At 46.4% G+C, this 229,256-nt stretch carries 232 protein-coding genes, 3 tRNA genes, 1 other RNA gene, 3 pseudogenes and 1 riboswitch (2 of these 240 only partly in view); of the genes and pseudogenes, 155 read left to right on the top strand and 84 right to left on the bottom strand.

Annotation, left to right across the window (positions count from 1 at the left end; all coding sequences use genetic code 11):
• A protein-coding gene (gene purM / locus NKE59_RS08150; RefSeq protein ID WP_353438476.1) for a phosphoribosylformylglycinamidine cyclo-ligase crosses the window boundary here: on the top strand, positions 1-546 show its 3' portion. The gene continues 510 nt to the left of window position 1, outside the view; only the last 546 of its 1,056 coding nucleotides appear in the window; the start codon falls outside the window, past its left edge; its stop codon occupies positions 544-546.
• Between the two features lies 1 nt (position 547).
• On the opposite strand, the gene miaA is transcribed toward purM, so the two are convergent.
• Genes miaA through murJ form a run of 3 tightly spaced genes read right to left on the bottom strand, consistent with a single transcriptional unit; the run spans position 548 to position 3,926 of the window.
• Entirely contained in the window at positions 548-1,507 is a 960-nt protein-coding gene (miaA, locus tag NKE59_RS08145; protein WP_353438475.1) for a tRNA (adenosine(37)-N6)-dimethylallyltransferase MiaA, read from the bottom strand.
• Between the two features lie 14 nt (positions 1,508-1,521).
• Positions 1,522-2,364, bottom strand: coding sequence for a SirB1 family protein (locus NKE59_RS08140; RefSeq protein ID WP_353438474.1), 843 nt, complete (start codon positions 2,362-2,364; stop codon positions 1,522-1,524).
• A 5-nt stretch (positions 2,365-2,369) separates the two neighbouring features.
• Positions 2,370-3,926, bottom strand: coding sequence for a murein biosynthesis integral membrane protein MurJ (gene murJ / locus NKE59_RS08135; RefSeq protein WP_353438473.1), 1,557 nt, complete (start codon positions 3,924-3,926; stop codon positions 2,370-2,372).
• A 185-nt stretch (positions 3,927-4,111) separates the two neighbouring features.
• Between murJ and rpsT the strand changes: the two genes are divergently transcribed.
• From rpsT to NKE59_RS08115, 4 genes are all read left to right on the top strand, one after another.
• Positions 4,112-4,375 carry a 30S ribosomal protein S20 gene (gene rpsT, locus NKE59_RS08130; protein WP_353438472.1) on the top strand — a complete coding sequence of 88 codons (264 nt, stop codon included), beginning with the start codon at positions 4,112-4,114 and terminating at the stop codon, positions 4,373-4,375.
• Between the two features lie 103 nt (positions 4,376-4,478).
• Complete coding sequence (gene argF, locus NKE59_RS08125; RefSeq protein WP_353438471.1) at positions 4,479-5,480, top strand: ornithine carbamoyltransferase; 1,002 nt, start codon at positions 4,479-4,481, stop codon at positions 5,478-5,480.
• A 73-nt stretch (positions 5,481-5,553) separates the two neighbouring features.
• On the top strand, positions 5,554-6,783 hold the full coding sequence (locus NKE59_RS08120; protein ID WP_353438470.1) for an argininosuccinate synthase: 1,230 nt from the start codon (positions 5,554-5,556) through the stop codon (positions 6,781-6,783).
• A gap of 32 nt (positions 6,784-6,815) precedes the next feature.
• Positions 6,816-7,121 (top strand): pyrimidine/purine nucleoside phosphorylase, encoded by a 306-nt coding sequence (locus tag NKE59_RS08115; RefSeq protein WP_353438469.1) that lies wholly within the window; start codon positions 6,816-6,818, stop codon positions 7,119-7,121.
• 11 nt (positions 7,122-7,132) lie between these two features.
• Here the strand turns inward: NKE59_RS08115 and NKE59_RS08110 are convergent, their stop codons facing one another.
• Positions 7,133-7,534 (bottom strand): DUF192 domain-containing protein, encoded by a 402-nt coding sequence (locus NKE59_RS08110; protein ID WP_353439939.1) that lies wholly within the window; start codon positions 7,532-7,534, stop codon positions 7,133-7,135.
• A 133-nt stretch (positions 7,535-7,667) separates the two neighbouring features.
• On the opposite strand from NKE59_RS08110, the gene icd reads away from it, so the two are divergent.
• Positions 7,668-8,918, top strand: a complete 1,251-nt coding sequence (gene icd / locus NKE59_RS08105; protein ID WP_353438468.1) for an NADP-dependent isocitrate dehydrogenase — start codon at positions 7,668-7,670, stop codon at positions 8,916-8,918.
• A gap of 67 nt (positions 8,919-8,985) precedes the next feature.
• Here icd and NKE59_RS08100 read toward each other — a convergent pair whose 3' ends face one another.
• Positions 8,986-9,189: a cold-shock protein gene (locus NKE59_RS08100; protein WP_353438467.1), complete on the bottom strand. Its 204-nt coding sequence runs from the start codon at positions 9,187-9,189 to the stop codon at positions 8,986-8,988.
• 287 nt (positions 9,190-9,476) lie between these two features.
• Between NKE59_RS08100 and clpS the strand changes: the two genes are divergently transcribed.
• Positions 9,477-9,833, top strand: a complete 357-nt coding sequence (gene clpS / locus NKE59_RS08095) for an ATP-dependent Clp protease adapter ClpS (RefSeq protein WP_353438466.1) — start codon at positions 9,477-9,479, stop codon at positions 9,831-9,833.
• Positions 9,830-12,139 carry an ATP-dependent Clp protease ATP-binding subunit ClpA gene (gene clpA / locus NKE59_RS08090; RefSeq protein ID WP_353438465.1) on the top strand — a complete coding sequence of 770 codons (2,310 nt, stop codon included), beginning with the start codon at positions 9,830-9,832 and terminating at the stop codon, positions 12,137-12,139. The genes clpS and clpA overlap by 4 nt, the downstream gene beginning before the upstream one ends.
• Before the next feature lie 18 nt (positions 12,140-12,157).
• On the opposite strand, the gene dut is transcribed toward clpA, so the two are convergent.
• From dut to NKE59_RS08065, 5 genes are read right to left on the bottom strand one after another with little or no spacing between them, the layout of a single operon-like run.
• Positions 12,158-12,607 carry a dUTP diphosphatase gene (gene dut, locus NKE59_RS08085; protein WP_353438464.1) on the bottom strand — a complete coding sequence of 150 codons (450 nt, stop codon included), beginning with the start codon at positions 12,605-12,607 and terminating at the stop codon, positions 12,158-12,160.
• A 10-nt stretch (positions 12,608-12,617) separates the two neighbouring features.
• Positions 12,618-13,823, bottom strand: coding sequence for a bifunctional phosphopantothenoylcysteine decarboxylase/phosphopantothenate--cysteine ligase CoaBC (coaBC, locus tag NKE59_RS08080; protein ID WP_353438463.1), 1,206 nt, complete (start codon positions 13,821-13,823; stop codon positions 12,618-12,620).
• 27 nt (positions 13,824-13,850) lie between these two features.
• Positions 13,851-14,348, bottom strand: coding sequence for a signal peptidase II (gene lspA / locus NKE59_RS08075; protein ID WP_353438462.1), 498 nt, complete (start codon positions 14,346-14,348; stop codon positions 13,851-13,853).
• 2 nt (positions 14,349-14,350) lie between these two features.
• On the bottom strand, positions 14,351-17,215 hold the full coding sequence (gene ileS, locus NKE59_RS08070) for an isoleucine--tRNA ligase (protein WP_353438461.1): 2,865 nt from the start codon (positions 17,213-17,215) through the stop codon (positions 14,351-14,353).
• Positions 17,208-18,161: a bifunctional riboflavin kinase/FAD synthetase gene (locus tag NKE59_RS08065; protein ID WP_353438460.1), complete on the bottom strand. Its 954-nt coding sequence runs from the start codon at positions 18,159-18,161 to the stop codon at positions 17,208-17,210. Before NKE59_RS08065 ends, ileS begins: the two co-directional genes overlap by 8 nt.
• A 39-nt stretch (positions 18,162-18,200) precedes the next feature.
• On the opposite strand from NKE59_RS08065, the gene purN reads away from it, so the two are divergent.
• The 3 genes from purN (at position 18,201) to NKE59_RS08050 (ending at position 21,549) form a co-directional block, all read left to right on the top strand.
• Positions 18,201-18,833, top strand: coding sequence for a phosphoribosylglycinamide formyltransferase (gene purN / locus NKE59_RS08060; protein ID WP_353438459.1), 633 nt, complete (start codon positions 18,201-18,203; stop codon positions 18,831-18,833).
• The gene (locus tag NKE59_RS08055) at positions 18,830-20,293 is read left to right on the top strand and encodes an RsmB/NOP family class I SAM-dependent RNA methyltransferase (protein ID WP_353438458.1); all 1,464 of its coding nucleotides are present in this window, start codon (positions 18,830-18,832) and stop codon (positions 20,291-20,293) included. Before purN ends, NKE59_RS08055 begins: the two co-directional genes overlap by 4 nt.
• A gap of 89 nt (positions 20,294-20,382) precedes the next feature.
• Positions 20,383-21,549 (top strand): fatty acid desaturase, encoded by a 1,167-nt coding sequence (locus NKE59_RS08050; RefSeq protein WP_353439938.1) that lies wholly within the window; start codon positions 20,383-20,385, stop codon positions 21,547-21,549.
• A 51-nt stretch (positions 21,550-21,600) separates the two neighbouring features.
• Here the strand turns inward: NKE59_RS08050 and rpmG are convergent, their stop codons facing one another.
• From rpmG to radC, 3 genes are all read right to left on the bottom strand, one after another.
• Entirely contained in the window at positions 21,601-21,768 is a 168-nt protein-coding gene (rpmG, locus tag NKE59_RS08045) for a 50S ribosomal protein L33 (RefSeq protein ID WP_353438457.1), read from the bottom strand.
• An 11-nt stretch (positions 21,769-21,779) separates the two neighbouring features.
• On the bottom strand, positions 21,780-22,013 hold the full coding sequence (gene rpmB / locus NKE59_RS08040) for a 50S ribosomal protein L28 (protein WP_353438456.1): 234 nt from the start codon (positions 22,011-22,013) through the stop codon (positions 21,780-21,782).
• 114 nt (positions 22,014-22,127) lie between these two features.
• Positions 22,128-22,841 (bottom strand): DNA repair protein RadC, encoded by a 714-nt coding sequence (gene radC, locus NKE59_RS08035; protein ID WP_353438455.1) that lies wholly within the window; start codon positions 22,839-22,841, stop codon positions 22,128-22,130.
• Between radC and NKE59_RS08030 the strand changes: the two genes are divergently transcribed.
• The 7 genes and pseudogenes from NKE59_RS08030 to NKE59_RS08000 all read left to right on the top strand — a co-directional run bounded on the left by NKE59_RS08030 (position 22,842) and on the right by NKE59_RS08000 (position 29,037).
• A complete protein-coding gene (locus tag NKE59_RS08030; RefSeq protein WP_353438454.1) occupies positions 22,842-23,288 on the top strand; it encodes an FKBP-type peptidyl-prolyl cis-trans isomerase in 447 nt (148 codons plus the stop codon).
• A 10-nt stretch (positions 23,289-23,298) separates the two neighbouring features.
• Positions 23,299-24,258 carry a 4-hydroxy-3-methylbut-2-enyl diphosphate reductase gene (ispH, locus tag NKE59_RS08025; protein WP_353438453.1) on the top strand — a complete coding sequence of 320 codons (960 nt, stop codon included), beginning with the start codon at positions 23,299-23,301 and terminating at the stop codon, positions 24,256-24,258.
• Positions 24,259-24,291: 33 nt separating this feature from the next.
• Positions 24,292-25,440: a branched-chain amino acid ABC transporter substrate-binding protein gene (locus NKE59_RS08020; protein WP_353438452.1), complete on the top strand. Its 1,149-nt coding sequence runs from the start codon at positions 24,292-24,294 to the stop codon at positions 25,438-25,440.
• A gap of 55 nt (positions 25,441-25,495) precedes the next feature.
• Positions 25,496-26,431: a branched-chain amino acid ABC transporter permease gene (locus tag NKE59_RS08015; protein ID WP_353438451.1), complete on the top strand. Its 936-nt coding sequence runs from the start codon at positions 25,496-25,498 to the stop codon at positions 26,429-26,431.
• A 79-nt stretch (positions 26,432-26,510) separates the two neighbouring features.
• A pseudogene (locus tag NKE59_RS08010) lies at positions 26,511-27,530 on the top strand (ABC transporter ATP-binding protein); the annotation flags it as partial.
• Positions 27,491-28,294: an ABC transporter ATP-binding protein gene (locus tag NKE59_RS08005; RefSeq protein ID WP_353438450.1), complete on the top strand. Its 804-nt coding sequence runs from the start codon at positions 27,491-27,493 to the stop codon at positions 28,292-28,294. The pseudogene NKE59_RS08010 and the gene NKE59_RS08005, both read left to right, overlap by 40 nt.
• Positions 28,294-29,037, top strand: a complete 744-nt coding sequence (locus NKE59_RS08000; RefSeq protein WP_353439937.1) for an ABC transporter ATP-binding protein — start codon at positions 28,294-28,296, stop codon at positions 29,035-29,037. The genes NKE59_RS08005 and NKE59_RS08000 overlap by 1 nt, the downstream gene beginning before the upstream one ends.
• A gap of 20 nt (positions 29,038-29,057) precedes the next feature.
• Here the strand turns inward: NKE59_RS08000 and NKE59_RS07995 are convergent, their stop codons facing one another.
• Together NKE59_RS07995 and NKE59_RS07990 are read right to left on the bottom strand one after the other, a co-directional pair.
• A complete protein-coding gene (locus NKE59_RS07995) occupies positions 29,058-30,257 on the bottom strand; it encodes an acetylornithine transaminase (RefSeq protein ID WP_353438449.1) in 1,200 nt (399 codons plus the stop codon).
• 56 nt (positions 30,258-30,313) lie between these two features.
• Positions 30,314-31,360 (bottom strand): CDP-6-deoxy-delta-3,4-glucoseen reductase, encoded by a 1,047-nt coding sequence (locus NKE59_RS07990; RefSeq protein WP_353438448.1) that lies wholly within the window; start codon positions 31,358-31,360, stop codon positions 30,314-30,316.
• Between the two features lie 36 nt (positions 31,361-31,396).
• Between NKE59_RS07990 and NKE59_RS07985 the strand changes: the two genes are divergently transcribed.
• A complete protein-coding gene (locus NKE59_RS07985; protein WP_353438447.1) occupies positions 31,397-32,323 on the top strand; it encodes an SDR family oxidoreductase in 927 nt (308 codons plus the stop codon).
• Positions 32,324-32,326: 3 nt separating this feature from the next.
• On the opposite strand, the gene NKE59_RS07980 is transcribed toward NKE59_RS07985, so the two are convergent.
• From NKE59_RS07980 to NKE59_RS07970, 3 genes are all read right to left on the bottom strand, one after another.
• A complete protein-coding gene (locus tag NKE59_RS07980; protein WP_353438446.1) occupies positions 32,327-34,108 on the bottom strand; it encodes a glutamine--tRNA ligase/YqeY domain fusion protein in 1,782 nt (593 codons plus the stop codon).
• A gap of 118 nt (positions 34,109-34,226) precedes the next feature.
• On the bottom strand, positions 34,227-35,732 hold the full coding sequence (locus NKE59_RS07975; protein ID WP_353438445.1) for a tripartite tricarboxylate transporter permease: 1,506 nt from the start codon (positions 35,730-35,732) through the stop codon (positions 34,227-34,229).
• 20 nt (positions 35,733-35,752) lie between these two features.
• Positions 35,753-36,211 (bottom strand): tripartite tricarboxylate transporter TctB family protein, encoded by a 459-nt coding sequence (locus tag NKE59_RS07970; RefSeq protein WP_353438444.1) that lies wholly within the window; start codon positions 36,209-36,211, stop codon positions 35,753-35,755.
• Positions 36,212-36,349: 138 nt separating this feature from the next.
• Here NKE59_RS07970 and alaS point away from each other — a divergent pair, with 138 nt between their 5' ends.
• The gene (alaS, locus tag NKE59_RS07965; RefSeq protein ID WP_353438443.1) at positions 36,350-38,977 is read left to right on the top strand and encodes an alanine--tRNA ligase; all 2,628 of its coding nucleotides are present in this window, start codon (positions 36,350-36,352) and stop codon (positions 38,975-38,977) included.
• A gap of 57 nt (positions 38,978-39,034) precedes the next feature.
• Positions 39,035-39,262: a sulfurtransferase TusA family protein gene (locus NKE59_RS07960; protein ID WP_353439935.1), complete on the top strand. Its 228-nt coding sequence runs from the start codon at positions 39,035-39,037 to the stop codon at positions 39,260-39,262.
• An 8-nt stretch (positions 39,263-39,270) separates the two neighbouring features.
• On the opposite strand, the gene NKE59_RS07955 is transcribed toward NKE59_RS07960, so the two are convergent.
• From NKE59_RS07955 to NKE59_RS07945, 3 genes are read right to left on the bottom strand one after another with little or no spacing between them, the layout of a single operon-like run.
• Complete coding sequence (locus NKE59_RS07955; RefSeq protein ID WP_353438442.1) at positions 39,271-40,383, bottom strand: glycosyltransferase family 9 protein; 1,113 nt, start codon at positions 40,381-40,383, stop codon at positions 39,271-39,273.
• Between the two features lie 3 nt (positions 40,384-40,386).
• Entirely contained in the window at positions 40,387-41,184 is a 798-nt protein-coding gene (locus tag NKE59_RS07950) for a glycosyltransferase family 2 protein (protein ID WP_353438441.1), read from the bottom strand.
• Complete coding sequence (locus NKE59_RS07945; protein ID WP_353438440.1) at positions 41,181-41,939, bottom strand: glycosyltransferase family 2 protein; 759 nt, start codon at positions 41,937-41,939, stop codon at positions 41,181-41,183. The genes NKE59_RS07950 and NKE59_RS07945 overlap by 4 nt, the downstream gene beginning before the upstream one ends.
• A gap of 10 nt (positions 41,940-41,949) precedes the next feature.
• Here NKE59_RS07945 and msbA point away from each other — a divergent pair, with 10 nt between their 5' ends.
• A complete protein-coding gene (gene msbA / locus NKE59_RS07940; RefSeq protein ID WP_353438439.1) occupies positions 41,950-43,713 on the top strand; it encodes a lipid A export permease/ATP-binding protein MsbA in 1,764 nt (587 codons plus the stop codon).
• A 9-nt stretch (positions 43,714-43,722) separates the two neighbouring features.
• Here the strand turns inward: msbA and rng are convergent, their stop codons facing one another.
• The 8 genes and pseudogenes from rng to NKE59_RS07900 all read right to left on the bottom strand — a co-directional run bounded on the left by rng (position 43,723) and on the right by NKE59_RS07900 (position 50,361).
• Positions 43,723-45,186, bottom strand: coding sequence for a ribonuclease G (gene rng / locus NKE59_RS07935; protein ID WP_353438438.1), 1,464 nt, complete (start codon positions 45,184-45,186; stop codon positions 43,723-43,725).
• Positions 45,164-45,835: a Maf family protein gene (locus tag NKE59_RS07930; protein ID WP_353438437.1), complete on the bottom strand. Its 672-nt coding sequence runs from the start codon at positions 45,833-45,835 to the stop codon at positions 45,164-45,166. Before NKE59_RS07930 ends, rng begins: the two co-directional genes overlap by 23 nt.
• 12 nt (positions 45,836-45,847) lie before the next feature.
• Positions 45,848-46,291, bottom strand: a complete 444-nt coding sequence (rlmH, locus tag NKE59_RS07925) for a 23S rRNA (pseudouridine(1915)-N(3))-methyltransferase RlmH (RefSeq protein WP_353438436.1) — start codon at positions 46,289-46,291, stop codon at positions 45,848-45,850.
• 6 nt (positions 46,292-46,297) lie between these two features.
• Positions 46,298-46,684, bottom strand: a pseudogene (gene rsfS / locus NKE59_RS07920) (ribosome silencing factor); the annotation flags it as partial.
• Positions 46,685-46,697: 13 nt separating this feature from the next.
• On the bottom strand, positions 46,698-47,396 hold the full coding sequence (nadD, locus tag NKE59_RS07915; RefSeq protein ID WP_353438435.1) for a nicotinate (nicotinamide) nucleotide adenylyltransferase: 699 nt from the start codon (positions 47,394-47,396) through the stop codon (positions 46,698-46,700).
• A 12-nt stretch (positions 47,397-47,408) separates the two neighbouring features.
• A complete protein-coding gene (hemF, locus tag NKE59_RS07910) occupies positions 47,409-48,338 on the bottom strand; it encodes an oxygen-dependent coproporphyrinogen oxidase (protein ID WP_353438434.1) in 930 nt (309 codons plus the stop codon).
• A gap of 9 nt (positions 48,339-48,347) precedes the next feature.
• On the bottom strand, positions 48,348-49,619 hold the full coding sequence (purD, locus tag NKE59_RS07905) for a phosphoribosylamine--glycine ligase (RefSeq protein ID WP_353438433.1): 1,272 nt from the start codon (positions 49,617-49,619) through the stop codon (positions 48,348-48,350).
• 22 nt (positions 49,620-49,641) lie between these two features.
• Positions 49,642-50,361, bottom strand: a complete 720-nt coding sequence (locus tag NKE59_RS07900; RefSeq protein WP_353438432.1) for a YebC/PmpR family DNA-binding transcriptional regulator — start codon at positions 50,359-50,361, stop codon at positions 49,642-49,644.
• A gap of 139 nt (positions 50,362-50,500) precedes the next feature.
• Between NKE59_RS07900 and NKE59_RS07895 the strand changes: the two genes are divergently transcribed.
• The 3 genes from NKE59_RS07895 (at position 50,501) to NKE59_RS07885 (ending at position 52,484) form a co-directional block, all read left to right on the top strand.
• Positions 50,501-51,487, top strand: a complete 987-nt coding sequence (locus NKE59_RS07895; RefSeq protein ID WP_353438431.1) for a quinone oxidoreductase — start codon at positions 50,501-50,503, stop codon at positions 51,485-51,487.
• 107 nt (positions 51,488-51,594) lie between these two features.
• A tRNA-Leu gene (locus NKE59_RS07890) sits at positions 51,595-51,679 on the top strand.
• Positions 51,680-51,764: 85 nt separating this feature from the next.
• Positions 51,765-52,484, top strand: a complete 720-nt coding sequence (locus NKE59_RS07885; protein ID WP_353438430.1) for an FkbM family methyltransferase — start codon at positions 51,765-51,767, stop codon at positions 52,482-52,484.
• A gap of 196 nt (positions 52,485-52,680) precedes the next feature.
• Here the strand turns inward: NKE59_RS07885 and NKE59_RS07880 are convergent, their stop codons facing one another.
• Genes NKE59_RS07880 through lptF form a run of 3 tightly spaced genes read right to left on the bottom strand, consistent with a single transcriptional unit; the run spans position 52,681 to position 55,902 of the window.
• Positions 52,681-53,622, bottom strand: coding sequence for a CysB family HTH-type transcriptional regulator (locus NKE59_RS07880; protein WP_353438429.1), 942 nt, complete (start codon positions 53,620-53,622; stop codon positions 52,681-52,683).
• Positions 53,623-53,635: 13 nt separating this feature from the next.
• Positions 53,636-54,790 (bottom strand): LPS export ABC transporter permease LptG, encoded by a 1,155-nt coding sequence (gene lptG, locus NKE59_RS07875; RefSeq protein WP_353438428.1) that lies wholly within the window; start codon positions 54,788-54,790, stop codon positions 53,636-53,638.
• Positions 54,787-55,902 (bottom strand): LPS export ABC transporter permease LptF, encoded by a 1,116-nt coding sequence (gene lptF, locus NKE59_RS07870; protein ID WP_353438427.1) that lies wholly within the window; start codon positions 55,900-55,902, stop codon positions 54,787-54,789. The genes lptG and lptF overlap by 4 nt, the downstream gene beginning before the upstream one ends.
• Before the next feature lie 76 nt (positions 55,903-55,978).
• On the opposite strand from lptF, the gene NKE59_RS07865 reads away from it, so the two are divergent.
• From NKE59_RS07865 to NKE59_RS07840, 6 genes are all read left to right on the top strand, one after another.
• Positions 55,979-57,532: a leucyl aminopeptidase gene (locus NKE59_RS07865; RefSeq protein ID WP_353438426.1), complete on the top strand. Its 1,554-nt coding sequence runs from the start codon at positions 55,979-55,981 to the stop codon at positions 57,530-57,532.
• Between the two features lie 21 nt (positions 57,533-57,553).
• Positions 57,554-58,021 carry a DNA polymerase III subunit chi gene (locus NKE59_RS07860; RefSeq protein ID WP_353438425.1) on the top strand — a complete coding sequence of 156 codons (468 nt, stop codon included), beginning with the start codon at positions 57,554-57,556 and terminating at the stop codon, positions 58,019-58,021.
• A 3-nt stretch (positions 58,022-58,024) separates the two neighbouring features.
• Entirely contained in the window at positions 58,025-58,807 is a 783-nt protein-coding gene (gene lgt / locus NKE59_RS07855) for a prolipoprotein diacylglyceryl transferase (protein ID WP_353438424.1), read from the top strand.
• Positions 58,808-58,867: 60 nt separating this feature from the next.
• Entirely contained in the window at positions 58,868-60,172 is a 1,305-nt protein-coding gene (locus NKE59_RS07850) for a malonyl-CoA decarboxylase (RefSeq protein ID WP_353438423.1), read from the top strand.
• Positions 60,173-60,286: 114 nt separating this feature from the next.
• Positions 60,287-61,273 carry a tripartite tricarboxylate transporter substrate binding protein gene (locus NKE59_RS07845; RefSeq protein WP_353438422.1) on the top strand — a complete coding sequence of 329 codons (987 nt, stop codon included), beginning with the start codon at positions 60,287-60,289 and terminating at the stop codon, positions 61,271-61,273.
• Between the two features lie 30 nt (positions 61,274-61,303).
• Positions 61,304-62,827 carry a malonyl-CoA synthase gene (locus tag NKE59_RS07840; RefSeq protein WP_353438421.1) on the top strand — a complete coding sequence of 508 codons (1,524 nt, stop codon included), beginning with the start codon at positions 61,304-61,306 and terminating at the stop codon, positions 62,825-62,827.
• Here NKE59_RS07840 and NKE59_RS07835 read toward each other — a convergent pair.
• From NKE59_RS07835 to NKE59_RS07810, 6 genes and pseudogenes are all read right to left on the bottom strand, one after another.
• A complete protein-coding gene (locus tag NKE59_RS07835; protein WP_353438420.1) occupies positions 62,824-63,642 on the bottom strand; it encodes a sulfite exporter TauE/SafE family protein in 819 nt (272 codons plus the stop codon). The genes NKE59_RS07840 and NKE59_RS07835 overlap by 4 nt on opposite strands.
• Positions 63,643-63,645: 3 nt before the next feature.
• A non-coding RNA gene (ssrS, locus tag NKE59_RS07830) (6S RNA) lies at positions 63,646-63,861 on the bottom strand.
• A 93-nt stretch (positions 63,862-63,954) separates the two neighbouring features.
• A pseudogene (locus NKE59_RS07825) lies at positions 63,955-64,176 on the bottom strand (cell division protein ZapA); the annotation flags it as partial.
• A complete protein-coding gene (locus NKE59_RS07820; RefSeq protein ID WP_353438419.1) occupies positions 64,157-64,399 on the bottom strand; it encodes a hypothetical protein in 243 nt (80 codons plus the stop codon). The pseudogene NKE59_RS07825 and the gene NKE59_RS07820, both read right to left, overlap by 20 nt.
• 21 nt (positions 64,400-64,420) lie before the next feature.
• Positions 64,421-64,957 (bottom strand): hypothetical protein, encoded by a 537-nt coding sequence (locus NKE59_RS07815; protein WP_353438418.1) that lies wholly within the window; start codon positions 64,955-64,957, stop codon positions 64,421-64,423.
• 53 nt (positions 64,958-65,010) lie between these two features.
• Complete coding sequence (locus tag NKE59_RS07810) at positions 65,011-66,885, bottom strand: TonB-dependent receptor (RefSeq protein ID WP_353438417.1); 1,875 nt, start codon at positions 66,883-66,885, stop codon at positions 65,011-65,013.
• A 176-nt stretch (positions 66,886-67,061) separates the two neighbouring features.
• Positions 67,062-67,267: riboswitch (cobalamin riboswitch) on the bottom strand.
• 74 nt (positions 67,268-67,341) lie between these two features.
• Between NKE59_RS07810 and NKE59_RS07805 the strand changes: the two genes are divergently transcribed.
• The 5 genes from NKE59_RS07805 to NKE59_RS07785 all read left to right on the top strand — a co-directional run bounded on the left by NKE59_RS07805 (position 67,342) and on the right by NKE59_RS07785 (position 73,575).
• A complete protein-coding gene (locus tag NKE59_RS07805) occupies positions 67,342-67,959 on the top strand; it encodes a Crp/Fnr family transcriptional regulator (protein WP_353438416.1) in 618 nt (205 codons plus the stop codon).
• Between the two features lie 185 nt (positions 67,960-68,144).
• Positions 68,145-69,881, top strand: coding sequence for an oxalyl-CoA decarboxylase (gene oxc, locus NKE59_RS07800; RefSeq protein ID WP_353439934.1), 1,737 nt, complete (start codon positions 68,145-68,147; stop codon positions 69,879-69,881).
• Between the two features lie 37 nt (positions 69,882-69,918).
• Positions 69,919-71,169, top strand: a complete 1,251-nt coding sequence (gene frc, locus NKE59_RS07795) for a formyl-CoA transferase (RefSeq protein WP_353438415.1) — start codon at positions 69,919-69,921, stop codon at positions 71,167-71,169.
• A 221-nt stretch (positions 71,170-71,390) separates the two neighbouring features.
• Complete coding sequence (frc, locus tag NKE59_RS07790; protein ID WP_353438414.1) at positions 71,391-72,638, top strand: formyl-CoA transferase; 1,248 nt, start codon at positions 71,391-71,393, stop codon at positions 72,636-72,638.
• Between the two features lies 1 nt (position 72,639).
• Entirely contained in the window at positions 72,640-73,575 is a 936-nt protein-coding gene (locus NKE59_RS07785; RefSeq protein WP_353438413.1) for a methionyl-tRNA formyltransferase, read from the top strand.
• A gap of 1 nt (position 73,576) precedes the next feature.
• Here NKE59_RS07785 and panC read toward each other — a convergent pair whose 3' ends face one another.
• The 4 genes from panC to metG form a co-directional block, all read right to left on the bottom strand.
• Complete coding sequence (gene panC / locus NKE59_RS07780) at positions 73,577-74,440, bottom strand: pantoate--beta-alanine ligase (protein WP_353438412.1); 864 nt, start codon at positions 74,438-74,440, stop codon at positions 73,577-73,579.
• Positions 74,437-75,291 (bottom strand): ScpA family protein, encoded by an 855-nt coding sequence (locus NKE59_RS07775; protein WP_353438411.1) that lies wholly within the window; start codon positions 75,289-75,291, stop codon positions 74,437-74,439. The genes panC and NKE59_RS07775 overlap by 4 nt, the downstream gene beginning before the upstream one ends.
• On the bottom strand, positions 75,284-75,472 hold the full coding sequence (locus tag NKE59_RS07770; RefSeq protein WP_353438410.1) for a DUF3460 family protein: 189 nt from the start codon (positions 75,470-75,472) through the stop codon (positions 75,284-75,286). The genes NKE59_RS07775 and NKE59_RS07770 overlap by 8 nt, the downstream gene beginning before the upstream one ends.
• Positions 75,473-75,541: 69 nt before the next feature.
• Positions 75,542-77,206 (bottom strand): methionine--tRNA ligase, encoded by a 1,665-nt coding sequence (gene metG / locus NKE59_RS07765; RefSeq protein ID WP_353439932.1) that lies wholly within the window; start codon positions 77,204-77,206, stop codon positions 75,542-75,544.
• 113 nt (positions 77,207-77,319) lie between these two features.
• Here metG and NKE59_RS07760 point away from each other — a divergent pair, with 113 nt between their 5' ends.
• Genes NKE59_RS07760 through NKE59_RS07750 form a run of 3 tightly spaced genes read left to right on the top strand, consistent with a single transcriptional unit; the run spans position 77,320 to position 81,039 of the window.
• Complete coding sequence (locus NKE59_RS07760; protein ID WP_353438409.1) at positions 77,320-78,159, top strand: formate dehydrogenase accessory sulfurtransferase FdhD; 840 nt, start codon at positions 77,320-77,322, stop codon at positions 78,157-78,159.
• Between the two features lie 55 nt (positions 78,160-78,214).
• Positions 78,215-78,781 carry a dCTP deaminase gene (gene dcd, locus NKE59_RS07755; RefSeq protein WP_353438408.1) on the top strand — a complete coding sequence of 189 codons (567 nt, stop codon included), beginning with the start codon at positions 78,215-78,217 and terminating at the stop codon, positions 78,779-78,781.
• A gap of 5 nt (positions 78,782-78,786) precedes the next feature.
• Positions 78,787-81,039 carry an arginine/lysine/ornithine decarboxylase gene (locus NKE59_RS07750; protein ID WP_353438407.1) on the top strand — a complete coding sequence of 751 codons (2,253 nt, stop codon included), beginning with the start codon at positions 78,787-78,789 and terminating at the stop codon, positions 81,037-81,039.
• A gap of 14 nt (positions 81,040-81,053) precedes the next feature.
• Here NKE59_RS07750 and argH read toward each other — a convergent pair whose 3' ends face one another.
• Positions 81,054-82,478, bottom strand: a complete 1,425-nt coding sequence (gene argH / locus NKE59_RS07745) for an argininosuccinate lyase (RefSeq protein ID WP_353438406.1) — start codon at positions 82,476-82,478, stop codon at positions 81,054-81,056.
• Between the two features lie 54 nt (positions 82,479-82,532).
• Between argH and hemC the strand changes: the two genes are divergently transcribed.
• Complete coding sequence (hemC, locus tag NKE59_RS07740) at positions 82,533-83,462, top strand: hydroxymethylbilane synthase (RefSeq protein WP_353438405.1); 930 nt, start codon at positions 82,533-82,535, stop codon at positions 83,460-83,462.
• 8 nt (positions 83,463-83,470) lie between these two features.
• Positions 83,471-84,307 (top strand): uroporphyrinogen-III synthase, encoded by an 837-nt coding sequence (locus tag NKE59_RS07735; RefSeq protein ID WP_353438404.1) that lies wholly within the window; start codon positions 83,471-83,473, stop codon positions 84,305-84,307.
• Here NKE59_RS07735 and NKE59_RS07730 read toward each other — a convergent pair.
• Positions 84,231-84,824 (bottom strand): chorismate lyase, encoded by a 594-nt coding sequence (locus tag NKE59_RS07730; protein ID WP_353438403.1) that lies wholly within the window; start codon positions 84,822-84,824, stop codon positions 84,231-84,233. The genes NKE59_RS07735 and NKE59_RS07730 overlap by 77 nt on opposite strands.
• 13 nt (positions 84,825-84,837) lie before the next feature.
• The gene (locus NKE59_RS07725; RefSeq protein WP_353438402.1) at positions 84,838-86,178 is read right to left on the bottom strand and encodes a DEAD/DEAH box helicase; all 1,341 of its coding nucleotides are present in this window, start codon (positions 86,176-86,178) and stop codon (positions 84,838-84,840) included.
• Between the two features lie 189 nt (positions 86,179-86,367).
• Between NKE59_RS07725 and leuE the strand changes: the two genes are divergently transcribed.
• Both leuE and msrA read left to right on the top strand, forming a co-directional pair.
• Complete coding sequence (leuE, locus tag NKE59_RS07720) at positions 86,368-87,048, top strand: leucine efflux protein LeuE (protein ID WP_353438401.1); 681 nt, start codon at positions 86,368-86,370, stop codon at positions 87,046-87,048.
• 15 nt (positions 87,049-87,063) lie between these two features.
• The gene (gene msrA, locus NKE59_RS07715; RefSeq protein ID WP_353438400.1) at positions 87,064-87,603 is read left to right on the top strand and encodes a peptide-methionine (S)-S-oxide reductase MsrA; all 540 of its coding nucleotides are present in this window, start codon (positions 87,064-87,066) and stop codon (positions 87,601-87,603) included.
• Positions 87,604-87,620: 17 nt separating this feature from the next.
• Here the strand turns inward: msrA and pdxH are convergent, their stop codons facing one another.
• On the bottom strand, positions 87,621-88,268 hold the full coding sequence (gene pdxH, locus NKE59_RS07710) for a pyridoxamine 5'-phosphate oxidase (RefSeq protein WP_353438399.1): 648 nt from the start codon (positions 88,266-88,268) through the stop codon (positions 87,621-87,623).
• A gap of 22 nt (positions 88,269-88,290) precedes the next feature.
• Between pdxH and NKE59_RS07705 the strand changes: the two genes are divergently transcribed.
• Both NKE59_RS07705 and NKE59_RS07700 read left to right on the top strand, forming a co-directional pair.
• On the top strand, positions 88,291-89,055 hold the full coding sequence (locus NKE59_RS07705; protein ID WP_353438398.1) for a tRNA threonylcarbamoyladenosine dehydratase: 765 nt from the start codon (positions 88,291-88,293) through the stop codon (positions 89,053-89,055).
• 194 nt (positions 89,056-89,249) lie between these two features.
• Positions 89,250-89,396: a hypothetical protein gene (locus tag NKE59_RS07700; protein WP_353438397.1), complete on the top strand. Its 147-nt coding sequence runs from the start codon at positions 89,250-89,252 to the stop codon at positions 89,394-89,396.
• Positions 89,397-89,647: 251 nt separating this feature from the next.
• Here the strand turns inward: NKE59_RS07700 and NKE59_RS07695 are convergent, their stop codons facing one another.
• Together NKE59_RS07695 and NKE59_RS07690 are read right to left on the bottom strand one after the other, a co-directional pair.
• Complete coding sequence (locus NKE59_RS07695) at positions 89,648-90,253, bottom strand: DUF3501 family protein (RefSeq protein WP_353438396.1); 606 nt, start codon at positions 90,251-90,253, stop codon at positions 89,648-89,650.
• A gap of 21 nt (positions 90,254-90,274) precedes the next feature.
• Positions 90,275-91,612 carry a heterodisulfide reductase-related iron-sulfur binding cluster gene (locus tag NKE59_RS07690; RefSeq protein ID WP_353438395.1) on the bottom strand — a complete coding sequence of 446 codons (1,338 nt, stop codon included), beginning with the start codon at positions 91,610-91,612 and terminating at the stop codon, positions 90,275-90,277.
• Between the two features lie 114 nt (positions 91,613-91,726).
• Here NKE59_RS07690 and NKE59_RS07685 point away from each other — a divergent pair, with 114 nt between their 5' ends.
• The 12 genes from NKE59_RS07685 to NKE59_RS07630 all read left to right on the top strand — a co-directional run bounded on the left by NKE59_RS07685 (position 91,727) and on the right by NKE59_RS07630 (position 101,349).
• Positions 91,727-92,305, top strand: coding sequence for a TMEM165/GDT1 family protein (locus NKE59_RS07685; RefSeq protein WP_353438394.1), 579 nt, complete (start codon positions 91,727-91,729; stop codon positions 92,303-92,305).
• Between the two features lie 41 nt (positions 92,306-92,346).
• Entirely contained in the window at positions 92,347-94,998 is a 2,652-nt protein-coding gene (gene pepN / locus NKE59_RS07680) for an aminopeptidase N (protein ID WP_353438393.1), read from the top strand.
• 90 nt (positions 94,999-95,088) lie between these two features.
• Positions 95,089-95,164: transfer RNA gene (locus tag NKE59_RS07675), tRNA-Thr, on the top strand.
• Positions 95,165-95,350: 186 nt separating this feature from the next.
• Positions 95,351-96,361, top strand: coding sequence for a tripartite tricarboxylate transporter substrate-binding protein (locus NKE59_RS07670; protein ID WP_353438392.1), 1,011 nt, complete (start codon positions 95,351-95,353; stop codon positions 96,359-96,361).
• Between the two features lie 78 nt (positions 96,362-96,439).
• Positions 96,440-96,955: a tripartite tricarboxylate transporter TctB family protein gene (locus tag NKE59_RS07665; protein ID WP_353438391.1), complete on the top strand. Its 516-nt coding sequence runs from the start codon at positions 96,440-96,442 to the stop codon at positions 96,953-96,955.
• 46 nt (positions 96,956-97,001) lie between these two features.
• The gene (locus tag NKE59_RS07660) at positions 97,002-98,489 is read left to right on the top strand and encodes a tripartite tricarboxylate transporter permease (RefSeq protein ID WP_353438390.1); all 1,488 of its coding nucleotides are present in this window, start codon (positions 97,002-97,004) and stop codon (positions 98,487-98,489) included.
• A 76-nt stretch (positions 98,490-98,565) separates the two neighbouring features.
• Positions 98,566-98,925 carry a DUF2946 family protein gene (locus NKE59_RS07655; protein WP_353438389.1) on the top strand — a complete coding sequence of 120 codons (360 nt, stop codon included), beginning with the start codon at positions 98,566-98,568 and terminating at the stop codon, positions 98,923-98,925.
• A gap of 71 nt (positions 98,926-98,996) precedes the next feature.
• Positions 98,997-99,407, top strand: coding sequence for a DsrE family protein (locus NKE59_RS07650; protein WP_353438388.1), 411 nt, complete (start codon positions 98,997-98,999; stop codon positions 99,405-99,407).
• A 30-nt stretch (positions 99,408-99,437) separates the two neighbouring features.
• A complete protein-coding gene (locus NKE59_RS07645; protein ID WP_353438387.1) occupies positions 99,438-99,923 on the top strand; it encodes a copper chaperone PCu(A)C in 486 nt (161 codons plus the stop codon).
• Between the two features lie 178 nt (positions 99,924-100,101).
• The gene (locus NKE59_RS07640; protein WP_353438386.1) at positions 100,102-100,428 is read left to right on the top strand and encodes a polymer-forming cytoskeletal protein; all 327 of its coding nucleotides are present in this window, start codon (positions 100,102-100,104) and stop codon (positions 100,426-100,428) included.
• 21 nt (positions 100,429-100,449) lie between these two features.
• Positions 100,450-100,893, top strand: coding sequence for a polymer-forming cytoskeletal protein (locus NKE59_RS07635; protein WP_353438385.1), 444 nt, complete (start codon positions 100,450-100,452; stop codon positions 100,891-100,893).
• A 6-nt stretch (positions 100,894-100,899) separates the two neighbouring features.
• Positions 100,900-101,349, top strand: a complete 450-nt coding sequence (locus NKE59_RS07630) for a polymer-forming cytoskeletal protein (RefSeq protein WP_353438384.1) — start codon at positions 100,900-100,902, stop codon at positions 101,347-101,349.
• Between the two features lie 9 nt (positions 101,350-101,358).
• On the opposite strand, the gene NKE59_RS07625 is transcribed toward NKE59_RS07630, so the two are convergent.
• From NKE59_RS07625 to NKE59_RS07615, 3 genes are read right to left on the bottom strand one after another with little or no spacing between them, the layout of a single operon-like run.
• Complete coding sequence (locus NKE59_RS07625; RefSeq protein WP_353438383.1) at positions 101,359-102,045, bottom strand: tetratricopeptide repeat protein; 687 nt, start codon at positions 102,043-102,045, stop codon at positions 101,359-101,361.
• Between the two features lie 37 nt (positions 102,046-102,082).
• A complete protein-coding gene (locus tag NKE59_RS07620; protein ID WP_353438382.1) occupies positions 102,083-102,514 on the bottom strand; it encodes a surface-adhesin E family protein in 432 nt (143 codons plus the stop codon).
• Positions 102,507-103,265 (bottom strand): PilZ domain-containing protein, encoded by a 759-nt coding sequence (locus NKE59_RS07615; protein WP_353438381.1) that lies wholly within the window; start codon positions 103,263-103,265, stop codon positions 102,507-102,509. Before NKE59_RS07615 ends, NKE59_RS07620 begins: the two co-directional genes overlap by 8 nt.
• Positions 103,266-103,622: 357 nt before the next feature.
• Here NKE59_RS07615 and NKE59_RS07610 point away from each other — a divergent pair, with 357 nt between their 5' ends.
• From NKE59_RS07610 to NKE59_RS07585, 6 genes are all read left to right on the top strand, one after another.
• Positions 103,623-103,829 carry a hypothetical protein gene (locus NKE59_RS07610; RefSeq protein WP_353438380.1) on the top strand — a complete coding sequence of 69 codons (207 nt, stop codon included), beginning with the start codon at positions 103,623-103,625 and terminating at the stop codon, positions 103,827-103,829.
• A 326-nt stretch (positions 103,830-104,155) separates the two neighbouring features.
• Entirely contained in the window at positions 104,156-104,719 is a 564-nt protein-coding gene (locus tag NKE59_RS07605) for a hypothetical protein (RefSeq protein WP_353438379.1), read from the top strand.
• Positions 104,716-106,380 carry an ion transporter gene (locus tag NKE59_RS07600; RefSeq protein WP_353438378.1) on the top strand — a complete coding sequence of 555 codons (1,665 nt, stop codon included), beginning with the start codon at positions 104,716-104,718 and terminating at the stop codon, positions 106,378-106,380. Before NKE59_RS07605 ends, NKE59_RS07600 begins: the two co-directional genes overlap by 4 nt.
• 124 nt (positions 106,381-106,504) lie before the next feature.
• The gene (locus NKE59_RS07595; RefSeq protein ID WP_353438377.1) at positions 106,505-106,774 is read left to right on the top strand and encodes a hypothetical protein; all 270 of its coding nucleotides are present in this window, start codon (positions 106,505-106,507) and stop codon (positions 106,772-106,774) included.
• Positions 106,775-106,787: 13 nt separating this feature from the next.
• Positions 106,788-107,099: a hypothetical protein gene (locus NKE59_RS07590; protein ID WP_353438376.1), complete on the top strand. Its 312-nt coding sequence runs from the start codon at positions 106,788-106,790 to the stop codon at positions 107,097-107,099.
• Between the two features lie 3 nt (positions 107,100-107,102).
• Entirely contained in the window at positions 107,103-107,453 is a 351-nt protein-coding gene (locus NKE59_RS07585) for a hypothetical protein (RefSeq protein ID WP_353438375.1), read from the top strand.
• 31 nt (positions 107,454-107,484) lie between these two features.
• On the opposite strand, the gene NKE59_RS07580 is transcribed toward NKE59_RS07585, so the two are convergent.
• The 3 genes from NKE59_RS07580 to NKE59_RS07570 all read right to left on the bottom strand — a co-directional run bounded on the left by NKE59_RS07580 (position 107,485) and on the right by NKE59_RS07570 (position 109,838).
• Complete coding sequence (locus NKE59_RS07580) at positions 107,485-107,856, bottom strand: hypothetical protein (protein ID WP_353438374.1); 372 nt, start codon at positions 107,854-107,856, stop codon at positions 107,485-107,487.
• Between the two features lie 4 nt (positions 107,857-107,860).
• Positions 107,861-109,573, bottom strand: coding sequence for a dihydroxy-acid dehydratase (ilvD, locus tag NKE59_RS07575; RefSeq protein ID WP_353438373.1), 1,713 nt, complete (start codon positions 109,571-109,573; stop codon positions 107,861-107,863).
• A gap of 100 nt (positions 109,574-109,673) precedes the next feature.
• Positions 109,674-109,838, bottom strand: coding sequence for a rubredoxin (locus NKE59_RS07570; protein WP_353438372.1), 165 nt, complete (start codon positions 109,836-109,838; stop codon positions 109,674-109,676).
• Between the two features lie 134 nt (positions 109,839-109,972).
• Between NKE59_RS07570 and NKE59_RS07565 the strand changes: the two genes are divergently transcribed.
• Positions 109,973-110,590 (top strand): response regulator, encoded by a 618-nt coding sequence (locus tag NKE59_RS07565; protein ID WP_353438371.1) that lies wholly within the window; start codon positions 109,973-109,975, stop codon positions 110,588-110,590.
• Positions 110,591-110,685: 95 nt separating this feature from the next.
• Positions 110,686-111,651, top strand: a complete 966-nt coding sequence (locus NKE59_RS07560; RefSeq protein WP_353438370.1) for a helix-turn-helix transcriptional regulator — start codon at positions 110,686-110,688, stop codon at positions 111,649-111,651.
• Positions 111,652-111,657: 6 nt separating this feature from the next.
• On the opposite strand, the gene glnK is transcribed toward NKE59_RS07560, so the two are convergent.
• The 3 genes from glnK to ppa all read right to left on the bottom strand — a co-directional run bounded on the left by glnK (position 111,658) and on the right by ppa (position 114,262).
• Positions 111,658-111,996, bottom strand: a complete 339-nt coding sequence (gene glnK / locus NKE59_RS07555) for a P-II family nitrogen regulator (RefSeq protein WP_353438369.1) — start codon at positions 111,994-111,996, stop codon at positions 111,658-111,660.
• A gap of 69 nt (positions 111,997-112,065) precedes the next feature.
• Positions 112,066-113,691: an NAD+ synthase gene (locus NKE59_RS07550; RefSeq protein ID WP_353438368.1), complete on the bottom strand. Its 1,626-nt coding sequence runs from the start codon at positions 113,689-113,691 to the stop codon at positions 112,066-112,068.
• 34 nt (positions 113,692-113,725) lie between these two features.
• Positions 113,726-114,262, bottom strand: a complete 537-nt coding sequence (gene ppa / locus NKE59_RS07545) for an inorganic diphosphatase (protein WP_353438367.1) — start codon at positions 114,260-114,262, stop codon at positions 113,726-113,728.
• Between the two features lie 192 nt (positions 114,263-114,454).
• Here ppa and NKE59_RS07540 point away from each other — a divergent pair, with 192 nt between their 5' ends.
• Complete coding sequence (locus tag NKE59_RS07540; protein ID WP_353438366.1) at positions 114,455-116,512, top strand: sodium-translocating pyrophosphatase; 2,058 nt, start codon at positions 114,455-114,457, stop codon at positions 116,510-116,512.
• A 77-nt stretch (positions 116,513-116,589) separates the two neighbouring features.
• Here NKE59_RS07540 and trxB read toward each other — a convergent pair whose 3' ends face one another.
• On the bottom strand, positions 116,590-117,543 hold the full coding sequence (trxB, locus tag NKE59_RS07535) for a thioredoxin-disulfide reductase (RefSeq protein WP_353438365.1): 954 nt from the start codon (positions 117,541-117,543) through the stop codon (positions 116,590-116,592).
• A 50-nt stretch (positions 117,544-117,593) separates the two neighbouring features.
• On the opposite strand from trxB, the gene NKE59_RS07530 reads away from it, so the two are divergent.
• The 5 genes from NKE59_RS07530 to NKE59_RS07510 all read left to right on the top strand — a co-directional run bounded on the left by NKE59_RS07530 (position 117,594) and on the right by NKE59_RS07510 (position 123,611).
• On the top strand, positions 117,594-119,903 hold the full coding sequence (locus tag NKE59_RS07530; protein ID WP_353438364.1) for a DNA translocase FtsK 4TM domain-containing protein: 2,310 nt from the start codon (positions 117,594-117,596) through the stop codon (positions 119,901-119,903).
• A 30-nt stretch (positions 119,904-119,933) separates the two neighbouring features.
• Positions 119,934-120,605 (top strand): outer membrane lipoprotein carrier protein LolA, encoded by a 672-nt coding sequence (locus NKE59_RS07525; RefSeq protein WP_353438363.1) that lies wholly within the window; start codon positions 119,934-119,936, stop codon positions 120,603-120,605.
• 24 nt (positions 120,606-120,629) lie between these two features.
• Positions 120,630-121,943, top strand: a complete 1,314-nt coding sequence (gene serS / locus NKE59_RS07520; RefSeq protein ID WP_353438362.1) for a serine--tRNA ligase — start codon at positions 120,630-120,632, stop codon at positions 121,941-121,943.
• Between the two features lie 15 nt (positions 121,944-121,958).
• Positions 121,959-122,048 (top strand) — tRNA-Ser (locus NKE59_RS07515).
• A gap of 123 nt (positions 122,049-122,171) precedes the next feature.
• Positions 122,172-123,611: an ATP-binding protein gene (locus NKE59_RS07510; RefSeq protein WP_353438361.1), complete on the top strand. Its 1,440-nt coding sequence runs from the start codon at positions 122,172-122,174 to the stop codon at positions 123,609-123,611.
• A 31-nt stretch (positions 123,612-123,642) separates the two neighbouring features.
• Here NKE59_RS07510 and NKE59_RS07505 read toward each other — a convergent pair whose 3' ends face one another.
• Positions 123,643-124,746, bottom strand: coding sequence for a hypothetical protein (locus tag NKE59_RS07505; RefSeq protein ID WP_353438360.1), 1,104 nt, complete (start codon positions 124,744-124,746; stop codon positions 123,643-123,645).
• Positions 124,747-124,960: 214 nt separating this feature from the next.
• Here NKE59_RS07505 and NKE59_RS07500 point away from each other — a divergent pair, with 214 nt between their 5' ends.
• On the top strand, positions 124,961-125,434 hold the full coding sequence (locus tag NKE59_RS07500) for a hypothetical protein (protein ID WP_353438359.1): 474 nt from the start codon (positions 124,961-124,963) through the stop codon (positions 125,432-125,434).
• 29 nt (positions 125,435-125,463) lie between these two features.
• Here the strand turns inward: NKE59_RS07500 and NKE59_RS07495 are convergent, their stop codons facing one another.
• From NKE59_RS07495 to NKE59_RS07485, 3 genes are all read right to left on the bottom strand, one after another.
• Positions 125,464-126,087 carry a flagellar basal body-associated FliL family protein gene (locus NKE59_RS07495; protein WP_353438358.1) on the bottom strand — a complete coding sequence of 208 codons (624 nt, stop codon included), beginning with the start codon at positions 126,085-126,087 and terminating at the stop codon, positions 125,464-125,466.
• Between the two features lie 68 nt (positions 126,088-126,155).
• Positions 126,156-127,547 carry an RNA polymerase factor sigma-54 gene (gene rpoN, locus NKE59_RS07490; protein ID WP_353438357.1) on the bottom strand — a complete coding sequence of 464 codons (1,392 nt, stop codon included), beginning with the start codon at positions 127,545-127,547 and terminating at the stop codon, positions 126,156-126,158.
• Between the two features lie 136 nt (positions 127,548-127,683).
• A complete protein-coding gene (locus NKE59_RS07485) occupies positions 127,684-128,025 on the bottom strand; it encodes a polymer-forming cytoskeletal protein (protein WP_353438356.1) in 342 nt (113 codons plus the stop codon).
• Positions 128,026-128,363: 338 nt separating this feature from the next.
• Here NKE59_RS07485 and NKE59_RS07480 point away from each other — a divergent pair, with 338 nt between their 5' ends.
• Positions 128,364-128,609, top strand: a complete 246-nt coding sequence (locus NKE59_RS07480) for a hypothetical protein (protein ID WP_353438355.1) — start codon at positions 128,364-128,366, stop codon at positions 128,607-128,609.
• Between the two features lie 31 nt (positions 128,610-128,640).
• On the opposite strand, the gene NKE59_RS07475 is transcribed toward NKE59_RS07480, so the two are convergent.
• On the bottom strand, positions 128,641-129,021 hold the full coding sequence (locus NKE59_RS07475) for a hypothetical protein (RefSeq protein ID WP_353438354.1): 381 nt from the start codon (positions 129,019-129,021) through the stop codon (positions 128,641-128,643).
• Between the two features lie 93 nt (positions 129,022-129,114).
• Between NKE59_RS07475 and NKE59_RS07470 the strand changes: the two genes are divergently transcribed.
• The 11 genes from NKE59_RS07470 to NKE59_RS07420 all read left to right on the top strand — a co-directional run bounded on the left by NKE59_RS07470 (position 129,115) and on the right by NKE59_RS07420 (position 139,002).
• Positions 129,115-129,582 carry a surface-adhesin E family protein gene (locus tag NKE59_RS07470; RefSeq protein WP_353438353.1) on the top strand — a complete coding sequence of 156 codons (468 nt, stop codon included), beginning with the start codon at positions 129,115-129,117 and terminating at the stop codon, positions 129,580-129,582.
• Positions 129,583-129,610: 28 nt separating this feature from the next.
• Positions 129,611-130,363, top strand: coding sequence for a hypothetical protein (locus tag NKE59_RS07465; RefSeq protein ID WP_353438352.1), 753 nt, complete (start codon positions 129,611-129,613; stop codon positions 130,361-130,363).
• Between the two features lie 14 nt (positions 130,364-130,377).
• The gene (locus NKE59_RS07460; protein ID WP_353438351.1) at positions 130,378-131,610 is read left to right on the top strand and encodes a diguanylate cyclase; all 1,233 of its coding nucleotides are present in this window, start codon (positions 130,378-130,380) and stop codon (positions 131,608-131,610) included.
• A 112-nt stretch (positions 131,611-131,722) separates the two neighbouring features.
• Positions 131,723-132,514, top strand: a complete 792-nt coding sequence (locus tag NKE59_RS07455) for a hypothetical protein (RefSeq protein ID WP_353438350.1) — start codon at positions 131,723-131,725, stop codon at positions 132,512-132,514.
• An 18-nt stretch (positions 132,515-132,532) separates the two neighbouring features.
• Positions 132,533-133,567: a hypothetical protein gene (locus NKE59_RS07450; RefSeq protein ID WP_353438349.1), complete on the top strand. Its 1,035-nt coding sequence runs from the start codon at positions 132,533-132,535 to the stop codon at positions 133,565-133,567.
• Positions 133,564-133,968, top strand: coding sequence for a hypothetical protein (locus tag NKE59_RS07445; protein ID WP_353438348.1), 405 nt, complete (start codon positions 133,564-133,566; stop codon positions 133,966-133,968). Before NKE59_RS07450 ends, NKE59_RS07445 begins: the two co-directional genes overlap by 4 nt.
• A gap of 16 nt (positions 133,969-133,984) precedes the next feature.
• Positions 133,985-135,886 (top strand): hypothetical protein, encoded by a 1,902-nt coding sequence (locus NKE59_RS07440; RefSeq protein ID WP_353438347.1) that lies wholly within the window; start codon positions 133,985-133,987, stop codon positions 135,884-135,886.
• On the top strand, positions 135,879-137,369 hold the full coding sequence (locus tag NKE59_RS07435; protein ID WP_353438346.1) for a hypothetical protein: 1,491 nt from the start codon (positions 135,879-135,881) through the stop codon (positions 137,367-137,369). The genes NKE59_RS07440 and NKE59_RS07435 overlap by 8 nt, the downstream gene beginning before the upstream one ends.
• Positions 137,366-138,145: a flagellar basal body P-ring formation chaperone FlgA gene (gene flgA, locus NKE59_RS07430; protein WP_353438345.1), complete on the top strand. Its 780-nt coding sequence runs from the start codon at positions 137,366-137,368 to the stop codon at positions 138,143-138,145. The genes NKE59_RS07435 and flgA overlap by 4 nt, the downstream gene beginning before the upstream one ends.
• A gap of 52 nt (positions 138,146-138,197) precedes the next feature.
• Positions 138,198-138,530: a flagellar biosynthesis anti-sigma factor FlgM gene (locus NKE59_RS07425; protein ID WP_353438344.1), complete on the top strand. Its 333-nt coding sequence runs from the start codon at positions 138,198-138,200 to the stop codon at positions 138,528-138,530.
• Between the two features lie 79 nt (positions 138,531-138,609).
• Positions 138,610-139,002 (top strand): hypothetical protein, encoded by a 393-nt coding sequence (locus tag NKE59_RS07420; RefSeq protein WP_353438343.1) that lies wholly within the window; start codon positions 138,610-138,612, stop codon positions 139,000-139,002.
• A gap of 7 nt (positions 139,003-139,009) precedes the next feature.
• Here the strand turns inward: NKE59_RS07420 and NKE59_RS07415 are convergent, their stop codons facing one another.
• The 4 genes from NKE59_RS07415 to flhA are packed head-to-tail and all read right to left on the bottom strand — an operon-like array spanning position 139,010 to position 144,195.
• Positions 139,010-139,705, bottom strand: a complete 696-nt coding sequence (locus tag NKE59_RS07415) for a FliA/WhiG family RNA polymerase sigma factor (protein ID WP_353438342.1) — start codon at positions 139,703-139,705, stop codon at positions 139,010-139,012.
• Between the two features lie 52 nt (positions 139,706-139,757).
• A complete protein-coding gene (locus tag NKE59_RS07410; RefSeq protein WP_353438341.1) occupies positions 139,758-140,576 on the bottom strand; it encodes a hypothetical protein in 819 nt (272 codons plus the stop codon).
• Positions 140,576-142,078: a flagellar biosynthesis protein FlhF gene (gene flhF / locus NKE59_RS07405; RefSeq protein ID WP_353438340.1), complete on the bottom strand. Its 1,503-nt coding sequence runs from the start codon at positions 142,076-142,078 to the stop codon at positions 140,576-140,578. Before flhF ends, NKE59_RS07410 begins: the two co-directional genes overlap by 1 nt.
• A gap of 23 nt (positions 142,079-142,101) precedes the next feature.
• On the bottom strand, positions 142,102-144,195 hold the full coding sequence (gene flhA, locus NKE59_RS07400) for a flagellar biosynthesis protein FlhA (RefSeq protein ID WP_353438339.1): 2,094 nt from the start codon (positions 144,193-144,195) through the stop codon (positions 142,102-142,104).
• A gap of 317 nt (positions 144,196-144,512) precedes the next feature.
• Here flhA and fliD (NKE59_RS07395) point away from each other — a divergent pair, with 317 nt between their 5' ends.
• Entirely contained in the window at positions 144,513-148,193 is a 3,681-nt protein-coding gene (gene fliD / locus NKE59_RS07395) for a flagellar filament capping protein FliD (protein WP_353438338.1), read from the top strand.
• A gap of 135 nt (positions 148,194-148,328) precedes the next feature.
• Here the strand turns inward: fliD (NKE59_RS07395) and NKE59_RS07390 are convergent, their stop codons facing one another.
• Together NKE59_RS07390 and NKE59_RS07385 are read right to left on the bottom strand one after the other, a co-directional pair.
• Positions 148,329-149,075, bottom strand: a complete 747-nt coding sequence (locus NKE59_RS07390) for a hypothetical protein (protein ID WP_353438337.1) — start codon at positions 149,073-149,075, stop codon at positions 148,329-148,331.
• Positions 149,076-149,096: 21 nt separating this feature from the next.
• Positions 149,097-150,029 carry a lambda-exonuclease family protein gene (locus NKE59_RS07385; protein ID WP_353438336.1) on the bottom strand — a complete coding sequence of 311 codons (933 nt, stop codon included), beginning with the start codon at positions 150,027-150,029 and terminating at the stop codon, positions 149,097-149,099.
• Positions 150,030-150,101: 72 nt separating this feature from the next.
• Between NKE59_RS07385 and NKE59_RS07380 the strand changes: the two genes are divergently transcribed.
• The 10 genes from NKE59_RS07380 to NKE59_RS07335 all read left to right on the top strand — a co-directional run bounded on the left by NKE59_RS07380 (position 150,102) and on the right by NKE59_RS07335 (position 158,505).
• Positions 150,102-150,335: a helix-turn-helix transcriptional regulator gene (locus tag NKE59_RS07380; protein ID WP_353438335.1), complete on the top strand. Its 234-nt coding sequence runs from the start codon at positions 150,102-150,104 to the stop codon at positions 150,333-150,335.
• A 106-nt stretch (positions 150,336-150,441) separates the two neighbouring features.
• Complete coding sequence (locus NKE59_RS07375) at positions 150,442-151,476, top strand: hypothetical protein (protein ID WP_353438334.1); 1,035 nt, start codon at positions 150,442-150,444, stop codon at positions 151,474-151,476.
• A 252-nt stretch (positions 151,477-151,728) separates the two neighbouring features.
• Positions 151,729-153,690, top strand: a complete 1,962-nt coding sequence (locus tag NKE59_RS07370) for a flagellin (protein ID WP_353438333.1) — start codon at positions 151,729-151,731, stop codon at positions 153,688-153,690.
• A 75-nt stretch (positions 153,691-153,765) separates the two neighbouring features.
• A complete protein-coding gene (locus tag NKE59_RS07365; RefSeq protein ID WP_353438332.1) occupies positions 153,766-154,161 on the top strand; it encodes a flagellar protein FlaG in 396 nt (131 codons plus the stop codon).
• A 101-nt stretch (positions 154,162-154,262) separates the two neighbouring features.
• Positions 154,263-155,699, top strand: a complete 1,437-nt coding sequence (gene fliD, locus NKE59_RS07360; RefSeq protein WP_353438331.1) for a flagellar filament capping protein FliD — start codon at positions 154,263-154,265, stop codon at positions 155,697-155,699.
• A gap of 16 nt (positions 155,700-155,715) precedes the next feature.
• Positions 155,716-156,156 (top strand): flagellar export chaperone FliS, encoded by a 441-nt coding sequence (gene fliS, locus NKE59_RS07355; RefSeq protein ID WP_353438330.1) that lies wholly within the window; start codon positions 155,716-155,718, stop codon positions 156,154-156,156.
• A gap of 163 nt (positions 156,157-156,319) precedes the next feature.
• Entirely contained in the window at positions 156,320-157,354 is a 1,035-nt protein-coding gene (locus NKE59_RS07350) for a hypothetical protein (protein ID WP_353438329.1), read from the top strand.
• Positions 157,351-157,647, top strand: coding sequence for an EscU/YscU/HrcU family type III secretion system export apparatus switch protein (locus tag NKE59_RS07345; protein WP_353438328.1), 297 nt, complete (start codon positions 157,351-157,353; stop codon positions 157,645-157,647). Before NKE59_RS07350 ends, NKE59_RS07345 begins: the two co-directional genes overlap by 4 nt.
• A gap of 145 nt (positions 157,648-157,792) precedes the next feature.
• A complete protein-coding gene (locus NKE59_RS07340) occupies positions 157,793-158,143 on the top strand; it encodes a DUF6516 family protein (protein WP_353438327.1) in 351 nt (116 codons plus the stop codon).
• Complete coding sequence (locus NKE59_RS07335) at positions 158,131-158,505, top strand: MarR family transcriptional regulator (RefSeq protein WP_353438326.1); 375 nt, start codon at positions 158,131-158,133, stop codon at positions 158,503-158,505. Before NKE59_RS07340 ends, NKE59_RS07335 begins: the two co-directional genes overlap by 13 nt.
• Before the next feature lie 49 nt (positions 158,506-158,554).
• Here NKE59_RS07335 and fliE read toward each other — a convergent pair whose 3' ends face one another.
• From fliE to NKE59_RS07320, 3 genes are read right to left on the bottom strand one after another with little or no spacing between them, the layout of a single operon-like run.
• Positions 158,555-158,890 (bottom strand): flagellar hook-basal body complex protein FliE, encoded by a 336-nt coding sequence (fliE, locus tag NKE59_RS07330; protein ID WP_353438325.1) that lies wholly within the window; start codon positions 158,888-158,890, stop codon positions 158,555-158,557.
• 40 nt (positions 158,891-158,930) lie between these two features.
• Entirely contained in the window at positions 158,931-160,400 is a 1,470-nt protein-coding gene (locus NKE59_RS07325; protein WP_353438324.1) for a sigma-54 dependent transcriptional regulator, read from the bottom strand.
• 18 nt (positions 160,401-160,418) lie between these two features.
• The gene (locus NKE59_RS07320; RefSeq protein WP_353438323.1) at positions 160,419-161,552 is read right to left on the bottom strand and encodes a HAMP domain-containing sensor histidine kinase; all 1,134 of its coding nucleotides are present in this window, start codon (positions 161,550-161,552) and stop codon (positions 160,419-160,421) included.
• A 225-nt stretch (positions 161,553-161,777) separates the two neighbouring features.
• On the opposite strand from NKE59_RS07320, the gene fliF reads away from it, so the two are divergent.
• The 33 genes from fliF to NKE59_RS07155 all read left to right on the top strand — a co-directional run bounded on the left by fliF (position 161,778) and on the right by NKE59_RS07155 (position 192,063).
• Positions 161,778-163,742, top strand: coding sequence for a flagellar basal-body MS-ring/collar protein FliF (gene fliF / locus NKE59_RS07315; protein ID WP_353438322.1), 1,965 nt, complete (start codon positions 161,778-161,780; stop codon positions 163,740-163,742).
• A gap of 21 nt (positions 163,743-163,763) precedes the next feature.
• Positions 163,764-164,858 carry a flagellar motor switch protein FliG gene (gene fliG / locus NKE59_RS07310; protein WP_353438321.1) on the top strand — a complete coding sequence of 365 codons (1,095 nt, stop codon included), beginning with the start codon at positions 163,764-163,766 and terminating at the stop codon, positions 164,856-164,858.
• The gene (locus NKE59_RS07305; protein WP_353438320.1) at positions 164,845-165,600 is read left to right on the top strand and encodes a FliH/SctL family protein; all 756 of its coding nucleotides are present in this window, start codon (positions 164,845-164,847) and stop codon (positions 165,598-165,600) included. The genes fliG and NKE59_RS07305 overlap by 14 nt, the downstream gene beginning before the upstream one ends.
• Positions 165,581-167,008, top strand: a complete 1,428-nt coding sequence (locus NKE59_RS07300) for a FliI/YscN family ATPase (RefSeq protein ID WP_353438319.1) — start codon at positions 165,581-165,583, stop codon at positions 167,006-167,008. Before NKE59_RS07305 ends, NKE59_RS07300 begins: the two co-directional genes overlap by 20 nt.
• Positions 167,005-167,451, top strand: a complete 447-nt coding sequence (locus NKE59_RS07295) for a flagellar FliJ family protein (protein ID WP_353438318.1) — start codon at positions 167,005-167,007, stop codon at positions 167,449-167,451. Before NKE59_RS07300 ends, NKE59_RS07295 begins: the two co-directional genes overlap by 4 nt.
• Positions 167,452-167,477: 26 nt before the next feature.
• Entirely contained in the window at positions 167,478-169,028 is a 1,551-nt protein-coding gene (locus NKE59_RS07290; protein ID WP_353438317.1) for a flagellar hook-length control protein FliK, read from the top strand.
• Between the two features lie 24 nt (positions 169,029-169,052).
• Complete coding sequence (locus NKE59_RS07285; protein WP_353438316.1) at positions 169,053-169,793, top strand: flagellar basal body-associated FliL family protein; 741 nt, start codon at positions 169,053-169,055, stop codon at positions 169,791-169,793.
• Positions 169,794-169,830: 37 nt separating this feature from the next.
• Positions 169,831-171,000, top strand: coding sequence for a flagellar motor switch protein FliM (gene fliM, locus NKE59_RS07280; protein WP_353438315.1), 1,170 nt, complete (start codon positions 169,831-169,833; stop codon positions 170,998-171,000).
• Positions 170,993-171,370, top strand: a complete 378-nt coding sequence (gene fliN / locus NKE59_RS07275; protein ID WP_353438314.1) for a flagellar motor switch protein FliN — start codon at positions 170,993-170,995, stop codon at positions 171,368-171,370. The genes fliM and fliN overlap by 8 nt, the downstream gene beginning before the upstream one ends.
• A 7-nt stretch (positions 171,371-171,377) precedes the next feature.
• The gene (fliO, locus tag NKE59_RS07270) at positions 171,378-171,716 is read left to right on the top strand and encodes a flagellar biosynthetic protein FliO (RefSeq protein WP_353438313.1); all 339 of its coding nucleotides are present in this window, start codon (positions 171,378-171,380) and stop codon (positions 171,714-171,716) included.
• On the top strand, positions 171,713-172,456 hold the full coding sequence (gene fliP, locus NKE59_RS07265; protein ID WP_353438312.1) for a flagellar type III secretion system pore protein FliP: 744 nt from the start codon (positions 171,713-171,715) through the stop codon (positions 172,454-172,456). The genes fliO and fliP overlap by 4 nt, the downstream gene beginning before the upstream one ends.
• Before the next feature lie 3 nt (positions 172,457-172,459).
• On the top strand, positions 172,460-172,729 hold the full coding sequence (locus NKE59_RS07260; RefSeq protein WP_353438311.1) for a flagellar biosynthetic protein FliQ: 270 nt from the start codon (positions 172,460-172,462) through the stop codon (positions 172,727-172,729).
• A gap of 14 nt (positions 172,730-172,743) precedes the next feature.
• Complete coding sequence (locus NKE59_RS07255) at positions 172,744-173,532, top strand: flagellar biosynthetic protein FliR (RefSeq protein ID WP_353438310.1); 789 nt, start codon at positions 172,744-172,746, stop codon at positions 173,530-173,532.
• Positions 173,519-174,319, top strand: a complete 801-nt coding sequence (locus NKE59_RS07250) for a hypothetical protein (protein WP_353438309.1) — start codon at positions 173,519-173,521, stop codon at positions 174,317-174,319. Before NKE59_RS07255 ends, NKE59_RS07250 begins: the two co-directional genes overlap by 14 nt.
• Before the next feature lie 51 nt (positions 174,320-174,370).
• Positions 174,371-175,591: a carbonic anhydrase family protein gene (locus NKE59_RS07245; RefSeq protein WP_353438308.1), complete on the top strand. Its 1,221-nt coding sequence runs from the start codon at positions 174,371-174,373 to the stop codon at positions 175,589-175,591.
• Between the two features lie 222 nt (positions 175,592-175,813).
• On the top strand, positions 175,814-176,233 hold the full coding sequence (gene flgB, locus NKE59_RS07240) for a flagellar basal body rod protein FlgB (RefSeq protein ID WP_353438307.1): 420 nt from the start codon (positions 175,814-175,816) through the stop codon (positions 176,231-176,233).
• The gene (flgC, locus tag NKE59_RS07235; RefSeq protein WP_353438306.1) at positions 176,230-176,634 is read left to right on the top strand and encodes a flagellar basal body rod protein FlgC; all 405 of its coding nucleotides are present in this window, start codon (positions 176,230-176,232) and stop codon (positions 176,632-176,634) included. The genes flgB and flgC overlap by 4 nt, the downstream gene beginning before the upstream one ends.
• 17 nt (positions 176,635-176,651) lie before the next feature.
• On the top strand, positions 176,652-177,344 hold the full coding sequence (locus NKE59_RS07230) for a flagellar hook capping FlgD N-terminal domain-containing protein (RefSeq protein ID WP_353438305.1): 693 nt from the start codon (positions 176,652-176,654) through the stop codon (positions 177,342-177,344).
• A gap of 29 nt (positions 177,345-177,373) precedes the next feature.
• Positions 177,374-180,205, top strand: coding sequence for a flagellar hook-basal body complex protein (locus tag NKE59_RS07225; protein WP_353438304.1), 2,832 nt, complete (start codon positions 177,374-177,376; stop codon positions 180,203-180,205).
• A gap of 27 nt (positions 180,206-180,232) precedes the next feature.
• Complete coding sequence (flgF, locus tag NKE59_RS07220) at positions 180,233-180,994, top strand: flagellar basal body rod protein FlgF (RefSeq protein ID WP_353438303.1); 762 nt, start codon at positions 180,233-180,235, stop codon at positions 180,992-180,994.
• 19 nt (positions 180,995-181,013) lie between these two features.
• Entirely contained in the window at positions 181,014-181,802 is a 789-nt protein-coding gene (flgG, locus tag NKE59_RS07215; protein ID WP_353438302.1) for a flagellar basal-body rod protein FlgG, read from the top strand.
• Positions 181,802-182,530, top strand: coding sequence for a flagellar basal body L-ring protein FlgH (locus NKE59_RS07210; RefSeq protein ID WP_353438301.1), 729 nt, complete (start codon positions 181,802-181,804; stop codon positions 182,528-182,530). Before flgG ends, NKE59_RS07210 begins: the two co-directional genes overlap by 1 nt.
• Positions 182,491-183,657, top strand: a complete 1,167-nt coding sequence (locus NKE59_RS07205) for a flagellar basal body P-ring protein FlgI (RefSeq protein ID WP_353438300.1) — start codon at positions 182,491-182,493, stop codon at positions 183,655-183,657. The genes NKE59_RS07210 and NKE59_RS07205 overlap by 40 nt, the downstream gene beginning before the upstream one ends.
• Positions 183,657-184,088 carry a hypothetical protein gene (locus tag NKE59_RS07200; protein ID WP_353438299.1) on the top strand — a complete coding sequence of 144 codons (432 nt, stop codon included), beginning with the start codon at positions 183,657-183,659 and terminating at the stop codon, positions 184,086-184,088. Before NKE59_RS07205 ends, NKE59_RS07200 begins: the two co-directional genes overlap by 1 nt.
• Before the next feature lie 17 nt (positions 184,089-184,105).
• Positions 184,106-185,962, top strand: coding sequence for a flagellar basal body rod C-terminal domain-containing protein (locus NKE59_RS07195; protein ID WP_353438298.1), 1,857 nt, complete (start codon positions 184,106-184,108; stop codon positions 185,960-185,962).
• A gap of 13 nt (positions 185,963-185,975) precedes the next feature.
• The gene (locus NKE59_RS07190; protein ID WP_353438297.1) at positions 185,976-186,833 is read left to right on the top strand and encodes a hypothetical protein; all 858 of its coding nucleotides are present in this window, start codon (positions 185,976-185,978) and stop codon (positions 186,831-186,833) included.
• Between the two features lie 19 nt (positions 186,834-186,852).
• A complete protein-coding gene (motA, locus tag NKE59_RS07185; RefSeq protein WP_353438296.1) occupies positions 186,853-187,713 on the top strand; it encodes a flagellar motor stator protein MotA in 861 nt (286 codons plus the stop codon).
• Positions 187,714-187,715: 2 nt separating this feature from the next.
• Positions 187,716-188,906 carry a flagellar motor protein MotB gene (gene motB / locus NKE59_RS07180; protein ID WP_353438295.1) on the top strand — a complete coding sequence of 397 codons (1,191 nt, stop codon included), beginning with the start codon at positions 187,716-187,718 and terminating at the stop codon, positions 188,904-188,906.
• A 3-nt stretch (positions 188,907-188,909) separates the two neighbouring features.
• The gene (locus NKE59_RS07175; RefSeq protein WP_353438294.1) at positions 188,910-189,698 is read left to right on the top strand and encodes a hypothetical protein; all 789 of its coding nucleotides are present in this window, start codon (positions 188,910-188,912) and stop codon (positions 189,696-189,698) included.
• 13 nt (positions 189,699-189,711) lie between these two features.
• Complete coding sequence (locus NKE59_RS07170) at positions 189,712-190,122, top strand: hypothetical protein (protein ID WP_353438293.1); 411 nt, start codon at positions 189,712-189,714, stop codon at positions 190,120-190,122.
• Positions 190,123-190,151: 29 nt separating this feature from the next.
• Positions 190,152-190,721, top strand: coding sequence for a tetratricopeptide repeat protein (locus NKE59_RS07165; RefSeq protein ID WP_353438292.1), 570 nt, complete (start codon positions 190,152-190,154; stop codon positions 190,719-190,721).
• Positions 190,722-190,870: 149 nt separating this feature from the next.
• Positions 190,871-191,140 (top strand): hypothetical protein, encoded by a 270-nt coding sequence (locus NKE59_RS07160; protein ID WP_353438291.1) that lies wholly within the window; start codon positions 190,871-190,873, stop codon positions 191,138-191,140.
• Between the two features lie 77 nt (positions 191,141-191,217).
• Positions 191,218-192,063, top strand: a complete 846-nt coding sequence (locus tag NKE59_RS07155; protein ID WP_353438290.1) for a hypothetical protein — start codon at positions 191,218-191,220, stop codon at positions 192,061-192,063.
• Positions 192,064-192,070: 7 nt separating this feature from the next.
• Here NKE59_RS07155 and NKE59_RS07150 read toward each other — a convergent pair whose 3' ends face one another.
• A complete protein-coding gene (locus tag NKE59_RS07150; RefSeq protein ID WP_353438289.1) occupies positions 192,071-192,955 on the bottom strand; it encodes a ParA family protein in 885 nt (294 codons plus the stop codon).
• A 209-nt stretch (positions 192,956-193,164) separates the two neighbouring features.
• Between NKE59_RS07150 and NKE59_RS07145 the strand changes: the two genes are divergently transcribed.
• On the top strand, positions 193,165-194,295 hold the full coding sequence (locus NKE59_RS07145) for an EscU/YscU/HrcU family type III secretion system export apparatus switch protein (RefSeq protein ID WP_353438288.1): 1,131 nt from the start codon (positions 193,165-193,167) through the stop codon (positions 194,293-194,295).
• Here NKE59_RS07145 and NKE59_RS07140 read toward each other — a convergent pair.
• Positions 194,292-194,870, bottom strand: a complete 579-nt coding sequence (locus NKE59_RS07140; protein ID WP_353438287.1) for a hypothetical protein — start codon at positions 194,868-194,870, stop codon at positions 194,292-194,294. The two genes, NKE59_RS07145 and NKE59_RS07140, sit on opposite strands and share 4 nt — an antisense overlap.
• Positions 194,871-195,023: 153 nt before the next feature.
• On the opposite strand from NKE59_RS07140, the gene NKE59_RS07135 reads away from it, so the two are divergent.
• The 3 genes from NKE59_RS07135 (at position 195,024) to NKE59_RS07125 (ending at position 197,638) form a co-directional block, all read left to right on the top strand.
• Positions 195,024-195,461 carry a polymer-forming cytoskeletal protein gene (locus NKE59_RS07135; protein ID WP_353438286.1) on the top strand — a complete coding sequence of 146 codons (438 nt, stop codon included), beginning with the start codon at positions 195,024-195,026 and terminating at the stop codon, positions 195,459-195,461.
• Positions 195,462-195,577: 116 nt separating this feature from the next.
• The gene (locus NKE59_RS07130) at positions 195,578-197,122 is read left to right on the top strand and encodes an FMN-binding glutamate synthase family protein (protein WP_353439930.1); all 1,545 of its coding nucleotides are present in this window, start codon (positions 195,578-195,580) and stop codon (positions 197,120-197,122) included.
• A gap of 45 nt (positions 197,123-197,167) precedes the next feature.
• Entirely contained in the window at positions 197,168-197,638 is a 471-nt protein-coding gene (locus NKE59_RS07125) for a polymer-forming cytoskeletal protein (RefSeq protein WP_353438285.1), read from the top strand.
• Between the two features lie 11 nt (positions 197,639-197,649).
• Here the strand turns inward: NKE59_RS07125 and NKE59_RS07120 are convergent, their stop codons facing one another.
• Entirely contained in the window at positions 197,650-198,630 is a 981-nt protein-coding gene (locus NKE59_RS07120; protein WP_353438284.1) for a M23 family metallopeptidase, read from the bottom strand.
• A gap of 173 nt (positions 198,631-198,803) precedes the next feature.
• Here NKE59_RS07120 and NKE59_RS07115 point away from each other — a divergent pair, with 173 nt between their 5' ends.
• Entirely contained in the window at positions 198,804-199,517 is a 714-nt protein-coding gene (locus NKE59_RS07115) for a helix-turn-helix domain-containing protein (RefSeq protein ID WP_353438283.1), read from the top strand.
• On the opposite strand, the gene NKE59_RS07110 is transcribed toward NKE59_RS07115, so the two are convergent.
• On the bottom strand, positions 199,514-199,921 hold the full coding sequence (locus NKE59_RS07110; protein ID WP_353438282.1) for a surface-adhesin E family protein: 408 nt from the start codon (positions 199,919-199,921) through the stop codon (positions 199,514-199,516). The genes NKE59_RS07115 and NKE59_RS07110 overlap by 4 nt on opposite strands.
• A gap of 105 nt (positions 199,922-200,026) precedes the next feature.
• Here NKE59_RS07110 and NKE59_RS07105 point away from each other — a divergent pair, with 105 nt between their 5' ends.
• The gene (locus NKE59_RS07105) at positions 200,027-200,188 is read left to right on the top strand and encodes a hypothetical protein (RefSeq protein ID WP_353438281.1); all 162 of its coding nucleotides are present in this window, start codon (positions 200,027-200,029) and stop codon (positions 200,186-200,188) included.
• Here the strand turns inward: NKE59_RS07105 and NKE59_RS07100 are convergent.
• Positions 200,185-200,613: a GNAT family N-acetyltransferase gene (locus NKE59_RS07100; protein ID WP_353438280.1), complete on the bottom strand. Its 429-nt coding sequence runs from the start codon at positions 200,611-200,613 to the stop codon at positions 200,185-200,187. The genes NKE59_RS07105 and NKE59_RS07100 overlap by 4 nt on opposite strands.
• Before the next feature lie 34 nt (positions 200,614-200,647).
• Between NKE59_RS07100 and NKE59_RS07095 the strand changes: the two genes are divergently transcribed.
• On the top strand, positions 200,648-202,273 hold the full coding sequence (locus NKE59_RS07095; protein ID WP_353438279.1) for an NAD(P)/FAD-dependent oxidoreductase: 1,626 nt from the start codon (positions 200,648-200,650) through the stop codon (positions 202,271-202,273).
• On the opposite strand, the gene NKE59_RS07090 is transcribed toward NKE59_RS07095, so the two are convergent.
• Positions 202,270-202,914, bottom strand: a complete 645-nt coding sequence (locus NKE59_RS07090; protein ID WP_353438278.1) for a histidine phosphatase family protein — start codon at positions 202,912-202,914, stop codon at positions 202,270-202,272. The genes NKE59_RS07095 and NKE59_RS07090 overlap by 4 nt on opposite strands.
• A gap of 2 nt (positions 202,915-202,916) precedes the next feature.
• Positions 202,917-204,557, bottom strand: coding sequence for a peptide chain release factor 3 (locus NKE59_RS07085; protein ID WP_353438277.1), 1,641 nt, complete (start codon positions 204,555-204,557; stop codon positions 202,917-202,919).
• Positions 204,558-204,629: 72 nt separating this feature from the next.
• On the opposite strand from NKE59_RS07085, the gene NKE59_RS07080 reads away from it, so the two are divergent.
• The 4 genes from NKE59_RS07080 (at position 204,630) to NKE59_RS07065 (ending at position 208,261) form a co-directional block, all read left to right on the top strand.
• Positions 204,630-204,941: a DUF1778 domain-containing protein gene (locus NKE59_RS07080; RefSeq protein ID WP_353438276.1), complete on the top strand. Its 312-nt coding sequence runs from the start codon at positions 204,630-204,632 to the stop codon at positions 204,939-204,941.
• A gap of 67 nt (positions 204,942-205,008) precedes the next feature.
• Entirely contained in the window at positions 205,009-205,458 is a 450-nt protein-coding gene (locus NKE59_RS07075; protein WP_353439929.1) for a GNAT family N-acetyltransferase, read from the top strand.
• A complete protein-coding gene (locus tag NKE59_RS07070; protein WP_353438275.1) occupies positions 205,458-207,395 on the top strand; it encodes an ATP-binding cassette domain-containing protein in 1,938 nt (645 codons plus the stop codon). The genes NKE59_RS07075 and NKE59_RS07070 overlap by 1 nt, the downstream gene beginning before the upstream one ends.
• A 26-nt stretch (positions 207,396-207,421) precedes the next feature.
• Entirely contained in the window at positions 207,422-208,261 is an 840-nt protein-coding gene (locus NKE59_RS07065) for an aldo/keto reductase (protein WP_353438274.1), read from the top strand.
• An 8-nt stretch (positions 208,262-208,269) separates the two neighbouring features.
• On the opposite strand, the gene NKE59_RS07060 is transcribed toward NKE59_RS07065, so the two are convergent.
• Positions 208,270-212,082, bottom strand: coding sequence for a magnesium chelatase subunit H (locus NKE59_RS07060; RefSeq protein ID WP_353438273.1), 3,813 nt, complete (start codon positions 212,080-212,082; stop codon positions 208,270-208,272).
• A 256-nt stretch (positions 212,083-212,338) separates the two neighbouring features.
• Between NKE59_RS07060 and NKE59_RS07055 the strand changes: the two genes are divergently transcribed.
• The 3 genes from NKE59_RS07055 to NKE59_RS07045 all read left to right on the top strand — a co-directional run bounded on the left by NKE59_RS07055 (position 212,339) and on the right by NKE59_RS07045 (position 214,034).
• Positions 212,339-213,313, top strand: coding sequence for a cobalamin-dependent protein (locus NKE59_RS07055; RefSeq protein WP_353438272.1), 975 nt, complete (start codon positions 212,339-212,341; stop codon positions 213,311-213,313).
• A 120-nt stretch (positions 213,314-213,433) separates the two neighbouring features.
• The gene (locus tag NKE59_RS07050; RefSeq protein WP_353438271.1) at positions 213,434-213,754 is read left to right on the top strand and encodes a type II toxin-antitoxin system RelE/ParE family toxin; all 321 of its coding nucleotides are present in this window, start codon (positions 213,434-213,436) and stop codon (positions 213,752-213,754) included.
• Positions 213,732-214,034, top strand: coding sequence for an addiction module antidote protein (locus NKE59_RS07045; RefSeq protein ID WP_353438270.1), 303 nt, complete (start codon positions 213,732-213,734; stop codon positions 214,032-214,034). The genes NKE59_RS07050 and NKE59_RS07045 overlap by 23 nt, the downstream gene beginning before the upstream one ends.
• Positions 214,035-214,038: 4 nt before the next feature.
• Here the strand turns inward: NKE59_RS07045 and NKE59_RS07040 are convergent, their stop codons facing one another.
• From NKE59_RS07040 to NKE59_RS07030, 3 genes are read right to left on the bottom strand one after another with little or no spacing between them, the layout of a single operon-like run.
• Entirely contained in the window at positions 214,039-214,233 is a 195-nt protein-coding gene (locus tag NKE59_RS07040) for a 4-oxalocrotonate tautomerase (RefSeq protein WP_353438269.1), read from the bottom strand.
• Positions 214,234-214,259: 26 nt separating this feature from the next.
• Entirely contained in the window at positions 214,260-214,988 is a 729-nt protein-coding gene (locus NKE59_RS07035) for a class II aldolase/adducin family protein (protein ID WP_353438268.1), read from the bottom strand.
• A 3-nt stretch (positions 214,989-214,991) separates the two neighbouring features.
• Positions 214,992-215,447, bottom strand: a complete 456-nt coding sequence (locus NKE59_RS07030) for a phosphate-starvation-inducible PsiE family protein (RefSeq protein WP_353438267.1) — start codon at positions 215,445-215,447, stop codon at positions 214,992-214,994.
• Between the two features lie 97 nt (positions 215,448-215,544).
• Between NKE59_RS07030 and bchI the strand changes: the two genes are divergently transcribed.
• Together bchI and NKE59_RS07020 are read left to right on the top strand one after the other, a co-directional pair.
• A complete protein-coding gene (gene bchI / locus NKE59_RS07025) occupies positions 215,545-216,570 on the top strand; it encodes a magnesium chelatase ATPase subunit I (RefSeq protein ID WP_353438266.1) in 1,026 nt (341 codons plus the stop codon).
• 3 nt (positions 216,571-216,573) lie between these two features.
• Entirely contained in the window at positions 216,574-218,364 is a 1,791-nt protein-coding gene (locus NKE59_RS07020) for a magnesium chelatase subunit D (protein WP_353438265.1), read from the top strand.
• Positions 218,365-218,372: 8 nt separating this feature from the next.
• On the opposite strand, the gene NKE59_RS07015 is transcribed toward NKE59_RS07020, so the two are convergent.
• Positions 218,373-219,245, bottom strand: a complete 873-nt coding sequence (locus NKE59_RS07015) for an alpha/beta fold hydrolase (RefSeq protein WP_353438264.1) — start codon at positions 219,243-219,245, stop codon at positions 218,373-218,375.
• A 136-nt stretch (positions 219,246-219,381) separates the two neighbouring features.
• On the opposite strand from NKE59_RS07015, the gene NKE59_RS07010 reads away from it, so the two are divergent.
• From NKE59_RS07010 to pufM, 11 genes are all read left to right on the top strand, one after another.
• A complete protein-coding gene (locus NKE59_RS07010; RefSeq protein ID WP_353438263.1) occupies positions 219,382-220,302 on the top strand; it encodes a polyprenyl synthetase family protein in 921 nt (306 codons plus the stop codon).
• Entirely contained in the window at positions 220,259-221,473 is a 1,215-nt protein-coding gene (locus NKE59_RS07005) for a methyltransferase (protein WP_353438262.1), read from the top strand. The genes NKE59_RS07010 and NKE59_RS07005 overlap by 44 nt, the downstream gene beginning before the upstream one ends.
• Positions 221,474-221,623: 150 nt before the next feature.
• Positions 221,624-222,574 carry a chlorophyll synthesis pathway protein BchC gene (gene bchC, locus NKE59_RS07000; RefSeq protein ID WP_353438261.1) on the top strand — a complete coding sequence of 317 codons (951 nt, stop codon included), beginning with the start codon at positions 221,624-221,626 and terminating at the stop codon, positions 222,572-222,574.
• Entirely contained in the window at positions 222,571-223,593 is a 1,023-nt protein-coding gene (locus NKE59_RS06995; RefSeq protein WP_353438260.1) for a chlorophyllide a reductase iron protein subunit X, read from the top strand. The genes bchC and NKE59_RS06995 overlap by 4 nt, the downstream gene beginning before the upstream one ends.
• 5 nt (positions 223,594-223,598) lie before the next feature.
• Positions 223,599-225,134, top strand: coding sequence for a chlorophyllide a reductase subunit Y (bchY, locus tag NKE59_RS06990; protein ID WP_353438259.1), 1,536 nt, complete (start codon positions 223,599-223,601; stop codon positions 225,132-225,134).
• Positions 225,134-226,612: a chlorophyllide a reductase subunit Z gene (bchZ, locus tag NKE59_RS06985; RefSeq protein WP_353438258.1), complete on the top strand. Its 1,479-nt coding sequence runs from the start codon at positions 225,134-225,136 to the stop codon at positions 226,610-226,612. Before bchY ends, bchZ begins: the two co-directional genes overlap by 1 nt.
• Positions 226,609-226,731, top strand: a complete 123-nt coding sequence (locus NKE59_RS06980; RefSeq protein WP_353438257.1) for a hypothetical protein — start codon at positions 226,609-226,611, stop codon at positions 226,729-226,731. Before bchZ ends, NKE59_RS06980 begins: the two co-directional genes overlap by 4 nt.
• Positions 226,724-226,873 carry a light-harvesting antenna LH1, beta subunit gene (gene pufB / locus NKE59_RS06975; protein WP_108508840.1) on the top strand — a complete coding sequence of 50 codons (150 nt, stop codon included), beginning with the start codon at positions 226,724-226,726 and terminating at the stop codon, positions 226,871-226,873. The genes NKE59_RS06980 and pufB overlap by 8 nt, the downstream gene beginning before the upstream one ends.
• 265 nt (positions 226,874-227,138) lie before the next feature.
• The gene (pufA, locus tag NKE59_RS06970) at positions 227,139-227,345 is read left to right on the top strand and encodes a light-harvesting antenna LH1, alpha subunit (RefSeq protein ID WP_108508839.1); all 207 of its coding nucleotides are present in this window, start codon (positions 227,139-227,141) and stop codon (positions 227,343-227,345) included.
• A gap of 78 nt (positions 227,346-227,423) precedes the next feature.
• Positions 227,424-228,248, top strand: a complete 825-nt coding sequence (gene pufL, locus NKE59_RS06965; protein ID WP_353438256.1) for a photosynthetic reaction center subunit L — start codon at positions 227,424-227,426, stop codon at positions 228,246-228,248.
• Positions 228,249-228,272: 24 nt separating this feature from the next.
• On the top strand, positions 228,273-229,256 hold the 5' portion of the coding sequence (gene pufM / locus NKE59_RS06960) for a photosynthetic reaction center subunit M (RefSeq protein ID WP_353438255.1). 15 nt of this gene lie beyond the right edge of the window; the window shows 984 of its 999 coding nt (coding positions 1-984); it begins with the start codon at positions 228,273-228,275; its stop codon lies beyond the right edge, outside the window.

Raw genomic sequence — 229,256 nt, 5'->3', positions numbered from 1 at the left:
GAAAAGTCTAAAATTATTAATGGCGCTTCGATTAAACCGGGTGATGCAGTAATCGGTATTGCGTCCAGCGGGGCGCACTCCAATGGCTATTCTTTGATTCGTAAGATTATCGAGCGAGCTGGCGCAAAGCCATCAGAAGAGATCGGCGGACGTTCATTGCGTGAGGTGGTCATGGCGCCTACCCAAATCTACGTCAAGCAATTGTTAAGTGTGATGGCCCAACATCCCATTAAGGGTTTGGCACATATTACGGGAGGTGGGTTGGTTGATAACGTACCTCGCGTTCTACCCGAGAATACGCAAGCGATCCTTCGTCGAGATTCTTGGAAGATGCCAGATTTGTTCCGCTGGTTGCAAATGAAGGGCGGAGTCGCCGACGCAGAGATGGTACGGGTATTTAATTGCGGAATTGGCATGGTTGTAGTGGTGAGCCATCAATATGCCGATGCAGTCATTGCTAGCATTAATCAACAGGGGCTTCATTCCTGGAGTTTGGGTGAGATTATTTCGCGTCCGCCTGGGGCACCCCAAACGATCGTGATCTAAGTTACTGCAAGAGGGCTAGACATTGTTTTTGGGCAAGATCCATTTGCTTTGTATCGAAAGGATCAAATACCCGACGATCCATTGCTCGAAGCCAGGTCATCTGCCGTTTACTGAGTTGTCGGGTCGCAGCATATGCTTTTTCTTTCATCGTCTCAAAATCAATATCCCCCGCTAGATACTCCCAAACTTGTCGATAACCGACAGACCGAATCGCTGGCAGATTGGTATGCAGGTCGCCACGATTGAGAAGTTGTTCAACCTCTTCAATGAATTTGCTCTCTAGCATTTGATCAAAACGTTGCTCTAGACGCGTGTGCAAGGTCTTTCGATCGAATGGCTCGAGTGAGATTACCTCTACCCAATCAGGAGTGGGCTCTTGCTTACGACCCGCCAGACTCGGGGTTTCTTCGAAGAGATCCGATAGCGGTCGCCCAGTAAGTGCAAATACCTCTAGGGCTCGCTGAACCCGTTGACTGTCGTTTGGCTGAAGACGTTTTGCACTAGCGGGGTCCAAGATGGCTAACTTTGCATGCATAGCAGGCCAGCCGATTTCAGCAGCTTCGCGGTCTAATTGAGCGCGCACCTCAGGGTTTGCAGCGGGTAGATTAGAAAAGCCATAGACCCAAGCTCTCCAGTAGAGCATCGTGCCACCGACTATGAGCGGGATATTTCCTCGCTGTTTGATGTCAGAAATCAGTTCTTTTGCATCGCTTGCAAATTGTGCAGCAGAGTAATTTTGGCTGGGGTCTAAAACATCAATCAGATGATGGGCCACCTCTGCCTGTTCTGCTTTGGAGGGTTTGGCGGTGCCTATATCCATACCTTTGTACACCAGGGCAGAGTCCATGCTGATAATTTCAATAACTCGCCCCAAGTCTTTATATTGGCGCGCAAGCCAAAGCGCTAAATTACTTTTGCCGACTCCCGTGGGGCCGACGATGGATAAAACCTTAGTAGGCATCAAGAACAAAAGACTTAGTGTTGGCGAACTTGATTTTCAAGGGTCGAAATGTGCTCTCGGATTTCTTCAGCATCACTTGCATCCGGTTGTCCGCTGAGATAGGTTTGCATATCTTCAATTGCCGGGCGCAAGTATTCTAGTTGAGCAAAAATTAAGCCTCGATCGCGTACTTCTTCGAGAGAGTCTGGCAATAAAATAACTAGGCGTTGTTGTACTCCCAGTAAACGCTCCCAGCGTTCATGTTCGGTATATATCAGTTTTAAGTTACGCAAGAAGCGCGAAAGGATTTCTCGAGAACTAGAGACCCTCAGAAAAACATTTAGTGGTAGCTGCAGATCGCCAACATAGCCCCTTGCTTCTAAGTATGGGTCTAGCATTTCTTGTAACTCATGCTTTGCCAGAGAGGTGCCCGTCAAGGGGTCCATGATGACCTCACCCTGAGGGAGTGAGACGCGCAACATAAAGTGGTTTGGAAAGGATATCCCTTTAACTTTTAAACCAATTTGATTGCCAAGCTCCATCATCAGGATGGCTAGAGAAATAGGAATACCACGACGACTTTGCAGGACGTGATGGATATACGAGTTCTCGGGGGCATAAAAATCATTGGGGTTGGGGCCAAAACCAAGCTCGGTATAAAAGAAATGCTTTAGCTGTTGCAAGCGTTGCACAGCAGAGGCATCGGCAGAAATACGTTTCTTTAGACGATCACCAAACTGATCGATTTCATCTAAGACGTGTTGAACATCTAGATCAGGGAAGGCATGTTGTGCAACCGCAATACTTGCTTCAGTAAGCGGAAAGTGCTCGTCCTCAGCAACTAAGGTAGAGAAGTAATCGAGCTGTTGAGTCGGCATATTTGCTATTTTGCATGACGCAGAAAATTTTGCCAGCGCAATCCAACGAGCCAGAGAGTGGCAAAGTAGAGCAAGGCTGCAAACATCAACCAAAGCCCCAGAAACGCTATACGGATCCATGGGCTACTTTGAAGCGCTAGCCAGTCATGAGCGCTTGCACCATAAAAGAGCAATAAGCCTAAGGGCAATAAACCGATACTAAGTTGAGTAATGTATTTAAGCCACCCAGCGGCTTTGGGCAAAGCACCCTTTCTCCTAAGGCCAATCCAAAGTAGCGCTGCATTCAGACATGCCCCCAAACCAACCGATAGAGCTAGACCAGCATGTGCAAATAAAGGCACTAGAGCGATATTGGCTATTTGAGTAAAGACCAATACTAATAAAGCAATCTTGACCGGCGTACGAATATCCTGGCGGGAGTAAAAGCCGGGCGCTAAAATTTTGACAAGGATGAGCCCGATTAGACCAACACCATAAGCAGCGAGAGCTTGACGAGTCATTTCGACATCTAGAGCGTTGAACTGACCGTAGTGATATAGGACAGCAGAGATTGGTGTGCCAAACAGAAAGAGCGCCAATGCGCATGGGGCTGCTAGTAAAAAGGTAAGACGTAGACCCCAAACCAAAAGCTCCCCAGCATGTGCAATGTCTTGATTAGCATTCGCCTTACTCAGGCTTGGAAGTAATACGGTTCCTAGTGCAACACCAAGAAGTGCTGTAGGAAACTCCATCAGTCGGTCTGCATAGGATAGCCACGACACACTTCCAGTTTGTAAATGAGAGGCGATATTGGTGTTAATGATTAAAGAAATTTGGGCGACCGATACCGCAAATACAGCGGGCACCATTAACTTAATGACGCGACGCGCATCTGGATTTCCCCAGGCCGATTTAATCGCCTTGGGAAAAAAAGCAATACGCGGCAGAAGTCTTAGTTTTAAAAGCGCCGGTATTTGAATGCCGAGTTGTAAAATGCCTCCAATAATGACGCCAGCACTCAGGGCGTAAATGGGTTGCTCTAAGTGAGGGGCTAATAAAACAGCAGCTCCAATAAGGCAAAGGTTCAGAAGAACGGGGGTGAATGCGGGCACGGCAAAGCGTCCAAAGGTGTTCAGAATTCCGGCCGATAGGGATACTAAGGAAATGAGTCCAATGTATGGAAACATGATTTGGGTCATCAAAATGGCGGTGTCGTAAGCGCCCCCACCTTTGAGCCCGGCAGCAATAATAAAAACTAGAATAGGCGCGCCAATCACTCCCATTAGAACGGTTAGGCCTAAGGCCCAAAACAGGAGGGTGGCGATGGCGTCCACTAGACCCTGAGTTTTATTGCGATCCCCTTGATTGGAGATCTCTCCCAGAATGGGGACAAAAGCTTGAGAAAAAGCGCCTTCGGCAAAGAGCCTACGGAGCAAATTAGGCAGCCGGAAGGCCACATTAAAGGCATCCGTCCACTCGGAAGCCCCAAAGCTCCTGGCAATGAGGGTCTCGCGAACCAATCCCGTAATGCGGGATAGCATGGTCAAGGAGCTGACTTTGGCTGCGGCAGAAAGCAGGTTCATGGGCTGATTTTCCCTTATTTGGGGGTGTGGTGGGCATTTTGGCCTCTTTCGGGTAGAATGTCAGGTTTTCGAGAGCCGTATTGTTGCGGCTTTGCAAAGATAGTGAACGCAGGCTTTTGGCAGGTTTTTACTTTTAAAAGTTTGATTTCATTCTGATTATTTGATTTAGATAGGTTAATTTAATAATGGCTAATACCGCACAAGCACGCAAGCGCGCTCGTCAATCTGTGAAGCAAAATGCTCACAACGCTAGTTTGCGTTCCAAGCTACGTACTTCGATCAAGGCTGTTCGCAAGGCGATCGAAGCGGGTGACAAGGATGTAGCGAAGAAAGTATTTATTGCAACACAGTCAACGATTGACACAATCACCGATAAAAAGATTGCTCACAAAAATACTGCCGCTCGTCAGAAGTCACGACTTTCTGCAGCCATTAAGGCGATGGCCTAATTGTTTTTTATTAGGCCTTTAGCGGGCCTAAGGTAGTTTAGATTTTCTGACCCGCTCTTAGATCGAGCGGGTTTTTGTTTCATGGAGCGTTCTTTTGCAAGATATGCCGCATAAAACTTCTCAAACAACCCAAGATGCTCATTTGGCTGAGCTAGGTACCGGCCGTTCATTGGCTAAGCCTCAGGTGCCCGGGCAGCTGAGGCACTATCTCCAGTTCTCAGACTTTAGTCGGGATGAGTATGAGTATTTATTTGCTAGGGCAGCGTGGTTGAAGGAGCGCTTCAAACGCTATGAGACTTGGCATCCCCTGCACGATCGCACCTTGGCAATGATCTTCGAAAAACATTCCACACGAACTCGTTTATCGTTTGAGGCAGGCGTTCACCAATTGGGCGGACATGCGGTTTATATGAATACAAGGGATACACAGCTTGGTCGGGGTGAGCCTATTGAGGATGCCGCACAAGTCATTTCCAGAATGACCGACATCATCATGATTCGGACCTTTGAGCAAGATACCATTGAGCGCTTTAGTGCCAACTCACGTGTCCCAGTCATCAATGGGCTAACCAATCAATATCATCCTTGCCAGGTAATGGCCGATATCTTCACATTTGTGGAAGCCCGTGGACCTATTCAAGGTAAGACCGTTGCTTGGGTCGGCGACGCAAACAATATGGCATATACCTGGATACAGGCCGCTGAGAAATTAGATTTCGAGTTTCGGTTCTCTGCGCCTGAGGGCTATCAGCTTGAGCGATCGCGCCTGAATAGCTCGGCCTTAAATCACCTTGTAGTATGTGCCGACCCGAAAGATGCTTGCAAAGGTGCTCATTTGGTTTCAACAGACGTCTGGACCAGCATGGGTTTTGAGGATGAAAATACTTCGCGTATGGCTGCTTTCAAAAACTGGATGGTTTCAGAAGATCTAATGGCTTTAGCCCAACCCAATGCATTGTTCATGCATTGCCTACCAGCGCATCGGGGTGAGGAGGTGAGTGCGGCTGTGATTGACGGACCTCAAAGCATAGTTTGGGAAGAAGCCGAGAATCGCCTGCATGTTCAAAAAGCTCTAATGGAGTTTTTGCTCTGTGGGCGCCTATAAAATTATGGTTGCTACATAGCGTATGTGTTTTATCTTTTTGATTGAAGTTCTGTAAAAAACATAGAAATAAATTATGTCCGACATTAAAAAAGCAGTATTAGCCTATTCTGGTGGTTTAGATACCAGTGTTATTTTGAAGTGGCTTCAAGACACATATGCTTGTGAGATAGTGACCTTCACCGCTGACCTAGGTCAAGGGGAGGAGCTTGAGCCTGCTCGTGCAAAGGCTCTTCAATTCGGGATTAAGCCAGAGCATATCTTTATTGATGATTTGCGCGAAGAGTTTGTACGTGATTTTGTATTCCCAATGTTCCGTGCCAATACGATCTATGAAGGTGAGTATTTATTAGGCACATCGATAGCACGTCCTTTGATTGCCAAACGACAAATTGAGATTGCTCGTCAAGTTGGCGCTGATGCAGTGTCGCACGGGGCCACAGGCAAGGGTAATGATCAGGTTCGTTTTGAGTTAGGCTATTACGCGCTTGAGCCGGGCATTAAAGTAATTGCCCCATGGCGTGAGTGGGATCTACTCTCTCGAGAAAAACTACTAGCTTACGCAGAGAAGCACGGTATTCCTGTTGAAATGAAGCACAAGCAAGGTGGGGCGCCTTACTCGATGGATGCCAATCTGTTGCATATTAGTTTTGAGGGCCGTCATTTAGAAGACCCCAATGCCGAGGCTGAAGAAGCGATGTGGCGTTGGACGGTCTCTCCTGAAAAAGCTCCAGATAAAGCTCAGGTCATTGAGATTGAGTTTAAGAATGGCGACCCGGTCGCTATTAATGGCAAGGCTATGAAAGCCCATGAGTTATTGGCTGAACTTAATCGCTTGGGCGGCGCAAATGGGATTGGTCGTCTTGATTTAGTTGAAAACCGCTTTGTTGGTATGAAGAGTCGAGGTTGCTATGAGACTCCGGGCGGCACGATATTACTAAAAGCGCATCGTGCGATTGAAAGTATTACGTTAGACCGCGAAGTGGCGCATCTTAAGGATGATCTGATGCCACGTTATGCAACACTTATTTATAACGGCTATTGGTGGTCACCTGAGCGGATTGCATTGCAAACTTTAATTGATCACACGCAAAAGAGTGTCAATGGTAATGTTCGCCTAAAGCTTTATAAAGGCTCTGTATCCGTATTGGCGCGCGACTCTGTAAATACTTTATTTGATCAGAATATTGCGACCTTTGATGATGATGGCGGAGCTTATAACCAGGCGGATGCAGGTGGATTTATTAAGTTAAATGCCCTACGCATGCGTATTGCAGAAATCGCAAAGCGCAAGCGTGCTAAATAATTAATCATTTATTTTGATAAGAGAGCGAACACATGCAGTTTGATCAGGTTTCAGTTGGTAAAAAAGCGAATGTCTACTTCGATGGTAAGTGTGTGTCGCATACCGTTACCTTGGCAGACGGTACCCGTAAATCAGTTGGAGTGATATTACCTAGCACCTTACGCTTTGATTTGACAACTAAAGAAGTGATGGAAGTGGTAGATGGAACTGCCTATGTCAGCATCAATGGCGAAGCTGAAAAATCATTTTCAGCTGGTCAAAGCTGGACTGTGGAGGCGGGTGCTTATTTTGTAATCCGGGCCGATCAACCCGTGCATTACGTTTGTCACTTTGGTTAAACCAAGCCTCATTACTTTTTAGGTAATCCCTGAACCACTGTCCCAGGACCAATAGCGCGTTGCGCAAACCATTTTTGATTCATTTCGAGGGCGTAGCGAACTGAAGAGCGCGGACAGTGATTATTTTGGGTCTCGGGCTCCATATCGGAGATGTTTACAATCTTGCCATCATCCTCTAGGAATGCAATGGATAGGGGTAGCTTGGTGTTGCGCATCCAGAAGCAATGAATCGCTTTTTCTTCAAAGACAAATAGCATTCCTGAATTCGTTGGCATAAAGGTCCGATACATAAGACCCGTTTGGCGAGCTGCTGGTGTATCTGCTAATTCAGCTTCTATGCGGTACATACCCGCTTTGAGCTCGATGACGGTCAGTTTTTGGTTTTGGGCGAACGATGCATGTGTAAGGCCCATCAGGCAAGAGGCCACTAGAACAGTCAAGTATTTATTTGCCATATTTGTCGAAGATTTAAAATAGTTCATTTTAGAGTAGGGACTTCTAAGTCTCATGCGAAAATACTGAATTCGTTAACTGGAGAAAAGCGCAATGCACAAGCACATCAAGGTTCCCGCTGGTGAAAAAATTACCGTGAATGCTGATTTTTCAATCAAAGTTCCCCATAATCCCATCATTCCATTTATTGAGGGAGATGGCACTGGATTGGATATTACCCCCGTCATGATCAAGGTGGTCGATGCTGCCGTTCAAAAAGCCTACGGTGGTAAGCGCAAGATTGCTTGGATGGAGGTTTTTGCTGGTGAGAAATCGACTAAGGTCTATGGTCCAGACGTGTGGATGCCAGACGAAACCCTGGAAGCAGTTAAGGAGTACGTTGTTTCGATCAAGGGTCCATTAACAACTCCTGTAGGTGGGGGGATTCGATCCTTAAACGTGGCCCTTCGTCAGTCACTCGATTTGTATGTTTGTTTGCGTCCGGTGCGTTATTTCAAGGGCGTGCCTTCCCCTGTTCGCGAACCTGAAAAAACCGATATGGTGATCTTCCGAGAGAACTCCGAGGATATATATGCCGGTATCGAGTGGGAAGCGGGCACAGATGGCGCCAAGAAGATTGTTGACTTTTTGACTAAGGAAATGGGTGTGAAGAAGATTCGTTTTCCAGAATCTTCGAGTATTGGTATCAAGCCAGTGTCACGCGAAGGGACCCAGCGTTTGGTTCGCAAAGCTTTCCAGTACGCCATTGATAATGACAAGCCTTCGGTGACATTAGTCCATAAAGGCAACATCATGAAATTTACGGAGGGTGGATTCCGTGACTGGGGTTATGAGTTAGCCACAAAAGAATTTGGTGCACAGCTTGTGGATGGCGGCCCATGGTGCAAATTCAAGAATCCCAAAACAGGTAAGGACATCATTGTGAAGGATGTGATTGCCGATGCGTTCTTACAACAGATCTTATTGCGTCCGAATGAATACAGTGTGATCGCAACCCTGAACCTAAATGGCGATTACATTTCTGATGCGCTAGCTGCCCAAGTTGGTGGGATTGGTATTGCGCCGGGAGCCAATATGTCCGATAGCATTGCGATGTTTGAGGCAACCCATGGTACTGCTCCTAAGTACGCCGGTAAGGATTATGTCAATCCAGGTTCTGAGATCCTCTCTGCAGAAATGATGTTGCGTCATCTAGGCTGGACTGAGGCGGCTGACTTGATTATTTCTTCTATGGAGAAAGCAATTTTGTCGAAGAAAGTAACGTATGACTTCGCACGTTTATTACCAGGTTCGACACAAGTTTCTTGTTCCGGCTTTGGTCAGGTCATGATCGACAATATGTAAGTGCGTTAGCTACAAAAGAAAAACCCCAGGTTTGACCCTGGGGTTTTTGTTTGGGATCAGGAAGTGATCAGCCAGCTTGAATATTTGTAGCTTGCTTACCCTTCGGACCTTGGGTAATGTCAAACGTTACCTTTTGGCCTTCTTTGAGGGTTTTAAAACCACTCATCGTGATTGCACTGAAATGTGCAAACAACTCTTCTTCACCATCATCAGGTTTAATAAACCCGAAACCTTTTGCATCATTAAACCACTTAACAACTCCGGTCGCCATGCGAACTCCATTACAAAAATCTTTAAAAACAACCGTGAAGCGAAGAAACACCACTTATTGGTCTCACACCACAACACGCCTAATGCAGGTAAATCTCATACGAGAAAGACACCACAAGGTCGATTGTTTGCCCTTTTTAAAGGGGTGTCAAGGAAATATGACCGAATAACACGTGAAAACCCCCTTTTTTTATAAAAATTACCCCAATATGACAAAAATGCCTTGTTTTTCAGGGATTTTCGTAAAGTAAAAACCAATTTTGGCCGAATTTTTTCTGTGTGGTTAGAATGGCTCTAATGAGTCAAAACCCCAAAACACCTCCTGGAGGAAATCCAGTAATCCCGTATAAGGAAGATACGGCTTTACTGGAACGGCAAGCTGAGAAAGTCAAGGTGCCTGCCATGTACAAAGTCATGCTATTGAATGATGACTACACCCCTATGGAGTTTGTGGTGATGGTTATTCAAGAGTATTTCAATAAAGACCAAGAGACAGCAACGCGAATCATGTTGCAAGTGCATCTTGCTGGTAAAGGTGTATGCGGTATCTTTACCCGCGATGTAGCTTCCACTAAAGTACATCAAGTAATAGAACGTTCCCGTGAAGCGGGCCACCCCTTGCAGTGCACTATGGAGGAAGCATGATTGCTCAAGAACTAGAAGTAAGCTTACACATGGCTTTTGTGGATGCGAGAGCAGCTCGCCACGAGTTCATCACCGTTGAGCATCTTCTATCGGCATTGCTGGATAACGCGACCTCGGTTGAGGTTTTGAAGGCTTGTGCCGTAAATATTGCTGAGTTGCGCTCACAACTCAAGAATTTTATCAATGACAACACGCCGGTGGTCCCAGGAACTGAAGAGGTCGATACGCAGCCAACCTTAGGATTTCAGCGGGTCATTCAACGTGCCATCATGCATGTCCAATCAACCTCGAATGGTAAAAAAGAGGTCACGGGCGCCAATGTGCTCGTAGCTATCTTTGGCGAGAAAGATTCACATGCGGTGTATTTCTTGCAACAGCAAGGGGTTACCCGTTTGGATGTAGTCAACTTCATTAGTCATGGCGTTCGTAAAGATAATACCGAGCCCGCCAAAGCGGCTGAGGCCAGCCCTGATGCCGAAGAGGCAGCGAGTGGTGGCAAAGAAAGCCCCTTAGATCAATTTACACAAAATCTTAACGCCCTTGCTCGCCAAGGCAAGATCGACCCATTGATCGGTCGTGATAGTGAAGTGGAGCGTGTGATCCAGGTCTTATGCCGTCGTCGTAAAAATAACCCACTGTTGGTGGGTGAGGCGGGTGTTGGCAAAACCGCGATTGCCGAAGGACTGGCCTGGAGAATTACCAAGGGAGAGGTGCCTGATATTTTGGCGAACGCCACGGTCTATTCTTTAGACATGGGTGCCTTGCTTGCCGGCACTAAATACCGTGGGGATTTTGAGCAACGTCTCAAGAGTGTTCTTAAATCATTAAAAGATAACGCCCATGGGGTCCTCTTCATCGATGAAATTCATACCTTGATTGGTGCGGGCGCAGCATCTGGAGGTACTCTCGATGCCAGTAATCTATTGAAGCCTGCTTTATCAAGCGGTACTTTAAAGTGCATTGGGGCAACTACCTTTACCGAGTACCGTGGCATTTTTGAGAAAGATGCAGCGCTATCTCGACGTTTCCAGAAGGTGGATGTGGTTGAGCCTACCGTAGATCAGACAGTACAAATTTTGCGTGGCTTGAAATCCCGTTTCGAAGAACACCATGGTGTTAAGTATGCAAGCGCAGCCTTGGTCGCCGCTGCCGAACTATCCTCGCGCTATATCAATGATCGACATTTGCCTGACAAAGCGATTGATGTCATTGATGAAGCAGGTGCTGCTCAGCGCATCTTGCCCAAGTCAAAGCAAAAGAAGACCATTAGTCGCCAAGAGATCGAGGAAATTGTTGCAAAGATTGCACGTATTCCGCCGCAATCGGTATCGGTGGATGATCGCAGTAAATTACAGACCCTAGATCGCGATATCAAGAGCGTCGTGTTTGGTCAAGATCCTGCGATTGAAGCTTTAGCCAGCGCTATTAAGATGACCCGGGCTGGCTTGGGTAAGGTTGATCGCCCGATCGGCTCATTCTTGTTCTCTGGACCTACTGGGGTCGGAAAGACAGAGGTTGCTAAACAGCTTGCATTCATTATGGGTATCGAGCTGTTGCGCTTTGATATGTCTGAGTATATGGAGCGTCATGCGGTCAGTCGCTTGATCGGGGCGCCCCCAGGTTATGTGGGCTTTGACCAAGGCGGCCTTTTAACCGAAGCGGTTTCTAAGAAACCCCATTGCGTCTTATTGCTAGATGAGATCGAAAAAGCACATCCGGATATTTTCAATATTCTGTTACAGGTGATGGATCATGGCACCTTGACCGATAACAATGGGCGCAAAACTGATTTCCGAAATGTCATCATCATCATGACTACTAATGCGGGTGCCGAGGCTATGCAGAAGTCAACCATGGGCTTTACTAATGCCCGTGAGCAGGGTGATGAGATGGCTGATATCAAGAAGTTCTTCACCCCAGAGTTCCGTAACCGTTTAGATGCAATCGTATCCTTCAAGGCCTTGGATGAATCAATCATCATGCGGGTAGTTGATAAGTTCTTGATGCAACTTGAAGAACAGTTGCATGAGAAGAAAGTGGATGCTGTCTTTGGTCCTGCATTGCGTGCCTACTTAGCAAAACATGGCTTTGACCCATTGATGGGAGCTAGACCAATGCAGCGAATCATTCAAGATACTGTACGCAAAGCCTTGGCTGACGAGCTGCTATTTGGTCGTTTAGCCCACGGTGGATCAGTGCTGGTTGATATTGATGATGAAGGTAAGGTTAAGCTCGATATTCAATCATCGAATACTCCACCAAGTAGAGCTAATAAAGCCAGTGCTGAACCGGTAGAAGAGATTTAATGAAGACTGGATGCGGATTTATCCGCGTCCAGTACTTCCAAATCCGCCACTGCCGCGGGTGCTGCTGACAAACTCAGGCACGATTTTTAATTCCACTTGTTGCACAGGAACGATGACTAATTGCGCTAAGCGTTCCATCGGCTCCAGTTTGAATGGAGTTGTGCTGCGATTCCAGGCGCTCACCATTAATGGACCCTGATAATCAGAGTCGATTAAGCCCACCAAATTACCTAAGACAATTCCGTGTTTATGACCAAGTCCTGAGCGTGGCAAGATCATCGCCGCATAACGTGGGTCTTCAATATAAATCGCAAGACCGGTTGGGATTAACTCTGTTTTGCCAGGGACTAACTCAATGGATTGATCAATGCAAGCGCGCAGATCTAATCCCGCACTACCAGGGGTCCCGTAACTTGGCATTTGTGAGCGCATCCGCTCGTCGAGTATTTTGACTTGAAGTACTTGCACTGAAGATCCTTTACGAAATACGGGTTGCCACAATCGCAATCAGACGTCGGGCCAGATCGAGCTTACTCGCTCGCCCCAAGTTTTTACTGCCTTTTTCATCCACCACTAAAATCTCGTTCGTATCTAAGCCGAAGGTTGCAGGCCCAATATTGCCAACGATCATCGGGATACCTTTGCGAACCCGCTTTTCTTTGCAATGCTTACCAAGCCGATCGGTCTCGGCAGCAAAACCAACACAATAGGGTTTGGATTTGCGTTTAGCAATTTTCGCCATTTCTAACAAAATGTCAGGATTAGAGCGAAATTGTAAATCGAGATCAGTTTGTTCTTGACGCTTAATCTTTTGTTTGGTGCGATTCGCAATCGTCCAGTCAGCTACGGCCGCAACAGCAAAAAATACATCACAGGTTGCCGAATCTAATACTGCTTGATACATTTCTTCGCCACTAGTGACATTAGTACGCAAAATTCTTCCACTACTGACGAGGGGGGTAGCTAGATCGCAGGGACCAGCAATCAGATGCACTTGGGCGCCAGCCTCAACAGCTGCTTGCGCTACCGCAAAGCCCATCTTGCCTGAGCTAAGGTTCGTGATGCCGCGAACTGGATCAATCGCCTCAAAGGTGGGGCCAGCCGTAATAAGCACCCGTTTATTTTTGAGAACCTGAGGCTGAAAGAAAGCAATCAATTGCTCACAGATTTCGGAGGGCTCAAGCATGCGACCTAAGCCGACCTCTCCGCAGGCTTGATCACCGCTCCCAGGACCTAAGACCATAACACCATCTTTGTTAAGACGTTCAAGACTTCGTTGGGTTGCGGGATGGGCCCACATTTGTAGATTCATGGCAGGAGCGATCAGAAGTGGGCAGTCGCGAGCGAGGCATAGCGTGCTCAAAAGATCGTCTGCAAGACCTAAAGAAAGTTTAGCCATTAAATCGGCACTTGCTGGTGCGATTAGGATTGCATCCGCTTGGCGAGAGAGTTCAATATGTGCCATGTTATTGGCAATGCGACCATCCCATTGATTGGTGTATACCGATTGCCCCGTGAGAGCTTGCAGTGTTACGGGAGTAATAAATTGCTGTGCAGCTTCGGTCATCACCACCTGAACCTGAGCGCCTTCTTGTATTAAGGCACGAGCCAGCTCTGCTGATTTATAGGCAGCGATCCCACCAGAGATCCCCAACACAATTTTTTTATTTGCTAAGGAAGCCATTGCATCCATTCCGATCTTTCAGTAAGACTAGCTGCGTTGCGTAATGGCACGCTTAATCTCGTTGATAACGATTAATGTAGCACCAATAGAGATGGCACTGTCAGCGATATTAAATGCAGGCCAATGCCAACCTTGATAGTGCACATCGATAAAGTCGACTACAGCCCCATACAAAAGGCGATCCAGCACATTGCCAATAGCACCGCCCAGGATTAGTGAGAGGGCGATACAAAATGAACGATCGTGTGTATTTTTTTGGAGGAGCCAAATAATGACCACAGCAGCAAGGATCCCGACGATGGTAAAAAACCAGCGTTGCCAGCCTCCTGCTTGGGATAAAAATGAGAATGCAGCCCCAGGGTTATAAATGAGAAACCAGTTCAAAAAATCAGTCACCGCAAGTGCTTGACCCATGGGCAGACTGATTTGTGCCCACCATTTGGTAATTTGGTCAACTATGAGGATCAGCAAGGCTAGTACGAGATACCACCGAGTTGATCCATTGGGGCTTTGATATTTATCCATAGTTATACAAATTGGCGTTTCTCGCCCTCGCCATAGAGGTTGCTGATGCAGCGACCACAAATGTCAGGGTGCTCGGAGTGTGATCCAACATCGCTTGTATGGTGCCAGCAGCGCGCGCATTTTTGAGCGGTGCTTGGTTTAACAGTAATAGCCATTGCATTACTGTTAGATTGAGTGATCTCTGCTTTAGAGGTGATTGTGACAAACCGCAGATCAACTCCAAGTGAGTTGAGTAGTGCAAAGTCGGATGCTGCCACCTCGATACTTAATTCTGCTTGCAAAGAAGACCCAATTTTTCCTGCCTCGCGTTCTACTTCAATGGCTTTGGTAATCTCAGAACGAATCTCACGAATCCGTTGCCATTTTTGGAGTAGCTCATTTTGGTTGGCAATATCTGGGAATGACCCAAATTGCTCGGTGAAGATCGAGGGGCTCTTGGGCTGTTTGGCAAAGTGGGGATAAGACTGCCATGCTTCTTCAGCAGTAAAGCTTAAGAAGGGCGATAGCCATTTGAGTAAATGCTGCGTGATATGAAATAGTGCATTTTGTGCGGAGCGACGACCTGGCGAGTTGGGCGCCATTGTATAAAGGCGATCTTTCAGGATATCTAAATAAAAGCCTCCCAAATCCTCAGAGCAGAAACCAAGTATTTTCGATACAGCTGGATGAAACTCATAGTTACGGTAATGAGCCTCAATGGTTTTTTGTAAATCTGCTGCAAGCGCTAGACTGTAACGATCCATCTCAAGCCAATCGGATACTGGCATTGAATGACTCTTTGGATCAAAGTCTGTGAGATTAGCAAGCAGAAAGCGTAAGGTATTACGCATACGACGATAGCTCTCAACCACACGTTTTAATATTTCATCAGAGATCGACATCTCTCCGGAGTAATCGGTTGAGGCAACCCAAAGTCGAATGATCTCAGCGCCTAATTTATCGGCTACCTGTTGCGGAGCAATGACATTGCCGACCGATTTACTCATCTTGCGACCCTGACCATCAACCGTGAAGCCGTGGGTAAGAAGTGCTTTATACGGAGGCTTGCCATCTAGCATCGCACCCGTTAATAAGGATGAATGAAACCAGCCACGGTGTTGATCAGAACCCTCTAGGTATAAATCAGCCCAGCGACCAGCCTCACCTTCACTTTCTTTACGGTAGAGGGCAGCACGATGTGAGCCCCGTATAACGTGCCAGTGCGTAGTGCCAGAGTCAAACCAAACATCTAAGGTATCTCGGTTTTTTTCATAATGCTTAGATTCATCACCAATTAAATCGGCAAGATCTAAAGCTTGCCAGGCCTCGATACCACCCTTCTCAACGAGTTGAGCAATCTTTTCTAGAAGTTCTGGAGTGCGCGGATGGGGCTCACCCGTTTCTTTATGGATTAGGAATGCCATGGGAACACCCCATTGCCGTTGGCGCGATAGGGTCCAATCGGGGCGGTTTGCAATCATGCTATGAAGACGTTGTTTACCCCAGGCTGGATAAAAGAGAGTGCTTTCAATACCAGCAAGTGCTGTTTCACGAAGAGATGCTTTCCCATCCGATGGTTTTTTATCCATACTGGCAAACCACTGGGAGGTAGCACGATAAATAATGGGCGTTTTATGACGCCAGCAATGCATATAAGAGTGCGTATACGACTTATTCTTAACAAGGCTACCCGCTTGCTCTAGGGCTTTAACAATATTGGTATTTGCTTTCCAAATATGCTGCCCAGCAAACAGGGGCAATGATGATGCATAAACACCATCACCCATAACAGGATTTATGATGTCTTGATCCGCTAAGCCATTTGTTTTACAGGATTTGAAATCTTCCTCACCGTAGGCAGGCGCACAGTGAACTAAGCCGGTACCCGTGTCTAAGGTGACATACTCTGCTAAGTAAATGGGTGCCAATCGTTTATACCCCGGGTCTAGGCTGGCTAGAGGGTGCCAGAAAGAGATACCCTCAAGGGCCTTACCTTTACAGGTACCTAGAACTTTCCCTTCAAAACCATATTGCTCCAGACATTCTTTGACACGGTCTTGAGCAAGTAGCAGGATTTGCTTTTGCGTCTCGACCAAGGCGTATTCCAGATCGGGATGTGCATTAAGCGCTTGATTGGCAGGTAAGGTCCAAGGTGTTGTAGTCCAAATGACCGCCATACCCGGTTTATTGGGAAGCTCTTTTAATCTAAAAGCATTTGCTAATGAATTTAACTGCGCCGTATCAAAGGCAAAGCCCACATCAACGGCAGGATCGGTTTTATCTAGATACTCTACTTCCGCTTCAGCGAGCGCGGAGCCGCAATCAAAGCACCAATTAACAGGTTTTAGTCCCCGGAATACATACCCCTTCTTCCAGATTTCTCCTAGAGCGCGGATCTCATCAGCCTCGTTTTGAAAGTCCATAGTGAGATAAGGCTCATCCCACTCGCCTAAGACACCAAGACGTTGAAAATCTTTTTTCTGTTTTGCAACCTGTTCTTTTGCATACTCACGTGCCTTGGCTTGCACTTGGGCAGTGGGTAAATTCTTACCAAATTGTTTTTCTATTTGGATCTCAATGGGCATACCATGGCAATCCCAGCCTGGCACATAAATTGCGTCAAAGCCCATTAGCCAACGTGACTTGACAATCATGTCCTTAAGGATTTTATTGACTGCGTGACCAATATGAATATCACCATTGGCATAAGGGGGGCCATCGTGAAGGATGAAACTAGGTTCGCCCGCATGAGCCGAGCGGATCGCTTCGTACACTTTATTGCGTTGCCACTCTTCAACCCATTGTGGCTCACGCTTAGGCAAATCTCCACGCATGGGGAATGAGGTCTCAAGGAGATTAACGGGGTAAGCAGAGGATTTGTCAGACATACATATTTTTCTTATGAAAATAATCGCGCGCCATTTGCGCATCATGTTGGATTGCAGCTTGTAAGGTTTTTAGATCAGGGTATTTCCGCTCTTCATGCAGTCGCTCTAGCAATTCTACGCAAACTAATTTCCCATACACCGATTGATTGAAATTAAATACATGGGCCTCTAATAAGACTTCCCCAGAACTCTCTACAGATGGGCGAACGCCTAGGCTAGCCACTGCTGGCAGAGCTTCTTTGGCAAGACCATGAACCTGAGCCACAAAAATACCGCTAGTAACTGGTTGATGGGAGCGCCGCAGGGTCGATACTGAAAGATTGAGTGTAGGGAAACCCAGTTGACGTCCTAATTGTTTGCCATACAAGACATGACCAGAAATAGAGAAGGGGCGACCAAGCAAGCTACTGGCTAGTAGCATGTCGCCTTTTTCAAGAGCGCGGCGCACAAGAGAACTTGAAATTCTTTCGTTCTCCTGAAGTACCGTAGAGATACTGGTGACCTCAAATCCATATTGTTGACCAGCGGCCTTCAGGCTTGCAAAATTACCAGCACGTTTGGCGCCATAACAAAAATCATCACCCACAAAAATCCATTTAGTGTTGAGTTGCTTCACTAGGATCTCTGTAACAAATTCTGTGGGGCTTAGTCGTGCAAATGCCTGATTGAATTCTGCAATCACAATCGAGTCCAAACCAAGACTTTTTAATGCCAGTAGCTTATCGCGTAAATTTTGGATACGGGGTGGTGCATCATTAGGGGTGAAGAATTCGCGGGGATGAGGCTCAAACGTTAATACGCAGCTAGATAGCTCGCGCGCACGAGTCCCTTGCACCAATTGCTGGAGCAATGCTTGGTGTCCTCGATGAACCCCATCAAAATTACCAATGGTGAGGGCGCAGGGAGGGCGAGTAGAGGATGAATAAAAACGTCGAATTACCTTCACAGTTCGCTTTCAGGCTAACCTTGAATTATATTGTTGGTCATGCATTCAATCGTTTCCTTAATTTCTGGGCGGGGCTCTAATTTAGAAGCAATCTTCAAGACCGCTACTGCAAAGTCATGGGATGTTCGATTTACAGGGGTTATTAGTAATAATCCAGAGGCAAAGGGCCTTGATTTTGCTAGGTCTCAGGGCATTTCCACACAAGTGCTTAATCATCGTGATTTTGCGAGTCGTGATGCTTTTGATAAGGCCCTAATTCACGAAATTGACCACTATGGAGCCGATTTATTGATTTTGGCTGGTTTTATGAGAATCCTCACCCCAGCCTTTATCAAGCATTATGAGGGCCGCATAATCAATATTCATCCATCCTTGTTACCACGTTACCCCGGTTTGCATACGCATGAGAGTGCTCTAGAGGCGGGCGATACGACGCATGGGGCTACCGTTCATTTTGTGAGTGCCGGTGTGGATGAGGGCCCTATCATTTGTCAGGGTGAGGTCCCTATATTGCTCGATGATGATGCAAGTCGTTTGGCAGCACGGGTCTTAAAAATGGAACACTACATTTACCCTTTAGCGGTTGAATGGTTTATTAACCAACGTTTACAGATCGAGGGAAATACTGTGCATATCCATCCACCTGAATCACAGTACATCTCATTTACATGAAAAATACTTCTAAAAAATCATCCGCATCGTATGGGTCTTCCAAGCGCCTGGCGGGAGAAAAGAAATACGCAAAAGCAAAGAACACCAAACCTAATGAGCCCATCAATCCCCAGGGGCAAAAAAATTATTCGCATGCTAAGGCTTTGCCCCAGCACGCGTTTCATCTAGAGCACATCGTTCCAGAATTACTTCTTTTTAATCAACCCGCGGATCGCGTGGTTAGTCGTTACTTTCGAGCAAACCCAAAATTAGGCAATCGAGATCGAGCATTAATTGCAGAAGCTGCCTTCGCAGTGTTACGACGTAAAAACGAGTTCTCGCAGTTTGCAGCTAGCGGTAGTGGACCGCAGGCACGTCGCCTAGCTTTGCTGGGCTTGGTTTCAGCGCTCTCTGAGGGCGGGCTTGGATCGGGCAATCGCTTAGAAAGCGCCTTAGCAGATTTAGCCTTTGTATTACAAACAGATGAGTTTGAGTGGTTGCAGCGTTACGGACAAGTTGATCGTAATGCACTTGCCCCAATGATTAAAAATAATCTACCAGAATGGTTGTGGAATGAACTAACTCAATCACTTGGTAAAGAGCGGTGTGAGCAATTAGCAGAGACTCTTATGAAACCCGCACCCCTTGATTTGCGTGTCAATACCATGAAGATTAATCGAGACGATCTGCTTGCGCAAATAAATGCCAGCACCAATCGCTTTGAGGCAATCCCAACCCCCTATTCTTTAGATGGCATCCGCATCTTTGGAAAGCCTTCCTTGCAAACCTCGACCTGGTTCAAGGATGGCCTCTTTGAAGTGCAGGATGAGGGTAGTCAAATCCTGTGTCATCTGCTCGCCCCAAAACGCGGTGAGATGGTGGTAGATTTTTGTGCAGGCGCAGGCGGCAAGACATTGGCTCTGGGCGCCATGATGCGAAGCACAGGTAGGTTGTATGCCTTTGATACATCCGAGCGACGACTGGCAAACCTAAAACCACGTCTTGCGCGCAGTGGTTTATCAAATGTTCATCTAGTTTGGATTGATAGTGAAAACGATCCCAAGATTAAGCGCCTTGCTGGCAAGATTGATCGGGTGCTGGTGGATGCCCCCTGCAGTGGTTTGGGAACTATTCGGCGTAATCCAGACCTCAAGTGGCGTCAGACTCCTGAGGAAATCAAGAAATTAGGCCAAACTCAGCTAGCGATCCTGGAATCTGCAGGCCGATTAGTAAAACCGGGTGGTCGCTTGGTCTACGCAACCTGCAGTCTTTTAGATCAAGAAAATCAGGGACTTGTAGAACTTTTTCTAGAAAAACACCCAGAATTCGAGGTTTTGCCAGCAGCAGAAGCCCTTGGCCAACATTTTTTATATGATGGAATACCCCTGGGAAGCAGTAATGCCAAGCCCTGGTGGCAGGTTTGGCCGCATATCCATGGAACTGACGGGTTCTTCGGGGCAGTATTACGCCGAAAGCCTTAAAATAAAGGGGTATAGGGCTTCATGGCCTAGATTCCTTTTGGAGAACTTGTTTGGAAATTAGCGGACTCACTTCGTTTCATGATTCATTGATGCAATGGTTGGCCAATGGCTATCTGGATTGGGCGTGGTGGCAGATTGTTATTTTCACCCTTGTGATGACCCATATCACTATTGCAAGTGTGACGATTTTTTTACATCGTTGCCAAGCCCATCGTGCTCTAGACCTGCATCCACTACCTTCCCACTTTTTCCGTTTTTGGTTGTGGTTAACCACTGGAATGGTTACCAAAGAATGGGCATCTGTACATCGCAAGCACCATGCTAAATGCGAGTCCGTAGACGATCCCCATAGCCCACAAATTTTGGGTATTGATACTGTTTTATTGCGTGGCGCTGAACTTTATAAGATCGAGGCTGCTAAGCAAGAGACCCTCGATAAGTTTGGACATGGCACCCCGGATGATTGGATGGAGCGCAACATCTACTCTAAGTTCTCGTGGCAGGGTGTTGGTCTGATGTTAATCATCGATGTATTTCTGTTTGGCGGGATTGGCGCTACTGTTTGGGCAGTCCAAATGCTATGGATTCCGATTACTGCTGCCGGCGTTATTAATGGTATCGGCCACTTCTGGGGGTATCGCAACTACGATTGTGAAGACGCTTCGACTAATATTGTTCCCTGGGGAATCTTGATAGGTGGCGAGGAGTTACATAACAACCATCACACCTATGCGACTAGCGCAAAGCTGTCAAACAAGTGGTATGAGTTTGATATTGGTTGGATGTATATCTGTGCCCTAAGTTCCCTTGGCCTGGCTAAGGTGAAAAAGGTCCCCCCCAAGCCCGTGCTTTCCGAGGTTCGCCCGGCAGATGATCAAACCCTTGAGGCTGTTATTGCCAATCGTTACGAAATCATGGCCCGCTACAGCAAAACCTTACAACGCTGTATTGCCAATGAGTTCCAGAACATGCAAGAGTTTGCTACTCACCTTAAAGATGCGCGAGATTGGCTTTATAAGGACGAAGCAAAGCTAAGCTCTGATGAAAAACAAAAACTGGAGGAGTTAATGAAGACCAATCCTCAGTTGCGCAAGATGATTGAGATGCGTCGTGAACTCCATGCTATTTGGGGGCGCTCCAATGCGACCCGCGAGCAACTGTTAACCCAGTTGCGTTCTTGGTGCCATCGAGCGGAAGAGGCTGGACCAAACTCTCTTAAAGAGTTCTCGCTGCGCCTTAGACGTTACTCAAACTAAGTAAAGAAAAAACCCGCATTAAGCGGGTTTATTTCTATGGAAGATTAAGACTTACTTAATCTTTGTTTCTTTGTAAGCGACGTGCTTACGAACCTTTGGATCAAACTTCATGATCTCCATTTTTTCTGGTTTAGTTCTTTTGTTCTTTGTAGTGGTATAGAAGTGACCAGTACCAGCACTGGACTCCAACTTAATTTTCTCTCTTGCGCCCTTAGCCATTCAGATATTCCTTAAACTTGACCGCGAGCACGAAGATCGGCCAAAACAGAATCAATTCCGTTCTTGTCGATGATGCGTAAACCAGCATTCGTTAAACGAAGGCTAACCCAACGATTTTCAGATTCAACCCAAAAGCGACGATTTTGCAAATTAGGCAAAAAGCGACGTTTGGTCTTATTGTTTGCATGGGAAACATTATTGCCAACCATTGGCTTTTTCCCAGTGACTTGGCAAACTTTTGCCATGACACACTCCTTTATTACGAAAAACAAAGATTGTAGCAGGCATCTAGCGATTAGGGCTAGGGAAAGCATCGCGGTGAGTAGGGCGCCTTATATTAAGTTAGTAATTACTATCATTTATAGCCTATTTAAAAGGCCTGCATCTGAAAATGAGAAAAATCCATGCCCTGCAACAATGCAGTGATCGAGAAGTTCAATATCAACCCAAGAAAGGGCCTCCTGAAGGTCTTTAGTGATCAATTCATCTTGAGGGCTTGGGAGAGGGTTCCCGCCAGGGTGGTTGTGGACAACGATGAGGCTGCTTGCGTTTCGCGCTAAGGACTCTTTAATTATTTCTCTGGGGTAGATGGCCGTTCGGTCAATCGAACCTCTAAAAAGCTCTTGGCATTCGATGAGTCGGTTACTGGAGTCTAGGTAAAGACATAAGAAGACCTCATGAGGTAGTCTCCCAATTTTGGCCTGTAAAAACTCTCTGACCTGGAGGAGGGAACTAAAAACAGCCCCAGCGCATAGACTTTCTTGGAGACAGCGCCTAACAAGTTCATAGGCAGCTTGAATTTGTGCCCACTTCGATGGCCCCATCCCAAAGCACTTACAAATATCTTCGGTATTTGCATTCACTAGCCCCTGAATCCCTTGAAATTGTGTCAAGAGATCTTGTGCCAGTGAAACAGCACTTTTGCCCTTCACGCCCGCCCTTAAAAAAATGGCTAGTAATTCTGCATCGGAGAGGGAGTTCGCACCCTGGAGGCGTAATTTTTCCCGAGGCTGATGGGCTTTTGGCCATGAAGAGATTGGGCGATGCTGGGACTCTCTCGCTACAATGACCATATGAGTGAGCTTACCGTTACCCCCACTGCTTTTTTGACCCTGAACTATCGTTTGGTTTTGCCCAACGGGGAGGACTACATCAATACCTTTGAGGATAGCCCTGCGACTATGCAGTTGGGAACCGGTCAATTTGCCCCCTGCTTTGAAAAAGCATTAATGGGCGCAAAGGTTGGTGAGAAACGTTCCGCCACGATCTCGGCAAAAGAAGGCTTTGGGGAGCACAAGCCAGAGTTAGTGCAGTGGGTCTCTATGGAGACCTTAGTCTGCAATACTGATGAGGTATCAGAATTTAAGCCAGGTGATATTGTTGAGTTTAATGCTCCAGGCGGGGCACAATATGCAGGTGTATTACAGTCGATTAACGAGGAAGGCGCGTGGTTCGATTTCAACCACCCCTTGGCAGGTAAAGACCTCAGTTTTGAAGCTGAAATAGTTGCTATTTTGTAAAAAACAAACCATGTCAAATACCAGTACATCACAAGATTCCTCTGAAATTTTGTTGGCACAGCCGCGTGGGTTTTGTGCGGGCGTTGATCGCGCCATCAATATCGTGAATGAAGCATTGAATCGTTTTGGCGCACCCATCTATGTCCGCCATGAAATTGTTCATAACAAATATGTTGTTGACGAGTTGCGCGAGAAGGGTGCAATATTTGTGGATGAGATAGAAGAAATTCCACGTGGGTCGATTGTTATATACAGTGCACATGGGGTCTCTCAAGAAGTGCGTAAAGAGGCCGAGAATCGTGGCTTGCAGGTGTATGACGCAACCTGCCCATTGGTAACCAAGGTTCATGTAGAAGTTGTCAAGTTGTGCAAGGATGGCTATACGGTATTTATGATTGGTCATGCCGGACATCCTGAAGTTGAGGGCACGATGGGCCAAGTGGATAAGGGCATTTTTTTAATTGAAAGTATTGAAGATGTGGAGAAACTCGCTTTCTCGGCGAATGAAAATTTAGCCTTTGTTACACAAACTACCTTATCGGTGGATGAGACTAAAGAAATTGTGAATGCACTCACGAAGAAATTTCCTAAAATTATTCAACCCAAGAAACAAGATATTTGCTACGCCACCCAAAACCGACAAGATGCGGTCAAGTTCATGGCTCCCAAAGTGGAGTTAGTGATTGTCGTGGGTAGCAAGGCGAGTTCGAATTCGAATCGCCTGAGAGAATTAGCTGAAAAACTTGGCGTACCTGCTTACATGGTGGATGCTCCAGAACAGCTTCAGCCAGAATGGTTCGCTGGTAAGAAGCGTATCGGGCTTACTGCAGGTGCTTCAGCCCCAGAGAGTTTGGCACAAGCGATCGTATCGCGGATTCAAGAGTTTGGACCGCGTCAAGTGCGTTCTTTAGACGGAGTGATTGAAGACATTATCTTTTCGCTACCAAAGAATTTGACTCACCCTAGTTAAATATTATTTCATCATCCTTAGGAGATTTTGGCTATGAAAACGTATCAAAAAATATTCTCATATGGTCTGTTGTCAGGAGTCGCTATCGCCCTATTGGCAGCCTGTGGAAAGCCTGCAGACAATGAGATTAAGATTGGGCACGTTGCGCCTATTACGGGATCCATTGCCCATATGGGTAAGCAGAATGAAAACGGAGCCTTACTTGCAGTCGAGGAAATTAACAAAGCAGGCCTCACCATTAATGGTAAAAAAGTAGTGCTAAAGTTAGTCCCTGAAGACGATGCAGCAGATCCAAAGACCGCCACTCAGGTTGCTCAAAAATTAGTCGATGCAAAAGTGGTTGCTGTGGTTGGGCACTTGAATTCTGGAACCAGTATTCCAGCAGCAAAGATTTATAGTGATGCTGGTATTACACAAGTGTCTCCATCGGCCACTAATCCGGATTACACCAAGCAAGGTTTCAAGACGACCTATCGATTGGTAGCAACCGATGCACAACAGGGGCCTGCATTAGCGAATTATGTGGCGAATAACATTAAGGCAAAAGTGGTAGCCATCATTGATGATTCAACCCAGTATGGCAAAGGGCTTGCTGATGAATTTGAGAAAACAGTAAAAGCTGCCGGTATCAAAGTACTAGCCCGTGAAGCAACAAATGACAAGGCAACCGACTTTAAGGCGATTTTGACTAAGGTCAAAGCAGGGAAGCCTGATGTCATTATGTATGGTGGTATGGATGCCACGGGTGGCCCCTTAGCTAAGCAAGCTCAGGAACTCGGCATTAAAGCCAAGATTGTGGGTGGCGATGGAATGTGTACTGATAAGTTAGTCGAGCTTGCGGGTGATGCAATCAATAATGTAGTTTGCTCGGAAGCAGCAATGGCTTTATCGAAAATGGAGGCAGGTCCTGAGTTTCAGAAGAAATATAAGGAGCGCTTCAATGTCGATGTCGATATCTATGCACCCTTTGCCTACGATGCTGTCTATGTCATTGTTGATGCTATGAAGCGCGCAAATTCTGTAGAAACTGCCAAAATTTTGGCGGCGATGCCACAAACTCAGATGAAGGGTTTGATCGGTAATATTGCCTTTGATGATAAGGGCGACCTAAAAGCAAGTGTCATTACGCTTTATGACTACAAGGATAAAAAGAAGTCAGTCCTTGAAATCATAAAGATGTAAGAACGAACAAATAAGCACCGCACTGCGGTGCTTATTTCTTTGTAGACTAAGGTCTATGGATATTCTGTTGCAACAAATTGTGAATGGCTTAGTGCTAGGGAGCATCTATGCCTTGATTGCTTTAGGCTACACCATGGTCTATGGGATTTTAGGAATTATTAATTTTGCCCATGGCGAGGTCTTAATGGTGGGCGCTATGGTGTCCTTGACCCTGATCACTTTGATCATGCAGTTACCTCTAGGATTACCATCGTGGGCCATGCTATTGATTGTTTTATTGGGGGCAATGGCAGTCTGCGCAGCACTCAGTTTTCTGATTGAGCGTTTTGCATATCGACCCTTACGCAATGCTCCGCGTTTGGCGCCCCTCATTTCTGCGATTGGAGTATCGGTCTTATTGCAAACTCTAGCCATGATGATTTGGTCACGCAATCCCTTGACTTACCCACAATTGTTGCCTTCAACCCCTATTGATTTATTTGGCTCCGGAGCAACAGTGACCGCAAAAGAAATTGTGATTGTTTTAAGTTCTTTCATCGTGATGGGCTTACTCCTACTAATCGTTCATAAAACGCGCTTGGGACGGGCAATGCGGGCAACCGCAGAGCAACCCAATATTGCTGCCCTGATGGGCGTTAATCCGAATCGTGTTATCTCTATTACGTTTATGTTGGGTGGTTCACTCGCCGCCTTGGCAGGGGTCATGATGGCAACGAACTATGGCAATGCTCACTTTGCCATGGGATTTATTCCGGGGCTTAAGGCGTTCACGGCGGCCGTTCTGGGGGGCATCGGTAATATTCAAGGGGCAATGCTTGGAGGTTTGTTGCTTGGCCTGATTGAGGCTTTGGGAGCTGGCTATATTGGCGATTGGACCGGCGGGGTCTTAGGATCAAATTACCAGGATATTTTTGCTTTCATGGTGCTTATTTTGGTGTTAGTGCTTCGTCCGCGAGGGCTCTTGGGCGAGAAGGTGTCCGACCGTGCTTAAGCACCTGTCACCACCTTACTCTCTTCGAGATAAACGGTTTTGGGTATTCAGTACCCTGACCTTATTGCTATTACCTTGGGTAGTAGGTGCTGCTGGCGGTAATTACTGGGTACGCGTTCTTGATTTTGCTTTGTTATATGTAGTGCTGGCATTGGGCTTGAATGTGGTCATTGGCTTTGCTGGCTTATTGGATTTAGGTTACATCGCTTTTTATGCCGTAGGTGCATACAGCTATGCCCTATTGGCCTCCCCGCATCTAACAACGCACTTTCCTGCAATTGCGAATGCCTTTCCAGCTGGGATGCACTTCCCATTATGGGGGGCGCTGATTATTTCATTTGCGTTAGCAGCATTGTTTGGGATCTTATTAGGATTTCCGACCCTCAAATTACGCGGTGATTATTTGGCAATTGTCACCTTGGGGTTTGGAGAAATCATTCGTATCTTTCTAAATAATTTAGATCGACCAATCAACTTTACGAATGGGCCCAAAGGGATTGGGAACATTGATTCCATTCAACTATTTGGATTGAACTTATCCAAACCCCTTTCTTTATTTGGTTTACAGATTCCTTCCCTGTATTTGGTGTTCTACTTCTTCCTACTTCTAGCCGTTCTGGTTGCATTAGTATGTTCGCGTTTAGAGCACTCACGAACTGGTCGTGCTTGGATCGCAATCCGTGAAGATGAGATTGCTGCTGAGGCGATGGGTATTAATACTCGCAATATGAAACTACTGGCCTTCGCCATTGGTGCAAGTTTTGCAGGAGCAGCAGGAGTTTTGTTTGCAGCCTTTCAAGGTTTTGTCTCGCCAGAGTCATTCACTCTATGGGAGTCGATTGTGGTCTTAGCCATGGTGGTATTGGGTGGTATGGGACATATCCCTGGCGTCATTCTAGGCGCAATTTTATTGGCGATCTTTCCGGAGATATTACGAAGTATTGCAGCCCCAGTTCAGCAATTTTTATTTGGCTCGGTCATTATGGACGTCGAGATTATTCGTCAATTGTTATATGGCCTAGCTCTTATTTTGATCATGCTTTATCGCCCCAATGGGATTTGGCAAAAGCCAGAGCAATTAAAGCGGGTGCGGGCGTGAGTGTTCTTTTGCGTATATCAGATGTCTCTAAACGCTTTGGTGGAGTCCAGGCTTTAGATGATGTTGGAATACAAGTTCAGGATGGGGCCATCGCAGGTTTGATTGGCCCAAATGGAGCTGGAAAGACCACATTCTTTAATGTAATTACTGGCTTATATCCTGCCGATCGCGGATCTTTTGAGTTAAATGGTAAGCCGTATTCACCCCGTTCGGTATCTGAGGTTACCCAAGCCGGAATAGCCCGAACCTTTCAGAACATTCGTCTCTTTAAGGAAATGAGCGCGCTAGAAAATGTCATGGTGGGATGTCATTGTCGCTTTAATGTTGGTGTATGGGGGTCCATCTTGGCAACACGAACGAATCAAAAAGAAGAACAAGCGATTCGGGATAAATCCTATCAATTGTTAGCGTATGTTGGATTGCAAGATTATGCACAGCATAAGGCTAAAAATTTATCATACGGTTATCAACGCCGCCTTGAGATTGCGAGAGCATTGGCAACTGAACCAATTCTGCTTGCGCTAGATGAGCCAGCAGCCGGTATGAATGCCAGTGAGAAACTGGAGCTTAAAGATCTGATTCTGAAGATTCGAGCTGATGGTAAAACGATCTTATTGATTGAGCATGACGTTAATTTAGTGATGAACATTTGTGATCATTTAACTGTGCTGGATTATGGCAAGGTGATTGCTAATGGCCTGCCCAATGAGGTTCGAGCTCATCCTGAGGTGATCCGTGCGTACTTGGGGGGAGTGGTGGCATGATGGGCTCTCACAGTGAGCACTTGTTAGCGGTGCGTGATCTTAAGCTGGCGTATGGCGGCATTGGTGCTGTTAAAGGAATTAATTTTTACGTCGATCGAGGCGAGCTGGTGACCTTGATTGGTGCCAATGGAGCTGGAAAAACCTCGACCCTGAAAGTAATCTCAGGATTGTTAAAGCCGAGTGCCGGCTCCATTCATTTCGATGGAGATTCTATTGGCGGTCGACCTGCTTATGAGTTGGCTCAGCTTGGAGTGGGCTTAGTACCAGAAGGACGCGGTGTTTTTGCTCGCATGACAATTCTGGAGAACTTGCAAATGGGCGCCTATATACGTCAGGGCAATCAAGACCTTACCATTGCTAATGATCTTGAGTCTGTTTTAAGTCTTTTTCCTCGTTTGCGAGAGCGCAAGGATCAGTTAGCCGGAACCCTATCAGGCGGTGAGCAACAGATGTTGGCGATTGCGCGTGCCATGATGGCTAAACCGAAATTGCTATTACTGGATGAGCCCTCAATGGGTCTGGCGCCCTTAATGGTTGAGGCAATCTTTAGCGTGATCCAGAATCTTTCTAAAGAGGGCATGACCATTTTGCTAGTTGAGCAAAACGCACGTCTAGCCTTATCAATGGCCAATCGAGCCTACGTGATGGAAAGTGGTGAGATCACCATACAAGGCCCCGCCCAAGAGTTACTTCATGATGAGCGGGTGCGTAAAGCTTATTTGGGCGAAGAATTACAACAGTAATCGAGTGGCGGTATTGGCGCTTAAACCACTTTTTTAAGAAGCATTCTTAAGATGGCGCACATTTGCCGAATTTCATCGTTTGAAACGGTGAGGGCAGGCATAAATCGCAACAGATCAGGGCGCGGGGAATTAATCAACAAGCCCTCGGGTTCAAGATCTCTAGCTAAATCAACTAACTTTCCACCGATATCCTTGCCCAGCATTAAGGCACGCAGTAGACCTTTACCGCGCTCACCCTTTAGACCAAATTCAGAGGAGAGTTTGAGTAATTCTGATTGGAGTAATTCGCCTTTGGTGATGACCGATTGCAAAAAGCCGGGAGCCAATAGCTGATCGATTACGCTAATACCAACCGCAGTCATTAAGGCATTACCGTTATAAGTTCCACCTTGATCGCCTGGAACAAAACAGGCAACCTCATCGGTGCACAGCAGTGCCGCCAAGGGAACGCCCCCACCAATTCCTTTGCCTAAGGTCATGATGTCAGGTTCAATGCCGAAATGTTGATACGCAAATAAGGTGCCGGTACGGCCAAAGCCCGCTTGAACCTCATCAACGATCAGCAGTAGATTATTCTCTTGTGTCAGTTGGCGAAGCTCGCGCATAAATGAATCATCGCAAGGGATGACCCCACCCTCACCCTGAACTGGCTCAAGCATGATCGCCACAGTCTTATCCGTGATGCATTTCTTCACTGACTCTATATCGTTTAGGTTTGCTTTTGGAAAACCTGGAACTTGAGGTGCAAACATCGTATCCCAGCCAGGCTTACCCGAGGCGCTCATAGTTGCCAACGTGCGTCCATGGAAACTATGGTCAAAAGTAATGATTTCGTAGGCACCATTTTTATGGAGTTGCCCCCACTTTCTGGCGAGCTTGATTGCACCCTCATTAGCCTCGGCACCACTGTTCGCGAAGAAAACTTTATCAAAGCAGCTATTTGCGGTTAAGAGATCCGATAAACGAATCATCGGCCCGTTGTAAAACGCAGGGCTTGGATTAATTAGTTTTTGGGCTTGTTGATGCAAGGCGTTCACGACCCCGGGATTGCAGTGCCCCAAACAATTGACCGCCCAACCTTGTAAGAAATCTAAATAGCGCTTGCCATTTTGGTCGGTAAGCCACGAGCCACTCCCTTCCACCATGACGATGTCGGGACGTTTGGTGATGTACATCACCGAATGGGCGTCAACAGGATGATGGTCAGCTGGTTTGTTCATATTGCAATCATACAAAAGATCGGTGGAAAAGGGGCATTCGCCTTATAAACCCGTACTTAGGCGCTTACTAGATCCGCCTCACTAGTGAAGGAATCGGCAAAAAACTCCTCTTCGGGCAGACGGCACTCTTTGACAAAATCAGTGCGGGCTGCGGTAATTACAATCGGTGCCCCGCAAGCATAGACTTGATAAGGGCTTAGATCTGAGAAATCATGCATGACGGCACGGTGCACAAAGCCAGTGCGACCCTGCCATGCGTCTTCAGGAAGAGCCTCTGATATTACGGGGGTGTAATGAAAGCCCGGGATAGTGTGGGTAAATTCTTGGCAGAGAGAATCCATGTATAAATCCTTTGGGCGCCTACCACCCCAGTAAAAATGGATCTCCCGATCAATCTTCTTATTTTGGATGGATGTCAGCATCGCTTTAATGGGCGCAAATCCTGTGCCGGATGCTAAAAAGATAATTGGCTTTTTAGAGTCTTCACGCAAGAAGAAGCTACCAAGAGGACCCTCAAAGCGCAAAATATCCTTTTCTTTAATTTGTTTGCCATCCGCTGTCTGTCCAAATAGGGGATCAGTAAATAAACCACCAGGCAGATGACGAATATGCAATTCGAGTGGCCCCTCCTCATGGGGTGCGCTCGCAATCGAGTAAGCACGACGTTTATTGTCTTTGAGCAAAAACTCTAAATATTGTCCCGCCAGAAATTGAAAGCGCTCACTAGCGGGAAGTTGCAATTGCAAAATGGCAACATCATCGCTGGCAAACTTAATAGTGTTAATACGACAGGGGACCTTACGAACGGGAATATCCCCTCCACCCTGAACTTCCCGAACTTCAATCAGCAGGTCAGTCTGAGGGTGGGCACAGCATAAAAGAGTGGCGCCCGCAGTTTCATCGGCAGGACTCAGAGCGCTCTGACTATGGTCCCCATGGGTAATTTTTCCTGTAAGGAGCCTTCCTTTACAAGAGCCGCAAGCTCCATTTTTACAACCATAGGGAAGGTTGATGCTTTGGCGAAGAGCTGCTTCTAGAACGGTTTCATCGGCTTCCACCGAAAATGTTTTACCACTCGTTTTTAGCTCAACTTGGTAGGACAATTCCACTTCTCCTAATAAAACATTACGATGTTAGATATGACCTCTATCTGTTCCGCATTTCGTCGTCCTAGAATCCTCATCATTGGGTGCGGGGATATTGGGCAGCGCGTTGTTACGCAACTACTATCAGGCCCGAATGCCCATCTAGGTAAGACGTATGCCAAACCAAAAATCTTTGCCCTCAGCTCAAGCCCAGAGCGTTTTGCAGAGCTGCGACAGCAGGGAATCACACCCATCGGGGGCGACCTTGATCATCCTGAGACTTTATGGCGAATTGCCCGCTTAGCATCGAATGTGATTCATTTGGCGCCACCTCAAAATGAAGGTGAACACGATTTACGTACTCGCAACCTAATTCAAATTTTATCTCAGGGGGCGGGATCTGTCAGACGCTTTGTCTACGTCAGCACTACAGGGGTGTATGGCAATCGTCATGGTGATTATGTGGATGAGAGCAGCCCTCCTTTGGCAACCAGCCAGCGTGCCAAGCGGCGTATGGATGCGGAATCTGTTTTGCGACATTGGGCAATTCATCAGGGTGTCAATCTCAGCATTTTGAGGGTGCCTGGGATTTATGGCCCCAATCGCTTGCCGATTGAGCGATTAAATGCAAAAACACCCGCTCTTACATCTGAAGAGGATGCGTATTCCAACCACATTCATGCAGATGATTTAGCAAGACTCATTCTTGGAGCTCTCTTTATTGGAAAACCTCAACGGATTGTAAATGCATGTGACGGTAGCGAGCAAAAGATGGGAGACTATTTTGATGCAGTAGCTATGGCACTGAATTTGCCGAAACCACAACGCTTATCTCGAGAAGAAGTCAGGACTGCAGTAAGTCCTATGCTTTGGTCCTTTATGTCTGAATCACGGCGCGTTCGAAATAAACGACTGCCAGAGTTAAAACGTAAATTACTCTACCCGACAGTAGCTGACTACCTAAAGACTCTTAAAAGATAGTAATTATTTCCAGCTATCTTTTAGCCCAACGCTGCGATTAAAAACAAGCTGACCAGGTCGGCTATCTATTCGATCAGCAACAAAATAGCCATGCCGCTCAAACTGAAACTGTTCATCTGCTTTGCACGTGCTCATGCAGGGCTCTAGATAAGCTTGAATAACATCCTTTGATTGAGGATTGATAAAGTCTAAAAAGTTTTTATCGCCACTATCAGGGTGCGCATCTGTAAACAGATGATCGTAGAGGCGAACTTCTGCTGGCACCGCTTCATCTGTGCGTATCCAATGAATGTTGCCCTTTACCTTATAGTTATTAGAATCCGGCGTGCCACTTTTGCTATCGGGGAAGTAATTGGCATAAACCTCGACGACTTGATTGTTGGTGTCTAGTTTCATACCGATACACTCAATCACAAAGCCGTGTCTTAGGCGAAGTCGCCCACCTGCAATACCATCTTTGGGTGGGAATAAACGAAAGAATCCCTTTGCAGGATTAGTTTGGAAGTCATCAGCCTCAATCCAAAGCTCTCGACCAAAATGAAACTCCCGTTTACCTAATTCTGGATGGTGCGGATGGCGAGGAGCAGAGCACAATTCTTTCTGATCCTCAGGATAGTTCTGGATGATTAGTTTGAGCGGCTTGAGTACCGCAGTTGCGCGTGGCGCACGTACATCCAAATCATCCCGCAGGGCTTGTTCCAGGACGCTCATATCAATCCAGCTATCGGCTTTAGAGACGCCAATGCGTTCACAAAATAAGCGAATACTCTCTGGGGTATAGCCACGACGCCGAATCCCAACAATGGTTGGCATGCGAGGATCATCCCAACCATCCACCCGTTTTTCTTCAACAAGCTGCAATAGCTTGCGCTTACTGGTAATCGTGTAGGTCAGATTAAGACGGGCAAATTCGTATTGACGGGGAAGCGGACCCTTAAATACCCCAGCTTCTTTCAAGGCGTTTAAGACCCAATCATAGAGAGGGCGATTGTTTTCAAACTCTAGAGTGCAGATAGAGTGCGAGACGTTCTCAAGAGCATCGGAGATGCAGTGGGTGAAATCATACAAAGGATAAATACACCATTGATCCCCAGTGCGATGATGATGGGCATGGCGAATACGGTAGATCACAGGATCACGCATCACAATATTCGGATGCGTCATATCGATTTTGAGACGCAATACATGACTGCCATCCACAAACTCTCCAGCACGCATTTTTTGGAAGAGGGCTAGATTTTCTGAGGGCGGGCGATCTCGATACGGGCTATTTTTACCAGGGGTAGCAAAGTTTCCACGATTCATATGAATCTCATCCGCACTTTGACTATCAACATATGCCTTACCATGCTCAATCAATATCTCTGCAAACTTATATAAGTTCTCAAAATAATCACTGGCGTAATACAAATGCTCTTGACCCCCATGATTCCAGTCAAAGCCCAGCCAGCGGACAGCATCCAAAATGCTATCAACATACTCAACATCCTCTTTGGTGGGATTCGTATCGTCAAGACGCATATGGCACCGTCCACCTGAAGCAAGGGTGTTGTAATCCCTTGCCAAACCGTAGTTCAGACAAATGCTTTTGGCATGGCCAATGTGTAAATAACCATTGGGCTCAGGAGGGAAGCGCGTGATGACAGCAGGCAAAGGCTTACCGGCCTGATCCACTCGGCTGAGATATGTTCCCTTAGCTAAATCATGGTCAATGATCTGGCGTAGAAAATTAGATAGCTCAGAAGGCTGATTGGATCCGGTCGATTTGGCATTATCAGAAGACATCTTGCTATTGTAGATAAGACTGGCTGTAATGACCTAAGTGCTACCCAAACCGAAGCCTTGCCTTAAACAATAATGCCCGCTAGTAGCGGGCATTATTCAAAGCGGTAGATATTGCCAATTACAGCTCTTCAGTAAATACCTCTTGTCGACTTTTCTTGATGGCTGGTAGAGCCACAATTACCACTAAAAAGGCTGCTGCTAGCAGCAGACCCAAAGACAGTGGGCGCGTGAGGAAGGTTGTGAAATCGCCCCTGGATAAGAGTAGAGCACGACGGAAGTTTTCTTCCATCATTGGACCCAATACAAATCCTAACAAGAGGGGTGCCGGCTCGCAACCAAACTTGAAGAACATATAACCAATTACACCAAACCCAGCAGTGATAAAGACATCGAAGATGGAGTTGTTAACGGTATAGACGCCAATACAACAGAACACCAAAATTGCTGGATAAAGTAAGCGATACGGAATCTTCAGTAACTTCACCCAAATACCAATTAAAGGCAAATTCAAGAGGATGAGCATGATGTTGCCAATCCACATTGAGGCAATCAGGCCCCAGAACAAAGCAGGATTGCTGGTCATTACTTGCGGACCTGGCTGAATGTTATGAATGGTCATTGCACCCACCATCAAAGCCATCACTGCATTTGGCGGAATGCCGAGGGTCAGCAATGGAATAAATGAGGTTTGAGCTGCTGCATTATTAGCGCTTTCTGGACCGGCAACACCCTCAATTGCCCCCTTGCCGAACTCCTCCGAGTGCTTGGAGGATTTTTTCTCAACCGTGTAGGCGCCAAACGCTGCCAGGGCCGCGCCACCGCCAGGCAAAATTCCAAGGATCGATCCAATGGTAGTACCTCGCAAAATAGAGGGGATCATTCGTTTCACATCTACCCAAGTTGGAATAAGCGTAGTTACTTTATTGAGGAAGGACTCTCCAGTTCCCTTTTTCTCAAGGTTGAGCATGATCTCAGCAAAGCCAAATACACCCATGGCCACTGACACGAAACCAATTCCGTCGGTTAGCTGAGGTATGTCAAAGGAGTACCTAGCAACACCCGAGTTCACATCGGTACCAACAAGACCAAGTAGCAGGCCAAGCAAAATCATTCCAATCGCTTTGATGAGGGAGCCTGATGCCAGTACAACCGCACCAATCAGACCCAATACCATCAAGGAAAAATATTCTGCAGGACCAAACTTAAATGCAACCTCTGCGAGAGGAGCTGCAAAGCCAGCCAAGATCAATGTGGCAACGCAACCCGCAAAGAATGACCCCATACCAGCGGTAAAGAGGGCAACGCCACCACGTCCCCGTTTAGCCATCTGATAACCATCAATTGCAGTTACAACCGATGAGGTCTCTCCAGGAATATTAAGTAAGATTGCGGTAGTTGAGCCTCCGTATTGGGAGCCATAGTAAATACCTGCCAACATAATCAGAGCAGCGATCGGGGGCAGTGCGTAGGTTGCCGGCAAAAGCATGGCAATTGTTGCAATGGGACCAAGACCAGGTAGGACACCGATTAATGTGCCTAATACGCAACCGATAAAACAGTACATCAGGTTTTGTAGGGTGAAAGCGGTTTCAAAACCCAGAGAAAGATTATTTAGTAATTCCATTTGATGATCCGTTCTGCGGGTTAATTGAGAAACGTTGGAAATAATGGAAATTGCAGATTCAAACCCTGAACAAATGCAAGGTAGGTGAAGGTCACTAAAAATAGGGCATTCAAGGCAGTCCCCTTCCAGCTGAACTCATGACTTGCGCTTGCGGATATGAAGACTAAGATGATGACCGACAATAAAAACCCAAGGGTTGGCAATAAAATGCCGTACAAGGCAACTGATCCAGAAATCCAGATCATAATCCGCCAATCCCACTTTCCAATCGACTCCTCAGTATTTTTAGAGGACATGGATTTAATAAGAATGTAAAAACCCAAGGCAGTGAGAATGGCGCCAAGCCAAAAAGGAAAGTAGCCAGGCCCCATTTTTGCAGCCGTACCCATTTTGTAGTTCAGAGCATTGAGAGCAAAGAAAAGGCCAAAGGCCATGTACATGATCCCGGCACCGAAATCTTTCTTATTGCGGATGTTCAAAATCTAGCTCCTTATTTTTGCCAATTAGGCACGACTATATGTAGTAACTGTTTTTAGTCGATTTGTGATTGTAAGGGAATGATCCGAGGCAAGCTTAAGGGTTTGCCCTAATTCTGTGCCAATGCGATAATTATTGGGATGAAAGTCTCTGATATACGCCAAGCCTACCTCGATTATTTCGCCTCCAAGGGTCACCAAATCGTGGCATCCAGCCCCGTTGTTCCCGGGGATGACCCCACCCTTTTGTTTACCAATGCCGGCATGAACCAATTCAAGGATGTCTTTCTTGGCTTTGACAAGCGCCCTTATCAGCGAGCCACGAGCTCCCAAAAATGCATCCGCGCCGGCGGTAAGCACAATGATCTAGACAATGTTGGTTATACCGCTAGGCACCATACCTTTTTTGAGATGCTGGGCAATTTTTCGTTCGGAGATTATTTCAAGCAAGATGCGATTCAATATGCTTGGGAGTTATTAACCGAAGTTTTTAAACTCCCAAAAGATAAATTGTGGGTAACGGTCTACGCCGAGGATGATGAAGCGTACGACATTTGGTTCAAGCAAATCGGAGTTCCCAAAGAACGAATTGTGCGAATTGGGGATAACAAAGGCTCGCGTTATGCATCGGATAACTTTTGGATGATGGGCGATACAGGCCCCTGTGGTCCTTGTACCGAAATTTTCTATGACCATGGCGCCGAGATCCCTGGAGGACCTCCAGGAAGCCCTGATGAGGATGGAGATCGTTTCATTGAGGTTTGGAATAACGTCTTCATGCAATTTAATCGTGATGAAGCGGGTGAAATGCATCTTTTACCAAAACCCAGCGTAGATACGGGTATGGGTCTTGAGCGAATTGCTGCGGTCTTGCAGCATGTTCACTCTAATTATGAGATTGATCTCTTTATTCATCTCTTGCAAGCAGCCAAGCAGGCAGTCGATGATGCGGGGGCAAAAAACTGTGACCCTGATAGCCCTTCGCTCAAAGTGATTGCAGATCATATTCGGGCTTGCAGTTTTGTTGTGGTTGACGGTGTGATTCCCGGAAATGCGGGTAGGGGTTATGTGCTTCGCCGTATTGCACGACGCGCGATACGCCACGGTTATAAATTAGGCGCTCGTCAACCTTTCTTCCATAAGCTTGTACCCGCATTAGTCGCCGAAATGGGTGATGCTTACCCTGAATTGCGTCAAGCACAAACTAAGGTGATGGATGTTCTCAAGCAAGAGGAAGAGCGCTTCTTCCAAACAATCTCTAATGGGATGGAGATCTTAGAAGGCGCACTAGCAAAGGGCGCTAAGGTCTTGGATGGCGATACTGCATTTCGTTTGCATGACACCTTTGGATTTCCATTGGATTTAACCGCAGATGTTTGTCGGGAGCGCTCAGTCAGTGTTGACTCGAATGGTTTTGAGATCGCGATGCAAAAGCAACGCGATCAAGCTCGAGCCGCGGGTAAGTTCAAGATGGCCCAAGGCCTTGAGTACCATGGAGAAGCTACTCAGTTTCATGGCTATGACAGTTTGCAGGTGCAAGATGCACGGGTCACTGCGCTCTATCGAGATGGCAGTCCTGTAGATCATATTAAACCTGGCGAGAGTGCAGTCGTAGTCATTAATCAAACCCCTTTCTATGCAGAATCCGGTGGGCAAGTTGGCGATCAGGGTGAGTTACGAAGCGATCGAGCGCAATTTATCGTAGCCGATACCTTTAAGATTCAGGCCGATGTATTTGGTCACCAGGGCGAGTTACAAGAAGGTGAATTAAAGGTCGGCGATATTGTTCAGGCCCGAGTCGATGGCAGCATCCGCGTAAAAACGGTACGTAACCACAGCGCAACCCATCTCTTGCATAAAGCCTTGCGCGAGGTCTTGGGTGATCATGTGCAACAGAAGGGTTCCCTCGTCGATGCTGACAAAACTCGTTTTGATTTCACACATACTGCGCCACTCTCGAAGGCAGAAATAAATCGGATCGAGCAAATCGTTAATCAAGAGATTTTGGCAAATACCGCTAGTTCAGCGACTGTGATGGCCATCGAGGATGCACAAAAAACAGGTGCGATGATGCTATTTGGTGAGAAGTATGGTGAACGAGTTCGAGTATTAGAAATTGGCTCTTCTAAAGAGTTATGCGGTGGCACACACGTCCAGCGTACGGGTGATATTGGTAGCTTTAAAATTGTTTCAGAAAGCGGCGTTGCAGCCGGCATTAGACGGCTTGAGGCGGTCACTGGTTCGAACGTCCTGGATTTTCTGCAAACCTTAGAGTCCCGCATCAATGAAGCCACGCAGATTCTGAAAGCGGCTCCTCATGAGCTAGCACCCCGTGTGACACAGTTGCAAGACAATATCCGACAATTGGAACGTGAACTGGAGCGCGTGAGCTCTAAGCTAGCCGCTAGTCAAGGTGATGATCTATTAAGTAAAGCGAGCGATCATGGTGGGCTCAAAGTATTAGCCGCTCAGTTAGATACAGCAGACGCCAAAGTATTACGCGAGACTATGGATACTTTAAAAACAAAACTGAAGTCTGCTGTAATCGTTTTGGCATCTGTGCAAGATGGTAAGGTAAGCTTAATTGCTGGGGTCACCAGTGATGTAAGTAATCGGATTAAAGCAGGTGATTTGGTGAACTTTGTTGCTCAACAGGTAGGCGGCAAAGGTGGCGGCAAGCCTGAGATGGCCATGGCTGGAGGAACAGATCCTTCTGGTCTTGCCAAGGCCCTAGCTGGGGTCGATGCTTGGGTAGCCGAGCGAGTCTAGGCGCAAATCGCTAAAATAAGAAGATATGAGGAGAATGTAATGAGTGAAGTGAGCTCCATCCAAGTCCATCGCGAGGTTGATGCCATCGGCATGAACTGCCCCCTGCCTATTTTACGTACGAAGAAGACCTTAGCCGAGATGCAATCAGGCGAGGTTCTTAAACTAAAGGCAACTGATTCTGGTGCTAGCCATGACATCCCGGCCTTCTGTAAACAAACGGGTAACGAGCTTCTCGCCACCGATAATGAGGGTGATGCGATGATCTTTTACGTAAAGCGTCGTTAATTAGTACCTTACCTTTGAAGCATTCTTTGAACTGCTTCGATCACTTGATTTGGTTTTAGTAAATCAAGACATTCGCTCCTACTGTCTGATTTGTCTTCACAGCCGGCTTTGCGGCACGGTACACAATCCCCGGGACCTTGAAGGATGCAAACGTTATTAACTATTTGCATCCGCGCTCTAATTTGATAAGGCTTTTGTCCAACAAAACCATTAGGCCATGGGCCAAAGTTTGTTGGGGGGGTTGCCCCAAATAAAACAATCGTAGGGGTTTCACAGGCGGCTGATAAATGACTGACCGATGTATCAACCCCGATATAAAGGGTCGCTCCTTTTAAGAGAGTGACCGCTTGAGGAAGACTTAAACGACCTTCTGTATTAATAAGGGAGCCACGTATGTTTATGTCGAGTAAGGACAAAATATCTTTGTTTAGCTCTAAGTCCTGCCGAGCTGGTGAAGAGCTCAAAATAATCTGATTACCATCATTAACTAAATGGGTGATCAGTTCTTGCCAATACGATAGCGGCCAACGTTTATAGGCATTGAGAGGCCCTGGGTGCAAAACAATGTAGGGTTGCCGTATCTGGCTTTGAATGAGAGGAGTTAAGGTTTGTGCTTTAGGGGGTGTTACTGAGATTGGGTGGGCAAATAAATCAAGACCCTTGTCTTGGTAGAAGGGCTCCAGTAACCTTAATTTTTCTACAATGACATGTTGATGAAAGTAATCCACTGGAACCCAGTGCATAGAAATGGCGCGCTTCCAAGCACTATTTTTTTTACTTCGGGGTGTGTCCTCAACCACCACACCCACTCGTCGTAAGGCAGCCAGCGAACCAAAGAAGTAGGAGCGATCACTTGGTTGGGTGATGATAGCTAGGTCATAGCGCTGGAAGAGTTGATTAAAGAGTTTCAGATACTCCCATAAGTTTGGGCGCTCTGGGGTCTCAATCAGCTCATGAATATCAGGATTACCTTTGAGCATATCAAGCTTGCCCCGATATCCCAGAAAATCAAATTGGGCATTGGGCCAAATGGCGCGAGCTGAACTAATCAATGGGGTTGTTACTAAGACATCTCCAATCTGCCGAGTGGCAATGAATAAAACGCGGGCAGGATCTTTCATAACCTATTGAAATTGACCGGCTCGCATAAGCCGGACCTTTTCGAGAATTCGTTTTGTACTTTCATCGTTATTTGATTGATCTCGAACTTTATGAAATAGATGAATGACTTCAGTTGACCATGAGCCAGACTTCCTTATTATTCCTTTATTTTCAAGGCGAAAAATGAAATCAGCATCTTCGTGACCCCATCCAATTAGTGTTTCATCAAATCCTTTAATGGCCAGGGCGTCCTCTTTCCAGCACGCCATATTGCATCCTTTAATGCGACGCCAGAAGAATTTTTTGTAATTTCTCCATTTACCGTTACCAAATTTAATGAATAAAGGAAGAAATTTATTTATAGACCCTTGAATACGTAAAAAGAAGGAATTTTTTTGTAATCTGGAGAAGTCTATATATCCTTCAGTGAGTATTTCTTGGGTAAATTTCTGGTTAAGCAATATTCTGCTTCCTGTGACTAAATACCCCTTTTGTGCCAGAGATAAATGTCTCTGAAGATAGTCGGGCTGAACTACGCAGTCTCCATCTAAAAAAATTAAGTACTGACCATTCGCACTATTAATAGCGCGATTTCCGATGATTGTCTTGCGGCAACCTATATCTTCATGCCAAAGATGCGTAATTTTGATAGGGAATTCTTGAATATACTTTTGAATGAGATTACGAGTTTCTTCTTTTGACCCATCATCAGCAATCAAAATCTCAAAATCTCTAAAGGATTGATTCTTTAAGGATTGAAGACAAAGACCCAAGGCCGCTGGCCAATTGTAGGTCGCCACTATGACAGAAATTTGAGTCATTCTTTTGATTTCTTGATTAGACGCCAAAGTTTAATGTACCTTAGGTAGGAGCCTTTTGCATTGGCTATAGCCAATGAAAATCCTTGGGGACCATCTAAAAATCCAGCTCTTATTACATAAGTGCGAATAAATGACCAAGTGCCATGCAATATAGCCTTAAGAGGACTTGCTGTTTTACCCTTAGCGAATGCTTGTTGAGCAGATGCGGTGGAATATCGCTGCATTTTTTCTTGTACCTGAGCTTGGTTCATAAAGCTATAGTGAAGCATCTGATTCTTTAACTTCATAACAGAATCATGCGGGATTAGGCGCTCATGAACTAAATCGTTTGAGAAGCGTGCACTACCTCTCTTAAATAGTCGGTCTACATAATCCGGGGTCCAACCCGAGTGACGCATAAAGCGCCCACAATACCAAGATAGTCTTGGAATGGCATAGCAATTCGCTTGGGGTTTCTCAAGCACACCCTTAATCTCCAGCCTGAGCTCGGGGGTGAGGCGCTCATCGGCATCTAGGGAGAGCACCCAGTCACCGGTGGCAAGGTCTAAAGCCCGATTCTTTTGAGGCCCAAATCCTGGCCAATCAGCCGGCGTATCGACCAAAGCGCCGTATTTTTGGGCAATCGCTAGAGTGCGATCCGTGCTTTGTGTATCCACGACCACAATTTGGTCGGCAAGCCCGTCTAGCGAGGCTAGGCAGTCCTCGAGATTGGCTTCTTCATTCCGAGTTATGAGTATGGCTGATAAGGTGGGCATAATTCATTATATGAATGCTTCAGACCGTCAAGCCCTAAACAGATTAATTGGGTATCTACGCCCCCATATCCGCCTCATCATTGGGTCCTTACTCGCTATGGCGATAGTCGCTGCCTCAGAGACCTCTATTCCGGCCCTAATGAAGCCTCTTTTGGATCGTGGCTTTACTGGAGAGATGAACGATAAGCTCTGGCTGGTCCCGGTATTTTTAGTTGGCTTGGCTTTTATTCGGAGTGGAGCACAGTTTCTGTCTAACTATCTACTGACCAAGGTTATTAGTAATATCTTGCTTAAATTACGGGAGCAGATGTTCACTCGGCTATTACGAGCAAAGACCGAGTACTACCAGAAGACTTCAGCGTCTAACTTGATTAATGCGGTTGTGTTTGAGGTAAACAACGTCCTCTCCATTATGGGTGGCATGCTCATTAGTCTTGTAAGAGATTTATTGACCGTCATTGGTTTGATGGGTTATTTGTTTTATCTCAATTGGCGTCTTACTTTAGTGGTATTAATTATTTTTCCGATCATTGCCTTTGTGATGAGCAAGATCAATAAGCGCTTACGCGGCTTAAATCGTCAGCAACAAAGCATGACCAGTGAGCTTGCCTATATAGTCGAGGAGGCAGCATCTGGCCATAAGATTGTTAAGGTGCATGGCGGAGAAGATTACGAGATGCAACGTTTTATGGATAAGGCAGATCGTCTACGTCAGTTCACCCTAAAAGCTGCCGTGGCTGGAGGGCTCAATCAGCCCATTACCCAGTTAATTGCGTCAATGGCCCTATCTTTGGTTTTGGTGATTGCGATTATGCAATCAGCCACGCAGGGTTTTACTGTAGGAGGTTTCGCAGCTTTTATTACCGCGATGCTCTTAATCATTTCACCACTAAAACATCTTGCTGATATTAATCAACCTTTGCAACGTGGCTTAACTGCAGCAGAGATGATTTTTCAATTGATTGATCAGCCAATTGAAGAAGACATGAGTCAGTCAAAGCTCAAACGATTAGATAAGGCCAAAGGAGAAATCCGGTTTGAGAACCTATCCTTTTCCTATGACCAAGAAGAGGGTCGTAAAGATGCTCTTCGAAATGTCAATCTTGATATCAAGTCAGGCGAGGTGATTGCCTTCGTAGGACCCTCTGGAGGGGGTAAATCAACCCTAGTGAATTTATTGCCACGTTTTTTTAAACCTAAGGCGGGCCGCATCCTACTTGATCAAGTTCCGATTGAGGAAATTCTGTTGGCTGATTTACGTAAGCAAATCGCCTTTGTAAGTCAGGACGTCATTTTGTTTAATGACACCATTGCAGCCAATGTGGCATATGGCTCAAGTGTTGAGGGGATTGATCGCGGTCGTGTCATCGAATCTTTAGAGGCGGCTAATTTAACAGGACTATTAACGGAACTGCCCAATGGCATCGATACCTTGGTTGGGGATAACGGTAATCGCTTATCGGGGGGGCAGCGCCAACGCTTAGCGATTGCAAGGGCCATTTATAAGGACGCGCCCATCCTCATACTCGATGAGGCAACCTCTGCACTGGATTCTGAGTCGGAGCGGCAGGTACAAGAAGCACTTGATCGTTTAATGGCAGGGCGTACAACCTTGGTGATTGCACACCGTTTATCAACCATTGAGCATGCCGATCGGATTGCGGTCTTGGATCATGGTGAGATTGTGGAATATGGCCCTCACCAAGAATTGATGGCCAAAAATGGCCTATATGCTGGTTTACATCGCTTGCAGTTTAGTGAAGCAAATTCTTAAGACTGCTCACTAGTTAAGAACAATATCGTATTGTTCTTGTTTGAAGCCAGCCTCTGCTTGAAGCCTAATTGGCTTCTGAACAAAATCCCCCAGCATCGCTAGAAATTGGTTCTCTTCTTCTAAAAATAGATCAATTACATCGGGTGATGCCACAATCCGAAATTCTTTCGGATTGAATTGTCGATGCTCCCTCACAATCTCTCGTAAGATTTCGTAACAGACTGTTTGGGGTGTCTTTATCTCACCCTTACCAGTACACGAGGCACAAGGTTCACACAAAATATGGGATAAAGATTCACGGGTGCGTTTACGGGTCATCTCGATGAGACCCAGTGATGAGAAGTCATTCACATTTGTGCGCACATGATCTCTAGCAAGGTTTTTCTTAAGCTCATTGAGAACAGCCTCCTGATGATCGGTCTGGCTCATGTCAATGAAATCAATAATGATGATGCCCCCAAGATTGCGTAAGCGTAGTTGGCGTGCAATCGCTTGAGCTGCTTCTAAGTTAGTCTTGAAAACCGTATCGTCCAAATTACGAGCACCCACAAAGCTACCAGTGTTAACGTCAATCGTGGTCATGGACTCTGTTTGGTCAATCATAAGATAGCCGCCGGATTTAAGGTCTACGCGCCTTCCAAGCGCCTTACTGATCTCAGATTCAATATCAAATAGATCAAAGAGGGCTCGCTCACCCCGATATAAAACTAATTTATTGTTTAGTTGTGGGGTAAATGTTTGGGCAAATTGGCCTAAGCGCTCAAAGTTCTCGGCAGAGTCTACGCGGATTTGAGTAGTTTCAGGACCAGCCATATCGCGGAGAACCCTTTTGGCAAGACTTAAATCTTGATGCAATAGAGTAGGAGCAGCTTTTTCTTTCGATGCCTGTAAAATTCCTTGCCATGTGGTGCGTAGGTACTTGAGGTCAGCAATCAGAGTTTCATCGCTAGCAAGCCCAGCGCTCGTTCGCACAATAATATCGCCGCTTTCATCAGCAGGGATTAGATTCTTTAACCTATTTTTTAAGGCCTCGCGCTCTTCAGGCATTTCAATTTTTTGGGAGATGCCGATATGGATTTCAGTCCCAACTGCACGATGATCGTGCGGTAAATAGACCAAATTGCGCCCCGCAATGCTAATTTGGCGAGTAAGCCGAGCACCTTTGGTACCCAAGGGATCTTTTAGAACCTGCACTAGCAGGGTCTGCCCCTCGAATAGGATTCGCTCGATTTGCCCTCCTGCATGATGATCTCCCAAGTCATTGAAATGAATAAATGCTGCACGATCTAATCCAATATCAATGAAGGCAGATTGCATACCAGGCAATACTCGCACTACTTTAGCTAGGTAAATATTACTAACGATCCCCCGTTGCCGAGTGCGCTCAATATGCAGTTCTTGGACCGCATTTTGTTCGATGATCGCAACCCGAGTTTCTTGGGGGGTGATATTAATTAGGATCTCTTGGCTCATATGAGTTCAAACCAAAATGCACATGGGCTTGTCTTAAAAGTTTTGCGGTCTCATAAAGGGGAAGCCCCATGATACCGCTATAACTGCCCTGGATTGTTTTAATAAAGGAGGCGGCAATTCCTTGGATACCATAGGATCCTGCTTTGCCAAAGGCTTCACCGCTATGTACGTAAGACTCGATCGTTGCAGTATCAAGCACTGCGAACTCAACCTGAGATTTTTGAACTAGGCAGATAGCAGGAGAGTGGATATCGATAGTAATGGCTATAGCGCTATACACATCATGGCTTTTACCACTCAGTTGATGAAGCATTTGGGTGGCGTGAGCGGCATCTGTTGGCTTACCTAAAATTTCAGTATCGAGAGATCCGGGCAGGCTCACTGTGGTGTCTGCACACAAAATTGGCGCCCAAGTAAATTGCGGATTATTTTGTTGTAGTGCTTGCCAGCGATCTAAAGCCGCTTCACTTTTTGCGATTGTGACTCGTTGAACATAGTCAATAGCTTTCTCATGGGCTAGGGGTATTTCTAGAGATTCTGGATTCTCATTACGGCTGGGTAGAAGTAATTTAAAGTGAACCCCAATTTGTGCCAGTAACTCTTGGCGACGGGGGCTTTGCGAGGCCAGATAAATGAAGTCGTATTTCATCGAATTAATCTCTTATTCTCGATGGTAGGGGTGACCTTGTAAGATTGTCCAAGCGCGATAGAGTTGTTCGATTAGAACCAGCCGTGCAAAAGCATGGGGAAGGGTAAGACTAGAGAGTCGCCAGATAGGCATCTCTTTGGTTTTAAAGCTAGCATCTAGCCCATTAGCTCCGCCAATTAAAAAGACAATGTCTTTGCCAACCTCCCGCCATTGTTTTAATTGCCCAGCAAGGTCTTGGGTGCTTAGATCTTTTCCATGTTCATCTAGAGCAATTACTAGAGTATTTTTGGGGATCGCTGCAAGGATTTTGACCGCCTCTTTACTAGGGCTGATATCTGGCTTCAATTCCTTTAGATCCACCGCACAATCTGGCGGCATCCGTTTGCTGTATTCTTGGTAGGCCACGCTGACCCAATCAGGCATTTTATGACCTACTGCAATAATCAGTAAACGCATGTGCTAGTCGTCTTCTGACTCTTCGCTTGCTTTGACGAGTTTTTTGGGACCACTTAACTTCACGCGCACGGGTTTATCGCCCCAGATACCTTCGAGTTGATAGTAGGAGCGTAGCATCGGTTGCAAAATATGCACTACGATATCGCCGCAATCAACGAGGACCCATTCACCGGTTTCTAGACCTTCGATAGAGATAACCTCACCCCCCTTGTCTTTAACACTTTCCTTGACTGAGAAAGCGAGCGAGCGTGTTTGGCGATTGCTACTTCCAGTTGCGATCACAACCCGATCAAATAGCTCGCTGAGTTTGCTGGTGTCATACACACGGATGTCTTGTGCTTTGACGTCCTCAAGAGCATCAATGATGGTGCGTTGTAATTTACGAATATCCATATTTACCGCCATCTTACCTTGTTGACTGGTAAAGACCCTTTTTGAGGATGAGAGCATGTATAGATTTAGGGAGCCATTCTTGAATGCGATTAGCGGTATTGTTAGATGAAAGTAAAGGACGCAGGCTGCTTGAGGCAAGATCAATCGACAGTTGCTCATCTAGATAAATTAACCCAGAGGCTTTAGAACAAAGATCATGGGCTAACTTAGTTTGATGATCTAAATAGTAAGCTTGAAGAGGTGGATGATCTATTAGTTGTTTCTGAATCGAGTAGGGTGGCCGGCTAGCAACCGCCAAATGAATGTATCGACTAAGGTCTCGCCAATCGTTCCAGGTATAGAGTTGCAGGAAACTATCTGCACCCATTAACCAAATTAGGGAGACATCAGGACCAAATTTTTGGCGTAGCTCTTTGGCGCTATCAATCGTATAGCTCGGGCCACCGCGATCAATTTCCATCGAATCTACCATCACCTTAGTGTCGATATTCTTTGCTTGCAACTCTTCCTTAAGCACATCCGCTGCTGCAATTGTCATGTCAAGCCGGTCTTTTGGAGGGGTAATATGAGCCCCCTTTTGCCAAGGCTCGCCACTGGGAAGCCAGAAGAGCTCATCTAATTGAAGGGTTCCAGAAAAATGCTCTGCTAGGCGGATATGACCCCAATGTGGTGGATCAAAGGTTCCACCTAGTATGCCAATGACTTTGTTCAAGAGGTTCTCATCTTAAGGCTCGGAGAGCCAATCGCGGGGCTTGAGGTAGCGCTCATACAAGCGTGCCTCAGGTGTCCCGGCTTGAGGTTGCCAGTTATATTTCCAGGTGACTACGGGTGGCATTGACATCAAAATCGATTCAGAACGACCTCCTGACTGCAAACCAAAAATGGTGCCACGGTCAAAGATTAGGTTGTATTCCACATAACGACCGCGACGATATTCCTGAAAATCACGCTCCGCTTGGGTATAGGGCTCTTGATAGCGACGCTCTAGAATCGGTAAGTAGGCCTTGATCAAAGAGTCGCCAACCGATCGCATCATCGCAAAACTTTTCTCGAACCCTAGTTCGTTAAAGTCATCAAAGAATATTCCGCCAATACCGCGGGGTTCATCGCGGTGTTTGAGATAGAAGTACTCATCGCACCATTTCTTAAAACGAGGGTACAGACCAGCGCCAAATGGGTCGAGAGCATCTTTGGCTGTTTGATGAAAATGTTTACAGTCTTCGTCCACGCCATAGTAGGGAGTCAGATCAAAACCGCCACCAAACCACCAAACTGGTTCTTGATTCGGAGCTTGGGCAATAAAGCAACGAACATTCATATGGGTGGTTGGTGCCTTTGGGTTGCGCGGATGAAACACTAAAGAGACGCCCATTGCCTCAAAGGTTCGACCTGCAATCTCAGGACGATTTTGGGTGGCAGTAGGAGGTAATTGATTACCGCTGACGTGAGAGAACCCAACACCGCCTTTTTCAAGAACATTACCATTCTCTAAAATACAGGAGTGACCGAACCCTTGTAATTTACTGTCCTTTGGCTTTTCCCAAGAATCTTTTACAAATGATTTTCCATCCAACGCAGTAATTGCTGTCGTAATGCGATCTTGTAGACCTAGTAAATAGTCTTTTACTGCTTGCGTATCAACACTCGTTGCCATATCTAATCCTTACTTAATGGCTCGAAAGCCAATATCGTTACGGTATTGCATGCCGTCAAAATGAATTTGTTTGATCGCAGAATACGCTTTTTGTTGGGCTGCCTTAACGGTATCGGCCAGGCCTACGACGCAAAGTACTCGACCTCCGGAGGTGATTAGATTACCATCCTGTAATTTGGTACCCGCATGAAAAACAATTTGGTCATCTGTGGGATTGGGAATACCCTGAATGACATCACCGGTTCTCGGCGTATCTGGATACTGGTGGGCCGCCATCACAACCCCTAGTGCTATCCGACGATCCCATTTCAGTTCAACCTCATCGAGCTTTCCGTCAATCGCTTTATCAAGAGTATCTACCAAGTCACTCTCGAGGCGCGCCATGATAGGTTGGGTTTCTGGATCTCCCATGCGACAGTTGAACTCCAAGGTCTTAATCTGGCCATCTGGGTTAATCATCAGACCAGCATATAAAAATCCGGTATAGGGAATGCCATCGGCTTTCATGCCAAGCACAGTCGACAAGATTACCTCGCGCATAGCGCGTGCATGTATCTCAGGGGTCACCACGGGCGCGGGCGAGTATGCCCCCATGCCACCCGTATTAGGACCTTCGTCACTATCACGCAAACGTTTGTGATCTTGACTAGTGGCAAGTGGCACCACATTTTTACCATCGACAAGAACAATAAAGCTGGCTTCCTCACCAAGTAAGAACTCTTCAATTACAACGCGCGCACCAGCATTACCTAATTTATTATCTGAGAGCATCATGTCGACAGCTGTATGCGCCTCTGGCAAGCTCATGGCTACCACGACCCCTTTACCGGCAGCCAAGCCATCCGCCTTAATCACAATGGGAGCGCCTTTTTGCTCAATGTAGGCGTGAGCTTCGTTTGCATTGGAAAAGGTTTGATAGTCTGCCGTTGGAATACCATGCCGTTTCATGAAAGCTTTTGAGAAATCTTTGGAGGACTCCAATTGGGCCGCTAATTGCGTGGGTCCAAAAATACGGAGGCCGTAATTACGAAATACATCCACAATTCCAGCGGCAAGGGGAGCCTCCGGGCCCACAACAGTCAACGCAATTTGTTCACGTTTTGCAAAATCTGCCAGATCCTGTATATCGGTGATGGGGAGGTTCTCAATCCCTTCCTGTTTTTGGTTTGCAGTACCGCCATTGCCAGGTGCGACAAATACTTTTTGAACACGGGGGGAGCGAGCCATTTTCCAGGCAAGTGCGTGCTCTCGACCGCCAGAACCGATTAACAAGATTTTCATAAGTTGATCTTCTATTTAAATATTAAGTATTAGCATTTGTATAAACCGATTGCACATCATCGAGGTTTTCAAGAGCATCTAAGAGTTTTTGCATCGCCTCACTTTGATTGGCATCAAGATCAACATCCGTCTCGGGACGCATTGAGACCTCAGCAAGTTCGGGCTTTAGCCCAGCGCTTTCGAGTATTTCGCGAATCTTAGTAAATTCAAAGGGTGCAGTTGTCACTTCCAAAGAGCCATCGGCATGCGTAATAACATCGTCTGCTCCAGCATCGAGTGCCAGCTCTAATAACAGTTCTTCATTGGTACCTGGAGCAAATAGGAGTTGGCCACAGTGCTTAAATAAAAAAGCTACCGATCCTTCGGCTCCCATATTGCCACCGTGTTTAGAAAATGCATGCCGTACTTCGGCAACCGTACGGGTTCGGTTATCGGTCATACAGTCCACGATCACCGCTGCTCCATTGATGCCATAACCTTCATAACGTATCTCTTCATAATTAACCCCGTCTAAGGTTCCAGTACCGCGAGAGATTGCCCTTTGCACATTGTCATTAGGCATGTTGGCGTCCTTGGCCTTATCAACCGCAAGGCGCAGGCGTGGGTTTGCATTCAGATCTCCGCCGCTGAGACGGGCAGCCACGGTAATCTCCTTAATGAGCTTGGTCCATACCTTGCCACGTTTTTCATCCTGACGACCTTTACGGTGCTGTATATTGGCCCATTTTGAATGACCCGCCATGGTGGCAATCCTTATCTGATATTGAGTTAATTTCTACTTAGAATCCTAATTTTAGGCAAAATAGCGGTCTGACTTGGAAATACCAGTTAAATCGTCTACAGCATTTGATTTAAAACAATAACAATTGGGAGCAAATAGCATGTCTGCAATCACCACTAAAGCAATCCGAATTGATGAGGTTGGACCCCCCGAGGTCATGAAGTATGTGGATGTCACCTTAGGTGATCCCGGCCCTGGTGAGGTCTTGGTTCAGCAAAAAGCCTGTGGCTTGAACTACATCGATATCTACTTCCGTTCTGGTTACTATCCTCAGCCATTGCCTGGCGGGATTGGGATGGAGGCCTCCGGAATCGTTGAGAAAGTCGGCGATGGCGTACAGCATGTAAAGGTGGGTGATCGTGTGGCGTACGCTGGAAGACCAACCGGTGCCTACGCGCAGGCGCGCATCATGCCCGCTGACATTGTTGTCAAACTTCCTGAGGCGATTTCATTTGAGACCGGTGCCGGCATGATGCTACAAGGGCTTACCGTTCAGTATCTCCTTAACGATACCTATAAGGTTCAAAAGGGCGACACAGTTTTATTCCATGCGATTGCCGGAGGAGTTGGTTTGATTGCCCTGCAATGGCTTAAGGCGATTGGTGCTACCGTGATTGGCACTGTGGGTAGTGAAGATAAGGCAGCGCTTGCCAAATCATTTGGTTGTGACCATGTCATTCTGTACCGCGAGGAAGATTTTGTAAAACGTGTTAAAGAGATTACCAATGGCAAGGGAGTGCCCGTTGCATATGATGCGGTGGGTAAAGATACCTTTATGAAGACCCTAGATTGTGTTTCGCCACGGGGTATGGCTGTTACGTTTGGTAATGCCTCGGGTTCTATCCCGCCCCTTGATCTCAGTCTTTTGTCGAGCAAGGGATCCTTAAAGGTAACCCGGCCAACACTTATGACCTATGCGCTCAATAGAAGTTTATTAGAGCCGATGTCAGTGGATCTGTTTGATCGCGTTATTAAAGGACAAATCAAGATTGAGATTAAGCAAAAGTATGCTCTAGCCGATGCAGTTCAAGCGCATCGCGATCTTGAAGGGCGAAAGACCACAGGGACAACCATCCTTATTCCCTAGAAGGCTGTAGAGCTTGCTCAGAAGTGTTTTTATGTAAAGAGGGGTGAGATTGGTTTAAAATCAACCTCTTTAGAGATCTTGTCATTCATTTGCAGGAAAATTTAATTGCCTCGGTGATGGAATTGGTAGACGTGCCGGACTCAAAATCCGGTGCCGCAAGGCGTGTCGGTTCGAGTCCGACCCGAGGCACCAAATAACTTACACATAACGCCTAGCGTTGACCCGAGACCATAGAAGCATAAAACTAAATATTGTTTAACTATAATTTTTAAATTTTATGCAACCAATAGATTTTAAGACGAAAGTCATCGATAGCTTTAAGAATTCCCCGATAAACGAGCTCGGTCTAGTTAGAGAGTTCTTTGGTAATAAAAAAAATGGTTTCTATGTTGATATTGGTGCGAACGACCCAGCTCATGAGTCCCAAACATTTCATCTTGATAACATGGGTTGGGATGGCCTGCTGGTAGAACCACATCCCCGCTATCAATTTTTGCTTAAAGAAAAGCGAACGGGAAAGATTATTCCATATGCTTGTTCAAATCCTGAAAATCAGAATAAAACCTTGGAGCTTATAGATAATCACCTCCATTCAACCCTCGAACTAGATTGGTTTGAATCTAGGAATAAAGATAGTAAGGCTAAAACTATAAATGTTATTTGTAAAACATTAGACTCTATCCTGAAGGAAAATGAAGTCCAGCCTGGGTTTGAATTTATTTCAATAGATATTGAAGGACACGAAATGGAAATGTTGAAAGGTTTCAATATTTCCAAATGGCGTCCTCAGTTAATTCTTATGGAAGACCATGTTTTGAGTCATCAAAAACATAATCATATGGTTGCTGGCGGATATAAGCTAATAATGAGGACGGGTTTAAATAGTTGGTATGTACCTAAATCTTCAGGTTTTCGGCTTACCCTTAGTGCTAAATTTTCATTTTTTAGAAAATTCTGGCTTGGCATTATTGGAAGAAAAATTAAATATAGTATTTAATTGGAGGTTAAGAACAGATTTTTAATAAAATCACATGCTCTCAGGGACTAATTTATTTATACACAACGCTCTTTAAGGTAACTGGGGCACTAATTTGCTCCATGGTAAGTTGGTTGGTGATTATGTAGATTGCCCAAAGAGTTCTCAAATAACTCAATGGTTTATATTTAAGCTGCCAGCCCGATCTAGGCGCCAATTAAATTTGATAGTCGCTGGATTCGCTTGCCATTGCCTGCTCCACAATTTTGCGAGTCAAGGTTGGCGAGAAGAGCTCAATGAAGGTGAAGATAAAAGAGCGCAGGTAAGCACCTTTTTTAATACCGATGTGAGTGACATTGGTCCCAAAAATATGCCCCACTGAAATTGATTTCAGTAGACGATCTCGTTCGGGATCTAGTGCCACCCCAGCCACAATACCTACCCCCATACCATTTTCAACATAAGTCTTGATCACATCGGCATCAATTGCTTCTAAGATGATGTCGGGAGTGAGGTTGCGTTGCCCAAAAGCCGCATCAATTTTGCTGCGTCCTGAAAATGCCTTGGCATAGGTAATGATGGGGTACTTTGCCAAGGTCTCTAGGGTAATGGATTCATGATTGAGGAGTGGGTGACCAGAAGGCACGACTACTGCGTGCTGCCACTGATAACTCGGTAGTGCAAGCACGCCAGAGGTATTAGCAAGACCCTCGGTAGCAATTGCTAGATCGGCGCGATCCTCAAGCAACATTTGGGCTATTTGACTAGGATTGCCTTGCTGAATGCTCACGCGGACCTTTGGAAAGCGTTTCGTGAACTCACTTAAGACTTTGGGTAGAGCGTAGCGGGCCTGCGTATGGGTGGTAGCAATCACAAAGCTACCTTGATCTTGATTTGCAAAATCTTTACCGACTCGCTTAAGTGTTTCAGTTTCTTCTAAGATGCGTTCAATCGAAAGCAAGATGCGCTTACCGGGTTCTGTAAGAGCACGTATACGTTTACCATGACGTCGAAAGATCTCAACCCCTAGTTCATCCTCTAACTCGATGATCGCCTTGGATACACCGGGTTGAGAGGTAAAGAGCGCCTTCGCTGCTGAGGTCAGGTTAAAGTTCTGACGCACGACCTCGCGAACAAAGCGGAGTTGATGAAGGTTCATAAATCAGGACAGGTTATGCGCGCGCCACCCACTTGAGGGCGATGATTGCTAAGACTAAGTAAATAAGAGGTGGAAGGATAGCAGTCAGGAGCGCAGGTAGTGATCCCAATAAACCAATGCTCGAAAACAATGTATTAAAAAGTTGAAAGCTCATCCCCAGCATGATGCCACCGAAGACTTTGATACCCACGCTACCTGCGCGGACCTTCATAAAGGCAAATGGAAGAGCCAATGCCAGCATCACAAAAATAATAAATGGATAAATAACTTTTTTCCAAAAGGCAATTGCATGCCTTTGCATATCTTGCTTATTATCTTGTAGGTGAAGAATAAAACGCCCCAGGCTGACAATCGACATTTTTTCAGGGCTAATTAATAGAACATTCAGAATTTGAGGAGTCACCTGCGACTCCAGACTTAGCTTCGGAAGTATTTTGGTTTGTGCTGTGTAGACCGCATCCAAGGGCTCACTACTGCGCTTTTCGGTGAAACGAGTTTCTGAGACATCATTGAGTTCCCAGATGCCCCGATTATCAAAGCGGCCAGAGGCTGCGCTCCGTATCGATAGAAGACGATAGTTTGTATTAAATTCATACATTCGGATTTGTCGGATTTGGTCATTCTGATCAATAGCGCCCACATTGACATAACGAACGCCTGCTCGAATTGGGCCGGTACCATCACTATCTCTCAGTTGGTCTTTTACCCAAACCCCAGATCGAAACTGAGAACTAAAGGTGGAGCCCAATGCCTTCATCCGGACTCGCTCAGATAGAGATTCAGCATAGGGTCCGAGAACTTCACTAATGAGTAGGGTGAACACTACGATTGGAAGCGAAATTTTTCCGAGGGTAAGTAGACTGCGTTTGATATCCAAACCCGCAACCCGAAAGATGGTGAACTCGGATTGGCTAGCCATCATGGCAAAAACATAAATACTGCCAATGAGGCCTGCGATTGGAATAATTTCAACCATCCTGCTAGGGGCTTTTAATAAAACATGAAGCAGTGCTAGAGGGAGAGTGTATTTTGCGTTGACAGAGCCAAGCTCACTTAGAACATCGAAGAATAGAAAGAGAGCGACAAGAGCAAAAAGGATAAAACCAAAGCTGGCATAAATCTGCTTTGCAAAGTACCGCTCATAGATTTTGGGAAACAGCCAACTCATTTTGATTGAAATATCCAGGGTAGTTGGCGTTGCCACCATTTCAGGGATGGGTTAACGCGGTTACGAATTAATACATAGGCCAGTAAAAAGGCAATCAAGTGGATTGGCCAAAGCCCAACAAAAAATTCAAGGCGACCCTGCGAGACGTAATTTTGAGTGAGATTTAATAAATTACTGTAGATCAAATACACCAACACGGCATAGAACATGGCGGTGTAATTACCAAGACGTGGGTTGACGTATGCCAAGGGAATAGCAATTAATACTAAGCCTAAGGCCATGAATGGCAAGCCAATTCGCCATAAGAGCTCCCCAAGATTAGCACGCTTGATATTGGGGTCAACTTCGTTAATGAGCTCAAGAATATTTTTCTCTCGGTCTCTCGGTGGCGGAGCGGCAACTTCTTTGCCACGTATTTTGGTTTCGTACTCTTCAAACTCTAAGATTCTGAAATTAGCTTGCGTAGGCTGACCTTCATAGCGCCTCCCCTTCAGTAAAACAATGCTCTTATCACCATTTGGAGCATTCTCAATGAAGCCAGTGGCTGCTACTGCCACACTCAATTTCTGATTGCGGGTATCGGCGACAAAAATATTCTTAACCTCACCCTTGTCGACATCTAGGCTTTCAATAAAAAATATTCTCTCCGCTTTGGCTGATTCTTTAAACTGACCCGCGGTTACCATTGATACGTCATCGCGTTGTTGAAAGCGCTGACTAATAATGCTGGATTCACGATTGGCCCACGGCCAGACTACGGCTGCCAGAATAGCAATGATGATAATTAGTGGAATCGCAAAACGTAAGATCGGGCCAATTAAATTTGTGATGCTTAATCCACTTGTGAACCAAACAATCATTTCCGAGTCTTTATACCAACGAACCAAAACAATTAAGACTGCAATAAAAAGGGAAACGGTTAGCAGAATTGCAAAGTAGCCTAGAGTTGCAAGGGCAATTAGAACGAGGGCATCCTCAGGGTTCACTACCCCGTTAGCGGCAAAACCTAGAATACGAATTACCAAGGTGGTGATCATGATCGTAACGAGTACCAAAAATACGGCACCCGTGGTCATGCTAAGTTCGCGGCGGAGGGCTTGTTCAAAAATCATGTCTTAAATAGTGTATTTGGGCAGGGTCAATTCGCTCGGTGGATAATGTAAGAAATAACCTTTATATAGACAGATCATGACAATTCAATTTAGCACGAAAGTTCTCTCCGAGATCGATTTTAAGAGCCTAAAGGCCGCTACTGCAATTTGTGGCTTATCTGGCGATTGTTTGATCCTTGGTTACCGTCAGAGCGAGTTGAACCAGTTACAGGCTCTCGATGATTTATTGGGTGGCGCAATTGGGCAAGCTCGCAGCCTAGGGGATCTCGATGGTAAGGCCGGAGCCTGCACTTTGCTGCGTTCTACCAATTCATGGGCATTAAGTAAGGTGAGGCTAAAGCGTGTTTTATTAGTTGGTCTAGGCGATAAAGAATCCTTGGCAGATTTTGCAAAGGTTGCACGTTCGGCCATGAAGCACATTAGTGCTAGTCCAATAGAGTCGGTCTTGTGGCACGTGGGTAGCTTTACGGGTAAACACAAAACGAATCAATCGCCAACAGCTATTCAGGAGCGCATTCGTCTTCTCGCGCAAATTGTGGGTGATCAGGCATATCACTTTGGCGTTCGTCAAGCGCAATTTAAGACAAAGCCTGTAGCAAAATCAGACCCACTGAAATTAGTCACGCTGCTTACAAATACAAAGCAAGCTGCCTTAGTGAAGGCATCTGTTCATGAGGGGGCGGCTTTGGTCGAGGGTATGAACTTGACCAAAGATTTGGGTAATCTCCCTCCTAATATTTGTACCCCCACATTCTTAGCGCATACCGCCCAAAATTTATCCAAGAAGTCTAGTCTTCGCGTTCAAGTGCTTGGCGAGAAACAAATTGAAGCTCTGGGGATGGGGTCTTTCTTAGCTGTCGCAAAGGGTTCGGATACGCCGCCGCAATTCATCATCATGCGTCATGATGGCGGCAGAGCCGATGAAGATCCGATTGTGATTGTTGGTAAAGGAATTACCTTCGATACCGGTGGTATCTCCTTAAAACCTGGCGAGGCCATGGATGAAATGAAATACGATATGTGCGGGGCTGCATCGGTGTTTGGCACCATGCATGCTGTATCACTTCTTAATTTAAAGAAGAATGTGATTGGCGTGGTCCCCACCTGCGAGAATATGCCATCGGGTCGAGCAACCCGTCCAGGTGACATCGTGAAGAGCATGTCGGGTCAGACCATCGAGGTATTAAATACTGATGCCGAGGGACGCTTAATTTTGTGTGATGCCTTAACTTATGTAGAACGCTTTAAGCCAAAGGCTGTGATTGATGTGGCTACCCTAACAGGTGCTTGCATTATTGCCTTGGGGCACGTGCACAGCGGACTGTTCTCGGATGATGAGTCCTTGGTCAAGGATTTAAGCAAAGCCGGTCATCAATCCTTGGATACCGTCTGGCGCCTGCCTTTAGATGCTGCTTATCACGAGCAACTCAAGTCTAATTTTGCAGATATGGCCAATATTGGCGGCCGTCCTGCCGGTAGCGTAACCGCTGCATGCTTTTTGTCACGCTTTGCAGAGAAATTTAGATGGGCGCATTTAGATATTGCTGGAACAGCATGGAAGAGTGGCGCAGCAAAAGGAGCAACCGGTAGACCCGTACCCTTATTGCTGAACTTCTTGCTTGATCAATAGAGTTAGCAGGCTTGGTCACTAATGGGACGCATTGATTTTCACAGCAATGTGGCAGACAAACTTCTATATTGTTGCCGCTTGAGCCGAAAAATATTAGCCAGTGCTGACTCTACGGGACAGCATCGCACCATTGTGATTGTTGGCAACCTTAAAGAACTCCAAGATTTAGATGCCTTAATGTGGAGTTTTAGCAAGACTGACTTCTTGCCACATGCATGGCTTGACCATGATGCTGCACAAGAGACCCCCATTGTTTTTGTAAGCGATGTTAATCAACTCAAAGATAGTTCGATTCCGCATTGCGATGTATTAATTTATCTCAAGAATGAAGCACCGCCACAACTCGATACTCTCTTAGCTCGTTTTCCAAGATGGGTTGAGGTGGTCACAACCCAGGAGAATGAGCGTTTAGCTGGCCGTGAGCGCTACAAGTCTTATCGCGAGATCGGTCATGAGTTGCATCACTTTGATCAAGCAAAGGGGAGCTAAGACATGCTAATGCACCCGCAATTTGATCCTGTTGCTATACAGCTTGGCCCCCTTGCAATCCATTGGTATGGCTTGATGTATTTGTTAGCGTTTGCTCAATTTTTGATATTGGGTCGAATGCGAGTTCAGCAAGAGCCATTCCTCAGTTTGAAGTGGAGCTTTAAGGATGTCGAGGATATTTTGTTTTGGGGTGTAGTAGGCGTCATCTTGGGCGGACGTCTTGGTTACGTCTTGTTTTATATGCCAGATTTTTATTTAAGCAATCCCCTCAACATCTTCAAGGTGTGGGAGGGCGGCATGTCATTTCATGGTGGCTTACTAGGAGTCTTGGTTGCTTTGTTATGGTTTGCTAAATCTCGCAAGCTGTCTTATTTTGTAGTGACCGATTTTGTTGCACCTTTGGTTCCCTTGGGTTTAGCGTTCGGACGTTTGGGTAACTTTATTAATGGAGAGTTGTGGGGTCGGCCGAGTGATTGGCCGTGGGCAATGGTGTTCCCAGCGGTCGATCAGGTAGCGCGTCACCCCTCACAACTCTATCAATTTGCTGGTGAGGGGTTGCTGTTAGCTATTTTGCTTTGGGTATACGCAAGAAAGCCAAGAGCTCGCGGTCAGGTATCTGGTCTATTTTTGCTCGGCTATGGCGTGTGTCGTTTTATCGTGGAATTTGCCAGGGAGCCCGATGCATTCTTGGGCCTTTTGGGATTGGGTCTATCGATGGGGCAGTGGCTATCGCTACCGATGATTGGATTCGGTATTTATCTAATCGTTCGGACCTCTCGGTCGTAAAAATCGGACATTTTTCCTAAAACCTAACACGAAGTTTGGAAAGCTCGTTATCCTGTAACGATGCTAGAAAAAATTGCTCAGACTCGTCATTTATCGCGTGCGATTGGTGCGGTTAATCGCTTAGTTTCTGAGCGAGGGGAGTCTAATGCAGTTAGTATGGCTGCCGATGTAATTTTTAATTACCGTAAATTAAATGCTGAACAGCGCTCCAAGTTTTTTATGGCCTTAGCGGAGCAATTTAATATTAATGTGGAAGCCCTGACAAAAGCGACACAAAGTTTTTCTGCAGACCCAAGTGCCCGTAACTACATTCGTCTTCAAAAGATTTCGGAGTCGCCAAGACAAGAGCTTTTGCGCCGCTTAAATCGCGCCCCTGGGGGAACTGCCGCGGTTGTTGAAATGCGTCGTGATCTACTAAGCCTGCTCCACAAGAAACCTGAATTGGCTGGCTTAGACTACGACATGCGGCATTTGCTGTCATCCTGGTTTAATCCGGGCTTTCTAAAAATGCACCGAGTTGATTGGAAATCTCCTGCAGAGGTCTTGGAAAAGATCATTGCACATGAGGCAGTGCATGCGATTGATGGTTGGGATGATTTACGTCGTCGCCTTCAGCCAGACCGTCGGTGTTTTGCCTTCTTTCATCCGCAGCTGCCTGATGAGCCTCTCATCTTTGTGGAGGTTGCGTTATTACCTGAAATCCCAGTAGCAATCATGCCATTGGTTGATAAAAAATCAGCGCCTGTGGAACAAACGAATCAATATAAGGTAGCTGCCTTCTATTCCATTAGCAACTGCGAATCAGGCTTGCGTGGTGTCTCAATGGGCAATTTTTTGATTAAACGAGTTGCCGAGCAGTTGCATGCTGAGTTCCCCGGACTCAAAACCTTTGTCACTCTATCCCCGATCCCGGGTTTGATGGAATGGATTACTGCTGGGGCGCATTTGGGAGAGGGGCCAAGTGCCGATAAGATTAAGCCTGCGATTCGCAAGGCGCGTGATGAGGCTCTTGAGCTTCTTAAATTAAGCGGCACATCGTGGCCAGAGAAATTATCAAAAGCATGGCACCCAGATGCATGCAGCAAGAAAGAGAAAGAGGCATTTGAGTGCTTAACAGCCATTTATTTAGCTTGTGTAACGCCGAATCGGGATGGAAATCCAGTGGCGAAGTTTCATTTAGGCAATGGTGCCAAATTACATCAAATTAACTGGGCCGGGGATTTATCTAAAAATGGCTTACGCCAGTCTGCAGGCCTGATGGTGAACTATTTATATGACCTTGCTAGCGTTGAGGAAAATCATGAGCAGTTTGTGCATGGTGAGATTATTTACTCTAGGTCTGTTGGTAGGCTCATGAACCCTTAAGGGCAAGTCATCTATAAGACTTTTAGGGGTTTAGCCCTATTTTTAGCAGTTCGATTTAGAATAATGTTCGCATTTAATTTAGACCTTATAAGAATTGAAGAGGAGACAAACAAAATGGTTTTTAGTCCAAAGACAAGAATTGCTGGCGTATTAGTTGGCTTATTAGCTGTACTGGGTATTTCTAGTACTGCCATGGCTCAAGAGTGGCCCGTTAAAACAATAACGTTTTTGAACCCATTCCCAGCCGGTGGTGGTACCGATGCATTTGCACGCCCCATAGCAGCTCAGTTGACCGAGCAGTTGGGCAAGCAGGTCATTATTGATAATCGTGGTGGTGCTGGTGGCACTGTCGGTGCATCGGTCGCTGCGAAAGCAGCTCCTGATGGCTATACCTGGTTTATTGGTGCATCCCATCACACCATTGCTCCCTCCATGTATAAAACGCTCGACTACGATATTCAGAAGAGTTTTATACCAGTTGCTCTTTTAGCCAGCGTACCGCAAGTATTGGTTGTTAACCCAGGTCGAGTCAGCGCCCGAAATCTTAAAGATTTTATAGCGCTAATGAAGAAGAATCCTGGTAAATACAACTTTGCAAGTGCTGGTAGTGGCACAGTGCATCACCTTGCTGGTGAGTTGTTCAAGATCCAAACCGGTACCTTCATTGTTCATATCCCATACCGTGGCGCCGGTCCTGCAATGAGTGATCTATTAGCAGGTCAGGTTGATCTTGAGTTTGATGGTCTTGGCACTTCAGCCCCACAAATTAATGCCGGTAAGTTGGTTGCTATTGCAGTTGCTGCTGATAAACGTAATCCTGCAATTCCGAATGTGCCAACATTTGCAGAAGCAGGTTTGCCAGATTACAAAGTATCGACTTGGTATGCCATGTTTGCTCCAGCAGGAACACCTAAACCAATCATCGACAAGATGACCGCAGAAGTTCAGAAGGCTTTGAATACACCCAAGCTAAAAGCAATTTGGACTAGCAACGGTGCGGAGACCCCTAACTTATATGGCCCAGCATTTGGTCAGTTGGTTGCGGCTGATGTCAATCGTTGGGCAGAGGTAGTTAAAAAATCAGGCGCTAAGCTCGATTAATGATTTGTTTTTGTCCGTGAGGGTTTTGTAGTGAACTTATTTGCATTATTAGAAAAAGGTTTTCCCAAGAATCGCGAAGATTGTGCACTAGAAACCCCGGACGGCTTGTATTACTCGTGGCGTGATATCGATCGCGCCACAGCCATGATGGCGAACCTCCTCAAGAGCCTTAAGTTACCCTTGGGCTCTCGAGTGGCGGTTCAGGTTGAAAAATCTCCAGAAGCCTTATTTCTTTATCTAGCCACATTACGGGCTGGCTATGTTTATTTGCCCCTGAACACTGCTTATCAAGAGTCTGAGATTCAGTACTTTATTGAAAATGCCGAGCCTGCGGTGGTTGTGTGCAGCACCAAAAACTTTTCTTGGATTTCCAAAGTCGCATTTAAGGCTGGCACTAAGAACGTATTTACCTTAGACGATAACCGCAGTGGTTCGCTGCTTGAGCGAGCATCGCATTGTGCAGATCAATTTAAGACAGTTACTAAGGCCGATGATGAGCTAGCAGCTATTTTGTATACATCGGGTACAACAGGCCGAAGTAAAGGCGCCATGTTGACCCATGGTAACTTAGGTAGCAATGCCCTGGTCTTAAACAAGTTCTGGGGATGGAAAGAGGGAGATGTACTTTTGCATGCCCTACCTATCTTTCATGTCCATGGTCTCTTTGTAGCCGCTCATGGCGCATTAATCAACGGTAGCAAAATGATTTGGTTGCCACGATTAGATACTGCACAGCTTATTAAGCACTTGCCACGCTCTACGGTGATGATGGGTGTCCCGACTTTCTATGTTCGGCTCTTAATAGATCCAAACTTCAATAAAGAAGTTTGTAAGAATATGCGACTATTTGTATCAGGCTCCGCTCCTTTGCTAACAGAAACATTTAATAATTTCCAAAAAGTAAGCGGTCATACTATTCTTGAGCGTTATGGCATGAGTGAGACCGTGATGCTGGTCTCTAATCCCTATCAGGGGGAACGGATTGGTGGTTCAGTCGGGGTTGTGTTGCCTGGTGTTGAGGTGCGCATGGTTGGCGACTCTGGAAAGCTCTGTGGTCCAGATGAAATCGGCGGCATTGAAGTACGTGGCCCCAATATTTTTAAGGGCTACTGGCGTATGCCCGAGAAGACCGCCGAAGAGTTTACGAACGATGGTTGGTTTAAGACCGGTGATGTCGGTCGCTGGGGTGGAGAAACAAGTGCTGGGAAGGTGCCTAATCATTATCTTTGCATCGTTGGCCGCAATAAGGATTTAATCATCTCGGGTGGGTATAACGTCTACCCCAAGGAAATCGAGAGTTTTATCGATGACATGGATGGTGTTGAAGAAAGTGCTGTGATTGGTATACCGCACAAAGATTTTGGTGAAGCGGTGATGGCTCTTGTGGTTCCTAAGCCAGGTATCAAACTAAATGGCCAGACAATGATTGATGCGCTCAAGTTAAAGATTGCAAACTTTAAGGTGCCAAAGCGGGTAGAGATTTTAGAAAGTCTGCCACGTAACGCAATGGGCAAAGTGCAGAAAAATATACTACGTGAGCAATACAGTCATTAAGTAATCAATGCCTTGCGGGCTTCATTGAACATAAACAAAGCCAAGAACATTAGCATTACTCCAAAAACACGCTTTAACTGAACGACATTTAGCTTGCGAGCTAGTTTTGCCCCAAGCGGCGCCGTAAAGATGCTGGTAGCAACAATACAAGCTACTGCGGGTAGATAAATATAGCCAAAGGAGCCGACTGGAAGGTCTGTGCGGCCATAGCTACCAAATACATAGCCAAGCGTCGATGCCAATGCAATCGGAAATCCCAAACCGGATGAAGTTGCCATCGCAATATGTGGTTTCACATTGCACCAGATCATGAATGGTACGGTCACAAAGGCACCGCCAGCTCCTAGCAGACTAGAGAGGGCTCCAGAAAAAGCGCCATATGAGAATAAGCCAACTTTGCCAGGGAGCTCACGCTCAGGCTTTGGCTTCTTATTGATAAACATCTGGATCGAGGTATACACAATAAAGACTGCAAAAAAGAGTGATAGCCAGCCAGTATTGAATGCATCAAAGAGCTCGCTGCCCCCTACAAAACTACCAGCAATAATTCCGGGGGTAAAACCGGTTACTAATGGCCAGTTAATCGAGCCGTGTTTGTGATGAGCCCAAATTGCAGAAAGCGAGGTAAATAAAATAGTAGTCATGCCTGTAGCAATCGCCATGTGCACGATGATCTCTTGGCTAAAGTTTTGGTGATTAAACACGATGATCATGAAGGGCACTAGAATCATCCCTCCACCAATTCCAAGTAGGCCTGCCAAGAATCCAGCGCAGGCACCACAAACCAAAAGTATGGCGATATCGGTTAGAAGCATGAAAGGTTCCCCGCCTTGGGCGCTAGGCCGTCATCCTGAACCCTAAAGTTCAAGGTGGTACGGTAGCAATACTTCGGGTGCATCAAATGACCCAGGGAGTGCAAGACAAGCCCGCACTGTAGATCGATCAGACGCTCGCGCCCATACTGCAATGCCCGTTCCGTATGCTTACGCATCGGTTCAAGGAACTATTGGCCTTGGCGCACCAGGCAGGGAAAGGGTTTTCATGAGGGAGTCTACTTGCTGTTCAAGTGCAAGAACTTCCTGTTCAATTTGAATGAGGTGTTCAGGATTAACCTGAGGATTAGGGGAGGATTGAGCAATCATCTTCTGCGCCTGAATTAACTCGCCAGCTAATTTAATGGCAGCCATCATCGCAGCGCGCTCAATACTTTTATTACCACTCGCAAGCGCTAGTTGTATTTGCTCATCCGCAAAGGCGCATGCCTCGCGCAATAAGGGTTCATGATCGCTAGTAGTAGCAAGGGTGATTTTGTGGCCAGCAAGGCTTACTTCAATGCGTTGTTGAGTCATGATCCTTATCTACAGGCGGAGTGGTATCAGTCAATAAGTTCATTTGGCGAGAATCGTTTTGCTCGGGCAAGCGCTTCAGAATATGTTCAATCCGTTTTTGGGCATCTTCGATCTTGCCTTCTAACATGATGCGATCTTGGCGCAAAGCCTCAACAGAAGAGTTCACCATCTTCATCTTCTCAGAGAGACGACGCAGGATTTGTTCTAAAGAATCGTGCGCCATGTGGATGGGGTTGATTAGTGCTTACGCCAGCTTTTTGTTCGTGGCGCCAACCATTAGATAGAAGGCGAGCGAGGAAACCAGCACATAGCAAAAGGCAAAGAACAAATTGCCAAAGAAATACTGACCAAAGAGCTCAACAAAGCCACTCAACGAAGCTGTACTCTTCTGAAAATAGAATGAGCCACTTGAAACAAGCTCACAAATTGCAATACCGCCAATAAAGGACAGTGCAAAAGCACCCAATGTCAGACCTTGCTTGTCATACTGACCCCGAAACCATTTACCAGTTAAGTACAAAGCTAGGTAGGCAGGGATGAGAGAAAAGTAAGCCATATTCATTAAAGAATTACCCATCGCCAAGTAATCAACCAGAAAGGCCTGAGCCAAGATTACTAAAAAGAGAAGGGGGCCAAATAAAAAGCCCACCATGAAGGAGATAGCCCAAGTAGCATCTGGCAGACCAAACAAAGAGGCAACATGTTGCCCCCGAGTTGCCCATAAGACCAAGGAGAAAGCGACTGCTATCACAACAGTTTGTTTGGTCGATAAATTCAACATGTACTCTCCTTAACTTAAGGGATCATTTTAGACCTAAATTAGCCCAAAAATGATTATTTCATAGCATACCGCACTCCCACAAAAAGATTGGATCCCGGGGTGTTGTAACCATATGAAAGTTGATAATCTTTGTTGAAGATATTGTTCCAACGCCCAAACAAGGTCCAGTCTTTGGCAAACTCATAATTGCCGTATAGGTTGTAGATTGCATAGCCGCCCATATATCCTGTATTACTGAAGTCATTTCGATTGGCCTGGAGTGTACCTTCTGCTCCAAAAGCTGATTTGCTCGTTTTGTATTCTGTTCCAATATTTCCAAATTGACGAGCGCGTTTTGCTAAAACAAAACCTGTACTCTCATCAATAGGATTTTGTTGGTCAAAGGAACCTCTCAAAGAAAAATATCCCGATCTAATAGCGCCGCCTATTGATAAGCCAGTAATCTTGGCATTTGCAACGTTACTTGCGCAAGAGCTATACCCTGTGGGACAGCCACTACTTGAATATTGAATCAAGTTTGAAATAGTGTTGCTATAGCCGATGATGCGAATATCAAACGCTTTGGTTTCATAATGTAATCCGATTTCACTATTTTTACTTTTCTCAGATTTTAGAGTGGAGACGCCGTAATTTGGATAGTAAAGATCATAAAATGATGGCGCCTTAAATCCTGTTCCGTAATTGATATTGGTTCGAAATTGCTTAGTAAAAAAATATCCATATGCAATATTTCCGGTAGTTTGAGGGCCATAGTCCGTAATATTGTCACTACGTAAACTAATATTACCCAAATGCGATTCGCGTTTCAATTGATATGCGCCAGCAAATGAGTTAGTTGTCTGATCTCGACTAAGACCGCTACCCGAGGTTGAATAAACTGATGCTATTTTTCGCTCTGCCACTAACTGAACTAAGTCTTTACCCACAGTAATATCATTTTGCCAAGTGTATATATTTTGTCGCGAGTTAGTAACAGCATTACTTGTTGGAGTTAATGCCTGACCCAAATCATAGGATTGTGCGATTTGTAATAAGCTTTTCCAGTTATCCGTAAATTGATTTTTTGAAAATAAGGCATATGTACTCACATCATTAATTTGATTTCCGATTGGCTTTGAACTTGAGAAGACTGGGTATTGGCCATTATTTCTGCTGGCAAACACTTGCAAACCTAACTCTTGCCCTTTTGACCATTCTTGACTTAACTTACCAGCCGCCCCAGTACGGGTATAGCCCATTATTTGTGTTGTGTTGTAAAAACTACGAGAAGAATTATTTGTAGCAATGGTGTTAAAACCAGCTGCATTCTCTGCAGTAGCGCTCAAGGAGTACCTAATTTTTTGATCACCCGATGTGCTGCCATAAATACTCGCATCAGAAATTGAGGTGCCATAAGTTCCATATCCAGTAGAGGCTCCTACTTGAATGGGGCCCTCACCCGTTTTTGTGAATATCTGCACTACACCCCCAATTGCATCGGAGCCATACAAACTACTTTGTGGTCCAAAAATAATTTCAATGTGATCAATTATTGACAAAGGGATCGCTTGCCAGGAAGGTGAACCTGAGTTTGTTGATTGGGAGCGAACCCCATCGATCAAAACTAGAGTTTGTCCTGAGTTTGCTCCTCGCAAGAAGACGCTTGCGATCGCTCCACTACCACCGTTACTGGATATTTCCACACCTCGCTGTCTCTGCAGCAGCTGTACCAAACTTGATTGCCCTGCATCCGCAATTTCTTCAGGACCAATATAGACATAGTCGGCAAGAACATCATTAGCCCGAGTAGGAGTTCGTGTTGCGGTGACAATGACAGGATCGATTGAGCTGTTGGCATTTACTACTGAGACACTGCTGCTTTGTGCCATTACGGCTTGGGTATGAATAAGAGTTGCTGCTAGTAAAGCAAAGACAGATAACTTCGCCACCTTTTTTAAAGATGGCCTTACTGATATGCATGATTGCATGATGATTCCCTACGTTGTAATGCTTGCCAACTTCCCCGTTAGCGAGCGATACAGAAATGCTTGGATAGGGATAAGTGCGTCAATTGGGCGCGGGTATAGAACGAGCGCTTTCCTCGGCGCGCGAAGGTCCCCGTCCGCGAAATTCCACCTGTCTTGGCCGGTATCCGGGCTGGTGAACTTTGGGGTTTAGCCTTCCCATGTTGACTACACAGTGGCTTATCAAACCTTAGTGCCGATGTGTTGGCACATTCACTTACCGTTGCGGGGGCAGCACACGTTTGGATAGTGTTTCCCGTTTAACCCCAATGCAAAGCATTCGGGCACCACGACCTAGCAATATTACCCTATTTATGACTCAGGAAAGCTCTTATTTGCTACTTTTCAAGGCTTACAATGAGGGGTTACGGTAAAGGAATTATGACCATACTCGATAAGCATCCCGAAAAGAATCTCATCCGCTTGCAGCTAAGCCAGAACATTGTTTTACAAAGCTTAGATCAAAACAGCATGGCTGAGTTAGAGGGTTCTTTGGAGATTTCTGATCTAAAGAAGTCTGAGATTTTATTGCGTCAGGGCAGCTATCAGATGGAGCAATATTTTGTGTTGGACGGGATTCTGAAACGGATTGTGTCAAGCGCTGATGCCAAAGAGATGATTCTGCGTTTTGCAATCGAGCAAGATATTGAAACGAGTTATGCAGCTTGGCGCCTTCAACGATCAGCGCCATACAGTATTGCCTCAGTTACCAAAGCACGGGTTGCGCGTATGCCTCTGAAGAAATGGGCTGAGTTTTTGGATGCTCACCCTAAATTAAAAGAGAGTTTTGAGTTTGAGGTTATGCGCTTAATGAGCGAAATTATGGCTCATACCATCACGCTTCACATGTTGGACGCCCCTGGTCGAGTTGAGCGCTTCTTGCGCAAGTATGAGAACCTTTTTGAGGTTTTGCCCAAGAAAGAACTAGCGGCCTATCTCAATCTTTCCCCAGAAACTCTAAGTAGGCTTAAGAGTAAGCATAAAGAGCTTTTTGTATAAGTCATCAGAGTTTTGGGCCCATGAAATACGAGCTAACCCTAAGTATTTATTGGATTTTAGGGGAAATTGACGAAAGTCAATGCTGATCCACCCGCGCAGACCTAAGATTCGTCTCAGTTCAACTGAGACCCTTTTTTAAGGAGGTAATGTTGAAGACCACCAATCCCAATGAGAGAGACAAGCTTATGTTGACAGCGACCAAAGAGCATTCTGCAAACAGTACGGCAGAAGACGCCCCATTAACTGATGGTTTTCATCTGGTGATCGATGCTCTGAAAGCAAATGATATTGACACCATCTTCGGCTTGGTTGGTATTCCCATTACAGACCTTGCACGCTTGGCGCAGGCAGAGGGAATGCGATTTATTGGATTTCGTCACGAGCAACATGCCGGTAATGCAGCATCGATCGCTGGTTACATGACTCAAAAGCCTGGCATCTGCTTAACGGTTTCTGCCCCAGGATTTTTGAATGGCTTAACCGCACTCGCTAATGCCACCACAAATTGCTTCCCCATGATTTTGATCTCTGGCTCCAGCGAGCGCGAGATTGTGGATTTACAGCAAGGCGATTATGAAGAGATGGATCAGCTCAATGCGGCCAAACCATACGCCAAAGCTTCTTATCGTGTTAATAAGGCTGAAGATATTGCCATTGGTGTAGCGCGTGCAATTCGTGCAGCGGTATCTGGTCGTCCAGGTGGCGTTTACTTGGATCTTCCTGCCCAGCTTTTAGGTCAAAGCATTCCTGCTCAAAAGGGTAAAGAGTCTTTATTCCGCGTCATTGATGCGGCCCCAAAGCAAATACCTGCAGCAGACGCAGTAAAGCGCGCTATTGATGTATTGAAATCAGCCAAGCGTCCTTTAATTCTTCTAGGTAAGGGTGCGGCATATGCTCAAGCTGATCAGGAGATCAAAGATTTAGTTGAGAAGTCTGGTATTCCATATTTGCCCATGTCGATGGCCAAAGGCTTGCTGCCCGATACGCATCCACAATGCGCATCTGCAGCCCGCTCATTCGTATTGTCAGAAGCAGATACGGTCATGTTGATCGGTGCCCGTTTGAACTGGCTCTTGGCTCACGGTAAGGGCAAGACCTGGGGCAACCATTTGAAGAAATTTATTCAGATTGATATTGCACCAACTGAGATTGATAGCAACGTCCCGATCGCTGCACCGGTGATTGGAGATGTTGGCTCCTGTGTTAATGAGCTTTTGAAGCAGATAGCTAGCGTTCCTAAGCCAAGTTCAGAGTGGCTTAGCGCAATTAAAGAAAAGAGCGATAAGAATATTGCGAAGATGGAGGAGACTCTTTCTAAGAACCCATCCCCAATGAACTTCCACAGTGCCTTACGCGTCATTCGGGATGTTGTGAAAGCCAATCCCGATGTAAATATCGTGAACGAAGGTGCCAATACATTGGACTACGCCAGAAGTATCGTCAATATGTATAAGCCACGCAAGCGCTTTGACTCTGGAACCTGGGGCATTATGGGTATTGGCATGGGTTATGCCATTGGTGCTGCAGTTGTCAGCAAGCAGCCTGTGATAGCGATTGAGGGCGATAGTGCTTTTGGCTTTAGCGGAATGGAGCTTGAAACCATCTGCCGTTACAACCTACCGATCATCACAGTTGTCTTTAACAACAACGGTGTGTATCGCGGTACTGACGTTAATCCAACCGGTGGTGCTGATGTAGCACCAACTGTGTTTGTGAAGAACGCTCGTTACGACAAGATGATGGAAGCCTTTGGCGGGGTTGGCTTTAATGCCACCACCCCACAAGAGCTGATGGATGCATTGAACCAGTCACTGGCTTCTGGTAAGCCAACGGTAATTAATGCGGTGATTGATGAAACTGCTGGAACCGAGAGCGGTCGTTTAACCAATCTAAATCCGGCATCGACAGCAACAAAGAAGTAATCTGATTAATTGATTTAGAGTCCAAAGGAGATTCAAGATGACCAAACCACTAGACGGAATTCGTATTATCGATTTCACCCACGTGCAAGCTGGACCAGCATGTACTCAGTTACTGGGCTTTTATGGTGCCGATGTAATTAAGGTTGAGCGTCCAGGATCTGGTGACGTAACACGCAGTCAATTGCGCGACATTCCAGACGCGGATGCGTTGTACTTCACCATGCTCAATGGTAATAAGCGTTCTTTAACACTTGATACCAAAACAGCTGAGGGTAAAGAGGTACTGGAGAAGTTGATCAAGGTTTCGGATGTCATGGTAGAGAACTTTGGACCAGGCGCCCTAGATCGCATGGGATTCTCATGGGAGCGCATCATGGAACTGAACCCCAAAATGATTTTGGCTTCTGTGAAAGGCTTCTCAGATGGCCACTCTTATGAAGACCTCAAGGTTTATGAGAACGTAGCTCAGTGCGCCGGTGGTGCTGCCTCAACTACTGGTTTCTGGGATGGCCCTCCAACCGTTTCAGCCGCTGCCTTGGGCGACAGCAATACTGGTATGCACTTAGCTATTGGTATTTTGACCGCATTGATGCATCGTCAGAAGACTGGTAAAGGACAAAAGGTTGCTTGCTCGATGCAAGATGCCGTATTGAACCTCTGTCGCGTGAAGTTGCGTGATCAGCAGCGTCTTGACCGTGTTGGTTACCTTGAAGAATATCCACAATATCCTCATGGCAAGTTTAGTGATGTCGTACCCCGCGGTGGTAATGCCGGCGGTGGTGGACAGCCAGGCTGGGTCTTAAAGTGCAAAGGCTGGGAGACTGATCCTAATGCCTATATTTATTTCACGATTCAGGGACATGCTTGGGAACCAATTACCAAGGCATTGGGCAAACCAGAGTGGGCGACCGATCCAGCCTACATGACTGCGCAAGCTCGTCAGGATAAGATTTTTGACATCTTCGCCACCATTGAAGATTGGTTAAAAGATAAGACCAAGTATGAGGCAGTTGACATCTTGCGTAAGTTTGATATTCCGTGCTCACCAGTGTTGTCGATGAAAGAACTTGCGGAGTCTCCCGATCTTCGCGAGAGCGGATCAATCGTGGAAGTCGATCACAAGGTGCGCGGTAAGTACCTAACCATTGGTAGCCCAATCAAGTTCTCTGAGCTAAAGGTAGAGGTTAAGCCATCTCCAGTATTGGGTGAGCACACCGATGAGGTCCTGACTGATTTGGGATACTCCAAAGAGCAAATTGCTCATTTGCATACCGCTAAGGCTGTGTAATTTAGCTAGTTTTACTTCGGTTTTTTAAGAATGGCGCCTCAATCGGGCGCCATTTTTTTTACCACTCGTTAAGACATTTACAGGGTCAGACTGGGAAAATGTCATAGCCCATCTAGTTTCTAGCCCCTTTTCCAATTTTGGGTCAACGGCCTATTTCAGCCAATACTGGCGCTGGTAAAATGGATTTAATCAAAATTTCATACTTTTCTTAGGACTTTTTTATGGCAAAAGCACTTGAGGGGATCAAGATCCTTGATTTCACCCATGTTCAATCAGGACCAACCTGCACGCAGCTACTCGCTTGGTTTGGCGCAGACGTTATTAAGGTAGAGCGCTCGGGCGAAGGGGATGCTACCCGTAATCAATTACAAGACATTCCTGATGCGGATAGTTTGTATTTCACTATGCTGAACCACAACAAGCGTTCGATCACAGTAAACACTAAAACACCTGAAGGTAAAGACATTCTGGAGCGCTTAATCAAGAAGTGCGATGTTTTGGTTGAGAACTTCGCACCCGGCGCCTTGGATCGCATGGGTTTTACTTGGGAGCATATCCAATCGCTCAATCCGGGCATGATCATGGCCTCGATCAAAGGCTTTGGCCCCGGTCCCTATGAGGACTGCAAGGTTTATGAGAACGTTGCCCAATGTGCTGGCGGCTCAGCATCCACTACAGGATTTGATGATGGCCCACCTCTAGTTACTGGCGCTCAGATTGGTGATAGCGGTACTGGTTTGCACCTTGCGTTGGGGATTGTGACCGCGCTATATCACCGTACTCATTCTGGTAAGGGTCAGAAGGTTAATGCCGCGATGCAAGATGCTGTATTAAATCTGTGTCGCGTAAAGCTACGCGATCAACAGCGCCTGGATCGTAACGGTACGATGCAAGAATATCCCCAGTTTCCCAACGGCAAGTTTGGTGATGCAGTGCCCCGTGCTGGAAATGCATCGGGCGGGGGACAGCCTGGCTGGATTCTGAAATGCAAAGGCTGGGAAACGGACCCTAATTCTTATATTTATGTTGTCGTGCAGGCAGCTGTTTGGGAGGCAATTTGTAAGGTTATTGGTCGCGAGGATTGGATTACCGATAAAGATTATGCTTCGCCAATGGCGCGCTTACCCCGTTTGATGGGTATCTTTGCAGAGATCGAGAAATGGACCATGACCTTAACCAAGTTTGAGGTGATGAATATTCTCAATAAATACGATGTGCCGTGTGGTCCGATCTTATCCATGAAAGAAATTGCGGAGGAGCCCGCACTACGAGCAACGGGTACCGTGGTTGAGGTAGATCATCCAATCCGCGGCAAGTACCTGACTGTCGGCAATCCCATTAAGCTATCCGACAGTCCAACGGAAGTGATCCGATCGCCATTATTGGGCGAACATACCGATGAGATCTTGCAAGAGTTAGGATTTAATGTCGATCAATTGATTGATTTACGCCACAAGAAAGTAATCTAATATGCGCGTGGCTCTGATTGGTAGTCAAGACTTTGGTAAGGCAGCCCTAGAGGCATTTTTAGAGCGGGGCGATGAAGTCGTTGCTGTATTTTGTCCTCCTGATAATCCCAAGGCGACTAAGCCTGAGATCTTAAAGGAGACCGCATTAGCCCGCGGTCTTACCATGCTGCAATTTCCGAGCCTGAAAGGTCCAGAGGCTGCCCAAGCGATGCGTGATAGCAAGGCCGATATTTGTGTGATGGCTTATGTATTGCAATTTGTGCCGCAAGATTTAGTCAAGATCCCCCGCTTTGGAACCATTCAGTATCACCCTTCCTTGCTGCCTAAGTATCGCGGCCCCAGTGCGATTGGATGGTCGATTGCATTGGGCGAGACCAAAACCGGCTTAACTATTTTTCGCCCCTCTGATGGTTTGGACGAGGGCGAAATCATTTTGCAAAAAGAGGCTCCGATCGGACCCGATGACACACTAGGTCAGGTTTACTTCAACCACCTTTTCCCATTAGGTATCCAAGCATTGCTAGAGGCTGCTGATTTAGTGGCAGCAGGTAAACATAAAGAGATTGTGCAAGACGAGTCACAGGCTAATTATGAAGGTTGGTTCGATCAGGCGGCCGCACGCATTCATTGGTCAAATCATGTTAACCAGATATATAACTTGATTCGTGCCTGTAATCCGGCGCCGGGCGCATGGACTCCATTAAATGGTGAGAAGGTCCAAATCTATGATGTGCGCAAACATGTCACAGCAACTTTTGGATCAGTCAAAGGTAAGCCTGGCGAGATTGTTGAGATCGGCAATGATTCGTTTAAGGTCGCCTGTCATGGCGGTCAGATCGAGATCCTAAAAGCTAAGGTAGGTAAAGGAAGTAAGGTGTCTGGAGCAGAACTCAGCGCTTCGTTAGGATTGCAACTTGGCCAGTTCTTTGACGCCTAGCCTAGACCTCAAGATTATCAATTAAGCGCGTTTTACCTAATTTAGCAGCAGTCAAAATAACCAACTCTTCCTTGGACGCAAGGTCCTCGGCATTTGGCGCCAACAGATTAGTGCGTTTACGAATAGCAATATAGTCAGCAGCCCAACCTCGATCTTTAAGGGTCTCAATTACTTTTTGTTCCAATATCATTAATTGATTTGGGGTAAGAGCTAGCGATGAAGACTGAAGCGTTTGGATCTCGTGACGAAGATTTTGTAGTGCAATCTGTAACTGCGGCGCTTCCTTACGCTCTTCGGTGGATAAAAAACTGTTACGCGAGGAGAGGGCCAAGCCGTCTTCCGCACGAATCGTTTCTCCAGCAACGATATCAACAGGTAGAGCAAATTGTTGTGCCATCTGCCGAATAATCATTAATTGTTGGTAATCTTTTTTACCAAAGACAGCCACTTTGGGTTGGACACAAGAAAAAAGTTTTAGTACAACTGTGCAAACTCCTTTAAAGAATCCAGGTCGGAACTCACCTTCCAAGATATCCCCCAATTGCTTGGGCGGGTCAACACGATACTCTTGTGGCTCGGGGTATAAAACCCGCTCGGTAGGTGCGAACAGGACATAAACCCCTTCTTTCTCTAGCTTGCTGGCATCTTCTTCGAGCGTGCGAGGGTATTTGTCAAAGTCCTCATTGGGGCCAAACTGCAAACGATTAACAAAAATACTTGCGATTACCGGATCGCCATGCTGACGAGCTATTCGGATGAGGGAAAGGTGACCCTCATGGAGGTTACCCATAGTTGGCACAAAAGAAGCCCGGTTTTGACCGCGCAAGTGATCACGCAGCTCATGGATGTCTGTAACGATTTTCATGCGCTCGGGGTATAGGCCAAGCGGACGTAGATGGGTGCGTAGGGTTCCGCTTGGGTGATCTCAATCAGTGCTTCGCGAGAGAGTTCAAGCATGGCAATAAAGTTCACCACAATCACTGGGATGCCGTTGCCAGCCTTGATGGCATCCTCAAAGAGTTCGCTGAACTCAACAAAGCGGGTGTTCTGTAAACGGCGCAAGATACGCGTCATAAAATCTCGAACCGATAATTGCTCACGGGTGATGGTGTGATGTTGATTGAGTTTGGCACGATGGAGTACATCACGCCACGCCATTTGTAGGTCTTCTAAATTAACTTCAGGCCACGTGATAGCAACGGTAGTATCGACATAGCCATGGGCTACCTGAAAATCACGACCTAACTGTGGCATACGATCTAGTTCTTGAGCGGCTAATTTCATGCGCTCGTATTCAAGCAAGCGACGAACCAACTCAGCGCGCGGGTCATCAACCTCTTCATCGCTATCTGCTTTTTTCATAGGCAATAGCATGCGTGATTTGATTTCAATCAGCATGGCAGCCATTAATAAATATTCGGCTGCAAGCTCTAAGTTGTGATGCCGAATTTGATCGATGTAACTCAAGTATTGCTGTGTTACCTCAGCCATCGGAATATCGAGCACATTGAAGTTTTGCTTACGAATTAAGTACAGCAATAGATCAAGTGGACCTTCAAACGCCTCCAGAAAGATTTCTAGGGCATCCGGTGGGATGTATAAATCGGTCGGTAATTTAAATAAGGGCTCGCCATAGAGTTTGGCGAACGCAGAACTTAAACCATCAATTTTTTCTTCGGATGGTCCATTAGAAAGAGATTCGAGCTCCTCACTCATTACTGTAAACGTAAGAACGCTGTTTAATGCGGGCTAGTTTGGTGCGTCGCATCTCTTCGGGGTTTTGAGGAGTTTTATCCCATAATAGGGCTCGACCTTCTCGCTGCGATTGTTCGAGATGCGGTTTTTGGGCCTTGAGTTGCTCCAAAAATTGAGTGACTTGAGATTTATATTTCTTCATAAAATCAATAGGTTATGGAATAAAACAGAATCTACTACCCCCCATTATTAACGATTTTTGGATGGGGCCTTAAAGATTGAGTTTTAGTAGTTCGTCAAGCTGGGTTTGCTCAACCCGCGTCATCAAATGTTTGTAGGGTTGAATCGGCGAACTGCTCTGCAAGGGGGTTTGGATATCCTGCCATTGCATTGTTGGCACTCCCAAGAAAATCTCTACATTGGCAACGAGCTGGGGCAATACGGGCTTGAGGTAAAGGCTCAAGCAGCGGAAGGACTCGAGGATAACGCTACAAACCTCATGCAGTTGATCACTGCGGGCAGGATCTTTAGCTAGATCCCATGGTTTGTTCTCATCCACAAAGCCATTCACTAGATCAGCCAGTTCCATGACCTGGCGAATTGCTTTGGCATATTCCCGTGACTCATACAGTTCAGCAATACTTGTATTTGCATTGGTGATGGTGCTAAGAAGGGGATGAGCCATGGCGCTATCGGAGACTCGACCCTCAAAGCGTTTTACTAAAAATCCAGCGCTACGACTCGCGATATTGATGTACTTACCTAAGAGATCACTATTAACACGCGCCACAAAATCCTGCAAATTGAGATCAAGATCTTCCATGCTGGCATTTAACTTGGTCGCAAAGTAATAGCGGAACCATTCAGGATTAAGGCCTGCTTCAATCACACTATGTGCAGATATCAAGGTGCCCCGTGATTTGCTCATCTTCTCACCATCCACTGTTAAGAAGCCATGAGCAAAGATATTGGTGGGGGTACGGTAACCAGAAAAATGCAGGGTTGCCGGCCAGAATAGAGTGTGGAAATACAAAATATCTTTACCAATGAAATGGTATTGCTCAGTCTTGCTGTCAGGCTTAACCCAATCATCAAAGCTCAGACCCTTAGCCTTGCAGTACTTCAGAAAGCTGGCGTAGTAGCCAATCGGGGCATCGAGCCAGACATAAAAATATTTACCCGGTGCATCGGGGATCTCAAAGCCGAAGTAAGGCGCATCGCGTGAGATGTCCCAGTCACCCAGCTTGCTATCTCCATCAATGCCAACCCATTCTTTCATCTTATTTTTTGCTTCGCTTTGTAAGGGGGTCTTTACTTGAGTCCACTCCCTAAGAAAGGATTCGCAACGGGGGTCTGACAGCTTGAAAAAATAATGATCCGATACTTTTCGAATGGGGGTGGCGCCGCTCACCACCGAATACGGATTTTTGAGATCGGTTGGTGCATAAGTGGCGCCGCATTTTTCACAAGAATCGCCATATTGATCGGCGGCACCGCATTTTGGACAGTTACCTTTAATGAAACGATCTGGCAGAAACATTTCTTTAACGGGATCGTAGGCTTGCTCAATCGCGCACTTCTCAATTAAACCGGCATCGCGTAATTTGAGGTAGATCTCGCGTGAGAGCATCTCATTTTCAGGGCTATCGGTGGTGTAGTAGTGATCGAAAGAAATTAAAAAGTGATCGAAGTCTCGCTTGTGCTCATGCCAGACCTTATCAATGAGCTCTTTGGGGCTGATCCCTTCTTTCTCAGCGCGCAACATGATCGGCGTACCATGCGTATCATCGGCGCCCACATAATGGACCTCATGACCACGCATTCTCTGAAAGCGCACCCAAATATCGGTTTGTACGTATTCCACCAAATGACCAATGTGGATTTGGCCATTGGCATAGGGCAGGGCGGAAGTGACTAGAAGTTGACGCATATTTATGTTTATCGATTCAGCAATGATTTTAGTCTGCGGTTAAAGTGATGGTCGGCAACAATGGTTAAATGATCAAAATAAGCTCAAAATAGGGTTTAGTTTGGCATCATGGAGACACAATGGCTGCAAGCGGGGAACACCCAATCACAATGAGTAATGCCTCCGTACCGGTGGTACATGAGGTGGAGATTATCGACGAGTTGGGGCGTCGCAAGCCTACGTTTATCCCCGGTGAGCGCTCTCTGACCATTTATCTCGACAAACGAGAGGTTGTCACCTTAATGACCCTGGGATCTGCTCCTGAGGCCCTGGTATTGGGCTATTTACGCAATCAACGTTTGGTGGAGTCGCCCGAAGATATCGAAAGTATCCAGGTGGATTGGGAAACCGATTCTGCGGCAGTTAAAACACGGCGAAGCACTGTCGATATCGAGGCAATCACCAGCAAACGGGTGGTGACCACTGGCTGTGGTCAGGGCACCATGTTCGGGGGCCTGATGGAAGATATGGCACAAATTCGCTTACCAGAGGGTCCTAAACTTCATCAAGCTGCGATTGTAGATCTGCTAGAGCAGATTCGGGCACATGAAACCATCTACAAAAAAGCAGGCTCAGTACACGCCTGTGCGGTGTTTGAGCGCGCCGGAGAAAAGGTGCAGCTCCTTCATCTAATCGAGGATGTTGGCCGTCATAATGCTGTGGATTCGATCTCGGGCCTGATGTGGTTGGCAAACCGTCAAGGCGATGACCTGATTTTCTTTACCACTGGCCGCCTGACCTCCGAGATGGTGATCAAGGGGGCTCAGATGGGTATTCCCTTCCTACTCACCCGTTCTGGGGTCACGCAAATGGGCTTAGAACTGGCTCGCAAGACCCACCTGACCTTACTGTCCCGCTGTTCGGGTAAGCACTTTGAGATCTATAACGCCCCAGAGCGTGTGGTTTTTCAGACAAGCTAGGCCTTTAAAGCCCCCGCTTCTGCCCAGTTGGGCATGAAAGTCTTACAATCCCGCCATGACTATTAAATCTGATCACTGGATACGGCGGATGGCAGAGGAAGGGATGATTAGCCCCTTCGAGCCTGGCCAGATCCGCACTAATGACGCCGGCCAAAAAATTGTGAGTTATGGCACCTCCAGCTATGGCTATGACATTCGCTGTGCCGACGAGTTCAAGATCTTTACGAACATCAACAGCACCATTGTTGATCCTAAGCAGTTTGATGAAAAATCGTTTGTGGATTTCAAGGGTGATGTCTGTATCATCCCGCCCAACTCCTTTGCATTGGCGCGGACAGTGGAGTATTTCAAGATCCCGCGAAGTGTCTTAACTATCTGTGTGGGTAAAAGCACCTATGCACGTTGCGGCATTATCGTGAACGTCACACCATTTGAGCCAGAGTGGGAGGGGTATGTCACCCTCGAGTTCTCAAACACGACCCCATTGCCTGCCAAAATTTATGCAGGCGAAGGGTGCGCTCAAGTACTTTTCTTCGAGAGCGATGAAGTGTGTGGCACCTCCTATAAAGACCGCGGCGGCAAATACCAAGGTCAGCACGGCGTTACCCTACCAAAGACCTAGTCATCATGAAATTTCGTTTTCCGATCATCATCATTGATGAAGACTTCCGTTCTGAAAATATTTCAGGTTCAGGCATTCGCGATTTAGCACTTGCCATTGAGGGGGAGGGGATTGAGGTGATTGGCCTCACCAGTTATGGTGATCTCACCTCGTTTGCACAACAGGCCTCACGTGCATCATGCTTTATTTTGTCGATTGATGATGAAGAGTTTGATGCAGCAATTGATGCAGACGAAAGTGATCTTCCTGCGATCAGCAATCTACGATCCTTTGTGGTCGAGGTACGAAAGCGTAATGAAGATATTCCGATCTTCTTGTACGGCGAGACCCGGACCTCACGCCACATTCCTAACGATATCTTGCGCGAGTTACATGGCTTCATTCATATGAACGAAGATACTCCTGAGTTCGTAGCGCGCCATATTATTCGTGAGGCGAAGGTGTATTTAGATTCTTTAGCCCCTCCATTCTTTCGAGCGCTCACACACTATGCCTCAGAGGGCTCTTATTCTTGGCATTGCCCGGGACACTCGGGTGGAGTTGCTTTTCTAAAGAGTCCTGTTGGCCGGATGTTCCATCAGTTCTTTGGGGAGAACATGTTACGCGCCGATGTTTGTAATGCGGTGGAAGAGCTTGGCCAGTTACTAGACCATACAGGCCCCGTGGTGGCGAGCGAGCGCAATGCCGCCCGAATCTTTAGTGCAGACCATTTGTTCTTTGTCACCAATGGCACATCAACCTCTAACAAAATTGTCTGGCATTCGACCGTTGCCCCAGGCGACGTGGTCTTGGTAGACCGCAATTGCCATAAATCAGTGATTCATTCAATCATGATGATGGGCGCTATACCAGTGTTTCTAATGCCAACCCGGAATCATTTGGGCATTATTGGTCCCATTCCCAAAGAGGAGTTTGAGTGGGCCAACATCAAGAAGAAGATTGATGCCAACCCCTTTATTAAAGATAAGAATGTCGTACCCCGTGTATTAACCATTACACAGAGTACCTATGATGGCATTTTGTATAACGTCGAGATGATCAAGTCGATGCTCGATGGCAAGGTAGACAGCTTGCATTTTGATGAAGCGTGGTTACCACACGCTGCCTTTCATCCCTTCTATCAAGATATGCACGCTTTCGGGCAAAACCGTAAGCGCACTAAGAAGAGCATGATGTTCTCGACCCAATCAACTCATAAATTATTAGCGGGCCTCTCACAAGCCTCGCAGGTTTTAGTGCAGGATGCTGAAGAACGTAAGCTTGACCGCGATTGCTTTAATGAGGCTTATTTGATGCACACCTCAACAAGCCCACAGTACGCCATTATTGCTTCCTGTGATGTCTCGGCTGCCATGATGGATTCACCAGGCGGCACCACCTTGGTGGAAGAGTCGATTGCGGAAGCATTGGATTTTCGTAGAGCAATGCGCAAGGTGGATGATGAGCTTGGCGCTGACTGGTGGTTTAAGGTCTGGGGCCCCGATCATTTAGCGGATGAGGGTATTGGCACGCGTGAAGATTGGATCTTAGAACCCAAGGCCTATTGGCATGATTTTGGTAATCTGGCCAAGGGCTTTAATATGCTCGATCCGATTAAAGCTTCGATCGTTACTCCTGGCCTGGATATCGAAGGTAATTTTGCAGAGATTGGGATACCGGCGAGCATTGTTACCAAATATCTTGCTGAGCACGGCGTGATCGTGGAGAAGACCGGCTTATATTCGTTCTTCATTATGTTCACCATTGGCATTACAAAAGGGCGCTGGAACACCTTGGTGACCGAACTCCAGCAATTTAAGGATCACTTTGATAAGAACCAGCCCTTATGGAAGGTCTTGCCCGAGTTTGTTGCAAAACATCCACGTTACGAACGAGTAGGCCTGCAAGAGATCTCCGCACAGATTCATTCTTTTTATAAGAGCCGTGATGTAGCGCGCATGACCACGGAGATGTATTTATCCAATATGGAACCCGCCATGATTCCGGCTGATGCATGGAGCAAGATGGCTCATAAAGACATTGATCGAGTGCCCATTGATGAGTTAGAAGGCCGAGTTACCGCAATGCTGGTAACTCCTTATCCGCCCGGCATTCCACTCCTAATCCCTGGGGAGCGTTTTAATAAATCAATCGTTGATTACTTGCGATTTGCCCGTGACTTTAATCAACAGTTCCCTGGATTTGAGACCGATATTCATGGGCTCGTGAAGAACGCTGAGGGCGATAACGGCTACTACGTAGACTGCGTTCGCACCTAGGGTTGATACCCCAATTATTTTTTTAGCGAAGTGCGAGCGCGCTTAATCGCAGCTAGCACCTGCTTTGGCGCAGTCCCGCCGATGTGATTGCGGGAGTGTACTGACCCCTTGGGGCTTAGTAAGGTGAATACATCTTTATCAATTGAGTTTGATTTAGGATTTAGGCCACAAGCTTTAATGAGATCCGCTAGGCTTAGATCGCTCAAAGCACAATTCTTTTTGACGCATAACTTGACCGCATGCGCTACAGATTCATGGGCATCCCGAAATGGCATACCTTTTTTCACCAAGTAATCTGCGAGATCCGTTGCTGTCGCAAAACCCTCCTCGGCAGCGCTAAGCATTATTTCTTGGTTTACAGAGATTTGAGGCACCATATCGGCAAAGATTTGCAAGGTTTGCGCTATCGTGTCCACTGCATCAAATAAAGGCTCTTTATCTTCTTGATTGTCTTTGTTATACGCTAAAGGCTGACCCTTCATTAAGGTGAGTAACGCTATCAGATCACCATTGACCCGACCTGTTTTACCGCGAGCCAGTTCGGGAACATCAGGATTCTTCTTTTGCGGCATGATGGAGCTACCCGTACAAAAACGATCTGGCAGATCAATAAAGCCAAAGCGGGGACTAAGCCACAAAATGAGTTCTTCAGATAGGCGTGATACGTGCATCATGAACATTGCAGCCGCTGCACAAAACTCGATTGCAAAATCACGGTCAGAGACTGCATCAAGGGAGTTCTGGCAGACACCTTCAAAACCAAGCGTTTTGGCAACCCGCTCCCGATCAATCGGATAGCTAGTGCCTGCTAGGGCCGCCGCACCCAAAGGCAGTTGATTGACGCGCCGACGGCAATCTGTCAGACGTTGCGCATCGCGGGTAAACATTTCGTAATAGGCCATTAGATGATGGCCAAACGTAACCGGTTGCGCCACTTGTAAATGGGTATGGCCCGGCATGATGGTGGCCGCATGCTTTTCTGCTTGATCGAGCAAAGCAGTACGTAAGCGCTTGAGATCTACCAGAATCTGATCTATCTCAGTACGAAGCCATAATCGAATATCGGTTGCCACTTGATCATTGCGTGAGCGACCAGTATGTAAACGCTTGCCAGCATCACCAATGAGTTTGGTAAGACGAGCCTCAATATTGAGATGGACATCCTCCAAGGCTAATTGCCAATCAAACTTACCCGCAAGAATCTCCTTCTCAATTTGTGCCATCCCTTTTTGAATAGCTAGAAAGTCAGATTTAGAGATAATTTTTTGAGCGGCCAGCATCTCGGCATGGGCCAGTGAGCCTGCGATATCTACTAAGGCTAGACGTTGATCGAAGTGCAGGGATGAGGTATAGGCTTGCACGAGGGCGGCGACCGGTTCTGCAAAGCGGCCAGACCACGCTTTGGACTTATTGGCTAAAGAATTTTTAGGTGAGCTCATAAACACAGTATATTGTGTGCAGTAATGATTCATTTTAATTCTTAAGTCGTCCTTATGAGCCCAAAGCGTTTAATAATTGCCTCCCGAGAGAGCCGGCTTGCAATGTGGCAAGCTGAACACGTCCAAGATTGCCTGCGCAAGCTATATCCAGACTGCGATGTCCGTATCTTAGGAATGACCACCAAGGGGGATCAAATCCTAGATCGAGCCCTTTCCAAAGTCGGGGGGAAGGGTCTCTTTGTGAAAGAGCTAGAGACCGCCCTAGAGGATGGCCGAGCTGACCTAGCAGTCCATTCCCTCAAAGATGTTCCCATGGTGATGCCGCCCGGCTTTGATTTGTCCTGTGTAATGGTGCGCGAGGATGCTCGGGATGCTTTGGTATCCAATAACTACGCTAGTCTAGCGGAGTTACCACCAGGGTCGGTGGTTGGAACATCCAGTTTGCGGCGCGAAGCGATTATTCGGAGCAATTACCCCCAACTCAAGGTAGAACCATTGCGGGGCAATTTAGATACGCGCATGGCAAAACTCGATCGTGGCGAGTACCAAGCCATTATTTTGGCAGCCGCTGGCTTAAAGCGCTTAGGTATGAGTGCTCGTATCAAAGCATTATTACCTTTTGATCCCCACACCCCCGCCGCAGGGCAGGGCGCCTTAGGCATTGAGACCTTAAGCGCTCACCCTGAGGTGAAAGCGTGGTTAGCGCCTTTAAATGATTTACCAACCGCTTTAGCTGTAACAGCTGAACGCGCGGTTTCCCGCAAACTTGGCGGCTCGTGTGAGGTGCCATTGGCTGCCCATGCCCAGTGGAAATCTGCCAACGAGATGAGCTTACGTTCCTATGTTGCTAGTACGGATGGGAGTCAGATTTGTTTAGCAACTGGCGAGCGAACGATTGCCTCCTATGACGAGGCCGAGGCTTTTGGACTCGCGATTGCCGATGATCTATTGGCTAAAGGTGCTGCCGCCTTATTACCGCAATAGGATTTGGGATGGCTAGCGATCCAGCCATTATTGTTACTCGACCCAGTGGTCAAGCGAGACGATTAATCGAGTTAATCCGGGGCGGTGCTCAGACTCAAGCAATTGCAGTAAATGTGCTTGGCCTGCCCCTGCTCACCATTGTTCCTAAAAATGATTCTGGGACTGTTACTGCAATATCAAAGGCACTTAGAAACGCCAAACTTATCATCTTTGTAAGCCCTAATGCCATAGAGTGCACCATGCGCTCCATTACGGATGCGGGAATGGTCTGGGGCGATCTGGTCAATACGCAAACACGGGTCGGGGTCGTTGGAAGCAGTAGCCGTGATGCGCTATTGCGACATGGGGTTGAGGCTGGTGCGATTGTGATGCCGGCCAACGCCAGTCAATCGGATTCAGAGGGCTTATGGAGAGCCCTCCAAAACCATATTCAGGATTGGCAGGCGTATTCAGTAGTGATACTGAAAGGCGAGGGTGGGCGTGAGTCCTTATTGGATCATTTGCAAGCCGCTGGTGCCGCAGTAGAGGCCTTATCGATCTATACCCGTATCCCTTTAGATTCTTCGAGTAATCAGTGGCAAGCAGTTCAGGGACTCGATGCAAATACAAGTCTCTGGTTGTTAACTTCATCGGAGGCAGTGCGTCATCTTGGAACCATTCTTCCATCTTTTGCAGAGAGTCATGCTCTTTGCTCTCATCCTAATATTGCAAAGGTTGCTAAGGAGATTGGCTTTACTGAGGTAGCAGTGTGTGATCCAGGTGATGAGTCTATTGCCCAAGCTGCTTTAGTTTGGCTTGGAGAGCAGGTAAAAAAATCTCCATTACCAAAAGCGGGTGGCCATTGAGCTGATAAAGGGTGCGGCGAGCCCATACCCGTTTGGGTAAATCTTTAAAGCGTCTCTGGCATGCTTTCCATTCAGGATGATGATGATCTAAGCGAACAATCTCGCGTACTGGACGAAAACGACCGCGTAAATCCTTTGCAAATAAAACTGCACCCAGAGGTTTATGCCCTAGCTTAAGAATGCGATGGTTGGTACCAATCGAGCTGCTAATTGGTAATACGCTTCTGGCCACAATGATGGGCTCACCTTGATCACATAAAACAACCTCCCGAATACGAGAGCGAGATAGGGGGCGCCTAAAGAATGACTTCTCGGAGGAGACTAGATTTTGTCTACAGTCTGCCAGAATGCGGAGTTCCAAATGTTCGTCTTGCTTGTAACGAAGTGTGGATTCTAATTTGCGGGTAAGAGAGCCCGTGTCACTCAGCCAGTCTTGTAAGAATAATGGTGCACCCAAGGGTGCACCATTTTCAAGGACCTGCCAGCACGATGGAGAGCGAGACTTCCGCTGCAACATAGAAGGCTAAGAGTTAGTGTTTGCTATTAGCGTTCTGAAACGAACCCGAACGTGAACCCGAACGGGGGCTAAAGCGCGCATTGGAACCACCCGGACGACCTTGACCTGCAAATTTAGGCTTGCCGCGTTTTGCACCGGCACCAGGGCGATGGTTTGGCTTATTAAAGCTCGGTTTATTTTGAGGCTCTAAACCAGCGATCTCAGCAGCGGCCATAGGCTGTTGCGTAAAGCGTTCAATCGCCTTGATCTTAACTCTATCGCGATGCTCTGCAAGCGTAATGGCAATACCATTTCGTCCAGCGCGGCCGGTACGACCAATGCGGTGGGTATAGTCTTCGGGTTTCATGGGTAAGCCAAAATTAATGACGTGACTAATGCGGGGTACATCAATACCGCGTGCTGCCACATCGGTAGCGACCAAGATTCGAGTCTGTCCTTTACGTAAAGAATCAAGACGACGATTGCGAACTGCTTGAGGCATTGCACCATGCAAGGCGCTGGCTTGATAGCCATTGGCACGCAAGCTATCAGCAATCTTTTCACTCTCGATTTGGGTGCTAGCAAACACAACCGCTTGATCAAGATCGGGATCCGACAAGAGATGCTCTAACAAGCGATGCTTATGCGCCATATTGTCAGCCCAATGCAGTTTCTGGGAGATATTGGCATGCGCTTCACCAGCATGTGCAAGCTCAATGCGACCTGCATCTTTGGTGAGATTAGAAGCCAAACTCATAATGCGTGGGGCAAAGGTAGCTGAGAACATCAAGGTTTGTGTACGTTGTTTGCAACGCTCATCAATTGCCTCAAGATCTTCAGCAAAGCCAAGGTCTAGCATGCGATCGGCTTCGTCAACAACGAGGCATTCCACTTGGTCTAAACGAATGGCTCGAGTATTAAAGAGATCCAATAAGCGGCCTGGTGTGGCAACCACTAAGCTAGCTCCTTTGATTGCCTGGATTTGTTTGCCATATGGCATACCGCCCATGATGGTTGCAATGCGCAGACCTTTGATGCCACGAGCCAGATTAATAGCATCGGCTGATACCTGTTGGGCTAGTTCGCGGGTTGGGCAGAGCACTAAAATTTTGGGCTGTGCACGTCCTGGAACGGGACTGCCATTTGGGTTGGCAATAAACAGTTTATTGAGTAATGGAAGAAGAAAGGCAGCGGTTTTGCCGCTTCCGGTTTGGCTGCTAACGAGCCAGTCACCACCGGCCAAGGTCGCAGGAATAACCTGAGCTTGGACAGGGGTCGCTTGGGTATAACCTAGGGCTTCGATGTTTTTAAGGATCGGACTTGCGAGGTTAAAAGACTCAAAAGATGAGTTAGGTACTACAGCAGAATTTGACATGCAATTACACATCCCCATCGGGGATGTCTCCGGTTGTGCGCCAGGGTAAAAAGGCGCGATGGTCTAGGGCATCGACCATCAGACAAGCGGCAGCGGGGTAAAAAACCAATCGCTGAAAAATGTAAATTGCTGGGGGCGATGTTTCAAAAAGCTCTCCATTATGACATGGTTCCTGTTTATGATCTAGTCATGGATTATTGGATCAACTGGGAGCAGCTGGGAATTGTGCATTTGCCCAGCTTTATTTTGGGCACAATCGCCATTGTTTTGCTTCCTGGGCCTAACTCCTTATATGTTTTGACCACAGCCTCCCAGTCCGGCTGGCGCCCTGGAGTTTGGGCGTCTTTGGGTATCGTGGCGGGCGATTCGGTGTTGATCTTGGCCGTGGTATTAGGCGCTGCATCGCTGTTACACAGTTCGCCGACCTTATTTATGGTTCTGCGCTTAGTGGGCGCAGTTTACTTGCTATGGATTGGTTGGGGTTTAATCCAAATTGCATGGCAACGCTATTGGGGAAGAGAGCAAATTAAGGCCACATCCATGGGTGGTCGTTTATTGCAGATGCACCCTTTTATTGCGGCTTTGGGTTTATCTCTAACCAATCCGAAGGCTATCTTCTTCTTCATTTCTTTCTTCACCCAATTTGTAGACCCAGAATTTCCTAACCCAGCGATCAGTTTTCTGTTCTTAGCGATCATCTTGCAAGTTATTAGCATTACGTATTTAACTAGCCTGATTTTGGCTGGACAAGGTTTGGTGGGGATCTTTAGGCGTCACCCTCGATGGACCGCAACATTGTGGTTTGTTGTTGGTCTACTTTTCTGTGCTTTTGCAGTACGCTTAGTATTGAGTGATCAAGTTGTATTCTAGATAAGGAATTGCGTTATGTCAGATGGAGTTCAGCAGGCTATATTAGGTGGAGGCTGTTTTTGGTGTCTTGAGGCTGTCTATCAGCAGGTCAAGGGTGTTGAGAGGGTTGTTTCAGGATATGCGGGAGGACATGTGCCCAATCCTGACTACGAAACTGTTTGCACAGAGACTACCGGCCACGCTGAAGTAGTGCAGTTGCAGTTTGATCCCCGCATCGTAAGTTACCGGCAGATCCTAGAAATCTTTTTTGTGATTCATGATCCAACGACTCTGAACTATCAGGGGAACGATGTTGGTGCTCGCTATCGCTCCGTTATCTTCACCCTTGATGATGAGCAAATGCATGTTGCGAAAGAGCTAGTTTCTGAACTAAGCCAGGGCAAACACTTTAGCCGTCCGCTTGTGACCGAGATAAAGGCTGCCCCGACCTTTTATCCAGCAGAAGACTATCACCAGAACTATTTTCAGACCCACCCCTTCCAAGGCTACTGCATGGCAGTAGTAGGACCTAAGGTCAGTAAATTTAAGAAAACATTCCAAATGCTAATTCGATAAAAACGCTTAGGATTTGTTTAAGGCGCTAATCGAGCAATTTGCCAACCCGAACCATCGCGGGCATAGAGAATGCGATCGTGTAAACGCGATGGACGGCCTTGCCAAAACTCGATACTGCTGGGCTTGAGACGATAGCCACCCCAATGAGGTGGGCGTTTTGGGTTGTCACCAAATTGTTTCTGAAAGCGTAATTCTTCCTGTTCTAAAAAGGCACGACTCTCAATCACTTTGCTTTGGGGTGATGCCCAAGCCCCAATGCGAGACGCAGGCGGACGTTGGAGATAGTATTCATCGCTCTCGGTAGAGCTTAGTTTTGTAACATCCCCATTGATCCGCACCTGACGCTCTAGTTCATGCCAATGAAAGAGCAAGGAAGCCTGGGGGCGCTCAGCCAATTCCTTACCCTTTTGACTTTCATAGTTAGTGAAGAAACAAAAATCTCCTTGGCTTAAGCCTTTTAAAAGGACTACCCGAGCGGATGGCGTGCCGGTTGCATTGGCAGTTGCTAGAACCATGGCATTGGGTTCAGGGCACTCCGCACGAGTTGCTTGGGCAAACCAGGTCTCAAATAAGGCAATTGGATCTTTAGGCACATCCTCTTCAGATAACTGCCCTAGGGTATAGTTTTTGCGCAAAGCGGCTAGGGATTGAGAAGTTTCATTCATGGATTGAGTATAAAGAGAGCTTATGGTGAACGAAAGAGTAAATCAGAACAAGGAGGCAGAGATGCCCGAGCGTCGGTTTGCGGGGGTGGCCAGGCTTTATGGTGAAGACGCTTACCGAAAGTTTACGCAAGCTACTGCAGTGGTGATTGGTCTTGGGGGGGTTGGTTCCTGGGCGGCAGAAGCCTTAGCTCGCTCAGCGATTGGGCACTTGGTGTTGATTGATCTTGATCACATTGCGCCAAGCAATATCAATCGACAGTTGCATGCCATGGAAGGAGAGTTTGGCAAGGCAAAAGTAGATGCCATGGCTGAGCGGATCCGCAAAATTAATCCAGCTATTCGGCTAACGACACATGATGTTTTTCTGGCAGAGGGCAATGTGGCGGAGTTGATTCCAGAGGGCTCTTATGTAGTAGATGCCTGCGATGATGTTCCTGCAAAGGTCGCCTTAGCCCACTATTGCAGATCATTGCAAATTGGCTTGGTGATGTGCGGTGGCGCGGGAGGCAAGGTCAACCCCAGCTTCGTCAGCGCAGCCGATTTAGCTAAAACGGTTCAAGACCCATTTCTGGCAAAAATAAGGGCAGACTTACGTAAAAACCATTCATATAGTAGGGACTTAAAGCAGCCGATGGGTATTCGGGCGGTTTACTCCCATGAGCCAAGGCTGGGCGCGGGCAATGGGGGCTTGGCCTGCTCTGGCTATGGCTCTGCGGTGAGTGTAACGGCAACATTTGGCTTTGTTGCGGCTGCTGAACTCCTCGCCCTTATAGCCAATGGCTCTTAAGCAAGATTTTGCTAAACTCCTGTTTTACTTGGAAATATATTTCAAGTAATAAATCTGTCAACGGTTCTCTTTCGAGAGGCGTTGAGGGAATAAGCTTTAGTAAGAGCCATTTGTAGCTACACTGGTTTGAACTAAGGTGGTTGTAAAGAAATCCGTAGGAGACTACGTTTATTAATTTAATTTTGGAGTTTTACATGAAAAAGATCGTCGCTATGTTAGTTGCTGGTTTGTTCTCTGCTGGTGTTTTCGCTCAAGGTTCCGCTCCAGCTAAGAAAGAAGAGCCAAAGAAGGATGCTAAGCCAGCTGCTGCTGCTCCTGCTGCTAAAGACCCTAAGAAGTAATTCTTCTTGTCTGAGAAAACCCCAGCTTGCTGGGGTTTTTTTTCGTCCGCAATTTTCAAAACATACTAGGGCTATCCCTGTAAGAACTTTCTGTAATCAAAAAATTTCTCATGCTTCATTAGCTCTTGATAGCAATGTTGCTTGATTAGAACAATTTGAGTGTCCTTAAGGGGCATCTCACTTCTGCCCCACCTGAGAAGGCGTAGAAGTTAAATTACATCGCTGCCGATGGGGCGATCAGCGGCTTGTATTTAACTGAGGTCTGTAACTAAAGAGGCCAGTGTTTCATGAGGGAGGGTTTCGACATGCATGGGGTAGCCCTTGTGGTCGCAACCCACCATCATCTGCGCACCTGCTTTCAAAGCCTCTTTCATGGCGACTGAAACAGGTATCCGTAAGAAGTGAACCGCTGAAGTTTTCTCAGACGTAGTTCTTTCTAAATCTTCATCCGCTAGTACATACACCCTAGGCTGACCTTCGACCTCAATAAAGATGCGATCCTCAACCCCAACCAGTTTGCTCAGAGCAATCTTGCGGTCTGCCTCGTTGGGGTATTCAATCATCATCGTGACTTTGAAATCAGAGCCACCCGGTACCATGGGGTTATAAGCGTCAAGTTCATCTTGAATACCTTCTTCTTCAAAGGTTTTCTCGACTCGCAGCATTTCTTGGATTTGATAACGCATCAAGAACTCATTCTCAAAAATGAGAGTGAGGTGCTCGCCTAAGTGCACGGTACGTAATTTGCGCTCTGCAATTGCCCGTTGCCGCATTTCAGGGCGAGCCTTGTGATAAGCCTCAAGACTTAGTAAGCTGTCGATCGTAATTTTTCCCATACCTATTGATCCTGTATTCATCCTGTTTTCAAATTGAAGCGATTAAAGTCCGTAGGCTTTTGCCATTAGGGTTAAAGGATGTGCCATCGCTACTTTTGGTAGTCCTAGCTCATCCATGCCTTGAGCAATATGATGGCCAGCGAGTTGGCAGTCTGAACTAATGTAATTGGGAGACTCTTCTGCCATGCTTCTAAATACTGGCCGACCAATTTTCATCGCCATCGTATGGAATTCTTTCTTGACGCCCCAGGTGCCCGAGTGTCCAGAGCAACGCTCTACGACATTCACTTCAGTACCAGGAATGAGCTTGAGAGCCTCAGCAGTTTTCTGGCCAACATTTTGTACACGTGAGTGGCACGCAAGGTGGTAACTAACATGACCCAATTCTTCCTTAAAGTCTTGGTTCAAGAGACCATCTTTGCTGCGTGCAATGAAGTACTCAAAGGGATCCCACATCGCCTCCTTGACTGCTTGTACATCAGCATCCTCAGGAAACATGAGCGGCAATTCTTGTTTAAACATCAAGGTACACGAAGGAATTGGGGTCACGATTGCATAGCCCTCACGTGCTAACTTAGAAAGCTTAGGAATATTGATTTCTTTATTTGCTTTTACAGATTCGAGATCCCCCAACTCTAATTTGGGCATACCGCAACACGCTTCTTTATCAACCAATGCATACGGAATCTGATTGTGATTGAGGATCTTGATGAGGTCTTGCCCAATCCCAGGTTCGTTGTAGTTGATGTAGCAGGTTGCATAGATCGCCACTTTACCGGGAGTGCGTTGACCGTCTTTCACAGCGTGAGCGGCAGACGCCTTTGCAATTTGTGGAAAAGTTTTGGAAGCGTATTCTGGGATCCAAGCTTTTTTATCAACACCCAAAGCACCTTCCATCGCTAGGCGCGCAACCCCAGTGCTGTTCAATGCATTAACCGCTTGAGTCACGATAGGAATACCAGCGAAGTGTCCGAGTGCGTCTGTAGAGGATAAAAATTTATCGCGCAAACTCGATTTACCTTCTTTGAAATGAACCGCCTTAGCGCGAAGCATCAAATGGGGGAAATCAATATTCCAAGGATGTGGCGGTGTGTAAGGACACTTGGTCATGTAACACACATCACAGAGATAACATTGATCAACCACCTGTTGATAGTCAGCCTTGGCAACGCCGGCAACTTCACCATCTTCCGTAGCATCAACCAAATCAAAAAGGGCTGGGAAGGAGCCACATAAGTTCACGCAACGACGGCAGCCGTGGCAGAGATCAAATACCCGCTCCATCTCCGCTTCCAGTTTCTCGGTGTTATAAAAGTCGGGATTGGTCCAATCCAAGGGGTGCCGAGTTGGGGCTTCCAGGTTACCTTCACGTAAAGTCATGGGTTTACTTTCAACAGAAAAATTAGGATGAGGGCAGTTTAGGGTTTTTTCCTATGATAGCCAAATTGTATTAATTAAAAATATTGATAGTTTTTATTTAAATAACTGATTTATATGGATTTTTCTGGACTATTTATTTCTACTGGGGTAGTTGCTCTTGCTGAAATTGGGGATAAAACTCAGCTTTTATCCCTCATGCTAGCGGCGCGCTATCCCAAGCACGCTTGGCCAATTGTGTGGGGCATCTTCCTTGCAACAATGGTTAATCACGCCTGCGCTGCTTACGTGGGTCATTGGGTCGCAGGCTTTTTGAGCCCAGACAGCTTGCGTTGGATCTTGGGAGTTGGATTCTTGGCGATTGGTCTGTGGTTATTGATCCCAGACAAATTGGAGGAAGATGAAAATGCAAAGCAGGCGAAGGGCGCTTGGCAAATCTTCATCCTCACGACCGCCTTGTTCTTCTTGGCTGAGATGGGCGACAAAACACAGATTGCAACGATTGCTCTTGGCGCTAAGTATGGGAGCGTGCTCTTGGTCACAGTCGGGACAACCTTGGGGATGATGTTAGCGAATGCACCGGCCGTTTGGTTGGGAAGGCAATTTACCAAACGCTTACCGATTAAGCTTGTGCATTGGGTAGCAGCCATCATTTTCATTGCCCTCGGACTCATTACCTTGGTATGGTCATCGTAGAGATATCAGTCCCAACAACCATAACAAATTAGAATTCTGTAATGAGAACTGAAACTAGTAAAAGCTTTTTGCGTCTGCAATACAAGGCGCCCGATTATCAATTTGGCCAAGTGGAGCTAGATTTTGAGTTACAGCCCCATCGCACCATAGTCCAGAGCGTGATTGAGGTCGTGCCGAGTCCCCATACGGCGGCCAGTCACCCAGAAGTTCCGTTAATCCTCGATGGGCAGGATCTCGAGTTCATTAGTTTGCGGGTTAACGGACAGGCACACCGTCATGTAGAAATTACGCCTGAGCGCATGGTGATCCATGGCTTGCCCAACAAGGGTAAGCAGAAATTTCAGATAGAAATTAAAACTTCCTGTGAGCCAGATAAAAATACCTCACTGATGGGACTCTATGTATCACGAGGCAATTTCTTTACACAGTGCGAAGCAGAGGGTTTTCGGAAGATTACTTATTTTTTAGACCGCCCCGATGTGATGGCGCGCTACCGAGTGACCCTGCGCGCTCGCAAGGAAGAGCATCCTGTTCTCTTATCCAATGGCAATTTAATTGCGAGTGAAGATCTAGGCGATGGCTGGCATCAAGCGGTCTGGGAGGATCCCTTTCCAAAGCCATCCTACCTATTTGCCCTTGTTGCAGGCAAATTAGTGTGTTTAGAAGAATCCGTCCAATCTCAAAGCGGTGCCCAAAAACTCCTGCAAATTTGGGTTGAGCCGCGTGATCTTCAGAAGACCCAACATGCAATGGATTCTTTAAAGAGTTCGATCGCGTGGGATGAGAAGCGTTTTGGTCTAGAGCTGGATCTGGAGCGCTTCATGATCGTGGCCGTGGGTGATTTCAATATGGGCGCTATGGAGAACAAGGGCCTCAATATTTTTAATACCAAATTTGTCTTGGCAGATGCGCAGACGGCAACCGATGGGGATTACGCCAATATTGAGAGTGTTGTTGCGCATGAGTATTTCCATAACTGGACTGGTAACCGCGTGACCTGTCGAGATTGGTTTCAGTTATCGCTCAAGGAAGGCTTAACAGTTTTTAGAGATCAAGAGTTCTCAGCCGATCAAATGGGTACTGATTCTGGGCGGGCAGTCAAGCGAATTGAGGACGTTCGTTTACTGCGTCAAGTGCAATTTCCTGAAGATGCGGGCCCGATGGCGCATCCCATTCGTCCAGATGAGTATCAAGAGATTAATAACTTCTATACGGTTACCGTTTACGAGAAGGGTGCCGAGGTTGTGCGCATGTATCAAACTCTATTGGGGCGCGATGGCTTTCGCAAAGGGATGGATCTCTACTTCAAGCGACACGATGGTCAGGCAGTGACCTGCGATGAGTTTGTTGCAGCGATGGCCGATGCCAATCAACGAGACCTGACACAGTTTAAAAACTGGTATAGCCAGGCAGGGACTCCGCGAGTGACCGTGTTAGAAAATTACGATGCTAAGAAAAAAGAGTATCGCTTGACTCTCAGACAGCATTACCCAAAGACGCCAGGGCAGAACAAGAAGGCGCCTTTTCATATTCCATTAAAAGCAAGTCTTCTACTAGATAAGGGCAGCAAAGTCTCTCAAAAAGAGCGAGCCTATTTTGCACAAGAGGTCTTATTAGAGCTCACGCAAGCAGAGCAAAGCTGGTTAGTTCAGAACATTTCTGCTAAACCAGTTTTATCGATCAATCGAGATTTCTCGGCCCCCATCATTTTGGAGCACAAGCAAAGTGAGGCTGAGCTTTTAACCCTATTGGCTGAAGACACCGATCCCTTTAGTCGCTGGGAGTCGGCTCAAAAACTAGCCCAACAAATGATCTTGGCTGGGCGCTTACCCAATACCAAATTAATCGATGCTTACCGAGTGATCTTGCAAGATCCTCATTTAGACCCCGCCTTTAAAGAGCTTATTTTTACTCTACCCGCTGAGACCTATTTATATGAGCAGTGCAAAGTGGTTGAGCCCCAAGAGATTCATTGGGCTAGGCGTCGTTTTAAAACAGCATTAGCGCAAGCACTCCAGGATGAGTGGGCATTGACCTACACTGATTATCAAAGCTCAGGGCCATATCGGGCCGATGCTAAAAGTATGGGCAAGCGCGCACTCAAAAACCTTGCTTTGATGATGCTCTTGGAAAGCGGAGATGTTCATTGGCAGGAGAGGGCCGAAGAACAATATGAGCTCGCCAATAATATGAGTGATCGCTTTGCGGCTTTACAGGCATTGGTTGCTGTAAATGCCCCACATGCTAAAAATGCGTTAGCTGATTTCTATCAGCGCTTTGCAGAAGATGCCCTAGTAATCGATAAATGGTTCGCCTTACAAGCGACACGACCAGCGCAAATAGGAACATCGATTCTGATGGATGTTAAGGCCTTAATGCAACACAGTGCCTTTAAGTTAAATAATCCTAATCGTGTGCGTAGCTTAATCCATGCGTTTTGCCTCAATAACCCAGCAGGATTTCATCAGGCGGATGGAAGTGCTTATCGATTCTGGATCGAGTGTGTCATTGCATTGGACAAGATTAATCCTCAAGTGGCAGCACGTTTGGCTAGAGCCTTAGACCGCTGGCCAAAATTTGCAAAGCCCTATTCAAAGCACATGCTTGCTGCCTTGCATCACGTTGCAAAGGCTGGTCATTTATCGCCCGATGTTGGCGAAGTCATTACAAAGGCCATTGCAGCGCGCTTGTGATTAGCAAGTATGAAGAGAAAGCCCTTGATTTTGCTGGGCTAAAATAGAAGTGGTCACTCCATCCAATCCTCTGTCTTACATAGGGTTATTGCCGGAATAGCTCAGTTGGTAGAGCAGCGCATTCGTAATGCGAAGGTCGTAGGTTCGATTCCTATTTCCGGCACCAGGATTTATTTCATGATTCCTACCTGAAATACGGGTTTTCACTAGTAATGGTGTGTACTACTTATGTGAAAATTTTCTTTTGTTGATGTCTGTCAATTTCTAGCACGCTATTTTGTTGAAGAATGAGTTTACAAATCAGACACATAACAAATTAAAAAACTTTGTCATTTTATTTGGAGGAGCATCCATGCGTTTTAAATTGAAATCCACTTTATTAAGTGTTGCGCTTGCGGCTGGGTTTGCTGCAACGTCAACAGCACACGCTCAGGCGAAATGGGAACCAACGAAAGCAGTTGAGTTTGTGATTCCTGCAGGACCTGGCGGCGGCGCCGATCAGATGGCTCGCATGATTCAGGGCATTGTTACTAAGAACAACTTAATGAAGCAGTCGATCATCCCTGTAAACAAGGGAGCGGGTGCGGGTGCTGAAGGTTTCTTGGCGATTAAAGAAGCCAAGGGCGACCCACACAAGATCGTTATTACTTTATCTAACTTGTTTACTACCCCATTAGCAACTGGCGTGCCATTTAGCTGGAAAGAAATGACCCCAGTAGCCATGTTGGCCTTAGATCAGTTTGTGTTGTGGACCAATGCTGAGAAACCATATAAATCCGCTAAAGAATATATCGATGCCGCTAAAGCAGCGGGTGCCGGTAAGTTCAGGATGGCTGGAACGGGCTCTAAGCAAGAGGATCAAATTATTACTGTGGCGCTAGAGAAGGCTACCGGAACCAAGTTCACCTACATTCCTTTTAAAGGAGGTGGTGACGTTGCGGTACAGCTCGTTGGTAATCACGTTGACTCGACCGTAAACAATCCAATCGAGGCGGTCGCTCAATGGCGTGCCGGTAAGTTGCGTGCGCAGTGCGTATTTGATGATCAACGTATGCCTTACAAGGAAAAAATTACTGCAACCCAATCTTGGAATGATGTCCCAACCTGTAAGGAAGTCGGCGTTAATACCGATTACCTAATGTTGCGCGGTATTTTTATGCCACCAGGCGTGACTCAGGCTCAGGTTGATTTCTATATCGACCTGTTCAAGAAAGTTCGCGAGACCGCTGATTGGAAGAAGTTCATGGCCGATGGCGCATTTAACCAAAGCTTCATGACCGGTAAAGAGTATGTAGCTTGGTTGGAAAAGAATGCCGCTCTTCATGCGCAGTTGATGAAGGAAGCTGGTTTCCTTGCGAAGTAATTTGTTGTAATAGAAATAAGACCTCATAACGGGGTCTTATTTTTTTAGCTAATTGTTTATTTAGAAGAAGAGTAAGTTATGTCAGAGAACTCAAATCAAAACTCAGTAGTCAGCGTTAGAGTCGTGGAGATTATCGTTGCCATTATGTTCCTCGTAGTTGGTCTAGTGGTAATGACTGGCAGTATTAAGTTAGGAGCAAAGTGGGGTAGTGATGGTCCCGAGTCTGGCTACTTCCCGTTCTATATTAGTTTGATCATTTTAGTTTCGAGTTCAATTACTCTGTTTCAGGCATTCAAAAACAAAGAACAGGCAGAAGAAGCGTTTGTAGAAAAAGAACCATTTCGTCAAGTGATGGCGGTCTTGGTTCCTGCCGCAGTGTACGTATTAGGCGTTCAGCTCATCGGTATTTATGTTGCCTCAGCTGTTTATATCGCAATCTTTATGGTTTGGCTGGGCAAGTATGTTGTTTGGAAGGCAGTTGCGGTAGGACTGGGTGTCAGTATTGCGCTCTTCATGATGTTTGAGTACTGGTTCCAAATCCCATTGCCCCACGGGTCACTCATTAACCCATTGGCATTTATTGGCTTGCAATAAGTCTGCCCACCGATAACGATAAAGATTAGAAAAAAAGGAGCTCACGTTGGAAGAAATTAACGCCCTATTTGGTGGCTTTGCTATTGCGATGTCGCCCTTTAACATCATGTTGATGCTGGTTGGTGTCACCCTCGGCGTGATTATTGGAGTTCTCCCAGGTTTAGGTGGTGCAAATGGTATTGCCATCCTCTTACCTCTCACCTTCACAATGCCTCCTACCTCAGCAATCATCATGCTCTCTTGTATCTATTGGGGTGCGCTGTTTGGTGGGGCGATTACTTCGATCCTCTTTAATATTCCTGGCGAGCCTTGGTCAGTCGCTACGACCTTTGATGGTTACCCAATGGCTCAAGATGGTAAAGCCGGTGAGGCGCTCACGGGTGCATTTACCTCTTCATTTATTGGCGCATTCTTTGCCATCGTCATGATTACCTTTTTGGCACCTTTGGTTGCTAAGTTCGCCCTGCAGTTTGGTCCGCCGGAGTTCTTTGCGGTCTATCTACTAACCTTTTGTAGCTTTGTAGGCATGAACAAAGGTTCACCCTTTAAGGTGATCTCGGCCATGATGTTGGGCTTTGCCTTAGCTGCCGTTGGTATGGACACCGTGACCGGTCAATTACGTTTGACCTTTGGGTCTACCGAACTCATGCGAGGCTTTGACTTCTTAATCGCTGTGATTGGCCTTTTTGGTATTGGCGAGATCTTGCAATCGATGGAAGAGGGCCTAAAGTTCTCTGGCAAGAGCGCTAAGATCCGCGCTAAAGTGGTGTTTGAGACCTGGGCAAAGTTACCTAAGTACTGGGCTACTTCATTGCGCAGCTGTTTGATTGGTTGCTGGATGGGTATTACCCCTGGCGGCGCAACTCCTGCTTCATTCATGAGCTACGGCGTTGCGAAGCAAATGTCCAAGAACAAAGACAAGTTTGGTAAGGGAGAGATGGAAGGTATCGTTGCTCCCGAGACCGCGGCGCACGCTGCGGGTACAGCTGCTTTGTTGCCGATGCTCTCTTTGGGTATCCCAGGGTCTCCAACCGCTGCAGTATTGTTGGGCGGACTCTTAATCTGGGGTCTACAGCCAGGACCACTCTTATTCGTTGAGAAGCCAGATTTTGTTTGGGGGCTAATTGCAAGTATGTATCTCGGTAATATTGCCGGTCTCTTTGTAGTGTTGACCTGCGTGCCGATCTTCGCATCGATTCTGCGAATTCCATTCTCGATCATTGCACCGGTAATTATTGTGGTGTGTGCAGTAGGAGCATTTACTGTTCACAATGCAATGTTTGATGTCTGGCTCATGTTGGGCTTTGGGATTTTGGGTTACCTCTTTAAGAAACTTGATTACCCAATGGCCCCGATGGTCTTAGCTCTGGTGCTTGGCGATCGTGCTGAAGATTCTTTCCGTCAAGCTATGTTGTTATCGCAAGGCAGCCTTGGGATTTTCTTCTCGAACTACCTCGTGGGCAGCATCACGGCATTGGCACTTATTCTGTTGCTATGGCCCTTGTTTTCAAAGCTTAAGGCTAAGAAGGCATAAACCACTGGCAAATTGAGAGATTAAGGGGCGCAAGCCCCTTTTTCTTTGTCTGCACAAATACAGATAAAATTAGTGCATGTTCTCTCGCAAACTTATCCACTACATTACGGCACTCACTGTTGCGATGAGTTCTTTAGCCCCATCTATTTCCCAGGCTATTGCAGTGGCCGCGGATGCACAAGGGCTCACCATGGAGATCTGTATTGCTGACGGCGGCAAACTGGCGATTGATCTCCAAACTGATGGCAAATCTGAAGTGATGCTCGATTGTCCTTACTGTGTTGCACAAACTCCACTGGCTATTCCGTTGTTAACGGACCTTCAGTTTCAGGCACCTATTTCTTTTGTAGTCATCCCACCTCTTTACTTTCAATCTCCCAAGCCTCTCTTTGCTTGGGTCAAGCTTCCCTCCCACGCTCCGCCTAACATTTCTTAATTCTTGTGTAGTGGATACATCATCGAGTAATCGGTTTTTGTATCACCATCTAATCATGATTAGGAATGAATATGAACACATTGCGTATTTTTATACTGACCGTCGCTGTAGCTGTTAGTTTTTCAGTCAGCGCTGGACCCAACGACCCGTTATTTGTGAGTCTTACTACCGATGAGCCACATCGCGCGCGGATGGCCCTTAGTTTTGGGAAACATCATTTTGATAATGGCCACCCATTGAGTGTTTTCTTAAGCGATAAGGGCGTTTTTATTGGAGTGAAGTCTGGCGCCGGGAAGTATGCAGAGCAACAAACCTTATTGAATGACATCATGAAGGCGGGTGGACAGGTGATTATGTGTCCCATGTGCTTGCGACATTATGGTTTGACGGAATCTGATTTATTACCTGGGGTGAAGATGGGCTCCCCGAAGGTAACGGGTGATGCCTTATTTAAGGATGGCACAAAGACCATGAGTTGGTAATTTTTTTATGAATAATGAAAGGAAACAAAAATGCAAATGAATTATTTAAAAAGTTTAGGAGTTGTCGGCCTGATGGCATTCTCAGCAATCACCTTTGCGCACAATGATAAGAAAGATCAAGAGTACCGAGTTGGTCAACTCAAGATTGAGAATCCTTACACACGATCCACAGCCCCTGGTCAAAAGGTGGCCGGTGGCTTTATGAAGATTGAAAATAAGGGCGCCGCCGATCAATTAATCTCGGCTAGCTCGCCCGTGGCCAACGAGATGCAATTGCACACCATGGCAATGGATGGCAATGTCATGAAAATGCGTGAGGTCAAGACAATTGATGTGCCTGCCAACGGATCGGTAGAGCTAAAACCAGGCGGCTTGCATCTCATGTTTATGGATATCAAGGCGCCATTAAAGGCTGGCGAGTCGGTACCAGTCAAGCTGAAGTTCCAAAAGGCAGGAGAGGTCGAAATTAAGGTGCCTGTCAGGGATATCTCTGGTGGCGGCCAAATGAAGCATTAAGGTAGCGTTAAGCCAAGAATGAAGACGAGGGTTTTCCCTGAAATCACCATTTTGGGGCCTCGAATGATACTTTGACACGCAATTGTGATAAATTTATATTTTGTGGCAGTTCTGCGAAGGAATTGCCACAAATAGCATTGTTTATAACCAATTAGTGAACAAAAATTAAGGGTTTTGCATGGTAGAGGCGAATCAATCAGGATGTCTTTTTGTGGGCGAGGGAGTTGTTCTTAAGGGAAATTTTGCAGTGCCCGACATTGCATCCGTTTCAGGGGTTGTTGAAGGAGATTTGTCAGCCAAACAAGTTATTGTGGAGTCAACAGGTCTGATCCGTGGCAAAGTCACTGCCGAGTCAGTCGATATCCGCGGAGAAGTGGCCGAACAACTAACTGCATCACGATCTTTAATTATTCGCTCAAGCGGCAAGGTGGGCGGATCTGTTCACTATGCTGAAATTGAGATCGAAAAAGGCGGATCCTTGCACGGCGATTTGCACCTCATCTAATTCTTTATATTTAGGTAATTTATGTTCTCGAAGAAACCAAACGATTCAGAAGATAATTCTTCTGAGAATTCACAAAATCAGTATCCTGAATACTCGCCTGAGCCAGCCGCAGAGCCTGAGCAAAGTGTTTATGAAGGGTCTTCAAATCGCATCAACCCTACTAAGCCTTCGATTATTAGCGAGGGATTTGAATTTGTTGGAACGATTACCTCTGATGGCGTACTCAATATCTCTGGGGTGATCAAGGGTAAGGTAACCGCTAAATCCGTATTAGTTGATTCCACTGGTTTAGTAGAAGGCGAGCTATTCTCAGATCAAGTGATGGTCAAGGGCAGGGTCCTTGGTGACATCAATTGCGATGAGCTCAATATCGGTCCTCTTGCAGAGGTGGATGGTTCTGTCTCATACGAGTCCGTACACATTCAGCGCGGTGGCAAGATCAAGGGTCATTTCATTAAGAAGTAATTTGTTATGTTCGGCAATAAACCTCAATCGATCAAAACCTTAGGCAGAACCGTTGAGTCTTTTCAGACAATGATCGGTGAGGCGACTGAGATTCATGGAAGATTAGTCGCTTCTGAGAGTCTGCGCATCGATGGCAAAGTAATTGGTAATGTTGAGACCTCCCAAGACGGCGTTGTCAGTATCGCTGTTGGAAAAAATGGCATAGTGCAGGGTGATATTTATGCCTACCGTGTCATTATTGCCGGACGGGTAGAAGGCAATGTCTACTGTACCGAGCGTGTCGAGTTGCACAATGGCGCAATTGTGCATGGTGATGTGACCTACGGCCAAATCGGAATTGAGCCAGGCGCTCGCTTAAATGGATTGATGATTTCAAGATCGAAAGACTTGGACTCTGGACCTCAGGACAGCAATCAAGTCTTTAAGAAAAACTGGGAAAAAATTACTTCCGGCTAGTCTCTAGTTTTAAATGCACTTATAAAGCTTGCGCATATTGTCAATTTTTCCAAAAGTAACATTTGCTTCATCCATCTCAGTATCAAAATTCTCGCCAGGATGAGCGTGTGCAAAAATAATTAACACCCGTTTTGCTTGCTCGTGACCCATCTTAGAAGCCAAAGCTAAGAAATACACTGCTTTAGACTTGTCTTGAGGAATAAACTCTCCTTTGCCATAAAGAGAGCCAAGCGTGAATGCTGATTGACGGCTGCCAAACTCTGCTCCCTTAGCAAGTAATTCAAGCCCCTTGAAAATATCGCGCGGAACCCCTTGTTCCATACCCAAACCTAAGGCATAGATATTGCCTAGATTACAGAAGGCATCATGCATTTCTTCTTTAATAGCTTTTTCGTAATATTGAACAGCAATCTTAATGTCCTGCTTTACTTTGCCAAGACCGCGTTCATGCATTAAGCCGACATTAAAGAGGGCGTAGCCGTTGCCGTACGACGAAGCTGAATTTTGTAACTCATAGAATTGTTCAATCTGCTCGGGATTTAATTGCCCATCAAATGTCATGCGGCTTAGCATGTACAGGGCATCTTCATCCAAATCATTTTTTGCTAGATCAAAGAAGATGTCAAAGGCGACATCTACCTTGCCCTTTTCTAGGTTCATGCGACCCAGTTCTATTGCGCCAGTGTTATATCCCATGTATGAATTGTACTATTGGAGCAAGATTCTATTGACCTTAGTTGACGGCAAGGGGGCTAGGGCAATATGCCTCAATTAGGTGCATGCCAATCGAGTTTGGGGGCAATTCAACCCAGAGGGGATTCTTTTCAAGCAAGTCAATTTGCCTACCTTTTCCGTTGACCGCCTCATGACCGTAACTATTTAGCTTCTGAGATTTCTTATCTTGGCAATCAAATTGAAAGAGGGTGGTAGCGGATTGATAGAGCTCTTCATTGGGGCTTGTTCGGGCGCTATGGTAATTGTATAAAACCCAAATCTTCAGATAATCGCCAATCCGTTCAATAGCGCTTTCACGAATAAAGACTTCACTATGGCTAAGACTGCCAAAAGCCTTCCATGCGCTATTGTTTGATTGGGCGTTTACCACTTGAATAGAGGCAAGAAAGAGGGTTATCAGAGCCCAAAAATAACTTTGGCAATTAGGCATACCAGCTTGCATTCAGAAACCAAAACTTTAAGCGGCGCTGTATGCGTGCAGTATGAATGGCATTGCGAGTACTTTCAAACTCATTGCGGTTTAATTGGGTGGGGTTTAGTAATTGACAGCCCACCCGAATTCGGGAACTCTCATGGCTCAGTCGAGTATTGCGAATGACTAGATCAAAGGGCTCAGACCGAATCTTTAAGCGTTCAAAGCTGCAACGTGACCAAATAGTACCAACCGTCATTTCGGCAGCATCCAGACGCAAATCAAGCTGAAGGCCATCCTCTGAAATATCAACAACTTGCGCAATCATTTCTTTACCCTGAGTAAAGTAGATAAGGAGCTTGAAATCGCGGTCAAAGTTACCTGGACCGGGAGTCCGAAATCCTTTGCGACGTTGTATGACCGCCATCTTTTCGGGTAGGTCACAGGCATAGGAGTTTTCTTGGGTAGCCCGAATATTCTTGACGTCAAACTGTACCTTCCCCCCATCCACAAAAGTAACTAAGGTATAGGTAGAGCCAACCATGGGAAGGCTTCCATCGGAAGAGGGTATTGCTTTTAAGCGTAGACAGTTCGGCTCTACAGCAAGCACGCTAATACCGATCCCTTCTTTATCGGTAGAACTCTTAAAGAGACCACAAATTCGTTCTTCCTCAAAAAAACGCTCAAGGTTTTTATAGATAAATCGGGGATCAATCCAAAAGTTTGGACTAATTTCGGATGACTCGGGAGGGTAAATTCGAAAGCTCACTGGATTACAACCTTAGAAGGTTTGGTTGAAAGCCTATTTTGCCTTAATTTGGGGGCTCTAGTAATCATTTGTATACTTCAAACAGGGTCATTAAGCGATTAATTAAGCCCTTAATTTAAACCCTTATTATTTATGCCCCTTATGGTTGATTTATTTCCAAAAGATAAACCCAGACAGTTTTTGATGGCTGTATTCCTTGTGCTTGCCATGATCGAATTCACCCGTGCATCTCTTATTTGGGGAGCTATCGATATTATTTTTGCGGCAAGCTTTTCACCAAGAGTGAAGATGTGGGTTCAAAGGCAGTGGTATCGAATCTCTCGAAAGTAAATTGATGACCACCCCTTAAATGAACCTATGAAAAAAGACTTCGAGATACTGTTAGCAGTCCACGTTCGGGGAAAGTGGTGGCGCGTCGATTACATCAATAAAGCCGGCATTATGGAGTTTGAAACGGTTGAGGCGCTTGACTCGCACGAAGCCATCATACTAGCTAGTAATATTTTGTATCGGCGCTATACCGATCCATCAAAAAAGTTACACAAGAAAAAAGGCAGACCTTAGATCTGACCTTGTTGATCATTTAGGCTTCTGATTTGACGTCTCTTTTTCGGGGGTGGCACCACTTTTCTTAGAGGTGCTATGTTTTCTCATCTCCATTAGGATCCGTTGCACAAGAGGGGAGTGCTCTTTCTTATCGAGGTCAGAAACCTTGCCAGGCTTACCTTTTTTCCTTTTTAATAAAGATTGCAAAACGGTTTGAAAGAACATAATGGTGTATGAGGGGAAGTGTGGGAAGGAACGTTAGATAGGGGTGGTGTTAAATTAGGATTATATTGGGTATAGTAACCAGTATTAACTAGTAATGGCTAACACTAAAAGATAAAAAAATGAGCAAGCTAGAGCATTCGCATGCAAGCCCCCAACTGAAATGGTCGGATTATGTATTTATCTCCTTACTCGGTATTAATCTAATCGTCGTCGTCCTGTTAGGGCGAAATATCTATATTCAAGGGGATAAATTAGAACAGGCTCGCAAAAACGCAGAACTTGTCATGGCCTGGGCCGATGGGGTTGATGAGGACATGAGCGCTGGTAAACCAATTTCCCCTGAAAAATGCACTCCAGCTTCTGATAAAGACTTAAAGACACTAAAGTTTCAGCCAAATACATGGGGTGAGTGCCTTAATAGTTTATTTGGCCCCAAAGGTAAGTTCCCAGAAATCACCAATACCTTTGTAAAGAATGGACCCATATGGGTTAAAAAATGCGATCGGGAGCACTTTGAGTCCAAGGGGGCACTTCTGTTTGAGCGACTCCAGCCTGGACCCTCAGGCTCTCATGTAGCCTCAGAACTAAAAGATACCGATGTCTTAATAAGTGGGATGGAATTTAGGATTAATCTTTGCGATCGCGGCTTTCATTTAATAAAGATTGGCGAGGCTAAGTTATGACAGAGCAACACTTAACGAGCAATAAAAAAAGCCCAACGCTACGTAAATTAGTTTACGACCTTCTTTTTAATAAAGAGAACCCCGAGGGCTTTCATCAGTTATTTGAACGAGCTATTGTATTTGTCATTGTTATAAATTTAGCGGCTTTACTCGCTGAAACGATCCCAATCCTGTATGAATCACGAGAAAGACAATTTCATTTATTTGATGTGGTGTCGGTTGTTATCTTTACCATCGAGTATTTGCTTCGGCTTTATGTGGCACCTGAGGATCCTGCATTTCAGAGCGGTAGATACCCGCGATTAAAGTTTGCAAAAAGTCCATTTGCGATTATTGATTTAATTGCAATATTGCCCTTTTATCTTTCTGCATTCTTTAATCTTGACCTTCGCGCCCTTAGAGCCCTTCGTTTATTAAGGCTCTTTAAGCTCCTTCGCGCTTTTTATCCCGCCGTAGTTGACTTTATGGTGATTAATCGCGATAAGACCTTGCGCCAAAAGGTCTACGCAATCGTGAATGAAACGCCAAATAGCGGCAAGTTACACGAAACATTTGACTTCTTTATTGTGCTTTGGGTTTTAATTTCAGTTGCCTGTGTGATTTTAGAATCGGTTAATTCAATTAACTATCACTTTCATGTTGAATTTATTGTCATCGACACAATCGCGGTTGCCATCTTTTCTACTGAATTATTAATGCGTTTGTATAGTTGTACTGAGGATCCTAAGTATCAACATTGGCTTGCGGGTAGGCTCAACTACTCCAGACAGGTGACGACCCTAATCGATATTCTGGCCATCGCCCCTTTTTTCCTAGAAAGTCTCCTAGATCATCTCTTTGATCTGCGCTTTTTACGGGTCTTCCGTCTCATGCGTCTAATGAAGTTGGCGCGCTATTCTGATGCCACCAAATCCCTGTTCTATGTAATTCAGCGCGAGTGGCCAGTGATGAAGGCCTCCATTTTTATCATGTTGATGCTGGTTATGTTGGCAGCCTGCTTAGGCTATTTATTCGAGCATGAAGCTCAGCCCGATAAGTTTGAGAATATCCCCCAATCGATTTATTGGGCTGTGATTACATTGGCTAGTGTTGGCTATGGTGATATTTCACCAGTGACCCCAGCAGGCCGTGCCATTACGATTGTCTTGGCATTATTGGGTATTGGTATCTTCGCAATTCCTGCCGCGATTCTTTCCTCTGCGTTTAGTGATCAACTGCGGATTGAGCGCGAGACCATGAAGCAAGAGCTTTATGAAATGCTTGGAGATGGAAAAATTTCTCCTGAAGAGCGTTCCATCATCGATGCAGAGGCCAAGCGCCTACATCTTTCCAAAGCGGAAGTGGATCGTCTGTTGGAAAAGGCCAAAATAGAACTTGGACTGGTCCCTCACCCAGAGCAAAAAGGCCACACCCATCACGATCTTCATCATGCTCATGGGCACCATGAAAGCCATCGTCCTGCGATGGATCTAAATTACCTATCAAAACATCCAGAAGCAGCGGGAGAGCAGTTTAAGATCTTGTTGGCACAGCTCCAGCAATTAGCTCATAGCGTTGATCATGAGCGTCTGAATCAATATCTTTCGGATAAGAAACATGCCACCGATTTCCAGATGGAGACCTGGGAATATATCGCTAAACAGACTAAAAAGAGCCCATAGTAAGCCCAGAACCACAATTTTTTATATATAAAACAATGACTTATTGTTTTCCCTTCGATGCTGATTCTTTTATTTTCAGGGAATTTAGCCTAGAATGAGCCCATCTTGATCAATCTTTTGACTTATGGCCGATAACATCATTAGCTCAACACAAGCTCCATACGTAGGTACTTCTAATCTTCGCAGTGGCGCTACGCTTTCTGAATTGAAAATGGGTCTTCCTGAGGCTCAAGGGGACTATCAATTTGTTCCAGAATCGAATGCAATTAAAGGAACCACCAAAGCGAGTGGTGTGATTGTGGACATTAATCCCCTATCAACCTCTATGCAAAATAGCGTTGTTTATCCTAACGATCCTCGCTTGAAAATATATAAACAGATTGAAAGTTCGTAAGGGAGAAATCGTCATGAGAAATCCACAACGAAATGATGTTTATGTAAATTCTGAAGGGTTCAAGGTTGTTGTCAATAATGTGTTATCGCCCAATCCGGCTGGTGTTCAGACCCTAGAATATAAGTTCATCGGCTCACCGGAACTGTACTTTGTCCCTGTTCAGGAGTTTGTGGAGCAATTTGAGTTTGTAGAAACATTCTCTAGCTTTGATATCTATATCGAGGAACGCAATAAGCTTTTGCAAATTAAAGAAGAAGAGGAAGCAAAAGCAGCATTACTTAGAAAGCAAGCCAAGGAAGAGGCTGCCACAGCCATTAAGCGTTAATCGATGGAAAATTCTGATTTTTATGAGGCGGAGTGCTTCCTTAAATTAGGGCTCTATCCCCAGGCTTTTGAGGCTTTTATGGCCTTAGAGGCAGGTAGCTACGAATGTACTTACTTAATGCCATGCAAGATGGCTTTGAATAATCAGCTCACTCCAGCGCAATTGGATTTGCTCTTTCATGATCTAGAGCGTGAAGTAAAGAACAGTAATCCCAGAGCGACTTATAACTATGGTCTGGTAATGGAACATGCTGGTAATCAAGCAAAGGCAATCCAATTACTGCAATTAGCCATGGATTTGGGTATACCCGAAGCTAGGGCTGCGCTAAGTCGTTTATTGATGAAGGGCGGTTAAACCTCTCGCCTGTTGATCAAGATAAATAATCTTATTTCGCAGTTAGTTCGTTGGTTTTGCTCTTGACCGAGGCTGGGGTGGCGATATCAGCAAACTGATCCTTGATCACAGTAAGCTCCTCAATTTTCTGATTGGCTTGAGCGATATTAGCCTCTAGCTTTTGTACATTTTCTTTATACCCCGTTTCAATCACTTCTTTTTGCTGGATCGAAATAGCGCCACCCATCGCTCTGGTGAGTTCAGGGCTAAAGTGAAAGGCAATGCGGTAGCCTAAGAAGTGGATCCCAAAGCCAGTTAAAAAAAGAAACGCACAAATAATGACCGTCAGTTTGATGAGGCCCTTACCAGTAATGCTGATCTTTTTAACTTGCGCGGTTGATCCACCAATCCAAATCAGTTGCATACACTTATCCTAAATTGAGATCGGTTACGGCGCCCTTACTAGCGCTGCTTACAAGCCTAGCATATTTAGCCAAGAGACCGCGGGTGTATTTGGACTTTGGTGGAGACCAAGCTTGACGCCGTTTTGTGATTTCCGATTCATCTACATTGAGTTGAATGAGTAATTGGTGGGCATCGATGGTGACAGAGTCCCCTTCCTGAATTAAGGCAATCGTACCGCCAACAAATGCTTCGGGGGCAACGTGGCCAACAACCATGCCCCAAGTGCCACCAGAAAAGCGCCCATCGGTAATTAGCCCAACACTCTCTCCTAAGCCTTGGCCCACAAGAGCAGAAGTAGGCGCTAACATTTCACGCATGCCCGGGCCCCCTTTGGGTCCTTCGTAGCGAATGACCACAACATCACCCGCTTTAATTTTCTGAGCCATGATGGCTGCCATAGCTTCATCTTCAGAGTTAAATACCCGAGCTGGACCGGTGATGGAAGGATTTTTAAGGCCTGTAATCTTTGCTACGCAACCTTCTGGCGAGATATTGCCTTTTAGGATCGCTAGGTGACCATGGGCGTAGATTGGATTATCAAGAGTACGTATTACTTTTTGATCGGCTCGTGGTTTTGAGGGAATATCTTTCAAAACTTCCGCAATGGTTTGCCCGCTGATCGTGATGCAGTCGCCATGAAGCAGTCCACCATCTAACAAGATCTTCATGATCTGAGGGATGCCGCCAGCTTGATGGAGATCGGGTGCCAAATAAGTGCCCGAGGGTTTCATATCAGCAATGACCGGAACGCGCTTACGAATCCGCTCAAAGTCATCGATGGTCCAATCAATTTCAGCGGCACTGGCAATGGCTAAAAAGTGCAAGACCGCATTGGTAGAGCCACCAACAGCCATGATCACGCTCACAGCATTCTCTAGGGACTTCTTGGTGATGATGTCGCGCGGACGAATATTTTTCTTGATCGCCTCAACCAAAACACGTGCCGATTCGGCAGCGCTATCGACTTTCTCTTGATCCACATTGGACATGGTGGAGGAGTAGGGTAGGCTCATACCTAATGCCTCAAAGGACGAGCTCATGGTGTTGGCGGTATACATACCACCGCAGGAGCCGCTACTTGGGCAGGCGTTTTGCTCGACCCCTTTGAGGTCTTCTTTGGTCAATCGTCCAGACGTAAATTCGCCAACGGCTTCAAAGGCAGACACAATATTGAGATCTTTGCCCTTGTAGTGACCCGCTTTAATCGTGCCACCATAGACATAGATACCCGGTACATTGGTTCGTGCTAGAGCGATCATGCCACCAGGCATATTTTTATCGCAACCACCAATCACCACCACACCGTCTTGCCATAAACCATTAACGCATACCTCAATACTGTCAGCAATCACTTCGCGTGAGACAAGGGAGTACTTCATGCCTTCGGTGCCCATGCCAATACCATCCGATACCGTTGGAGTGCCAAAAACTTGGGCCTTAGCCCCTGAGGATTCCAGTGCAGCAATTGCTGCATCGGCTAATTTCTGTAAACCACTATTGCAAGGCGTAATCGTGGAGTGGCCATTGGCAACGCCCACCATAGGCTTCACAAAATCCTCTTCTTTGTAGCCCATGGCGTAATACATCGAGCGATTAGGTGCTCTTGCCACCCCTTCTGTAACCATACGGGAGCGCTCGTTTAGACGCTTAGGTGAGGATGAGTTGCTGTTTGACATGTAATTGGCTCTCTAAGAAAGGTCAAAGGGCTTGGGAAGGGCTTATTTTGCCAGATGAAACCATTCTGGGCTTGCTGTGAAGGGGGGAAGTAAGAATTGCCTAAATTGCCATCATTTCAAAGCTATCCTTGCCTGCTCCACAGTCTGGGCAGGCCCAGTCTGATGGGACTTGATCCCAGCTTGTTCCAGGAGCGATGCCATCCTCAGGGCGGCCGCTAGCTTCGTCGTAAATAAAGCCACAAACAATGCATAAATAGGTTTTCATGGGTAATTTCTGGGTTTTCTATTAAAGATGCCATTTTAAGAGATTGCTCATCATTAGCTGTAAGGCTAATATCTTAAGCACCACGAGATGGTTAAATTGCTAAAAATGAATCCATCCCATCAACGGTTTGCAGCATGAATGTCAAATCTAATTTAATTGGCACAGTCTATTTAATTGACGATGACGATTCAATGCGCAGTTCCTTATCTCGAATGTTGCGCGACGTAGGTTATTTGGTCTACGACTATCAGAGCGCATCCTCATTTTTAACCAGTAATAAATTGGTCTGCCCCGCAGTTATTTTGCTCGATATGCAAATGCCTGATATCACCGGTTTGGACTTGATGGAGCGCTTAGAAAAAATAGGATTTACAACTCCAATTATCTTTTTAAGTGGTCAAAGCCATCCTCAAGAGATCGTAAAAGGGCTAAAGAAAGGAGCCTTAGATTTCTTATTTAAACCATTTAATCTCGAGGAGCTATTAAATGCAATCCGAGATGCCTTGGAATATGACCAAAAGCAATTTAAGCGAATATTAAAAGTTAGCGAGATCAAGAAGAACTTTAATACCTTGACCCCCAGAGAAAAAGAGGTTTGTGCCTTGCTAGTAGAGGGGCTTATGAATAAAGAAATAGCAGAGAGACTGGGCACAACCGATGCGACCATTAAGGTCCATAAAGCGCGCGTAATGGAAAAAATGAGGGCCAGTTCACTTCAGGACCTCGTTCGATACCACCTAGAGCTAAATTAGCCCTAAAGAACATAGTTTGGATAATAAATTTAGGTTATATTTGAAGTAATCCATAAAGTATCTAAATATCTGATATTTATACAAAAAGAGACATAGTGGCTAACGATCACAAACTACCTGATATTCGTGCGGATTTTATTAAAAAGGCTCGCGAAGCTAAGGGAATCTCAATTCCTAAAATGTCGAAAGACCTTTGTTTTTCTGTAAAGCAAATTGAGCAAATCGAGTGTGGTGAACGAAGCCATTTTTATTCATTAGCGATTAAGGTTTCCGCGACCAAACGAGTCGCTGAATATTTGGGACTTCCATTCGAAGAGGTATTTGATTTTGGTCCTGACTTAGTTCAGGATATCCAATCGTCTGAAGAGCCTATTCAATCAGAGCAGTCTAATTTACCAGAGCCTCAATCTATTCCGGCAGCTCCACCAGTTCCCCCTGTGGTAGAAAAAACGCCAGAGCGTCTTGAACGCTTTGAGCCTCCCACTGAAGAAAAAGAAGTGAAGCCATCAAAGACTAAGTATGCTTTCTTTGCGCTTGCTGCAATTGTGGTGGCTATCGTTTTGAATATTGATCTACCAGCAAAAGATAAGAATGCTGAACCGATCGTTGCCAAGTTACCAACAGAATCGATTGAAAATACCGTCAATAGTTCGGCAAAGAAAGAGGATGCTCCGCTTAGCCCTACCTCAGTGACTAGCCCACCGCCTACTACTGTTGCCGCTGTTCCAGCAGTAGCTGCTGTGGCTCCCAGCACAAGTTCTGAAAACTGCCCCGCCCTTGATGCTAATCAGACTACTTATCGATCCCCAAGCCCTTCTAAGGCGGGAAACATGATCTATATATCAACGAAGATCAAGCAGGTGGTGTGCGTCAAAGACGCGACTGGAAAGCTTGAGAAAAAGTCTCTAGATGTAAACGGCTCGCACTCATTTTTTGGTAAAGCGCCTTTTGTGCTGATGACCTCGGGGCTTGCCCAAGCAGATATCTTTTTTCAAGGATACAAAGTTCGGGTTGAGGATCAAAATGCGAAGAGCATTACTTTGGAAGAAGTTCCTTTCTAGAACAATCTAGACTGCCGCATCATCCTGTTCACCCGTCCGAATTCGGATTGCATGTTCGATAGGACTCACAAAAATCTTGCCATCCCCAATCTTGCCTGTGCGGGCTGCCTTAACAATCGCTTCCGTGACGGAGTCTAGGCGATCATCTGGAACCACAACCTCTACTTTCACTTTGGGTAAGAAGTCGACTACGTATTCAGCACCGCGATAAAGTTCAGTATGACCCTTTTGGCGTCCAAAGCCTTTCACTTCAGTGACCGTTAAGCCAGTCACGCCAATTTCAGCCAAGGCCTCACGCACTTCATCTAACTTAAAGGGTTTGATAATGGATGTAATGAGTTTCATAAAAGTCTCCTTTTGACCCAATCATACTCAAGGAATGGGGAGGGGGATATATCCCCAAGGTTTTAAGGCCTAGAGCTTTGCTCCAGAAGTAATGGGGTAGCGCCAGTCTCGTCCAAACGCTCTTGCTGTAATCCGCACACCGGGTGGGGACTGACGGCGTTTGTATTCATTGAGTTGGATTAAGCGGGTCACTTTAGACACTGCTTCGGCCTCATAGCCAGCCGCAATAATTTCAGCGCTGGATTGGTTTTGCTCCATATAACGCATCAAGATAGCGTCAAGCACTTCATAGGCTGGCAAGCTATCTTGATCGGTTTGATTAGGGCGCAACTCAGCCGAGGGCGCGCGGGTCAGAATCCTCTCCGGAATAATCTCTTGGATTTGATTGCGGTAGTGACAGAGTTTGTACACCAGAGTCTTGGCAATATCTTTGATGACCGCAAAGCCACCGGCCATATCACCATAAAGGGTGCAGTAGCCTACGGCCATCTCACTCTTGTTGCCCGTGGTGAGTACCAGTCGTCCGGTCTTGTTGGAGAGCGCCATCAAGAGGGTGCCTCGTACCCGCGCTTGGATATTCTCTTCCGTAGCATCGGGTTTGAGATTGGCAAACTGATTACGCAAAACATTTTCGATCGCATCAACGGGTTGACTAATTGGGATCTCGTCGTATTGCACCCCCAAGTTTTTAGCAAGCTCGCGCGCATCGATCCATGAGATCTCTGCCGTGTAAGGCGATGGCATCATCACTGCACGCACTTGGTCAGCACCTAAAGCATCAACGGCAATCGCTAGCACTAAAGCAGAGTCGACGCCCCCTGATAGACCAATGATGGCACCCGGAAATCGATTTTTATAAACGTAATCATGCGTACCCAAAACCAAGGCCAAGTAGACCTGAGCCTCAAGCGTTAGGGGCGGAGTAATTTCACCGAGCAAGAGTTGGCCATCATGGATTGTGAGAACGGCAAGCGCTTCTTTAAATTGAGGCATGGCCAAAACCAATTCACCCTTTGCGTTTAGGGCGCATGAGCCACCATCAAACACCAGTTCATCTTGACCGCCCACCATATTGAGATAGACAACTGCCAAACCAGTGGCTTGGGTGCGTTCTTTGAGAACAGCTAAACGGGTATTGTCTTTTTCAAGGTGATAGGGCGAGGCATTTAGAACCAGTAATACTTCTGCACCAGCTTTCTTGGTATTTGCTGCAGGCTCTGCATGCCAAATATCCTCACATAGTAAGACCCCTAGCTTTAAGCCCTGGTGGGTAAACACGCACGGTGCATTACCAGCTACAAAGTAGCGCTTCTCATCGAACACCTCATGATTGGGTAGGACCTGTTTGTGATAGCTCGCAATTACCTGACCATCTTGTAATACTGAAGCCGTGTTGTGCAATCCCAAAGCATCTTGACTGGGATGTCCCACAATGACCGCTAAACCCTGAAACACTGCTAAACGTGCACATAAATGATGCAAGACTCTTTGTGTATCGGCAATGAAGGCTGGACGTAAGAGCAAGTCTTCGGGGGGGTAGCCGGTTAGCGACAACTCAGGACTTAGGAGTAGGGATGCGCCGTGACCATGAGCATCCTTGGCTGCTTGATAGATGAGTTCTGCATTGGCACTGCAATCCCCCAAAAGAGGATTGATTTGTGCCAAGGCGATTTTTATTGGAGAACGATCTCCCACCTTACTTACCTCAGCACCCTACTGGAGCACATCGTTATTTTTTCTCTTTCTGATAACGATCAATGCCCTCAAGGATTTCTTTTTGGGCATCCGCAATGGATCCCCAACCTTTAATCTTGACCCACTTACCCTTTTCTAGATCTTTGTAGTGTTCAAAGAAGTGCTGTATCTGCTGAAGACGCATTTGATTAATATCGTCTGAGCTCTCCCAGTGGCTATAAATCGATAAGATGCGATCTTCTGGAACGGCCAAGAGTTTGGCATCATCACCCGCTTCATCTTGCATTTGTAAAACGCCAAGGGCGCGACAACTCACCACCACTCCAGGGATTAATGGAAAGGGCGTAATCACCAAGACATCTACGGGGTCGCCATCGCCGGCAATGGTTTTGGGGATATAGCCATAGTTACAGGGATAGTGCATGGCCGTACCCATGAAGCGGTCCACAAAGATCGCCCCAGTTTCTTTATCGACCTCGTATTTGATGGGGTCGGCATTCATTGGGATTTCAATGATGACGTTAAAGTTTTCTGGGATCTTTTTACCGGGGGTGACGTTGTCAAGACTCATACATGCTCCAAATTAATCAAATAAACCAGCCTGCTCAGTAATTACCCTGATCTTAGCAAAGCAGGAAAGATCAAAATCTGTTGGATACTTTGAGGGCTAAACAAGTCCTATTTTAAGGCTTTCAGCCCTGGACTATGATTTAGCCTAAATATAGGCAATACATGATGAATTTCATTAAGGGAGTTATGCAGCATGATTAATGTCACATACGGGTTGTACTTTGCATTGATCTGTGGAGTACTAGCAGTGATCTACGGGTTTGTCATGCGAACCTGGATTCTCAAGCAAGATACTGGCAACGCCAAAATGATGGAGATCGCTGAGGCGATTCAGCAAGGGGCGGCCGCTTATCTATCACGTCAATATAAAACCATTGCGATCGTTGGAGTCGTTCTTACCATCCTAATCGCAGTGTTTCTGGATCTCGCCACGGCCATTGGGTTTGTGATTGGTGCGGTGTTATCCGGCGCCTGCGGTTTCATTGGCATGAACGTCTCTGTTCGCGCCAATGTCAGAACAGCGCAAGCGGCCACGGTTGGTATGAACGAGGCCCTCAATGTGGCATTCAAAGGTGGCGCCATTACCGGTATGTTGGTAGTTGGTCTTGGCCTCCTAGGTGTTGGACTCTTCTTTATGTTGTTAGTGTCGCTGGATAACGGCCAAGACCTGTCGGATATTTTGCATCCCTTGATTGGCTTAGCGTTTGGCTCTTCTCTAATCTCGATCTTTGCGCGGCTAGGTGGCGGCATTTTCACCAAAGGGGCTGACGTTGGTGCTGACCTCGTTGGTAAGGTTGAGGCTGGTATTCCTGAGGATGATCCGCGCAATCCTGCAGTGATTGCAGATAACGTCGGCGATAACGTCGGTGATTGCGCTGGCATGGCAGCGGATCTCTTTGAGACCTATGCAGTGACTCTGATTGCAACCATGGTCTTAGGTGCCTTAATGGTGGTGGGTGCGCCAGTAGCGGCAGTGGTCTACCCACTTGTATTGGGCGGCATCTCGATTATTGCCTCCATCATTGGCTGCTCGTTTGTCAAGGCAAGCCCGGGTATGAAAAACGTTATGCCCGCTCTGTATAAGGGATTGATTATTTCTGGGGTAATTTCTTTAATTGGTTTTTACTTTGCAACCAATTTAATTGTTCCGGATGACGCTCTAGGCATTCAAGGAAGCCAGTGGCGCTTGTTCTGCTCTTCCATTGTTGGTTTACTCTTAACCGCAGGTTTGGTCTGGATCACCGAGTACTACACCGGTACCGACTATAAGCCAGTGAAGCATATTGCAGAAGCATCAACCAAGGGTCACGGCACTAACATCATTGCGGGCTTAGGCGTATCGATGCGCTCAACCGCTTACCCAGTTATCTTTGTATGTATTGCAATCTACGCAGCTTATTACTTAGCTGGTTTGTATGGCATTGCAATTGCTGCAACCGCAATGCTTTCCTTAGCCGGTATTGTGGTGGCACTCGATGCATACGGTCCGATTACGGATAACGCAGGCGGTATTGCTGAGATGGCAGGCTTGCCAGACTCCGTGCGTGATATCACCGATCCATTAGATGCGGTAGGTAACACCACCAAGGCTGTGACCAAAGGGTATGCAATTGGTTCAGCAGGTCTTGCATCCTTAGTGCTCTTTGCAGACTACACCCATGCCTTAGAAGCAATTGGTCAACAAGTTACCTTTGATCTCTCCAATCACATGGTGATCATCGGCCTCTTTATTGGGGGTTTAATTCCTTACTTGTTTGGTGCGATGGCGATGGAGGCGGTTGGTCGCTGTGCAGGCGCCGTGGTGGAAGAAGTGCGTCGCCAATTTAGAGAGATCCCTGGAATCATGGAGGGCACTGCAAAGCCAGAGTATGGAAAAGCCGTTGATATGCTCACAGGCGCTGCTATTAAAGAGATGATCATTCCATCACTCTTGCCAGTAGTGGTGCCAATTTTGGTGGGACTCTTATTGGGACCAGCAGCCTTAGGTGGCTTATTAATGGGTACCATCATTACTGGCCTGTTTGTAGCGATCTCGATGTGTACTGGTGGCGGCGCTTGGGATAATGCCAAGAAGTACATCGAAGAAGGTAACCATGGTGGCAAAGGGTCTGAGGCTCACAAAGCTGCAGTGACCGGTGATACCGTTGGCGATCCCTATAAAGATACAGCTGGACCAGCGGTAAACCCACTGATCAAAATCATTAACATCGTGGCACTCTTAATCGTGCCCCTGTTGCCAGTGATGCGATAAAAGAAGTTTTTAGATAGAAAAACGCCCAGCATTGCTGGGCGTTTTGCTTAGTAAAGCTCTTGATTTAGTAAAACTCTTTACTCTAGACCCTCTAAATAGCGTTGGGCATCGAGAGCCGCCATACAGCCTGTGCCGGCGCTGGTAATAGCTTGACGATAGATATGGTCTTGCACATCACCAGCAGCAAAGACACCAGGGATGTTGGTGGCAGTTGCATTACCCTCAAGCCCGGAATGCGTTTTGATGTAACCGTTATGCATGTCGAGTTGACCCGTGAATAAATCCGTGTTGGGTTTGTGACCAATCGCAATAAAGGCACCAGAGACCGCAATATCTTCTTTAGAGCCATCTTGCTTTTTAATGCGCACTCCAGTCACACCCTTTGCATCACCCAAGACTTCATCTAGGGTTGAGTGGAGCTTAAGGATTACTTTGCCCTCAGCAACTTTAGCCATCAAGCGGTCATTCAGAATGGGCTCTGCTCTGAATTTGTCACGTCGATGAATGACGGTCACGGTCTTAGCAATTCCAGTGAGGTAGAGAGCTTCTTCAACCGCAGTATTGCCCCCGCCAACCACGCATACATCTTGACCCTTATAGAAAAAACCATCGCAGGTTGCACAGCCCGAGACTCCGCGACCCATGAAGGCTTCTTCACTGGGTAGCCCTAGGTATTGTGCCGAGGCACCCGTCGAAATAATCAGCGCATCGCAGGTATAAGTGCCTGAGTCACCAACCAGACGAATTGGCTTCTCGGTCAGGGCGGCAGTATGAATGTGATCAAAAATAATCTCGGTATTGAAATGCTCGGCATGCTTTAAGAACCGATCCATGAGCTCTGGGCCTTGGACTCCATTGGGGTCGGCGGGCCAGTTCTCGACATCGGTGGTGGTCATTAGTTGACCGCCTTGAGCAAGACCTGTAATTAAGGTGGGTTTGAGGTTTGCCCGGGCAGCATAGACCGCCGCGGTATAGCCGGCAGGGCCTGAGCCCAGAATTAGAACTTTGGAGTGTTTGGTAGTGGTATTCATGGGTAAATTATAGGGTCCTAGGGCTTAGCCTTGTTTACAATCATCAGAACATGCCACGTAGCTCGTACCCACAAACTAGGACCCCATTGCCTCCGGATAGCGGAACCGGAAAGATGTCTCGTTTATTTGCTGAAGTGCGCTGGTTCCTCCTATTGGCAATTTGCCTAGGACTCTTTGCAGTCTTAGTGACTTACACTAAATCAGACCCCGCTTGGTCGCATGCTAGTTTTGAGACCCCGAAGAACATTGGCGGTCGGATGGGAGCCTGGACCGCCGATTTGATGTTCTATGTTTTTGGGGCCTCGGCTTTTTGGTGGGTCATTTTGTTTGCACGACGCGTCATTAGCCAATGGCGCGAGTTGTGGAGCGTTCCCCTTCCTCCTGATCCCAATGTCAAACCAGAGTCGCTGTTAACACGGTGGTTAGGTTTTGCTCTCACCTTGGTCTGTAGCATGGGCCTTGAGTCGATCCGTCTGCATTCCCTCCAGTGGGAGCTCCCAAGGCCCCCCGGTGGTATTTTGGGCGAAGTGATTGGTGATCCATTACAAATGGCATTTGGCTTTACAGGCTCCACACTCATTTTGTTATTTGGTTTGGCTGTAGGCTTATCCCTCTTTTTACATTTCTCGTGGTTAAGCCTCTCAGAGCAAGTGGGTCGCTATATCGAGTTAGGGATTCGGCATCTGCGCGAGAAGCGTGAGAAGCAAGAGGACCTCAAGATCGGTGAGCAAGCTGCCGTCGAGCGAGAAGAGCACGTTGAAGAGGTGCGCATTCGTGAAGAGGTGGCACCTAAAGTACAAATCTTTAATCAGCCTCTGAAGATCGTGAAGAGTGAGCGGGTTGAGCGCGAGAAGCAGCAACCCCTCTTTGTAGAAATCCCCGATTCTGAGTTGCCCCCCCTGTCTTTATTGGACCCCGTCCCCGAAGCCAAGGAAACCATTTCTGCAGAGACCTTGGAGTTCACCTCGCGGTTAATAGAGCGCAAGCTCGATGATTTTGGTGTGCAAGCCAAAGTGATTGCCGCTTATCCAGGTCCCGTGGTTACGCGTTACGAGATCGAGCCAGCAGTTGGTGTGAAAGGCAGTCAGATTGTTAACCTCTCGCGCGATTTATCACGCTCACTCGGTGTGGTAAGTTTGCGTGTTGTAGAAACTATCCCCGGCAAAACCTGTATGGCACTGGAGCTACCAAATCCAACCCGTCAGTCGGTTTATCTCTCGGAGATCTTGAGCTCGCAGGTCTATAACGACAATCACTCACTGCTCACGCTAGCCTTAGGAAAAGATATTTCAGGCAGCCCTACGGTGGCTGATTTGGCGAAGATGCCGCACTGCTTAGTCGCCGGTACAACGGGCGCCGGTAAGTCAGTCGGTATTAATGCCATGATTTTGTCGATCCTCTTTAAAGCTAAGCCCGATGAAGTGCGTCTCATCATGATTGATCCGAAGATGCTGGAGATGTCGGTCTATGAGAAGGTACCGCATTTATTGTGTCCCGTAGTCACCGATATGAAACAGGCCTATAACGCGCTCAATTGGGCAGTCAATGAGATGGAGCGGCGCTACAAATTAATGAGTAAGTTTGGGGTGCGAAATTTAGCGGGCTTTAATAAGAAGATTTTGGATGCCGAAGCCAAAGGTGAAAAACTCACCAATCCATTTAGCCTAACTCCTGAAGATCCTGAGCCGCTTTATAAAGCGCCGGTGATTGTGGTGATCATCGACGAGTTAGCCGACCTCATGATGGTCTCGGGCAAGAAAATTGAGGAGCTCATTGCACGGATTGCTCAAAAAGCGCGCGCTGCCGGTATCCATTTGATATTGGCAACGCAACGCCCAAGCGTCGATGTCATTACAGGACTGATCAAAGCCAATATCCCAACCCGTATCTCGTTTCAGGTGAGCAGCAAGGTCGATAGCCGCACGATTTTGGATCAGCAGGGTGCCGAGGCTTTATTGGGCATGGGCGATATGCTCTATATGCCACCCGGCACTGGGTTGCCGATTCGGGTGCACGGTGCTTTTGTTTCCGATGACGAAGTTCATCGTGTGGTCAGCTGGTTAAAGGAGAAGGGCGAAGCAAACTACATCGACGGTGTTCTAGAGGGCGCTGACGAGTCCACCATGGATGCGCTCAATGGTGGCGGTAATGGTAGCGGTGAAGCCGATCCCCTCTATGACCAAGCGGTTGCGATTGTTCTGGAGAATAAGCGTGCATCAATTTCCCTCGTACAACGCCATCTGCGCATTGGTTATAACCGCGCCGCACGCTTACTCGAAGACATGGAGAAAGCAGGTCTCGTATCGAAGATGGGCGGCAATGGTAATCGTGAGATTTTGGTCTCGCGTCCTACTGAGTAGTATCTGTTTAATCGAGGACTATTCTTTTCTGTGAAGTTCATTCATTACTTCCTTGCTTTACTCCTAGGCACGTTTAGTTCGGTCACCTTCTCTCAAGATAGCCGCCCTAATGGCGTGGAGCAATTGCGCCAATTTGTGAAGACCGTGCAATCCGCGCAAGGTGAGTTTGCGCAGCAGCAGATGCGTTCCCCAAAACCGAATGAGCCACAAGACAAACCCAAATTAGTCCGTCAGACCTCTGGCCAATTTATTTTTCAGCGACCCGGTAAGTTCGTTTGGGATACGCAAAAGCCCTATGAGCAAAAACTAATTGCAGATGGTAAACAGCTCTTGATGTGGGATAAGGACCTCAATCAGCTCACGATACGCTCTGCCAATCAGGCCTTGGCAGCATCGCCAGCGGCAATCCTCTTTGGTGAGAGTGCCCTAGATTCGCAATTTGAGCTTGAGGATGGGGGTGCTAAAACCGATTTACAGTGGGTCAACCTCAAGCCCAAGGCAAAAGCAGGACAGGGTGATTTGCCTTACACCAAAATTGCGATCGGGATGGGCGGGGGTTTGCCAAAAGCCTTAGAGTTGACCGATGGCTTTGGCAGCATTGTTCTGGTGGTCTTTGGCCAGATGCAAATCAACCCCAAGATTGAGCCTAGCCGTTTTCAGTTTAAGGCCCCACCAGGAGCAGAGGTCTTGCGACTAAACTAATGGTTTAGACCAATAAGGAACGTCATGCTGGACCCCCAACTGTTACGTAAAGACTTAGAGAGTGTCAAAACGCGCCTAGCAACTCGTAAGTTTGAGCTCGATACCTCTTTATTTACGCAATTGGAGAGCGAGCGCAAACAATTACAGGGCCGTACCGAAGAGTTGCAAGCCAAGCGCAACCAATTGGCCAAAGCCATTGGTATGAAAAAAGGTAAGGGTGAGGATGCTACGACCGAGTTAGCTGAGTCTGCCACCGTGAACAAAGAACTCGAGACAAGCGCTAGCCGACTGAGCGTATTGCAAGATGAGATTAAGGATTTTCTGTTGGGGATCCCCAACATGCCCGATGAAAGTGTTCCCGTTGGTAAAACTGCTGATGAGAACAAAGAGATGAAGTCTTGGGGTAAGCCAACACAGTTTGAGTTCACACCCAAGGATCATGTGGATTTGGGTACGCCGATTGGTTTGGACTTTAGCTCGGCCACTAAAATTAGTGGTGCACGCTTTGTAGTGCTCAAAGGCAATGCGGCCAAATTACATCGTGCGCTTGCACAGTTTATGTTGGATGTGCATACCTCTCAGCATGGATATCAAGAGGTCTATGTACCGTATATGGTCAATGCGGATTCGATGCACGGTACCGGACAGCTCCCAAAGTTTGAGGCGGATCTCTTTAAAGTCCCCAGAAAGATGGGAGGAGAGCATCCCGATGATGGCGCTGAGCGCCTCGAGAACTTTTATCTCATTCCTACGGCCGAAGTACCGGTTACGAACCTCGTGCGCGATGAGATCATTAGCGCCGATCAGTTACCTCTCAAATATGTAGCCCATACCCCATGCTTTCGTTCGGAGGCGGGTAGTTACGGGCGTGATGTGCGCGGGATGATCCGGCAACATCAGTTTGATAAGGTGGAGTTAGTGCACATCAGTAAACCCGAGAACTCGATGCAGGCGCTAGAAGAGTTGACTGCACATGCTGAGAAAATCTTAGAGCTTCTTGAGCTACCTTATCGCAGAATGCTCTTGTGTACCGGTGACATGGGCTTTGGGTCTACAAAAACCTACGACTTAGAGGTTTGGATTCCATCGCAAAACGCCTATCGTGAGATTAGCTCCTGCTCCAATATGGGCGACTTTCAAGCTAGACGTATGCAAGCCCGTTATAAAGTGGGCCAGAATAAACCAGAGCTCTTGCACACCCTAAATGGTTCAGGTCTTGCCGTAGGAAGAACTGGCGTCGCCATTTTAGAGAACTTCCAACAAGCAGATGGCAGCATCAAGATCCCTAAGGTACTGCAACCCTATATGGGCGGCTTAGAAGTGATTCGATCGCTATAATCGTCTCAATCGAGTGGAGAGGTGGCAGAGTGGTCGAATGTACCTGACTCGAAATCAGGCGTAGACGCAAGTCTACCGTGGGTTCGAATCCCACCCTCTCCGCCAGCTTCAAAGCTGGATTCATCTAGGTGCTTTGGGTTTGGCTGCCAAGACAGAGTTAAATTCACCATCCAGACATCGCATCATACGATCCAATCTTGCATGATTTAAATCGGGTACGATTGGCGCATGAAGCTTCTTCTGTCGATCTATTTTTTTATCTTTGCGGCGATACAACTTGGCTTGTTGATTGGCATTTCTCACTACATCGGCCCCAAGAGTCGCTCTAAACCTAATACCTACTGGCTAGCCGCTCTTGTCGTTAACGTTAGCGGTCTTTTGTTATTTGCCATTGGTATTTTATTCACTGCAGATATTCAAAAACCGCCGGGGATATTTACGATTGCCAATACATTCTTTTATGCAGCAGCAATTTTTCAGGGAGCCTTCTTTTATTCTCTAAATAAAGAACTATCCGAGCATCTCCGATGGCCTCTTTTCATATCGATCATCGTGTATGGACTGATTTTTGAGTACCTGAGACTTTATGCCAGCTTTGAGGCCCGAACCATATTCGCGGTCTTAGTTTATGCCTTAGTGTTTGCTTGGCAAATTCGGGAAGCATTTCTATTTAATCGCAAATTGCAATTACAGCAATTACGCTATTTTCAGTATGCAGCTGTTGGAGAAGCCCTTTTCTTAGTCCCCCGATTAATCATATTGCTAAGTTCTGACCATCCCATTCGCTCAATGGATGAGTTACCTCTTTTACTGATCCTCTTTACTTTAGGGCAAATCCTAATGAACACCATATCCTTTATTGCTATTTGGGGATATTGGTCTGAGCGTTTGGCTTTTGATGGTCGACAGACAGAATCAGAAAATGAGACTTTCAAAAAATTGCTGATGGAGCGCGAGACCTTGATTGCCTCATTATTAAAGGCTAATAAAACAAGCTCTACAGGAGCTTTATCTGCCTCCATTGCGCATGAGATCAATCAGCCTTTGGGGGCAATACAGATTAACAGCGAGTTTTTGCAGAAGAAGTTACAGGCTGAGAACTTGGATCGTGAGCTTATTATGCGAATTGCCAACGATATTGCTAAAGATAATATGCGTGCCGCACGGATTATCCAAACCCTAAAAGCGATCTTTGCAGAAAAATACGATGCAATTCCTGATTTCGTCTCTGTTAGAGAGGTCATTGACGCTGTCTTACTCTTGTCTCAATCTGATCTCAATCAGAAGCAAATCCATGTAGAGATTGACATAGAAAAAAATCTGCAAATCCCCATGAGTTTTGGGGAGGCGCAGCAATTGTTCATCAATCTATTTAACAATTCAGTTCAGGCTCTAGTTAGCTCGAAGCCACCTTCCAAAACCATTCGCATACTTGGAATGCAAAAAGGAGAGATCACCGAAATTCAGTTTGAGGATAACGGCTTAGGCGTGCCAGTTGATCAGCAGAAATACTTGTTTGAGCTCTTTACAGGCACTAAGCGCGAGGGGATGGGTTTGGGCCTATGGTTGTGTAATTACATTGTGACGCACCATGGTGGCCGGATTCAGTATGACAGTCTGCAAAATATTGGTGCAGTGTTCAAGATTACATTTACAGCCCCGGTCTAAATGGGCGCCCTAGTAGGGCGCCCTAGGTAGCTTAATTAGTTTTCTTATAGCGCGTAATACCGCTCAGTGATTCTTCGGACTCAAAGTCTAATTTAAAGATACTATTTTTATCGAAGAGATAGGATCGATAGATGCCAGCACTCCAACTCATTTTTAAACGAATGATTCGATACGAGCCATCACTTAAATCATCCAAAATCTTTTTAGATTGCTCAATCTGATTCTTTTGCTCATCGCTAGGATTGGCGATGCTGTTGATATATTTTTCAAAGTTGCTTAATAAATTCGCTTTACTGACAGTCTTGCCGTAATAGAAAATTGGCTCCATTGGATTTTCCGATGGTTCGCTACCAAGCCATCTGAAGGGTACCTCCGTCTTTGTTTCTAAATTAGTCATCACCAAGGACTCCTCAGTAACGCTAATTTGAGTATTGCCATCAACCCATTTTCCAAGCCAACGTTTATTAATTGGTTCCGTGGCAACTAAAGTCGGTTTGGTAATGGCAGAAGCGGGACTACTGCTATCTGCACTCGCTTGAGATTTGTTTGTTTGTTCCGTAACCTCACTTGGGTTTTGCTTGACGTAATAAATTGCAGCTCCAATTAGTCCGATCACAATCAAAATAAGCGTAATTAGGCGATGGTTGGTATCGGATGGTTTTGGTGCTGTTGTCCGCGTCGGACTTGATTTTTCTGGGGTGGTGGGCTTGGCAGGAGTGACGGGGGGCGGCGGTGCAAAGGGCGGGGGTGCAGTTGGCGATGCCACCGAGGCTGGCATGGCTGGGGCGGCAAAACTATTCTGCATGGGAGTTGCGGTAGGCTCGGTTCGGTTTAGCACCGCATTTTCATTAGGCTTGCTAAAGCTAGTTGGAGGAGCTGTTAAATGGGGCTTGGAGCGAACCTTGTTAGCCTCGGTATTAGCATTCGAGCTGCCACCCTTATAAAAGGCCCCAAATCCTATTAAACCAAGGCTGGCGATTGATTGAGCGATCAACCCTAAGAATATGGGATCTCCCTCACTAAGAGCCTCTGGGGGATTATTCTTAGCAAAATTGACCCATTCATGAATCAAATAAATGGCCCAATTGATGCCACTAATAATGGAACCCGCTTTTAATAGTTTTATAAATTCCATGTGTTTGACCTCGATCTTTAGTTGGTACTTCGTTTTAGTGCATATTAGAAGGCAGTTTGAGTAATAATAGCAAATAGCTAATTTACCCTTTTAAATCATTGTCATAAAGATCCATTGATCGCTATTGGGTCTTATAAAAAAGCTAAATTTTTGATCCTTTTAATATGAGTTCGGCAAGATAAACCACCATACGATGGTTTGATTTGAATATGGCATGAATAAAGCAATCCCTAAAACAATTATTAAAGAACTGCAGGAGTCGCAATGTATGTTCTTTTGGTCAAAGAAATGGACCTTTTCTGGTTCTTTGATGGACTCTAATGAGGCCTGGGCAATCACCAAGCAAGTTTATTTTAGAAATGTTCGTAAACACCGTGCGTTGGCATTTGCATTGCCATACATTGTGATTGAGATTCCTTTAGAAAAAGATAAAAGTAGAGCCCGCATTTTATTGAGCTACGCAGCAGACATTACCTTGATGATTGGTGCAATGGATCACTTTATTAAGGTAGAAAAAGGAATCAATGCTTGGCTAGAAAAGCCTGATCGTGCCTGGAATCGCGAAGTCATTTCATCGGTATGTAAGCGCATCATTAATGTCGATACGATTGCCGGTGATATTGTTTTACTTCGTTATCACGAGCCCTATCACAAGAAATTAGCAGGCAAGTGGGAAGTTTTAGAGTAGACCTCTTTGCCTTGCTGTTAGGTCAAGCCTTAACGGTTGATCACGAAGGCCTCAAAGAGTACTGCCTGAACTGGTAGGTCTTCGGTAGTAATCTCAAAAGGCAGAGAATCGGTTTCAGATTTATTGTCTCCCGTCTTTGCAGGGGTTGCATTAAATTGATTTTTATACAAAGTGGTTAGCTCGGGGTCGAGAAGGTCGTTGGCAAAGAGCAAGACCTGCTGAGTAAATGCATTTCTTCCAAAGGCCGATCTTAAGTCTTGGGCGGGAATAGAAGAAAGCAATGTATTAGCCTTATGCTCGATGAGTGGTAATACATTTTTCAGGTTACTGGCAGTCGCACTATTCTGAACTTTTAGAACAATCTCAGCAGTCACATAGGTTCGGAACTTGCCATCATTCACATTGACCTGTATGCGGTTGTAGTGATTGCTTGTTAATTTGACGTAGTGGTTATCGAGCGGATTTTTTTCACGATACAAGCGCGCTTTTATGATTTTGTTTTCAAGCTTATTGGCCTCTATTTCAGCGAGCTCTTTTTCATACGCATGCTGTTGATAATAGAAAAATCCGCCCACAGCGAGAGCCAAAAATACGACCCCAGCGACAGCGAGGAAAATCTTTTTTCTAAGCGTTGATGATGATAATTTAGGCATCGTCTTTGTGGGCTAGATTATGCTGCGAGATGTAAGATGCGTTCATTCTACTGGCTTTAAAGCATTCTTCAATTCTTACGAAGGTGAGCTGGGGGTATCCGCAAGAGCTCACGGTATTTAGCGACCGTTCTGCGAGCAACCACAAAGCCCTGACTTGCCAGTAAGTTTGTGATCTGATTATCAGAAATCGGTTTTTTAGGGGTCTCGTCCAAAATGATTTGTTTAATTAGAGATTGAACTGCAGTTGCCGATACAGCTTGACCTTTTTCAGAGCTTAGTTGTGCGCTAAAGAAGTACTTGAACTCAAAGATACCGGCAGGACAGGCTAAATATTTGTTGTTGGTGACCCGCGAGATGGTCGATTCATGCATACCAATTGCGGCCGCTATTTCTCGTAGGACGAGAGGCTTCATAGCGATATTGCCTTGGTGAAAGAAATTCTGTTGGCGCTCTACGATGGCCTCGGCTACTTTTAGGATCGTTTCCTCGCGTTGCTCAATGTTCTTAATCAGCCAGCGGGCTTCTAGCATTTTTTGGTGAAGCGCTAAATTATTTTTCTTCGCATTATTTTCTTTCAGAATGCGACTGTATTCTTGGTTGAGTGTCAGGCGAGGCTTGATTGCTTGATTAGAGTGCACCACCCACTTACCCTTTGCGTTTAGCTTAATAAAAACATCAGGGCTAATCCATTGCTCAACATTGGTATCAAAATGTTCGCCTGGGTTATGTTGGAGCGTTCTGATATGCGCCACGGCCTCCATAATATTTGCCTCGGACTGCTTAAAGATTTGCCGTAATTTGCTCCAATCTTTTTGCGCAATCTTACTAAGATGGTTTTGGGCTAAGTTCAATGCAAGCTGTAACTTGTCGGAGTGCTCGGTATCGAACTGCATTTGCCGCTGTATTTGCAGGCACAGACATTCTGCGAGTGAGTGTGCGCCAATGCCAGCCGGATCCAATTTTTGTAACTCAGTTAGTGCAGTTTTGAGCTGTGTGAGGGCGGATGCCTTAGTGATCTTTAGCTCTGAATGGATTTCTGTGGCTAGATCTTCTAACGACTCGGGTAAATAACCACGCTCATCCAGGCAGCCCGCCAAGTAAACCACTAATCCCTTTGCTGGGGGATCAATCCGCAATGACTGTATCTGCTCTTCCAGGTAATTAAGGAGTGACTTGACCTGGGCTTGTTGCTCGTGCCGCGTATCCCAATCTTCATCGTCATCGCGTGATGGAGCGCTCGATGCCCAATTGGCTTGGATCATTTCCATTTTTTCGTTTGGCTCCCCATCGTCTTTCGATTGATCAGGCGGGGAGTATTCCAACATGGGATTTTCCTCAGCTGCCTTAGCAACCTCTTCTTCGAGTTCAGCGGAGGAGATTTGGAGAAGCTGGATCGATCGCTGCAATTGCGGGGTTAGCGCAAGATGCTGGCCAAACTGGGTTTTAAGAGCGATCTTCATGGATTTATTCTAGAAGAAAGCTGGCGGGCATTACTGCTTTAATGCCCAGAATGGAAAAATGACTTCCAATGAAAAAGCGGGGGAGGTACTTTCAGAAATGTATTGGGGCAACAAAAAGCATTGCAAGCCCAAATACTTAATACGTTGTCTTGCTAATAACCTTGAGATCACCCGTTAAGTGAGCACCTTTTTCAACACTAATCTGTGCGTACTCGATCGTGCCGGTAATTTTGCCCGTTGCGTAAACAGTTAAGTGATCGGTCACTGACAGACCTTGCGTAATTTCACCGCGTACCTCGACGGTCTCGGCATTCACCTTACCGTTAATAACCCCTGAGGAATCGACTAAGACCTGCTTGGTGGTCAACTCACCCTCAACGAGGCCGGCAATTGCTGCCATGTCTGGAACATCAAAGGTACCTTTGATAATGACACCCTCGCCAACGTAGAGGGAGCCAGGTTTGATGTTGTCAGCCATTTCATAATCCTTTTTGGAGGCAGTTAAATATGGTTCGATTCTACAAAATTATTGGGATACAAATCAAATACTTACTTAAAAATCTTCAAATAGGGGTGGATTGACGACATTGGGCTTGCCTTAAACAACTCCAGAAATTGCCAGAAAACCATGAAAAATCCATATTAAGTGAATGATCACTAACTTTTATGATCCGGTCAATACTAAATTCTCTAACTACAACATATTCTATAAGTGACTGTTTTAAATGGTATTTATAAAAAAGTTTGCCAATCAACTAACATTCGGTCAGGATATAGCCGTTATCTAAACTTACCAGGGCACAACAGGTAAAAATTATGGCAACCCATTTCATTTCAGAGTCACGCATTCGCAGCCAACGCTTTTATACGGTCATGCGAGAGAGCAAGATCAGGTTTTATACAACCAGTGTGGCTGCGGCTCGCTATTGGATTAAGAACTGCTCTGATGCGCCACCGCTCGCACAAGACGCGACCCAAGCGAGTGCTTCGGCTGAGGCGCCTGTTGCTGCGGATTCTCAAAGCAAACCGGCTGATGACGCTGGATCGGCTGCAAAAGTCTAGCAATAGGCTATTTAGCTAAATTTCTCTTTAATTACTGGGACTTAGGATAGATCGAGTTCTTTTGAACATCGTCCATATTCCAAGATTTGGTCATATCGCCGGTTGGCCCAAAAAGGGTCAAAAATAGCAAAACACCAACAATGCCCAATGCAACGGCGAGAATGAGAAAGAGGTGCTTACCCTTTTTTTCGTCATCGGCTTTAATGCTCATGGGTCTTGCAGGAGGACTAAATTTTTCAGGGAATGCTGATTCAATCGCAGCGTTCGCCTTTTTAACATGGGAGTAAATCACTGCCTCATCCTTTTCCTCCTCAATGGCACGCAGTGCTTCAAGGTAGGAGCGATGAGCAGATTCGATCTGTTTGGCCGTATGCAGGTACTGCTCGTGCCTGGAAAAATGTTCGGGTTTCATTCGTTGAACTTATAATTCCCTTAAGCTATATACCGTCTGGGCGCCATACCAAATTTAGTAAACGGTGCCAGTAAGGCGATTAAAGACTATTGTATGTTATTCAAAAAAATACACATCCTTCCAAAAAATCATCAGACTACTACTCTAGGCTTGGGTTTTGCTTTGCTCGGAATTGTCTGCAGCTTCGTGAGTTGGGTTGGGGTCGCACACGCCCAGCCCTTGATGACCGATCTAAAGCCAATTTTGGATACCAAATCCCACAGTATTTATATTTACCAAAGCTCGATCAAAAATTTACCCCCCGATTGGAAAAAGGTCTGGGTTCTCACTAATTTTTATCAAGATCCGAGCCAGGCACCGCTCACCGTCTTGTCAACGCGTCGTAACGTTCTATTTGACTGCCGCAAAAATCGGTTTTCTACCTTAGCCTTGATCAAATATGCCCAAGCAAATGCCTTGGGAAAACCAGTATTACAGACCGACTCAGGATTTGATCTGAAGGAACGAGACGTACCAGAAGGCTCACCCATGGAAATCATTAAAGGCCTAGTGTGTTCATAATACGGGGTACTGTTATTAAGTTAAAAATATGAAATTTACGATCAGCCCCCCAGAGACCCTATCTGTTATTGAACCTAGCTGGAAGGTTGAGCCCCGCTTTGTGATGAAGACTATTGAGCGGGAGTCAGAGCGCCAACCCCTAGGAGGACTTTATCCGCTTGGAGAAATTGGAGCTGGAGTGCCCGTGGAGATACTACGCGCCGATCCGGCACATGGTGTGATATTTAAGTTACACGGGGGTAGTGCAGCAGAGCTGATTGGCAAAGACCAGGTTGCAGTCTTCTGTGGCCCCAATGGCAAGATGCAGTTTATTACCCATATTTTAAAGATCAACGAAAAAGAGGAATTGATTGGCTCCATCCCTACGGACTTGATCTTGATTCAGCGACGTAAAGAATTTAGAACGCTTGGACCCATGGACGAGGACCTTTATTTCGTTTTAAGTTTGGGCGCAGGTCAGGAGTTATTGACTAAAGTAGTTGATATAAGCGCACGCGGTATTCTATTAGATATTCGTTTGGATGCAACGCAAGTAGACATTGGCCGATATTGGCACGGCGGTTTCTTCGAGCGCCTGAAATCGCGTTCGGGCCCGATTGATTTAGTCATCAAAAACAATCGTCCAGGTGTGGCGATGGATAGAGTGCGCGTTGGCTGTGAGCTGTACGAACCGAATGCCCGCGTCTTGAAAGAGATGGAAAGCACCCGCAGTGCGATTGAGAACGCTCGGGTTACCTCAAAACTAAATCGCTGGTACCTCGGCGCCTCTTGGTACGATTAAGTTCGATTCAAATCATGGCTGAGGCCACTCAACTCAAGCTTGATTCGCTAAGTCCACACGAAATTGAGCAGCTCGTTTTTGTTGACCCGCTGTGTAAGTTGCCGAATCGACGTTTTCTAGAGCAGCGTATTCCTGAGCTACTAAGTACCTTAGAAGGTGCGGCTCTATTTTGCTTTATCGATATCGATCACTTTAAGCAAGCCAACCAAACAGGGCATGCCTTTGGCGATACGTTGCTAGCTGCGTTCTCCCAACGCTTGCTATCGGTTTTGCGAGCCGATGATGTCATTGCCCGTTTTGGAGGCGATGAATTTGTACTCATATTGCGAGGGCTTAACCCAGAATCGCTTACATCCCAAGGGCGTGTGATCTGCGAGCGATTACTGGAGCAAATGCAAAAACCCTTCCTCATTGATCAAACGCAGTATTCAATCACCACGAGCATGGGCTGCTGCCCCATTTATTTACCCAGTACGCAAAGCCTAGATGCCTGGATTGCAAAAGCAGACGCTGCGTTAAGAGAGGCGAAGTTACAAGGGGGTAATACACTGGTGATGCATGAGGTAGAGCACGCACCCTCTATTGCACCGGACCCCATTGCTAGTAAACAACAATACGCACTGCAAAAAGATGCGCAGGGTCAAGTGATCGGAGCAGAGATTTTATTGCCCCATCATCTCAGCCGTTTAGATCAGTGGTTTACCTATTTAGAGAGCCTAAAGGAGCGCTATCAAAGTGATTTAGGCGATGAAAAAAATTCGTTTTCGCTGTCGATTGACCTTCCCTTGTCACTAGCCATCAATCACCCGCGCTTTAGCCAAGAATGTTTACAAAGCCTGCACGAGTTTGTGGGGGCGCATCGTCTTGACCCCAAGACAATCTGCCTTGAAATTGATGAGCATTGGCTCTCCCAAAGCGCTGCCTTATTGGGGGATTTATTGACCAAGATTAGAGCGTCTCACTATTCTCTTTGCTTGGATCACTATGGTCGAGCGCAATCTCGCTTGCATAGCCAAAGTGAATACTCCTTTGATCGCGTCAAGATGGCTGCTAGTTTGTGTGAGCAACTGACGCACGAGCCAAAGGCAGCGACCCAAATCCGTGCAATCTTGGCGGTTGCCCAAGAATTAGGCCAGGCCCCCATGGCGTTATTGCCAGCCTCCCAGCAGGGCGCTCTTGAGAATCTACAAGCGAAACTTCAAGCCATTGCCTGCCCCCTTTATCAGGAGCCATTTACAAAAGACTAGGCGGGCATTGCCAGGCCTTTAGCCGCTCTTAAATGGGCAGTCTAGAATAGGGCAATGGAGCATGGATAATGCACTGGGCATTCGTTAAACTAAAGGTTTTGGTAGTGAATATATGTTGGCATTCTTTCAAAATATGACCGTGGGAAAGTGGATTGTGGTGGTTTGTGCCACCCTTTTTTGCTTTGTCACAATCATTTTTTTAAGGGATTTGCTAACCAAGAAAAAAGAAGAACCAAAACCGGTCTCACCCGAAGAGAGTGAAAAAGCAAAATTGGAGCCCGTGCTCCTTGGTAGCTTACAAAAAACGCATCAGCTTGAAGATGTAATTAACCAAAAAATTACCAGCATGAAGTTGGATCTAATGGCCGAGCGCCTCAGAATCACATCGACTGCTGAGGTCCTCAAAAATCTGGCGGTTGAGAAGCATTTTCCAGAGACCCTGTACCAAATTTATTTTGAGACCCGAGCCTTTCCTAAAAAGTCCCCCGAGGCACAAGAAACCGATTTAGAGTGGCATCGTCAGGCAGGCATTACCGATTTATCGGTAGAGCCCATTGTGGCGGAAGATGGCATCCTCATCCGCTTTACCTTGCAAGAGCATCAGTATTTATTAACTGCGATTCATCATCGTTTTGCTAGAACCTATTTTGTAGAACTAACTCTAAAAGACACGGACGATGTGAAGTTATTGGTAGCACGAGTAAAGGCTAATGAATCAACAGGTCGCGAGATCCTCGAAAAAGCCGTTATTGAGATGCGCTCGGGCGATTGGATTGATGATCTTGCTAGCTGTCGTTTATTGATGGATAAACGCAAAACAGAGGTACAGCTATTAGCTGAACATCGAGAAGTCGAGACCCTTAAGAGTCGTTTTATTCTGAATCAAGCGATTCGAAAAAAATAAGTAAAGATTAGCCCACGTATGCCTAACGAATCGAAGCGGTCTATCCATGTTTGGTTTTTGGGTTTTGCCAGTGTCTTGCTGGTCCTTGCGCTTGGCGTCTTATTTAATGCAGCGGGTGATTTAACCGAGGCAGCCGTCAACTTTAAGAACTTGACGGTCAAGCAACCCCGCTTTGCAGATTTTGTGGGACCACAGCGTTATGAGCTGCTCATGAAAAAAATTAGTAAGCGTCCACCCAATAACTTGACCGAAAAGACGCCTGCTCCTGAACCTGTGAAGGGACCAGCTCCTGTAGGCGATCAGCGTCTTGAGCTAGATCCTGCGGTGCAGAAAACATTTGAGTTTTTTGCCGATTACGAAAATAAACTATCTCGGCCCAGTTTGCAGATTATTAAACCGGTCGTTGCTGCGCTCGAGCCAGGCTCTTTTGCGGAGCTCTCCGGGGTGAAGCAGGGTGACATCATTATTTCGGTTGGCGAGACTAAGCTTGAATCGGTCATGGGTTTTTATAGTGCCTTGAGCGAGAAGCCTGTCTCCGAGCTAGCAATGCGAGTGTCGCGCGACAAGAGGGAACTCAATTTATTTATACGCGGCTCAAAGGGCATGATTTTCTCGGGTAACAACACCGGTATCAAGTTCGCTTTGCCACAAGACGTGATCTATATTACGGAGCAAGATGCCAAAAAACTGGCTGAGCAATACAAGGCTGATTTTATGAGCGCGATTCCAGCAGACTGGCGAGCCGACGCAGCGAATAACCTGATGCAAATGGCTCAACAATTAAGTAATTTGGGTAAAGACATTGTCGACTTAAATAGCGCGAAACCAATCCGGGTTAAATCAAGTGATTTGATTGCCTGGCAGCACAAACGCTGGACCGAGAGTCTGGAGGATTACTTTAGCCAACGCCGTATCTTAGAGAATAAAGTGATCGATATTTTGAGTGGTTTAGGGGATGCAGCAAGCGGTTTTGTGGCAGCACTGTTGTTGTTTGGGATCGCTCTGTTATCTTATCTATATAGTAGGTCTTCTAGGCAGAAAAGTTCAGCATGAGCACACCGCTTTCAGAGTACTGGCTTGGCGTTGAGATCAATGGACAGCATTGCGCTATCTCTGCACGGCAAATTTATGCAAGCTTTATCTGCAAACAGCCCCTGCAATCTGCCAATGCCTTACGCCTAGACGGAATTGTGGTGCATGAAGGGGAGCCAGTTTATTTAAAGCCCCATCACGCATTACTAAAGCCAATGCATGCCAAGCTTTCGCAAGGCGCTTGGAGTCGAGATTGTGAAGATCCGAGTTGGGTCATTGTTTTGAAGGAACGCGGTCGAATGGGTCCGGGGTTTAGGGCCCACAAAATTGCTGGGCCTTTTCATGTGGCCTTAAACGAGGATGCAAGTTCGGTTCACTATGGTGGTTTAGATTACTTGATCGTTAAAGTACTGACAAATTAAGAGCGTGGATAGTCAAATGGAAAATACCAATACAAAGGCTAAAACAAGCCAAGACGATAGTGTCAAAGATACGGTTTTTGTTTCCCCAAAACCTGCGCACGCCTGGCCCATTCTGAGTTTCGTATTTCTGATTATTTCCATCCTCACCGGAATGGCGGCATTTTTAGCAGAGCGTCACTGGATCAATGAAGATCGGTATGCCAATGAGATCTCGGTTGAGCAAGCGATTGCCATCAAACTCCCTTTTGTGTTGAAGGATCTCGCTGATCAAATTAACCGGCCCCATCCCTTTGATACCGCATGGTTTGCAAGTCTAAAAAAATCCGATAAAGATCTCAAGCAATTCTTAGATCAAGTTCAGGTCATTAATAAGACCCGAGAAGCACCCAAGCCAGTTGCCCCTACTAAGGAAGCTCAGAAGGATGCTAGCAAAGACGCCACCAAGGATCTGGCTAAGGAAGCTCCAAAGGAGACCCCAAAGGAGACAGTAAAAGAAGTGGATGTGACGCCTTTGCAAAGATCAGACTCGTTCTTTGGTGCGCTCGACGGCTTAGCGCATTCTTTATTTAGTTCATTGGAAGAAGTCTTAAATCCTTCCCCCAAAGAAGCCATTACTGTAGTTCCTGATCCTAAGAGCATTCCGGTGCTGCAGAATGCTAGCGATGTGATTGCAGTGGCTGCGAAAGTGGACAGCTCCATCACAAGTCTAACGAACCAAGAGATTGAGCTCAACAACATTAAACTCTTAGCCCAAATCTTAGTTCCCTTTGTAGCGCCTGCGGGCCTATTGGATCCTGCTAAGACTCCTGAAGATTCTCCGCTCTACAAGATGGCCATGAGCGCCGATGCATTCATTAAAGCGAGTAAGGCGTGGCATATTAATTTGACCGACGCTGCAATCATTGCGGAATTAAACAAAACGCTTGCTGAGACGATTGATCAGCGCAATTTATTGGATGCCGCTGTTCTTAAACCGGCGCCTGGTGCAAAGCCAAACCCCAAAGCCATTGAGTTAACGACCAAGTTGCGAGCCACCATTTGGCAAACCAGGGCTCAGCCGAGTCTGCGGGCTTTGCAAGACTTTAATAAGCAAGTGATCGCAGTGCGCACGATTACTGCAGATCCCAAAAATATTCGGCTTGCAGCTCAAAAGAGCGGCTTACAGCCTCCCGCTCTCAATGAAGCCTACGGTAACCTGCCATCGATCTTATTACTCATTAGCGTAGTGTCTTCACTCTTAGCATTACTGAGTGCATTTCTAGTGAGTCGCTTTAAGAAGATGTTGGTCTATACCGACAGCACACCTAAATCACCCCTAGTTCAGCGCTGGACTAATAATCAAGTCGATCGTAAGGCGGAGCGTTTGTCTTCAAAGCGTCATCAAGCCTTTAAAGAAGAGTTGCATAAAGAGCTCGATGGCCTAAGCGAACGTTTTCATATGGTCAATGAGTTAGGCATTAAGCTAAGACAGTCGATTGCTATGCTAAGTCGCCAAGCTAGCGAAGTAGGTCACCCACCAGAGCTAGAAACGGATTCAGGCATTGAAGCGATTGAAGTGCCTGAGCAGATTCAAGAAGCGTTTGCTGCCTTAAAGCAGCAGGGGATTCGTCTTTACTTAGCCATTCTTGACAATCACTCGGGTAAGCAATTAGCGGCCGAGACTGAAAAACTTAATGGCTTAATCGAGGAAGTGGAGTCGACGGTGACCCAGACCGAGGGCCTTGTCAAAGAACTGCATGATCAATTAGATCAGCGGATGCGCAAAACCCACTCAGCCATCTCCAGCTCAGGCTCTTTACAAATCTTTGAGCAAGATGCCAATCGGGTCATGCAATCGGCCGATGAGTGGAAAAAAGAGTTAGAGCATTTAGGCGAGTCTGTATCGGAGCTAAAGAAGTGGATTGATCACCATGGCTGAAGAGCGCCCATTATTTCTGGTGGATATCGACCGAGCCCTGGAGGGCTTGGCGATTGCCCAATCGCAGGATCTTGGTAATTTTGATAGCCTCATCATGCATTGCGTTGATCTGGCAAATGCTCTAGACGGTGCGCGCATGGTGGAGCTCAGCAACTTTGCAACGGAACTTGGTCAACAGTTAAAAGTGCATCGCCCCACGAGTTCGCAAACCGAGCTAGATGGTAAAAATGGCAAAGAGTTGGTTTTGCTTATCAATGATCTTGTTGAGATTGTGCGAGCCGAGACCGAGAACGTCTCATCCGGCTCGGATGATGGCGATCAAACCACGCAAGACCTGACCCATTTAGAGATACAGAAAAAAGATTTCTGGAAACAATTACTGCGCTTTAATAAGCAGAGTATTGCGCACTCCTTATCGGAGGTGCATGCGAGTTTAGGTAATGTGCACGTCGCGGTTGATTCCTTTAAAAATCGCGCCATTGCACAAAACAATATGGTCGATCCCATCATCGACTACCCCACCTCAAGTGACATTATTAATAAACGCTTAGATCAGACGATTCAGGATCTTGATGCGATCTTCAAACCTTTTTTAAATCCAATGACGAGTTCAGGCGATAGCATTGCTTCCCTAAACACGGCATTCAATACCCCAGTGAGTCCGACGGAGATCAACGATATGAGTTCGCTTGATAAAACAGTTGCTACTGAGTTTATTGATCACCATGCGCAATACACCTTTAATCGGCGTACCAGCTTAAATCGTTTGCAGGCTGTGCGGATGACCGCTCAAAAAGCCAAAGGCTGGAGCCGCAGTGAAATCGATCATTTACTAAGCGATCAGCAAGATGATTTAGTACGCGTTGGACAGCAATCTCTTAAGAAACGATTTGAGGGCTTGACCGATGAGTTATTAATTGATGAAGTGTATGCAGACCCTGATATCGCGCAGACCTTGGTAACCTGCCTCAGCATCTTGCCCCCATGCCCCAGTATTTTTGCCGTCGAGCAGGGCTCGATGGTTTTTGTAGATCTCGATGCAGTCACTCCAACCGAAGATCAGGTGGTGGCGGTGGGTGGCATGCTGGCATCGATTGCTGGCAGCATTGAAGTGATGGAAAAGGGTATACGCATTAGCTGTCCATCAAGCCTCATTCGCATGCCGATTGTGAACTTCATCCGTCACGATGAGTGTTATGCCATACCCGCTGTTCAGTACATCTCGTACGACACGATCGTTCAATCCGAAAAAAATATCTGGGATCAGTTAGGTGAGATCGAAGATCCCAAGATCCAACTAAAGCTGCGTGTTGGCAATCAAAGTTATGAGGTGTATGCCCACGAGTTCATTGGTATGCAAACCATGAACATTCACTTGGAATTACCTCATTCCCTATCAAAACCAGTGTGGCTCGGTGGAATTGCTCTCGATGGGGCTAGCCGGGCACATTACTGGGTGGCGATTGACCGCTTTACACGATGAGTAGCGTTTGCTCCCTGCGACTCAGTTTTTTGATCCTCTTGGGGCTCGTCTGGCTTAGCCCGGTTCATGCTCAAAATCAGGCCCAAATACAGCCCCAAGCGCAGCCCCAAAACCAAGTTAATACCACCCCAAATCAGGCTCTTCAAGCCCCTGGCATCCCGCTGGAGGTACAAAACAATATTCGCCGTTTTATTCAAAAAAGCCCAACCGTCTTAGGTTTTAGGACCGAGGTCGACTTTTTAGACCCTTCCATGAACCTGCCAAGCTGCCAAGGTGGCTCGATTGAGGTTCTCTCGGCCCCCAATGTGCGCCTATGGGGTCGAAGCCTAGTGCAGGTGCGCTGCCTAAAGGCCGCTTGGCTTTACAACATCCCCCTGATGATCCGGGTCTACGGGGACTATGTGGTCTCTACCCGCTATTTACAGCCCGGCAATCGGCTCTCTAGCTCGGATATGCGGATTATTAATGGTGACCTCACCAGCGTCCCCGATGACGTCATCCGGACCCCAAAAGAGGCTGACGATCGGGTCTTAACCCGCCCCATCCAAATGGGGATGCCGATTGGGCTAAACGATTTACGAGAAACTGCCGTTATCAAGGTAGGAGATCCTGTAACCATCCTTTTGAAGGGGCGGGATTTTCAGGTAACCGGTTCGGGAACCGCCCAAACCCAAGGCATGATTAATGATATGGTTCGGGTTAGGCTAAACGATGGACAAGTGCTTCAGGGCAAGGTAATCCGGCCTGGAGTTGTTGAAATGACCCTAGACCGTTAAAGTGTAGGGTACAAGCAGTCAATTGAGGTCAATGCAGTAATAAGGGATAACGATGAAGATTAACGACAGTACACCGCTGATTCCGTCTGGCAAAGAGCCTGGCAGGGTAGATGTCGCCCAAAAACCTCCATTGCCTGCTGCGGCCGACCCCAAAGCTGCCGCCTTAAAAGGCCCAGCCGTTAGTCTGGATATCAGCCTGACTGCAAAATTAGCCGAGATTAAAGAAGAACTCAAAACCGATAAGACCGCTACCGATAAGCTTCTCTTAGATAAGATTCGGGCAAAGATCGACTCTGGTGAGTTTGAAATCGATTACCAAAAGATTGCTAATGGCATGCTTGGTGACACGATTGCTGCCCTTGGCAGTAAAGTCCGTTCCAAGTAAGACCCAACACCCCAAGACTTGAAGGCCCAGAAGCCTTAGCGTATGCTTGCATGCATTGCAAAACTAATACCATTACGCCATGACCTTTGCTGAACTAAAGACGCTACTTGAACAAATTGCTAGTGCCGTTGCTAAGTTGCGACAGACCTTAGAGACCAATAATATGGACGCCTTACCCGAGGCACTGGAGCAAACACGCGTGGCGCTTGAGTTAATCAATGGCTACCCTGATGGTCCTGAGAAACTGAAATCCGATATCAACCAATATCCCGAAGAACAAAAGCAGATCTTGCATGGTCTTTTAGACCAGGCTTCGGTTGATCATCAAATCAATGGAGACCTCATTCGATTGGCGATGCAGCGCAGCGCCGCGATGCAATCCTTCATTGCCCAACAAGCTCCTGGGGCAACCTATGGCAGCGATGGCGAAGTGCCCGGCGCCGTAGGCGGGGTACTGTCTCGTAAAGTTTAGGTAAACCTTAAGCGATTTTTAACTTCGCCCGAATCCGGATCATGCCTTGGGTGTGGATCTGGCTAATGCGCCCTGCAGTGAGGTTCATGACCTGGGCAATTTCTCGGTAGGACAAATCTTCTTGGTAATGCAAGGCCATGACTAAGCGCTCGTTTTCTGGCAGGCTCTCCAAAATAGTGGCAATGCGATCGGCAAACTGACGCATTGAGGCAGCTTGCATCGGATCCGAATCCATATCGGCGGGGAGCATGTCTTCGGATAAATCATCTAACGGCATCAAATTGACCATGGTGCCCATTACCGCGTGATACTCATCAAGGCTAATCTCGCAGGCATCGGCGATCTCAATCTCGGAGGGGTGGCGCCCTAGTTTTTGCTCCAAGGAGCGAGTGGTTTTCTCTAAATTAACAAGACCATCACGTTGGTTGCGCGGCAAGATGTCATTGCGCCGACACGCATCATAGATTGCACCCCGAATACGGGTGCGCGCATAGACCTCGAAATTAAGGTTAGGTTGTGGTTCGTAACGCTTTAGAGCATCAAGTAAACCGGTTAAACCCTCTTGGACCAAATCATCGAGTTCCACATTGGGAGGCAGACGCGAGGCAATTTGATAGGCAATCCGCTTTACCAGGGGCAAATGCTCGGTGATGGCGTCGTTGAGGTCAAGCGCCTGGTAAGCAACGGGATTGCGAGGGGGCATTCAGATCAATTCAGAGGAAACAAAACAAAAATAATAGAACAGAAATAAAGAACTACGCAGTAATTTTTGCAGAAATCGTTTTAAAGAAATCCACTGGCAAGACAAACTCGCTGACAGGGCCTGCAACCGGTACACTAATCTCATTATCTTCCGGGTCAACCACAATCCGACTTGCCATAAACGCTTTCACCCAACCTGCAAAGTGCAAGGCTTGGCGCAGAGCCGATTGCGAAGCATCGGCTAGTTTCTGAAAAGCCGCTTGCCCCTCTTCTTCAGATGCCCCACCAATAATTAAGACCGGGTAACTTTCATCGCTTTGCAAGACCGACATCTCACGCACCATCGCTAAAGCACGGCTTAAGGACTTGTGATCGGGTGAGCTCACCACAAAGCGTTTGATCTGCTTGCCATAAAAAGACAGGACATTGGCATTGGGATCGTTGGTAGGAAGCAAGATGTAATCAATACTCAAGCCTGCATGTAAGAGGCGCTCATCAAGGGTGGGTAATTTGATTTGGCGTCGATCATTCTGGGACCGAATTTTGGCTGCGGTGGCATACCAAAAATGATCATCAATATTGCGCACCACTTTAAGTAGATCAACCCCATTACTAAACGCTTGGGCTAAGTCGTAGCGGGTGGGGTATAAAAACCCCGACATGGTTCTGCGCTCGGAGAGCCCAAACTCATCAACCAATAAAGTTTTGTGCCCAGCGTTCTTCAGTGCATGGGCAGTGCCATGGCCTAAATGAATGGTGGTATCGGCATCCAGAGCGCTTGCTAGGCAAACGACACAGCTAGACTCTGCCCCAAAAATAGTGCGCAGACCCTCTGCTTGATCAACCCCAGGTTGTGCAACGCTCTCAGCCATTAGGAGGTTTTGATCCAGTCACCTAAATTATTGGAGAAGATCGCTGGGATCTGCTCATCGCTGTAGGACAGATCATCGGAGAACGCCCGCGCTTGGATGGCGCGATGACTCAAGTAATCTAAATCCGGCAAACTTAAGTCTTCTGGGACACGTTGGCCATTGGAGATAAAGAGTAGGGGCATGTCATGCCGAATAATGCTATCGACCACTGGAGCAATATGCGCTGCTTCATCGATCTTGGTGATCACTGCCGCCTCAATCTTGCCTACCCCATTACTTTGGGCAGCTTGATTATGTAATTTGATGACCTCTTCTTGGGTACGCAAATCGGTGGTGGAGCTCATCACTAAGATTCGCACTGCGCTTTGGGAGCCATCTTGCAAGGTTTTGGATTGCTCAAGCATCAGAGTGTCGCGTTGGCTCACACCTGCGGTATCGAGCAACACAATTTTGCGACCCGAGAGCTCTTTTAACTTAGAAGAAAGATCCTCGCCATCACGGAGGGAGGTTACGGTTAATCCCAAGATCTTGGCAAAGACCTTGAGTTGCTCTTGCGCACCAATACGATAGGTATCGGTTGTGAGTAAGGTGACCTGATTGCGACCATAGCGCAAGACACAGCGTGCTGCAATTTTGGCTACCGTAGTGGTCTTACCAACCCCAGTAGGACCAATGAAAGCAAAGACGCCACCTTTATCAAACATAGCAAAGGCATCCACCGTTTTAACCATCTCTTTAATTTGATCGCGCGCACTTTGCAAGAGGGTTGAGAGATCAGAAGTCTCTGGCAGTTTGCGAGTAATGTCAGCACAGAGCTGTGGGGAGAACCCAGTATTAAGAAGATGCTTAATCACCTCAGTGAGGTGGGTTTTCTCTTGCTGTAAGTTACCCCAGAAGTTACCTGCCACATGCGACTGCAATAAGTTCTTTACTTCACTAATTTCAGTGAGGAGTTTCTCGACCCGTGGTGAGTTAGCTAACTCCGCAATGCTCTTGGGAGCCGCTGCTGACTCAGTATGGTTTCCATTGACTGGTTTTCTACGCGGTGCAATATCACTATCGCCATCTCCCACAAACCGGGCTTCACTGGCAGGCACTCGCTGGGAGGACTCAAAGAAGCTTGGTTTAAAGGTGTCGGAGTTTAGGCTGGTTGAGGAAATCTTCGGAAACTCTACCTTCTTAAAGCCACCCGTGTTTTCATTGGAGGCAAGGTTGACCGGTTTTGGGCTAGCACGACTGCCTAGGTCACGACCCAAGCGAGGATTGCTACTAAAGGTGGGTGCGATCTCCACTTCAGGATCGAGCTGCCGTGGACGACTTACTTTATTTGTGGGGTCAGCTGCCGAAGAAAGATTCGCTAAGTCTTCAGGGGTAATGGCAACAATCTCCACCCCATTTTTGGTATCGCTTGTCGACAAAATCATGGCGTCGGCACCCATCTCCAGACGCACCTTTTTTAAGGCTTCTGCAGTATTTAAGGCGGTAAATTTTTGGGGACCCATATGAACTCCGTTATACAGGGATTTTAGTTGGTTTGGCCTGCCTGACTACATATTACTCGGTAAAAGCTCAGGTTGGCGCTGGGAGGGAGTTCGCCCAAGGCCAGAACGATTGCTTGGGGGCAAACCCGCTTGGCAATCTTGGCAAAGGTCATGCGGGTACGGGTCCCACTCACAATCACAGGGGGTAAATTATTGGCTTCCATCTCTTGCACGCCCTTAATGACCTCTTCGCCAAAAAGACGTGCGAGAGACGGCTCAATTACGCCATCGGGCGCCACCGCGCCAGCACCGATCGATTGCTCAATTAAGCGCTCAAACTCGGGTTGAATTCCTAAGACCTGGAAGCTTGGGCCTTCGCCCAAGGTCTCTTGCACAATCGTGCGCCGTAGAGCGTAGCGAATGAAAGGCATCACCTCGATCGGGTTACTCAATTTGTCAGGATGCTCGCTAGCGACTTCAATAATCGTGCGCAAATCTTTGATCGGCACATCCTCATCAAGGAGCATTTGCAAGATACGCTGCAAGTTAGCAACACTCACCACCTTCGGAATCACATCTTCTACCAACTTCGGATAGCTCATCTTGAAGTGATCTAAGAGATCTTGGGTTTCTTGACGACCAAGTAACTCGCTGGAGTGTTGACGAATCAAATGATCCAGGTGAGTCGCTAAAACCACTGCTGGTTCCACCACGGTGCAGCCCTTGGTAATCGCATCATCGCGTTGATTGCGTTCAATCCACACCGCTGGCATACCAAAGGTTGGATCCTTCACAGCAATACCACTAATCACTTCGGTGCCCGCAGGCTGAATCGCCAAGAGGCGATCGGGTAAGCATTGACCACGACCTACTTCAGCACCGTAGAGTAAGACCCGGTAGTTCTCAGCAGGCAGTTGTAAGTTATCCCGAATGTGTACAGAAGGAATTAAGAAACCCACTTCACTCACAAACTTACGTCGTATAGCCTTAATGCGTTTGATAAGATCGCTCTCATCACCGCGATCCACCAGCGGTATTAAACGGTAGGCCAACTCCAAACAGAGTGGCTCCACAATCGGCACGTCTTTCCACTCCAACTCTTCACTACCGGTGGGCGCTGCCTTGGCGGCGACTGCCGCCGCCGCTTCTTTCTTGATGGTGTTTTGATGCGCGAGATACGCGAGCCCTCCAAATAGGATCGCAAAGGCGATAAAGATAAAGTGGGGCATGCCAGGGATCACACCCAGCACACCGAGTACGCCAGCAACCACCGCTAGCGCATTGCTATTAGCCTGAAACTGTTTGGATACCTGACCCGAGAAATCATCTTCGGTCGCAACGCGCGTTACCAAGATACCGGCAGCAGTCGAGATGATGAGTGCAGGAATCTGTGCCACCAAGCCATCACCAATGGTGAGCGAAGCAAATACTGAGAGGGCTTTGCCAAAGGCCATGTCGTGTTGGAGTACACCAACCATGACACCGCCAACGAGGTTGATTACCAAAATCATGATGCCGGCAATCGCGTCCCCGCGCACAAACTTCGAAGCACCGTCCATGGAACCAAAGAAATCTGCTTCTTGCGCTACATCCGCACGCCGTGCCTTCGCTTCGCTTTGCTGAATAATTCCTGCATTCAGATCCGCATCAATTGCCATTTGCTTACCAGGCATCGAGTCCAAAGCAAAACGGGCGGATACTTCAGCCACACGTCCAGAGCCTTTGGTGATCACGACAAAGTTAATGATGGTGATCACAATAAAGATCACGATACCAACAGCAAAGTTGCCACCAATTAAGAACACACCAAAGGCTTCGATCACCTTACCGGCTGCATCAGTACCTTCGTGACCATCCATCAAGACCACGCGGGTTGATGCGACGTTTAACGATAAGCGTAAGAGGGTGGTGAGCAGTAGAACCGTTGGGAAGGCAACGAAGTCTTTAAAGGTCTTGATATTGATCGCCGTAAACAGAACGATGATCGATAAGGCAATATTGAAGGTAAAGAGAACGTCTAACAAAACAGCTGGTAACGGCACCAGCATCATGACTAATACGAGTAAAACGAGGATGGGTATAGCGCCCTGGGCAGATGGACTTGGTAGCTTTGCTGTTTCTATACCCAATATATTCATAAAATATAGGTATTAACCCTTAAATTAATCAATAAATAGACCCAAAAAACTAAAAAAAGTACTAAATCTAGCAATAAATGCAAAATTTGCCCTAAATATACCCATATGCCGGCAAAATGTAAACAACTTAGGCAATAATTGCCGACAAGATGGTGATTTTGTTAGGGAAATTGCTAAGTAAAAGGGTTTAGAGCCCTATTTTCCCCTGAAAAAAGACGATTAAGCCCCCGTCTCAATTAAGCCGTTAGCAGTTATGGAGAAGTGCTCTTAAAAAATAGAGCATTTCATGACGAACAGCATTAGGAATTTCAAAAAACGTGGCTATTTCATCCATTGGTTCCGCATTTGGAAGTGGTACATCGACCGCAGCAGTCGATGTGGCTGACATCGTCTCGCGTTTAATGAGTGCTGAGAACCGCCCGCTCGATGCCATCAATCAAAAGATTGCATCAAAGGAGTTGGTGATTAGCGAGTTGGGGACGATTAAGACAAAGGCAGCGACATTACTCGATGCCGTTAAGGTATTTGAGAACCCCAATACCTATATCAATACGAGTGCAACAAGCGATAACACCAAGGTACTTAACGTAAGCGCGAGTAACACCGCATCCGTTGGAAGTTATGTAGTTAATGTTAGCCAAGTGGCACAACGATCGCTTTACAACATCACGGGGTTTGCAAGTGCTACTGATCTATTGCGAACCACTTCGAACAATGGTTTTCAGATGACCGTTGGAAGCACCATCTACAGCAGTAATGGCAGCAAGACTGTGAACGGAACCACAACGGCAAATGCGATTACTGCGATTGGGACGAGCCCCACCGCAGAGTCACTGAAAAATTGGATTAATGATTTGCGCTCGGTCACGCAAGTATCCGCAACCTTGGCTCAGATGGATAATAACCAATGGACCTTATTTATTAGCGGTGATAACGAAGGTGCTAATTACGACTTTAGTATTACCGGCTTACAAACGGATTTGGTGATCAGCGGCTTTGATAGCGAGAACGATGTACTTAGTCTGGATGCAACCAACGGCTTTCAGTTAACCCACGATGGCATTACCTATAAAACGCGTGGAGCAGGAGCGAACGTCAGCGCAATTACTGGAACAGGAAGTAATGGCGCCATTTTGTTAAAAGACATCAAGACTTGGATAGAAAATCTCTCTAGCACTTCGAATCTCAACCTAATACCGAGCATTGAGTTAAACGGAGACCTTCTGATAGCCCAAGGCACTGGCAATGGCTCAGTGATTAATGTGAGTGGGATCAATGCAAGCGTTACATCCGTTAACAGTGATCCACTGCCACTCATTGCAAGTACGCAACGCCAGCGTACTGAAAGTGCGCTCTTTACATTCTCAAATTTAAAGACGGGTGATAGTCTCACCATCGCTGGGCTTACCATGACTGCTAAACAAGATTTAACGAGTAGTCAAGCGGCGACTGCCTTCAATACCATGCGTGATGGTGTGTTACCCAATATCGTCAGTAGTTTGGTGGATGGTAATAGGTCTGATGCAGTAACCGGTCAAGCAACGATTGAGATTAGTAACGTGGTTTTACCAACTGCCTACGGTACCTATAAGTTAACAAGCTTGGGATCTGTTTTAACAATGACCAAATATGTTGATAATGTGGCGACAAACTCTTCATCCATTCAAATTATTACAAGCGGAACAAGTAATTCGGGTGCAAACCCGCCAACGGTTCTATTTCAGAGTGCTCTCAACGGCCAAACTAATTTAAGTTTTGGCGCCTTGGGTTCCTTTCGAGTAAACACAGTTCTAGCAGCCACATCAGCCGAGACGGCTACCGAGATTGCGAGCAAGATCCTAAATGCCATTGACTCGGCAGGTCAGGTTACAGCGAATGCATGGGTATCCGTACCGAATGCCGATTGGGCGAATACCGCAAAGACAAACCTGAGTGCAACCGATGCCACGGTCATGAAAGCGGTTATTACCACCACAGGTAATACCTTAATCCGCATTGCCGCTAGCACCACCGCATCACTTGGAGCAGTAACTGGATATACAGGCTTAACTGGAATGGATGATGGTTTGGTAACCGAGATGGCGTTTATAGGGACGGCAGCACAACTGAGTGCTGCTCTTAAAACTCTGGAGGCTAAAAGTCCTGATGGACTTGGCAAGGTCGCAGTCCATATTGTTCCATCTAATATATCGGTGCGTGTGGATTCGGTAACAGGGGGGATTTCATACTATAAGGCAGTTACTTCAGTCGCAACGTGGACCAATGCTAGAACAATTGCAAAGTCAAGTACTCATCAAATTACAACAGTAAACGGTACGTTAACGGGTTACTTGAGTAATGTCACAAGCGCTGCGGAAACGGCATTTCTTGCAGCAAAACTACCTGCAGGAAATAGAGATTATTGGATTGGGGGAAGTGATTTGACATTAGAGGGCACTTGGCGATGGGCGGATGGACCAGAGGCTAATCAAGTTATTAGTTATTCTAATTGGGCCTCAGGTCAGCCAAATAATAGAAGTAATGAAGACTTCGCAGAGATTAATGGAAGCGCCTATAGCTCTAAATGGAATGACGATCGCGCCGCTAACACTGGAAACTTCTATGTTGAATACAACGTAGCTGCTAACTCGACCTTACTTCGACGAGAATTGAGTCTTCCCTCGCCAGGCGTTGTGATTATTTCTAATAATACTGATCCTAATGTCGTTAGCGCCCTCAATTATGCGAACTTTAGTGGCGCAGTATCAGGCTACACCACCGGGATTAATGGAAGTCAATTAACTTTTACCTCAACACAGCTATTGACTGATATTTCACCAAACATCGCTTACTCGTTTACGCCTGCTTCTGGATCATCGACCAATTTTGCTGCACCCGTGATTACCGAAGGGGGTGACTATGCACTAGCCACTGCGCTTCTTGCGCTTCCGACCCACGGATTAAATCAGGGTGATTCGGTCACCGTTGGCGGTCTTCGCTTCACTGCAAGTAGGGCTGCAAGCTCGGCAGAAATTGCAAGCGCCTTTGCGAATTTAGCCAATGGCGCAAGTACTGGATCTGGCACTGCGTATGGAAGCTATTCGGGTGCAATATCGGGATTTAGCTCTGGCGCTGTAGTTAATACCAATCAAGTTCTATTTACACAAATTGATTCTGGGACTGCAAACTCAATTGCCTCATTAGCAAATATTGCCTCCAGCACAAATATCGCTTTAGTAATTGCGGGCACAGGTCTAACGGTTGATAAGTTCACAACCGCACAAGATGCCACATTCACTGTTGACGATAAGTCCTATACCAAAACGACCAACACGGTTGGGGATGTAATCTCTGGATTAACGCTGCAGCTGACTGGTGATGCTGGCATTGCCAATGTGAGCGTTGTCTTGGGTGAAGATAAGTCTGAAGTCAGCATTAAGAGCTTTATGACTGCCTATAACGATCTCATCAAAGCAACTAATACGATGAACGCGAATTCTGCAAACTCTGATAAGCCCGGGACCTTTGCCAATAGCCCAACAAGCCTCTCATTTATTTCGGATATCAAACGCAAGGTTGCCGATGGCGCTACCTACAATATCGGTAAGACCGATTCCGCAGGACGCCCATACACCATGAGCCTCTCATCGCTTGGTTTGGATTATCAGTTAGATGGAACTCTTTCATACAGCGCTACTAGCCTAGCATCAGCAAAATCCCAAGGCCTGCGCGACAAGCTACTTAGTGGCTTACGCATTGGCTACTCCAGCAGTACCGATAATCTTGCCGATCTATTAAAGTCTCAAATGAGCTCCATTGGGGTGCTCACCAATCAAACCTCCTCAGGCGCAGAATCACTTTCCAGTCTTAATAAAGAAAAGGATCGATTGGAAGAAAGGCTTAATAAGATACAGGCGGGCTATATCGCTCAATACTCTAATCTTAATAAACTCTTATTTCAGCTCAATTCGACTAGTCAAAGTCTCACAAGTGCCCTAGATGGCTTAAAAAATGCATAACGCTCAGAGTACTTGAGGCTAAAAGAACGCGAATGGATAGGCTGACACAGATGTAATTTGCTTTGATGTTTTTCAATCATCGTTCTTTGCAGTGTGTTCAGTCAGCAACTGGGTTGTACGTTACTTACCTAAGGATTAAGTGATCGCCAACCTGACACATTGTTGCAGTGCTCTGTGGCGCAGAATTCGTCTAGGCATCTTTTGCCAGATCGCCGTTTCACCCTTCACTTCAATATAGTATTCCCGCACTGTAGTTGGCACTTCACGATCCTTGCGATAGATCGAGCATTCAATCCATTCGGGTACACCATCAATCAGAGTATTTGCTTGATTAAATAAGAGGCCATTAAATTGCGGGTGTTGGTTAAGAAGTTTTGCACACCCTTCAATCGTGATGAAAACGTGCCACTGACCATCTTCATATTGCGCTAAGCTAATTTCTTCTAATAGGGGATCTAAGTACAGGTTTTGCATCATGCGGAATAGGGTCAAAATTGTTTTAGCAGGCACGTCAATTTGTAAATCGACCCACGCTTTAAGTTCTGCCTCATCAACACCGAGCCCAGTAGCCGCTTTAGTTAATTCCTTTTTAATTAGGCCATGAAAGAGCTCAATCGATTGGGGAAGGGATGATTGTGTAATATTCACCCCACCACCTGCATCCTGATGGTTCTCCTCAGTATTAAAAAGAATGACTTTGGTATTCCCTATTGGCTCAACGGTTTGTGCTGCGCCAGCAATCAGATCCTCTTGGATACTTTGTATGGTCGGCAGTAAGGATTTGTCATCCACAGCATCAACACCATTTTGCTTTTCCAAAATCCTTTTTAAAGCCTGGGCGCGTTTATTCGATGTTGCTGTTTTCTCGAAAGAGTTTTTCATGATGGATCTCCTAATAAGGAATTAGTTGGCATGCTTGATGACTAAGCGCCTGCTGTTTTGCACAGCGGTCTTATAGTTAGTCGCAATCTCCGGATGATCAAGCTCTAATCGTTTGCTATCTAAGCGAAAAGAGGGTTTGGGTGCCTTCCAGGTGGCAAGGACTTTGCCTTCATAGGTGAGAGTCTCAGCCTCACCCATTTGGCTCATGATGCTTTGCTTAATTGTGGAGATCTCTTCTTCTCGCATGTCGATCTCGTTATGGAGTAATTGCAGTCGCTGAGCTAGAGCCCATGTTTCTGTTTTAGCTTCTATAGTCTTTGCTGGATCACCCTTACTAAATAGAGCTTGGCAGTCGGCCTCGCTTTGGGCTGGAGGAGGAATATCTTTTGCGACACACTCACTCCAAAATAGATTCGCCTTTTGCAAGACGGTGCTTTCCAACTCTAGGTCTCGCGTAATTTCGTAAATCCGAAAGTCGCTATTACCAAAAAGGACAGCAAGATCGACTTTATCAATGTTAGTAATGGCCATGTACCAAATCGATTGGCAGAGATAGCTGAGCGGCACTTCATCGGACCCCGCCTCTCCCCAATCGGATGATGCAAAGGGATTGGCTGTTTTGCATTCCAAAATTCGCCTTGGAGTGGGGGAGTCATGTTCTAAAACGTAGCGGTCAATATGAGCACTCATAAAAGAGTAATCAGGATGGATGTGAATGGATTCGTCATGAATCAGATCAAAACCAGTCGCGCGGGAGTATTCTGATGCAACAAACTCTTCGGCAAAAGAGCCAAAGCGCAGCGGCAGGGAATCCAACTTCTTTACTTCTTTACCGGTCTTTTCCATCCATACCTCTAAGGGAGAACGAAAGCGAGAAAGGCCCAAAATGGCGCCAATATCGCTGCCACCTATATATTTAGTGCGATCTACGCTAAAATCATGATTAATATGCATTTTTTTATCCTTTATAAACAATATTAAGTTCTTTTAATAGAACAATATATCCTATTATAGTAAGAAATTATTTTGATTACAAGTGGTCAAATTAAAGCTGCCAGAGCGCTTGTTGGAATGACTGCCACAAGGTTGGCGGAGCTTTCAGGGGTTGCTTACACAACTGTAGTAAGGATGGAATCTTCTGATGGAATTCCTTCGGGGCAAGTTAAAACTTTGGATGCTGTTCAGAAGGTTTTGGAAGAGGCCGGCATTGAATTCATCGGCACACCCGAAAGCGGGGCGGGTGTTCGGTGGAAAACCTAGTTTTTGCGAAACGAACTATATTTTTTGTAATCAATTCAATGAACTAGCATTTTTATAACAGCAAACTTTCTATAAAAGTGACTTTAAGGGGTCCTAAGGAGGGTGTATGAAGCAGGCAAAACGATCTGGCGGACCAAAAACCCTTCAGGGTAAGGCTCGATCCTCCAAGAATGCAACCTCTCATGGGCTTACTTCCGTGGCGCCTAGTAATTCAAACGAAAAGGCTTTAGTGGACTCCTATTCAAAGGAGCTCATTGAGTACTACAAGCCAGAGTCACCTTTAGAGCAATTACAAATCCAGCGAATTGCAACTTGCCGAGCCAAATTAGCTTACTTATACGACCTTGAACAGGTCAAGCTTTCTTTGGCGGCAAAGGAGTTAGAGTCGCAACCCGAAAAGATTTTGGAAAAGATTCCTGGCGCTACCGGTCTGGCGATGGGAATGGCAAAAGAGTTTATTACGAGCGGAGAGATTCATTTGCCGTGCCGCCTTGACCTGCCATTGCTTGAAGCCATTTGCGTTGAAATCGATTCAATGCATGGTGCCATAGAGAATAAGCACCAATTTGCAAGGGCCTTGCCGTGCCTCACTAAATACCTTAACAGCTATCCAGTAGTGGGTCTAAATAACACCAGTCAGTGGATGGAAAAGTTAGTGGCAGTCAGTGAAGATCTCAAGATGGCTGATGAGATGGGTGAAAGGCATCCAGGAAGGCTTGATGAGGTCTTAAGGGGCTACCTGCTGGGTAAGGAATACGAAGCTTTTTTGGAAAAAGAAGCAGCAAAGCCCGAAATGGATGAATTGGAAAGGTACCAAGAGGAGCGACGCATTGCACGCGGGCAGAAACCCAAAATAGTAGAGTCGCCACCAAAGGTAGATCCAGATGCCATTACAGATATAGATGTTATTAAAGAGTATCTAGAGGAATTTCTCGATCTATATGAAAGCTATCAAAAAACTCAGGAAATTGTAGTTCAATATGAGGCAATTAAGGATTTGATGCTTCGAGCCCTAAGCCTGCCAGTAGCCGAGTCAGATCTTTTAATGCGCTATCAAACCACCTTGGAGCGTAGATTGTCTTCGGCCATCGGCGAACTCTTAGCCTTGCAGCGGGCCAAAAAGCCCGAATTGGGCACTTAAAAGGCTAAAACCACCCCCATCCCAACCTATAGATTGGCTAATGGGAAAGATTTTTGCTGTCAAAGCAGGGCAAAACATAGCGCTGGACTATATAAAAAATCAATAAAAACATGAAGTTATGGATATTCATGCCATAGCCTATGGAATAGAACCAAATTGTTCTAAACAATCTGCCAAAGGCTGCCGTTAATACACATACCAGGGCGAAAACCATGTTGGTTAGTCCTTAAACGGTTTCAATAGGAGAAAAAAATGCCTACAGTTATAAATACCAACTTGGCTTCATTGTTTGCCCAAAATAGCCTTTCAAGTGCTCAAAACAATCTTGCGCAGTCCGTACAGCGCTTATCGTCTGGCTTGCGCATTAATAGCGCCAAAGACGACGCAGCAGGCCTGTCGATCTCGCAGAATATGCAATCTCAAATTAACGGTACGAACCAATCGATTCGTAACTTAAGCGATGCAACCAACTTATTGCAAGTTGCTGATTCTTCATTGGCAACGGTGCAAGACATGATTCTTCGCCTAAAGCAATTAGCTACTCAAGGTTACGACGGTTCTTTGTCAACGAGCCAAAAGCTGAACATTGTTCAGGAAATGAAAGACCTCAATACTGAGATCAATACAACTGCTGCTCGTACGGCTTTTAATGGTATTAACTTACTATCAAGCGGTTCAAGTAACGACTTGGTGAACTCTGATATTCAGGTTGGTAATTCATTGACTAGTACAGCAACGGCAGTCACACTTACGGGTGCTGGACAAACTGGTCTTTACGCTACTGGAGGTGCAAACGCATCGACCGGTTTAGGCGATACTCTTCAAACTGGTGGTACTAATTCGACTTTCGCAATTACGTTAGACCCGGCTCTTTCAAAGATTAACCCTGGTACTTATACACTTAGCGCCGTTGGTAACGCGCTAACATTAACTGGTTCTTTTAATGGAAATGCCCAATCTCAGACTGTTACGGTTGCCGATGTAATTGGTGATGCTACAAATCCAAGAACTGTTAACCAGTCATTGAATTTCAGTAATTTTGGCATCAACATTAACTTAGCAACTACTGTTGCTACTGGTGTTACACAAACAGGCGCAAACATGGCTGCTAAGTTTGCTGAAGTTGGTGTTCGCAATACGCTGACAGTAGCTGGTAGCAATACAGAGATCAGTGATATCCGTTTGTCTGGTGTTGCAGCTGGTACATATACTTTAAGTGCTACTAATGGTATTCAAAACGGCGGTTCAATCCCTGCTGCAACCATTGCGAATGCTGTAGCGGGAACTTACACTATTAAGTTGACTGGTGGTACTGGCACAGGCGCCCAAGCGGTTGTAACGGTAACGGGGGCTGCAGCTGGTACGGTTTCAATTTCTGGCGGTTCTGGCTACACAGTAGGTGACGTATTAACTGCTGCTACAGGTCAACTGGGTTCTTCAACATCTACTATAACTCTTGCTGCATTAGTAGCTGCTAACATGAGCAACTCAACTGGAACTACTGGTCAGGTCTTCTTGGATGGCACAGTAAATGGTGTTACAACAAAGCAAGCCTTGACTTTGGCAACTGGTGCAGCGCAGTCAACACAAACATTGAATTTCTCATCTTTTGGTATTGCGATTGACCTGAAATCTAACCAATCTGGCCAATCTGGAACTCAGTTAGCAGGTTTGTTAACAGGCTCAAACTTTGGTGGCAATACTGCTGGTCAAGTTATCGTTTCACAGGGTGCAAACTCAGCCTTGAAATTCCAGAGCGGTGCTAATTCAGATGCTTTCATTCAGATCGATACTTTGAACGTGCAAACAGGTACTACTGGTACTTACGCTGGTTCATCGTCTGAAATGACTACTTTGGGTCGTCGTATTTCAACTGCTGGTGCAGGTAACCTGGCTGCACTTGGTATAAATGACACAATTGAGACATGGCAGACAGCATTTAAGAACGCTGCAGCGGCTGTAGATAACGCTCTTGAGTTTATTTCTACAAAGCGTGCTACGTATGGCTCACAGATGAATCGCTTAAGCTACGTTTCTACCAACTTGCAAACTCAGAGTACCAACTTGCAGAACTCACGTTCTAGCATTATTGATACCGACTTTGCTGCAGAAACTGCCCGCTTAACCAAGGGTCAGATCATGCAGCAGGCTGCAACCGCGATGTTGGCGCAAGCGAACCAGATGCCCAACGTGATCTTGTCATTGTTGAAGTAATTTAGAAGGGATGCGTTAAAGCCTAAGGTGAATGTATTCACCCTAGGCTTTAGTCGATAGTAATAGGAGAGAAAAATGAGCACAGTTAACGTAAGTAATTCGGCTACTAGCTCTGGAGCAATGCAATCCGGCGGAGCAGTACCACAGCCCGTTGTTCAGCAACCAGTTCGGACCGATGCCGAGGTGGTCGCACTCGTCGCTAATACGGTGATTAAGCCATCTAATATAGATGCGACGAGTCAGCCCTCGCGTGAGGTGGTGGCAAAAGCTGCAGCCGATATCCAGCAATTTGTGCAGTCGATGGGCCGTAACTTGAGTTTTTCAGTGGACGAAATATCGGGTTATCACGTGGTTCGGGTAGTTAACCCCAGCACCGGTGAACTGGTTCGCCAGTTACCATCTGAAGAGCTCCTCAAGATCGCTCGGGACTTTGAGCGCTTAAATAACGTATTGGTTAGTCAAAGAGCCTAAATATTACGTGCCAATTAACAAGATTGGCACGTAATTTGCATAAGATCAGTATCAGTACCCCCTTGTATTGATATTTATCTTTTTAAATAGCGAACCCTAAAATGGCTGTTTCCTCAACTAGTTCAAATTCCTCGGTCGGCACGTCTTCCATTGATGTGGCTACAATCGTTGAGCAGTTGATGACGGTTGAGAATAAACCGCTAGATAAGATTAAATCTCAGATCGAGCAAAAGAAGCTCGTCATTAGTGATCTGGGAACGATTAAAAGTAAAGTAGCTACCTTTCAAGATGCGCTGACTGTATTTCAGACGCCTTCTACCTTTAATAATTCTGCAGCGAGCAGTTCCGACTCAACAGTGATATCTGCTACCGCTAGTAATGGAGCCATCAAGGGCAACCATTCGGTAACGGTGAATAGTCTAGCAACGGCTACCCGCAATACCGTGAGTGGTTATACCTCCAGTACCGCCTCTGCTACGGTGGATGCGACGAACGGTTTTGCTATTACCGTGGCAGGCACTACCTACAACACCAATGGTAATAAAACCGTGAGTGGGGTCGTGACAGCTAATGCGGTTACTGTCCTGGGTGCTAGCCCAAGTATTACGGATCTCAAGAACTGGATTAATGGTTTAGGAGTGAATGTGAGTGCTAGCGTGGTAGAGACCACTGGAAGTTCCAATTGGGCCCTAATGATCCAAGGAACGCAAACCGGCACTACAAATGCTATTAGCTTTACAGGGCTTACCGGCTTAACCGGAGCCACACCTGCACTAACAAATACACCAGTTGCTGCGGCTGCCAACGCCTCATTTATTGTTAATGGCACCACCTTCTCCCGCACTAGTAATACGGTGACGGATGTGATTGATGGCCTTACTCTGAGCTTGAATAAAGCCTCAGTAACGGCTCAAACAATTAGTGTAACCAAGGGTGCTGATATTTCTAGTGAAGCAATTAATACATTGATTGCGGCTTATAACGATGTGATGAGCACCCATAAGTCTATGACTGCCAATAGTGCGAATTCGGATAAGCCTGGTAATTTTGCAAATTCACCCTCTACCTTATCGTTTATTAATCAGATTAAAGATAGTTTTGCTAAGGGAATCTCATACACCTCCAATGGCACCTTAACGACCATGAGCTTAAGTACCTTAGGGATTGATCTGCAATTGGATGGCACTGCTAAATTTAATTCTGCTTCGTTTACAACGGCAAGTGCTGCAGGTCTGCGGGACACCTTGGCCTTGGGAGTGACCATGGGCTATGTGAGTAGCACGAGTAATCTCAATACGTTCTTAACTTCACAAGTGAAGGCAGGCGGGGCTTTGAGTAGTCAAATTACTTCTGAAACAACTGCAATGCAAGACCTTACGAAACGTAAAGATAATTTACAGATTCGTTTGAACTCCATTCAAAATAATTTGATTTCTCAATACTCAGCATTGAACGCCTTACTTTTCCAGCTCAGCTCCACCAGTAACTCGCTGACAAGCGCACTGGATGCTTTAACCAATAGTCAGAAAAATAACTAATTAATAAGGAATCATCATGGGCTCAAAATCTGCTCTTGCGTACGCAGCCAATAGTATTGAAACCGGAGTTGTTTCTGCTAATTCCTCTCAGTTGATTGTGTTGGTCTATGAGCGCCTATTTGATCACCTCAAGATCGGCAAGAAAGAGCTCGAGAATGGCCGCTATGGAATTGAGTCTTTTACCAAAGCACATGACCTGATTCAACAGGGCTTGGTAGCCTGTATTGATTACAAAGAGGGCGGCGATATTGCCCAAAGCCTCGGCGCCATTTATGAGTGGTCCCTACGCGAGATCATCAGTGCTCGAGTGACCAAGTCACCCGAGAAGATCCAAGAAGTATTAGATGTTCTAACCCCCCTCTATGAAGCTTGGGTGAACCTAGCTCCTAAAGAGCCTGTACCGGTTTTGCAGACCGTAAGCTCCAGTAATCCCGCACGAGTTGCTGCGGCTTATTAAAGACTCTACCTTGTTGTCTGGGCTTTAAGGCCTAGGGTCCTCAGGCTTGGTGAACAATGCTTTCTGATTGGCATTACCTAAATGGCTAATTTAGCCGTAATATAGAGGTATGCGCCAGTTTGACCGAGTGCGCAGGGAGTTACGGATTGATTAGGGGGTTAGGGTGGCAATACAGATACCGACCACTGGCATACCAGCAAACCCAATTGTGGAGTTTCACCGCAATGATTTGGTGAATCCACCTGCTGCCCCATCCGTCGTTGAAAACCTCAAAGCAATTGATCCTCGTGTAGCGCTCAATATGACCTTGCCGGTCAATGATGCCAATCCAAGTGTGACCCTTCACAATGCCATGCAAGCAGCCATGCTTAAGGGCAGTCAATTGGCTGAGCCTGAGGTTAATCAAGCAGTACTTCTAGAGCTCTCTAAGTCCCAAACTAAATTAGACCCCGCTACAGCAGCTGTGATTGCAGATGCAAAATCAACCGTATCCCCAAGCCTTAGCCGACTCGATAATTTGGGAAGCGCTGCCTTGGGGCAATTACTCTCCAATATCTTGGAAGCGGATGATGTTGATCCTAATCTGGCTTTAAAGAACAAGACCAATACCGCAGTGGTGGCATGGCCATCAGGTGATCAAAATGTGCCGCTCGCAAGCGATCCACGCGCTGCCATGAACATCTTGTATCAAAATCTACAAAACTCTGGCATCTTTGCCGGTGAGCAGATTAAGAAACTCTTAATGCCTGCAGCACTCTCGATCGCAGAAGAGGCCGAGCCTCATGTTGATGGTAATGTTAGCCAACAGGCAAGTACGCTCCTCGCGCAATTAAATGCAGATACACCGCAAGTACGCGATGCGGTCAAGTTACTGCTGCGGGGCGATCTTGCTTGGCAAGGATTACTCTTACCGAATCTCTATGTTGTATTTAAGCGTGAGGATGCGTGGCAGCAAAGTACAGAAGATCCTGGCCAAGTGATGAAGGGTGCACGCATCACCATGGAAGTTGAACTACCTCATTTGGGTAAGTTAAAAGTGGTTGGTACTCAGTTTGGTGAGAGCGTTAATCTCACGATTGAGACCTCAGCCCAAACCAAATCGATTCTCACAGAACGGTTAACGGATCTACAAGATCAAATCAGTCAACACGTTAAAGTAGAAACGCATGTAGCCATCAGTGATGGGGTCGCACCATGACACCCAATAGCCCCAATAAAGTACTCAAGGCTGTTGCTCTCAAGTATGAGCTTAACGGCGCAGCCCCACGAGTTACCGGTCAAGGTGAGGGCTATGTGGCTGAAGCAATCCTAGCGAAGGCTAAAGAGTTTGGTATACCAACGCGTAATGAGCCAGAGCTTGTGGAGTTCTTAATGCAACTCAAACTCAATGATGTTGTGCCCCCCGATTTGTATGCTGCCGTTGCAGAAGTGCTAGCATGGGCCTATGAGATTGATGGCAAGACTGTGCCGGAGCCGCCTAAGGCTAATTGATCAGGCTTCATTTACTCCATTAGGCGCAACGCCTGTTTTGGCCTGAATCCAAGCTAGATTTAGAAATATGTCCAATATGAAAAGGCTTTAACTTTTCCTGAATTCAGGTATGCAATTAGATTGCACATCTGTTACACTTTAGTTAATGAATAAAAAATCAATGCCCAAGGTTGAAACTCAGCTGGAGAGAGAAACTTTTCATCTAAAGGCAAGTAATGGTGGTGGACTTCTTAGTTTTGAGGTTTGGGGTTATGTGAAGGATGGTAAGACAGTGGTAACAAGGTACAACTTGGCATATATCAATCGATTAATTTGCCAAAAAGATAACGGGCGAGTGCTTGGGTTTGATAATGCACACGATTACCACCACAGGCACTATATGGGAAAAGTTGCCCCAGTGGAGTTTGTGAGTTATGAACAAACCTTGGAGCGGTTTCAAGAAGAATGGCAGATAATCGTTAAAGGATTAAAAAAGGGGAAGAAATGGCAAAAGTAATTATTCGTACTGATAAGGTTGAGAGCTTTTTTGATCGTGCTCGAAAGGCTGCACAAAAAGCCGACCGCGGCGAGTCATTTAAAAAATCAGCCACTTTCTCATTTGAAGACCCTCAAGAGATGTTCATGGTTCTTTCAGAAGCGCGCAGACGCTTGATGCTGGAGGTCATGGATGAACCCAAGACAATTACTCAACTGACAGTCAAATTACATCGCGAACGTTCCGCCGTTACCAAGGATATTGGACTCTTGGAGAAATTAGGATTACTTGTTTCCCAAAAAAGGTCAAATCCAGGGCATGGTGTTGAGAAGTTGGTTAGAACAGTTGCGCCAAAAATTGAGATGATCGCAACCTTGGGTTAATTAAACCAAGGATAAAGAGCAACTTCCTAAAACGTTAGGGGGTTTAGATTTAAACCTGCAGGCTGGTGACTTCTTTGTAGGCATCGACTAAGCGGTTACGAACCGCAATCATGCCTTGCAGAGAGAGGTTGGCTTTTTGTAGAGAAATAATGACTTCTTCCAAGGAAGTGTCAGAATTGCCGGCAGAAAATGCCTGTGCCTTGGCTTGGGCCACGTTTGAGGCATTGCTGACATTCTCAATCGCGTTCTTCAAAATGTTCTGGAAATCGACTCCGTTACCCGCTTTAGGGTCAGTGTTGGCAGGAGCACCAGGCAAGCCGGTGGCCATTGCCGCCTGCATTGCTTGCATCCTAGCCATCATTGAATCGAGATTCTTGGTATCCATAAACCCTATTATTACGATCTTTTCTAATTAAATCAATACTTTACTTATCCACCTCAAAACCAGCCTCTTTATAGGATTTGAGCTTATAGCGTAGTGCTCGCTCTGAAATCCCTAAAATCTGCACCGCCTTACTGCGATTACCGCCAACTTGGGCTAAGACCTTGAGGATATGCTCCCGTTCCACCGAGTTCATATCGTTAGCGCTAGACCCTTGGGTACTTGTTAAATTAGATGCAATATTTGTGCCATTTTGCGGGTTTTCCCTCAAAGAATGTGAGGAGGCACTCTCATTGGGTGGTTTTTGGGAATGGATCTCGAGGTGCTCAGCCCCAATTTCATCACCGTCACAGAGAAGCACAGCGCGTTGGATGATATTTTCCAGTTCTCGAACATTACCTGGCCAGTTGTACTGGGGGAGCATCTCCAGAGCACTGGGGCCCAAGACTAGATCATCGCGACCAATATTGAGGCGATAGCGTTTTAGGAAAAAATCGGCGAGTGGCAAGATATCGCCAGCGCGTTTATGGAGCTCTGGAATATGAATCGGAAACACGGCTAAGCGAAAGTAGAGGTCTTCTCGAAAGCGACCGGCTTGTACCTGTTCCTCCAGATTGCGATTGGTGGCAGCAATGATGCGCACGTCGGCTTTAATTGGTTCAGCCGAACCCAAACGCTCCACCATCTTATCTTGCAAGACCCGCAAAAGTTTGGCTTGCAAGGATGCAGGCATCTCACCAATCTCGTCTAAAAATAATGTGCCGCCATCGGCTTGCTCAAACTTACCCGACTGCGATTTAGTAGCGCCAGTAAAGGAACCTTTTTCATGACCAAAAAGAATCGACTCCAAGAGCGTATCGGGGATCGCTGCGCAATTAAGAGCCACGTAAGGACCGCTCGCACGCTTGGAGGTGAGATGAATGTGGTGCGCAATGATTTCTTTACCAACCCCTGAGCCGCCCGTAATCAAAACGCTCGTATCGGTTTTAGCAACCCGCTCGCAACGCGCCAGTGTATTAATCATGGCAGGGTCTACTGCAATGATGGCGGGTGACAGTTTTTGTTGATCCGCTACTAATTTAGGAGGTGACGCTACGCTGGTTTGGATTGCAGTACTTGTCTCATGGGGAAGATTGGGTGGTCGATAGCGCGAGATAATTTCGATTAGTTGATCGGGCACGAAGGGCTTAATTAGAAAATCACGCGCACCGGCTTTCAGAGCTTCAACCGCGAGCTTGGCATCGGCAAACGCCGTCATCACAATGACTGGCAGGTCGGGGATTTCTTTGAGAGCTATTTTGAGCAGATCAAGACCGTTCATGCCAGGCAGACGGTAATCAGTAATCAGAACGGTTTTGAGCCCAGGTTGCAAAAGTGGCAGAACACTCTCGGCGCGTTGATGGGTCACAAAGTCAATGTGATTCAGGCGTAAGGTAACCGCAATCGCCTCACGCAAATCTTCATCGTCTTCAACCAGAATGACAGGAAAGTCAGTATTGGTGGGGGTCATCATGGGGCTAGTGTGCTCGTCCTATAAAGAGTTCATGCAGGGTAAGGTAATCGTAAAACGCGCACCCTTGGAATAGTTCTCAGCATGGATTGAACCACGGTGCGCCTCTAAGGCGTTCTTTGCAATCGCTAATCCAAGACCGGTGCCATTGGAGTGTCCCGTCGAGAAGGGTTCAAATAAAGAGTCAATCATTGCTTGCGGAATACCAGGGCCTTGATCTTCGATGACGATGGTCACGCGTTGCGCATTGCTACTGCCTTCAATAGAAATCTGTTTACCCGACTCGGAGACCTCTAGAGCATTTTCTAAAATTGCTAAGAGGGCATTCACAATCGCTTGCTGCTCGACATTTACCAATTGGTCTTTGGAGAGATCAATTTTAGAAAGCAGTTGCACTCCCTTTTTCTCACACAGCGGACGAATAGCCTGCTCTGCCGTTTGCACAATGCTGGCAATGGGAACCAGTTCAGACTTGCGGGGCCGATTGGTAATAAAGCGCAACATATCTTGCGAGAGTTTTTCTAAGCCAAGCAGTTGCTTACGTAGACGCTCGGCAAACTCTTTGGATTCTTCTACAGCAATCTTGCCATCGCACAGGTGCGAAGAGTAGAGCAGAGCAGTTGCTAGTGGCGTGCGAAATTGATGCGCAATGCTAGCTGCCATTTTACCCATGGCTGCTAGACGATTTTCTTGCTGCGACTGTTGATGCAAATGAATGTTGGCGCTGATGTCTTGAATTTGCACAATGCTGCGACTTCCCTCATCGATGCGCACCAATTGCACCGTGCGCCTTCCAGCGGGGCTTTCAATTAAGTACTCGCCCGGTGCAATCGACGCCTGCCAATCACTCGGCAAGGTCAGTGCTTCACCAATCACAATCTTGGGCAAGAACTTTAATGCCGATGGATTGTGCAAAGACACCAGGTTATGTTCAAGAAGAACAACCCCAGCTGGAATAGCATTGAGCAAAATACCCAAGCGGTGGTTTGAGTCATAGAGCTCTTGGGTGAGCTGATTAATTTTCTCTTGTAAATCAGCCTGTTGCGACTCTAGCTTCTTGGATTCTTCATAAAACAGGGCAAAAGCCTCTGCGAGCTGATTGGGCATCAACTGTGGGGCTGGATCCTTAGGCTCAGAGGCAAGCGGTTTAGGCATGGTTGCGGGTAAATGGGGAGGCGAAATCGGCAAAATTTTCCTATAAATCGGCAATATTTGTTATAGAATATCAACATTTAGTGGTTTAATGATAAAAATATTCTGTATATAGTTGTTTTGCCTTGTTTTTGACCGTTTTATGAAACAAAAATGAGGCTATTGGAGACGCGCTGATTGCATCCACTAGTATTTTTGTAACTGATTGATTTAATTAGGAATCTGCCATTGAGCGATGAAGCCGTACCCGGAATGCAGGGAGATGGTAAAGATGCTGCTGTAGTCAATATTGGCTCAGGCAGTGCGGCTTCTGCACCCCTTTCGCCAGCCATGGCAGCAATCGCAGCCCGGGCAGCAAGTGCCCCTGCAAAATCATCAGCCCCCCCAAAATTGCGCGAACTCATGTTTCGGTTCTCAGCGCTTAATCTTCAGCAGCGCTTAATTGTTGCGGCCGCACTGATTCTCTTTTTAGCAGCGATTATTTTTGTATCCCTCTCAGGACGCAAAAGCGATTTCCGTGTTTTGTTCTCAAGCATTAATGAGCGCGATGGTGCTGCGATTGTTGCCGCCTTGCAGCAGATGAATGTGCCCTATAAATTTACCGAGGGTGGCGCCGCTATCTTGGTCCCAGAATCCTCGGTGTATGAAACCCGTCTCAAGTTAGCGGGTCAGGGTCTCCCCAAATCCGGTAATGTCGGCTTTGAACTCCTTGAAAACCAAAAGATGGGGACGAGCCAGTTTGTTGAGCAGGTCAATTACCAGCGCGGACTTGAGGGAGAGTTAGCGAGAAGCATTAGTTCTTTGAGTCAAGTGAAATCAGCGCGCGTGATGCTCGCCATTCCCAAGCAAACGGCATTTATGCGCGAGCAAGAGAAGCCCACTGCATCGGTGGTGGTCACCATGCACCCCGGTCGATTCTTAGATAACCAGCAAGTAGCTGCAATCGCTAACTTAGTGGGCTCCTCGGTTCCTAATCTTGGTCCAGCGAACGTCACGATTGTGGATTCTGAGGGAAGCTTATTAGCACCCAATCCACAACGCTCGGTGGGCTTAGATAGCACCCAACTCAAATACGTTGCCGAACTCGAGGGTGCATTATCCAAACGGGTACAAGCGATTTTGGAACCCGTTGCCGGTAAAGAAAATGTGCGCGCGCAGGTCACCATCGATATGGATTTTGGTGAACTAGAGCGCATGGAAGAAACCTTTGGGCGTAATACGCCACCTAATCAGGCGTCGATTCGTAGTCAACAAAGTAATCAAGGCTCGACAGGTAGTTCTGCAGCATCTGGAGTTCCCGGTGCGCTCACCAATCAACCCCCTGGTGGTGGGCAGGCGCCACTGAATACGCAGGCAGCGGGTAACAATAATCCCCAAAATCTCAATGCACCTCCCGGTAACACAGGAAGTGGTGTGACCAATAATCGAAATGACAATGTCGTTAATTACGAACTCGATCGTGCGATTCAGAGGATTAAGGCGGAAAAGGGCAAGGTCAGACGCGTCTCCGCAGGTGTGGTCGTTAACTTCAAACCGGGAGGCGTGGACAAGGATGGCAAGCCTCTGAAGCCAGTAGCCTATAACGCCAAAGAGATTGAGCAAATTAATAATTTAGTAAAAGATGCTATTGGCTTTAATGAAAAAAGAGGCGATAGTGTGAGTGTTGCCAATATCTTGTTTAAGGCCGAAGCTAGTGATGAGCCACCCTTTTATAAACAGCCTGGAGTTATCGAACTTAGTAAAGAGTTCTTCAAGTTCGTCATCATTCTGGGCTCATTGGGTATCTTGTTCTTTGGGGTAGTACGCCCACTCTTATTTCCACCGAAAGTCGATCAAGCCTTGGAAGAGCAGCGTATTGAAGAAGAATTTGATGAAAAGATCAAAGCCGAAATGGAGACCATGTCACCGGCGGCTCGAGAGAAACGCCGGATGGAGGTTGAGCTAGAGCGCGAGCGTCGTCGCATTCAAGAAGAGGAAGAGCGCGCACGTCTTGAGGCTGAGAAAAAAGCGGAAGAAGAAAGTCGTAAACGCCTTGAGGATGAGAAAAAAGCAGAATACGATGAGCTCTTGGCCTACGCAGTTGAGTATGTGGAATCTAACCCCAAGGTGGTCTCTGGCATCTTCAAAGAGTGGTTAGCAAATGATGCTGCCAAAACCAATGAAGCAAATGTAGCCTCTGGGGGAGCTGCTTAATGACAAAGAGAGTGATTGGCAATGCCTGACGAACAAGCCGCCCCGAAGACCCTCTCGATTGCCGATGCCCTGAAAGAAGGCGTCAAGGGTGCTCAACAAACTGGCACGATCACCTTTGATGATCTCGATGGAGCATCAAAGGCTGCGGTGATTTTGTTAGCAGTAGGCGCAGAGTCGGCTGCGAATGTCTTGCGGCAGATGACCCCATTTGAAGTGCAACGCCTGTCGGGCAAGATGGCCGTGGTGCGCTCGCTCAGTCGCGATCTTGTCTTGCAGGTTCTGCGCGAGTTTAAAGAGGTGACTGGCAATAACGCACAGGTATCGTTTGACACCGATTCCTTCATGCAAAACATGTTGACCAAGGCCATGGGTGCTGAGGGTGCATCCGATCTCTTGGGACGTTTGGAGTCCACCCTCGACATGTCCGGAATTGAGACCCTAAAGAGAATGGAATCCGATGTTCTCTATGAGATGATCAAGAATGAGCATCCACAGATTATTGCTACGGTGATGGTCTTCTTGGAGTCTGCTCAGGCAGCCTCGGTCTTGAAATTATTCCCCGATGAGCTCAGAAATGAACTGATCTTGCGGGTGGCTCTCCTAGAGAAAGTCCAACCTGCTGCATTGAAGGAGTTAAATGAAGTGATGTCACGTTCTGCTGGACCTGATTCTGATTTCCGTCGCAGTACGGTTGGTGGTATTGTGCCAACCGCCGAGATTCTCAATATGCTCTCAGGCGGACTCGACAAAGCTGCTTTGGATAATATTCGGGGATACGACGCGGAGTTGGCCGATGCGATTCAAGAGAAGATGTTTGTCTTTGAGGACTTCTTGGAGATTGAGGATCGCTCCTTGCAAACTATGTTGTTAGAGGTGCCCAACGATACCTTGGTTATTGCTCTCAAAGGTGCAAGTCCTAAATTGCGTGAGAAGCTCTTTAAGAACATGGCTAAGCGTGCTGCCGATGGAGTGCGTGAGGATCTAGAAACACGACCACCGGTCAAGATTCAGGAAGTCGAAGAGATGCAAAAAGAAATCATCCGTGTCGCGCGTGCCTTGGCTGAAGAAGGCCGCATGATTATGGAACGAGGTAAGTCGGCCGATGCCTTCCTCTGATCAGGACTCATTACCACTGCGGTGGGAGATCCCCTCATTCGATCCTCCCAAGCCCCCAAAGCCCCCTAAACATCCCCCCATTCAATATCCTACGGTCGAAGAGGTCGAGGCGATTCGGGCTAGTGCATACCACGAGGCTTATGAGCTTGGATCCAATCAAGGATTTATCGAAGGACGTGAGAGTGGATACAAAGAGGGTCAGGCCAAAGGCTATGAAGAGGGTTATCAAAAAGGCTACCTTGATGCCCATACCGAAACCAATCGCTTACATGATGCTCTGAAAGAGTTATTGCTAACGCTCGATGGTTTCCCTCAAGCTATTTCGGAGCCACTGACCCAACTTGCTTTTGAGATCGGCGCTCGACTTTCTGCCAATGAGTCGATGGAGCGAGCCCCATTTGTAGCTGCGGTGCAAGAAGCGCTGATGCGTTTACCCCGCCCTGGTGAGAGTTTGTATTTGCGGATCCGCTCTGAAGAAGTGGATACCTGGAAAAAAATAGTAGAAGATCCTGGCCTGCCATTTACTTGTTCGGTTTTAGTCGATGCTGATGTGCAGCTGGGTCACGCTTATGTGGAAGTGGGTGGAGCGCGGATTGATGTGGGTAAAGAAGCGCGCAAGGCTTTGGTATTTTCTGCGCTTGGTCTAAGTGGAGGCCCCGCAAAAGCACCAGACCAGAACTCAGTGATTGCGCTCGAGTCTCCAACTATCGAGGGCGATAGCCATGAGCCTCCAGCTAACTGAGTTTGCCTCGCAGTTACATCTCCAAGGAGAGATACTCAAAGAGGCTCCGCGCTCTATTCGTGAGGGTAAATTAAAACGGGTCTCGGGGATTGTGTTGGAGGTCGAGGGCTTGCCAATGAGTATTGGCTCTGGCGCAACCATAGTTTCTCAAGCGGGTGACTTAAGTTTTGATGCCGAGTGTATTGGCTTTAATGGCGGTATTACCTATTTGATGCCAATCGATACGGTCGAAGGTATCGCTCCGGGGGCTCTTGTTTATCCTGCTAAAACACCGGTTGATTATGGCAAGGGGTACATCACCAAATCGGTCATCGAGCCCTTACCGATTGGCGAGGAGTTATTGGGCAGGGTGGTCGATGGATTGGGTCGACCGATTGATGGCAAGGGCTCGGGTAGTAATAAGCTTATCGCTCAAATCCAACGCAGTATTAATCCCTTGGATCGCACACCGATTCATGAGCCCTTGGATACGGGTATCCGCGCGATTAATGGTTTGCTAACGGTTGGGCGTGGTCAACGCGTTGGGATCTTTGCAGGATCGGGCGTTGGTAAAAGCGTTTTATTGGGAATGTTGGCGCGTAATTGTGTTGCGGATGTCATTGTGATTGGTCTTGTCGGTGAGCGCGGTCGCGAAGTGCGAGAGTTTTGTGAAGATACGCTTGGCCCAGAATCTTTTGGTCGGGCGGTGGTGGTTGCAGCTCCAGCAGACGCCTCACCATTAGCCCGCTCAAAAGGGGCATCGTATGCAACCGATGTGGCGACTTGGTTTCGGGATCAAGGTAAACACGTGGTCTTGATTGTAGATTCATTAACGCGCTACGCGATGGCTCTGCGCGAAATTGGTCTGAGCTTAGGTGAGGCACCGGTGGCGCGCGGCTATCCACCAAGCGTCTTTGCGCGCATGCCCGAACTAGTCGAGCGCGTTGGTAATGGTGCAAATCCCAATGGATCGATCACAGCGTTTTACACCGTCTTATTAGAAGGCGATGATACGAATGATCCAGTGGCCGATACAGCCCGCGGAATTTTGGATGGCCACTTTTTCTTATCCAGAGAGTTAGCCGATAGCGGACACTATCCAGCCATTGATATTGAGAAGTCCATCTCACGGGTTATGCCCAAGGTATCGAGTCGGGAACATTTAATGAGTGCACGGCGCGTAAAGCAACTCTATAGCCGATATATGCGCGGACGGGACTTAGTATCCATGGGCGCTTATGTTGCGGGAAGCGATCCAGAACTGGATGCTGCACTTCAGTCGTGGCCCAAAATCAAAGAGTTTTTGCAGCAAGACTCGGAGTTCAGTGTGGGGCTTGAGAGCACCTTGCAAGAACTCGAGAGTATTGCTCCAAGTGAGATCAGCCCTAATGTTCCGAGTCCTGCCATGCAGAACATCCGACGGATATGAAGCCCATTGAACTACTCCTCCGTTTAGCCAAGATTCGGGAGGATCAGGCGATGGCCAATGCGCGCAGAGCGACCGGGCAGGTCAATCAAGCCCAAGGCTTTCAGAAACAGGTCTTGGACTATGCCAAGGATTATGAGAATCAGATTATGGAGGGAGCCAAAACCGGTACCTCGGTGGCATTTATACAGGATGCCAACGCCTTTCGGGAGAAATTACTGCTTAGTTCTGCAGAAATAAGTAATCAAATCAAGGGCTTATCCATTGGTTCCGAGCAAGCCTTAAAAATAGCCATGCAAGCTAAGATGCGCTCACAAGGACTTGGTAAATTGGTCGCCAAAGCCCACCTAGAGGCCCGCAGAAAGCTTGCGCGGTCTGAACTCAACCAAATGGAAGACAACTACATTGCACGCCTTAATCGATATTCTGGCACGGAAAATGCTTAGATAAGGATGTCCTTTATGGAGAACGTATGTCTTTTGCAAACGCTGTACCGTCTAAGCACCAGGTAAGCCAGCTACAAGCTGGCCGGGAGCCGTTTGCGTCCAAAGATAAGCTACCCTCCAATGCTGGTGGGCTTGAGGACTTCCTCAATGAGCTTAACCAAGCCACGAATTTACGCATGCAGGTCCAAGAAGAGACGGCTACCGATAACCGCCTAAAGGGTAAGAAAGCACCAGAAGTAAAGGATTCCAAGACCGATCCTGAGGTGCAAATATTGCATAAACAAGAACAAAGCACTCAAAATCCTGCAAATATTGCCGATTCAGGTGCTCGTTCCGATCCAGCGATTGCCAAAATCATGGCGGCCCTGGAGCAATTAAATCAACAAAATCAAGCAAAGGCTGCTTCGCTCTTAAGTAACTGGGGCGAGACCGCATCGGTTGGCAAGCTCGATCTCGAGAGTTTGCGCACGAACCTTAAGAATTTAGGCTTTGAGAGCATATTGGGCGATCTTGAGAAAGCCCAAGCCGCTGGCAATTTAGAGCAGGTTGCAGGGTTACAAGCAAATTTAGCTGAAAAACTACTCGCCCAGTTAGGAAACCTCAACGCCCAAAATAAAGATGCACAGGTCGGCATATTAAGTGCCAAGGCAAGTATTGATGCAAAAACCTTGCAGGCCCTTGAAGCACAGAGAAACCAGATAACAGCGAATCAAACCATCAATCAAGCCCTTCAGAAGCAATTATTGGCCCAAGAACAGATGAATACGCCGGTGGCGGGATCAGAGCTCGTGCGTGTGATCGCAGTTGAGCCTAGCCTAGCCCAAGAGCTAAAGATGAAGCAAGCTGCTGATTTAGATACAGAATTTACCCTTACGCACAATACTCTTTTGGGTTCTAAGGCGATGGAGTCGGTGTCTCTGGACGAGAGTGCCGTTGCTGTAGAAGATATCGATACATTGGTGAGCGGTAACAATCTACTGGCCAAATCATTATTGGATGGGCAAGCTCTAATTAAAACCGAGAAGCCATTAGACAAGTCTGTTGGAGATGATTTCAGTGGCAATTTGCTCAGCGCATCCCAAGTGGCACAAAGCACTACTGTTAGCACCCCCACCCAGATTGCAATGAGCCTCAATGAGGCCTCTATTGTTTCTGGACCGTTGCATAGTGAAATCATGAGCGCAGCCAAATCAGGCGGTGGCAGGATTCAGTTGGAGTTAACGCCACCTGAGCAAGGAACCATTCGGATTGATTTACGGATTGATCAATCGGGTAGGGCGCATTTGATTGTGGAAGGTGCCAGCGATGCCGCTAAAGCACGCTTGGATCAAGGTGGTCAGCAACTAAAGAATGAGTTTGCCCAAATGGGCCTCAATTTATCCCTTGATCTTCGACAGGGGGATAGTCGTTTTGCACAAAATCAGCAATTTGGGTCTGATCAAGCCCGTTTTGCCCAGCCTAGTTCTTCTACCGATAGATCCTCCATGGGGATTGGTTTATTATCTGAAAGACTCGCAAGCTCAAGATTCTTAAGTGATAATGCGAGTGGTGTTTCAGGTATTCACCTGTATGCTTAATACAGTTATCTATGAGGATCGGCAATGGCTGACGAAGAACGAGTTGAACCCACGCTAGAGGCGGGTGCAGCCCCAGCGGCAGCGGCTCCCGCATCGGCGGAATCAGCGGCCCCCCCTCCCCCTAAAAGCAATAAAAAACTCTTCATCATCTTAGGTGTTTTGGTCGTTCTGATCGCTGGTGGTGTTGGTGGCTATATGTACATGCAAAAGTCAGAGGCTGAGAAAAAAGCTGCCGAAGCAGAAGCCAATAAACCAGAAAATATCCTCAAAAAGCAACTGACCGATCGTAAGCAAAACGCACCTTCCATCTACATCGCTTTAGATGAAATGATTGTTAATTTGCCAGGGCGTGGCGGTGAGCATTATTTACAAACCAAAATTGTCTTACGCACTGCAGATTCTTCTACAGAAGGCAAAGTGAAGCAGTTCATGCCCGTGATCCGCGACAAGATCATTACGGTTTTGTCTTCCCGTCAAATGCAAGAATTAGCAACGGTAGAAGGTAAAACAATGATGGCTCGCGAAGTGGCCTTGGTGATTAATTCCATTATTGCTCCCCAGTTAACGGCAATCTATATCTTGCAGCAACAGCCAGCCACAGCGGATATGCAAAATCTAGAGCGTATTGGTGCCATCCCCAAAGAAACGTCTACTGGCAAAAAGATTACCAATGAGGCTGCTAGAGCAGCAGCAGAATTCTGGAATGTCACAGAAATGGATTTACCGGTCCAAGCGGTTCTCTTTAGCTCCTTTGTAATGCAGTAATGCATCTTAGTCTGCTGGAGAGCTCCACAGGAAAATAATGGCAGATCAGGATATTAACTTTGAAATGAACATCAACGCTGTTGATCAGCGTGAGATGTTCGATAAGTCCAAGATCATCGCGCGTCGGCGCATGCCGACTCTGGAGTTAATCCACGAACGGTTTAGCCGCGCTGTCCGCCTCACACTCTTTAATATGATCCGCGCACCGATTGAGGTGCAAATGCATTTACCAGTAGTAAAAAGCTATGAGAACTTTGTCAATGAGTTCCCAGAGCGTACCAATATTAATATTGTTGGTATCCGCCCATTGCGTGGCGTAGGGTGTTGGATTGTTGATCCTGGCGTGGTTTATATCGCGATTGATAATATGTTTGGGGGTGAAGGGCGCTTACCTCCTAAATTAGGATTACGCGAGTACACCGCTACTGAGTTGCGTATTATTCGGCGCTTGGTCGACGCGCTTCTCAGCGAGTATGAGAAGGCATGGAAAGCAGTCTATGAGATCAAATTTGATTTCATGCGCCAAGAAACAAATTTTGGTTTTGCGAAGATTACCTCACCCAGTGAGATGGTCTTGCATTCTAAATTTACGATTGAGATTAATGGCCGTCCTGGCGATGTTGACCTGTGCATTCCGTTTTGGGTGCTTGAGCCGGTTAAGTCGATCTTGTATAACAATATGCAAGGGTTTGCGAGCGAGCCCGATGAGCATTGGGCCAATCTTCTCTCAGATCAAGTGCATGAGGCACCTGTTACAGCCGTTGCTGTGCTTGCCAGAAAACAAATGCTCTTAGGCGAAGTTGCGTCACTCTCTGTGGGTGAGATTATCCCCATCGAGATCATGGACCCCATTACTGTTTATGTGGATGGCTTGCCGGTGATTCGGGGGCAGTATGGGGTTAAAAACGGCCGGTATTCGGTCAAGATCCAAACGATTCAGCATCCTGCCGAGTTCTTAAAGAGCCCACTAGAAAGTGCTCGTTTAGGTCCCAGCATGATGCGTGGCGCCGAACAAGGTGAGCTGTACGAGCAGTTCTCCGATGGCGCCCCCAATATCAGTGATGGTGCTGGCGCCCAAGCAGTTAGCCCGGAAGATCTGGCCAAACCAGCCGTAAGCGATACAATTAATTCACTTGCCGATACTTTAGTGGCTAAAGACGAAACTGGTTCAACGGACGTAAATCAAAAAGGGGATACAAATGGCTGAAAATGATAATGATTTAGCTAAGTCCCTCTCCAGCAAAGATTTGGCTGGCTCTCTGCGGAAAGCTAACTTTTCTAACCTAGAAGATGGCGCAAAAGCGGGTGCCGATTTCAATGAAATCGACCTAGTGATGGATGTTCCAGTTCAAGTGACAGTTGAGCTTGGGCGCGCCAAGATGCAAATTCGGAATCTGCTGAACCTGACCTATGGCTCTGTGATTGAGCTCGATATCTTGGCTGGCGAACCCCTTGAGGTAGTTGTGAATGGTTGTTTAGTTGCTCAGGGAGAGGTGGTGATCGTGAACGATCGTTACGGTATTCGCTTAACGGATATTGTTACTCCGGCCGAGCGCCTGCGCAAAATTAATCGCTGAGTCGCGCATGAATCCTTCGATTGGGGGCATGCTGTGGTTCTCCTTCTTTTGGCTAGCCCTAGCCGCAGCCTTAATTTGGGTGGTGGCTTATTTAGTGAAGCGTGATGCCGCAACCAAGGCATCCAACCCCAATGTCAAAATCTTGGCGCAGCAATCGATTGGTCCGCGTGAACGGATTTTGGTAGTTAATGTGTTGGGTCGGATTTTGGTGCTGGGGCACTCACCCAATCAAATTAATTTATTAATGGAATTAGCCCCGGAAGATCTTGCTAATCTCACTCCACAATCTAACCCCTTAGACTTCTCGATTAATCTCAAGCGCTTTGTGAAGAGGAAGGTCACTTGAGGCATAAAGCATTTTGGCTCTTAGCGAGCCTTCCCTTACTTCTTGCTCTGCCCGACCTAGTGTCGGCGCAAACTCTCCCCTTGGTGACCACTAAAGGAACCGGAGCCAATACGACCTACTCGGTCCCAGTTGAAACACTCTTAGCCTTAACGGCGCTCAGTTTTTTACCCGCTGCGCTAATTTTGTTAACGAGCTTTACACGGATTTTGATTGTGTTCTCGCTCTTAAGGCAGGCCTTGGGTCTAACCACCATGCCACCCAATATTGTTTTAATCGGACTGTCATTCTTTCTGACCCTGTTCATCATGAATCCGGTTTTTGAGAACATTTATCAAAAAGCGTATCAACCGTATACCGCTGGCAAGATGAACTTTTCTCAAGCAGTTGATGTGGGTTCAGTTCCTCTTAAAGAATTTATGCTCAAGCAAACTCGCCGCGATGATTTGAACCTGTTTGCCAAAATGTATGGTAAACCAATCAATGATCGTGAGGATGTGCCAATGACGGTATTGATTCCAGCATTTGCGATCTCTGAAATCAAGACTGGTTTTCTAATAGGCTTTGTTATTTACCTACCGTTTTTGGCAATCGATTTTGCCGTTGCCAGTATCTTGACCTCTTTGGGGATGGTGATGGTTTCGCCAATGATGTTCTCCTTGCCCTTAAAGCTCATTGTGTTTGCTCTGGCCGATGGCTGGACCTTGCTTTCTTTATCGCTTGTTCAAAGTTATTTCAATTAGCGTATGGAAAGCGGACTCATTATTGATTTGGTATACCAGGCTCTGCGGATGGCTGCTTTATTAGCAGGCCCCACCTTGCTTGCTCTCTTGATCGTTGGTTTGGTTTTGGGAATCTTGCAAGCGGCCACGTCCATTAACGAGTCGACCGTAGCCTTTGTTCCTAAGTTAGTAATCTTCGGCTTGGTCATTCTTTTGGCTGGGCCCGTAACCCTCGCATTGTTTGTGGATTACATCCAAGAGTTATTAGGCCGTATTCCTAGCCTCATTAGCTAGAAAATATCTCGATCATGATCACGATTACCGGATTTCAGATTGAGCAGTACATGTTAGTTCTCATGTTTGCAGCCGTGCGAATCTTTGGCGTGTTTCTAACCGCTCCGATGTTTGCGTTTCGGGCATTGCCAATGCAGTTTCGGGTTTTGCTCACTTTGCTATTGGCCTTTTATGTATTCCCGATGGTAGGAACCGCCAACTTTCCGACACCAGGCGGTAATATTAATTTCTTCTTTGTGATCGTTGAGCTTGCAATTGGTGCTTTCATCGGCTTTATGATTCGTCTGGGTTTAATGGCAGTTGATGTGGCTGCTGAGATCTTATCTTTTCAGGCTGGATTTAGTTTTGCCTCCACCTTTTTTAATGATCCCATGCTTAATTCTGGTTTAGTAGGACAGTTTTTAAGTTTGCTGATGATTGCATTGTGTTTTGCACTCAATATCCATCTACTGGTCATTGATCTAGTTCTGTCTAGTTTTAAAACCTTGCCATTTGGGGTCTGGCCTTCACAGTGGGGTATTCAGGCTTTTGTTGATATTTTGACCAGCTCTTTTCGTCTAGGCTTAGTTCTTGCCATGCCGATCCTCTTGGTCTACATCATGTTTAACATGACTCAAGCGTTTTTAGGTAGAACAAGCCCTCAAATGAATCTCTTCTCGGTGGGATTTGCAATTAGTATTCCCTTAGCGTTCTTAGTATTGGTTATTATTCTTCCAGACTTACCAGATGTATTGAAGCGTTCTCTAGAGGAGCCTCTAGGCTTAATTCGGCAGGGATTGGGAGTTAAAAATGCACCGCAGTAATCAGCGAGCGAAGATCATGAACCAACCATTACTATTGGCATTTGCTCTTGCAGGCTTTGCGTTTTCAATTCATGCGCAACCGAATTCAGCACCAGCTAGCGAGCCAAATGTCATTATTCGAGTCGAACCAATGGCCCCTGAAAAAGAAGGGCCTCCAAAGATCGACCCAGCCTTGGGAGAGGGGCGCGCAGGCCCGACAGATTGTGAACAAAAATTTCCGATGCCTCCTTCTAAGAAGGCAAGCGTTCCATACGTTGAGGACGACTCTATTATTTGTAAGCGCTTGGTAGTTCGAGGTCAGCAAATGCAATGCGAGATTGAGAAGCTGATCAACGAGCGTTCGGATGCTTTTTCTACAACTGGATCAAAAACAGAGCTTGCTAATTGGGCGCGTTGTAATGAAAAAATTGCCTCCCTATTGGTGGGTGGCTATTACTTGCCAGCCAGCGAGATCGAACGCCGCTTACAAATTTGCAGCTCTAATTTTTATGCTGATCCTGGTACGCCACCTAAATTAGGCAGCCCTTACACACGATTTATGCGTTGGGTAACCGGCATTGATTTAACCCCCCCACCAAGTGATGCGGCTCTTGAAACGGCGATAAAGCAATCTCTACCCCTAAATAGCCAAGAAAATATTGCTGGGCTAATGCAGTGTGAATGGATGTTTAGCACCAGCAAGACCCCCCAAATTGATCCCTTGCCAACACTCGCCCCGGCCACCGCTCAGCCTGCCCCCAAAATACCCAACAACACTAAACCCCCGGTCAAAAAGCCGGCAAACTAGAGCGTTCACTTACATACTTAACTTTTTCTTGAAAAAGCCGTTAATACACACATGAATATGATCTCTAGCCCTAGCCTTACCGGACTCACCACCACTCAAGGAGGGGCACGGGTTTTGCTTTGCCTTCTTTGCAGTGTGTCTACCTTTGGCGCTTATGCGGCTGATGACAAGACCAAGGAAGCGGCCGCACCCCAAGCGCAGGTGGCCAAACCAGTTAGTCCCAATGCTCCTGAGATTACTAAACCAACAAGCCCCGTAGCGCCTACAGTAGCCAAGCCCGCAGCAGTCGCTAGCCCAAAAGCCAGCACAAACCCCGATCAGGATATGACCGATGCTCTGGTTAAGAAGATCAATAAAAGCTCGGGCGATATTGTCTTAAGAAGTAGCGATCTACCACCACCGTTCCCAGCACCCAAAGTTGAAGTAAAAGCTGAGCTCAAGCCAGAAGTGAAGGCTGAAAAAAAGGCAGAAGTAAAACCTAAAGATCCACCTAAACCAGAAGCTGTAGTTATTAAGGTTAAGGAGGAATTGATCCCTGAGACTCCGTGGTCCTATACCGATGGACCTGCCGGACCAGAGAATTGGATCACTCTGAAGAAAGAAAATCAGCTGTGCGGTAAAGGGAAAATGCAATCCCCGATCAATATCAACTTTGATAATACGGTGAAGGGCAATTTAAATCCCGTCGTATTTGAGTACCGACCATTCTTCTTATCCTTAATCGATAACGGCAGGACCGTTGAGGTGATCGGTGCAGAGGGTAACAACATTACTCTTAATGAGAAACAATACCGCTTGATTGGTTTTGACTTCCACAAACCAAGTGAAGAGGCCTTTAATGGCGAACGTGCGGAGATGTCGGTGCATTTAGTGCACCAGCATTTTGATGGCAGCAAGGTGATCGTAGCGGTGATGTTGAGCTCATCCCCCAAATTATTGGGAGCAGCCAAAAAGTCATGGTGGGATAGTGCGCCCAAGGAAAACCCCTTGTTTCAGATCATCTTAAACAATGTCCCCTTGGTCAAAAATCAGGTTGCTTCACCACGCGATGTCGCTATCAATCCCAATCAACTTTTACCAGAAGACCGTACTTTTTTCACCTATATGGGGTCTCTCACCGAGCCACCCTGTACTGAGGGGGTTACCTGGATCGTCATGAAAAACCCGGTATTGGTCTCCGCCCAGCAGGTGCATAGCTTTGGCCAGATTTATAACAACAACGCTAGACCCCTCCAAATCAAGGGCGATCGGATCATTAAAGAGTCTCGTTAAAGCTCAAGCCGGATCCAATCCGGCAAAATTTACCGCTTTTTTCTTGGTATCCAATCTTTGTGCCAAGCAAATCTGTCTAAGGGGGCTCAATTCGATCCCCGGCAAGCAATAAATAATCAATAAAAACAATGTCTTATAGATGTTGGCATAGCTCTTGCTTATTATTGACTGACAAATGAACTTTGAGCATATTGCTCTGGGTGGATTTTGAGGAAAGTAATCATGAACGCTGTACCAAAATATGACTCATTGGTTTTTAACGAAGCTGCGCTAAAGCTGCGCACGCGTCGTCAAGAAATCTTGACCAATAATTTGGCCAATTCGGATACTCCTGGATTCAAAGCGCGTGATATTGACTTTGCTAAGACCTTAGAGAATGAGCTGGCAGGCAAAAATCGTTTTCCAAACTCAATTCCATTAGCAACTACCCATCAAGCTCATATTGCAATCCAGCCAGCGGTTGATGATCCTGGTTTGTTGTATCGGGTACCTAATCAGCCATCCATGGATGGCAACACAGTGGATAGCGATATAGAGCTGAGCCAATTTACCAAGAACTCTGTATTTACCGAAGCGGCGCTGACCTTCTTGGGCGGCACGATTCGTAGTCGTATGTCAGCCATTACTGGACAAGCCTCATGAGTCTCTTATCTTCCTTTGATATTGGCGCTACTGGCCTGACCGCTCAAGCCATGCGCTTAAACGTGATCTCGTCCAATATCGCTAACGTTGAGAGCGTCTCGGGTCCCGATGGCCGTGCATATAGGGCAAGACAGGTGGTTTTCTCTGCAATACCAACGCCCAACAAAGCAGGCTCAGGTGTTGCTGTGACTGAAATTGTGGAGAGTAAAGAACCCTTTCGAAGAGAGTACCGCCCAGGACACCCCAAGGCAGATCCAGCAGGCTATGTGGATATGCCCAATGTGAACCCGGTTGAAGAGATGGTCAACATGATCTCGGCACAGCGATCCTACCAAATGAATATTGAAGCAATGAACATCTCGCGTCAGTTGATGCTAAAGACATTGGACTTAGGTAATTAAGGTAAATCGAGGACATTATGGCAACTTCAGGAATGAGCGGAATTAGGACCTACGATCCAGCGGCAGCAAGTAAGCCAAAGGATACGAATCCCAATACCGGCACGAGCGCAGCAGATCAGACCCAGAACTTCTTAAAGCTTCTGATTGCCCAGATTAAGAACCAAGACCCGATGAGTCCGATGGATGCATCGACTATGACCGCACAGATGTCACAGTTAAATATGGTAAGCAGCATGGGGACAATGAACACCTCAATGCAAGCCATGTTGGCACAGATGCAAAGTGCTAACTTTATGAACCAAGCCTCTCTTATCGGTCATAGCCCGATGGTTGCAGGTAGTTCAATTAATTACACCGGCAGCGATGTCATGTTGGGCGCCAACCTCGCAAATCCATTGCAGGGTGTTGTGGCAACGATCAAAGATTCAAGCGGTAATGTGGTGGGAACAGCCGATATGGGTAATCTCAATAGCGGTATGGCCAACTTTATTTTTGATGGTAAAGATGCAAGTGGAGTCAAGATGCCAAAAGGTATCTATCGCGTAGAGATCAGTGGCAAAAATAATGCAGGCGCTAATGAGAGTCCGGCTCCTTATGTGGGATCACCGGTCGTTTCGATCCTAAAGGAAGGAAGTTCAGGTGAGGCGCTTCTCAAGTTAGCCGATGGACGCAGTATCAAAGCATCAGAAGTTAAGCAGTGGATTAACTAAAAAATTATTGAAGAAAGAAGGATAGCAACATGGCACAGTACGGAATCGGTTTATCAGCCCTAAATGCTTTCTCGGAGGCGATTGACGTCACCAGTAACAATATTGCGAACGGACAAACCGTCGGATATAAGCAGGCTGAATATGTCTTTGCAGACCAGTTCTTCAAAGCGCAAAATCCTCAAAGCCGTGATCGTGCTGGTATGGGTACATCCCGAATGATCATCCGTCGTGCTAATACCTACGGAACTATCTCTGGTACACAAAACCCACTCGATCTAGCAATCGCAGGTCCTGGAATGTTTATGTTGGCTAAGCAAGTTGACGGTACCGTGCCTACCGAAAATCCCCAGAAATTCCAGTACACGCGTAATGGCCAGTTTGCTGTTGATGCAGAAAACCGCATTGTGAATGAGAACGGCTTGTTCTTGGTTGGTTATGCAGCTGATGCAAGTGGCAATGTGCTTGATAGTAGTAAGTCTGTATTAAAGCTTGACACCACTGCAATGGCTCAGCAAGCAACAAAGACATCTACCATTAATTTAAATTTAGATTCAAGAGCAAACCCAACATCAGGCGGTGCTTTTGATCCAAAGAGCCCCGCAAGTTATAGCCAATCAATTTCTCAGACGGTATATGACGACAAAGGCGCTTCTCATACCCTTTCAATGTTCTATAAAAAAGTGAACTCACTTGATTTGGTTCTTACGCAACAAGCTGGGGCTAATACGTTTACTTTTGAACCTAAGCAGGCAATCGGAACTTCATTAAATGGAGAGCAGGCAAGCACAATAGCTACAACCTCAACACCAGCTCAGGTTACAGGCCCGATTCAAACAATCTATAACAGTACGCTTACTTATGTAAGTGGCGGAGTAGAAAACATCACCGGAGTAAAGTCAGTTAACGTCACCGCTGTTGGCAGTGGGTATACCCCGGGTATATATAAAAATGTCCCGATTACAGCATCGAATGGATCTGCTGGATCTGCTGGTTCTGGTGCATTAGCGACAGTAGTTGTAGCCGCAGATGGAACACTAGGTTCTATTAAGATAACAGATGCTGGTAGTGGATATATCTCAGGAAATGATTTATCTTTATCAGCGAACAATATTGGCGGCACAGGTTCAGGAATTTCATTAACACGCATCACCGCACTAAATATTGTTGGGGGCACCGATGGTGCAACTGTCGGGTCAATTACACAAGGCGTAAGTCCAGCACTGACAATAACAAATTCTGGTACTGGATATTTGGGTAAGACACCAACATTAACAGTTACAACTGCAGGTACTGGATATACGAATGGTACATACATTAACGTCCCACTGGGAGGGGGATCTGGTACCGGTGCGAAGGGAACTGTCGTGGTGTCTGGTGGAGCAATTAGTAGTATCACTACAACAGATGTCGGAAATGGTGCTTATATCCCAGGAGACGTACTAACACTCGCAAATACAAATATCGGTGGAGCAGGTTCTGGTGTTGTGATTGGGGGCTTATCTGCAGGAACTCCTGCATTAGCAGTGGCTTCTGGTGGAACAACCACATATACAAACGTGGCTTTGACAGGAGGAACTGGCAGTAGTGCAAAGGCAACAGTTGTTGTTAGTGGCGGAACAGTAAGCTCTGTCAACATAACAGATGTTGGAAATGGGTCATATGTCGCAGGAGACGTTCTAACACTAGCAAATACAAATATTGGTGGCTCGGGCACAAGCGTAGCCCTTGCAGCCTTAACGGGATCATTAAGTGCAGGTGTCACGGAAGCTGCTCCAGTCACATTTAGAGCATTAACTGCTGGCGAGTCAATCACAATCGGTGGATTGACATTAACTGCGTCTGGAGCGATCACTGCATCAGCAGTTGCAAACGGATTTGCAAACTTGTCAAACGGTAGCACTGGAAATATAACCTCAAATGGTTTGTGGAGTGGAACACTTTCAGGATGGCGTACAAGTGGTGTATCAGGCTCGGGCGTGACCTTTATATCAGCCGTTGCAAATAATAACGCTGAGGATATTAAGGTTGTAACAAATAAAGTAGGCACCGGCGCTCTTGGTTCCACATATAACTTAAAGCTAACCGATGGGACAAATTTATCTCTAAAACAGACAACAACAAAAGGTGAGACTGCTCAGTATAAAGTTGAAGTTGACCGATTTGCGATGTTTGCAACCTTAGATGGCGTACCAGTTGGTCAAACATCAACCGGACTTGGAACTTCTACTATTCGCCTAGGGGCAACAACGACACAAGAGCAAACATCCTTGGGTACTGTTGCGTTTGTGGGTGGAAAAAATATTGATTCTTTATCCCGTGACCAGTTTGGTAGACCGCAATTTAATACAAAAGTAACCATCGATGCATCGGGTGGACCTGGATCAACATGGGGTAAAACTGCTAATGGCGGCGTTGTTCAGTTTTCACTGGATAGTACAGACTTAACGGGTTACTCATCAGCAGCTCAGACATATGCAAATGAGCAAGATGGCACACCAACAGCGCAATTAAGTTCTTATTCATTTGATACGTACGGAAAGCTTGTTGCTCAATACGACAACGGCAAATCTGTGGTGAAGGGCCAGTTAATTTTGGCTGCATTCAATAATTTTGAAGGTTTAATTCCTGTTGGCGGCAATGGCTTCCATGCTTCTGCAGCATCAGGTGACCCATTAATTGATAAACCTAATGGATCACAAATGGGAGCCATTCGCTCACAATCTGTTGAAGAGTCTAACGTTGACCTAACTCAGTCACTCGTGAAATTAATGGTTCTACAACGTGCATACTCAGCTGCTTCACAGGCTACTAAGGTGCAGGTTGCAACACTGGTTGACGATACATTACGTATCGGCCAATAAGTTAACTTATAAGATCCATTAGCCATCATGATTAATCGCTTCGCTTACGTCTCGATGACCGGAGCCAAGGCATCGACCGAGCAATTGGCAGTAACGAGCAATAACTTGGCTAATGGACTAACGCCAGGATTTAAAGAGGTGATTAGCGCGTTTCGAGCTGTGCCATTGCGGGGAGATGGTGAGCCATTTAAGGGGAATGGTGCCGACTCAAGAGTATTTGCAATTGATAGCACCCCTGGAAGTAATTTTGCGGCAGGGTCGATTCAGACTACAGGCAACCCCCTTGATGTCGTTATTAAGGGGGATGGATTTTTTGCTGTGCGTCGACCCGATGGACAAGAAACTTATACAAGAGCTGGTAAGTTCATGGTTGATGAAAACGGCACATTAAAAATCGGTAAAGATATACCTGTAGTGGGAACTGGTGGCCTGATTACGATACCACCAAATGCCACTGTACAAATTGCAGAAGATGGTGCGGTGTTTACTCAGTTACCGGGAACCCAGTTCTTGAATCAGGCAGGTAAGTTGAAATTGGTAAACCCAAATCCGAACAGCCTGCAACGCATGGAAGATGGTTTTTATGACATTCCAGGCGAGCAAGCACCACCCGATGGTTCAGTGCGCGTTGCCCAAGGCGCGTTTGAATTGAGCAACGTTAATCCAACACTAGCAATGGTACAGATGATTGACCAAAGTCGTTTATTTGATTTGAACTTTAGAGCAGTGCAAACCGCAGACCAAAATGCACGGGCAGCAACGAGTTTGCTTTCCTTGTCACGTGGTTAATTAAAAGAAAGAGAAGAGCATGCTACGTTCACTATGGATATCAAAGACTGGGATGGATGCCCAGCAAATGAATTTGGATGTGATTACCAATAACCTCGCAAACTCATCTACCACAGCATTTAAACGTGTACAACCAATGTTTCAGGATTTGTTGTACACCACCTTGCGTGCAGCTGGATCATCAAGTAATGCTCAAAACTTATTGCCCACAGGATTACAAATTGGTGCTGGATCGGCTGTAACATCGACTGAACGCATCATGATTCAGGGATCCATGTTGCAAACCGGTAATCAGTTAGATGTGGCTATTAACGGTAATGGATTCTTTCAAATCCAGCTAGCCGATGGAACCTTAGCATACACAAGGCAGGGTCAATTTAGCTTAAGCTCAACGGGGCAAATTGTCACCCAAGCGGGTAATACGGTTGCTGGGGCTGGGGTAATACCTTCTACAGCAACTGGAATAACAATCAGCTCAGCAGGATTGGTTCAATATTCGACACAGGGATCAAGTACCCTAACGCAAGCAGGTCAATTTACGATGGCTAATTTTGCCAACCCAGCAGGTTTGGTTGCCATAGGTGGAAATAACTTTATTCCTTCACCAGCTTCAGGAACAGCACAAAATCAAATTGCTGGCACGAATGGTATGGGAACAACTCAGCAATACTACGTTGAGCAATCAAATGTAAACGTCGCCGAAGAGTTGGTTAATTTGATTGCTGCACAACGCGCCTACGAAATTAATACTAGAGCAGTAACCGCTTCCGACCAAATCTTGCAACGCGTTAGTAATTTAGGGCAATAATGATGACCGCTCATAAACGAACAATTGCTTCTCTAACCTTAGCTACTGTATGCGCTGGTTTGTTGGGCGCATGTGCCAGTGCGGATCGACCATCCTTATTGCAGACACCAACGACTGCACGACCAAAACCAATCCAAGAAACATCGGCCAATATGGGTAGTTTGTACCCCGCAAATTCGGGTGGGCCTTATGTGTCGATGGTTAGCCATCGTCCTTTATTTGAGGATCGCCGCGCTAGAAATGTGGGAGATACGCTCACCGTTATCTTGAATGAAACGACCAGCGCTGCTAAGAACTCATCTATGTCTGCTGCTCGTAAAGCAACCGCAACCAGCGAGTTTGCTCCTGGGGCATTAAGTGTACCGAAAGGTTGGTATACGGGTATTGCGCAAATTGGCAATTTTGAGGGAACGGGCGAGTTAAAGAGTGAGGGTGCGGGCGGTAGTGCAGCTAATAATACCTTTGCTGGAACGATTACGGTTACGGTCATTGAGATTCTGTCAAACGGAAATCTAGTTGTGGCAGGTGAAAAGCAGGTTGCAATTAGCAATGAAGAAGAGATCATTCGATTCGGGGGAATTGTGAACCCGAATAATTTGGTCTTTAACCGCATCTCTTCACAAGAAGTGGCTGATGCACGCATTGAATACCGTGGTCGCGGTGCAACCGATGACACCCAAGGTGTGGGTTGGTTTACACGACTCTTGTTAAAGATGGCGCCATTCTGATCGATATGCTACTTAAACAAATAACCATCAAAAAGATCATCCTGATACTAAGTATCAGTGTCTTTTCAAACACGGTCTTCGCAGATCGGATTAAAGATTTTGCAGACATTGCTGGCCAGCGACCAAACCAATTAGTCGGTTATGGCTTGGTGGTTGGTTTGGATGGCACTGGTGACCAAACCACGCAAACCCCATTCACCTTACAAAGCGTATTGCAGATGATTGGTGTGCTTGGCGTCACTCTGCCATCGACTGGTACCCAGGCTCAGTTACGTAATACGGCTGCCGTGATGGTAACGGCAGAGTTCCCAGCGTTAGCGAAGCCAGGTCAGCAAATTGATGTAACAGTTTCTTCATTGGGTAACGCAACCAGCCTAAAGGGCGGAACCTTGGTAATGACCCCATTAAAAGCGGCCGATGGTCAGGTCTATGCGCAAGCTCAAGGTAGCTTAGTAATTGGCGGAGCTAGAGCAGCCGCTGGTGGGGCTCAAACATCTGTTAATCATTTATCAGCAGGACGTATTCCATCGGGCGGTATCATCGAACGAGCAGTACCCGCATTATTGGTGGATGAGTTCGTGCAGTTGGATCTGCGCCGCGCAGATTTTGGACTGATGCAAAGAACTGCTGAAGCCATTGGTAGACGTTTTGGTTTAGGTACAGCAATCCCCATTGATGCTAGAGCGCTTAATGTACGTGTACCAACAGAACCCTTACGAAGAACAGCCTTTATGGCGGCTTTGCAAGACTTAGATGTGCCACCGGTCAGTGGACCGGCAAAGGTGATCTTGAATTCAAGGACAGGATCAGTGGTAATGAATCAGGCGGTGCAGTTATCGCCATCGGCCGTTGCGCACGGAAGCTTGACAGTCAAAATAGAGCAAACCCCAACCACTAGTCAGCCTCTGCCATTTAGCAGAGGACAAACTGCAGTGACCACACAAGATACCGCAACAATTACCGATAACGGTAAAGAAAATAGCTTAATTAGCGTCGCAAGCGGTGCTAACTTAGACCAGGTGGTGAAAGCTCTCAACATGTTGGGAGCAACACCACAAGATCTGATATCGATCTTGCAGGCATTACGAGCTGCTGGCGCTTTACGAGCCGAGTTGGAGGTCATCTAATGATCCCAGCGCTCATGATGACAACGGTTGATTCATCAACCGCTCGATTAATTAACAAGTCTGAAGCAGCTAAGAAGCCTGAAGACATCACGAAATCCGAAAAGAAGATTCGGGAAGCGGCGCAAGGTTTTGAAAGAACGCTATTGCGCCAAATGTTAAGTGTTGCCCGAAACAGCAATATCAGCGGAACCGAGACCAAAAGTAGTATGTCGATGGCCTATCTACAGATGATGGATGATCAGTTAGCAGACCTGCTATCAAAGACCAAAAAAATTGGTTTTGGAGAAAAAATGGCCGAGCAATTGCTAGAACAGTCAAATATCAAGCAATTAATCAATAGTGAGAAAAAAGCCGTAAACAGTAAAGATGAAGTGGCTTCGCCTGCGCTTAATAAATACATGCGACCCAACCCACTTCCCTATAAGAATTAAAGGTTTAGAAAGAATATATGGGTATTTATTCCATTAACGAATCGGCTAGTGCGGCGCTTAGGATTGCCCAAGCAGGAATCTTAGTAACGTCTCAAAACGTAGCTGGTACTTCGATAGAGGGATTCTCACGGCGAAGTGCTAGCACCGTGATGGATGCGCTTGCCCCAAATTCTTTAATGTTAAATGGTAGTAGTTTTGCAGTCGAGGGATTTACTCGTGAGTACTCTTCATTAATAGGCGGACAATTACTAAATCAGCAAGCAAAGTCATCTAATTCAGAGACATTAGTTCAGTATGTATCTACCATTGATAGTGTTATTGCAAATCAGTCTGCAGGCTTAAGTTCTGCAATTACAGATTTCTTTAATACGATGGGAAAATATGCTGCTAACCCTACAAACAAATCATTAGCAGCGGCTATTACAGGATCAGCCAATGTGGTTGCGCAACGAATGACAGGCATTACCAATCTAGTTAGCCAGTTAAGGAGTGATAGTAGCACCGGTTTAAATGACACTGTTAAACAAATAAATATTTATACGCCTGCATTAGCTGCAATAAATCAACAAATCATTGAAGCTAATAGTCCTGGAAACAGTTCCCCATCAGCAGATTTGTTAGATGAACGCGATCGAATCCTTGCTAATCTACAAAAGTTAATTGGTGGGCAATCATTAATTAATCGTGATGGAACAGCAACACAATTCATAGACGGATTACCATTAGTAGAAAGGGGCTTAGCAAATACAATCTCCATTAATGGGGATGGAAATAGCTTAGCAATAAACTTTAAACAATTAAATGGAAATATTAATACTACACAAACTATAAAGCGAGTAGATGGTGGACAGGCGGGAGCCTTGCTTACACTAAAGAATGAGTTCATACCCAAAATAGAACAAAGATTAAATACCGCAGCAATCGCATTGGTTAAAGTATCCAATGAGTCGATAGTAGATACGTCTGCATCACCGTTAGCAATATTCGGATTCAAAGTAAACTCAAATACCTTCTCTAACTTTGGTGATACTAGACTCCCGATAACGGTGCCGCAGTTTAATCTTGGATCAGAAATTGATTTAAAAAATCTTTATGATAGTTTAGGATCAATCTCACAGACTGAGACAGCAACGGCAACGTTTAAAGCGATGAACGCAGGACAAACGCTTACTGTTGCTGGATTAACTTTCACCGCAGGCAGTTCTGGAGCTACGGCCACTCAGGTTGCAAGTGCATTTGCAAACGTAACAAATGGCATGACGAATATTGAATTAAATTCAAGTAAAAATTTAGGTACCAGTGCTGGTGGGACATTTAGTGCAGGATCAATAAATGGATGGAACTCTGGTAGTCCATCAGGAGCTTTTGTTTCATTTACTAGTACAACTTCAAATCTGAACTTAGCTAACCTATCAGCAAGTGGCTCAACCGGTATTGATTTGCCAACAATTAGCACTTGGAAAGAGGGTTATTCAGGTAATTCAGTGTTCCTAGCAAATAAATTAACTGCAGAAAATTTTATATCGATAGCACCAAATGATCCATTAATGTACTACAACAGTGGAGATGTACTAAATCCAAAAATTAGCTCTATAAATGCAAATGCTGCGCAATTAAAAAGTGCGCATCTTGGAAATGTGGTGGCAGATTTGGTAACTGATGTTGGCGTTCAGGTTGCAACCTGGAAGAATAGTCAAAAAGTAAATGATACGGTTCTGGATAATTTAAAAGAGCAACGTGATCAACTTTCTGGTGTCAATTTAGATGAAGAAGCCGCAAACTTATTAAAGTACCAACAGCTTTATAGCGCCTCTACAAAGATACTGCAGACTGGTAATCAAATGTTCAACACGCTCTTAGCTATCATGAACTAGAAACGGATAAATTATGCGAGTCTCATCAAACCAGATTTTAGAAGCAGGCGTGCAGTCGATGAACAATAGTCTTGCGGATGCTATGGAATGGCAAAAAAAGATTGGTACAGGCAATAATTACAGCAAAGCTTCCGACAATCCCTATGCGGTATCGCGTGGAGTGCGACTTGACTTTGATATTGATCGCTTGGAGATGTACAAAACAAACCAGAATTATGCAGCAAGTACGCATGCAATTGCACAGTCTCAAATGGGTACCATCATTAATGAGATAGTCGTGATAAAGCAGGCCTTTGTACAGTCTAAAAATGGAGCCCTAAACAGCACAAACTTTAAGGCCTTAAAGATTCAGGCAGAGCAAATTCGGGATACGATTAAATCTCAAATGACAGCTAAAGACGCCACTGGTAATGCAATATTTCCAGAAACGATTAATCAGGTTCAAATAGAGCCGAACGTTACAGTGGGCTCAGGAGTTCAATTCACAGATGTTTTTAATGGTGGAACCCTTGCCGACCCAACGCAGTCAGCACTCTACACAAAAATCAATGATTTTGTGACCTACTTGGATCAGTTAGCAAGTGGAACAGCCCTTACAAACACCGCCAGCACAGTGGAGGCTGGTTTAAATGACATATTTGATAGAATTACTACAGCACAACAAAGAAGCGGCGGTATAGCGGCACAGGTTGATATATCAAAAATGGCAATGTCTAAGATTGGCACAGAGATGGCAGCAACTGCATCAGCGTTATTGGATACCAATTTGGCCGAAGCTACGGCTGCGTACACCCGATCACAAACTTTGTTAAATGCTGCCCAGGCAATGTTTGCTCGTTTGCAACAAAGCTCTTTGTTTTCAAAACTGTAGTTTTTGGTGAAATAAACGTATGAATATTCCGATTGGTTGGATTATCGCGATGGGTTGTGCCCTAGGGGGCTATGCCCTCCATGGCGGAAATATTATGGTTTTATGGCAACCTACCGAAGTGTTGACCATTGTAGGTGCTGCTGTTGGCACCATGATTGCTTCAAATAGCATCATTAATCTAAAGAAGACCTTTGCGGCACTCGGGAGCGCCTTTAAAACTAAATCATCCGTTAAACAGATGCACTTAGATTTATTGTGCTTAATGTTTGAGATTTTGCAAAAGATTAAACGTGATGGTTTGATGTCATTAGAGGGAGATATTGAAGAACCAGAGGCGAGTCCTCTGTTTGAGAAATACCCTTCAGTCACCAAGGATCACCACTTGGTAGATTTCATTACGGATTACTTAAGAATGATGCTGGGTGGCTCCTTAGACGTTATCCAAATTGAGAGCTTGATGGAGCAGGAGTTAGACGTCCATCATCAAGAAGGTCACATTCCAGTCGCTTCCGTTACAAACGTGGGCGACGGTTTACCAGCGTTCGGAATTGTTGCTGCGGTGATGGGTGTGGTACATACCATGGGTTCTATTGGTCTTCCCCCTGCTGAACTCGGTAAGCTTATTGGTGCCGCACTGGTTGGTACCTTCTTAGGTATTTTGTTGGCCTACGCTTTCGTATCACCGGTTGCTAAAGTATTAGAGCAAAACCTCGAAGCGGATACACGTTCATACATGGCAGTAAAGGCCATTTTGATTGCTAGCTTGAATAATTTCCCACCTGCAGCAGCTGTTGAATTTGGACGCAAGGTATTGTTCACCTATCAACGTCCTACTTTTGCAGAGTTGGATGAGGGTACAAAAGCAGTTAAAGGAAAATAGTCATGGCCCAAAATGACGCGCCGCCAATTGTTATCAAGCGCGTTAAAAAAGGCGGTCATGGACATCACGGAGGCGCTTGGAAGATTGCATATGCCGACTTCGTGACGGCAATGATGGCCTTCTTCCTGCTCATGTGGGTTCTAGGCTCAACTACAGCAGGTGATCTCGCAGGTATCTCATCGTATTTTCAAAACCCATTGCGGGTCTCTTTGTCTGGCGGGCAGGGATCGGGTGATGCAACCCGCATCATTAAAGGTGGCGGCGACAACATATCAAAAACCGTTGGTGAGGAAAGTCGCGCCGATGCGGATACTGAGCAACGCAGGATTAGCGATTCTTCAGTTACCGAAATTGAGAATGCCCGTAAGGATCGAACCAAAAATGAGATGGTTCGTGATGACATTAACAAACAGGTAGATTCTGATCCAGAGTTAAAGAATGCCAAAGGTCAGATTTTTATGGATATCTCAGCCGAGGGCTTGAGAATTCAGGTGGTGGATGAGAAAAATAAACCGCTCTTTGCGTCTGGCAGTGCCAATCCGACACCATCTGCAAAACGTTTACTACGTATTATTGGTAGCGCATTAAAAAGCTCACCCAATACGATTCGAATTGAGGGGCATACCGACAATACTCGCTATAGCACCAATGCTAGTTATAGTAATTGGGAGCTATCGACAGAAAGAGCACTCGCCGCACGACGTGAGATGGTGGCTGGAGGCTTGAATGAGTCAAAAGTGTCTCAGGTAATTGGTTTTGCAGATACCATTCCATTAAACACCCAAGATCCCAAGGATCCCCTAAATCGACGGATTTCGATAACGATCCTCAATAAGAAACCGATAAACAATGCCGATAAGACTGCTTATGAAAAAGCAAGGGCTGAAAAGCTACCGGACAATGTAAAGCCTGGCACACAAGAGATTCCTCCAAACTTAAGGGCGCCGGCACAATTTATGCCTAAGGAAGAGCTAAAGAAAGCTCCGCCTCCACCGAAAGAAGAGCTTAAAAAAGTAGCTCCACCACCAAAGCCAGCGCCTGAGCCTGTTAAGCCTGCCGCCCAAGAGATTCCTCCAAACTTAAGGGCGCCCGCACAATTAGCGCCAAAGGAAGAGGAAAAGAAATCGCCACGTAATCCGCAGCTAGAGTTGCCAGCAAAACCAGCTCAAAAAAGCGATAGCATGGGTAAGTAAGCCATGAACATCAAGATCGCACTGTTTGTACTCACACTGTTTATTAATAGCTCTGCTTGGTCTGCCGAAAAAAAGGCAGTACCTTCTGCTGAACCGACTCTTGCCGCGGGGGTAGAAAAAACAAAAGCAAAAACGCAAAGCGAAGCAGAAAAGCTATACCAACGTTATCAACGCCTCTATGGAAAGATGATTCTTGCCGTTGCGTGTGTACAAAATCCAAAGTGTATTCAGCCTGAAGATGAGGTGATTAAATACAATATGGCCATCATTCGGGTCACGGATCGCCTCGATGAGTTAGTCATTAAGCAAAAAGATTTGGATGCAAGCTATTACCGTGGCTTGATTGCGTATGAGCGTGGCAAATACTATGTGGGTAGAGCCACCTTAATCACAGACCCAGACTTTATCTTATCTGCAACTGTATTTCGTCGTTACGCCCTTGACCAGTTCCGGCTTGCTGAAAAGAATTTAGCAATTAATGCTGCCAGTAAAAATCCAGATGCATGTAAACACCTTGGTGAAATCGCAGATCTTGGTTATCTTGGGATAAAGAATAAAGACAAGGCTACAGACTATTATTACTGCGCTGCGATGGGCTATCTTGATGTTGGTAAGAAGAATGCTGCAGCCGATATGTACAATGCCATGAGAAACTCAGCAATCCATAATGATCCGCGTACAGTAGAGGTATATGCGCGTCTTCACAATAATGATACTGTTTCTAATATGCGCAAATCAGTTAGCCAGACCAGTCGTTTAGATTCAGAAACAAGTAAAATTCCTCGCCAATAAGGAGAGTATTAAGATGAATCCAAAAGTAGATATGTTGATTGGCTATCTCAAAAAGCTGCTGATTTGGTTAGTAGCTCCATTGGTATTCATCGTGTTTATTTTTTTCCTTGGCGAACAATATGAGGTTGGTCGACTTTCTGCCGTAGCAAGTTGCGAGGGTAGCGTTAATACCCAATCGTGTATTCGCAGTAAAGGCTATTTGGCCAATGAGCCTTTTTATCCCGACCTAGGCCGCCGTTATATTGGTGGATTTGCACGCTTAGTGGGGGGAGACCTTGGTGCTAGCTATCGTGTAGAACCCAAAGTGGCTCCATTAGTTAATGCTAAGCCAGCTGGTGATAATGCAGAAGAAGATGAGGATTTGAAAGATCTGCCACCTAAAGCAGCGGACACAGCAGCACCCAAAGCGCCAGCAAAGAAGTAATGACAATAGGGATTTCAGAGTAAATCAAGATGCGTAGTTTATTGATTATTGTCATCAGCCTCTTTTTAGTTGGCTGCTCAGATTATCAACGCGCTCGATCAGCTTATGAAGGTGGTGATTATAAAAAGGCGTTTGAGCTTTTTAAGAAACTATCTGAGTCCGGTGACACCCGTTCAGAATATGACCTTTCCTTGATGTACTTGCAAGGGATTGGTACCAAACAAGATGTTGGTCAAGGTTGGTTTTGGATGATTAAGTCAGCCGAGCATGGCAATACGATGGCAATGGTTGAGTTGGGCGGGCGGCATGAGTATGGGGTTAACTTGGACAAAGATGAGACCCAAGCCGTCTTTTGGTACAAAAAAGCCGCCCTTGCTGGCAGTTCGGTTGGGCGTTATAACCTGGCAAAAATGTATATTGACGGTAGGGGCGTAGAGAAGGACCCTGCGCGTGGATATGCCTGGCTGGTCTTATCTGCTCAAAAGGGCAATCCAATTGCTAAAGCCGAGGCTGACGCCTACAAGGCTAAATTAAGCGCTCAGGAACAAATTCGGTGTGATCAGGTGTTAAAGCAGCTTGAAGCAGACCCAAATTCTTAGAAATCGATACAAATCAATAAGTTACGAAATATTGACCAAGGTTTAATTAATTGCCTTTGAGCGCATGCACCATTTTTGGACATTTTGCGCTAGAAAACCCCGTATTTTTTTGATATAAATACAGTCCTAGAGAATATTGGGTTATCGCAATGAATGAAGTGCAGTTTTCTGAAACCAACTATTTACGCTTAACGAGTATCTTATGCTTGGGGATCGCCGATATTTTATTGGTAGCCGATCTATGGTGGATGTTTTTCAACCTATTTGTCATCGCATTGCTTTCGGAGCTTTTACGTAAGCGCCTTTACGAGGCAATGCTGTATAACTATGAAGTTGAGAATCGCAATCGCAAGATCAAACAAATGAAAGAGCGAGCTGATCAATTGATGAAAGTACGAAAAGAGGCTGGTGTAGCTTAGTATTGTCCTTTTAATCAGAAAGTATTCTTTTGGGACTCTTTAACGCTGTATTGGGTGGTAAATCTGGCGCAGACATAATGTGCCAGGCTTTATTCAATGTCGTCGCTTTTTTGCCATATTGCTCTCGTGCCAACTATCAGGACTTCAACGATTTTTGGCATGCCAAGGTCAAGAATGCAAATGGGGCGGAGGAGCGCCTCAACCAAATCTTCTTTAATTACAGCGCCCACTTTACAAAAGACGAGCAACTCTTAAAACAGCTCTCTCAAGCCACTCTTGAGATCGAAAAATACTGGATTAGCAAATACGGCTTATCGGGTCGATCAATTGCTTTGTTTTCAGTACTTAAAAAGTTGGCCGATCAGTATCTTCCAGATGGAACAAAAGCGCAGGAATCGGATTTCATGCATGGCGCATCGCATCCCAACCCCGAGACAAGGGTAGCGCAATGTATGCTTGATTTAAAGGCCTTTGAGGCTTTGTTGCCCACCTTGGCACCGACTGAGATCTCACCGGAAGAGCGTACTCACTTTTTTGTAGCTGATTTATGTGAAAATGCGGTATCGCATTACAAATACAGCGGCAGTGATTTAAAGGTTTATGAAGAAGATTCTTATTTCATTGACAGCCAAACTTATTGGGGGCGTTGGGGCTTATTCAGAAACAGCACACTTTTAACCGATACTTGGATTGTCTTAATCAAGAACGATGTTCCTACCGTTCAAAAGATCGTGATTGCAAAAGCGGATGGCGATTTTGATTTAGATGAGGAGCCTAAAAAAATTGAGATTGACCCAGAGATTTTGGCGGCGATCTCAAAAACTAAGAGTACTGGTGTAGAGAATGCAGCTTCATTTGGAATGCCACCAAAATACCTTCAAATGATTGCAATGCTTAATACGATCCACCCAAATACAAACTAACGAACTATTATTCAGGGGTATCTTTATTCTTTTTTAGGAAGTGGGGAATAAAGTTTGAGGTCATTTCCCCTACTTTTCTAGAGATTGTTTCTCTCGCCTCTTGGTCTCCCGCCTCTCCATTACGTGCTCGGATTCGTCCTAAGCGGTAGTCATCGAGGATGCTGAGTTTTTTTCCGACTAGACCAGTGTATTGATTGATATTCGCTTTTTGGGATTTTTGGACAGCTTGCGCAACAATCTTCTCATGAACAAAGCGGCCAAAGTCCATAAAATTATTGGAGACCGCATCATCGGTCGATAAGAATAAAAAGTCGTGATAGACATACTGATCGATATTGGGCGCGATATAGAGTGGTGGGGCAATTAAACAATTATTTAAAAACTCTAAATTGGTAAACGCTGTAGCAGGAGAGAAATTCTTATCCACTCTACTAGGTGCAACCAGGATCAGTTGTTTGTTATTTGAAAACTTGGAAAGGTAGAGCTGGGCATATTCAAGGATAAATATTTCGGTACTGGCCATCTCGAATTTAGAAGTAGAACTAGGCACCAAGATGATGTCAAAATCTAAGAGGAACTCATAAGGAATTGCGTGCGTCCAAGTAAGATCGGAGATGCAAATATCGGAGTTAACCGAGAAGTTCCGCAACATAGCGCGGGCATCTAAAAGGGTTAAACCACTATTTTTGTACTCCAGGTTAGCTTGATGAATCTCAATGCCGATATTCGGGGCTTTGCTAGCCCAGCGTGAGGCCGAGGATTGTTTATCAAAGTCAATTAATGAGACTTTCTTGCTCTCCTGGATCGCTAAATACGCAGCCAAATTGGCAGAAATCGTGCTTTTGCCGACCCCACCTTTTTGATTGGTAATCAGTACCTTAATTGTGTCCATGGCTAACAATCCAGTTGTAATTCATAGCTCAAGAGCTAATACTATATAAATAATTGATTTAAAACAAGTATTTCGGGTAAATCGATGAATCTAGTCTGAGTAGAGTGAGCTTTCTTCGTTAAAACATACGGCTATTTACCCCTTTATAGTTAGGCATTGGGGATAATGAGTGGTAATTAAAGCCCCAAAAAGATACCCTTGGAGCCCATTTGGCCGAAAATCAGAACGATTCGCAAGACCGAGAACTAGAACCGACCGAGCGACGAATTCAGCGCGCACGAGAGCAGGGCCAACTCCCGCAGTCTAGGGACATTACTACGTTTGCCTTGTTATTGGGCTTTATTATTTTTCTCTTAACGGCGGGCCCCTATTTGATGCGCCAACTGGTCATCATGATGCAATCTGGCCTGCAGTTTTCTAAACCGATTACCTTGATTGATCATATTGCAGAGTGGACTTCCGGGGCATTTCTGATCGTTCTCTTCATTTGCGGTGTTGTTCTATTGATCATTTGGCTGATATCAATCTTTGCACCATTATTTTTAGTGAACTTCAAGGCATATTTTGCTTTGCAATTTAATTTAGAGCGCTTAGATGTATTTGCAGGTTTTGCCAGAATGTTCTCGGTCACAGTCCTGTTGGAAGTGGTTAAAAATATCTTTAAGACTATTTTGATCTTGGGCATTAGCTTTGCCTATCTTTATGGGCTATTTACCTTCCTGCGATCGATTGTCGATCTTGATTTTAATCTCGCACTAGAAAATACCACCGCATTTATCTTGAACGGTTTTGCTTTGTTAATGGCGCCACTACTGGCAATTGCGATAGCCGATGCCTTTTTGCAATTATTTAACTTTAATAAGCAAATCAAAATGAGTCCTGAAGAGATGAAACAGGAATTAAAAGAGTCTGAGGGCTCTCCAGAGCTTAAGGCACGTATGCGCCAACGGCAGCGACAGATTGCGTCATCGCGCATGATGTCAGCCATTGAAAGAGCAGACGTGGTATTGGCGAATCCGGAACACTATGCCGTTGCTATTCGCTATGATCCTGACAGGATGTCTGCCCCAATTATCTTGGCCAAGGGGGCAGATGCGCTAGCCCTTCGGATTCGGGAAGTGGCTACAGAGCACAATGTACCGATTGCTCAAATACCACCATTAGCCCGATACCTCTTTAATCAATTGGATATTGGAGAATCCATTCCTGCCCCTTTATTTGAGGCGATTGCGATGGTTCTGGCGTGGGCTTACGAAGTTAAAGATGTTGGTTTTAATAAAGACCTGCCCGATATCCAATTTACCCCTGAGCTTTTAAAGCCTGGGCGAGCGCTTCTTTAGTTCTGAATACTTTTCGCAAAGGTGGCGCCAACATCTTCGGGGAAGTAATAAATTAACATGAGTTCATTGCGGTTGTTGAGACTGCGACCAATCTGAAAGGCAACTTGACCCTTGCCAAATAAATAGGTTTTTGTTTTCCGTAAACCTGCTTTAAATGAGCTTTCTTGCCCCGCAGTGGGCTCAAAATCAAGCCCATATTTAAGGGTAAAGCGATCAATAATCTGCTGGGCTTGTTCTGGATTGAAATAGCCCAATTCCTTTTTAATCACAATGAGCCTGTCAGACTCGTTAAACATAATCCAAACATGATCTTCTTTGTCATCCACCTTTATCTTGCAACTCAGAGTGGATTCATATTCGGTGCACTTGAATTGATTCTTAATTTGCTCTTTAGATCCGGTATAGCTAATACCGTGGTATGCCACAAGGGGAAGTTGCTCTTCTTTTGCGTCAGGCAACCAATACGCCTGCTTGCTCTTCTCGGTGTCATTTTTACTGCACCCATGGAGAAGCGTTGCAGCAATTAGGATGGGCATGACCCATACCATTCGATTAATAGCTTTTTTTCTAATCATGGATGAATTTTAGGCTATCCCATCATTTCTTCAGATTTCGTATTTAAAACCAAGACATGATTAGTATTTACCCTAGTCTGGAGCCATTTCGTAATAAATGGGACCTTAGTTTAGGCTTAGAATGAAACTCAAAATAACACTGCGGAGACTCTCATGTTTAATGTCCAAGCTAAGCATCCATCTACCCCGACCAACTTGGTATTTAATAATATCATCGGCTCGGGATCCCTCATTCAGGGCGATCAGACTGTTAAAGGGCACCTGCTAATTTCTGGGGAGTGCATTGGTAATGTAAAACTAGATCCCCTATCTGAAGATACCGCTGTGATCGATGCCTCCGGTATTTTGCGGGGGGATATTATCTGTAAAAACGCGATCGTGATCGGCCGGGTGGATGGTAATTTGAGAGTCGAAAATCGTCTTGAGATTTATCCAACGGCCGTTGTCAACGGGGATATCGATTATGGGCAAATCTTTATTCATGCAGATGCTAGAGTAAACGGGCAGTTGCATTGTCTTTTGGAGGACGCTCTTCCTGTAGATGTGAATGCTCTATCAGAGCCAGTAGTGAAGAAACTGAAGGCAGTTTAGGCCCTTCATACTAAATTTTGTTTGAGAGCGGTATAAAAAAATCTGACATGCCTTTGCGATTTATACCTTGGCTGCTAAGTATTTTGATCGCAGTGGTGAGTGGTCTTTACTGCTTTATGGGCCCTGGTGGCCTCCATGTTTGGTTACTCTTCGCCTTATTTCTATTCTTTTCCTGGATTGGGTTTCGGGATCTGATGCAAAATCAGCACGCCGTTTTGCATAATTACCCATTGACTGGGCATCTACGGTTTTTATTCGAGTTCATACGCCCAGAAATCCGTCAGTATTTTTTAGAATCCGATAACGAAGAGATTCCGTTTTCTAGGGCGCAAAGAGCGTTGGTCTACCAGCGCGCCAAGGGCGCATCAGACAAGCGACCTTTTGGAACCCTCACTAATATGTATCAGCCTAATGTAGAGGTGCTTCTCCAAAAAGGCAATCCTACTTCTGCACCGGATCTGAATTCCTTAAGGGTTAGCGTTGGCGGTAGTCGCTGTACCCAGCCTTATGCCATTTCATTATTCAATATCTCTGCAATGAGTTTTGGCGCTTTGTCAGCAAATGCCATCATGGCCTTAAACCGAGGCGCTCAAAAAGGTGGGTTTGCACACGATACCGGCGAGGGATCTGTATCTAGTTATCACCGCAAGTATGGGGGTGATTTGATCTGGGAAATTGGCTCAGGTTACTTTGGTTGTCGTACGCAGGATGGGCGCTTTGATCCTGAGCGTTTCAAAACAGTAGCGCTAGAGCCTCAAATCAAAATGATTGAAATCAAGTTATCTCAAGGTGCAAAACCTGGCCATGGGGGCGTGTTACCGGCGTCTAAAGTAACCCCAGAGATAGCACTAACACGCGGGGTTCCTTTGGGGGAGGACTGCGTATCACCGGCGAGTCATTCTGCCTTTAAGTCCCCCATAGAGTTATGTCTTTTTATTCAAGAACTCCGTAACTTATCGAATGGTAAACCAGTTGGCTTTAAGCTTTGCATCGGTAATATTGCCGATTGGTTTGCTATTGTGAAGGCAATGTTGGAGAGCAAGATATATCCCGACTTTATTGTGGTTGACGGTAGTGAGGGCGGAACGGGAGCGGCCCCAGTAGAGTTTGTTGACAATATGGGAATACCAATGCGCGATGGCTTGCGATTGGTTCACAGCTCCCTTGTTGGTGTAGGCTTGCGTGATCAGATTCGGATTGGAGTTGCTGGCAAAATTGTGAGCGCTTTTGACATCATGCGAGCTCTCGTGATTGGTGCGGATTGGTGTAATTCAGCTCGAGGCTTCATGTTTGCTATTGGTTGTATTCAATCTAGGTCATGCCATACTGATCATTGTCCTACTGGGGTAGCCACACAGGATCGCTTACGGCAGGGCGCCTTAAATCCGTTGGATAAGAGCGAACGTGTTTATCGCTTCCACCATGAGACCTTGCTTGCCTTTGCCGATATGTGCGCAGCGGCTGGGATAAAGACACATCAGGAGATCAGCGAAGATTTAATTCTGCGACGCAATCAACAAGGCAAATTACAGGGATTGGTAGACCAGCTAATAAAAATTCCGCCGGGATCACTTCTATCCGATCAGGCTGAGCACATTCTTGATGAGCAAATGCTTGGATTGGGAAAGCAATGGCATGAGGCTCAGCCTAATGTTTGGTAATAATGAAGCATCATTCTGCTAATTGAATTACCATCTCCAATAACCATGGCTAAGAAAAAATCCTCCGCAATTCGTTTTTTAGATCCTACCGTAGAGTCATTTGAGACAATCGTTGGCCCAAGAACGGTATTTCGGGGAAATATTGCTGCTTTTGAAAGTATTCGAATTGACGGCAAGGTAATTGGCAATATCGAATCTCCGCCGGGTAGCAATATTACAGTCGCCTTAGGAAAAACAGCAACGGTAGAAGGCGATATCAATACCTATAGGGCGCTTATTGCTGGCAGGGTGAACGGTACTATTTATGCCTCCGAACGGGCAGAGCTCCATGATGGCGCAGACATTCATGGAGAAGTTATTTACGGTCAAATTGGAGTGGAGCAAGGCGCTAAATTGACCGGCACGATGTCTAGGATTGATCCAGACGAACCACAAGAAGTATCCCCTGAGGCAATGGAGGTCTTCGAAGCATTTGCTCGCGAAGATGAGGAAAACGAGGAAAAAAAAGGGAAGTAATCGAACCTAAATTACTGGCTTGCAACAGCAGTAGTGGGCTTAGGATTGGTTGGCAAATTGGCTTGCCTTGGCATCAACAGAACTTGGGCAGGATTTAAATGACTGCCATTGCGAATAATCTCATAATGAAGATGCGGTCCGGTTGATCGACCGGTGGACCCAACCTCTGCAATTAATTGCCCTTTAGAAACTTGCTCACCAGGTTTAACAAATACCTTTTGAGCGTGCGCGTATTTACTGACAAAGCCATCACTATGGCTAATCTCAACATATTTGCCATAAATCGAGTCGGTAGATACCTTGCTAATGGTGCCGTAACCGCTTGCAACGATCCCCGTTCCTGGACTTGCCTGAAAATCAATACCTGAATGATGCGCTAAGTTTTTGGTAAAGGGGTCAATACGCATCCCATAATTACTGCTCATTGAGCCAAATTGTGATGCCACTGGAATACCGATTGGAAGTTGATTGAGCCAGTCGTATTGCGAAGACCAATCATTCTTAACTTTTGTGAGGATTAAATTTAATTCTTTTGAGCTTAGGACGGTCTCATGAAAGTTTTTATCTACGGATTTGTTTGGATCAATTTTGAATACAAATGGTTTGAAAGGACCGCCACGGGCACCCCCAGTATTCTCAGTTAATTTACTTTTCACTGGGGCAGGGGTGGCAACATCTGCAAAGCGATCTTTGAGAGTCTTTAGTTCTGAGATTTTTTCAATGGACTTGGTGAGTTGAGCCTGAAGTCTCTCTAACTCCTCTTTATAAGCAACATCTAGAGCATCAAGCTCTTCGAAGGTAACGACACCACCCATTGCTCGGGCGAGATCTGGTCGGACTTGAAGCGCCATCTTAAATCCAATGAAATGAATTCCGATACCGCAAAGAACAAAAAAGGTACCAATGGCAAGGCCAATCTTCATCAAGCCCTTGGGGGTGATGTTGAATTTTTGAACCTTAGAGGTGGCCCCGGAAACCCAAATCAGCTGCATGAATTAAGCCTTTTGTTGGAATGAGCCATATTTTATATGAAAAACCCCCATGAAATTGTCAAAAAATGAGTAATATTGGGGCTAAGTCATTGAAAATTAATTAGAAAAGTCCCCTTTATCCTTAATGAACATATTGATATCATTTGGTAGGAATAAGAGCTAATTTGCTAAAAATGACAAATCCAAACGAAATCCCTGAAATCAAAGGCGCTGAATTTGCACGAGCAAGAGAGCGGGTGGGCATGTCGACCGCTGATTTGGCAAAGATGGCCTCACTGACCACAAGTCATGTCGAGCAAATTGAGAATGGAGAGTCAAGCTGTTTTTATTCGCCCGCCATTAAGTTTGTAGCAGCCAAGAAGCTCGCAACATTTTTGGGTTTATCAGAAGCCGAGTGTTTTGTATATCCAGAGGGTGCGACAGCAAAGACCTCAAAATCGCAAGCTGTAGAGGGTGCTGAGGAAGCAATCCATAAAGTACACGTCAGTATTGCAAAAGAAAATTTTGATAAGTTATTGCTTGCCACACAAGAGCTCGATAATAAAAAACCTAAGTTTTATAAAACTCCTTCTTTTTATTTCTTGGCGGTCGTTTTCTTGGGCGGATTATTGTTCTCCCTGTTTTCACGTGCCGATATTGTTGGTGTTATGCCTGCATTCGGAGAGCGACTCGTGATTACCTCCGAGACTTGTAAGTGGGATAACGGCAGAGAAGAGCCTAATTGGCTATTTGCTTATTTTGAGACCTCATTTGGAGTGGTCAATCGAGCTTGTTATATACGCTATAACAACCAAATTTGGCTCAGAAGAGCATCGGGAGTCGAGATGGTCTTTCCCGCGGAGTATTTTAAGCAACCTAATGCAAGTGCAGAAACAGTAAAAAATTAATTCTTTTTGCAAAAAAACTTAAAGAGTAATTCGCTCATCGTATCGGGAATGACCCGCTCCCAGTTAGAGTCACTAGTATCAACGTTTTGCACTGAGACTCCACCACCATTGCTACCTGAGTAGTAACCGATATAAAACTGCTTATAGCTTTCGTAACCAGGTCGGCAAAAATACGAGATATCTTGGATCACAGAATAGATTGACTCGCCGTTGGGAGCGCTCATTCTTTCTTCATAACTAATCATTTGCCAAGCGCTCACTTGTTCGGCCCCAGGATTTAGAACCACCTTAGTATCTTCGTAAAAATAAGAATTCCCTTGCCCATCTTTGGAAATCAAAACCCACTTAGCATAGGCGGGTTGCACCAATAGAAAGAAAAGTAGGCTTAGCAGAACTTTATTCACGATATGCTACTAATGGTTAAAATTGAGATAATCATTTTACGTTAAGTGATCATATGATCTACTTTCCATGAAAAAATAGATAAATACAAATTGCCGAGAGTTTATATGAACATATTTTGGAGTCTGCTGGGTGTCTTTTCAACTATTGGTGGGATCATTGCCTATGTGACCACCCAAAATGTTATTTACTTTGCCATCGGGTTTCTTGTTCTGTTTTGCCAAGCGTGGTTTCGTTCTAACGATGATGAGATCAAAAAGTATTACTAAATCGTTTTGGTCATTGCCTGATGCGCGATACCAGCTTCCCTAAAAATTGGACCGCTTGCTGTAAAACCAAAGTTTTCATAAAACGCAATGGCCTCCATCTGGGCATATAGATAAAACTGCCGGATTCCCTGTTGGCGACCAAAGTCTATGAGGGCATTTAATAGAGAGCTGGCAGCACCTTGCCGACGGCATGTGCGGGTTACTGCCATCCGGCCAATCTTTCCATCTTTTTGTAAGCGTGCGGTACCAATTGCTTGCCCGTCGAGTTTTGCAATAGCATGCCAGGCAAGTGGGTCCTCCTCATCAAGCTCCAATTCTTCTGGAACGCCTTGCTCTTTGATGAAGACCGCAAGTCGAATGGGGTAAGCCTGAGATTGCGCTTGCTCCCAAGGCAGAATGTTGACAGAGATAGTAGGGCGCCCCATAGAAGTCGATCATAAACTGCTATCGTTACACCCTATGATCCGTTTGACCGAACTTCGCCTGCCGATTGACCATGCCCCTGAGGACCTTGAGGTCGCTATTTGTAAAAAATTAGCAATTCTTGCAAAGGATCTGATTCGGTATGAGGTCTTTAAGCGAAGCTATGATGCGCGCAAGAACAATGTCCTCAGCTTTATCTATATCTTGGATCTTTCGGTCAAAGATGAAGAAGCTGTATTAAAACGTTTGGCACACGATCCCCAAATTCGCCTATCACCCGATACGCGCTATCACTTTGTTGCCCATTTTGATTCCCATATCAAACCGCAAAGTGCGCTACGACCTGTGGTAATTGGTTTTGGCCCCTGCGGAATCTTTGCTGCGTTGACCTTGGCGCAAATGGGACTCAAGCCGATTGTTTTGGAACGCGGCAAGCCCGTGCGCGAGCGCACTCAAGATACCTGGGGCCTGTGGCGCAAGAAGATTCTGAACCCAGAGTCCAATGTGCAATTTGGTGAGGGTGGAGCGGGGACCTTCTCCGACGGCAAATTATGGAGTCAGGTGAAAGACCCAAAGTTTCATGGTCGCAAAGTCTTGCAGGAGTTTGTTAAAGCAGGCGCCCCCGAAGAGATTCTGTATGTTTCTAAACCGCATATTGGTACCTTTCGTTTAGTGGGGGTTGTCGAAAAAATGCGCAAGGAGATTATTGAGTTAGGTGGTGAAGTACGCTTTGGCCAAAAGGTCACGGGCTTTGAGATTTCCAATCATGTACTTCAAGGCATTCATTTGGAGAGCGGCGATTTTTTAGAGGCCGATCATGTGGTACTTGCCTTAGGCCATAGTGCCCGGGATACCTTTGCAACCTTGCATGATGCCGGTGTGTATATGGAAGCGAAGCCCTTTTCAGTAGGCTTTCGGATTGAGCATCCACAGTCTTTAATTGATCGCACCCGTTTAGGGCCGCATGCGGGTAACCCTCTCATTGGGGCGGCTGATTACAAGCTAGTGCATCACGCCAAAAATGGGCGTTCGGTCTATAGTTTTTGCATGTGCCCCGGAGGAACGGTGGTAGCTGCCACCTCGGAGTCTAATCGCGTGGTGACCAATGGCATGAGCCAATACTCCCGCAACGAGCGCAATGCCAATGCCGGAATTGTGGTGGGAATTACGCCAGACGACTTCCCCGGAGGACCGCTTGCTGGGATCGAGTTTCAACGGCAGATCGAATCCAAAGCATTCACATTAGGTGGCTCAAATTACGAGGCGCCTGGACAGCTCGTCGGTGATTTTTTACAAGGCAAGACCTCGACCGAGTTTGGCTCAGTAATACCCTCCTATAAACCCGGTGTGCATCTTACCGATTTGGCAGAGAGTTTGCCTGCCTATGCCATTGAGGCGATACGTGAGGCCATCCCTGCCTTTGAGAAGAAAATCAAAGGATTCTCAATGCACGATGCGGTCTTAACGGGAGTAGAAACCCGTACCTCATCACCCTTGCAAATTAAACGTGGACCAAATTACCAAAGTATTAATACGCAAGGACTGTACCCAGCGGGCGAGGGCGCAGGCTATGCTGGCGGCATTATGTCTGCTGGGATTGATGGTATTAAAGTAGCTGAGGCTATTGCTTTAGATTTGCTAGCCACCCAGCATCAAGATTAGATCTCAATATCATCCAGAGCACTCTCGCTCAGGTGGCTAGTATCCGCCCAGCATTCAACGCTCCAGGTAGAACCATCGTGTGTAATCCAATTGAGTGAGGTATTGGGTACCACGGCAACGCGCTCAGCATCTAAAGCTTGCTGGGTGACGATGCGGTAGATCATATCGAGTGAGCCGCCGTGACTCACTGCTAAGACTGATTGCCCACGATGCTCATTCAAAAATAATTCAAGAATGTCTTGCATCCGTTGATGAAAAGTACGAATGCTCTCGCCGCCCCCTAAATCATGATCGAGCTCACGAGCAATATGCCTTTGCCAAATCTCTGGCAGCAAAACAGGGGCCTCTGCTAATAGGAGTCCTTGCAATTTGCCGACATTGCGCTCTCGCAGTCGTGGAGTAATTTGTACATCCAAAGATAGTGCTCTAGCCACAGCATTGGCTGTATGCAAGGCTCTTTCTAAATCACTCGAGTAAATGACATCAAAGGAGTGCTTAACTCGTATAAGGGCGTTAGCAAGACGCTCGGCCTGAGAAATACCGTTGGCATTGAGTGGAATATCAATATGACCTTGCATCCGCCGCTCTGCGTTCCAGTTGGTCTCACCATGACGGACAAAACAAATGCGCGTATTAGACATCGTTACATCTCTGTCTGATAAATCAGGCCCGCATGCTCACGCAGCGCATGAAATTCAATCATTTCCCAGCGCTGCTTGGCAACATCGAGCTCAGATTTATGTGCCGCCAGAAATACCGATGCACCCACCACATCCTCAGCCATTCGGTGACTGTTCTCGGTAATAAACTTTTTTAGGGCAACTGGATCATCGGAGCTCACCCAGCGCGCCATGTTGTAACGCGCGGGTAGCAGTCGCACCTCCGCACCATATTCAGTTTGTAGTCGATGGGCAACTACCTCGAATTGCAATTGCCCAAAAGCCCCTAAGAGCATCGTTCCACCTGTAAGCGGCCTGAAGACCTGAATAGCACCTTCTTCACCAAGTTGTAAAAGACCTGTACGTAATTGTTTATTGCGCATGGGGTCAGCGGCCTCGACCATGCGAAAGATCTCGGGAGCAAAAAAGGGTAGACCGGTAAATTGCAAAGACTCACCTTCGGTCAGAGTGTCACCTAAATGCAAGAGTCCATGATTGGGTAAGCCAATAATGTCGCCAGGGAAGGCCTCATCCAAAATATCACGCCGCTGTGATAGAAAGGAAAGGGCATTATTGGTGCGGATCTCTTTACCATTGCGCACAATCTTTAACTTCATACCGCGCTGAAAATGACCTGAACAAATCCGCAAGAAGGCTACACGATCACGGTGCGCCGGATCCATATTGGCTTGGATCTTAAAGACTACGGCTGAGCATTTTTTCTCATCGGGCTTGACCTCACGCTGAATCGCATGGCGCGATCCAGGCGCGGGGGCAAGGTCGACCAAAGTATTTAAGATCTCACGCACCCCAAAGTTATTAATGGCTGAGCCAAAAAATACTGGCGATTGACGACCCGCCAAGAACTCATTCCGATCAAAGGCGGGCATGGCGTTTTTAACTAAATCTACTTCGGCAAGAGCCTCTTCAAAAGCGCTCCCAAAACGTTCTTTAAGGGATGGGTCATCCAAAGCAAGGACCGTATTGGAGTCTTCGGTCACACGATCTTCACCTGCCTTAAAGAGGCGCATCTGATGATTGACGATATCAATCACACCCGCAAAGGATTTACCCATGCCCACTGGCCAGGTAAAAGGTACTACCGACATCCCTAGTGCAGTTTCAATCTCATCCATCAAATCAAGAGGTCTTTTAACCTCACGATCCATCTTGTTAATAAAGGTGACTAGTGGCGTATGCCGAGCACGACATACATCTATTAAGCGACGGGTTTGTGGCTCCACACCATTGGCCGCATCGATAACCATTAAGGCGGAATCAACCGCCGTTAATACCCGATAGGTGTCCTCTGAAAAATCTTGGTGACCAGGGGTATCTAGCAAGTTAATAATCGCATCGCGATACTCCATCTGCATGACAGAGCTCGCTACCGAGATACCACGTTGCTTTTCAATCTCCATCCAATCCGAGGTTGCGTGACGGCTGGCTTTACGAGCCTTTACACTCCCCGCAATCTGAATGGCACCTGCATAGAGGAGAAGCTTCTCCGTGAGCGTAGTCTTACCTGCGTCAGGGTGCGAGATGATGGCAAAACTACGACGCCGGGCGACTTCGGCAAGGACCGAATCATTTGGGGATGGGTTGGAAGAATTATTGATAAACAACCTACAGAATGAATGGACAAGACAGCAAAAAAGAATCGCTCATTATACGGCAAAGTGCCGTATAATTTACGAATGCCAAGCACCCGCACTCTTGCTTCTATACCCGCTCCATCCGTTGCTCGCCTCGAGGCGCGCATTAGCAATGATTTGCATGCCCTACTAAAGCGTGCCGCAGAGCTACAGGGACGTACTATGACTGACTTTATTGTTTCTGCTGTCCAAGAGGCTGCCGTTGCAGCGATAGAGCAGTCAGAAATTATTCGCCTAAACCAAGAGAACCAAACACGTTTTGTGAATGCTTTGATGGAGCCCGCCAAGCCAAATGCAGCATTAAAGAAAGCATTTGACCGACGCCAAAAATTACTAAAGTCCAGCGCGTTTTAACACTGTGTCGCTGACCATTGTTCCATTTGATGCGGCGATCAGCCGTGAGCAGTTTCAAAGTGGCTCCATGCCCCTTGATCGCTACATTCGGGAGCAAGCTTCGCAAGATATTCGGCGAAGGGTGAGTGCCTGCTTTATGGCACTCAATTCCCATCGGCAACTATTGGCTTATTACACCCTTGCGTCAGCATCGGTTTTGTTAGATCAACTACCCAGTGCTATTCAAAAGAAATTGCCCCGCTATGCGGCGGTGCCTGCAGTTCGTATGGGCAGGCTAGCGGTAGATAAAAGCCATCGTCAGAAAGGGCTTGGGAGTGCCTTGCTTGCTGATGCTCTCACTCGTGCCTGCCGTTCGGAAATTACCGCATTTGCCTTGATTGTTGACGCAAAAGATCATGAGGCTATCCAGTTTTATCGGCACCATGGTTTTATGAGCCTCTCGCATCAGGGGCAAAGCTTATTTCTCCCCTTGGCTAGCGCCTCTGGCTTGGTTCATTCAAAGAGAGTGGGTTCATAGTGGCACTCATCACACTCACCGAGGGCAAGTTAGCCTTTGGGCATGTCCCCTTACTCGATCGCACAGCCTTTTCCCTAGAAAGTGGAGAGCGCATTGGCCTAATTGGACGCAATGGCACTGGGAAGTCATCATTACTAAAGATCCTCGCTGGCCTTGAGAAGCTCGATGATGGCCTCTTGCAGTATCAACAGAATCTACGCATAGCCTATGTAGCCCAAGAACCTATTTTGCAGACCGAGCACACGGTTTTTGAGGCAGCTGCTGAAGGTCTGGCTCAGGTCAAGGCCTTGCGCGAAGAGTACGAAGCACTTTCAGAGGGCGAGTGGGATGAATCCAATCATGAGCGCTTAGATCAACTGCAATCGCAGCTGGACGCTCAAGGCGGCTGGAACTGGGAGCAACGCGTTAGCGAAAGCTTAGACCGTTTACACCTCGATGCTAATCAAACGATTGGGCAGCTTTCTGGGGGTACTAAAAAACGGGTTGCGCTTGCGCAGGCCCTAGTCACCATGCCTGATGTCTTGCTCCTCGATGAACCAACTAACCATCTTGATTTGGATTCGATTCAGTGGCTAGAGGAACTCTTAAACGCCTATACGGGTGCAATTATCTTCATTACCCATGATCGGGCCTTCTTAGATCATGTTGCTACGCGTATTGTCGAGCTCGATCGCGGGATATTACGCAGCTACCCTGGAAATTACTCTAGTTACGAGAAGGTAAAAGAACAAGAACTCAATGCAGAGTCTTTAGCAAACGCCCGAGCCGATAAATTACTGGCACAAGAAGAAGTTTGGGTGCGTAAGGGTGTGGAAGCTCGGCGAACACGGAGCGTAGGACGCATTGCCCGTCTTGAGAAACTGCGTGCCTTACGCGCACAACGTCGCAATGCGATGGGCCAGATCAAGCTTGCCATCTCATCCGGGGATCGTAGCGGCAAGATCGTAGCTGACTTACAAAACGTCAGTAAATCCTACCAAAAGCCGATTGTGCAAAACTTTACAGCAACCATTTTGCGAGGGGATAAGGTTGGGCTCTTGGGTCCTAATGGTGCTGGCAAGACAACTTTACTCAAACTGATTTTAGGAGTCATCCAGCCCGATAGCGGAATTGCAACCATGGGAACGCGGATTGAGGTCGCTTACTTTGATCAGATGCGCGAAGGTTTAAATCTAGAGGCTACTCTTGAGGACTTTATTAGTCCGGGTAGCGAGTGGATTGAGATTAACAGCAATCGTAAGCACGTGAAGAGCTATTTAGGCGACTTCTTATTTGCGCCCGAGCGAACCAACTCGCCGATTAGTACCTTATCGGGCGGGGAGCGCAACCGCCTTTTGCTCGCCAGACTCTTTGCTCGACCAGCCAATGTCTTGGTACTCGATGAGCCAACCAATGATTTAGATATTGATACCTTAGATCTACTCGAGCAACTCTTACAAGATTACGCGGGAACAGTGTTCCTAGTGAGTCACGATCGAACCTTCCTCGATAACGTTGTCACTAGCATGATTGCCTATGAGGGCGATGGTAAGTGGCAAGAGTACGAGGGTGGCTATGAGGACTACAGGATCCAAAAGAAACGCTTTGATGCGTTCACACAGGCAAACACGGCAAGTACCGTCAATAAAACGGCTAGCAAAGAAGACAAAAAGTTAGAGAGCAGGTCAGAGAGCAAGTCAGAAGTAAAACAAAGCGTCACGAAGAGTAAGTTGAGCAATAAAGAGAAAGCAGAATTAGATAAGCTGCCTAATCAGATTGAGCAATTAGAAAAAAAGCAATTGGTCTTAAGTGAACAATTGGCAAACCCGGAGATCTACAGAGGAGATGCACACCTTATCGTTACCCTTAAAAATGAGCTGACTCAAATAGAAGAGCAAACGACGCGTTCAATGAAGCGCTGGGAAGAGTTGTTGGAGAAAGATAGCGACTCGTCTTAATAGTCGGCCTCTGTATTATTAATACTATGACATTCTCATTTCAGTCTCGAATTGGCCTTGGAACCTGGCAAATGGGTGAAGTTGCTCGGTCTGAAGCCGAGGAAATTAAAGCGATTGAAGCTGCAATTCAAATGGGGTATCGGTTAATTGATACTGCCGAGATGTATGCCTCGGGTAATGCAGAGAGTTTAATTGGTAAGGCACTCAAAATCGCTGGACATAGCAAGCGCGATCAACTGCAAATCGTGAGCAAAGTATTGCCCAGTAATGCCAGCACCAAAGGTACCGTTGCAGCCTGTGAAGCCTCAATTAAGCGGATGAGTTGTGACTACATCGATTGCTATTTATTGCATTGGCAGGGATCGTATTCGTATGAGGCAACCATTGAGGGTTTCTTGAAGCTACATGAGCGCGGTTTAATTCGAAGTTACGGTATTAGCAACTTTGACACCTTGGATTTGCAAAAGTGGATTGCTGCGGAGAATCGGATCGGGGCGCATGAGCGTACTGTTTGTAACCAAGTCTATTACGCTCTGAATGCAAGAGGAATTGAATACGATTTAATTCCGCTGATGCAAAAGCAAACAATGCAGTTAATGGCTTATTCGCCCTTGGGAACTGGTGATTTGGTTAATCATCCTGATCTAAAGCTTATCGCGAACACCCTAGGAATTACGCCAGCTCAACTAGCCTTAGCCTGGATTTTGCGCCAACCCAATGCAATCGCAATCCCAAAATCAGTTAACGTAAAGCGCCTCGAAGAAAATTTAGTTGCCAGCCATATTCAGCTAGATTTAAAAACTCTAGAGAGCTTGGACAAGATATTTCTTCCGCCTACTCAAAAAAGCCCACTAATGGTTATTTGATTGGATTTTTATCCAACGCGCTGCAAAGCGGGTGTCTCAAATACTCCCTCAAGACGATCTTCAAGCTCATCGCTGGCCTGTTTCATAGCGGCACGCATTTCATCATCGGGTTGCCAGTAGTTTCGGTTTGATGCTTCCATGAGGCGATTTGCCATCCGTGCTGAGGCAGTTGGGTTTAGTTGCGCTAAACGCTCACGCATTTTAGGATCCAAAATAAACGTTTGAGTGAGTTGTTTATATACCCATGGCTGTACTTGCCCTGTGGTGGCTGACCAGCCCATTGTATTGGTGATGTGCACTTCAATCTGCCGAACACCCTCATAGCCATGCTTTAGCATGCCTTCAAACCATTTAGGATTGAGCATCCGAGTTCTAGTTTCGAGTGATACCTGTTCCGACAGCGTTCTGACAACACCTTCACCCTGTGTTTGATCGCCAATGTAAACCGGAATTTCTTGCCCACCTTTTGCACGTTTAACCGCTTTGGTAATTCCACCTAAGGTATCAAAATAATTATCAATCGTAGTAACGCCTAGCTCCATGGATTCCAGATTTTGATAACTCATGGTGACATCGGCGAGTACGCTCTTGAGAAGGGCGTTATTACAAATTGGCTTACCCGATTTGCCATAAGCAAAACCTTTACGTCGCATATACGTCTCGGCGAGTTCATCCTCTTCATCCCAGACACTGTGCTCAACCAGATGATTGACATTGGCGCCATAGGTGCCATCCGCATTGCCATAGACACGCAGGGATGCAGTCTCTAGATCACAACCGTGCTCTTGCATATAAGAAAGAGCGTGCTTACGGATAAAGTTTTGCTCGTTAGGCTCATCAGCTGATGCAGCCAAGAACGCAGCTTCTGCTAATAGCTTAATTTGTAAAGGCATGAGATCCCGGAAGATGCCCGAGAGTGTAATCACCACATCAATACGGGGGCGACCAAGCTCCTCTAGTGGGATTAACGTGGCACCTGCTAAACGACCATAGCCATCAAAGCGGGGTAGTGCACCTAAGAGCGCTAAAGCTTGTCCAATCTGACCACCTTCGGATTTGAGGTTATCGCTACCCCATAAGACCAGTGCGATTGATTCTGGGAGTGGATTGCCATCATCCATATGTTTTTGCAAAATCTTTTGGGCTTGTTTAGCGCCATCTTTAACCGCAAAGGCGCTAGGAATACGGAAGGGATCAAAGCCATGTAGATTGCGACCCGATGGTAATACTTCAGGATTACGCATTACATCGCCACCGGGTGCGGGGCGGATAAAGCGACCATCCAAGGCTCTGAGCAGCGCAGGAATCTCGGTCTCCTGCTGAATTTGTTGATTCCAGTGCTGTAGTTTTTCTAGCGACTGCATTACTTCTTCTTTAGAAAACTCCTTAAGATCAGGGTTCTTGTCCACAATCGTTTGGATCGACTTACCCTGAACTAACTGGGTAATCACTGAGTTGGGTAGAGCTTTGTTAAAGGCACCAATCGCCATGGCGCTGAGCAAATCAACGCGCTCGGTCTCGCTTGGGGTCTCACCCACGATGTGCATCCCATTCGGAATCAGGGTGTATTCAAGTTCTAGGATGTCTGAATACAGTTTGCTTACTTGCTGTTGTAAGCCCACATCGTCTTTTAAGTCCCATTGTGGATCCGCTTTGCACAAATCCATTTGAGCGGCTTGGGCTTGGATCAAAACTGCCAAATCGTGATCCTCTTCATCACCACGTTGTTCGGGAGTGATCGCGCGCCAACGCTCCACTGAGCTCTTCAGATCAATCAAGCCCGCATAGATTCCTGCTTGGGTTACAGGTGGTGTGAGATAACTAATTAAGGTCGCACCCGCACGACGCTTCGCAAGCGCACCTTCGGATGGATTATTGGAAGCATAAAGATAAAAATTAGGGAGATCATTAATGAGTCGATCAGGCCAGCAAGCGCCACTCATTCCAGATTGCTTACCGGGCATAAACTCTAACGCGCCGTGCGTACCAAAGTGCAGGACGGCGTTTGCAGCAAAATCTTCACGGATATAGCGATAGAAGGCCGAGAACGCATGGGTGGGCGCAAAACCTTTCTCAAATAAGAGGCGCATGGGGTCGCCCTCAAAACCAAAACCAGGCTGAACGGTCACTAAGACATTGCCGTATTGCTTGCCCAAAATAAAGATACCCGAGCCATTACTCCATTGTTTACCGGGGGCTGGACCCCATTGCGCTTCAATCTCTTTTAACCAAGGCTCGCGCTTAACATGATCGTCGGCAGAGATAAGAGTGTGTACATTTGCCTCAGATCCATATTGCTGAGCATTACCCTCAATAATTTCTTTACGTAATGCTTCAGCAGTTTCTGGAACAGTGACGGTATAACCATCAGCCTTGAGACCTAGCATCGTTTTATGCAGGGACTCAAAAACGTTGAGATAGGCAGCTGTACCAGTATGACCCGCATTCGGTGGAAAATTAAAGATTACTAAACCAATCTTACGATTAGCCTTATCCGACTTACGGAGATCAACGAGTTTGGCAGTACGTGCTGCGAGCATGGCAGTTCGTTCTACACAGGTAAACATATCTTGTGGATTATGTTCTTCGGTAAAGGTACAGCGTTGATGACAACCAGTACAGGTGGTTCCAGCGGCGCCGGGCCGCCCACCATACACCATTGGCTGCGTTGCGCCATCCAGTTCAGGAATGGCTACCATGATGGTGCTCTCAACCGGCATTAGGCCTCGCTCAGATCCACCCCACTGCGGCAGTGTTTGAAACTCCACGGGGTGAGCAGCGATATAGGGCACGTCGAGTTTAGCAAGCACCTCTTCGGCTGCCTTCGCATCGTTGTATGCGGGGCCACCAACCAAGGAGAAACCGGTAAGAGAGATCACTGCATCTACGGTGATCTGATTATTTTTCATGAAGTAAGAATCAATGGCGGGGCGAGAGTCTAAGCCGGCTGCAAATGCTGGAACCACTTGAAGGCCCTGTGCCTCAAGTGCTGCAATCACTGGATCGTAGTGACCGCTATTACCTGATACTAAATAGGAGCGAAGTAATAGTAGACCAACCCGACCACGGCGCTTGGCGTCTGGGATTACTTTGGGTAGATCAGAGAGTTTTTCGCTGAGGCGGTTTTTCATACGGGGGTGATAAACACCCAGATCGGGATACTCCACTGGATCGGTGGGCTTCGCTAAACCACGCAGTTCTTCACGAGGACCGGCAGCATACCGATTAATCAGATAGCTAAACAGATTAAAGATGTTTTCTTCGGAGCCACCTAACCAATATTGCAGAGTTAAAAAATATACTCGGACGTCTTGTGCGGTTCCAGGTACCCAACGCAAGATTTGTGGAATTAAGCGCAAGACCTTCATTTGTTTAGCGCCAGAACTTGTTTGTTTCTCACCTTCTGTTTTGGCCTTAGGGCGTAATTTTTTGAGGATCGCCATCGGGCCACTTGCGGGCTTGCTCATATCGAGCTTACCAATCTTCGTTAGTTTGACCACATCACCAGCAGACATCGCACAGACCATGGCGTCACAGTGATCCCGTTTTGCTTTGAGAGCCTCAAAGACAGGAAGGTAGTGATCTTCCATGAAGAGCATGGTAGCTAAGACAATATCGCCGGCCGCAATGTCATCGAGCGCTTTTTGGGTTAACTCTGGATTACCAGCGAACTCGCTGGCCGCATGAATTTGGAGGGATAGGCCAGGTATTGCGCGTTGGAGCTGAAATTGCGCACGTCTAGCGGCACTGTTTAAGTGCGTATCCATCGTCACTAATACCAAACGGATTGGTATTGCAATTTTTTTCGATTTCTGGGACACGGCCATGGCTTTTTAGCTCCAAAAGGGACTACCCTTTTTATATTGGTTTCATATAGATGTGTCAACTTTTATTGACACTTTCAGATGTAATCAGCATTAAATCAAGGGTTTACCCTTAAAAGTAATCATTCATGGCGGTCTCTTGCCTATGGATTTATAAATACAAAAGCAAAAGAGATGGACTAAATAGGCCTGATTTTCAGTAGAGGTTTGGCTAGCCCCTAAGACGAAATACCTTAAGAAAATCGGAGATAGTATGGTTCTTTGGCGATATGCCAGCCTCATCAAGGAAAAGTTGTTTTCCAAGGATGAGCAACAGCAGAACATCAACCCCAGTCGGGCTGAATGGGACGAGTGTGTTCATGAATCGGCCAATGACAGTAATCCAGACCGTATCTCACAATTAGCGGTTGATCTTGGCAGTCGACCGCTGCGCATCAATGCAGGACCCAATGAACATTTAGATTGGCTCATGCAAACGATCGAGGCTAATGTCATTCCCCGTCTATTGATGACCCATGCTGGACATGCGCAAGCCAGTACTGCGCCAGTGATGAATATTCGTTTGGATGATCAAACGCGTGTTGAAGAACTGTCTCAGTTGGTCCTGCAGGATGATGCCAGTCGGGCAGCTCAATTTGTACAAGAGCTCTACGAACAGGGAGTACCCCTCGATGAGATCTATATGCGATTGTTGGCTCCCGTAGCTCGACGTCTTGGAACAATGTGGGAAGAAGATCAAGCCAGTTTTACGCAGGTCACGACCGGCATGTGGCGGATTAAGCAGTTGGTGTATGACTTTAGCCCACTCTTTCAGGAATTTGCGCGAACCGATGAGGTCGCTCCTCATGCTATGTTGGTGCCATTACCAGGCTCACAACATACTTTGGGACTTTTTATGGTGTCTGAGTTTTTCCGCAGGGGCGGTTGGAAAGTTTGGGGTGAGTTGGCAGCCGGTGAGGCCGATATTGTTACGGCAATCAAGACGCAACACTTTGATCTGGTCGGGCTCTCGGTCAGCACTGAAGATCAACTCCCTGCTTTAGCACGATTTGTAGCCTTGTTGAAAGAGGAATCTCTTAATCAAAAAATTGGGGTGATGGTTGGCGGCCCAATATTTATTGCTAAACCCGAACTTCGCAAAGAGGTTCAGGCAGATATCGTTGGGCTTGATGCAGAAGAATCTCTGGCGCAGGCTGAGTTTTTCTTGGAAAAAGCAAAAACCATTTAATCCTTGCAGTTTCCTATTAATGCGCTGATAACCTAGCAGTGCCTATGCAATCCTTCTTAATTGGAAGGGGATTGCAATCTTGTAATCGATCGATTACAATTGATCTATTAAAATTTCTGCATGATTACTGTATTGGAGACATCAATTTTTCGGGAATGGTTGGCTAGCATTAAAGACCTAGCAACACGATTACGTTTGGCTAGGCGCCTTGAAAAGGCTCAACGTGGAAATTTAGGAGATATTAAGCAGTTAGCTAATTTTTTGTATGAGATGCGTGAATTTTTTGGTGCTGGCTGGAGAATGTACTATTTTCATCAGGATCCATTGATTATTGTGATGCTCAATGGAGGTGGCAAAAAATTTCAAGCAAAGGATATTAAATTAGCAAAGGCGCTAGTTATGGAACTTGGGGAATTCAATGAAATTATTAAGAAAGACTAAAAACCTGAAATGTTCTGAATTTGATATCGCTCGTTTGCTGAAAAGTAAAAAAGCAATGACAGAATATTTAAACCAAGTCATTGCCGATGGGGACGATGCGGAGCTGGCTGCTGCCCTAGGGCATATTGCTAGGGCTAAAGGGATGGTAGAGGTTGCTCAATCTAGCGGACTAAGCCGCGAGGCCTTATACAAAGCCCTAAAACCGAATACCAAGCCTCGTTTTGATACAGTCTCAAAAGTGATTCAAGCCTTGGGCATGAGGATCACCGTTCATGCTTAGCTTTTTATTTGTTATCTGCATCACACCATAACTTACCACCGGTAGCCCAATCTTCTTTTTTGACATCCGTGATGATGATGTCAACAGAGCCTGCTGAGCAACCTAAGGTTTCACAAGTTACACGAGTGACCTCAGCAACAAATTGACGTTTTTGTTCAACGGTACGACCTTCAAACAATTGCACATTTAAGGTTGGCATACCTATTCCTTTCGTAATGATGGGTATTAATCTTTATAGCTCTCATCAAATCGATCGAGCATGCGTAATAAGGCAGGCCACTCGAGAATGCCTTCTTCGGCCCCATTGTCATGTAACTCGTCGGCTGCTTTCTGAATCACACTTTGTTTGGGTGTGTATAAATCTGTGGAACTAAGTGCTGCTATTTGGATTTCACAGGCCTTAATCAGGGTTGCCATGACCACATAGGCTTCACCGATTGTTCTGCCCAGTGTCAGGGTGCCATGGTTTCGTAAGAGCATTGCAGGGTGCTGTCCCAAAGACTCGGTTAAGCGTTTTCCTTCTGTCTCAGTCAGAGCAACACCTTCGTAGTCATGGTATGCAATATGTCCCATAAAACGCATAGCGTGTTGTGACAGCGGGAGTAGGCCCTTGCTTTGTGCAGATACGGCAATCCCCGCAGTATTGTGAAGATGCATTACGCAGTGTGCATCTGGTCTTGCACGATGCACTGCTCCATGAATTGCAAAGCCGGTAGGGTTTACTTTGTATAGAGAGTCGGAGTCGACAATCTCACCCCGTGTGTTGACCTTCACTAAATTGGATGCAGTAATTTCATCAAACTGGTAGCCGAATGGATTAATCAGGTAGTGATTAGGTTCGCCAGGAACGCTGGCTGAGATGTGCGTATAAATCAAATCATCCCAGCCCTCAAAGGCGCAAAGTCGATAGCAGGCAGCTAAATCAATCCGGGTTTGCCACTCTTCTGGGTTCACGAGTTACTCATTATGGGTATCCGATTTACTCGGAAATTTATTCGAGGCATAGCGGATCAAGGCATTGGCAAGTGCTAATACAAAAATGGTGATACCCATGAGCAGAATGCCCATATCTGCCTCATGCTTTGTTCCGACTAAATCAATAATCAGGCGAGTAACCGCTGTGATAGCGATGTAGATCAAAAACCTAACCGGCATATGGTTGGTCTTGAAATAAATGCCTACCATCGCACCGATTTCTAGATAAATAAAGAGTAGGAGTAGGTCTTGAACGGATGCATAAGGTTTTTGCATCATTTCAGCAAAACTCATGCCGGCGGCCCAAACTGTAGCTGCGCCAATACCAAAAAGGGCTATCCGGTGGAATAAAGAAACAAAGAGATTACCGGTAGGGATTAGCCAGGATTCGATCCGGTGCTCAATGTTTTTAATGTCTTTTGGGTTACTTTCACTCATGGCTTTCCCTTTGTTCGGCTATTTTTTAGGTTCATATGCCTTATATTTAACCCTAAATTAACGACAAGCAGTTAATTGTTACTAAGAGGAGCAAGGTATGTCTCGTAATTACCCCTTTTCAGCCATTGTTGGTCAAGAGGATATGAAGTTAGCCATTCTAGTTGTCGCCCTCGATCCAAGTGTCGGTGGTGTCTTGGTGATGGGGGATCGTGGCACGGGTAAGTCAACTGCGGTTCGAGGCCTTGCTGCCTTGTTGCCCAACATGACTGTTGTTCAAAACTGTCCCTATGGATGTGATCCAAAGGCTATGGCAGGCGCTTGCGCAATTTGCGATACGCAGTCCAATTCCAAAACAAAAGTAAAAACCGAAGTACGCCCAGTACCCGTGGTGGACTTACCTTTAGGCGCAACCGAAGATCGCGTGCTTGGCGCCTTAGATATTGAGAAAGCCTTGACCTTGGGCGAAAAAGCCTTTGAGCCTGGCCTATTAGCAAGAGCGCATCGTGGATTTTTATACATCGATGAAGTGAACCTACTAGATGACCACTTGGTTGATCTTTTGATTGATGTGGCTGCTTCCGGACAGAATGTGGTTGAGCGTGAGGGTTTAAGTGTGCGCCATCCAGCGCGATTTGTTCTGGTTGGTAGCGGTAATCCGGAAGAGGGCGAGTTACGTCCACAATTACTTGACCGCTTTGGTTTGGCTGTTGAGGTAAAGACACCCAGTGATATGGCAGGACGTGTGGAGATCATTAAGCGGCGCGATCAGTTTGAACGTAATCCTGAGGCCTTCTTAGCAGTGTGGGAGAAAGAAGAAGAAAAGATCCGCGGACAAATGACCGCTGCCCGAAAAAAATTACCTACTGTGAAAGCTGACGATAAGTTGCTGGAAGATGCTACTAAATTGTGCGCTCATCTTGGTACCGATGGCTTACGTGGCGAGCTCACCTTATTACGCGCCTCCCGCGCTATGGCAGCATTAGAAGGCAAAAATAAAGTAAGCCGCGAGCATCTCAAACGAATTGCAGTACCTGCATTACAGCATCGCTTACGCCGAAATCCACTTGATGAGTCTAGTTCAGCTACCCGTGTTCAGCGCGCGCTCGATGAATTGTTTGCTTAATTAATGACTGAACACTGGTTGGCTTATCTGCAGATTGCACAACTACTTGTGCTGGCACCGCATCACTTTGGTGGGGTGCTTGTACGCTCACGTTCGGGCCCGGTGCGTGATCGCTGGTTAGTGGCCCTTGAACAAATGGCTAAACAGAATGGCTTATCGGTACCTTTGCGCAAGATTCCGAATGCAATTACGGATGAGAACTTACTCGGTGGCCTCGATATTGAAGCCACCCTTAAACAAGGTAAGCCGGTCTTGCGGGAAGGAGTATTGGCTAAGTGTGATCAAGGTATTGTGGTTTTGCCGATGGCCGAGCGCCTCGAGATAGGCATTGCCGCCCGGATCGCAAGTGCATTAGATCATGGGGCAATACAGTTAGAGCGTGATGGCCAGAGTAAAACCATGGTGTGTCGTATTGGTGTGATTGTGCTCGACGAAAGTATTGAAGACGATGAGCACGTCAACCCAAAATTAATGGAGCGTTGCGCCTTTCACATTGATCTAGATGGGTTTGCTTGGCAATCCCTGCCGGATGAAGAGGTGGATAAAGAGTTTAGTGATTTTGATCCAAGTCGAGTGCAGACTCGTCTCGCTGAGATTGAGCTCGAGGATGATCAAATTGATGCGCTTGTGGGGATCGCAATTCAATTAGGAATCGCATCCATTCGTGCAGTGCAATTTACAGTGCGGACCGCACGCTACTTAGCTGCGCTCGACCCCTTGTGGGAAGGAGTAATACCAAGTAGGGACCATATAGAGCGCGCAGTGAGTATGGTTCTTATTCCTCGCGCAACGCAACTGCCCGAGCAGACCCCTGAGGAGCAGGCGAATGAGGAGACTCCGCCACCCGAGGTTGACGATACTCAATCTGAAGAATCAAATGCGCCACAAACCCCCGATGAAGAGGTGCTTGAAGATCAAATATTAGACGCTGCACGCGCTAGCATTCCAGCTGACCTTTTGGCCCGCTTGGCACAAATTGCGATGGCTAGACAGAAAAATAGTTCTGCAGGTAAGGCAGGCGTTAGTCAGATGAGTAGTAAACGTGGCCGCCCAATGGGTTCTATGGCAGGAATGCCTAGCGCTAGAGGCACACTAAGTCTGATTGATACTCTGCGTGCCGCAGTTCCATGGCAAGCCATGCGGCGTCGCGAGACGGCGAACAAAAATCAGATTGGCCGCCCATGTGTGCTCATTCAAAAAGATGATTTCCGTATTAAACGCTATCGTGAGCGCACGCAAACCTTAACAACTTTTGTAGTGGATGCATCAGGCTCATCGGCAATGAACCGTTTAGCCGAAGCCAAGGGTGCAGTTGAGCTTCTTTTAGCAGAGTGTTATGTGCGGCGCGATCAAGTAGCATTGATTGCGTTTCGAGGAAGTGAGGCTGAGCTGTTACTGAGCCCTACACGTTCACTGGTCAGAGCAAAACGATCTTTGGCAAGTTTGCCTGGAGGAGGAGGCACTCCTTTAGCGCGTGCAATTGATTCGGCATATCAACTGGCTAAAGCGTCTCTTAAAAAAGGGATGACACCAACGTTGGTGTTCTTAACGGATGGTCGTGCCAATATTGCGCGTGATGGCACTCCAGGTAGGGCACAAGCGCAGGTCGATGCAGAGCAATCGGCTCGTATGGCAGCGCAAGTCAAGGTACGTAGCTTATGGATCGATACTTCTCCGCAGGTACGCGAGGAAGGTCAACACATTGCTCATTTGATTGGATCCTATTATTTACCTTTGCCCCATGCGGGTGCGCAAGAACTCTCGCAGGCAGTAATTCAGGTATTACATCAGTAACGAATCAGTTATTTTTTTAGAGTACGCAGTTCACTCAAGATCAAATCTGCACTCTTTTCAGCTTCTACTTCGTGCATGATGTGACCACCCTGCCAATGAATCACGGTTGATTTTGCAAAATACTGTTGGATGATTTTCTGTAAACCTATTTCAGGAACCCATTGATCGCTTTCACCAATAACCCAAATGAGTTTGCTAGGCAGATTTGAGCTAGCACTAAGCACCTGACTGATATTAGCTGAAGCCATAAAGTTCATTGCGCCACGTACGTGATCAGGAGAGGTAAATAAACGGCGGTAGTAATTGCGATTGGTCTCGGGCAAATTGGTATTTGTAGAGTCCAGCAAGCGATCGGTCATACCACTCATGGGCGCAATCTTGGCCAAAATCGACGCCAGTGTGGCTGATTTTGTAACTGGGCCTAACATCGGACCAAAAAATTGGGTGTAGCTGGGCGGCGGCGGGATGAGCGATGGATTAAAACCAATAATAATTTGTGGTTTTACCTTGGCTTGAACGGCAAATGCCAGCGCGAGCGGCGCACCTGCAGAATGGCCGACCACCATGGTTGGCCAAGGAAGTTTTAGCTCTTGAACCAGACCAATCAAACTGCGGGCAATTTCTTCGAGCTTCAAGCTATCAATAGGAGCTCCTAGAGTAAAGGCGTGCCCTGGTAAATCAAGGTTCAAAATCTGTGCCTCTTTATTGAGGATGGGCGTTAACTCTGCCCACGAATGTGTTGATGAGCCAGTGCCATGCAATAACAAAATCAGCGGTCCCTTACCAGAGATTTGGACATGCCAAGCTAGCCCAGCCACCTCGACTGAGCGACTGATCTGACGATTTGGCCAGTCATAGGGAACGCGATTCATAGTGTTCATTAAGGGTTTTCCCCTAGTTAAAGTGCATTGACCCAAGTAGATCGGGTGTCTATATTCGTAATCATAATAAGTGTAAAAAAATATTTACAACTATTTTAGGTCTTACCAGCTCGTCAACCACACCAGAAAGTAAGTCATGAGTCTAAAAAGTGCTCCAACTCACGAGATGCTAAAGCGGATTGAGAAAGGCTTGCATCAGGCTTTGGCGATAGCCGAGTCTAAGACAGCCCCACAAAATTTACAAAAAGCCTTGCACCATTCTATTTTTCCAGGTGGCGCACGCATACGACCCCAATTATGTTTGGCAGTTGCCACTGCATGCGGTGATGATGATCCCGCATTATCCACTGCGGCAGCCAGCGCTATCGAGCTATTGCATTGCGCCTCGTTAGTGCACGATGATTTACCGTGTTTTGATAATGCGCTAGTAAGACGTGGGCAAGCATCAGTTCACGCAGCATTTGGTGAACGCCTTGCCGTTCTTGCTGGTGATGCCTTAATCGTGTTGGCATTCCAATATGTAGCGAGTTGTAGCATGCGTTCGCCATTACGCTTAGCTCCTGTGTTGCGTACGATTGCAACATCGGTTGGCGCACCGCATGGAATCGTCGCAGGACAAGCTTGGGAATGTGAATCCAAAGTGCAACTTAAGCAATATCAAAAAGAGAAAACTGGATCTTTATTTGAAGCAGCAACTGCGGCTGGAGCACAGGCAGCGGGTGCCGATGCCGATACCTGGAAACCTCTGGGTGAGTGGTTGGGTGAGGCATATCAAGTGGCCGACGATATCCGCGATGTATTGGCTGATCAAGCCATGATGGGCAAACCCCAAGGACAAGACATTACGCACGACAGACCAAGCTCGGCAAGGGATCTTGGCCTAGTGGGTGCTGTGCAGCACTTTGACGAGTTGGTATACAAGGCGATTAACTCGATCCCCAGCTGTAAAGGCGAGAAGATGTTGCGCGGCTTAGTTGCAAAAGAGGCTGAGCGATTAATACCCGAGTCATGGTTTGCAAATACAAATCGGCCATTGCATCACCATGCTACCGTTTGAGCGTGTGTCTGGAGACACGCCCCCTTCCTCTCATTCGCTATTCGATGCTTTTGTAGATTGGCGAAACTCTTTAATTGCATCATCTCGCTTTCAGAGATGGGCTGCTCGTTTTCCATTCACCCGGTGGATTGTTCGTAAGCAGGCAGCATCCCTTTTTGATGTAATGGCTGGGTTTGTATATTCACAAATATTACTTGCGTGTGTGCGCGTTAATATATTTGAACTTCTAGCAGATGGCGCATTATCAAAAGCAGATTTACAAAAACAGATTGCGCTACCTGAGTCCGGATTAAGTCGTTTACTAGATGCTGCGGTGGCGATTCGTTTACTCACAAAGAGAAAAAACGGCCACTACGCTTTGGGGATGTTGGGCGCACCATTGGTTGGTAATCGTGCATTACTTGACATGATTATTCATCATGGCGATTTCTATCGCGATCTACAAGACCCATTGGCATTATTGCGCGGTGATGTGACTGGTAAAGCAGCGATGGCGGAGTACTGGCCCTACATCAATGGAGAAAAGGATCCAAGTCCAGAGTCTTTATCTGCGCAGCGCGTTGCAGACTACTCACGACTGATGGCGCATACCCAACCTTTGGTAACCGCCGAGGTGATCGATTCCTATTCCTTTGCAAAACACAAACATCTCTTGGATATTGGTGGCGGGCAGGGCGCTTTTGTCAGTCAGTTAGTAGAGCTCTATCCCCAACTTCAATGCACTATTTTTGATCTCCCGGGTGTCGCAGAGTTAGCAAATACTCACATTAATAAATTAGGTTTATCCAATAAAATCAATGCATTAGGTGGAAATTTTTTCCAGGGAGAGCTACCCAAAGGGGCTGATATTGCCACTTTAATCCGGGTCATCTTTGATCATGACGACAGTCGGGTTTCAATCCTTTTACGTAATGTATTTAATGCCTTAGAGCCTGGCGCTAGTCTCATTTTGGCTGAACCCATGGCGGGCACTCCAGGCCAAGAGGCCATGGGGGATGCTTATTTTGGCTTCTATTTGCTAGCGATGGGTCGAGGTCGACCAAGAACTCAGGCTGAAATTAGCGCCATGTTGCAAGCCGCTGGATTTGAGTCCATTTCTTTATTGCCATCAGCAATCCCACTAAATGCCCAGATTTTGCATTGTAAAAAACCAGTGTTTTCAGTAAGTTAGCTTTTTAGAGGGGTAAATTCCCTATAAAGCCTTGTAAATATTAGGGCGTATTAGTAGAAACACCTAGATGACATTGTTGCAAAAGTGGTGAAGAATGCATATATGTAAATAAATATTTACACAATTAGTATGTAAAAAAGAAATGACACTATGAACACAACTTATCAAGCCAAAGCCGTCGTGCTAGAAAAGCCCGAGAGCATTGTCTTGAGCGATCTGCAGTTATCCCCCGTAACCGAAACCGATGTCGTAGTGGATATTGAGTGGAGTGGAATTAGTACGGGCACTGAAAAATTATTGTGGAGCGGACGTATGCCTCACTTTCCTGGAATGGGATATCCGCTTGTTCCTGGTTATGAATCTGTCGGAAAAATTTATCAAGCAGGCATACGTTCTGGATATAAACCAGGGCAACGTGTATTTGTGCCAGGTGCCCGATGTTTTGGTGATGTAAAAGGTTTGTTTGGTGGTGCAGCATCGCGTGTGGTAGTGCCGGCGAGTCGTGTCATTGGAGTTGATAGCAAATTAGGCCCAGAGGCGGTCCTCTTTGCACTTGCTGCAACGGCCCATCACGTGACCGCATCAGAAGGAAGTCAACAGCCTGATCTGATTATTGGTCATGGCGTGTTAGGACGATTAATTGCGCGCATTGCAGTGCTTGCTGGCAAGAGCCCTGTGGTGTGGGAGGTCGATGCCGATCGCCGCACCGGAGCAATTGGCTACGAAGTGATTGATCCAAAAGCGGATCAGAAGCGTTATTACAAAACAATTGTGGATGTGAGTGGCGACGCTTCATTGTTAGATACCTTGATTTCATGTTTGGCTCCTGGCGGTGAGATTGTCTTGGCGGGTTTTTATGACGCGCCAATGACTTTCTCATTTCCGCAGGCGTTTATGCGTGAAGCACGGATTCGTGTAGCAGCCCAATGGCAACCAAAAGATTTACTCGCAGTGAAGAACTTAGCCGAGTCTGGTCGCTTGTCGCTTGATGGTTTGATTACGCACCATGCGTCACCTCATCAAGCTGATCAAGCATATCGTCAAGCGTTTAGTGACAAAGATTGTTTAAAGATGGTCCTAGATTGGAGAACCTTGCAATGAGTCCAGCAACCGCAAAATTAGAGGGTGTGCCAGCAGAAGCAACGGTGCAATTTGTGAACCTTAAGAAGGAAGCTTCAATGGAGCCAGATCCTGTTCACAAAGGACCGGTGACCAAAGAAACACAGATCATTGCTATTTATGGCAAAGGCGGAATTGGTAAAAGTTTTACCCTAGCAAACTTGTCATACATGATGGCGCAACAAGGCAAGAAGGTTCTCTTGATTGGATGTGATCCAAAGAGTGATACAACCTCATTGTTGTTTGGTGGCAAGGCATGCCCAACCATTATTGAAACCTCCTCCAAGAAAAAACTTTCTGGTGACTCTGTATCAATCGGCGATGTGTGCTTTAAACGCGATGGTGTATTTGCGATGGAATTGGGTGGCCCAGAAGTAGGGCGCGGTTGCGGTGGTCGTGGAATTATTCATGGTTTTGAGACCCTCGAGAAACTCGGCTTTCATGATTGGGGCTTTGATTACGTTCTCCTGGATTTCTTGGGGGATGTGGTCTGTGGCGGATTTGGTTTGCCGATTGCACGCGATATGTGCCAAAAGGTAATTGTTGTTGCTAGCAACGATTTGCAATCACTCTATGTAGCCAATAACGTTTGCTCGGCGGTTGAGTACTTCCGCAAACTCGGCGGTAACGTCGGCGTTGCTGGCATGGTGATTAATAAAGACGACAGCACAGGCGAAGCACAGGCTTTTGCAGAGCGAGCCGGTATTCCGGTCTTAGCAGCAATTCCAGCGCATGAAGATATTCGTCGCAAGAGCGCAAGTTACGAGATTATTGGTCGTCCTGGTACACAGTGGGGCCCACTTTTTGAGGAGTTGGCTAAGAACGTTGCCGAAGCACCCCCAATGCGTCCGAAGCCACTGAGTCAAGATGATTTACTAGGACTGTTCTCATCCGACATCACTGGGCGTGATTATGTGCTTGAGCCCGCAACGACAGTTGACATGATGGGCAAAGACGCAGTTGTTAAGAAGAGCTTAGAAGTGGTCTACGACAAGGTTTAAGACAGATGACCAAGCCAATCATCCCTATCGTCCCAGAGCAATTGGTAGCAGACCCATCAAAAGGGGATGGTATGGGTTGCCATGCCGGTGAGAAACAGATGATGGCTGCCGCAAAGTCGGCTGGTAAGGGCGAGGTATTACAGCGTTATGCGCAAGACTATCCAAAGGGTCCGCATGATCAACCACAAAGTATGTGTCCTGCGTTTGGTTCACTCCGTGTGGGTTTGCGTATGCGTCGTACCGCAACGATTTTGTCAGGCTCGGCATGCTGTGTCTACGGCCTAACCTTTACCTCTCACTTTTATGGCGCACGCCGCAGTGTTGGATACGTACCGTTTAACTCTGAGTCCTTAGTAACAGGAAAACTATTTGAAGATATTCGGGACTCGGTGCATGAGCAGGCTGATCCTGAAAAGTATGATGCCATTGTGATCATTAACTTATGTGTACCAACTGCCAGTGGTGTCCCACTGCAACTGTTACCGAAAGAAATTAATGGCGTTCGTATTATTGGTATTGATGTTCCAGGCTTTGGTGTACCAACTCATGCAGAAGCCAAAGATGTTCTCGCTGGCGCAATGTTGCAATACGCACGCAATGAGATTATGGCTGGCCCAGTGCAGGCCCCACGCACGGGAGTGCAAAGCAAACCAACCATCACCCTGTTGGGTGAGATGTTCCCAGCCGATCCCGCAGTGATTGGTTCAATGATTGAGCCGATGGGTTTGGCTGTAGGCGCAACAGTACCTACGAGAGAGTGGCGCGAGTTATATCAAGCGTTGGATTGCAAAGTGGTTGCGGCAATCCATCCTTTTTATACAGCAAGTATTCGTGAGTTTGAAGCAGCGGGTCGACCGATTGTGGGATCGGCACCAGTCGGTTACGAGGGCACGGCTGCATGGTTAGAAGCGATTGGTAAGGCAACTAATACACCACAAGAAAAAATTAATGCTGCAAAACATAAGATTTTGCCTGCCATAAAAGCAGTGCTGGGAGCGACTCCAATTAAAGGACGTATTACCTTAAGTGGCTACGAAGGATCTGAACTCTTGGTTGCTCGTCTTTTGATTGAGAGTGGTGCAGATGTCCGTTATGTAGGTTCAGCATGTCCCCGAACGGTTTGGAGCGATGCAGATCGACAATGGTTAGAAGCAAAGGGCGTGCAGGTTCAGTTCCGTGCATCACTTGAGCAAGACTTGGCTGCGATGGCAGAGTTTCAACCTGATCTCGCGATTGGTACAACCCCAGTTGTACAGGCAGCTAAGCAGGCATCAATTCCTAGTTTGTATTTCACAAACCTTATTTCGGCAAGACCGCTGATGGGTCCCGCAGGAGCTGGCTCATTGGCGCAAGTGATCAATGCAGCGATTGGAAATCAGGCGCGTTTTGATGAGATGAAGGCGTTCTTTGGGGATGTAGGCGCTGCTCACAATGCAGGTGTTTGGGAGAGCATTCCAAAAGATCGCCCTGAGTTCAAGGCCGAGACCCGTCGCAAACTAGAAAAAGCAATTAAGAAGCGCAAAGCCGAGGAGATGATCTGATGTATGTGATTGATCACGATCGTGCTGGCGGCTACTGGGGAGCTGTGTATGTCTTTACAGCTATCAAGGGATTGCAGGTGGTCATTGACGGCCCGGTTGGTTGTGAGAACTTACCCGTAACCTCAGTATTGCATTACACCGATGCGCTTCCTCCACATGAGCTACCGATTGTTGTGACTGGCTTGGCCGAAGAACAATTAGGTCGTGAGGGAACAGAAGGTTCGATGAAGCGTGCGCATGCAACCCTCGATCCTGATTTACCTGCCGTAGTGGTGACCGGATCGATTGCCGAAATGATTGGTGGTGGCGTTACTCCGGAAGGAACTGCTATTGCCCGCTTCTTGCCTAGAACAATTGATGAAGATCAGTGGCAGTGCGCAAATCGTGCCATGTATTGGCTGTGGTCTGAGTATGGAGTGAAGAATATTCCGGAGCGTAAACCCCGTAAGGAAGGTGAAAAGCCCCGTGTCAATATTATTGGACCGGCTTATGGGACCTTCAATATGCCTAGTGACTTGGCTGAGATCCGTCGTTTGGTTCAAGGCATTGGTGCCGAAGTTAATATGGTATTTCCATTAGGAAGCCATTTAGCAGATGTCTCTCGTTTGGTGGAGGCGGATGTCAATATTTGCATGTACCGTGAGTTTGGGCGGATGTTGTGTGAAGCGCTTGAACGACCCTATCTTCAGGCACCAATTGGGCTACACAGCACCACGAAGTTCTTACGTAAATTAGGCGAACTGCTTGATTTAGATCCCGAGCCATTTATTGAGCGCGAGAAGCACACCACAATTAAACCAATCTGGGATCTCTGGCGCTCTGTGACTCAGGATTTCTTTGGGACCGCCAATTTTGCAGTGGTGGCCAACGAGACCTATACCCGTGGTATTCAGAACTTCTTTGAAACTGAAATGGGTCTGCCATGCAGCTTTGCGGTCTCGCGCAAACCCGGTGAGAAGACCGATAGCGAAACGATTCGCAAGCTCGTGAAAGAGAAATCACCCCTGGTACTGTTTGGTAGTTACAACGAGCGCATGTACATGGCTGAAGCAGGTAGTAAAGGAATGTATATTCCAGCCTCTTTTCCGGGTGCAGTGATTCGGCGCCATACGGGTACTCCATTTATGGGTTATGCCGGTGCCACCTATTTAATCCAAGAGTTTTGCAATGGACTCTTTGATGCTTTATTTCATATTCTGCCTTTGGCAACCGATATGGATAAGGTGGACTCCACCTTGGCTCGTAGTAAAGCCGCGAATTCATTCCAATGGGATGGGGATGCTCAAACGATGGTGGCGAACTATGTTCAGAAGCAACCCGTCTTAGTACAAATCTCAGCAGCTAAACAATTACGTGATCGCGTAGAGCGCGATACCGAATCATCCGGTGAAGAGCGGGTAACTGTAGAGCGTGTCCGCATCTCATGCCCAGAAATCGTACAAGAGAAGACTCAAACCCCTATTACGGAGAAAGTATGAGTACAGCTACTTTCACCCAAACCGAATGTGGCAGTTTTCTGCCATATGCCCTTGTCGCGCGGGCTTTGCGCGGTGCTAGCCGAAAGGCTAATTTTGAAGGAGGGATCTCGAATGAGTGATCACAGAGGCTCTATTTCTGGTCTTACCGACGACGAGGCGAAAGAATTTCACCAGTTTTATGTCCAAGGTTTGGTCGGGTTTACTGCAATAGCGGTCATTGCGCACATCTTGGTGTGGGCATGGCGTCCTTGGTTCTACTGAAATAGTAAGTAACAACGTAAAGGCAATGATATGAAAGATATCCATTTAAATAACACAATGCAGGAGATGGTTAAGAACGATTCAATCACGTTTAGGACGATCTTCGTCTTGTGTTTTGTGGTGTGTTTTGTGCTTGCGCTCTTTACCGCGTTCTTACCTGGTAAGTGGAGCTCCTGGCTTCCAGGAGCCGAGGAGAAGTCAATGATCGACGGCGTAAGGTCAGCTGTTTATAGCTTTATGTCGTACTTAACTTAGGAGAAATACCATGTGGAGAATTTGGAAACTATATGACCCATTAAGGGCTATGGCTATTCAAGGAATCTTCCTGTTTGGTTTGGCAGCAATGATTCATTTAATTCTGCTAAGCACAGTCCGCTTTAACTGGCTTGATGGTTTAAGTCAAGCTGAGTATGTAAAACAGACTGGTAACAGTGGAGCAGCAAAGCCACCAGCAGTACCCGCAGCTAAGTAGTGCATATGATGCAAACCATGGTGGATAGGGCTTGAGTAGAAAGCAAGTCTTATCCACCCTTTTATGGGAGAAATAAAAATGGCCATGCTCAGTTTTGAGAGAAAGTACCGAGTCAGAGGGGGAACTCTTGTTGGCGGAGATCTATTCGATTTTTGGGTAGGCCCTTTTTATGTCGGTTTTTTTGGTATCACGACGATCTTCTTTTCGTTCTTGGGGACTGCGTTAATCCTGTGGGGCGCTTCACAAGGACCCACCTGGAACCTGTGGCAAATCAATATTGCGCCACCTGACTTGAAGTATGGTCTAGCAGCTGCACCTCTTATGGAGGGTGGCTTATGGCAACTGATTACGATCTGCGCTCTAGGAGCATTTGGATCTTGGGCTTTACGTGAAGTCGAAATCTGTCGCAAATTAGGGATGGGCTTTCATGTGCCTGTTGCGTTTTCGATGGCAATCTTTGCCTACTTTACCTTGGTCGTGATACGACCAGTATTAATGGGAGCATGGGGACATGGATTCCCATATGGCATCCTGAGTCACCTCGACTGGGTCTCGAATGTGGGTTATCAATATCTACATTTTCATTACAACCCAGCGCATATGATTGCGATCACCCTATTTTTTACAACCACCTTGGCGCTTGCAATGCACGGTGGCTTAGTTTTATCTTCAACTAATCCGCAAAAGGGCGAGTTTGTCAAAACACCAGAGCATGAGGATACCTTCTTTAGAGACTTAATTGGTTACTCCGTGGGAACGTTGGGGATTCATCGTTTGGGTTTGTTCTTGGCATTAGCAGCAGTATTTTGGAGTGCAGTGTGCATTGTGATTAGTGGACCATTTTGGACTCGTGGCTGGCCGGAGTGGTGGGGTTGGTGGTTAAACCTCCCTATTTGGTCATAAGAATAAGAATCGAGGAAATCAACCATGGACTATCAAAATTTATTTACTCAGGTTCAAGTCGTTGCCGAACCACATCATGGATCGCATCTAAACCCTAGAAAAGATGAGCGTGAGCGTATTGGCCAACCATTTTTGGTACATCTCTTTGGCAGATTAGGAAATGCGCAAATTGGACCAGTCTATTTAGGAACAATCGGGATTGCCTCCTTATTTTTTGGCATGATTGGTTTTCAGATTATTGGCTGGAATATGCTGTCTTCTGTTAACTGGGATCCGATTCAGTTTATTCGCCAACTCTTTTGGTTATCGCTGGATCCGCCTTTACCAAAGCACGGATTAAGTTTGAATATGCCTCTTTCTGAGGGTGGCTGGTGGATGATGGCTGGTGCATTCTTAACAGCCTCGATCTTGTTGTGGTGGTGGAGAACGTATCGACGTGCGATTGCATTGGGTATGGGAACACATATCGCCTGGGCATTCTTAGCAGCTATTTGGTTATTTTTAGTACTCGGATTCTTAAGACCCCTATTAGTAGGAAGTTGGAGCGAGGGCGTTCCATTTGGTATCTTCTCGCATCTGGATTGGACCGCCGCATTCTCATTACGTTACGGTAATTTGTTCTACAACCCATTCCATATGTTATCGATTGTCTTCCTCTATGGTTCGGCACTCTTATTTGCTATGCACGGCGCTACCATCTTGGCAGTTGGGCGTTATGGTGGTGAGCGCGAGATCGAGCAGATTGTGGATCGTGGTACTGCATCAGAGCGCGCCGGCTTATTTTGGAGATGGACCATGGGCTTTAATGCCACGATGGAATCCATTCACCGTTGGGCATGGTGGTTTGCAGTCCTCGTCCCATTAACGGGCGGTATCGGAATTTTATTAACAGGTACCGTCGTTGATAACTGGTATCTGTGGGCAGTAAAGCATGGCGTTGCACCTGCTTATCCGGATGTTTACAGCATCCCCACAGTCGATCCGTCAGCGACCTTTGTGCCACCACCA

Origin of the sequence: Polynucleobacter sp. UK-FUSCHL-C3 (assembly GCF_040409815.1) — a bacterium.
Classification (GTDB): Bacteria; Pseudomonadota; Gammaproteobacteria; order Burkholderiales; family Burkholderiaceae; genus Polynucleobacter.
The sequence above is the reverse complement of the archived record's forward strand: the minus strand, read 5'-3'. Positions and strand labels throughout refer to the sequence as shown.

Excerpts from the sequence above, each read along its gene's own strand:
- motA (WP_353438296.1), top strand. The coding sequence starts at position 186,853 with ATGAATATTCCGATTGGTTGGATTATCGCGATGGGTTGTGCCCTAGGG.
- pdxH (WP_353438399.1), bottom strand. The coding sequence starts at position 88,268 with ATGAATGAAACTTCTCAATCCCTAGCCGCTTTGCGCAAAAACTATACC.
- NKE59_RS07865 (WP_353438426.1), top strand. The coding sequence starts at position 55,979 with ATGACAATTCAATTTAGCACGAAAGTTCTCTCCGAGATCGATTTTAAG.
- NKE59_RS07565 (WP_353438371.1), top strand. The coding sequence starts at position 109,973 with ATGAATGTCAAATCTAATTTAATTGGCACAGTCTATTTAATTGACGAT.
- NKE59_RS07885 (WP_353438430.1), top strand. The coding sequence starts at position 51,765 with ATGCAACCAATAGATTTTAAGACGAAAGTCATCGATAGCTTTAAGAAT.
- NKE59_RS07995 (WP_353438449.1), bottom strand. The coding sequence starts at position 30,257 with ATGAACAAACCAGCTGACCATCATCCTGTTGACGCCCATTCGGTGATG.
- NKE59_RS07375 (WP_353438334.1), top strand. The coding sequence starts at position 150,442 with ATGAAGCAGGCAAAACGATCTGGCGGACCAAAAACCCTTCAGGGTAAG.
- icd (WP_353438468.1), top strand. The coding sequence starts at position 7,668 with ATGCACAAGCACATCAAGGTTCCCGCTGGTGAAAAAATTACCGTGAAT.
- NKE59_RS07835 (WP_353438420.1), bottom strand. The coding sequence starts at position 63,642 with ATGCTTCTAACCGATATCGCCATACTTTTGGTTTGTGGTGCCTGCGCT.
- dcd (WP_353438408.1), top strand. The coding sequence starts at position 78,215 with ATGACTATTAAATCTGATCACTGGATACGGCGGATGGCAGAGGAAGGG.
- NKE59_RS07290 (WP_353438317.1), top strand. The coding sequence starts at position 167,478 with ATGTCTTTTGCAAACGCTGTACCGTCTAAGCACCAGGTAAGCCAGCTA.
- NKE59_RS07705 (WP_353438398.1), top strand. The coding sequence starts at position 88,291 with ATGGTGAACGAAAGAGTAAATCAGAACAAGGAGGCAGAGATGCCCGAG.
- miaA (WP_353438475.1), bottom strand. The coding sequence starts at position 1,507 with ATGCCTACTAAGGTTTTATCCATCGTCGGCCCCACGGGAGTCGGCAAA.
- msrA (WP_353438400.1), top strand. The coding sequence starts at position 87,064 with ATGTCAGATGGAGTTCAGCAGGCTATATTAGGTGGAGGCTGTTTTTGG.
- NKE59_RS06980 (WP_353438257.1), top strand. The coding sequence starts at position 226,609 with ATGAGTACAGCTACTTTCACCCAAACCGAATGTGGCAGTTTTCTGCCA.
- NKE59_RS07120 (WP_353438284.1), bottom strand. The coding sequence starts at position 198,630 with ATGCAGCTGATTTGGGTTTCCGGGGCCACCTCTAAGGTTCAAAAATTC.
- NKE59_RS07735 (WP_353438404.1), top strand. The coding sequence starts at position 83,471 with ATGGCTAGCGATCCAGCCATTATTGTTACTCGACCCAGTGGTCAAGCG.
- NKE59_RS07125 (WP_353438285.1), top strand. The coding sequence starts at position 197,168 with ATGGCTAAGAAAAAATCCTCCGCAATTCGTTTTTTAGATCCTACCGTA.
- NKE59_RS07200 (WP_353438299.1), top strand. The coding sequence starts at position 183,657 with ATGATCCCAGCGCTCATGATGACAACGGTTGATTCATCAACCGCTCGA.
- NKE59_RS08000 (WP_353439937.1), top strand. The coding sequence starts at position 28,294 with ATGGGCTCTCACAGTGAGCACTTGTTAGCGGTGCGTGATCTTAAGCTG.
- rpmG (WP_353438457.1), bottom strand. The coding sequence starts at position 21,768 with ATGGCTAAGGGCGCAAGAGAGAAAATTAAGTTGGAGTCCAGTGCTGGT.
- NKE59_RS06995 (WP_353438260.1), top strand. The coding sequence starts at position 222,571 with ATGAGTCCAGCAACCGCAAAATTAGAGGGTGTGCCAGCAGAAGCAACG.
- NKE59_RS07930 (WP_353438437.1), bottom strand. The coding sequence starts at position 45,835 with ATGAAATACGACTTCATTTATCTGGCCTCGCAAAGCCCCCGTCGCCAA.
- NKE59_RS08015 (WP_353438451.1), top strand. The coding sequence starts at position 25,496 with ATGGATATTCTGTTGCAACAAATTGTGAATGGCTTAGTGCTAGGGAGC.
- NKE59_RS07900 (WP_353438432.1), bottom strand. The coding sequence starts at position 50,361 with ATGGCGGGTCATTCAAAATGGGCCAATATACAGCACCGTAAAGGTCGT.
- NKE59_RS07815 (WP_353438418.1), bottom strand. The coding sequence starts at position 64,957 with ATGTTGAATTTATCGACCAAACAAACTGTTGTGATAGCAGTCGCTTTC.
- NKE59_RS07100 (WP_353438280.1), bottom strand. The coding sequence starts at position 200,613 with ATGGGGCGCCCTACTATCTCTGTCAACATTCTGCCTTGGGAGCAAGCG.
- NKE59_RS07170 (WP_353438293.1), top strand. The coding sequence starts at position 189,712 with ATGAATCCAAAAGTAGATATGTTGATTGGCTATCTCAAAAAGCTGCTG.
- NKE59_RS07450 (WP_353438349.1), top strand. The coding sequence starts at position 132,533 with ATGCCTAACGAATCGAAGCGGTCTATCCATGTTTGGTTTTTGGGTTTT.
- NKE59_RS07775 (WP_353438411.1), bottom strand. The coding sequence starts at position 75,291 with ATGAGTGAGGAGCTCGAATCTCTTTCTAATGGACCATCCGAAGAAAAA.
- argH (WP_353438406.1), bottom strand. The coding sequence starts at position 82,478 with ATGAGCTCACCTAAAAATTCTTTAGCCAATAAGTCCAAAGCGTGGTCT.
- pufL (WP_353438256.1), top strand. The coding sequence starts at position 227,424 with ATGGCCATGCTCAGTTTTGAGAGAAAGTACCGAGTCAGAGGGGGAACT.
- NKE59_RS07300 (WP_353438319.1), top strand. The coding sequence starts at position 165,581 with ATGAGCCTCCAGCTAACTGAGTTTGCCTCGCAGTTACATCTCCAAGGA.
- panC (WP_353438412.1), bottom strand. The coding sequence starts at position 74,440 with ATGAAAATCGTTACAGACATCCATGAGCTGCGTGATCACTTGCGCGGT.
- NKE59_RS07345 (WP_353438328.1), top strand. The coding sequence starts at position 157,351 with ATGACACCCAATAGCCCCAATAAAGTACTCAAGGCTGTTGCTCTCAAG.
- lspA (WP_353438462.1), bottom strand. The coding sequence starts at position 14,348 with ATGGATAAATATCAAAGCCCCAATGGATCAACTCGGTGGTATCTCGTA.
- NKE59_RS07985 (WP_353438447.1), top strand. The coding sequence starts at position 31,397 with ATGACCTCTATCTGTTCCGCATTTCGTCGTCCTAGAATCCTCATCATT.
- NKE59_RS07495 (WP_353438358.1), bottom strand. The coding sequence starts at position 126,087 with ATGCCTAAATTATCATCATCAACGCTTAGAAAAAAGATTTTCCTCGCT.
- NKE59_RS07880 (WP_353438429.1), bottom strand. The coding sequence starts at position 53,622 with ATGAACCTTCATCAACTCCGCTTTGTTCGCGAGGTCGTGCGTCAGAAC.
- NKE59_RS07175 (WP_353438294.1), top strand. The coding sequence starts at position 188,910 with ATGAACATCAAGATCGCACTGTTTGTACTCACACTGTTTATTAATAGC.
- NKE59_RS07455 (WP_353438350.1), top strand. The coding sequence starts at position 131,723 with ATGTTGGCATTCTTTCAAAATATGACCGTGGGAAAGTGGATTGTGGTG.
- NKE59_RS07445 (WP_353438348.1), top strand. The coding sequence starts at position 133,564 with ATGAGCACACCGCTTTCAGAGTACTGGCTTGGCGTTGAGATCAATGGA.
- NKE59_RS07860 (WP_353438425.1), top strand. The coding sequence starts at position 57,554 with ATGGGACGCATTGATTTTCACAGCAATGTGGCAGACAAACTTCTATAT.
- NKE59_RS07190 (WP_353438297.1), top strand. The coding sequence starts at position 185,976 with ATGCGAGTCTCATCAAACCAGATTTTAGAAGCAGGCGTGCAGTCGATG.
- fliM (WP_353438315.1), top strand. The coding sequence starts at position 169,831 with ATGGCAGATCAGGATATTAACTTTGAAATGAACATCAACGCTGTTGAT.
- ispH (WP_353438453.1), top strand. The coding sequence starts at position 23,299 with ATGTCAAATACCAGTACATCACAAGATTCCTCTGAAATTTTGTTGGCA.
- NKE59_RS07335 (WP_353438326.1), top strand. The coding sequence starts at position 158,131 with ATGGCAAAAGTAATTATTCGTACTGATAAGGTTGAGAGCTTTTTTGAT.
- NKE59_RS07250 (WP_353438309.1), top strand. The coding sequence starts at position 173,519 with ATGCACCGCAGTAATCAGCGAGCGAAGATCATGAACCAACCATTACTA.
- NKE59_RS07730 (WP_353438403.1), bottom strand. The coding sequence starts at position 84,824 with ATGTTGCAGCGGAAGTCTCGCTCTCCATCGTGCTGGCAGGTCCTTGAA.
- NKE59_RS07945 (WP_353438440.1), bottom strand. The coding sequence starts at position 41,939 with ATGCCCACCTTATCAGCCATACTCATAACTCGGAATGAAGAAGCCAAT.
- leuE (WP_353438401.1), top strand. The coding sequence starts at position 86,368 with ATGGATTATTGGATCAACTGGGAGCAGCTGGGAATTGTGCATTTGCCC.
- lptG (WP_353438428.1), bottom strand. The coding sequence starts at position 54,790 with ATGAGTTGGCTGTTTCCCAAAATCTATGAGCGGTACTTTGCAAAGCAG.
- NKE59_RS07040 (WP_353438269.1), bottom strand. The coding sequence starts at position 214,233 with ATGCCAACCTTAAATGTGCAATTGTTTGAAGGTCGTACCGTTGAACAA.
- hemC (WP_353438405.1), top strand. The coding sequence starts at position 82,533 with ATGAGCCCAAAGCGTTTAATAATTGCCTCCCGAGAGAGCCGGCTTGCA.
- NKE59_RS07950 (WP_353438441.1), bottom strand. The coding sequence starts at position 41,184 with ATGACTCAAATTTCTGTCATAGTGGCGACCTACAATTGGCCAGCGGCC.
- NKE59_RS07585 (WP_353438375.1), top strand. The coding sequence starts at position 107,103 with ATGGAAAATTCTGATTTTTATGAGGCGGAGTGCTTCCTTAAATTAGGG.
- NKE59_RS07155 (WP_353438290.1), top strand. The coding sequence starts at position 191,218 with ATGTGCCAGGCTTTATTCAATGTCGTCGCTTTTTTGCCATATTGCTCT.
- NKE59_RS07640 (WP_353438386.1), top strand. The coding sequence starts at position 100,102 with ATGGTAGAGGCGAATCAATCAGGATGTCTTTTTGTGGGCGAGGGAGTT.
- NKE59_RS07130 (WP_353439930.1), top strand. The coding sequence starts at position 195,578 with ATGGGCCCTGGTGGCCTCCATGTTTGGTTACTCTTCGCCTTATTTCTA.
- pufB (WP_108508840.1), top strand. The coding sequence starts at position 226,724 with ATGAGTGATCACAGAGGCTCTATTTCTGGTCTTACCGACGACGAGGCG.
- NKE59_RS07140 (WP_353438287.1), bottom strand. The coding sequence starts at position 194,870 with ATGATTAGAAAAAAAGCTATTAATCGAATGGTATGGGTCATGCCCATC.
- NKE59_RS07760 (WP_353438409.1), top strand. The coding sequence starts at position 77,320 with ATGGCTGCAAGCGGGGAACACCCAATCACAATGAGTAATGCCTCCGTA.
- NKE59_RS07425 (WP_353438344.1), top strand. The coding sequence starts at position 138,198 with ATGAAGATTAACGACAGTACACCGCTGATTCCGTCTGGCAAAGAGCCT.
- frc (WP_353438414.1), top strand. The coding sequence starts at position 71,391 with ATGGCAAAAGCACTTGAGGGGATCAAGATCCTTGATTTCACCCATGTT.
- flhA (WP_353438339.1), bottom strand. The coding sequence starts at position 144,195 with ATGAATATATTGGGTATAGAAACAGCAAAGCTACCAAGTCCATCTGCC.
- NKE59_RS07785 (WP_353438413.1), top strand. The coding sequence starts at position 72,640 with ATGCGCGTGGCTCTGATTGGTAGTCAAGACTTTGGTAAGGCAGCCCTA.
- NKE59_RS08110 (WP_353439939.1), bottom strand. The coding sequence starts at position 7,534 with ATGGGCCTTACACATGCATCGTTCGCCCAAAACCAAAAACTGACCGTC.
- NKE59_RS07485 (WP_353438356.1), bottom strand. The coding sequence starts at position 128,025 with ATGGCTGACAACATCAAACCTGGCTCCCTCTACGTTGGCGAGGGTGTC.
- ppa (WP_353438367.1), bottom strand. The coding sequence starts at position 114,262 with ATGAGTCTTGACAACGTCACCCCCGGTAAAAAGATCCCAGAAAACTTT.
- NKE59_RS07470 (WP_353438353.1), top strand. The coding sequence starts at position 129,115 with ATGTTATTCAAAAAAATACACATCCTTCCAAAAAATCATCAGACTACT.
- NKE59_RS07540 (WP_353438366.1), top strand. The coding sequence starts at position 114,455 with ATGATTAATGTCACATACGGGTTGTACTTTGCATTGATCTGTGGAGTA.
- NKE59_RS07030 (WP_353438267.1), bottom strand. The coding sequence starts at position 215,447 with ATGAGTGAAAGTAACCCAAAAGACATTAAAAACATTGAGCACCGGATC.
- NKE59_RS07955 (WP_353438442.1), bottom strand. The coding sequence starts at position 40,383 with ATGAAAGATCCTGCCCGCGTTTTATTCATTGCCACTCGGCAGATTGGA.
- NKE59_RS07150 (WP_353438289.1), bottom strand. The coding sequence starts at position 192,955 with ATGGACACAATTAAGGTACTGATTACCAATCAAAAAGGTGGGGTCGGC.
- NKE59_RS07460 (WP_353438351.1), top strand. The coding sequence starts at position 130,378 with ATGGCTGAGGCCACTCAACTCAAGCTTGATTCGCTAAGTCCACACGAA.
- NKE59_RS07630 (WP_353438384.1), top strand. The coding sequence starts at position 100,900 with ATGTTCGGCAATAAACCTCAATCGATCAAAACCTTAGGCAGAACCGTT.
- NKE59_RS07225 (WP_353438304.1), top strand. The coding sequence starts at position 177,374 with ATGGCACAGTACGGAATCGGTTTATCAGCCCTAAATGCTTTCTCGGAG.
- NKE59_RS07440 (WP_353438347.1), top strand. The coding sequence starts at position 133,985 with ATGGAAAATACCAATACAAAGGCTAAAACAAGCCAAGACGATAGTGTC.
- bchI (WP_353438266.1), top strand. The coding sequence starts at position 215,545 with ATGTCTCGTAATTACCCCTTTTCAGCCATTGTTGGTCAAGAGGATATG.
- NKE59_RS07500 (WP_353438359.1), top strand. The coding sequence starts at position 124,961 with ATGAATAAAGCAATCCCTAAAACAATTATTAAAGAACTGCAGGAGTCG.
- NKE59_RS07610 (WP_353438380.1), top strand. The coding sequence starts at position 103,623 with ATGAAAAAAGACTTCGAGATACTGTTAGCAGTCCACGTTCGGGGAAAG.
- NKE59_RS08020 (WP_353438452.1), top strand. The coding sequence starts at position 24,292 with ATGAAAACGTATCAAAAAATATTCTCATATGGTCTGTTGTCAGGAGTC.
- NKE59_RS07255 (WP_353438310.1), top strand. The coding sequence starts at position 172,744 with ATGATCACGATTACCGGATTTCAGATTGAGCAGTACATGTTAGTTCTC.
- NKE59_RS07685 (WP_353438394.1), top strand. The coding sequence starts at position 91,727 with ATGGATTTTTCTGGACTATTTATTTCTACTGGGGTAGTTGCTCTTGCT.
- flhF (WP_353438340.1), bottom strand. The coding sequence starts at position 142,078 with ATGGGTCCCCAAAAATTTACCGCCTTAAATACTGCAGAAGCCTTAAAA.
- flgG (WP_353438302.1), top strand. The coding sequence starts at position 181,014 with ATGCTACGTTCACTATGGATATCAAAGACTGGGATGGATGCCCAGCAA.
- NKE59_RS07285 (WP_353438316.1), top strand. The coding sequence starts at position 169,053 with ATGGCTGACGAAGAACGAGTTGAACCCACGCTAGAGGCGGGTGCAGCC.
- NKE59_RS07105 (WP_353438281.1), top strand. The coding sequence starts at position 200,027 with ATGAACATATTTTGGAGTCTGCTGGGTGTCTTTTCAACTATTGGTGGG.
- NKE59_RS07570 (WP_353438372.1), bottom strand. The coding sequence starts at position 109,838 with ATGAAAACCTATTTATGCATTGTTTGTGGCTTTATTTACGACGAAGCT.
- NKE59_RS07625 (WP_353438383.1), bottom strand. The coding sequence starts at position 102,045 with ATGGGATATAACACTGGCGCAATAGAACTGGGTCGCATGAACCTAGAA.
- fliS (WP_353438330.1), top strand. The coding sequence starts at position 155,716 with ATGGGCTCAAAATCTGCTCTTGCGTACGCAGCCAATAGTATTGAAACC.
- NKE59_RS07530 (WP_353438364.1), top strand. The coding sequence starts at position 117,594 with ATGCCACGTAGCTCGTACCCACAAACTAGGACCCCATTGCCTCCGGAT.
- NKE59_RS07015 (WP_353438264.1), bottom strand. The coding sequence starts at position 219,245 with ATGAACACTATGAATCGCGTTCCCTATGACTGGCCAAATCGTCAGATC.
- fliE (WP_353438325.1), bottom strand. The coding sequence starts at position 158,890 with ATGGATACCAAGAATCTCGATTCAATGATGGCTAGGATGCAAGCAATG.
- bchC (WP_353438261.1), top strand. The coding sequence starts at position 221,624 with ATGAACACAACTTATCAAGCCAAAGCCGTCGTGCTAGAAAAGCCCGAG.
- NKE59_RS07320 (WP_353438323.1), bottom strand. The coding sequence starts at position 161,552 with ATGCCTAAACCGCTTGCCTCTGAGCCTAAGGATCCAGCCCCACAGTTG.
- msbA (WP_353438439.1), top strand. The coding sequence starts at position 41,950 with ATGAATGCTTCAGACCGTCAAGCCCTAAACAGATTAATTGGGTATCTA.
- bchY (WP_353438259.1), top strand. The coding sequence starts at position 223,599 with ATGACCAAGCCAATCATCCCTATCGTCCCAGAGCAATTGGTAGCAGAC.
- ileS (WP_353438461.1), bottom strand. The coding sequence starts at position 17,215 with ATGTCTGACAAATCCTCTGCTTACCCCGTTAATCTCCTTGAGACCTCA.
- NKE59_RS07210 (WP_353438301.1), top strand. The coding sequence starts at position 181,802 with ATGATGACCGCTCATAAACGAACAATTGCTTCTCTAACCTTAGCTACT.
- NKE59_RS07480 (WP_353438355.1), top strand. The coding sequence starts at position 128,364 with ATGGCAACCCATTTCATTTCAGAGTCACGCATTCGCAGCCAACGCTTT.
- NKE59_RS07165 (WP_353438292.1), top strand. The coding sequence starts at position 190,152 with ATGCGTAGTTTATTGATTATTGTCATCAGCCTCTTTTTAGTTGGCTGC.
- glnK (WP_353438369.1), bottom strand. The coding sequence starts at position 111,996 with ATGAAACTCATTACATCCATTATCAAACCCTTTAAGTTAGATGAAGTG.
- NKE59_RS07620 (WP_353438382.1), bottom strand. The coding sequence starts at position 102,514 with ATGCCTAATTGCCAAAGTTATTTTTGGGCTCTGATAACCCTCTTTCTT.
- NKE59_RS07050 (WP_353438271.1), top strand. The coding sequence starts at position 213,434 with ATGATTACTGTATTGGAGACATCAATTTTTCGGGAATGGTTGGCTAGC.
- NKE59_RS07385 (WP_353438336.1), bottom strand. The coding sequence starts at position 150,029 with ATGCATATTAATCATGATTTTAGCGTAGATCGCACTAAATATATAGGT.
- NKE59_RS07065 (WP_353438274.1), top strand. The coding sequence starts at position 207,422 with ATGACATTCTCATTTCAGTCTCGAATTGGCCTTGGAACCTGGCAAATG.
- NKE59_RS07365 (WP_353438332.1), top strand. The coding sequence starts at position 153,766 with ATGAGCACAGTTAACGTAAGTAATTCGGCTACTAGCTCTGGAGCAATG.
- flgF (WP_353438303.1), top strand. The coding sequence starts at position 180,233 with ATGATTAATCGCTTCGCTTACGTCTCGATGACCGGAGCCAAGGCATCG.
- NKE59_RS07305 (WP_353438320.1), top strand. The coding sequence starts at position 164,845 with ATGCCTTCCTCTGATCAGGACTCATTACCACTGCGGTGGGAGATCCCC.
- fliD (WP_353438331.1), top strand. The coding sequence starts at position 154,263 with ATGGCTGTTTCCTCAACTAGTTCAAATTCCTCGGTCGGCACGTCTTCC.
- rlmH (WP_353438436.1), bottom strand. The coding sequence starts at position 46,291 with ATGCGTTTACTGATTATTGCAGTAGGTCATAAAATGCCTGATTGGGTC.
- NKE59_RS07650 (WP_353438388.1), top strand. The coding sequence starts at position 98,997 with ATGAACACATTGCGTATTTTTATACTGACCGTCGCTGTAGCTGTTAGT.
- hemF (WP_353438434.1), bottom strand. The coding sequence starts at position 48,338 with ATGGCAACGAGTGTTGATACGCAAGCAGTAAAAGACTATTTACTAGGT.
- purN (WP_353438459.1), top strand. The coding sequence starts at position 18,201 with ATGCATTCAATCGTTTCCTTAATTTCTGGGCGGGGCTCTAATTTAGAA.
- NKE59_RS07845 (WP_353438422.1), top strand. The coding sequence starts at position 60,287 with ATGGTTTTTAGTCCAAAGACAAGAATTGCTGGCGTATTAGTTGGCTTA.
- flgC (WP_353438306.1), top strand. The coding sequence starts at position 176,230 with ATGAGTCTCTTATCTTCCTTTGATATTGGCGCTACTGGCCTGACCGCT.
- rpmB (WP_353438456.1), bottom strand. The coding sequence starts at position 22,013 with ATGGCAAAAGTTTGCCAAGTCACTGGGAAAAAGCCAATGGTTGGCAAT.
- NKE59_RS07115 (WP_353438283.1), top strand. The coding sequence starts at position 198,804 with ATGACAAATCCAAACGAAATCCCTGAAATCAAAGGCGCTGAATTTGCA.
- NKE59_RS07770 (WP_353438410.1), bottom strand. The coding sequence starts at position 75,472 with ATGAAGAAATATAAATCTCAAGTCACTCAATTTTTGGAGCAACTCAAG.
- NKE59_RS08120 (WP_353438470.1), top strand. The coding sequence starts at position 5,554 with ATGTCCGACATTAAAAAAGCAGTATTAGCCTATTCTGGTGGTTTAGAT.
- lptF (WP_353438427.1), bottom strand. The coding sequence starts at position 55,902 with ATGATTTTTGAACAAGCCCTCCGCCGCGAACTTAGCATGACCACGGGT.
- radC (WP_353438455.1), bottom strand. The coding sequence starts at position 22,841 with ATGGTCATTGTAGCGAGAGAGTCCCAGCATCGCCCAATCTCTTCATGG.
- NKE59_RS07390 (WP_353438337.1), bottom strand. The coding sequence starts at position 149,075 with ATGAAAAACTCTTTCGAGAAAACAGCAACATCGAATAAACGCGCCCAG.
- frc (WP_353438415.1), top strand. The coding sequence starts at position 69,919 with ATGACCAAACCACTAGACGGAATTCGTATTATCGATTTCACCCACGTG.
- NKE59_RS07690 (WP_353438395.1), bottom strand. The coding sequence starts at position 91,612 with ATGACTTTACGTGAAGGTAACCTGGAAGCCCCAACTCGGCACCCCTTG.
- pepN (WP_353438393.1), top strand. The coding sequence starts at position 92,347 with ATGAGAACTGAAACTAGTAAAAGCTTTTTGCGTCTGCAATACAAGGCG.
- NKE59_RS07090 (WP_353438278.1), bottom strand. The coding sequence starts at position 202,914 with ATGTCTAATACGCGCATTTGTTTTGTCCGTCATGGTGAGACCAACTGG.
- NKE59_RS07820 (WP_353438419.1), bottom strand. The coding sequence starts at position 64,399 with ATGGCGCACGATTCTTTAGAACAAATCCTGCGTCGTCTCTCTGAGAAG.
- NKE59_RS07805 (WP_353438416.1), top strand. The coding sequence starts at position 67,342 with ATGACCATACTCGATAAGCATCCCGAAAAGAATCTCATCCGCTTGCAG.
- NKE59_RS07245 (WP_353438308.1), top strand. The coding sequence starts at position 174,371 with ATGAATATGATCTCTAGCCCTAGCCTTACCGGACTCACCACCACTCAA.
- NKE59_RS07465 (WP_353438352.1), top strand. The coding sequence starts at position 129,611 with ATGAAATTTACGATCAGCCCCCCAGAGACCCTATCTGTTATTGAACCT.
- trxB (WP_353438365.1), bottom strand. The coding sequence starts at position 117,543 with ATGAATACCACTACCAAACACTCCAAAGTTCTAATTCTGGGCTCAGGC.
- NKE59_RS07160 (WP_353438291.1), top strand. The coding sequence starts at position 190,871 with ATGAATGAAGTGCAGTTTTCTGAAACCAACTATTTACGCTTAACGAGT.
- flgB (WP_353438307.1), top strand. The coding sequence starts at position 175,814 with ATGAACGCTGTACCAAAATATGACTCATTGGTTTTTAACGAAGCTGCG.
- NKE59_RS07595 (WP_353438377.1), top strand. The coding sequence starts at position 106,505 with ATGGCCGATAACATCATTAGCTCAACACAAGCTCCATACGTAGGTACT.
- NKE59_RS07645 (WP_353438387.1), top strand. The coding sequence starts at position 99,438 with ATGCAAATGAATTATTTAAAAAGTTTAGGAGTTGTCGGCCTGATGGCA.
- NKE59_RS07340 (WP_353438327.1), top strand. The coding sequence starts at position 157,793 with ATGAATAAAAAATCAATGCCCAAGGTTGAAACTCAGCTGGAGAGAGAA.
- NKE59_RS07505 (WP_353438360.1), bottom strand. The coding sequence starts at position 124,746 with ATGGAATTTATAAAACTATTAAAAGCGGGTTCCATTATTAGTGGCATC.
- NKE59_RS08140 (WP_353438474.1), bottom strand. The coding sequence starts at position 2,364 with ATGCCGACTCAACAGCTCGATTACTTCTCTACCTTAGTTGCTGAGGAC.
- NKE59_RS07850 (WP_353438423.1), top strand. The coding sequence starts at position 58,868 with ATGCTAGAAAAAATTGCTCAGACTCGTCATTTATCGCGTGCGATTGGT.
- NKE59_RS07590 (WP_353438376.1), top strand. The coding sequence starts at position 106,788 with ATGAGAAATCCACAACGAAATGATGTTTATGTAAATTCTGAAGGGTTC.
- NKE59_RS07600 (WP_353438378.1), top strand. The coding sequence starts at position 104,716 with ATGACAGAGCAACACTTAACGAGCAATAAAAAAAGCCCAACGCTACGT.
- NKE59_RS07095 (WP_353438279.1), top strand. The coding sequence starts at position 200,648 with ATGATCCGTTTGACCGAACTTCGCCTGCCGATTGACCATGCCCCTGAG.
- NKE59_RS07045 (WP_353438270.1), top strand. The coding sequence starts at position 213,732 with ATGAAATTATTAAGAAAGACTAAAAACCTGAAATGTTCTGAATTTGAT.
- rpoN (WP_353438357.1), bottom strand. The coding sequence starts at position 127,547 with ATGAAGATCGCTCTTAAAACCCAGTTTGGCCAGCATCTTGCGCTAACC.
- pufA (WP_108508839.1), top strand. The coding sequence starts at position 227,139 with ATGTGGAGAATTTGGAAACTATATGACCCATTAAGGGCTATGGCTATT.
- NKE59_RS07980 (WP_353438446.1), bottom strand. The coding sequence starts at position 34,108 with ATGTCTTCTGATAATGCCAAATCGACCGGATCCAATCAGCCTTCTGAG.
- NKE59_RS07230 (WP_353438305.1), top strand. The coding sequence starts at position 176,652 with ATGGCAACTTCAGGAATGAGCGGAATTAGGACCTACGATCCAGCGGCA.
- fliO (WP_353438313.1), top strand. The coding sequence starts at position 171,378 with ATGAATCCTTCGATTGGGGGCATGCTGTGGTTCTCCTTCTTTTGGCTA.
- murJ (WP_353438473.1), bottom strand. The coding sequence starts at position 3,926 with ATGAACCTGCTTTCTGCCGCAGCCAAAGTCAGCTCCTTGACCATGCTA.
- serS (WP_353438362.1), top strand. The coding sequence starts at position 120,630 with ATGCTGGACCCCCAACTGTTACGTAAAGACTTAGAGAGTGTCAAAACG.
- NKE59_RS07695 (WP_353438396.1), bottom strand. The coding sequence starts at position 90,253 with ATGAATACAGGATCAATAGGTATGGGAAAAATTACGATCGACAGCTTA.
- NKE59_RS07260 (WP_353438311.1), top strand. The coding sequence starts at position 172,460 with ATGGAAAGCGGACTCATTATTGATTTGGTATACCAGGCTCTGCGGATG.
- NKE59_RS08050 (WP_353439938.1), top strand. The coding sequence starts at position 20,383 with ATGCAATGGTTGGCCAATGGCTATCTGGATTGGGCGTGGTGGCAGATT.
- NKE59_RS07975 (WP_353438445.1), bottom strand. The coding sequence starts at position 35,732 with ATGGAATTACTAAATAATCTTTCTCTGGGTTTTGAAACCGCTTTCACC.
- rng (WP_353438438.1), bottom strand. The coding sequence starts at position 45,186 with ATGAGCCAAGAGATCCTAATTAATATCACCCCCCAAGAAACTCGGGTT.
- NKE59_RS08030 (WP_353438454.1), top strand. The coding sequence starts at position 22,842 with ATGAGTGAGCTTACCGTTACCCCCACTGCTTTTTTGACCCTGAACTAT.
- NKE59_RS07135 (WP_353438286.1), top strand. The coding sequence starts at position 195,024 with ATGTTTAATGTCCAAGCTAAGCATCCATCTACCCCGACCAACTTGGTA.
- NKE59_RS07410 (WP_353438341.1), bottom strand. The coding sequence starts at position 140,576 with ATGGCTGAGAGCGTTGCACAACCTGGGGTTGATCAAGCAGAGGGTCTG.
- NKE59_RS07075 (WP_353439929.1), top strand. The coding sequence starts at position 205,009 with ATGCCCCTTGATCGCTACATTCGGGAGCAAGCTTCGCAAGATATTCGG.
- lgt (WP_353438424.1), top strand. The coding sequence starts at position 58,025 with ATGCTAATGCACCCGCAATTTGATCCTGTTGCTATACAGCTTGGCCCC.
- NKE59_RS07055 (WP_353438272.1), top strand. The coding sequence starts at position 212,339 with ATGGTTCTTTGGCGATATGCCAGCCTCATCAAGGAAAAGTTGTTTTCC.
- fliN (WP_353438314.1), top strand. The coding sequence starts at position 170,993 with ATGGCTGAAAATGATAATGATTTAGCTAAGTCCCTCTCCAGCAAAGAT.
- NKE59_RS07655 (WP_353438389.1), top strand. The coding sequence starts at position 98,566 with ATGTTCTCTCGCAAACTTATCCACTACATTACGGCACTCACTGTTGCG.
- NKE59_RS07325 (WP_353438324.1), bottom strand. The coding sequence starts at position 160,400 with ATGATGACCCCCACCAATACTGACTTTCCTGTCATTCTGGTTGAAGAC.
- clpA (WP_353438465.1), top strand. The coding sequence starts at position 9,830 with ATGATTGCTCAAGAACTAGAAGTAAGCTTACACATGGCTTTTGTGGAT.
- NKE59_RS07670 (WP_353438392.1), top strand. The coding sequence starts at position 95,351 with ATGCGTTTTAAATTGAAATCCACTTTATTAAGTGTTGCGCTTGCGGCT.
- rpsT (WP_353438472.1), top strand. The coding sequence starts at position 4,112 with ATGGCTAATACCGCACAAGCACGCAAGCGCGCTCGTCAATCTGTGAAG.
- fliG (WP_353438321.1), top strand. The coding sequence starts at position 163,764 with ATGCCTGACGAACAAGCCGCCCCGAAGACCCTCTCGATTGCCGATGCC.
- NKE59_RS07605 (WP_353438379.1), top strand. The coding sequence starts at position 104,156 with ATGAGCAAGCTAGAGCATTCGCATGCAAGCCCCCAACTGAAATGGTCG.
- NKE59_RS07725 (WP_353438402.1), bottom strand. The coding sequence starts at position 86,178 with ATGTCAAATTCTGCTGTAGTACCTAACTCATCTTTTGAGTCTTTTAAC.
- NKE59_RS08115 (WP_353438469.1), top strand. The coding sequence starts at position 6,816 with ATGCAGTTTGATCAGGTTTCAGTTGGTAAAAAAGCGAATGTCTACTTC.
- NKE59_RS07195 (WP_353438298.1), top strand. The coding sequence starts at position 184,106 with ATGGGTATTTATTCCATTAACGAATCGGCTAGTGCGGCGCTTAGGATT.
- coaBC (WP_353438463.1), bottom strand. The coding sequence starts at position 13,823 with ATGGCTTCCTTAGCAAATAAAAAAATTGTGTTGGGGATCTCTGGTGGG.
- NKE59_RS07475 (WP_353438354.1), bottom strand. The coding sequence starts at position 129,021 with ATGAAACCCGAACATTTTTCCAGGCACGAGCAGTACCTGCATACGGCC.
- NKE59_RS07435 (WP_353438346.1), top strand. The coding sequence starts at position 135,879 with ATGGCTGAAGAGCGCCCATTATTTCTGGTGGATATCGACCGAGCCCTG.
- alaS (WP_353438443.1), top strand. The coding sequence starts at position 36,350 with ATGAAAGTCTCTGATATACGCCAAGCCTACCTCGATTATTTCGCCTCC.
- NKE59_RS07415 (WP_353438342.1), bottom strand. The coding sequence starts at position 139,705 with ATGCCCCCTCGCAATCCCGTTGCTTACCAGGCGCTTGACCTCAACGAC.
- ilvD (WP_353438373.1), bottom strand. The coding sequence starts at position 109,573 with ATGTCAAACAGCAACTCATCCTCACCTAAGCGTCTAAACGAGCGCTCC.
- NKE59_RS07580 (WP_353438374.1), bottom strand. The coding sequence starts at position 107,856 with ATGCAACTGATTTGGATTGGTGGATCAACCGCGCAAGTTAAAAAGATC.
- NKE59_RS07510 (WP_353438361.1), top strand. The coding sequence starts at position 122,172 with ATGAAGCTTCTTCTGTCGATCTATTTTTTTATCTTTGCGGCGATACAA.
- NKE59_RS07700 (WP_353438397.1), top strand. The coding sequence starts at position 89,250 with ATGAAAAAGATCGTCGCTATGTTAGTTGCTGGTTTGTTCTCTGCTGGT.
- oxc (WP_353439934.1), top strand. The coding sequence starts at position 68,145 with ATGTTGACAGCGACCAAAGAGCATTCTGCAAACAGTACGGCAGAAGAC.
- NKE59_RS07010 (WP_353438263.1), top strand. The coding sequence starts at position 219,382 with ATGAGTCTAAAAAGTGCTCCAACTCACGAGATGCTAAAGCGGATTGAG.
- NKE59_RS07750 (WP_353438407.1), top strand. The coding sequence starts at position 78,787 with ATGAAATTTCGTTTTCCGATCATCATCATTGATGAAGACTTCCGTTCT.
- flgA (WP_353438345.1), top strand. The coding sequence starts at position 137,366 with ATGAGTAGCGTTTGCTCCCTGCGACTCAGTTTTTTGATCCTCTTGGGG.
- NKE59_RS07420 (WP_353438343.1), top strand. The coding sequence starts at position 138,610 with ATGACCTTTGCTGAACTAAAGACGCTACTTGAACAAATTGCTAGTGCC.
- purD (WP_353438433.1), bottom strand. The coding sequence starts at position 49,619 with ATGAAAATCTTGTTAATCGGTTCTGGCGGTCGAGAGCACGCACTTGCC.
- NKE59_RS07895 (WP_353438431.1), top strand. The coding sequence starts at position 50,501 with ATGTCTGCAATCACCACTAAAGCAATCCGAATTGATGAGGTTGGACCC.
- argF (WP_353438471.1), top strand. The coding sequence starts at position 4,479 with ATGCCGCATAAAACTTCTCAAACAACCCAAGATGCTCATTTGGCTGAG.
- NKE59_RS08100 (WP_353438467.1), bottom strand. The coding sequence starts at position 9,189 with ATGGCGACCGGAGTTGTTAAGTGGTTTAATGATGCAAAAGGTTTCGGG.
- NKE59_RS08055 (WP_353438458.1), top strand. The coding sequence starts at position 18,830 with ATGAAAAATACTTCTAAAAAATCATCCGCATCGTATGGGTCTTCCAAG.
- clpS (WP_353438466.1), top strand. The coding sequence starts at position 9,477 with ATGGCTCTAATGAGTCAAAACCCCAAAACACCTCCTGGAGGAAATCCA.
- motB (WP_353438295.1), top strand. The coding sequence starts at position 187,716 with ATGGCCCAAAATGACGCGCCGCCAATTGTTATCAAGCGCGTTAAAAAA.
- NKE59_RS07635 (WP_353438385.1), top strand. The coding sequence starts at position 100,450 with ATGTTCTCGAAGAAACCAAACGATTCAGAAGATAATTCTTCTGAGAAT.
- NKE59_RS07295 (WP_353438318.1), top strand. The coding sequence starts at position 167,005 with ATGAAGCCCATTGAACTACTCCTCCGTTTAGCCAAGATTCGGGAGGAT.
- NKE59_RS07665 (WP_353438391.1), top strand. The coding sequence starts at position 96,440 with ATGTCAGAGAACTCAAATCAAAACTCAGTAGTCAGCGTTAGAGTCGTG.
- bchZ (WP_353438258.1), top strand. The coding sequence starts at position 225,134 with ATGTATGTGATTGATCACGATCGTGCTGGCGGCTACTGGGGAGCTGTG.
- NKE59_RS07080 (WP_353438276.1), top strand. The coding sequence starts at position 204,630 with ATGCCAAGCACCCGCACTCTTGCTTCTATACCCGCTCCATCCGTTGCT.
- NKE59_RS07020 (WP_353438265.1), top strand. The coding sequence starts at position 216,574 with ATGACTGAACACTGGTTGGCTTATCTGCAGATTGCACAACTACTTGTG.
- NKE59_RS07370 (WP_353438333.1), top strand. The coding sequence starts at position 151,729 with ATGCCTACAGTTATAAATACCAACTTGGCTTCATTGTTTGCCCAAAAT.